214 protein-coding genes, 2 tRNA genes and 1 pseudogene (2 of these 217 cut by a window edge) are annotated in these 222,388 nt (G+C 65.7%); 130 read left to right on the top strand and 87 right to left on the bottom strand.

Features of this window, described 5'->3' with window-relative positions; genetic code table 11:
- Positions 1–248: the 3' portion of a 30S ribosomal protein S20 gene (rpsT, locus tag THPRO_RS09095; RefSeq protein ID WP_038087916.1), read on the top strand. Its footprint begins 13 nt before the window's first position; only the last 248 of its 261 coding nucleotides appear in the window; its start codon lies off the left edge, out of view; its stop codon occupies positions 246–248.
- Positions 249–370: 122 nt separating this feature from the next.
- On the opposite strand, the gene proB is transcribed toward rpsT, so the two are convergent.
- The 4 genes from proB to rplU form a co-directional block, all read right to left on the bottom strand.
- A complete protein-coding gene (proB, locus tag THPRO_RS09090) occupies positions 371–1,486 on the bottom strand; it encodes a glutamate 5-kinase (protein ID WP_065089528.1) in 1,116 nt (371 codons plus the stop codon).
- Positions 1,479–2,537 carry an Obg family GTPase CgtA gene (gene cgtA, locus THPRO_RS09085; protein ID WP_065089527.1) on the bottom strand — a complete coding sequence of 353 codons (1,059 nt, stop codon included), beginning with the start codon at positions 2,535–2,537 and terminating at the stop codon, positions 1,479–1,481. Before cgtA ends, proB begins: the two co-directional genes overlap by 8 nt.
- Before the next feature lie 108 nt (positions 2,538–2,645).
- Complete coding sequence (gene rpmA / locus THPRO_RS09080) at positions 2,646–2,903, bottom strand: 50S ribosomal protein L27 (protein WP_038087919.1); 258 nt, start codon at positions 2,901–2,903, stop codon at positions 2,646–2,648.
- A 27-nt stretch (positions 2,904–2,930) separates the two neighbouring features.
- The gene (gene rplU, locus THPRO_RS09075) at positions 2,931–3,242 is read right to left on the bottom strand and encodes a 50S ribosomal protein L21 (protein ID WP_038087922.1); all 312 of its coding nucleotides are present in this window, start codon (positions 3,240–3,242) and stop codon (positions 2,931–2,933) included.
- A 198-nt stretch (positions 3,243–3,440) separates the two neighbouring features.
- On the opposite strand from rplU, the gene ispB reads away from it, so the two are divergent.
- Complete coding sequence (gene ispB, locus THPRO_RS09070; RefSeq protein ID WP_038087925.1) at positions 3,441–4,409, top strand: octaprenyl diphosphate synthase; 969 nt, start codon at positions 3,441–3,443, stop codon at positions 4,407–4,409.
- 18 nt (positions 4,410–4,427) lie between these two features.
- Positions 4,428–4,504, top strand: a tRNA-Pro gene (locus THPRO_RS09065).
- 75 nt (positions 4,505–4,579) lie between these two features.
- Here the strand turns inward: THPRO_RS09065 and THPRO_RS09060 are convergent.
- Positions 4,580–7,768: an EAL domain-containing protein gene (locus THPRO_RS09060; RefSeq protein ID WP_052064123.1), complete on the bottom strand. Its 3,189-nt coding sequence runs from the start codon at positions 7,766–7,768 to the stop codon at positions 4,580–4,582.
- A 264-nt stretch (positions 7,769–8,032) separates the two neighbouring features.
- Here THPRO_RS09060 and THPRO_RS09055 point away from each other — a divergent pair, with 264 nt between their 5' ends.
- The 4 genes from THPRO_RS09055 (at position 8,033) to THPRO_RS09040 (ending at position 10,904) form a co-directional block, all read left to right on the top strand.
- Complete coding sequence (locus tag THPRO_RS09055; RefSeq protein ID WP_038087928.1) at positions 8,033–9,058, top strand: aldo/keto reductase; 1,026 nt, start codon at positions 8,033–8,035, stop codon at positions 9,056–9,058.
- 235 nt (positions 9,059–9,293) lie between these two features.
- The gene (locus THPRO_RS09050; RefSeq protein ID WP_065089526.1) at positions 9,294–9,941 is read left to right on the top strand and encodes a cytochrome b/b6 domain-containing protein; all 648 of its coding nucleotides are present in this window, start codon (positions 9,294–9,296) and stop codon (positions 9,939–9,941) included.
- Positions 9,938–10,465, top strand: coding sequence for a hypothetical protein (locus THPRO_RS09045; protein WP_038087931.1), 528 nt, complete (start codon positions 9,938–9,940; stop codon positions 10,463–10,465). The genes THPRO_RS09050 and THPRO_RS09045 overlap by 4 nt, the downstream gene beginning before the upstream one ends.
- A gap of 55 nt (positions 10,466–10,520) precedes the next feature.
- Entirely contained in the window at positions 10,521–10,904 is a 384-nt protein-coding gene (locus THPRO_RS09040) for a nucleotide pyrophosphohydrolase (protein ID WP_038088191.1), read from the top strand.
- A 20-nt stretch (positions 10,905–10,924) separates the two neighbouring features.
- Here THPRO_RS09040 and THPRO_RS09035 read toward each other — a convergent pair whose 3' ends face one another.
- Genes THPRO_RS09035 through THPRO_RS09020 form a run of 4 tightly spaced genes read right to left on the bottom strand, consistent with a single transcriptional unit; the run spans position 10,925 to position 14,071 of the window.
- Positions 10,925–12,151, bottom strand: coding sequence for an L-lactate permease (locus tag THPRO_RS09035; protein ID WP_145930785.1), 1,227 nt, complete (start codon positions 12,149–12,151; stop codon positions 10,925–10,927).
- Between the two features lie 3 nt (positions 12,152–12,154).
- A complete protein-coding gene (locus THPRO_RS09030; RefSeq protein ID WP_145930784.1) occupies positions 12,155–12,385 on the bottom strand; it encodes a hypothetical protein in 231 nt (76 codons plus the stop codon).
- Complete coding sequence (gene ilvE, locus THPRO_RS09025; protein ID WP_038087940.1) at positions 12,382–13,281, bottom strand: branched-chain-amino-acid transaminase; 900 nt, start codon at positions 13,279–13,281, stop codon at positions 12,382–12,384. The genes THPRO_RS09030 and ilvE overlap by 4 nt, the downstream gene beginning before the upstream one ends.
- Positions 13,274–14,071: a PhzF family phenazine biosynthesis protein gene (locus THPRO_RS09020; protein WP_038087942.1), complete on the bottom strand. Its 798-nt coding sequence runs from the start codon at positions 14,069–14,071 to the stop codon at positions 13,274–13,276. Before THPRO_RS09020 ends, ilvE begins: the two co-directional genes overlap by 8 nt.
- Before the next feature lie 154 nt (positions 14,072–14,225).
- On the opposite strand from THPRO_RS09020, the gene THPRO_RS09015 reads away from it, so the two are divergent.
- The 6 genes from THPRO_RS09015 to THPRO_RS16995 all read left to right on the top strand — a co-directional run bounded on the left by THPRO_RS09015 (position 14,226) and on the right by THPRO_RS16995 (position 19,680).
- Positions 14,226–15,662, top strand: coding sequence for an aminotransferase-like domain-containing protein (locus THPRO_RS09015; RefSeq protein ID WP_065089525.1), 1,437 nt, complete (start codon positions 14,226–14,228; stop codon positions 15,660–15,662).
- 89 nt (positions 15,663–15,751) lie between these two features.
- Complete coding sequence (locus tag THPRO_RS09010) at positions 15,752–16,039, top strand: YrhK family protein (RefSeq protein WP_038087947.1); 288 nt, start codon at positions 15,752–15,754, stop codon at positions 16,037–16,039.
- A 380-nt stretch (positions 16,040–16,419) separates the two neighbouring features.
- A complete protein-coding gene (leuA, locus tag THPRO_RS09005; protein WP_038087950.1) occupies positions 16,420–18,117 on the top strand; it encodes a 2-isopropylmalate synthase in 1,698 nt (565 codons plus the stop codon).
- Positions 18,118–18,170: 53 nt separating this feature from the next.
- Positions 18,171–18,809, top strand: a complete 639-nt coding sequence (locus tag THPRO_RS09000; protein WP_065089524.1) for an FMN-binding negative transcriptional regulator — start codon at positions 18,171–18,173, stop codon at positions 18,807–18,809.
- A 4-nt stretch (positions 18,810–18,813) separates the two neighbouring features.
- Positions 18,814–19,290, top strand: a complete 477-nt coding sequence (locus tag THPRO_RS08995) for a GNAT family N-acetyltransferase (RefSeq protein WP_201786968.1) — start codon at positions 18,814–18,816, stop codon at positions 19,288–19,290.
- A gap of 219 nt (positions 19,291–19,509) precedes the next feature.
- On the top strand, positions 19,510–19,680 hold the full coding sequence (locus THPRO_RS16995; RefSeq protein ID WP_161489959.1) for a hypothetical protein: 171 nt from the start codon (positions 19,510–19,512) through the stop codon (positions 19,678–19,680).
- Between the two features lie 646 nt (positions 19,681–20,326).
- Here the strand turns inward: THPRO_RS16995 and THPRO_RS08990 are convergent.
- Positions 20,327–21,229, bottom strand: coding sequence for a LysR family transcriptional regulator (locus tag THPRO_RS08990; protein WP_038087955.1), 903 nt, complete (start codon positions 21,227–21,229; stop codon positions 20,327–20,329).
- Positions 21,230–21,546: 317 nt separating this feature from the next.
- On the opposite strand from THPRO_RS08990, the gene THPRO_RS08985 reads away from it, so the two are divergent.
- From THPRO_RS08985 to THPRO_RS16675, 4 genes are all read left to right on the top strand, one after another.
- On the top strand, positions 21,547–22,965 hold the full coding sequence (locus THPRO_RS08985; RefSeq protein WP_038087958.1) for an MFS transporter: 1,419 nt from the start codon (positions 21,547–21,549) through the stop codon (positions 22,963–22,965).
- A gap of 829 nt (positions 22,966–23,794) precedes the next feature.
- Positions 23,795–24,091: an ATP-binding cassette domain-containing protein gene (locus tag THPRO_RS08980; protein ID WP_038087963.1), complete on the top strand. Its 297-nt coding sequence runs from the start codon at positions 23,795–23,797 to the stop codon at positions 24,089–24,091.
- Positions 24,092–24,513: 422 nt separating this feature from the next.
- Positions 24,514–24,738, top strand: a complete 225-nt coding sequence (locus THPRO_RS08975; protein ID WP_065089523.1) for a hypothetical protein — start codon at positions 24,514–24,516, stop codon at positions 24,736–24,738.
- A gap of 236 nt (positions 24,739–24,974) precedes the next feature.
- Positions 24,975–25,388: a hypothetical protein gene (locus THPRO_RS16675; protein WP_145930783.1), complete on the top strand. Its 414-nt coding sequence runs from the start codon at positions 24,975–24,977 to the stop codon at positions 25,386–25,388.
- 913 nt (positions 25,389–26,301) lie between these two features.
- Here the strand turns inward: THPRO_RS16675 and THPRO_RS08970 are convergent.
- Positions 26,302–27,318, bottom strand: a complete 1,017-nt coding sequence (locus tag THPRO_RS08970) for a class 1 fructose-bisphosphatase (RefSeq protein WP_038087966.1) — start codon at positions 27,316–27,318, stop codon at positions 26,302–26,304.
- 164 nt (positions 27,319–27,482) lie between these two features.
- Here THPRO_RS08970 and THPRO_RS08965 point away from each other — a divergent pair, with 164 nt between their 5' ends.
- Entirely contained in the window at positions 27,483–28,742 is a 1,260-nt protein-coding gene (locus THPRO_RS08965; RefSeq protein WP_065089522.1) for a 6-phosphofructokinase, read from the top strand.
- Between the two features lie 18 nt (positions 28,743–28,760).
- Positions 28,761–29,633: an NAD(P)-dependent oxidoreductase gene (locus THPRO_RS08960; protein WP_038087970.1), complete on the top strand. Its 873-nt coding sequence runs from the start codon at positions 28,761–28,763 to the stop codon at positions 29,631–29,633.
- Here the strand turns inward: THPRO_RS08960 and THPRO_RS08955 are convergent.
- The 3 genes from THPRO_RS08955 to THPRO_RS08945 form a co-directional block, all read right to left on the bottom strand.
- Positions 29,630–30,094, bottom strand: a complete 465-nt coding sequence (locus THPRO_RS08955) for a GNAT family N-acetyltransferase (protein ID WP_038087973.1) — start codon at positions 30,092–30,094, stop codon at positions 29,630–29,632. The genes THPRO_RS08960 and THPRO_RS08955 overlap by 4 nt on opposite strands.
- 63 nt (positions 30,095–30,157) lie before the next feature.
- Positions 30,158–31,267: a ferrochelatase gene (gene hemH, locus THPRO_RS08950; RefSeq protein ID WP_065089521.1), complete on the bottom strand. Its 1,110-nt coding sequence runs from the start codon at positions 31,265–31,267 to the stop codon at positions 30,158–30,160.
- Between the two features lie 82 nt (positions 31,268–31,349).
- A complete protein-coding gene (locus tag THPRO_RS08945; protein ID WP_236717281.1) occupies positions 31,350–31,955 on the bottom strand; it encodes an HNH endonuclease in 606 nt (201 codons plus the stop codon).
- 137 nt (positions 31,956–32,092) lie between these two features.
- On the opposite strand from THPRO_RS08945, the gene THPRO_RS08940 reads away from it, so the two are divergent.
- The 6 genes from THPRO_RS08940 (at position 32,093) to THPRO_RS08915 (ending at position 40,078) form a co-directional block, all read left to right on the top strand.
- Positions 32,093–33,232: a Re/Si-specific NAD(P)(+) transhydrogenase subunit alpha gene (locus THPRO_RS08940; protein ID WP_038087976.1), complete on the top strand. Its 1,140-nt coding sequence runs from the start codon at positions 32,093–32,095 to the stop codon at positions 33,230–33,232.
- On the top strand, positions 33,229–33,522 hold the full coding sequence (locus tag THPRO_RS08935) for an NAD(P) transhydrogenase subunit alpha (protein ID WP_038087980.1): 294 nt from the start codon (positions 33,229–33,231) through the stop codon (positions 33,520–33,522). The genes THPRO_RS08940 and THPRO_RS08935 overlap by 4 nt, the downstream gene beginning before the upstream one ends.
- Complete coding sequence (locus THPRO_RS08930) at positions 33,522–34,904, top strand: NAD(P)(+) transhydrogenase (Re/Si-specific) subunit beta (RefSeq protein WP_038088195.1); 1,383 nt, start codon at positions 33,522–33,524, stop codon at positions 34,902–34,904. Before THPRO_RS08935 ends, THPRO_RS08930 begins: the two co-directional genes overlap by 1 nt.
- A 458-nt stretch (positions 34,905–35,362) precedes the next feature.
- Positions 35,363–37,582, top strand: coding sequence for a primosomal protein N' (locus THPRO_RS08925; protein ID WP_065089520.1), 2,220 nt, complete (start codon positions 35,363–35,365; stop codon positions 37,580–37,582).
- Positions 37,583–37,672: 90 nt separating this feature from the next.
- Positions 37,673–39,433: an arginine--tRNA ligase gene (gene argS / locus THPRO_RS08920; RefSeq protein WP_065089519.1), complete on the top strand. Its 1,761-nt coding sequence runs from the start codon at positions 37,673–37,675 to the stop codon at positions 39,431–39,433.
- A gap of 6 nt (positions 39,434–39,439) precedes the next feature.
- Entirely contained in the window at positions 39,440–40,078 is a 639-nt protein-coding gene (locus THPRO_RS08915) for an SPOR domain-containing protein (protein WP_038087984.1), read from the top strand.
- Positions 40,079–40,106: 28 nt separating this feature from the next.
- On the opposite strand, the gene THPRO_RS08910 is transcribed toward THPRO_RS08915, so the two are convergent.
- Positions 40,107–40,751, bottom strand: coding sequence for a TetR/AcrR family transcriptional regulator (locus tag THPRO_RS08910; protein WP_065089518.1), 645 nt, complete (start codon positions 40,749–40,751; stop codon positions 40,107–40,109).
- A 144-nt stretch (positions 40,752–40,895) separates the two neighbouring features.
- Here THPRO_RS08910 and THPRO_RS08905 point away from each other — a divergent pair, with 144 nt between their 5' ends.
- From THPRO_RS08905 to THPRO_RS08850, 14 genes are all read left to right on the top strand, one after another.
- Positions 40,896–41,357, top strand: a complete 462-nt coding sequence (locus THPRO_RS08905) for a methyltransferase family protein (protein ID WP_038087988.1) — start codon at positions 40,896–40,898, stop codon at positions 41,355–41,357.
- Positions 41,358–41,418: 61 nt separating this feature from the next.
- Positions 41,419–42,165, top strand: a complete 747-nt coding sequence (locus THPRO_RS08900; RefSeq protein ID WP_065089517.1) for a hypothetical protein — start codon at positions 41,419–41,421, stop codon at positions 42,163–42,165.
- A 68-nt stretch (positions 42,166–42,233) separates the two neighbouring features.
- A complete protein-coding gene (gene ltaE / locus THPRO_RS08895) occupies positions 42,234–43,304 on the top strand; it encodes a low-specificity L-threonine aldolase (protein WP_038087996.1) in 1,071 nt (356 codons plus the stop codon).
- Positions 43,301–43,780 (top strand): GNAT family N-acetyltransferase, encoded by a 480-nt coding sequence (locus tag THPRO_RS08890; protein ID WP_052064129.1) that lies wholly within the window; start codon positions 43,301–43,303, stop codon positions 43,778–43,780. The genes ltaE and THPRO_RS08890 overlap by 4 nt, the downstream gene beginning before the upstream one ends.
- A 28-nt stretch (positions 43,781–43,808) precedes the next feature.
- Entirely contained in the window at positions 43,809–44,174 is a 366-nt protein-coding gene (locus THPRO_RS08885) for a cupin domain-containing protein (RefSeq protein WP_038088000.1), read from the top strand.
- 28 nt (positions 44,175–44,202) lie between these two features.
- Positions 44,203–44,808 (top strand): DNA-3-methyladenine glycosylase I, encoded by a 606-nt coding sequence (locus THPRO_RS08880; protein ID WP_038088003.1) that lies wholly within the window; start codon positions 44,203–44,205, stop codon positions 44,806–44,808.
- 89 nt (positions 44,809–44,897) lie between these two features.
- Positions 44,898–48,794: an ATP-dependent RNA helicase HrpA gene (hrpA, locus tag THPRO_RS08875; protein WP_065089516.1), complete on the top strand. Its 3,897-nt coding sequence runs from the start codon at positions 44,898–44,900 to the stop codon at positions 48,792–48,794.
- A gap of 171 nt (positions 48,795–48,965) precedes the next feature.
- Entirely contained in the window at positions 48,966–49,811 is an 846-nt protein-coding gene (locus THPRO_RS16665) for a hypothetical protein (RefSeq protein WP_145930779.1), read from the top strand.
- 230 nt (positions 49,812–50,041) lie between these two features.
- Positions 50,042–50,743: a DUF4197 domain-containing protein gene (locus tag THPRO_RS08870; protein ID WP_052064130.1), complete on the top strand. Its 702-nt coding sequence runs from the start codon at positions 50,042–50,044 to the stop codon at positions 50,741–50,743.
- Positions 50,744–50,979: 236 nt separating this feature from the next.
- The gene (locus THPRO_RS08865; protein ID WP_052064131.1) at positions 50,980–51,363 is read left to right on the top strand and encodes a hypothetical protein; all 384 of its coding nucleotides are present in this window, start codon (positions 50,980–50,982) and stop codon (positions 51,361–51,363) included.
- A gap of 199 nt (positions 51,364–51,562) precedes the next feature.
- Positions 51,563–51,739, top strand: a complete 177-nt coding sequence (locus THPRO_RS16990) for a hypothetical protein (protein ID WP_161489958.1) — start codon at positions 51,563–51,565, stop codon at positions 51,737–51,739.
- 315 nt (positions 51,740–52,054) lie between these two features.
- A complete protein-coding gene (locus tag THPRO_RS08860; RefSeq protein ID WP_145930777.1) occupies positions 52,055–52,285 on the top strand; it encodes a hypothetical protein in 231 nt (76 codons plus the stop codon).
- A 59-nt stretch (positions 52,286–52,344) separates the two neighbouring features.
- The gene (locus tag THPRO_RS08855; protein WP_201786967.1) at positions 52,345–53,430 is read left to right on the top strand and encodes an AraC family transcriptional regulator; all 1,086 of its coding nucleotides are present in this window, start codon (positions 52,345–52,347) and stop codon (positions 53,428–53,430) included.
- A gap of 181 nt (positions 53,431–53,611) precedes the next feature.
- Positions 53,612–55,123, top strand: coding sequence for a YdgA family protein (locus tag THPRO_RS08850; RefSeq protein ID WP_065089515.1), 1,512 nt, complete (start codon positions 53,612–53,614; stop codon positions 55,121–55,123).
- A 7-nt stretch (positions 55,124–55,130) separates the two neighbouring features.
- Here THPRO_RS08850 and THPRO_RS08845 read toward each other — a convergent pair whose 3' ends face one another.
- Positions 55,131–55,379, bottom strand: coding sequence for a DUF1127 domain-containing protein (locus tag THPRO_RS08845; protein WP_038088028.1), 249 nt, complete (start codon positions 55,377–55,379; stop codon positions 55,131–55,133).
- Positions 55,380–55,542: 163 nt separating this feature from the next.
- Here THPRO_RS08845 and THPRO_RS08840 point away from each other — a divergent pair, with 163 nt between their 5' ends.
- On the top strand, positions 55,543–56,457 hold the full coding sequence (locus THPRO_RS08840) for a LysR substrate-binding domain-containing protein (RefSeq protein ID WP_065089513.1): 915 nt from the start codon (positions 55,543–55,545) through the stop codon (positions 56,455–56,457).
- Positions 56,458–56,645: 188 nt separating this feature from the next.
- Here THPRO_RS08840 and THPRO_RS08835 read toward each other — a convergent pair whose 3' ends face one another.
- On the bottom strand, positions 56,646–59,591 hold the full coding sequence (locus THPRO_RS08835; protein WP_038088032.1) for a bifunctional diguanylate cyclase/phosphodiesterase: 2,946 nt from the start codon (positions 59,589–59,591) through the stop codon (positions 56,646–56,648).
- Between the two features lie 321 nt (positions 59,592–59,912).
- On the opposite strand from THPRO_RS08835, the gene THPRO_RS08830 reads away from it, so the two are divergent.
- Positions 59,913–60,431: a gamma-glutamylcyclotransferase family protein gene (locus tag THPRO_RS08830; protein WP_038088035.1), complete on the top strand. Its 519-nt coding sequence runs from the start codon at positions 59,913–59,915 to the stop codon at positions 60,429–60,431.
- Positions 60,432–60,462: 31 nt separating this feature from the next.
- Here THPRO_RS08830 and THPRO_RS08825 read toward each other — a convergent pair whose 3' ends face one another.
- Entirely contained in the window at positions 60,463–60,636 is a 174-nt protein-coding gene (locus THPRO_RS08825; RefSeq protein WP_038088038.1) for a PCP reductase family protein, read from the bottom strand.
- A gap of 183 nt (positions 60,637–60,819) precedes the next feature.
- Positions 60,820–62,094 carry an ABC transporter substrate-binding protein gene (locus THPRO_RS08820; protein WP_038088041.1) on the bottom strand — a complete coding sequence of 425 codons (1,275 nt, stop codon included), beginning with the start codon at positions 62,092–62,094 and terminating at the stop codon, positions 60,820–60,822.
- A 426-nt stretch (positions 62,095–62,520) separates the two neighbouring features.
- Here THPRO_RS08820 and THPRO_RS08815 point away from each other — a divergent pair, with 426 nt between their 5' ends.
- Both THPRO_RS08815 and THPRO_RS08810 read left to right on the top strand, forming a co-directional pair.
- Positions 62,521–63,198, top strand: coding sequence for a response regulator transcription factor (locus THPRO_RS08815; protein ID WP_038088044.1), 678 nt, complete (start codon positions 62,521–62,523; stop codon positions 63,196–63,198).
- 3 nt (positions 63,199–63,201) lie between these two features.
- A complete protein-coding gene (locus tag THPRO_RS08810) occupies positions 63,202–64,575 on the top strand; it encodes a sensor histidine kinase (RefSeq protein WP_038088048.1) in 1,374 nt (457 codons plus the stop codon).
- Between the two features lie 49 nt (positions 64,576–64,624).
- Here the strand turns inward: THPRO_RS08810 and THPRO_RS08805 are convergent, their stop codons facing one another.
- On the bottom strand, positions 64,625–65,527 hold the full coding sequence (locus THPRO_RS08805) for a DMT family transporter (RefSeq protein WP_038088051.1): 903 nt from the start codon (positions 65,525–65,527) through the stop codon (positions 64,625–64,627).
- Between the two features lie 36 nt (positions 65,528–65,563).
- Complete coding sequence (locus THPRO_RS08800) at positions 65,564–66,334, bottom strand: glucose 1-dehydrogenase (protein WP_052064132.1); 771 nt, start codon at positions 66,332–66,334, stop codon at positions 65,564–65,566.
- Between the two features lie 189 nt (positions 66,335–66,523).
- Between THPRO_RS08800 and THPRO_RS08795 the strand changes: the two genes are divergently transcribed.
- Positions 66,524–68,383, top strand: coding sequence for a diguanylate cyclase domain-containing protein (locus tag THPRO_RS08795; protein ID WP_161489957.1), 1,860 nt, complete (start codon positions 66,524–66,526; stop codon positions 68,381–68,383).
- On the opposite strand, the gene THPRO_RS08790 is transcribed toward THPRO_RS08795, so the two are convergent.
- Complete coding sequence (locus THPRO_RS08790) at positions 68,308–69,075, bottom strand: gamma-glutamyl-gamma-aminobutyrate hydrolase family protein (RefSeq protein ID WP_161489956.1); 768 nt, start codon at positions 69,073–69,075, stop codon at positions 68,308–68,310. The genes THPRO_RS08795 and THPRO_RS08790 overlap by 76 nt on opposite strands.
- Before the next feature lie 290 nt (positions 69,076–69,365).
- On the opposite strand from THPRO_RS08790, the gene THPRO_RS08785 reads away from it, so the two are divergent.
- The 6 genes from THPRO_RS08785 to THPRO_RS08760 all read left to right on the top strand — a co-directional run bounded on the left by THPRO_RS08785 (position 69,366) and on the right by THPRO_RS08760 (position 75,379).
- Positions 69,366–70,655: an ABC transporter substrate-binding protein gene (locus THPRO_RS08785; RefSeq protein ID WP_201786966.1), complete on the top strand. Its 1,290-nt coding sequence runs from the start codon at positions 69,366–69,368 to the stop codon at positions 70,653–70,655.
- 10 nt (positions 70,656–70,665) lie between these two features.
- A complete protein-coding gene (locus THPRO_RS08780) occupies positions 70,666–71,532 on the top strand; it encodes a branched-chain amino acid ABC transporter permease (RefSeq protein ID WP_065089512.1) in 867 nt (288 codons plus the stop codon).
- Positions 71,529–72,533, top strand: a complete 1,005-nt coding sequence (locus THPRO_RS08775; protein ID WP_082954546.1) for a branched-chain amino acid ABC transporter permease — start codon at positions 71,529–71,531, stop codon at positions 72,531–72,533. Before THPRO_RS08780 ends, THPRO_RS08775 begins: the two co-directional genes overlap by 4 nt.
- Complete coding sequence (locus tag THPRO_RS08770) at positions 72,530–73,285, top strand: ABC transporter ATP-binding protein (protein WP_038088057.1); 756 nt, start codon at positions 72,530–72,532, stop codon at positions 73,283–73,285. The genes THPRO_RS08775 and THPRO_RS08770 overlap by 4 nt, the downstream gene beginning before the upstream one ends.
- Positions 73,282–73,992, top strand: a complete 711-nt coding sequence (locus THPRO_RS08765) for an ABC transporter ATP-binding protein (RefSeq protein ID WP_038088060.1) — start codon at positions 73,282–73,284, stop codon at positions 73,990–73,992. Before THPRO_RS08770 ends, THPRO_RS08765 begins: the two co-directional genes overlap by 4 nt.
- Positions 73,993–74,083: 91 nt before the next feature.
- Positions 74,084–75,379, top strand: a complete 1,296-nt coding sequence (locus THPRO_RS08760) for an HD-GYP domain-containing protein (protein ID WP_038088063.1) — start codon at positions 74,084–74,086, stop codon at positions 75,377–75,379.
- Positions 75,380–75,436: 57 nt separating this feature from the next.
- Here THPRO_RS08760 and THPRO_RS08755 read toward each other — a convergent pair whose 3' ends face one another.
- Complete coding sequence (locus THPRO_RS08755; RefSeq protein WP_052064135.1) at positions 75,437–76,747, bottom strand: hypothetical protein; 1,311 nt, start codon at positions 76,745–76,747, stop codon at positions 75,437–75,439.
- Between the two features lie 310 nt (positions 76,748–77,057).
- On the opposite strand from THPRO_RS08755, the gene THPRO_RS08750 reads away from it, so the two are divergent.
- Positions 77,058–77,504 (top strand): DsrE family protein, encoded by a 447-nt coding sequence (locus THPRO_RS08750; RefSeq protein ID WP_038088066.1) that lies wholly within the window; start codon positions 77,058–77,060, stop codon positions 77,502–77,504.
- Between the two features lie 8 nt (positions 77,505–77,512).
- Here the strand turns inward: THPRO_RS08750 and THPRO_RS08745 are convergent, their stop codons facing one another.
- From THPRO_RS08745 to THPRO_RS08695, 11 genes are read right to left on the bottom strand one after another with little or no spacing between them, the layout of a single operon-like run.
- Complete coding sequence (locus THPRO_RS08745) at positions 77,513–78,283, bottom strand: glycosyltransferase family 2 protein (RefSeq protein ID WP_038088069.1); 771 nt, start codon at positions 78,281–78,283, stop codon at positions 77,513–77,515.
- A complete protein-coding gene (locus THPRO_RS08740; RefSeq protein WP_038088071.1) occupies positions 78,280–78,717 on the bottom strand; it encodes a hypothetical protein in 438 nt (145 codons plus the stop codon). The genes THPRO_RS08745 and THPRO_RS08740 overlap by 4 nt, the downstream gene beginning before the upstream one ends.
- Complete coding sequence (locus THPRO_RS08735) at positions 78,711–79,511, bottom strand: beta-ketoacyl synthase chain length factor (protein ID WP_052064136.1); 801 nt, start codon at positions 79,509–79,511, stop codon at positions 78,711–78,713. Before THPRO_RS08735 ends, THPRO_RS08740 begins: the two co-directional genes overlap by 7 nt.
- Complete coding sequence (locus THPRO_RS08730; RefSeq protein ID WP_065089511.1) at positions 79,508–80,698, bottom strand: beta-ketoacyl-[acyl-carrier-protein] synthase family protein; 1,191 nt, start codon at positions 80,696–80,698, stop codon at positions 79,508–79,510. Before THPRO_RS08730 ends, THPRO_RS08735 begins: the two co-directional genes overlap by 4 nt.
- A gap of 19 nt (positions 80,699–80,717) precedes the next feature.
- Positions 80,718–83,090 carry an MMPL family transporter gene (locus THPRO_RS08725; protein WP_065089510.1) on the bottom strand — a complete coding sequence of 791 codons (2,373 nt, stop codon included), beginning with the start codon at positions 83,088–83,090 and terminating at the stop codon, positions 80,718–80,720.
- Positions 83,065–83,637: a LolA-related protein gene (locus THPRO_RS08720; protein WP_038088073.1), complete on the bottom strand. Its 573-nt coding sequence runs from the start codon at positions 83,635–83,637 to the stop codon at positions 83,065–83,067. Before THPRO_RS08720 ends, THPRO_RS08725 begins: the two co-directional genes overlap by 26 nt.
- A gap of 40 nt (positions 83,638–83,677) precedes the next feature.
- Positions 83,678–84,568 carry an LpxL/LpxP family acyltransferase gene (locus tag THPRO_RS08715; RefSeq protein ID WP_038088076.1) on the bottom strand — a complete coding sequence of 297 codons (891 nt, stop codon included), beginning with the start codon at positions 84,566–84,568 and terminating at the stop codon, positions 83,678–83,680.
- Entirely contained in the window at positions 84,565–84,867 is a 303-nt protein-coding gene (locus THPRO_RS08710; RefSeq protein ID WP_038088077.1) for a hypothetical protein, read from the bottom strand. The genes THPRO_RS08715 and THPRO_RS08710 overlap by 4 nt, the downstream gene beginning before the upstream one ends.
- The gene (locus THPRO_RS08705) at positions 84,864–86,177 is read right to left on the bottom strand and encodes an AMP-binding protein (RefSeq protein WP_065089509.1); all 1,314 of its coding nucleotides are present in this window, start codon (positions 86,175–86,177) and stop codon (positions 84,864–84,866) included. The genes THPRO_RS08710 and THPRO_RS08705 overlap by 4 nt, the downstream gene beginning before the upstream one ends.
- Complete coding sequence (locus THPRO_RS08700; RefSeq protein ID WP_052064140.1) at positions 86,174–86,785, bottom strand: COG4648 family protein; 612 nt, start codon at positions 86,783–86,785, stop codon at positions 86,174–86,176. Before THPRO_RS08700 ends, THPRO_RS08705 begins: the two co-directional genes overlap by 4 nt.
- Before the next feature lie 10 nt (positions 86,786–86,795).
- The gene (locus THPRO_RS08695) at positions 86,796–87,065 is read right to left on the bottom strand and encodes a phosphopantetheine-binding protein (RefSeq protein WP_082954544.1); all 270 of its coding nucleotides are present in this window, start codon (positions 87,063–87,065) and stop codon (positions 86,796–86,798) included.
- Between the two features lie 255 nt (positions 87,066–87,320).
- On the opposite strand from THPRO_RS08695, the gene THPRO_RS08690 reads away from it, so the two are divergent.
- Genes THPRO_RS08690 through THPRO_RS08675 form a run of 4 tightly spaced genes read left to right on the top strand, consistent with a single transcriptional unit; the run spans position 87,321 to position 91,317 of the window.
- Positions 87,321–88,106, top strand: a complete 786-nt coding sequence (locus tag THPRO_RS08690) for a MipA/OmpV family protein (protein ID WP_161489955.1) — start codon at positions 87,321–87,323, stop codon at positions 88,104–88,106.
- Entirely contained in the window at positions 88,106–88,921 is an 816-nt protein-coding gene (gene mutM, locus THPRO_RS08685) for a bifunctional DNA-formamidopyrimidine glycosylase/DNA-(apurinic or apyrimidinic site) lyase (protein ID WP_065089507.1), read from the top strand. The genes THPRO_RS08690 and mutM overlap by 1 nt, the downstream gene beginning before the upstream one ends.
- A gap of 42 nt (positions 88,922–88,963) precedes the next feature.
- The gene (locus tag THPRO_RS08680; protein ID WP_236717280.1) at positions 88,964–90,313 is read left to right on the top strand and encodes an NAD(P)/FAD-dependent oxidoreductase; all 1,350 of its coding nucleotides are present in this window, start codon (positions 88,964–88,966) and stop codon (positions 90,311–90,313) included.
- Entirely contained in the window at positions 90,310–91,317 is a 1,008-nt protein-coding gene (locus THPRO_RS08675; RefSeq protein WP_052064143.1) for a chorismate transformation enzyme, FkbO/Hyg5 family, read from the top strand. Before THPRO_RS08680 ends, THPRO_RS08675 begins: the two co-directional genes overlap by 4 nt.
- Before the next feature lie 17 nt (positions 91,318–91,334).
- Here the strand turns inward: THPRO_RS08675 and THPRO_RS08670 are convergent, their stop codons facing one another.
- The 5 genes from THPRO_RS08670 to THPRO_RS08650 form a co-directional block, all read right to left on the bottom strand.
- Positions 91,335–91,589, bottom strand: coding sequence for a YfhL family 4Fe-4S dicluster ferredoxin (locus THPRO_RS08670; RefSeq protein ID WP_038088080.1), 255 nt, complete (start codon positions 91,587–91,589; stop codon positions 91,335–91,337).
- Between the two features lie 46 nt (positions 91,590–91,635).
- On the bottom strand, positions 91,636–92,130 hold the full coding sequence (coaD, locus tag THPRO_RS08665) for a pantetheine-phosphate adenylyltransferase (protein WP_038088083.1): 495 nt from the start codon (positions 92,128–92,130) through the stop codon (positions 91,636–91,638).
- Between the two features lie 67 nt (positions 92,131–92,197).
- Entirely contained in the window at positions 92,198–93,001 is an 804-nt protein-coding gene (locus tag THPRO_RS08660; protein WP_038088086.1) for a divergent polysaccharide deacetylase family protein, read from the bottom strand.
- An 8-nt stretch (positions 93,002–93,009) separates the two neighbouring features.
- A complete protein-coding gene (locus tag THPRO_RS08655) occupies positions 93,010–94,347 on the bottom strand; it encodes a S41 family peptidase (RefSeq protein ID WP_038088087.1) in 1,338 nt (445 codons plus the stop codon).
- 103 nt (positions 94,348–94,450) lie between these two features.
- The gene (locus tag THPRO_RS08650; protein ID WP_065089506.1) at positions 94,451–95,635 is read right to left on the bottom strand and encodes a murein hydrolase activator EnvC family protein; all 1,185 of its coding nucleotides are present in this window, start codon (positions 95,633–95,635) and stop codon (positions 94,451–94,453) included.
- A 221-nt stretch (positions 95,636–95,856) separates the two neighbouring features.
- Between THPRO_RS08650 and THPRO_RS08645 the strand changes: the two genes are divergently transcribed.
- From THPRO_RS08645 to THPRO_RS08625, 5 genes are all read left to right on the top strand, one after another.
- The gene (locus THPRO_RS08645) at positions 95,857–96,174 is read left to right on the top strand and encodes an ArsR/SmtB family transcription factor (protein ID WP_065089505.1); all 318 of its coding nucleotides are present in this window, start codon (positions 95,857–95,859) and stop codon (positions 96,172–96,174) included.
- 54 nt (positions 96,175–96,228) lie between these two features.
- Positions 96,229–96,654, top strand: coding sequence for a rhodanese-like domain-containing protein (locus THPRO_RS08640; protein WP_065089504.1), 426 nt, complete (start codon positions 96,229–96,231; stop codon positions 96,652–96,654).
- 4 nt (positions 96,655–96,658) lie between these two features.
- The gene (gene grxC, locus THPRO_RS08635) at positions 96,659–96,925 is read left to right on the top strand and encodes a glutaredoxin 3 (RefSeq protein ID WP_038088230.1); all 267 of its coding nucleotides are present in this window, start codon (positions 96,659–96,661) and stop codon (positions 96,923–96,925) included.
- A gap of 100 nt (positions 96,926–97,025) precedes the next feature.
- Entirely contained in the window at positions 97,026–97,505 is a 480-nt protein-coding gene (gene secB / locus THPRO_RS08630) for a protein-export chaperone SecB (protein ID WP_038088090.1), read from the top strand.
- A 12-nt stretch (positions 97,506–97,517) separates the two neighbouring features.
- Positions 97,518–98,540: an NAD(P)H-dependent glycerol-3-phosphate dehydrogenase gene (locus THPRO_RS08625; protein ID WP_065089503.1), complete on the top strand. Its 1,023-nt coding sequence runs from the start codon at positions 97,518–97,520 to the stop codon at positions 98,538–98,540.
- Between the two features lie 6 nt (positions 98,541–98,546).
- Here THPRO_RS08625 and trmL read toward each other — a convergent pair whose 3' ends face one another.
- Positions 98,547–99,011: a tRNA (uridine(34)/cytosine(34)/5-carboxymethylaminomethyluridine(34)-2'-O)-methyltransferase TrmL gene (trmL, locus tag THPRO_RS08620; protein ID WP_038088092.1), complete on the bottom strand. Its 465-nt coding sequence runs from the start codon at positions 99,009–99,011 to the stop codon at positions 98,547–98,549.
- On the opposite strand from trmL, the gene THPRO_RS08615 reads away from it, so the two are divergent.
- Positions 99,010–99,975, top strand: a complete 966-nt coding sequence (locus THPRO_RS08615; RefSeq protein ID WP_038088095.1) for a dihydroorotate dehydrogenase — start codon at positions 99,010–99,012, stop codon at positions 99,973–99,975. The genes trmL and THPRO_RS08615 overlap by 2 nt on opposite strands.
- A gap of 13 nt (positions 99,976–99,988) precedes the next feature.
- On the opposite strand, the gene ntrC is transcribed toward THPRO_RS08615, so the two are convergent.
- The 8 genes from ntrC to THPRO_RS08575 form a co-directional block, all read right to left on the bottom strand.
- On the bottom strand, positions 99,989–101,428 hold the full coding sequence (ntrC, locus tag THPRO_RS08610; RefSeq protein ID WP_065089502.1) for a nitrogen regulation protein NR(I): 1,440 nt from the start codon (positions 101,426–101,428) through the stop codon (positions 99,989–99,991).
- Entirely contained in the window at positions 101,425–102,498 is a 1,074-nt protein-coding gene (glnL, locus tag THPRO_RS08605; RefSeq protein WP_082954588.1) for a nitrogen regulation protein NR(II), read from the bottom strand. The genes ntrC and glnL overlap by 4 nt, the downstream gene beginning before the upstream one ends.
- 145 nt (positions 102,499–102,643) lie before the next feature.
- Complete coding sequence (locus THPRO_RS08600; RefSeq protein ID WP_082954543.1) at positions 102,644–103,291, bottom strand: DUF4124 domain-containing protein; 648 nt, start codon at positions 103,289–103,291, stop codon at positions 102,644–102,646.
- Positions 103,292–103,396: 105 nt separating this feature from the next.
- Positions 103,397–104,806, bottom strand: coding sequence for a glutamate--ammonia ligase (glnA, locus tag THPRO_RS08595; protein WP_038088101.1), 1,410 nt, complete (start codon positions 104,804–104,806; stop codon positions 103,397–103,399).
- A gap of 191 nt (positions 104,807–104,997) precedes the next feature.
- Positions 104,998–106,170, bottom strand: coding sequence for a cation diffusion facilitator family transporter (locus THPRO_RS08590; protein WP_038088104.1), 1,173 nt, complete (start codon positions 106,168–106,170; stop codon positions 104,998–105,000).
- A 69-nt stretch (positions 106,171–106,239) separates the two neighbouring features.
- Complete coding sequence (locus THPRO_RS08585; RefSeq protein ID WP_065089500.1) at positions 106,240–106,482, bottom strand: sulfurtransferase TusA family protein; 243 nt, start codon at positions 106,480–106,482, stop codon at positions 106,240–106,242.
- Between the two features lie 2 nt (positions 106,483–106,484).
- The gene (locus tag THPRO_RS08580) at positions 106,485–107,531 is read right to left on the bottom strand and encodes a tRNA (5-methylaminomethyl-2-thiouridylate)-methyltransferase (protein WP_065089499.1); all 1,047 of its coding nucleotides are present in this window, start codon (positions 107,529–107,531) and stop codon (positions 106,485–106,487) included.
- 108 nt (positions 107,532–107,639) lie between these two features.
- Entirely contained in the window at positions 107,640–108,212 is a 573-nt protein-coding gene (locus THPRO_RS08575) for a hypothetical protein (RefSeq protein ID WP_038088111.1), read from the bottom strand.
- Positions 108,213–108,333: 121 nt separating this feature from the next.
- On the opposite strand from THPRO_RS08575, the gene glyQ reads away from it, so the two are divergent.
- From glyQ to THPRO_RS08550, 5 genes are read left to right on the top strand one after another with little or no spacing between them, the layout of a single operon-like run.
- Positions 108,334–109,254, top strand: coding sequence for a glycine--tRNA ligase subunit alpha (gene glyQ, locus THPRO_RS08570; protein ID WP_038088114.1), 921 nt, complete (start codon positions 108,334–108,336; stop codon positions 109,252–109,254).
- Complete coding sequence (gene glyS / locus THPRO_RS08565) at positions 109,247–111,331, top strand: glycine--tRNA ligase subunit beta (RefSeq protein ID WP_038088117.1); 2,085 nt, start codon at positions 109,247–109,249, stop codon at positions 111,329–111,331. The genes glyQ and glyS overlap by 8 nt, the downstream gene beginning before the upstream one ends.
- Positions 111,332–111,335: 4 nt before the next feature.
- Positions 111,336–111,884, top strand: coding sequence for a D-glycero-beta-D-manno-heptose 1,7-bisphosphate 7-phosphatase (gmhB, locus tag THPRO_RS08560; protein WP_038088119.1), 549 nt, complete (start codon positions 111,336–111,338; stop codon positions 111,882–111,884).
- Entirely contained in the window at positions 111,881–112,621 is a 741-nt protein-coding gene (locus THPRO_RS08555; protein ID WP_065089498.1) for a lysophospholipid acyltransferase family protein, read from the top strand. The genes gmhB and THPRO_RS08555 overlap by 4 nt, the downstream gene beginning before the upstream one ends.
- Positions 112,618–113,241 (top strand): MBL fold metallo-hydrolase, encoded by a 624-nt coding sequence (locus THPRO_RS08550; protein ID WP_065089497.1) that lies wholly within the window; start codon positions 112,618–112,620, stop codon positions 113,239–113,241. Before THPRO_RS08555 ends, THPRO_RS08550 begins: the two co-directional genes overlap by 4 nt.
- Before the next feature lie 11 nt (positions 113,242–113,252).
- Here THPRO_RS08550 and THPRO_RS08545 read toward each other — a convergent pair whose 3' ends face one another.
- The 4 genes from THPRO_RS08545 to THPRO_RS08530 form a co-directional block, all read right to left on the bottom strand.
- Positions 113,253–114,035, bottom strand: coding sequence for a TIGR02186 family protein (locus THPRO_RS08545; RefSeq protein ID WP_038088121.1), 783 nt, complete (start codon positions 114,033–114,035; stop codon positions 113,253–113,255).
- Positions 114,032–114,958, bottom strand: a complete 927-nt coding sequence (locus THPRO_RS08540) for a sulfite exporter TauE/SafE family protein (RefSeq protein ID WP_038088124.1) — start codon at positions 114,956–114,958, stop codon at positions 114,032–114,034. The genes THPRO_RS08545 and THPRO_RS08540 overlap by 4 nt, the downstream gene beginning before the upstream one ends.
- A 166-nt stretch (positions 114,959–115,124) precedes the next feature.
- Positions 115,125–115,910 (bottom strand): tRNA threonylcarbamoyladenosine dehydratase, encoded by a 786-nt coding sequence (locus THPRO_RS08535; protein WP_052064146.1) that lies wholly within the window; start codon positions 115,908–115,910, stop codon positions 115,125–115,127.
- A 2-nt stretch (positions 115,911–115,912) separates the two neighbouring features.
- Complete coding sequence (locus THPRO_RS08530) at positions 115,913–116,713, bottom strand: TatD family hydrolase (protein WP_065089496.1); 801 nt, start codon at positions 116,711–116,713, stop codon at positions 115,913–115,915.
- A 164-nt stretch (positions 116,714–116,877) separates the two neighbouring features.
- Between THPRO_RS08530 and THPRO_RS08525 the strand changes: the two genes are divergently transcribed.
- Positions 116,878–118,899, top strand: coding sequence for a HAMP domain-containing methyl-accepting chemotaxis protein (locus THPRO_RS08525; RefSeq protein ID WP_038088127.1), 2,022 nt, complete (start codon positions 116,878–116,880; stop codon positions 118,897–118,899).
- A gap of 37 nt (positions 118,900–118,936) precedes the next feature.
- Here THPRO_RS08525 and THPRO_RS08520 read toward each other — a convergent pair whose 3' ends face one another.
- The 5 genes from THPRO_RS08520 to THPRO_RS08500 form a co-directional block, all read right to left on the bottom strand.
- On the bottom strand, positions 118,937–119,974 hold the full coding sequence (locus THPRO_RS08520; protein ID WP_038088130.1) for an NADP(H)-dependent aldo-keto reductase: 1,038 nt from the start codon (positions 119,972–119,974) through the stop codon (positions 118,937–118,939).
- A gap of 31 nt (positions 119,975–120,005) precedes the next feature.
- Positions 120,006–121,124 carry an FIST signal transduction protein gene (locus THPRO_RS08515; protein WP_038088133.1) on the bottom strand — a complete coding sequence of 373 codons (1,119 nt, stop codon included), beginning with the start codon at positions 121,122–121,124 and terminating at the stop codon, positions 120,006–120,008.
- Positions 121,125–121,185: 61 nt separating this feature from the next.
- Positions 121,186–121,626 (bottom strand): hypothetical protein, encoded by a 441-nt coding sequence (locus THPRO_RS08510; RefSeq protein WP_038088136.1) that lies wholly within the window; start codon positions 121,624–121,626, stop codon positions 121,186–121,188.
- 90 nt (positions 121,627–121,716) lie between these two features.
- On the bottom strand, positions 121,717–122,607 hold the full coding sequence (locus tag THPRO_RS08505; protein WP_038088237.1) for a phosphoribulokinase: 891 nt from the start codon (positions 122,605–122,607) through the stop codon (positions 121,717–121,719).
- A 143-nt stretch (positions 122,608–122,750) separates the two neighbouring features.
- On the bottom strand, positions 122,751–124,577 hold the full coding sequence (locus THPRO_RS08500; protein ID WP_065089595.1) for an SLC13 family permease: 1,827 nt from the start codon (positions 124,575–124,577) through the stop codon (positions 122,751–122,753).
- 145 nt (positions 124,578–124,722) lie between these two features.
- On the opposite strand from THPRO_RS08500, the gene nhaD reads away from it, so the two are divergent.
- Both nhaD and THPRO_RS08490 read left to right on the top strand, forming a co-directional pair.
- Positions 124,723–126,159 (top strand): sodium:proton antiporter NhaD, encoded by a 1,437-nt coding sequence (nhaD, locus tag THPRO_RS08495; RefSeq protein WP_038088138.1) that lies wholly within the window; start codon positions 124,723–124,725, stop codon positions 126,157–126,159.
- A 41-nt stretch (positions 126,160–126,200) separates the two neighbouring features.
- Positions 126,201–128,927 (top strand): EAL domain-containing protein, encoded by a 2,727-nt coding sequence (locus THPRO_RS08490; RefSeq protein WP_052064148.1) that lies wholly within the window; start codon positions 126,201–126,203, stop codon positions 128,925–128,927.
- Positions 128,928–128,941: 14 nt separating this feature from the next.
- Here the strand turns inward: THPRO_RS08490 and THPRO_RS08485 are convergent, their stop codons facing one another.
- The gene (locus THPRO_RS08485) at positions 128,942–129,697 is read right to left on the bottom strand and encodes a winged helix-turn-helix domain-containing protein (RefSeq protein ID WP_052064149.1); all 756 of its coding nucleotides are present in this window, start codon (positions 129,695–129,697) and stop codon (positions 128,942–128,944) included.
- 460 nt (positions 129,698–130,157) lie between these two features.
- On the opposite strand from THPRO_RS08485, the gene THPRO_RS08480 reads away from it, so the two are divergent.
- Positions 130,158–132,563, top strand: a complete 2,406-nt coding sequence (locus tag THPRO_RS08480; RefSeq protein ID WP_065089495.1) for a TonB-dependent receptor — start codon at positions 130,158–130,160, stop codon at positions 132,561–132,563.
- Between the two features lie 223 nt (positions 132,564–132,786).
- On the top strand, positions 132,787–133,869 hold the full coding sequence (locus tag THPRO_RS08475; RefSeq protein ID WP_038094256.1) for an IS5 family transposase: 1,083 nt from the start codon (positions 132,787–132,789) through the stop codon (positions 133,867–133,869).
- A gap of 485 nt (positions 133,870–134,354) precedes the next feature.
- Here the strand turns inward: THPRO_RS08475 and THPRO_RS08465 are convergent, their stop codons facing one another.
- Both THPRO_RS08465 and THPRO_RS08460 read right to left on the bottom strand, forming a co-directional pair.
- Positions 134,355–135,014 carry a winged helix-turn-helix transcriptional regulator gene (locus THPRO_RS08465; RefSeq protein WP_052064360.1) on the bottom strand — a complete coding sequence of 220 codons (660 nt, stop codon included), beginning with the start codon at positions 135,012–135,014 and terminating at the stop codon, positions 134,355–134,357.
- Positions 134,992–135,708: a winged helix-turn-helix domain-containing protein gene (locus THPRO_RS08460; RefSeq protein ID WP_065089494.1), complete on the bottom strand. Its 717-nt coding sequence runs from the start codon at positions 135,706–135,708 to the stop codon at positions 134,992–134,994. The genes THPRO_RS08465 and THPRO_RS08460 overlap by 23 nt, the downstream gene beginning before the upstream one ends.
- A gap of 196 nt (positions 135,709–135,904) precedes the next feature.
- Between THPRO_RS08460 and THPRO_RS08455 the strand changes: the two genes are divergently transcribed.
- The 11 genes from THPRO_RS08455 (at position 135,905) to THPRO_RS08410 (ending at position 147,865) form a co-directional block, all read left to right on the top strand.
- Positions 135,905–138,127: a TonB-dependent receptor gene (locus THPRO_RS08455; RefSeq protein ID WP_082954541.1), complete on the top strand. Its 2,223-nt coding sequence runs from the start codon at positions 135,905–135,907 to the stop codon at positions 138,125–138,127.
- A gap of 216 nt (positions 138,128–138,343) precedes the next feature.
- A complete protein-coding gene (locus THPRO_RS08450) occupies positions 138,344–139,354 on the top strand; it encodes an ABC transporter substrate-binding protein (RefSeq protein WP_038090362.1) in 1,011 nt (336 codons plus the stop codon).
- Positions 139,351–140,928 (top strand): ABC transporter permease, encoded by a 1,578-nt coding sequence (locus THPRO_RS08445; protein ID WP_052064362.1) that lies wholly within the window; start codon positions 139,351–139,353, stop codon positions 140,926–140,928. Before THPRO_RS08450 ends, THPRO_RS08445 begins: the two co-directional genes overlap by 4 nt.
- Entirely contained in the window at positions 140,925–141,983 is a 1,059-nt protein-coding gene (locus THPRO_RS08440; protein WP_038090365.1) for an ABC transporter ATP-binding protein, read from the top strand. Before THPRO_RS08445 ends, THPRO_RS08440 begins: the two co-directional genes overlap by 4 nt.
- A 25-nt stretch (positions 141,984–142,008) precedes the next feature.
- Positions 142,009–142,734 carry a COG4280 domain-containing protein gene (locus THPRO_RS08435; RefSeq protein ID WP_038090366.1) on the top strand — a complete coding sequence of 242 codons (726 nt, stop codon included), beginning with the start codon at positions 142,009–142,011 and terminating at the stop codon, positions 142,732–142,734.
- A complete protein-coding gene (locus THPRO_RS17115) occupies positions 142,731–142,898 on the top strand; it encodes a hypothetical protein (protein WP_169817948.1) in 168 nt (55 codons plus the stop codon). The genes THPRO_RS08435 and THPRO_RS17115 overlap by 4 nt, the downstream gene beginning before the upstream one ends.
- A gap of 241 nt (positions 142,899–143,139) precedes the next feature.
- A complete protein-coding gene (locus tag THPRO_RS08430) occupies positions 143,140–144,267 on the top strand; it encodes an ABC transporter substrate-binding protein (protein WP_065089493.1) in 1,128 nt (375 codons plus the stop codon).
- Entirely contained in the window at positions 144,267–145,211 is a 945-nt protein-coding gene (locus THPRO_RS08425; protein WP_201786965.1) for an ABC transporter permease, read from the top strand. The genes THPRO_RS08430 and THPRO_RS08425 overlap by 1 nt, the downstream gene beginning before the upstream one ends.
- Complete coding sequence (locus tag THPRO_RS08420) at positions 145,208–145,993, top strand: ABC transporter permease (protein WP_038090368.1); 786 nt, start codon at positions 145,208–145,210, stop codon at positions 145,991–145,993. The genes THPRO_RS08425 and THPRO_RS08420 overlap by 4 nt, the downstream gene beginning before the upstream one ends.
- A complete protein-coding gene (locus THPRO_RS08415; RefSeq protein WP_038090370.1) occupies positions 145,990–147,057 on the top strand; it encodes an ABC transporter ATP-binding protein in 1,068 nt (355 codons plus the stop codon). Before THPRO_RS08420 ends, THPRO_RS08415 begins: the two co-directional genes overlap by 4 nt.
- 16 nt (positions 147,058–147,073) lie before the next feature.
- A complete protein-coding gene (locus THPRO_RS08410) occupies positions 147,074–147,865 on the top strand; it encodes a phosphodiesterase (RefSeq protein ID WP_038090372.1) in 792 nt (263 codons plus the stop codon).
- Here THPRO_RS08410 and THPRO_RS08405 read toward each other — a convergent pair.
- The 3 genes from THPRO_RS08405 to THPRO_RS08395 form a co-directional block, all read right to left on the bottom strand.
- A complete protein-coding gene (locus THPRO_RS08405) occupies positions 147,862–148,410 on the bottom strand; it encodes a cytochrome b/b6 domain-containing protein (protein WP_052064364.1) in 549 nt (182 codons plus the stop codon). The genes THPRO_RS08410 and THPRO_RS08405 overlap by 4 nt on opposite strands.
- Positions 148,407–149,315 (bottom strand): cupredoxin domain-containing protein, encoded by a 909-nt coding sequence (locus THPRO_RS08400; protein ID WP_038090374.1) that lies wholly within the window; start codon positions 149,313–149,315, stop codon positions 148,407–148,409. The genes THPRO_RS08405 and THPRO_RS08400 overlap by 4 nt, the downstream gene beginning before the upstream one ends.
- A 68-nt stretch (positions 149,316–149,383) precedes the next feature.
- The gene (locus THPRO_RS08395) at positions 149,384–150,568 is read right to left on the bottom strand and encodes a hypothetical protein (RefSeq protein ID WP_038090376.1); all 1,185 of its coding nucleotides are present in this window, start codon (positions 150,566–150,568) and stop codon (positions 149,384–149,386) included.
- A 309-nt stretch (positions 150,569–150,877) separates the two neighbouring features.
- On the opposite strand from THPRO_RS08395, the gene THPRO_RS08390 reads away from it, so the two are divergent.
- On the top strand, positions 150,878–152,158 hold the full coding sequence (locus THPRO_RS08390) for an ABC transporter substrate-binding protein (protein ID WP_065089492.1): 1,281 nt from the start codon (positions 150,878–150,880) through the stop codon (positions 152,156–152,158).
- A gap of 981 nt (positions 152,159–153,139) precedes the next feature.
- Here THPRO_RS08390 and THPRO_RS08385 read toward each other — a convergent pair.
- The gene (locus tag THPRO_RS08385; protein ID WP_052064365.1) at positions 153,140–153,736 is read right to left on the bottom strand and encodes a hypothetical protein; all 597 of its coding nucleotides are present in this window, start codon (positions 153,734–153,736) and stop codon (positions 153,140–153,142) included.
- Between the two features lie 16 nt (positions 153,737–153,752).
- Positions 153,753–154,709: a hypothetical protein gene (locus THPRO_RS16660; RefSeq protein WP_145930769.1), complete on the bottom strand. Its 957-nt coding sequence runs from the start codon at positions 154,707–154,709 to the stop codon at positions 153,753–153,755.
- A gap of 373 nt (positions 154,710–155,082) precedes the next feature.
- Between THPRO_RS16660 and THPRO_RS16655 the strand changes: the two genes are divergently transcribed.
- Positions 155,083–155,379 (top strand): hypothetical protein, encoded by a 297-nt coding sequence (locus THPRO_RS16655; protein ID WP_145930767.1) that lies wholly within the window; start codon positions 155,083–155,085, stop codon positions 155,377–155,379.
- The gene (locus THPRO_RS08375) at positions 155,376–156,479 is read left to right on the top strand and encodes a DUF6630 family protein (RefSeq protein WP_145930765.1); all 1,104 of its coding nucleotides are present in this window, start codon (positions 155,376–155,378) and stop codon (positions 156,477–156,479) included. Before THPRO_RS16655 ends, THPRO_RS08375 begins: the two co-directional genes overlap by 4 nt.
- 127 nt (positions 156,480–156,606) lie before the next feature.
- Here THPRO_RS08375 and THPRO_RS08370 read toward each other — a convergent pair whose 3' ends face one another.
- The 7 genes from THPRO_RS08370 to THPRO_RS08340 form a co-directional block, all read right to left on the bottom strand.
- Entirely contained in the window at positions 156,607–157,092 is a 486-nt protein-coding gene (locus tag THPRO_RS08370) for a GNAT family N-acetyltransferase (RefSeq protein ID WP_038090387.1), read from the bottom strand.
- 30 nt (positions 157,093–157,122) lie between these two features.
- Positions 157,123–157,842, bottom strand: coding sequence for an ABC transporter ATP-binding protein (locus THPRO_RS08365; protein ID WP_038090390.1), 720 nt, complete (start codon positions 157,840–157,842; stop codon positions 157,123–157,125).
- Positions 157,839–158,552 carry an ABC transporter ATP-binding protein gene (locus tag THPRO_RS08360; RefSeq protein ID WP_038090393.1) on the bottom strand — a complete coding sequence of 238 codons (714 nt, stop codon included), beginning with the start codon at positions 158,550–158,552 and terminating at the stop codon, positions 157,839–157,841. Before THPRO_RS08360 ends, THPRO_RS08365 begins: the two co-directional genes overlap by 4 nt.
- Positions 158,542–159,465 carry a branched-chain amino acid ABC transporter permease gene (locus tag THPRO_RS08355; protein ID WP_065089490.1) on the bottom strand — a complete coding sequence of 308 codons (924 nt, stop codon included), beginning with the start codon at positions 159,463–159,465 and terminating at the stop codon, positions 158,542–158,544. Before THPRO_RS08355 ends, THPRO_RS08360 begins: the two co-directional genes overlap by 11 nt.
- The gene (locus tag THPRO_RS08350; protein WP_038090394.1) at positions 159,458–160,339 is read right to left on the bottom strand and encodes a branched-chain amino acid ABC transporter permease; all 882 of its coding nucleotides are present in this window, start codon (positions 160,337–160,339) and stop codon (positions 159,458–159,460) included. Before THPRO_RS08350 ends, THPRO_RS08355 begins: the two co-directional genes overlap by 8 nt.
- Positions 160,340–160,470: 131 nt before the next feature.
- Entirely contained in the window at positions 160,471–161,715 is a 1,245-nt protein-coding gene (locus THPRO_RS08345; protein WP_038090397.1) for an ABC transporter substrate-binding protein, read from the bottom strand.
- Positions 161,716–161,753: 38 nt separating this feature from the next.
- Positions 161,754–162,998: an ABC transporter substrate-binding protein gene (locus THPRO_RS08340; protein WP_052064366.1), complete on the bottom strand. Its 1,245-nt coding sequence runs from the start codon at positions 162,996–162,998 to the stop codon at positions 161,754–161,756.
- Positions 162,999–163,182: 184 nt separating this feature from the next.
- On the opposite strand from THPRO_RS08340, the gene THPRO_RS08335 reads away from it, so the two are divergent.
- The 3 genes from THPRO_RS08335 (at position 163,183) to THPRO_RS17270 (ending at position 166,653) form a co-directional block, all read left to right on the top strand.
- Complete coding sequence (locus THPRO_RS08335; protein WP_082954539.1) at positions 163,183–164,136, top strand: alpha/beta hydrolase; 954 nt, start codon at positions 163,183–163,185, stop codon at positions 164,134–164,136.
- Between the two features lie 156 nt (positions 164,137–164,292).
- On the top strand, positions 164,293–166,140 hold the full coding sequence (sppA, locus tag THPRO_RS08330) for a signal peptide peptidase SppA (protein WP_038090399.1): 1,848 nt from the start codon (positions 164,293–164,295) through the stop codon (positions 166,138–166,140).
- 129 nt (positions 166,141–166,269) lie between these two features.
- The gene (locus tag THPRO_RS17270) at positions 166,270–166,653 is read left to right on the top strand and encodes a hypothetical protein (protein ID WP_038090400.1); all 384 of its coding nucleotides are present in this window, start codon (positions 166,270–166,272) and stop codon (positions 166,651–166,653) included.
- Positions 166,654–167,061: 408 nt separating this feature from the next.
- On the opposite strand, the pseudogene THPRO_RS17505 reads toward THPRO_RS17270, so the two are convergent.
- The 4 genes and pseudogenes from THPRO_RS17505 to THPRO_RS08305 form a co-directional block, all read right to left on the bottom strand.
- Positions 167,062–167,310: pseudogene (locus THPRO_RS17505) on the bottom strand (class I SAM-dependent methyltransferase); the annotation flags it as partial.
- A 260-nt stretch (positions 167,311–167,570) separates the two neighbouring features.
- On the bottom strand, positions 167,571–169,343 hold the full coding sequence (gene ggt / locus THPRO_RS08315; RefSeq protein ID WP_052064367.1) for a gamma-glutamyltransferase: 1,773 nt from the start codon (positions 169,341–169,343) through the stop codon (positions 167,571–167,573).
- A 118-nt stretch (positions 169,344–169,461) separates the two neighbouring features.
- Positions 169,462–169,538 (bottom strand) — tRNA-Arg (locus THPRO_RS08310).
- 53 nt (positions 169,539–169,591) lie between these two features.
- A complete protein-coding gene (locus tag THPRO_RS08305) occupies positions 169,592–170,230 on the bottom strand; it encodes a MarC family protein (protein WP_038090610.1) in 639 nt (212 codons plus the stop codon).
- Between the two features lie 439 nt (positions 170,231–170,669).
- On the opposite strand from THPRO_RS08305, the gene THPRO_RS08300 reads away from it, so the two are divergent.
- The 12 genes from THPRO_RS08300 to THPRO_RS08245 all read left to right on the top strand — a co-directional run bounded on the left by THPRO_RS08300 (position 170,670) and on the right by THPRO_RS08245 (position 183,641).
- Entirely contained in the window at positions 170,670–171,776 is a 1,107-nt protein-coding gene (locus THPRO_RS08300) for a porin (protein WP_038090414.1), read from the top strand.
- A 312-nt stretch (positions 171,777–172,088) separates the two neighbouring features.
- Entirely contained in the window at positions 172,089–172,850 is a 762-nt protein-coding gene (locus THPRO_RS08295; protein ID WP_065089488.1) for an ABC transporter ATP-binding protein, read from the top strand.
- Complete coding sequence (locus THPRO_RS08290) at positions 172,843–173,571, top strand: ABC transporter ATP-binding protein (RefSeq protein ID WP_065089487.1); 729 nt, start codon at positions 172,843–172,845, stop codon at positions 173,569–173,571. Before THPRO_RS08295 ends, THPRO_RS08290 begins: the two co-directional genes overlap by 8 nt.
- A complete protein-coding gene (locus tag THPRO_RS08285) occupies positions 173,568–174,467 on the top strand; it encodes a branched-chain amino acid ABC transporter permease (RefSeq protein WP_038090416.1) in 900 nt (299 codons plus the stop codon). The genes THPRO_RS08290 and THPRO_RS08285 overlap by 4 nt, the downstream gene beginning before the upstream one ends.
- Positions 174,464–175,417, top strand: a complete 954-nt coding sequence (locus tag THPRO_RS08280; protein ID WP_038090419.1) for a branched-chain amino acid ABC transporter permease — start codon at positions 174,464–174,466, stop codon at positions 175,415–175,417. The genes THPRO_RS08285 and THPRO_RS08280 overlap by 4 nt, the downstream gene beginning before the upstream one ends.
- 154 nt (positions 175,418–175,571) lie before the next feature.
- Positions 175,572–176,846 carry an ABC transporter substrate-binding protein gene (locus tag THPRO_RS08275; RefSeq protein ID WP_038090421.1) on the top strand — a complete coding sequence of 425 codons (1,275 nt, stop codon included), beginning with the start codon at positions 175,572–175,574 and terminating at the stop codon, positions 176,844–176,846.
- A gap of 250 nt (positions 176,847–177,096) precedes the next feature.
- Entirely contained in the window at positions 177,097–178,368 is a 1,272-nt protein-coding gene (locus tag THPRO_RS08270) for an ABC transporter substrate-binding protein (protein ID WP_038090426.1), read from the top strand.
- A gap of 343 nt (positions 178,369–178,711) precedes the next feature.
- Complete coding sequence (locus THPRO_RS08265; RefSeq protein ID WP_052064368.1) at positions 178,712–179,737, top strand: amino acid ABC transporter substrate-binding protein; 1,026 nt, start codon at positions 178,712–178,714, stop codon at positions 179,735–179,737.
- A 66-nt stretch (positions 179,738–179,803) separates the two neighbouring features.
- The gene (locus tag THPRO_RS08260) at positions 179,804–180,994 is read left to right on the top strand and encodes an amino acid ABC transporter permease (protein WP_038090433.1); all 1,191 of its coding nucleotides are present in this window, start codon (positions 179,804–179,806) and stop codon (positions 180,992–180,994) included.
- Between the two features lie 19 nt (positions 180,995–181,013).
- Positions 181,014–182,111 carry an amino acid ABC transporter permease gene (locus THPRO_RS08255; RefSeq protein WP_038090434.1) on the top strand — a complete coding sequence of 366 codons (1,098 nt, stop codon included), beginning with the start codon at positions 181,014–181,016 and terminating at the stop codon, positions 182,109–182,111.
- Positions 182,112–182,172: 61 nt separating this feature from the next.
- A complete protein-coding gene (locus tag THPRO_RS08250) occupies positions 182,173–182,952 on the top strand; it encodes an amino acid ABC transporter ATP-binding protein (RefSeq protein ID WP_456236354.1) in 780 nt (259 codons plus the stop codon).
- 140 nt (positions 182,953–183,092) lie between these two features.
- On the top strand, positions 183,093–183,641 hold the full coding sequence (locus THPRO_RS08245; protein WP_161489954.1) for a c-type cytochrome: 549 nt from the start codon (positions 183,093–183,095) through the stop codon (positions 183,639–183,641).
- A 13-nt stretch (positions 183,642–183,654) separates the two neighbouring features.
- Here the strand turns inward: THPRO_RS08245 and THPRO_RS08240 are convergent, their stop codons facing one another.
- Both THPRO_RS08240 and THPRO_RS08235 read right to left on the bottom strand, forming a co-directional pair.
- Positions 183,655–185,172, bottom strand: a complete 1,518-nt coding sequence (locus THPRO_RS08240) for a YifB family Mg chelatase-like AAA ATPase (RefSeq protein ID WP_038090440.1) — start codon at positions 185,170–185,172, stop codon at positions 183,655–183,657.
- Positions 185,173–185,209: 37 nt separating this feature from the next.
- Complete coding sequence (locus THPRO_RS08235) at positions 185,210–185,506, bottom strand: accessory factor UbiK family protein (protein ID WP_038090442.1); 297 nt, start codon at positions 185,504–185,506, stop codon at positions 185,210–185,212.
- Between the two features lie 477 nt (positions 185,507–185,983).
- Between THPRO_RS08235 and THPRO_RS08230 the strand changes: the two genes are divergently transcribed.
- From THPRO_RS08230 to THPRO_RS08195, 8 genes are all read left to right on the top strand, one after another.
- Positions 185,984–188,176, top strand: a complete 2,193-nt coding sequence (locus tag THPRO_RS08230) for a TonB-dependent receptor (protein WP_161489953.1) — start codon at positions 185,984–185,986, stop codon at positions 188,174–188,176.
- 251 nt (positions 188,177–188,427) lie between these two features.
- Complete coding sequence (locus THPRO_RS08225; RefSeq protein ID WP_082954535.1) at positions 188,428–189,390, top strand: 5'-methylthioadenosine/S-adenosylhomocysteine nucleosidase family protein; 963 nt, start codon at positions 188,428–188,430, stop codon at positions 189,388–189,390.
- A 376-nt stretch (positions 189,391–189,766) separates the two neighbouring features.
- Positions 189,767–190,900 carry a porin gene (locus THPRO_RS08220; protein ID WP_082954534.1) on the top strand — a complete coding sequence of 378 codons (1,134 nt, stop codon included), beginning with the start codon at positions 189,767–189,769 and terminating at the stop codon, positions 190,898–190,900.
- Between the two features lie 312 nt (positions 190,901–191,212).
- A complete protein-coding gene (locus THPRO_RS08215; protein WP_038090451.1) occupies positions 191,213–191,551 on the top strand; it encodes a P-II family nitrogen regulator in 339 nt (112 codons plus the stop codon).
- 34 nt (positions 191,552–191,585) lie between these two features.
- Positions 191,586–192,899: an ammonium transporter gene (locus THPRO_RS08210; RefSeq protein ID WP_145930763.1), complete on the top strand. Its 1,314-nt coding sequence runs from the start codon at positions 191,586–191,588 to the stop codon at positions 192,897–192,899.
- 103 nt (positions 192,900–193,002) lie between these two features.
- Positions 193,003–193,644 carry an ABC transporter ATP-binding protein gene (locus THPRO_RS08205; protein ID WP_065089485.1) on the top strand — a complete coding sequence of 214 codons (642 nt, stop codon included), beginning with the start codon at positions 193,003–193,005 and terminating at the stop codon, positions 193,642–193,644.
- Positions 193,635–194,429, top strand: a complete 795-nt coding sequence (locus tag THPRO_RS08200; RefSeq protein ID WP_038090456.1) for an ABC transporter permease — start codon at positions 193,635–193,637, stop codon at positions 194,427–194,429. Before THPRO_RS08205 ends, THPRO_RS08200 begins: the two co-directional genes overlap by 10 nt.
- Before the next feature lie 56 nt (positions 194,430–194,485).
- Positions 194,486–195,061, top strand: coding sequence for a TMEM175 family protein (locus THPRO_RS08195; RefSeq protein ID WP_038090458.1), 576 nt, complete (start codon positions 194,486–194,488; stop codon positions 195,059–195,061).
- 4 nt (positions 195,062–195,065) lie between these two features.
- Here the strand turns inward: THPRO_RS08195 and arsC are convergent, their stop codons facing one another.
- Positions 195,066–195,488, bottom strand: coding sequence for an arsenate reductase (thioredoxin) (gene arsC, locus THPRO_RS08190; RefSeq protein WP_038090460.1), 423 nt, complete (start codon positions 195,486–195,488; stop codon positions 195,066–195,068).
- A gap of 14 nt (positions 195,489–195,502) precedes the next feature.
- Positions 195,503–196,816 (bottom strand): arsenic transporter, encoded by a 1,314-nt coding sequence (locus THPRO_RS08185; protein ID WP_038090463.1) that lies wholly within the window; start codon positions 196,814–196,816, stop codon positions 195,503–195,505.
- Positions 196,817–196,897: 81 nt separating this feature from the next.
- Here THPRO_RS08185 and THPRO_RS08180 point away from each other — a divergent pair, with 81 nt between their 5' ends.
- Complete coding sequence (locus THPRO_RS08180; RefSeq protein ID WP_038090465.1) at positions 196,898–197,245, top strand: metalloregulator ArsR/SmtB family transcription factor; 348 nt, start codon at positions 196,898–196,900, stop codon at positions 197,243–197,245.
- A gap of 13 nt (positions 197,246–197,258) precedes the next feature.
- Here THPRO_RS08180 and speE read toward each other — a convergent pair whose 3' ends face one another.
- Complete coding sequence (speE, locus tag THPRO_RS08175) at positions 197,259–198,116, bottom strand: polyamine aminopropyltransferase (RefSeq protein WP_065089484.1); 858 nt, start codon at positions 198,114–198,116, stop codon at positions 197,259–197,261.
- A gap of 67 nt (positions 198,117–198,183) precedes the next feature.
- Between speE and speA the strand changes: the two genes are divergently transcribed.
- The 11 genes from speA (at position 198,184) to THPRO_RS08120 (ending at position 207,738) form a co-directional block, all read left to right on the top strand.
- Positions 198,184–200,061, top strand: a complete 1,878-nt coding sequence (gene speA / locus THPRO_RS08170; protein WP_038090467.1) for a biosynthetic arginine decarboxylase — start codon at positions 198,184–198,186, stop codon at positions 200,059–200,061.
- A gap of 21 nt (positions 200,062–200,082) precedes the next feature.
- Positions 200,083–200,985, top strand: coding sequence for a hypothetical protein (locus THPRO_RS08165; RefSeq protein ID WP_145930762.1), 903 nt, complete (start codon positions 200,083–200,085; stop codon positions 200,983–200,985).
- On the top strand, positions 200,982–201,227 hold the full coding sequence (locus THPRO_RS08160; RefSeq protein WP_038090469.1) for a YcgL domain-containing protein: 246 nt from the start codon (positions 200,982–200,984) through the stop codon (positions 201,225–201,227). The genes THPRO_RS08165 and THPRO_RS08160 overlap by 4 nt, the downstream gene beginning before the upstream one ends.
- A gap of 189 nt (positions 201,228–201,416) precedes the next feature.
- The gene (locus THPRO_RS08155; protein ID WP_065089482.1) at positions 201,417–202,271 is read left to right on the top strand and encodes an urease accessory protein UreD; all 855 of its coding nucleotides are present in this window, start codon (positions 201,417–201,419) and stop codon (positions 202,269–202,271) included.
- A gap of 41 nt (positions 202,272–202,312) precedes the next feature.
- Positions 202,313–202,615, top strand: coding sequence for an urease subunit gamma (gene ureA, locus THPRO_RS08150; RefSeq protein WP_038090472.1), 303 nt, complete (start codon positions 202,313–202,315; stop codon positions 202,613–202,615).
- Positions 202,616–202,643: 28 nt separating this feature from the next.
- Entirely contained in the window at positions 202,644–203,087 is a 444-nt protein-coding gene (gene cynS, locus THPRO_RS08145) for a cyanase (RefSeq protein ID WP_065089481.1), read from the top strand.
- A gap of 7 nt (positions 203,088–203,094) precedes the next feature.
- A complete protein-coding gene (locus THPRO_RS08140; RefSeq protein WP_038090474.1) occupies positions 203,095–203,406 on the top strand; it encodes an urease subunit beta in 312 nt (103 codons plus the stop codon).
- Complete coding sequence (gene ureC / locus THPRO_RS08135) at positions 203,403–205,109, top strand: urease subunit alpha (RefSeq protein WP_065089480.1); 1,707 nt, start codon at positions 203,403–203,405, stop codon at positions 205,107–205,109. The genes THPRO_RS08140 and ureC overlap by 4 nt, the downstream gene beginning before the upstream one ends.
- Before the next feature lie 188 nt (positions 205,110–205,297).
- Positions 205,298–205,861, top strand: a complete 564-nt coding sequence (locus THPRO_RS08130; protein ID WP_145930761.1) for a hypothetical protein — start codon at positions 205,298–205,300, stop codon at positions 205,859–205,861.
- Between the two features lie 216 nt (positions 205,862–206,077).
- Positions 206,078–206,887 carry an SCO family protein gene (locus THPRO_RS08125; protein WP_145930759.1) on the top strand — a complete coding sequence of 270 codons (810 nt, stop codon included), beginning with the start codon at positions 206,078–206,080 and terminating at the stop codon, positions 206,885–206,887.
- Between the two features lie 2 nt (positions 206,888–206,889).
- Positions 206,890–207,738: an SCO family protein gene (locus tag THPRO_RS08120; RefSeq protein ID WP_038090478.1), complete on the top strand. Its 849-nt coding sequence runs from the start codon at positions 206,890–206,892 to the stop codon at positions 207,736–207,738.
- A gap of 15 nt (positions 207,739–207,753) precedes the next feature.
- Here the strand turns inward: THPRO_RS08120 and THPRO_RS08115 are convergent, their stop codons facing one another.
- The 3 genes from THPRO_RS08115 to THPRO_RS08105 form a co-directional block, all read right to left on the bottom strand.
- Complete coding sequence (locus THPRO_RS08115) at positions 207,754–210,114, bottom strand: putative bifunctional diguanylate cyclase/phosphodiesterase (protein WP_145930757.1); 2,361 nt, start codon at positions 210,112–210,114, stop codon at positions 207,754–207,756.
- 77 nt (positions 210,115–210,191) lie between these two features.
- Positions 210,192–211,133, bottom strand: a complete 942-nt coding sequence (locus THPRO_RS08110; protein ID WP_236717278.1) for a DMT family transporter — start codon at positions 211,131–211,133, stop codon at positions 210,192–210,194.
- Between the two features lie 70 nt (positions 211,134–211,203).
- A complete protein-coding gene (locus THPRO_RS08105; RefSeq protein ID WP_065089479.1) occupies positions 211,204–212,307 on the bottom strand; it encodes a flavin monoamine oxidase family protein in 1,104 nt (367 codons plus the stop codon).
- 227 nt (positions 212,308–212,534) lie between these two features.
- On the opposite strand from THPRO_RS08105, the gene THPRO_RS08100 reads away from it, so the two are divergent.
- The 6 genes from THPRO_RS08100 to THPRO_RS08075 all read left to right on the top strand — a co-directional run bounded on the left by THPRO_RS08100 (position 212,535) and on the right by THPRO_RS08075 (position 217,326).
- Entirely contained in the window at positions 212,535–213,257 is a 723-nt protein-coding gene (locus THPRO_RS08100) for a (Fe-S)-binding protein (protein WP_038090480.1), read from the top strand.
- Positions 213,247–214,620, top strand: coding sequence for a lactate utilization protein B (locus THPRO_RS08095; RefSeq protein WP_052064372.1), 1,374 nt, complete (start codon positions 213,247–213,249; stop codon positions 214,618–214,620). Before THPRO_RS08100 ends, THPRO_RS08095 begins: the two co-directional genes overlap by 11 nt.
- Positions 214,617–215,207, top strand: a complete 591-nt coding sequence (locus THPRO_RS08090) for a LutC/YkgG family protein (protein ID WP_038090485.1) — start codon at positions 214,617–214,619, stop codon at positions 215,205–215,207. Before THPRO_RS08095 ends, THPRO_RS08090 begins: the two co-directional genes overlap by 4 nt.
- Positions 215,208–215,270: 63 nt before the next feature.
- Positions 215,271–215,603, top strand: coding sequence for a DMT family transporter (locus tag THPRO_RS08085; RefSeq protein WP_038090487.1), 333 nt, complete (start codon positions 215,271–215,273; stop codon positions 215,601–215,603).
- Positions 215,600–216,664, top strand: a complete 1,065-nt coding sequence (locus tag THPRO_RS08080; protein ID WP_082954533.1) for a hypothetical protein — start codon at positions 215,600–215,602, stop codon at positions 216,662–216,664. The genes THPRO_RS08085 and THPRO_RS08080 overlap by 4 nt, the downstream gene beginning before the upstream one ends.
- A 65-nt stretch (positions 216,665–216,729) precedes the next feature.
- Entirely contained in the window at positions 216,730–217,326 is a 597-nt protein-coding gene (locus THPRO_RS08075) for a DJ-1/PfpI family protein (protein ID WP_038090490.1), read from the top strand.
- Positions 217,327–217,338: 12 nt separating this feature from the next.
- Here THPRO_RS08075 and THPRO_RS08070 read toward each other — a convergent pair whose 3' ends face one another.
- From THPRO_RS08070 to THPRO_RS08060, 3 genes are all read right to left on the bottom strand, one after another.
- A complete protein-coding gene (locus THPRO_RS08070) occupies positions 217,339–217,995 on the bottom strand; it encodes a LysE family translocator (protein ID WP_065089477.1) in 657 nt (218 codons plus the stop codon).
- A 2-nt stretch (positions 217,996–217,997) separates the two neighbouring features.
- Positions 217,998–218,768, bottom strand: a complete 771-nt coding sequence (locus THPRO_RS08065; protein WP_065089476.1) for a 2OG-Fe(II) oxygenase — start codon at positions 218,766–218,768, stop codon at positions 217,998–218,000.
- Positions 218,769–218,832: 64 nt separating this feature from the next.
- Positions 218,833–219,471, bottom strand: a complete 639-nt coding sequence (locus THPRO_RS08060; protein ID WP_038090492.1) for an alanyl-tRNA editing protein — start codon at positions 219,469–219,471, stop codon at positions 218,833–218,835.
- An 88-nt stretch (positions 219,472–219,559) separates the two neighbouring features.
- Between THPRO_RS08060 and THPRO_RS08055 the strand changes: the two genes are divergently transcribed.
- From THPRO_RS08055 to THPRO_RS08040, 4 genes are all read left to right on the top strand, one after another.
- Positions 219,560–220,522, top strand: coding sequence for a LysR family transcriptional regulator (locus THPRO_RS08055; protein ID WP_038090496.1), 963 nt, complete (start codon positions 219,560–219,562; stop codon positions 220,520–220,522).
- A 105-nt stretch (positions 220,523–220,627) separates the two neighbouring features.
- Positions 220,628–221,548 (top strand): DMT family transporter, encoded by a 921-nt coding sequence (locus THPRO_RS08050; RefSeq protein WP_065089475.1) that lies wholly within the window; start codon positions 220,628–220,630, stop codon positions 221,546–221,548.
- Positions 221,549–221,561: 13 nt separating this feature from the next.
- Positions 221,562–222,149: a hydrolase gene (locus tag THPRO_RS08045; RefSeq protein ID WP_038090505.1), complete on the top strand. Its 588-nt coding sequence runs from the start codon at positions 221,562–221,564 to the stop codon at positions 222,147–222,149.
- Positions 222,146–222,388: the 5' end (the start) of an MFS transporter gene (locus tag THPRO_RS08040; protein ID WP_330219988.1), read on the top strand. It continues 990 nt past the right edge of the window; 243 of the gene's 1,233 nt are visible here — the first part of the coding sequence; its start codon is at positions 222,146–222,148; the stop codon falls past the right edge of the window. Before THPRO_RS08045 ends, THPRO_RS08040 begins: the two co-directional genes overlap by 4 nt.

Here is a 222,388-nt window from a genome sequence, read left to right as displayed (position 1 = left end):
CTTCCGCCAAGAAACGTGCCCGCCAGGCCGTGGTCCGCCGCGAGCACAACATGATGCTCACCTCGCGCATGCGTACTGCCGTGAAGAAGGTGATCAAGGCTATCCAGAGCGGCGACAAGACGGTCGCGCAGGAGGCCTATCAGGCTGCGGTGCCCGTGATCGACGGTTCCGTGACCAAGGGCATGATCCACAAGAACAAGGCTGCCCGTCACAAGAGCCGCCTGAACGCACGCATCCGCGCGATGTGATGCCCGCGGCTTTCGGCGGCATCAAGCCGCCGAAAGCGCGATGAACGCGAAGAAGGCTCCGCGGTCTCTGACCCCGGAGCCTTCTTCGTGTGTGCGTTTTGCCGAGGCGGCGGGCGCCGCCGTCAGAGCAGGACCAGATTGTCGCGGTGGATCAACTCGGGTTCGTCAACGTAACCGAGGGTCGATTCGATGGCCTCGCTGGGCAGGCGCATGATGCGTTTGGCTTCCATGGCGCCGTAGTTGGCCAGTCCGCGCGCGATTTCCTCGCCCTGTGCGTTCTTCACCGACACCACCTCGCCGCGTTCGAACGCACCCCTGACCTCGGTCACGCCCACCGGCAGCAGGCTGCGGCCGGCGGCGAGCAGGGCATTGGCCGCACCGGCATCCACCCACAGTTCGCCGCGCAGCTTGAGCTGGCTGGCAATCCATTGTTTGCGTGCAGCCAGCGGCTCCTTGTCGGGGCGCAGCAGCGTGCCCAGGCGTTCGCCGGTGGCCAGCCGCAGCAGTGCGCCCGGTTCGCGCCCGGCGGTGATGATGGTCGCCGCGCCCGAACGCGCGGCACGGCGTGCCGCCGAAACCTTGGTGGCCATGCCGCCGCGGCCGAGGCTGCCCATGCCGGTGCCGGCGTAGCCCGGCAGGCGCGGATCGTTCGCCTGTGCCTCGGCGATCAGCGTGGCGTCCGGATGCTGGCGAGGATCGCGATCGAACAGGCCACGCTGATCGGTGAGGATTATCAGAAGGTCGGCTTCGACCAGATTGGCGACGAGGGCGCCGAGGGTGTCGTTGTCGCCGAAGCGGATTTCGTCGGAAGCGACGGTATCGTTTTCGTTGACGATGGGGATGATGCCTAGCGCCAGCAGCGCGCGCAGCGTACTGCGGGCGTTGAGATAGCGCCGCCGATCGACCAGATCGTCGTGGGTGAGCAGCACCTGGGCCGCAAGTAGCCCTTGCCGCGAGAACTGATCCTGGTAGGCCTGTATCAGGCCCATCTGCCCGACGGCGGCGGCGGCCTGGAGCTGATGCAGGGCACTGGGGCGGGACTTCCAGCCGAGCCGGCTCATGCCTTCGGCGACGGCGCCGGAGGACACCAGTACGATCTGCTTGCCTTCGGCGCGCAGGCCGGCGATCTGGTCGGCCCAGTCGGCCAGTGCGGCGTGATCGAGCCCGCGACCGTCTGCGGTCAGCAGCGAACTGCCGATCTTGACGATCCAGCGGTTGCCGCTTGTCGGCTCAGTCATCGTCGCCTTCCGGATCGTCCGTGTCGTCATTCGACATGGCGCGCGCCTCCCGGAGATGGTCCATGACCGCCCGCGCCAGGGCTGCGGTACCGGTGCCGGTGGCGGCCGAAATGCAGAAGCGCGGGCCTTGCCAGTCAAGCGCTTCGGCCAGCGCGGTGCAACGGGCCTCGGCTTCTTCCGGTGGCAGGGCGTCGGCCTTATTGCAGACCAGCCAGCGGGGGCGGCCTGCGAGATCCTCGCTGAATTTACCCAACTCGCCTTCGACGGTACGCACGTCTTCGGCTGGCGTGCGGTCGGGGTCGATGGGGGCGATGTCCACCAGATGCAGCAACAGACGTGTGCGTTGCAGGTGCTTGAGGAAGCGGTGGCCGAGCCCGGCGCCCTCTGCGGCGCCCTCGATGAGGCCGGGTATGTCTGCCATCACGAAGCTTTCCAGCGGGCCGACGTCGACGACGCCGAGATTGGGGTGCAGCGTGGTGAACGGGTAGTCCGCGATCTTGGGGCGCGCGTGCGAAAGCTGGCTGATCAGGGTCGACTTGCCGGCATTCGGCAGGCCAAGCAAGCCTACGTCGGCCAAGACCTTGAGCTCGAGCTCGAGCATGCGCAGGTCGCCCGGGCTGCCGGGCGTGGATTGGCGTGGCGTGCGGTTGGTCGAGCTCTTGAAGTGGCTGTTGCCCAGCCCGCGAAAGCCGCCCTGGGCAACCTTGAGGCGCTGGCCCACGCGAACGAGATCGCCGATCAGCTCGCCGGTATCGGCGTCGCGCACCACGGTGCCGACGGGCACCGGAATGTCGAGATCGGCGCCCTTGCGTCCGGTCATGTCCCTGCCCATGCCGTTCTGGCCGCGTTCGGCCTGAAAGAATCGTCTGTAGCGGAAGTCGCTGAGCGTGTTGAGCGCGCCGTCGGCCACCAGATAGATGCTGCCGCCGTCGCCGCCGTCGCCGCCGTTGGGGCCGCCGAAGGGGATGTATTTTTCGCGCCGGAACGAGACGCAGCCGTTGCCGCCGTCGCCGGCTTGGACCTTGATGCGGGCTTCGTCTACGAACTTCATGGCGTTAGCATCGTGCGGTGCGGGGTGGGGCGCAAGCGGTTATGCGTTGCCGATACGAGAAAGCCCCGCCGGGGCGGGGCTTTCCGGGGTGCCGCCCGCGATGCGGGTTCAGGCAGGCAATACGTTGACGTACTTGCGGTTCTTCGGGCCTTTGATGACGAAACTGACCTGGCCGTCGATCTTGGAGAACAGCGTATGGTCGCGGCCCAGGCCGACATTGAGGCCGGGATGAAACTGGGTGCCGCGCTGACGCACGATGATGCTGCCGGCGCTGACCACCTGACCGCCAAAGCGCTTGACGCCCAGGCGTTTGGATTCCGAATCGCGGCCGTTACGCGTGCTGCCGCCTGCCTTTTTGTGTGCCATGTTGCTTTACCTCTCGTCTGTTCCGGCTCAGCCCTTGATGGCGCCGATCTGGACCTCGGTGTAGTCCTGGCGGTGGCCCATCTGCTTGCGATGGTGCTTGCGTCGGCGCATCTTGATGATCTCGATCTTCTCGCCGCGGCCGTGGTTGCGCACCGTTGCGGAAACCTTGCCGCCCTCAATGTAGGGCGCGCCCACGGTGACGTTCTCGCCGGCGCCGACCATGAGCACCTTGTCGAACTCGATCTCGCTGCCGACGTCCGCGCCCAGGCGCTCGACCTGGATGACGTCGCCTTCCGCGACCCGGTATTGCTTGCCGCCCGTAGCGATCACCGCGTACATGTCTGTATCTCCGCAACTGCTGTCAAAAAAGAGGCGGGATTCTAGCCCGCGCCAGACCTGGGGTCAATGCCCGCGACCGATCGCCGCGCGTGGGCGGCTTGACACTCCGCTGCCCCCTCCCTAGCATGCGCGGACCGCGCCGTTACTAACTTCCTCTTATTCTCTTTCTCTAGATCATCTGGGCAGGCTGAATCCGTCATGGAGCTGAGCGCTATCCGACTGTTGGTCGAAGCCGATATGCAGGCGGTGGATGCGCATATCATCCGACACCTGCGTTCCGACGTGGTGCTCATCAATCAGCTCGGCGGCTATATCGTCAACAGCGGCGGCAAGCGTCTGCGTCCGTTGCTGGCGCTGCTCAGCGCCAAGGCCTGCGATTACGCGGGCGAAGGCCATATCGGCCTGGCTGCCATCGTCGAACTGATCCATACCGCCACCCTGCTGCACGACGACGTGGTAGACGATTCCAAGCTGCGCCGCAACCGCGAGACCGCCAATGCGATCTGGGGCAACGAGGCGGCGGTACTGGTCGGTGATTTCCTTTACACCCGCGCCTTCCAGATGATGGTCGATCTCGGCAGTATGCGCATCATGGACATCCTGGCCCAGGCGACCAACACCATCGCCGAGGGCGAGGTGTTGCAGCTGCTCAACTGCAACGACCCGGATACCACCGAGGCGAGTTACATGGAGGTCATACACTCCAAGACCGCCAAGCTGTTCGAGGCCGCGACCCGGATCGGCGCCGTGCTGGCCGGCCGTTCGGAGGCCGAGGAGCGTGCGCTGGCGGCCTACGGCATGCATGCCGGTACGGCCTTCCAGCTGGTCGATGACGTGCTCGACTACCGCGCCTCTTCCGAACAGATGGGCAAGAACGTCGGTGACGATCTGGCCGAAGGCAAGCCCACGCTGCCTCTGATTCATGCGCTGCGCACAGGCAATGCGGCGCAGCGCGACGTGATCCGTGCGGCGATCGAGCAGGGTGGTCTGGACCGGCTTGACGAGGTGCTCGCGGCCATTGAATCGACGGGCGCCATTGCGTACACTGAGTCGATTGCGCGCCGCGAGGCGCAGCTAGCCGTATCGCACCTCGAAGTCCTGCCGGATACCCCGTACAAGGATGCGCTGGTTTCGCTGACGCGCGTAGCCGTGGAGCGGGATTCGTAGGTCGGTCAAGAAACGCTTCGGAGTGTAGCTCAGCTTGGTAGAGCACTGCCTTCGGGAGGCAGGGGTCGAAGGTTCGAATCCTTTCACTCCGACCAATTCGGTCAAAACGACAAGGCCCCGGCGGAAACGCCGGGGCCTTGTCGTTTGTGTGCGTCGGGCTGTCCGCGGCGTCAATTGCCGAGGTCGGCGGACTCGCGTTCGCTGCAGGACATGAGGAATTTGCAGGCATGCCCGCGCAGTTCGGAGAGCAGTCCGCGCAGGGTGTCGACCTGCGCGTGATCCAGCGCGCCCGGATAGCCGTGCCAGGTTTCAAGGGCGCGCGACGCCAGTTCGCGCAGGCGGTCCGCGGTTTTGCGGATGCGTGCGAAGTCGGGTCGCCCGGCGAAGCCTGGCGCGTGGCGGTCGAGCCAGCGGTACAGTGGCAGGCCATTCGGGCGCAGCAGGTGTTCGAGTATCGGCGGGGCGGGTTGCTGCGCGGGGGCTAGCTCGAAAAGATGGACGGTCGCCGCTATCTGGGCGAGCAGCACCTGCAGCCCCAGATGGTCCTGAAACGGCACGCGCGGGTGCGTGGCCGACAAGGTCGTCGCACGGCGATGCCGCCACTGGATGAAATCGCCGGCAGGCAACGCCGGGCTGAAGTGATAGCCCTGGCCCAGCGTGATGCCGAGGTCGAGCAGGATATCCTGCTCGGCGCGGCTTTCGATGCCCTCGGCGACCAGCTGCATGCCTTCCAGCGAAGCCAGCACGCTCATCGAAGTGGCGATGGCGAGGTTGTGGCTGTGTTCGAGGATGCCGCGCACGAATTTGACGTCGAGTTTGATGCCGGCGATCGGCAGCGTCTGCAGCCATTCGAGCGAGGCGTAGGCGGTGCCGAAGTCGTCGAGATGGGCCGGCACGCCCTGTGCCGCGGCCCACTCCAGGTGGCGTCTTGCCCGTTCCGGATTGTTCAGCGCGGCGCGTTCGGTGATCTCCAGGCTCAGGCGCCCCAGCACCTGCGGGTGGCGTTCGATCACGCGGGCGATATCGTGCGGAAATTGACTGCTGGACAGGTGTCGGAGTCCGATATTGACGCTCAGCCGCAGGTCTTCGCCCGTGTCCAGCCACTGCTCGAGCTGAGCAGCCGCACGTTCGAGCACGCTGCGTCCGAGTTCGCAGGCCAACACGGTGTCCGATTCGACCTCGTCGATGAATCCGGCCGGCGGCACGAGCGCATCGCCGTCCTGCCAGCGCACCAGCACCTCTGCGCCGTGGACGTGGCCGTTCTCGAGGTCGACCTGCGGCTGGTAGTGCAGCACGATGGCGCGTTCGTCGAGCGCGCGTACGAAGTCTCGGCGCACGCGGTTGCGCGAGCGGATTTCGGCTTCAAGTGCCTGGTCGAAGAAGGCGTAACCCTGCCCACCCCGCCGCTTGACCCGATAGAGCGCGTAATCGGCATGCTTGAGCAGATCCTCCAGCGTCATGTGCGGCGCGGCGACGACCACGCCGATGCTGCCGCCGATACGGTGGCGGCTGCCGTCGGGCAGGGCGATCGGCCGGGCGATCTCGGCGAGAATGCGTTCCAGAATGCCGCGCAGCGTCGCCGCGTCGTCCAGTTGCGGCAACAGCAGTCCGAATTCGTCCCCGCCCAGCCGTGCGACGGTGTCGCCTGCGCGCACGGCTGGTCTGAGACGTCGCGCGATTTCCACCAGCAGGTGATCGCCTGCGCTATGGCCGTGCTGATCGTTGACCTCCTTGAAGGTATCGAGGTCGAGCAGCGCGACTGCGCTCATGCCGGGCCGTCGCGCGGATGCCTTCAAGGCCTGGCGCAGGCGATCCTGGAAGGCGGGGCGATTGTGGAGGCCGGTCAGGGGATCGTGTAGCGCCAGATACGCCAGGTCGCGCCCGCGATCGTAGTCGTCCAGGCCGAAGCTGATGTTTTCCGACAGACGCTGCAGCAGATCGACCAGCGGATCGCTGAACAGTCCGGGCCGCCGCGAGCTGACGCTGACCACGCCGTGAATCTGCCCGCGGCGGGTGAAGGGGAACGCCGCGACGGCATGCAGTTCGCTGCGACGGTGAACCTCGCGCCAGTGATCGAATCCGCTGGCGTGCGCAAGATCCTCCACGACCTGCATGCGCCCGCTGCGGATGGCGAATCCTGCCGCGCCGTGGCCGTCGGGGCTGCCCGCGTCGGCGGACAGGTCCAGCGCGCGCGGATCGAATTCGATGTCGGGCGCGACGGCGCTGGCGACGACGCGGATGCGCTGATCGGGTTCCAGCAGGCCTACCCAGATCGCGTCCATGCCGGCATGGGCGAGTATCAGATTGCAGATGCCATCGAACAAGGCCTCGGGCTCGGGACGGCGGGTGATGAGCTGGTTGATTTCCGACAGGGCGGCATAGAAATCGCGCGTCAGACGCAGCTCGCGATCGTGTTCCAGAGCCCGCAGGCCGAGTTCGAGTGCCTCAGCGATGCCTTCGCAGCCGATGATGCGTTCCTCATTGAAATAGCCGCGCTCGCGCGCGAGCAGCGACAGCACGCAGTCCGCGCACCCGCGGCGGCGGATGGGCAGCGCGAGCAGGGCGCGCATGCCGCAGCGTTCCGCCCAGGCGCGACTGTCCGCCATCGCGGGGTGAGCCATGATGTCGGGCACGTGATAGACATGCCCGCTGCCGAAGCAGGTGCTGAGGGGGTGATCGCCGGCGCTGCCATCGAGCGGGATGTTGTCGACCGCCGGCGGCGGTTCGAAGTCGGCCGGGCCGCCGACGGCGGTCAAGCGTGCGCGGCCGGCATCCGGCGCGCTGATCCAGGCTAGCAGCCCGGGCAGTCGCCGCATCAGGGTTTCGCAGCTCTCGTGGAACGGTTGCTTGGGTGCCGGCATGCGGGCGAGCAGATGCTGGATTGCGGATCTGGCCGCCAGCAGGCGGCGCTGCTCGTCGACGATGCGATAGGCGCCGTGCGGCGTGGTCACGTCGGTTTCGATGCCGCCGACGTAACGCGTCGCGGGGGTATCCGGCGTTGCGGGCGACGGGCTCCCGAGTGGAATCAGGCGCAGATGCATGCGCATCGCGCGGCCGTCGGCACGGTAGCCGGCGAGCGTCAGGCTGCGCGCGGCCTGCGCGGATACCGCGGCGCGGCACGCTTGCGTCAGGCGCTGCTGCGGCGCGTCGTCGCCGGGCGCGTCATGCAGGCACAGCCAGCTTTCGCCGCGGAGCTGATCGGGCGTGTAGCCGTAGAGTCGGCACAGCGCGGCGTTGCAGTCGACGATCGGCTGACGGGGATCGGAGGCGTCCACTACGAAGGCTGCCTCGCCGCCATGGGCATCGAGCAGGTCGCGGGCCCCGACGCGCGCACGCGAGGGCGGACACGCATCATCCATGCGAGGCGTCTTCAGGTATCACGTCGTGGCGGAAAAGCGAAGGAGATTTTCCATAATTTTTCATAAGTATTATTTATTGATTTTTGTCGTCAATATGAACGCTTATTAGGAAATGTATAGCACATCGTCGGCAATGGGCCGTGCGGGTGCCGTTAAGCGGTAGCGCGTGCCTGCGAAACTTTATTTGGAAAAATGAATCGGAATGCCTGACTGCCGGCATTCCGTCGGCGAGCGGGCGAACGTATTCGATTCATGGGAGGTGCCATGCAATACCGGCAACTGGGACGTACCGGTCTCAAGGTGTCCGAGCTCTGTCTCGGTGCGATGACCTTCGGGTCCAATTTTCTGTCGATCGCGGTGGTGGGGCAGTCGGATGCGGACCGACTGGTGTCCCGCGCCGTCGAGGCCGGCGTCAATTTTTTCGATACCGCCGACGTTTATTCCTATGGCGAATCGGAGGAAATACTGGGCCAAGCGCTCGCGCGATCGCGTCTGCCGCGCGACGAAATGGTGATCGCGACCAAGGTGCGCAGCCCGATGAGTCGGGCGGCCGGCGAAGGCAGTGGCGATCCGAACAATGTCGGGCTGTCGCGCAAGCACATCATGGCGGCCTGCGAGGCCAGCCTGCGCCGCTTGGGTACCGATCATATCGATCTGTATCAGGTGCACGGCTGGGATATCCGCACGCCGCTGGAGGAAACCCTGCGCGCGCTGGACGATCTCGTGCGCCAGGGCAAGGTGCGCTACATCGGCGCGTCCAACTGGTCTGCGCGCCACCTGGCGCAGGCGGTTACCCTGGCAGATGCAAGGGGTTGGGAGCGCTTCGCCTCGCTGCAGGCCTATTACGCGCTGGCCGGGCGCGACCTCGAACACGAACTGCAACCCTACTGCGTCGAGGCCGGCCTCGGCATCATGCCCTGGTCGCCCCTGGCGGGCGGCTATCTCACCGGCAAGTTCCGTCGCGATCACAGCGGGCCGGAAGGCGCGCGTCGCAGCGGATTCGATTTCCCGCCGGTGGATGCGCGCGTTTACGATGCCGTCGATGCATTGGATGAAATCGCCCGCGAGCTGGAAGCGAGTATCCCGCAGGTGGCTCTGGCCTGGCTGCTCGCACGGCCAGGCGTCAGCTCCGTGATCATCGGCGCAAAAAACATGCAGCAGCTCGAAGACAACCTCGGTGCTACCCGAGTGCGTTTGAGCGATGAGCAGATCGAGCGTCTGTCGGCGATCACCGCGCCACAGCCGCAATATCCGGCATGGATGATCGAGAGACAGAACAGCGGGCGCTGACAATATTCGCCCGTGATCGCCATAAGTTGCGCAAATTAATTAATTTTTGAAAAAATTATTGGTACCGATTTAGATCGGCGGGCGTTCTGGGTCGATCTGCATCAGAGCTGTTTCGAATCGCGGCAGATCGATTGCCAAAATATCCAGATATCCGTTGAATTCGTGCGGCCAAGCATCATGGCGCGATAATTGCTCCGTTCGGTGTGTGGATGCACATCGAACGGAGGGCAGACGCATGAACGCATGGGACGGCGCATCCAAGGTCTACCACTGGCTGCTGTCGTTCGCCATCAGCTTCGAACTGTTCAGCAGCACGCTGATGTCGGACGTGTCGACGAATGCCGCGTTCCCCGCGCCCTCCTCCGTCGGCGTGTTCGATGCGCACCAGATCGGCGGCGTGGTGTGTGCGGCCGTGCTTGCCGCTTACCTGCATCGCATACGCCGCGATCCACGCATGCGCGAGCGCTTGTTCCCCTGGCTGCAGCGCGGCGGCATGGCGCCGGTTTGGTCGGAGATCCGCGCGCTGCTTCGCGGCCGGCTGCCGCCGGCGGGCGCGGCCGTGGGCCTGCCCGGGTTCGTACACGGGCTTGGGGTGCTGATCATGCTCGGCATGGCGCTGACCGGCGTGCTCAACATCCTGCTGCGACCGGGAGTGACGATTCCGTTCAGCTTCGGCTTCGCGCCGACCTTTTTCATCTATTCCGTCGAGTCGGTGGTGCACAATGCCATCTCGGTAATGGCCTGGGCCTACTGGATCGGCCATGTCGCCTTCGCGGTGATCCACGAGGCCGCCGGTCAGGGCGTGATTCGCGGCATGTTCCTGCCGGCGGACGGGACGCGTGGAGAAGCCGGCGGCGCCAACCTGCGGGAGCCCATGCGATGAGCGCGGCCGGCGTATCGGCGCCGGCGCGGCTGCCGCAGGTGCTGTGGCGGCTCTGCGTCGCCATGCTGTTTGCGCTCCTGGCGGTGGACGCGGCGGCGACGCTGGCATTGCACTGGCTGCTGCACTGGCCATTGGGTAGGCCCGTGGCGTGGCCGCAGGCGCTGGCCGGCGTCTATGTGGCGGCGGAGTTCCCCTGGTACGTGATCCAGCACGGCATCACCTCCTTCTTCGGCCTGACCGCATTCGAGAACCGCCTGATCGAGCCCTACCAGGGTTCCGTGCCGATCGAGATGCTGGCCATCGCGATACCCGTCGCCTGGGTCATCCTGAGCTATCTCGGCGTGCTCTGGCTTGCCGCGCGTGGTCGCCGCCAGGCCGAAATCGCGGGTGCGCCACCGTACACCACGCGCGGCCTTGCCGTCGGCATGGGGTTCGCGCTGCTCTACGTTGCGGTCGTGCTGGTGACGGTGCATGCGGCGGTGGACGGTTTTGCCGTGCTCGACTTCAAGCTGCTGGCACGCTGAACGGTTCGGGCGCGGGCGGGTAGAATGGACATCCGACGCCCATTGCGAGATGCCGATGCCCGATACCGACGCCCTGGAAACGTTGCGCGCCGCGCTGGAGGTTTTCGCCCGCGAACGCGACTGGGAGGTCTTCCACACGCCCAAGAATCTGGCCATGGCGCTGTCGGTCGAGGCCGCCGAGCTGCTCGAATGCTTCCAGTGGCTGACGCCGGAGGAAAGTGCCGCGCCGGATGCCAAACGCCGGCTCGAGATCGAGCACGAGATGGCCGACGTGCTGCTCTACCTCATCCGCCTCGCCGACTGTCTGGACATCGATCTGCGCGCCGTCGCGCTGCGCAAGCTTGAAATCAACCGCGCCAAATACCCCGCCGAGCGTGTACGCGGCCAGTCGCGCAAATACCACGAGTACGATGAATACGAGCCGGGCGACGGCGGCTGACCGCCCGGACGCGGGCGACTTCAGCGCAACAGGGCCAGTGTGGCGGTGAGCAGGATCAGTACCCCAGCGCCGAGCGGCCAGGCGCGGGCGTAGACGCGCGCGGCGCCGCCGGCGAGACCGGCCAGCGCCAGCGCCATTTCGATGCGGATCGGCGACAGCGCGGTGAGATTGCTGCCGGCCAGATTCTGCACCGCGGCCAGCCAGGCCAGCAGTCGCGGGTCGCCGCCGGCCAGCGCGGTCTGCAGCGGCATCAACAGGGCATTTGAGGCGGTGTTGCTGGCGGTGAGCAATCCGGCCAGCCCGCCCATCAGGGGCGCGGAATACAGCGCCAGGCTGCCGGCCGCATGTTGCCAGCCGACGGCCAGGCGCGCGGCGACGCCGCCGTCGCTCATCAGCTGCGCCATGACCACGAACAGCACGGTGGTCCGGGTCGGCGGCCAGGCGGCCTCCAGGGTGTCCGCGAGCACGGCCCGCCAGTTGGCAGCGTCGAAGCGATGGGCGACGCCGAAGGCCAGCGCCGTCGCGGACAGCCAAAACGGTACCTCGTAAAACGGCGGGAAGGCCGGCCAGCCCGGAGCCGGCCGCCAAACCCACAGATGCGCCAGCGCGTCCCGCAGCACCGGCAGCGTGTGGGTGATCAGCAGCAGCCCGGCGACCAGCAGATACGGCCCGGCGGCGAGTGCGGCGGCCCGCCACTCGCCCGGCGATGGCCGCCGGTCGCGCCAGTGACGCGGGATCAGCAGTGCACCCGTTGCGAGCAGGCCGGCGATGGGCACCGCGACCAGCGCATTGCACAATGCCAGCAGCCCGGCCAGCGCTGCCAGCCATGCGAGATCGTCCAGGCGCTGTTTCGAGCAGGGCCGCAGGCCTTCAGCGGTCGCGAAGCGCCAAAACAGCCACAGGTAGCCACCGAGCAGAGGGAACGTCAACAGGGCGCTGACAAGGCCGAGTTCGCGCACCGGCAAGCCGGCCAGCGCGGCACCCACGGTGGTGCCGACGGCCATGCCGCCCCAGGGCACCAGCATCTGGCTGTACAGCGAGAAGACAACGGCGTTCGCCGGCGCGATGCCCAGGCGCAGCAGCAGCGGCAGGGTGACCACCAGTCCCACGCCGAAACCGGTGACCGATTCGAAGAACGGACCGACCAGGAAACACAGGGCATACAGCGTGCGGTAGCGGTCGCCGGCGCGCCCTGAGCCAGCGCCAGCGCCAGCGCCCGGCGCGCCGAAGTCCTGCGTGCGCTTCACCACCTAGTGGAACAGCAGGCCGGCGACTATCACCGAGACGGCCAGCCAGCTCAGCCACAGGCCGTGCAGCGACGTGCCGGCCAAGCGCGCGAGCGCCGGCGTTGCGGCGTCGGTCGACGCGAGAAAGGCCGGCAGCGTGAGCGTCAGTCCGGCGAGGGCCGCCACCCAGACGCCGGCGCGGCGGCTGGCGATGACCGTCAGCAGGCCTGCGAATGGCAGCAGGTCGAGTATCACGTCGGCGCGGCCTGTCCCTCCGTGCCGCATTCGCGTGCGATCAGGGCGAGGTAGGCGTCCTGGATCGCGCGCGTGACCGGGCCGGGGCAGGACGGCAGCGCGCGGCCGTCGATCTCGCGCACCGGCAGCAGTTCGGCGGCGGTGCCGGTGAGGAAGCACTCCTCGGCCGTGTGCAGTTCGTAGGGCGCGAGCGAGGCCTCGCGTGCCGGCAGGCCGAGCGCGGCGGCCAGTTCCAGCACGACCGCCCGGGTGACGCCCTCCAGCGCGCCGTCGATACCGGGCGGGGTGAGCAGTTCGCCGCCGCGCACCACGAACACGTTGTCGCCGCTGCCCTCGGTCACCCGGCCCTGGGCGTTGAGCAGCAGCGCCTCGTCGGCGCCGGCGCGGCTCGCCTCCATGCGCGCGAGGATGTGGTTGAGGTAGTTGAGGCTCTTGATGCGCGGATCGAGGCCGTCCGCCGGCAGGCGCCGGGTGGCCGCGATGGCCACGCGCAGGCCGCGAGTGCGGCTGGATTCGGCGGCGAGCACGATGCGGTCGGCGACGACGAACACATTGGGCCGGGCGCAGCTGCGCGGATCGATGCCGAGGGTGCCGATGCCGCGCGTCGCCACGAGACGCAGATAGCCGTCATCGAGCGGGCAGGCGGCGATGGTCTCGTGCACCGCCGCCGTCAGCGCCTCGGCGTCGTAGGGCAGTTCCAGGGCGATGGCGCGTGCCGAACGCAGCAGTCGGTCGAGGTGCGCCTGCAGGCGGAACGGACGGCGGGCGTAGAAACGGATGCCCTCGAACACGCCGTCGCCATAGAGCAGGCCGTGGTCGTAGACCGAGATCTGCGGCGCGGCGGGATCGACCAGGCGGCCGTTGAACCAGCAGCGCGCAACGCTTTGCTCAGGCATGCAGCACCCCCGTGAACACCGTCACCGCGCGCCCGCCGATGCGCACGCGGTCGCCGTCCAGCGCCAGCGAAAGCCGACCGCCGCGTGCCGAAACCTGGTAGGCATTCAACCGGTCGCGGTCGAGTTCGGCGGCCCAGTAGGGGGCGAGCGTGCAGTGCGCCGAGCCGGTGACCGGGTCTTCGTCGATCCCGACCTGCGGGCCGAAGAAGCGCGAGACGAAGTCGCAGTCGGGCTTGTCGCCCGCCGCGGTCACGATGATGCCGCGTGCCTTGATCCGGCGCAGCGCGGCGAAGTCCGGGGTCAGCCCGCGCACGCTCGCGGCGTCGGCGAGGCGCACCACGAGGTCGACCCGTCCCTGCAGCACCGCGACCGGCTCGGCGCCCAGTGCCGCCGCGAGTCCGGCGGGCGTCGTGCAGGGCGCCGGGGGATCGGCCGGAAAGTCCATTTCGTAACCCTCGTCGCGGCGGCCGACGGTCAGCAGGCCGCTGCGCGTGTGAAAGCGCGCCGGCGTGGCCGCGGCCAGCGTTTCCGTCTCGAACAGCACATGCGCGCTCGCCAGGGTGGCGTGCCCGCACAGATCCACCTCCACCGCGGGCGTGAACCAGCGCAGGTCGAAACCGTCCTCGGCGGGGCTGACGAAGGCGGTTTCAGAGAGGTTCATTTCGGCGGCGACCTGCTGCATCCAGGCAGGCTCGGCGGGCGCGTCGAGCAGGCACACGGCGGCTGGATTGCCGGAGAACGGGCGGTCGGCGAAGGCATCGACCTGGAACAGTCGGAGGTCACGGCGCATGGCTGGGTCCTGGCGGGTTTGTGTCGTCACACTGTAGCGGCCATACTGGCGATGGTACAGATTCAGAAACTTTTAAAATGAACCGATACAGTTTCAATGCCCCGCCAACTGTACCCCTTGCGGGGGCGGCGTTCTGTACCGCCCCGGAGGCCGCATGAGCGCGAGCGTGCCGGGCGTGCTCTACCAGCGGGTCGCCGCACAGATCGCCGAACGCATCGAACGGATGCAGTACGCGCCCGGCGAGCGGCTGCCGGGCGTGCGTAAGCTGAGCCGGCAGTTCGGCGTCAGCGTGGGCACGGTGGTGCAGGCGCAGCAGCTGCTGGAGGACCAGGGGCGCATCGAGGCGCGGCCGCGCGCGGGCCATTTCGTGCGCGCGCGCACCGCCCTGCCGTCGCCGCCCTCGCCGTCGCGCCCGCAGTCGCGGCCGACTTTGGTCAGCGGGCAGGCCATGGCGCTGCGCCTGGTGCAGGCGACGCACGAACCGGGCGTCGTGTCCTTCGGCGCCGCGGTGCCCGCCGAAGGTTTCCTGCCGGTGCAGGCCGAGCGCGCCGCGCTGCGCCGTACGATGGCGCACTACGCCGAACGCGCGACGGCCTATGCCTTCCCGCCGGGCGTGCCCGAGCTGCGTGTGCAGATCGCCCGGCGCATGGCCGAGGCCGGCTGCGCAGTCGATCCCGACGAGGTGATCGTTACCAGCGGCTGCCAGGAGGCGCTGACCCTGGCGCTGCGCGCGACCACCGCGCCCGGCGACGTGGTCGCGATCGAGTCGCCGACCTTCTACGGCCTGCTGCAGGTCATCGAATCGCTCGGCCTCAAGGCGCTGGAGGTGCCCACAGATCCCGAACGCGGCATATCGCTGGAGGCGCTGCAGGTGGTGCTCGAACGCTGGCCGGTCAAGGCCTGCGTGCTGGTGGCCAACCACAGCAACCCGCTCGGCTACTGCATGCCGGTCGAACGCAAGCACGCGCTGCTCGAACTGCTCGGCGCGCACGACGTGCCGCTGATCGAGGACGATATCTGGGGCGATCTCGGCTTCGGCCACGAGCGTCCGCCGGCGGTGCTCGCGGGCGACCGCGACGGTCGCGTGCTGTACTGCTCGTCCTTTTCCAAGACCCTGTCGCCCGGTCTGCGCGTGGGCTGGATCGTGCCCGGTCGCTACCGCGAGCCGGTCAGCTACTACAAGTACGTCAGCAACCTCGCCACCGCCACGCTGCCGCAGCTCGCGGTCGCCGAGCTGCTCGCGCAGGGCGGCTACGAGCGCCATCTGCGCCGGGTGCGCGGCGAATACGCGACCCATGTCGCGCGTCTCAGCGACGCGGTGGCCGAATACTTTCCGCCGGGCACGCGCATGACGCGACCGCAGGGCGGCTGCGTGCTGTGGGTCGAGCTGCCGCACGCCATCGACAGCCTCGCGCTGCACGAGCGCGCGCGGGCACGCAGAATCAGCATCGCGCCCGGACCGATGTTCTCGGCCACCGGGCGCTACCGCTCCTTCATTCGTCTCAACGCCGCGCTGCCCTGGGGCCGCGCCGTCGAGCAGGCGGTGTTCATTCTCGGCGACCTCGCGCGCCAGCTTGCCGAGGAGGCGTGAGGGAACCCGTCCGCCGCTTGCTTGACCAACTAGACACCAACCCACGCTGCGGACCGCGCCCGGTCTGCACAAACCGAAGAGAGGCCGCCATGGCATCGACCGAGGAATCCCTGCAGGACAGCCGCGACGTCACCCTGACGCTCGGACGCGAACAGCTCGTCATCCATCAGCGCTACGAAACCGCCAGTATTTTCAACGACTTCCTGATCGCCATCTGGTTTCTGGTCGGCAGCGTTTTTTTCCTCTACCCCTCGCTGACCCACATCGGCACCTGGCTGTTCATCCTCGGTAGCGCGCAGTTCCTCGCGCGGCCGATGATCCGCCTGGCGCACCACGTCTATCTGCGCCGGGTGCCGCACGGCGGCTGGGACATGTAGGCCTTCGGCCCTGGCGGCCTGCGCCGCCGGGGTTGCCATCGGCCCGGTCAGCGGTTATAAATCGGGCCATGAACACCCGCATTCACACGTTCGACGCACTGCGACTGCGCTAGCCGGCCTCCCCAGGGAGCGTCGGCCCACCGCGTTTTCGCCGTCGAACACACAGAATGCGTCCATGAAATCCATCCCCTCCAAATTGTTTGCCCACGCCGCCCTGCGCACCGCGCAGTCGCGTTCGCGCGTGGGCGCGGCGAGCCCCGAGCTTGCCCTGCGTCTAGCCCTTCTGCGACTGAGATAGGGTCGGCGGCCTGGCGCGTGCGCGCATGGCCACCGGCCCCAGCCCTGGTTCACCCCCTCAATCTCAGTTTCAGGAGTACGCCATGAATTTCGATCCCCAGGGCAAATACCGCCCCTTCGAGCCCGTCGACCTGCCGGACCGACAGTGGCCCACGCGCGTCTGCCGCGAGGCGCCGGTGTGGTGCAGCGTCGACCTGCGCGACGGCAACCAGGCGCTCATCGAGCCGATGAACCACGACCGCAAGGCGCGCATGTTCGCGCTGCTGGTGCGCCGCGGCTTCAAGGAGATCGAGGTCGGCTTCCCGGCCGCCTCGCAGACCGACTTCGACTTCGTCCGCTGGCTGATCGAGAGCGACCGGATCCCCGAGGACGTCACCATCCAGGTGCTCACGCAGGCGCGCGACGCGCTCATCGAGCGCACCTTCGAGGCCCTGCGCGGCGCGCGCCGGGCCATCGTGCACCTCTACAACTCCACCTCGCCGGTGCAGCGCCGCGTGGTCTTCGGCCTCGACCGCGCCGGCGTGATCGACATCGCGGTGCGCGGGGCCGAACGGGTGCGGGTCTGCGCCGAGGCCCAGCCGGAGACCGACTGGGTGTTCCAGTATTCGCCGGAAAGCTTCACCGCGACCGAACTGGATTTCGCGGTGGAAATCTGCGACGCGGTCAACGCCGTGTGGCGACCCACGCCCGCGCGCAAGACCATCATCAACCTGCCCGCGACCGTGGAGGTGTCCACGCCCAACGGCTTCGCCGACCAGGTGGAGTGGTTCGGCCGCCACGTGCGCGACCGCGACGCCATCGTGCTCAGCGTGCACCCGCACAACGACCGCGGCTGCGGCGTGGCCGCCGCCGAACTGGCGATGCTCGCCGGCGCCGAGCGCGTCGAGGGAACCCTGTTCGGCAACGGCGAGCGCACCGGCAACGTCGACGTCGTCACCCTGGCGCTCAACCTCTACACCCAGGGCGTCGACCCGCGCCTCGACCTGGGCGAGATCAACGAACTGGTGCGCGTGGCCGAATACTGCAACCAGCTTCCGGTGCACCCGCGCCACCCCTATGCCGGCGAACTGGTGTTCACCGCCTTCTCCGGCTCGCACCAGGACGCCATCCGCAAGGGCTTCGCGGCGCAGCGTGCTGACGCGGCCTGGGAGGTGCCCTATCTGCCCATCGACCCGGCCGACCTCGGGCGCAGCTACGAGGCGGTGATCCGCGTCAACAGCCAGTCCGGCAAGGGCGGCGTGGCCTACCTGCTGGAGCAGGACTACGGCATCAGCCTGCCGCGCCGGCTGCAGATCGAGTTCGCTCGGGTAGTGCAGCGCGAGGCCGACGCGAGCGGCGCCGAACTGGGCTCGGCCGACCTGTGGCGGTTGTTCCAGGCCGAATACCTCGCGGGCGGCACGATCGAATTGCGCGGCTACCGCGAACAGCGGGATGATCGCGGAGCGGTCAGGCTTTCCGCCACCCTGTCCGTGGACGGACGCGAGCGTCTGCTCACCGGCCACGGCAAGGGCTCGGTCGACGCCTACGTGCACGTGCTCGAACAGGCGACCGGCGCCGCCATCCGGCTGGTCGACTACCGTGAGCACGGCGCCGGCCCCGGCGCTGACGCCCGTGCCGTCGCCTACGTCGAGATCGCGGCGGCGGACGGCACGGTGTTCGGCGTGGGGCTGCACGACGATGTGCTCAGCGCCTCGATCGACGCCGTAACCTCGGCGGTCAACCGCGCGCTGGCGGCCGGCAGTCTGGCGACGGACGCGGACGCGCGCGACGCCGCACCTTAGAAAACGCAGACGGCGCGCCGGCGATGAGCCGGTGCGCCGACAGGAGAAGCGCCATGTACCTGCCTGCCGCCTTCCGCGAGGAAGACCCCCAGCGCATCGATGCCCTGCTGCGCGCCCATCCGCTGGCCCTGCTCGTTAGCGGGAGCGGCGCGGACGGGCCGCACGTCAGCCACGTGCCCCTGCTGCGCGAGGATACGGGCGGCCCCGGGGACCGGCTGATCGGCCATTTCGCGCGCGCCAATCCCCATGCGACGGCCTTCGATGACGGCGACGCGGTGCTGGCCGTGTTCACCGGACCGGATGCCTACGTCTCGCCGGTCTGGTACGCGTCGCCCGGCGTACCGACCTGGAACTACGCGGCGGTGCACGTGCACGGCCGCATCCGCCGGGTCACCGACCGCGAGGCGCTGAGCGCGCTGATCGGCCGCCTGGCAGCGGCCTTCGAGGCGGATGTCGGCGAAGACTGGCGCTGGGGTGGCAGCGGCGATCCACAGGCCGGAAAGCTCGACTACATCGTCGGCTTCGAAATCGCCATCGAGCGTATCGAGGCCCAGTTCAAGCTGAGCCAGAACCGGTCCATAGAGGACCGACATAAGCTCGCCGAACGGCTGGCGGCCTCCCCGCGCGAGGCGGACCGGACTGTGGCGGCGATGATGACGGAAAACGAACGGACGCAAACGCAAAAGGAGTGAAGCGGTGTCGACGGAAGGCGGTGTGGTGACGGGAGACGATCTGACGGCTGCGGACAGCGCAACGGCGTGGCGCACGGTCGAGCGGCTCAATGACGCGCAGATCGACCAACTGGTGGACCTCTACCGGGGCGAATCCTGGTGTGCAAACCGCCGACTCGAGGATGTCGAACGCATGCTCGCGCACACCGACGTGATCGTTGCCCTCGTCGAAGGCCCGGACGACGCCCTCGTCGGCTTCGCCCGCGTGCTCACCGATTTCGTCTACCGCGCCACGCTCTACGACGTCATCGTCCGAGCCGACCGGCGCGGCAGCGGTCTCGGCGCCGAGCTGCTGGATCGCGTGGTCAACCACCCTCGCCTGCGCGAGGTGGATTACATCGACCTGTTCTGCCGGCCCGAGATGATCCCGTTTTATCGCCGGTGGGGGTTTAGTGAGGACATGGGGGCGTTGTTGATGATGCGGAGGAAGAAGGGGGAGTGATGTGAGGGGAGCGTGGCAGGGGGATTGATCTGCTTTATGTTAGAGTCGTCGCGACACATCGTGGACTACCAAGACGGATTAGATGTGCAAACCCAAATTTCTGCTTCGTCCGTCTCCGTTCGGTCGGCAACGATTTTCGGCATTGTAAGTTCTTGCGCCAGCAAGAGGCATGCAGGAGGCGTATCCCGAAAACATCAAAGCATCATTAGGGAGCACATCATGCGTGAATTGCCCTTGGATGAAATCGAAAAAATGTCTGGTGGAATGTCTTTGTCAAGCGGCATGCAAGTCATTGGTGCGATCGGCACAGTCGCTGGGGTAATTGGTGCTCCTGCGGGAGCAGCATTTGCTGCCGGGGTCCTTCTCGCATACGCCATTGTTGAAGCCTAGTAATAGGCCATGAAGTCTACAAAGGGTGGGCTCGGTTTCCTTCTGTTCTCAACTTTGTTGAGTGTGGGTATTGTCGCGCTCGCCCTTTTCGCATATCGCAGCGTTATAGACGTCTCAGAAGATTCAGATCATACGGTCAGTATTGTCGTTGCACTGGCATTCCTCTTTTGCTATGTTTCCGCTTTTTTTGGCTACTTTAGGGGGCGTAGAACGGGAGCCGTAAGACTCGGTGTCGCAATCACGCTCTACAATTTAGTCATGTGCTTATCGGCGTTCAAAGAAATCCCATTGTGGCTACAAGCAATAAGTCTCGTAATTTTCTTGGTCGCTATAGCTCCTCTTTGGAAGACCGGTATCCTAGGGTTTAACGAACGCAACAGGTAGAGTACGAACAAGCTCTCATTCATTTAGTAAATATGCACGTGGTCCTTGCTCGTTGCTCCCCGTGCACGATGCGTTTGAAATACGCATCATTATGTTTTGTAGTCCGGTCCCAGAAAATGCCTCCCAGATTTCTCGTTGCGACACCTGCAGTAATAACCAATGCACGTGACATGCTTCAGTTTTTTGGTTCGGCCTGCCTAGCACTCACCCTGTTCGGCGGGGGGGTATGACGATTTTGGGTAAAAGTGAGTGCCCGTTCGATCTATTCGGCACATGCGTTACGTATCTGTCCGCGCAGCCAACGGTGTGCCTGATCCTCGTGCAGTCGAGGATGCCATAGCATCGAGACACTAATTTTCGGTAACAGAAACGGCAGCTCGAAGCAGAACATATCCTCACGCAAGGTTTCCGTATGCCGTCGCGGCACGGTGGCGATCAGATCGGAAGCACGTGCCAGCGCGAGTGCGCTCGAAAATCCTCCTACGGCGACCGAAACCTTGCGTTCGAAACCCGCCGTGGTCAGCGCACTATCTATCGGCCCCGCATCGGCTTCAGGTAATGGCACATGACGTAACACGTCGACGTGCAGTCCTGCCGCGTAGCTTGACGGAGTGATCTCACGCTGGCTCAAGGGATGTCCCTTGCGCACCACGCCGATGAAGCGGTCGACAAACAACGCCTGCGTGCGCAGTTCAGGGTGAGCTTTCTGCCTCACGACACCGGTTTCCAAATCGACGGCGCCCGTGAGAAGCGCTTCGTTGTCCTCGCCGGTCTTTTGCATAAAGCGTAAGCGTACGCCAGGCGCTTCGCGGTGAATGGCCTCGATCAGCCGGTGCCCGAAGTTCTCTACGAAGCCGTCGCCCGTGCGCAGGGTAAATGTTCGCGCCAACGACGCAAGATCGAGCGCCTCGGCCGGACCAAGCAGCATCTCGGCATCCCGCACCAACTGCGCCGCGCGTTCACGCAGTTCCAGCGCTCTGGGCGTGGGTACCAGCTCGCGCCCAATACGCACCATGAGCGGATCGCCTGTCGTTTTGCGCAGGCGGGCAACGGCCCGACTCATTGCGGATGGACTGAGCTTCAGCCTTTTCGCGGCGCCCACGATGCTGCCTTCAGAAAGCAGTGCATTGAGGGTTATGAGCAGATTTAGGTCCGGCCTAGGCATGCAACGACCATAAGCCCTCCTCAGTCATGGCGTCAAACGCACGCATGTAATGCAGTTGATGCGTCTTCCGCCACTTTGTGTCCGAGATTATCGTGATCGCGTGAAGTTTAGACCTTGAGTTTCGGGGTCCGGCCTAATGTAAATGACGTGGGGAACAACAATGATGACAAGTCGATTTGATGTGAACGTGGAGTGCGATTACTGGGACTCGTACTACGCGACCAGCGAGCTCATCTGGACGGCCAAGTCGAATCGCTTCGTCGACAAAGCCGTAGCGTTGGCTGACAGTTTTCGGCTCGTCGTTAGAGGGGACCATCATGGCTGATATGAAAGGCAGCGTGAATCGATGGGCGCTCGGCAGTCTTGCGCTGTCGATGCTGCTGGCCTCGTTGGGAACCAGCATCGCAAACATTGCCCTCCCGACCTTGACCCACGCGTTCGGCGTTTCCTTCCAGGAGGTGCAATGGGTTGTCCTGGCGTATCTGTTGACCATTACGATCATGAGCGTCAGCGTCGGCCGATTGGGCGATCTGGTCGGCCGCCGCCGCGTACTTCTGACCGGCATCGCATTATTCACCATCGCCTCGATACTGTGTGGCATCGCGCCTACCTTGTGGACGTTGGTCGCCGCCCGTGCGGTGCAGGGTCTAGCCGCGGCCATTCTGATGGCGCTCACGATCGCCCAGGTCGGCGAGACGGTGCCCAAGTCGCGAACAGGTACTGTGATGGGATTGCTTGGCACGATGTCGGCGATTGGCACCGCGCTCGGGCCTTCGCTCGGCGGGTTGCTGATCGCTGGCCCCGGTTGGCGCTCGATCTTTCTTGTCATGGTCCCGCTGGGCCTCATCAATCTTTTGCTCGCCCAGCGCCATGTGCGGCAGGACGACCCAACATTCGGCAGCGCGCGGGGCGGTTTCGATAGCCTGGGTGCGCTGCTGCTCGGACTGACGCTAGCAGCCTACACGCTGTCGATGACACTCGGTCACGGCCGCTTTGGCGTAAACAACGTGGCGCTACTCGTGGCCGCCGGCATCGGCCTCGCGCTTTTCGCATTTGTCGAAACGAAAGTGTCCACGCCCTTGGTCCGCCTGGCGACCCTGCGCAAGTCTGGGTTGCGCCCTCGATTGGTCATGACAGCGATCGTCGCGACGGTGATGATGGCGACGCTGCTGATCGGCCCCTTCTATCTGTCGATCGGACTTAGGCTCGACGCGGTGCTGGTCGGACTCGTCATGGCAATCGGCCCGGCGATCTCCACGCTGAGCGGCGTGCCGGCCGGCCACATCGTGGACCGCTTCGGCGCTCCGCTCATGGTTGTTGTAGGGTTGGTCGTGATGGCTGTCGGTGCGATCTGTCTGGCTGTGCTGCCGGAGGCATTCGGAGTCATCGGCTACGTCGGCGCGATCTTCATGCTTACGCCAGGCTACCAATTGTTCCAAGCGGCCAACAATACGGCCGTGATGCAGGACGTGGATACGGGTCACAAGGGAGCAATTTCAGGTGTGCTCAACCTGTCACGCAACCTCGGGCTCATCACCGGCGCTTCGGCCATGGGGGCGGTATTTGCGTCCGCATCGGGCGCGAGCAACGTTGCCGAAGCTGCTCACGATGCGGTTGCGTCCGGCATGCAGACCACGTTCGGGGTGGCGGCGATACTGCTGACGATTGCTGCGGGACTTGCGGTCAGTGTCTGTGTTTCATCTGATCGAGCTTCGATGCTCGAAGACGATTCATGAGCAGTGGCCACGTGTATCCACCTCGCATAGCTTTCATCGCTATCGAGCACTGGGGGGCGTCGTTTTGCATTATCGATGTGGCATTGCTCGATATATTGCTGGTTCTATTTTCGGGCATTGAGTGGCCGGTTATGGCCAAGAAACAGAACTTCAAATAGGTCTGTTGTAGAAGCAAGGCTGCCCGCTAGTGGCCGAAATCAGCCTTAATCTTATTACATATGCCAGTAGTTGATTAATTCGTGCCGTTGATGTGATTCGTAGTTCTCGTATATTCATTCCTGATGGCTCTGGTCCTGATTTCGGGCGCGAATCAGTTTTTCTGCTTTTCGATTGGCATAGCGACGTGCCCGATCCGATTTGTTCGACGCATCCCTGCGCCTCACCCCTCCGGGGCTTACGCGATTGTCGTTCCCGACGATTTTTTCTTTATTCGCGTAAAGAAATGGACGAAAGAAACGCGCCCGAAACGTCTTGTCCCTTCGGGCAGACCTCGCCCGCACGCGTCGCCGAGGGGCACAGCAGGCATTAGCCGTCCGGGCGAAGCTGCTCGGGCGGCGTCCTGCCGCCCGACCCCACGTCGGCGCGCACGGACGTGGCAAGGCGTAACGGGAAATAAAAAGCATAGGCGTAGCCGTTCGCGTCAGCCCCGTAGGGGTAAGGCGCAGGGATGCGCAGTACAAAGTCACTCGCACGCCACACCGAAACTAGTCAAGAACGCCATTGCTCAAGGCGTGTGAAATAGACCCACCGCTTCCTACTAACTGCGCGGGAAGCGCTTAAGGCGTGTGAAACTATCGAGCTATTACCGCTCCCCCTGGTCGGCTCCGTCATGCAGGTCGATGCACTGTTTGCAGGCACGCTTGCCGACAACATCGCTTTGGCCAATCCAGAGGCGAGTCTCGATGACATCGTTGCCGCCAGTCGTGCGGCCGCCGTGCACGACGAGATCGCCGCGCTGCCCATGGGCTATCAGAGCTTGGTCGGCGACATGGGCTCGGCGCTCTCCGGCGGCCAGCAGCAGCGCGTACTGTTGGCTCGCGCGCTCCTGGCAAAGCCCCGCGTATTGGTGCTCGACGAGGCGACCAGTCGTCTCGACAGCCTGCGCGAGCGCCAAGTGAACGTATAACCCACGTGGTGATTGCACATCGCTGGGAAAGTATTGTGCAGTGCGACCGCACTCATGTGTCTGAGTGACGGGCGTTTGGAAGAAGTATCGCGCCAAGTGCTCAAGCGGAGCCTCCTGCGCCAGCCTGGTGCAGAGATTGTGTGAAGATGGTTTAGAAGTTTGGCCAAACTAGCTGTATACACAAACCCAATCAGCAATCTCATGCTATTACACTCCCCCAAGAAAGATAAATATAATAAATATTCATATTCGATATGAATTTTTTACCATGGAACTAAACATTAAGCACTTGCACTAAATTAGTACTAGTGCTTGGTTCTTCAATCGATGAAGCCACAACTTTCGGTATTTAAAATTCTTGCACTAGGAGAATCCTGCGGGAGGCGCTCCCGCGAATATGAGACCAACGAGGGCATGGAATCATGCGTGAGTTGACTTTGGGCGAAATGCAGTTCGTAAGCGGTGGGAGCAGCAATACAAGAAATCAGAACGGTGTTAACTTGGGTGACGTAGCTTTAGGCGCGGGATATTTCGCCCTTGGTGCAGTCGAGTCCTATATGGCCGTGGATACCTTCGGTTTGACACTACCTGGTGCGGGCGCAGCTTTCGCCCACAGCTATGCGGCATTCCAAGCCGCTGATCTTTAAAAGCCCCCCCCCCAGCCTAAAGCTGGGGGGGGCTGATTTATTCGATTCAGCTAAATGCGTCCCAATGATAACCATCATGCTGCATTATTGGAACGTAGTTTCCAGATTTGATCAGCGATTCAATTGTCTATTTTAGTCTTCATGACTGAGGGTCTATGTTAGTCACGTTTTTCAAGGTAATTCTATTGGAATTTTTTAATTATATGACTATAACAAACTTATTTATGAGGTGATTCTTGGAAAAGGGCGTTCAGTTTTTTTGCCTGATATTGGTCGTGTTTATAACACTATTGTTTTCTGGCTATGTGACATTTTTTCAGGGAGATGGGCCAGGAAAAACCGCGTGGTTAGCTGCTGTATTTTTCTATCTGTGGACTATCGTTAACTTATTCGGTGTTAGATACAATAGCGAAGAGAAAAGAGGTTTTGTGTATCTCATTTATGGTTTGTCGGTATTTAATTTATATATTTATATATGGCCGGCCTTTGGCGTCAATATAGGGATATGGAATTTGGCGGTGGTGCCCCCGTTCTATGGTTTTATAGTATTTGTATTTTATAAGTTCTTTAAAAGAAAATGGGATGAATTGGCAGCATCATTGAATTATGTGTACTGGTGGTTAAAAAATTTAATTATAAAAATGTCTTGAATTGTGATATTTGGGTATAGCTATTTTTATTGATATTAGAGATAAAAAATAGGCCCCATGGGGTTGATTTAAGGATCGAGTTCATAAAGATAAGAGCGCTGACTATGTTTGCGTCTCCTGTTTTTTTCTATTTTTTGCATGATATATAAGGGTGTGATTTTGTTGGTCGCGTTTTATATTTCGAGATTATAGTAACCGGAATTCAAGCGTGGCTTGGAAGATTTTTAAATATTTTTGGTTTTGATTTAATTTATTTCTCCGCTGTTTATTGTTTGCATGCTATCTCCCCGCTGCGCCCAAGACAACCGCCGCTAGCCGGCGCGCGGTAATGTCTGGTGTTTTGCCGTACCCATGTGGCAATGACCAATGCCCGGGAAAGGGGTTGTCTTGAATAATGCGCCCAACGATATTCGGTAAGATGCGCACTTTTCCATCATTCGTATTCCTGGCACTTATCTTGAGTGGTATCAGCATCGCTCAGGCAGATTCAGGGGGAGTTTCTGCCTACGGCTATAGTGCTGATCCCTGGGATACGCAGGCTCTGGAACCCGAGCAAGGTCATTACAACGCCAACCGTGCGAACCTACCAGTAGCGCCGTCAGCTACTCCCCCCATTCCTGGAATGATCGCCCGGCTGCGCTCGTTGCCGGCCTTAACAGCCTGGGCATTGCAGCACAACCCACAGACGGCCGCGGCCTGGGCATCGCTGCGCGCCGCCGCTTCCCACTAACTGCGCGGGAAGCGCTCAAGGCGTGTGAAACCATCCCGCCGTTCCGACTAACGGCTCTGCAAACCACAAACGATCGTGCATGTCGAGATATGTCGGCCCAATTTTCACACCGCAAACAAAAACGCCGGGCGCGAGGCCCGGCGTTCGATGTTGCGTTGCCGGCAGTCGCCGGCAGGCGAAGGCTCAGCCTTCGCTGTGATATCCGACCACGCGCTCGACCTCGTTTTTGGAGCCGAGGATGACCGGCACGCGCTGGTGCAGGTCGTTGGGCTGGAGGTCGAGGATGCGCTCGCGGCCGGTGGAGCTCATGCCGCCGGCCTGCTCGACGATGAAGCTCATCGGGTTGGCTTCGTACATCAGGCGCAGCTTGCCGCCCTGGCCCTTGGACTTGAGCTTTTCGTCGATGGGGTACATGAAGATGCCGCCGCGGGTGAGGATGCGGTGCACTTCGGCGACCATGGAGGCGACCCAGCGCATGTTGAAGTCGCGGCCGCGGGGGCCGGTCTTGCCCTGCACGCATTCGTCGATGTAGCGGCGGACCGGCGGCTCCCAGTGGCGGTAGTTCGACATGTTGATGGCGAACTCGCCGGTGTCGGCCGGGATGGTCATGTTGCGGTGGGTGAGGATGAACTCGCCGATGTCCTTGTCCAGGGTGAAGCCGTTCACGCCCTGGCCGGTGGTCAGCACCATCATGGTGGACGGCCCGTAGAGCGCGTAGCCGGCGCAGACCTGGGTGGTGCCCGGCTGCAGGAAGTCGGCGGCGGTGGGCTTGTCCACGCCCTCGGGCGCGCGCAGGATCGAAAAGATGGTGCCGACGGAGACGTTCACGTCCATGTTGGAGGAGCCGTCCAGCGGGTCGAACACCAGCAGGTACTTGCCGCGCGGGTAGCCTTCCGGGATCGGGTAGATGTCGTCCATCTCCTCGGAGCCCATGGCGGCGAGGTGGCCGGCCCACTCGTTGGACTTGAGCATCACGTCGTTGGAGATGATGTCCATCTTCTTCTGCGTTTCGCCCTGCACGTTCTCCGACTCGGCGCTGCCGAGCACGCCGATCAGCTCGCCCTTGTCGACGCCGTTGGAGATGACCTTGCAGGCGGTCACGATATCGTTGAGCAGTCCGGTGAAGTCGCCGGTGGCGGCATGCGACTTGCGCTGCTCCTCGATGATGAACTGGGTGATGGTGGTGAGGTTCTGTAACATGAAGGTTGCCCCGTCGGATGGAAATCTGGCCCCACGGCCGGTGGGGCAAACGGCCGGATGATAACAGAAAAGCCGGCCTACCCCCTCCGCCGGGTGGACGCGGGCCGCCGCACGGCGTTTAATGCGCCCGGTTTGCAACCGGACGAGCGACACAGGGAAGGCCGATGACCGCGAATCTGTTGTATGCGCAATCGGGTGGCATGACCGCGGTGATCAATGCGTCCGCTTGCGGCGTGATCGAGGCGGCGCGGGCGCGGCCCGAACGCTTCGGCAAGGTGTTCGCGGCCCGCGACGGCATCGTCGGCGCGCTGACCGAGCAGCTCTACGATCTGGACGCGCAGAGCGATGCGGCCATCGCCGCGCTGCGCCACCTGCCCGGCGGCGCCTTCGGTTCGTGCCGCTACGATCTGCAGGACATCGCCACCCATCGGCATCAGTACGAGCGCCTGATCGAGGTCTTCGCGGCGCACGATATCGGCTACTTCCTCTACAACGGCGGCGGCGGTTCGATGCTCACGGCCGAGCGCCTGCTGCGCGTGGGCGAGTCGCTGGGCTATCCGCTCAAGGTCATGGGCGTGCCCAAGACCATCGACAACGACCTGGCCGATACGGACACCAGCCCCGGGTTCGGTTCGGCGGCGAAGTACGTGGCGGTGTCGGCGCGCGAGGCGGCGCACGACGTGGCCTCGATGGCCGGCAGCTCGACCAAGGTCTTCATCTTGGAGGTGATGGGGCGGCATGCCGGCTGGCTGGCGGCCGCCGGCGGCCTGGCCGAGCGCGCGCCGGGCGAGCTGCCGCTGCTGCTGCTGTTCGCCGAACGCGCCTTCGACGAGGCGACCTTCCTGGCCGCGGTGCGCGCCCGAGTGACATCGCATGGCTACTGTGTGATCGTCGCCAGCGAGGGCCTCAAGGACGCCGAGGGGCAGTTCCTGTCGATCAGCGCGGACAGCCCGGTGTACGCCTGGATACAGCTCGGCGGCGTGGCGGCCGGGCTCGCGGGGCGCATCAAGCAGCAGCTTGGCTACCGCACGCACTGGGCGGTGGCCGACTACCTGCAGCGCTCGGCGCGGCACATCGCCTCGCGCACCGACCTGGAACAGGCCTATGCCTGCGGCCGCGCGGCCGTGGAGCTGCTCGCCGCCGGGGAGCACGGACGCATGATCACGCTGCGCCGCCTGAGCGACGCGCCCTATCGCTGGGAGACCGATTCGGTGCCGCTGGCCACGGTCGCGGACGTCGAATGCACGGTCCCCGCCGCCTTCATCGATGCGGAAGGCTTCGGTATCACCGAGGCCGCCCGCCGCCACCTGCGCCCGCTGATCGAGGGCGAGGACTACCCGCCGTTTCGCGACGGCATCCCCGACTATCCCGCGTTGCGCCTCGAACTCGCGCCGCGACGCCTGCCGGACTTCACGCTGGACTGAACGCCCAAGGAACACGACATGCAGCTCGCCCTGCTCGGCACCGGACTGATGGGCGCGCCGCTGGCACGCCGGCTCGCACAATGCGGCCACAGTGTGCGCGTGTGGAACCGTACGCACGCGCGCGCCGCGGAGATCGCCGGCGACGGAGTGGAGGCCTGCGCGGCACTGCCCGAGGCGCTCGCCGGGGCGGAGGCGGCGCTGACGACGCTGAGCGACGCCGGCGCGATCGACGCGGTGCTCGCCGTTCCCAGCGTGCTGCCCGCGCTCGCCGGCAAGGTGTTGGTGCAGATGGGCACCATCGCGCCGCAGGAAAGCCGCGCGCTCGCGGCGCGGCTGGCGGACGCCGGCGTCGGCTATCTGGAGGCGCCGGTGCTCGGCAGCCGCCCCGAGGCGGCCAAGGGCACGCTGCTGGTGATGGCGGGCGGCGACGAGGCGAGCTTCGCGCGCTGCCTGCCCTGGCTGCGCGACTGCGGTCCCGAGCCGGTGCTGGTCGGCCCGGTGGGCCAGGCGGCGGCGCTCAAGCTGGCGCTGAACCAGCTCATCGCCGCGCTGACCAGCGGCTTCGCGCTGAGCCTCGGGCTGGTGCGCCGCGAGGGCGTGCCGGTGGAGACCTTCATGGGCATCCTGCGCGACAGCGCGCTGTATGCGCCGACCTTCGACAAGAAGCTCGACCGCATGCTGTCCGGCGACTACGCCGGGCCGAACTTTCCGCTCAAGCACCTGCTCAAGGACGTGCGCCTGTGCCGCGAGGCGGCCGAGGCCGACGGCCTGGATACCGGCGTGCTGGCGGCCATCGCCCGGCTGCTCGAGGCCGGCGTCGCGCAGGGCCTCGCCGAGGCCGACTATTCGGCGCTGGCGGCGACGATGGACCCGCCTGCGGGCCGCGCCTAGGCGCCCGCCAGAGCGAGGTGGTAGACCTGGAAGTGCGCGTCGCGCTGCCAGCCGAGGGCCGCGTAAAGCGTCTGCGCCGCCGTGTTGTCCAGCGCCGTCGAAAGGGTCAGGCGCGCGGCGCTCAGCCTGCGCGCATAGGCCTCGGCGGCTCTGAGCAGACCGGAGGCCACGCCGCGTCGACGGCGATCCGGTGCGACGAAGAGGTCGTTGAGCAGGAAGGTGCGCGCCAGCCCGACGGATGAAAACCCCGGATAGAGCTGGGCGAAGCCCGCCGGCTCGCCGTCGACCTCGGCCAGGAAGACGGTCGATTCGCCATGCTCGAAGCGCGCCAGCAGAAAGGCGCGCGCCGCTTCGAGGTCGCCCGGGCGGCCGTAGAACTGCCGGTAGGCGTCGAACAGCGGAGCGAGGGCGTCGAGGTCTGCGAGGGTGGCCTGCCGGGTGTGGACGGGTTGCCGTGTCATGCTGACTCCATGCGGGGCCGGTGGTGGGGGTGCGCCTTGCCGTTGGGGGGATGCGCGCCGGACTCAGGCCTGCGCGCCCAGCGCCAACGCGCGCTGGCGCGCGGCTTCCTCGGCCGCCGAAACCTGCCGGCCGTCCCAATCCGGGTTGGTTTCCGGCCAGCCGGCGGCGTGGCGCAGCGCAAGCGCGGCCAGTGCGTCGAGGTGTTCGAGCTGGTCGTTGAGCGCGGGAATGTAGGCGTAGTGCTGCCCGCCCGCGGCGACGAACAGCTCGCGGTTCTGCATCGCGATCTCCTCCAGCGTCTCCAGGCAGTCCGCGGCGAAACCGGGGCAGAACACGTCCACGCTGCGCCGCCCCTCGCCCGGCCAGCCCTTGAGCAGTCCGTCGACATAGGGTTTGAGCCATTCCTCGCGGCCGAAGCGCGACTGGAATCCAATCGTCCAGCCGTCGTCGTCGAGTTCCAGCGCCTCGGCGAGCAGGCGTGCGGTCTTCTGGCAATGACAGTGGTAGGGGTCGCCGGCGAGCAGGTAGCGTCTGGGCACGCCGTGAAAGGAGAACAGCAGGTGTTCGCCGCGCCCATGCTCGGCCCAGTGCGCGCGGATGCGCGCGGCCATGGCGGCGATGTAGGCGGGCTCGTCGTGGTAGTGATTGACGAAGCGCAGTTCCGGCACCCAGCGCCAGCGGCGCAGTACCTCGGCGACGGCGTCGAAGGTCGAGCCGGTGGTCGAGCCCGAGTATTGCGGGTAGAGCGGCAGCACCAGTAGGCGCTCGGCGCCGGCCTCGCGCAGCTCGCGCAGCCCGGCCTCGATCGACGGCGTGCCGTAGCGCATCGCCAGGGCGATCGACACCGGTCCCGTGCAGGCGGCCGCGAGCCGCTGTTGCAAGCCGGCGGCCTGGGCGCGGCTGTGCACCAGCAGGGGCGAGCCCTCGGCGGTCCACACCTTGGCGTAGGCGTGCGCCGAGCGCTTGGGGCGGATGTTGAGGATCACCCCGTTGAGGATCAGCCACCAGGGCAGGCGCGGGAATTCGACCACGCGCGGGTCCCACAGGAATTCGCGCAGGTAGCGGCGCAGGGCCGCCGGCGTGGGCGCGTCCGGCGTGCCGAGGTTGGTGAGCAGCACGCCGAGCCGGGCGGGGCGGCCGTGTGCGTAGTGGCTTTCGCTTTGGTAATGCATGACGCGGTTCCGCTGGGGCGATCGCCGCATTGTGGTGGATCGCGCGCGGTTTCCCAAGCCCGTCGCCGCGCCGGGCGGCGAATCAGCTCATGCGCTGGTGCAGCGGGCTGCTGCGCGGGAAGTGCGCGCGCAGGAAGGCCATCTGGTCGGCGAGCACGCGCTTGCCCTGCAGGTAGACGTATTCGACGTGGGTCGGCGTGAAGGGTACGGCCAGGAGCTGCATGCCGGCTTCCTCCGGCGTGCGCGCGGCCTTGTGGTGGTTGCAGCGCTTGCAGGCGGCGACAACGTTGTTCCAGTGGTCCTGTCCGCCCTGGCTGAGCGGGCGCACGTGGTCGCGGGAGAGGTCGCGTGCGGAGAAGCGCGTGCCGCAATAGAGGCAGAGATAGCCGTCGCGGCGGAACAGGGCGTTGTTGTTGAGCGGGGGGGTGTAATGCATGGCCGCGCGGCGGCGTGCGCCGACGGTGGCGACGATGGCGTGGACCGCTACCTGGCTGCGGCGGCCGGTACGGCTGTTGACGCCGCCGTGCAGGGTGTAGAGCAGGCTGCCGCAGCTGTAGGCGACCTGGCCGGCGTGGTACAGGCGCACGGCGTCCTGATAGCCGATCCACTCGAGCGGCATGCCCGCCGCATCGGTGCGAAGAACCCTCTGGTCGAGATCCATGCCCACCACGGTCTCCTTGAAATCCATGCAGGCGCTGGGCGCATTAAGACACGGCGGCGCGCGACTTGCAAACGCGGAGCCGGCGTTTCTATCGCCTGGGGTTATCGGCTACCATGAAATCCATTCCACGGGGCGCTAGCCTCATCCGCACGGAGGTGACCGCGATGCCGATCAAGCTGGGCGTACCGAAGGAATCCGCAACCGGCGAGCGTCGGGTGGCGCTGGATCCGGCCACGGCCGGGCGCCTGTGCGGCCTCGGCGTCGAAGTGCTGGTGCAAAAAGGCGCCGGCGGGCATGCCCACTTTCCCGACGCGGCCTACGAGGAGGTCGGCGCGCGCATCGTCGGCACCGCGGCCGGCCTGCTCAAGGAGGCCGACCTGCTGCTCAAGGTGCAGGCCCCGAGCGAAAAGGAGGCCAAGGCGCTGCGCGAGGGCGCGACAGTGATCGCCACGGTCATGGCCTACCGCCATCCGGAGGTGATCGCGCTGATGCGCGACCGCCGGCTGACCTGCTTCGCGATGGAGCAGGTGCCGCGCATCTCGCGCGCGCAGTCGATGGACGTGCTGTCCTCGCAGGCGGCGGTCGCCGGCTACAAGGCCGCGATCATGGGCGCGGACCTGTCCTGCCGCTTCTTCCCGATGCTGACCACCGCCGCGGGCACCATCCGCCCGGCCACGGTGCTGGTGATCGGTGCCGGCGTGGCCGGTCTGCAGGCCATCGCCACCGCGCGTCGTCTGGGCGCCATCGTGCAGGGTTACGACGTGCGCGCCGCCGCGCGTGAGCAGGTCGAATCGCTGGGTGCCAAGTTCATCGAGCTGCCGATCAAGGCCGAGGGCGAGGGGGGCTACGCGCGCGAACTGACCGACGAGGAGAGGGCGCAGCAGGCGGAGGCGCTGGCCGCGCACATCGCCAAGGTCGACGTGCTCATCAGCACCGCCGCGATTCCCGGCCGGCCTTCGCCGGAAATCATCTCGCAGGCGATGGTCGAGGGCATGAAGCCCGGCGCGGTGATCGTCGACCTGGCTGCCGAGGGCGGCGGCAACTGCGCGCTGACCCAGCCCGGCAAGACGGTCCGGCACGGCGCGGTGATCGTGCACGGTCCGCTCAACGTTCCCAGCCAGGTGCCGCTGCACGCCAGCGAGATGTACGCCAAGAACCTGTTCAACTTCCTGCAGCCGATGCTGGCGGAGGGCGAACTCAAGCCGGATTTCGAGGACGAGGTGATCGCCAGGAGCCTGCTCACGCGGGACGGCGCGATCGCCCACGAGCCCACCCGTGAGCTGGTGGAGGGAGCCAAGCCATGATCGAGGGATTCGTCGCGCTGTACATCTTCATGCTCGCCGCCTTCACCGGCTACGAGGTGATCTCCAAGGTGCCGGTGATTCTGCATACGCCGCTGATGTCGGGCTCCAATTTCATTCACGGCATCGTCCTGGTCGGCGCCATGGTGGCGCTCGGCCACGCGCAGACCGGGCTGGAGCAGTTCGTCGGCTTCGTCGGCGTGCTGCTGGCCGCCGGCAACGTGGTCGGCGGCTTCGTCGTGACCGAGCGCATGCTCGACATGTTCAAGGCCAGCGGCAAGGGAGGCAAATGATGGACTTCGTCATTCAGGCCGCCTATTTCGTCGCCGCGATCCTGTTCATCGTCGGCCTCAAGCAGATGAGCTCGCCGGTCACGGCGCGGCGCGGCATCCTGTGGGCCGGCGTCGGCATGCTGGCGGCGGTGGTGGTCACCTTCTTCGCGCCGGACCTGCATGGCGTCGCCAACTACCTGCTGATGTTCCTCGCCATCGGTCTCGGCGGCGGGCTGGCTTGGTGGTGGGGCAAGCGTGTGGCGATGACCGACATGCCGCAGATGATCGCGCTCTACAACGGCATGGGTGGCGGCGCCGCGGCCGCGATTGCGGCGGTCGAGCTGATCCGCTACGAGCCGATGACGCTGCCGGTCCAGATCATCGCCGTGATCGGCGCGCTGATCGGCACCATGGCCTTTTCCGGCTCGCTGGTGGCCTTCGCCAAGCTGCAGGGCCTGCTCAAGGGCGCGATCCGCTATCCGCAGCAGCAGATGGTGAATCTCGCCGTGTTCGGCGCCACCTTGCTGTTCGGCGCCATCGTCGCGCTTTCGGGCAACGATTACGCCGGCGTGCTGCTGTTCCTGTTCTTTGTGCTGGCGCTGGCCTTCGGCGTGCTCACTACCCTGCCCATCGGCGGCGCAGACATGCCGGTGGTGATTTCGCTCTACAACGCCCTCACCGGGCTGGCCGTGGGTTTCGAGGGCTTCGTGCTCGGCAATCCCGCGATGATGATCGCCGGCATCGTGGTCGGTGCGGCAGGTTCGCTGCTGACCCAGCTCATGGCCAAGGCGATGAATCGCTCGATCCGCAATGTGCTGTTCAGCAACTTCGGCGCCGCCGGCACCGGCATGGCGGAGGAAAGCGTCGACGGCAGCCTCAAGCCGATCGAGGGCAGCGATGCCGGCATCATGATGGCCTATGCCGACAAGCTGATCGTGGTGCCCGGCTACGGCATGGCCGTGGCGCAGGCGCAGCACAAGCTGTGGGAGCTGTGCGAGCTGCTGATGGAGCGCGGCGTGGCGGTCAAGTTCGCCATTCATCCAGTGGCCGGGCGCATGCCGGGGCACATGAACGTGCTGCTGGCCGAGGCCGGCGTGCCCTACGACCTGATCTACGACCTCGACGAGATCAACAACGAGTTCGCCAATGCCGACGTCGCGCTGGTGATCGGCGCCAACGACGTGGTCAACCCCGTGGCGCGCAGCAACCCCGACAGCCCGATCTACGGCATGCCCATTCTCAACGCGGACAAGGCGAAGCACGTCGTGGTGATCAAGCGGGGTCAGGGCACGGGGTTTTCGGGAGTGGAGAACGCCCTGTTCTATGCCGACAATACGCGCATGCTATACGGCGACGGACAGAAGGCGATCGGCGAGTTGATCCAGGCGGTCAAGACGCTCTAGCGACCGGTCGACGCGCCTTGCGTCCCGCCCGCGACAGGGCGGGCGCGTCCAGCCGATCGGCGCTGGACGCGCGGCGATAATTCTTCCTCCGTACCTGGGCGGCTGGCCGATTCGTCAATTCGATCAAAGAGGTGCGTGAGGGCGCTCATGGCCAGGATCGTAAATATCGATACGATCTTATACACACATCCCAATGACGGAATCCGAGTGCTTGTGAATATGTCAAGCATTGCCGCCATATCCGGCGGCATATTTTTAAGTATTTGTTTTTTAACAGGATAAAAGCCTGTTCAAGAATTGCTCAGATTAACAGAAGTGTAGCAATGGCGCGGGATGGGGGCTGATTTCATCAAGCTGTCCACAAAGTTATCCACAGGAATTGTGGATATCGGCAAATGTGTCGTGGGGACTATGGTTTAGCTGCATGTGTGACAAAGCACATTAAGTTGGTGGCGTAAGTGAAAACACCCCGTCCGTCGGTCATCCGTGTCGCCGTGCCGCTTCCCTTGCGCGCCGTCTTCGACTATCTGCCGCCTCCCGGCCTGGCGGCGACGGAGATTCCGGTCGGCGCGCGCGTGGTCGTGCGCGTCGGTCGCCGACGCCTGGTCGGACTGGTGTGCGAGGCGGGCGTGGATGCGTGCATCGAACCGGCCCGTCTGCGCCCGGCACTGGCCTGCCTCGACAGTGTGCCGTTGATCGACGCGCAGACGCTCGCGCTCATCCGTTTTGCGGCGGATTACTACCATCACCCGATCGGCGAAGTGGCGATGAACGCCCTGCCCGGCCTGCTGCGCGAGGATGCGGATCTCGCGGCGGGCGAGATCGCGGTCTGGCGACTGGCGTCCGGTGCGGGCACGGCGCATCCGGCCGTAGCCCGGGCGCCGCGACAGCGCGCCCTGCTGGCCCATTTCGAGGCGCTCGGCGGCGGGCAGGCGCACGGCGCCGATGCCCTGGCCGGCTTCGGCGACGGCTGGCGGGCCACGCTGCGGCAATTGCTGGGCAAGGGGCTGGTGCTGGCCGAACGGCGCTCCTGTCTGGCCCCCGCGCGCGGGGGCGGCGTCTGGCCGACGCCCCACGCCGCGCAGGCCGAGGCGGTGGAGGCCATCTGGCCGGCTTCGGGGGAGATGTCGTTTGCGGCCCATCTGCTGGAAGGCGTGACCGGCAGCGGCAAGACGGAGGTCTATCTGCGGCTGATCGAACGTGCGTTGGCCGCGGGCCGGCAGGCCTTGGTGCTGGTGCCGGAGATCGGCCTGACGCCGCAGCTGCTCGTGCGGTTTCGCGAACGCTTTGCGGTACCGATCGCCGCACTGCATTCGGGTTTGGGCGACGGCGAGCGCCGCTGCGCCTGGCTGACGGCCGCGCGCGGCGAGGCGCCGATCGTGATCGGCACACGCTCTGCGGTGTTCACACCCATGCCGGGCCTCGGTCTCATCGTGGTCGACGAGGAGCATGATGCCTCGTTCAAGCAACAGGAGAATCTGCGCTACCACGCGCGGGACCTCGCCATCTGGCGCGGCCGTGCGCAGGGCGCGCGGGTGGTACTCGGCAGCGCCACGCCGTCGCTGGAGACGCTGCATCATGCGCGCGCGGGGCGCTACGGGCATCAGCGCCTGTTGACGCGCGCGGGTGCCGCGAAGCCGCCGCGCCTGCGCTTGCTTGACATCCGTCACAAGCGTCTCGATGCCGGGCTGTCCGCGCAGTTGCTGGCGGCGGTCGGCGAACGGCTCGCGGCCGGCGAGCAGGTGCTGCTGTTCCTCAATCGGCGCGGCTTCGCGCCGGTGCTCATCTGCCAGGGCTGCGGCTGGGTCGCGCGCTGCCCGCGCTGCGACACACCGATGACCTACCACGCGCAGGCGCGAAGCCTGCGCTGCCATCATTGCGACCGCGAGACCCGGCTGCCCGAGGCCTGTCCCGAGTGCGGCCAGGTCGATCCGATGCCGCTGGGGCAGGGCACCGAACGTCTGGAAACGGTGCTGGCCGCCCGTTTCCCGGACGCCGGCGTGCTGCGCATCGACCGCGACACCACCCGCCGCCGCGGTGCGCTGGCCGAGCGGCTGGAGGCGGTGCACAGCGGCGAGTACCCGCTGCTCGTCGGCACCCAGATGCTGACCAAGGGACACCACTTCCCCAGCGTCACCCTGGTCGGCGTGATCGACGCGGACCAGGGCCTCTACAGCGTCGACTACCGTGCCCACGAGCGGCTGGCGCAGCTGCTGGTGCAGGTGGCCGGCCGCGCCGGACGCGAACAGCAGCCCGGCGAGGTGATGATCCAGACCGGCCAGCCCGAACACCCGCTGCTGATCACGCTGTTGCGCGACGGCTATCCCGCCGCGGCCGAGCTGATTCTCGGCGAGCGCCGGGCAACCGGCATGCCGCCGTACAGCCACCTTGCGTTGTTGCGCGCGGAGGCGCCGGGCGAGGCCGCGCCGGTGGCGTTTCTTGCCGCCGCCGCCATGGCGCTGCGTCCGTTGGCGGCCCGCACGGTTGATCTGCTCGGGCCGGTACCGGCGCCGATGCCGCGCCGCGCAGGACGCTATCGCGCCCAGCTGTTGCTGCGCGCCGGCACGCGCGCGCCCTTGCACCGACTGCTGCAGACTGGCCTGTCACAGCTCGACGCGCTGCCCGAGGCCCGCCGGGTGCGCTGGTCGCTGGATGTCGACCCGGTGGATCTGTATTGAGCACTCATCGGCCGCTGCTCGGGTTTTCTTCTCGCGTCGTGGCGAATTACGTAGAATGACCGCCTTTAACCGCCCTCCGGACGTCTCTTCGTGAAAGCCGAAATTCAAGCCCTGCTGCAATCCGCCCTCGATGCCCTGGTGGCTGCCGGCGAGCTGCCCGCCGACGCCGCCGTCGCGGTGCCCGTCACGCGTACGCGCGACGAGTCGCACGGCGACTTCGCCACCTCCGTGGCCCTGCAGCTCGCCAAGCCGGCGCGACGCAAGCCGCGCGAGATCGCCGAGGCGCTGGTGGCGCGCCTGCCGCAGGATCCGCGCGTGGCGTCGGTGGAGATCGCGGGGCCCGGTTTCGTCAACGTGCGCCTGAGCCGCGCCGCGCGCCTGGGCGTGATCGAGACCGTACTGGAGCAGGGGCCGGACTACGGGCGCGGCGCGCTGGGCGCCGGGCGCCGCGTGCAGGTCGAATTCGTGTCCGCCAACCCGACCGGGCCGCTGCACGTGGGCCACGGCCGCGGCGCGGCCTACGGCGATGCCGTGTCCAATCTGCTGGCCGCCGCCGGATTTGCGGTACAGCGCGAGTATTACGTCAACGACGCCGGGCGGCAGATGAGCATCCTCGCCGCCAGCGTATGGCTGCGCTACCTGGAGCGCTGCGGCGCGCGCCTCGCCTTCCCGGTCAACGGCTACAAGGGCGAATACGTGCGCGAGATCGCCGAGGTGCTCTACGCCGAGGAGGGCGACGCCTGGGCCGCTGATGCGCAGACCGTGTTCGAGGACGTACCGCCGGACGAGCCGGCCGGCGGCGACAAGGAAGCGCATATCGACGCGCTGATCGAACGCGCGCGCGCGCTGCTCGGGGACAACCGCTACCGCTACGTGTTCGAACTGGGCCTCAACCGCATTCTCGACGACATCCGCGACGACCTGCGCGAGTTCGGCGTCGAGTACGACGTCTGGTATTCCGAACGCACGCTGGCCGACCGCGGTCTGGTCAACAAGGCCGTCGAGCGTTTGCGCGAGGCGGGTCGCGTCTACGAACAGGATGGCGCGCTGTGGTTCCGCTCCACCGAGTTCGGCGACGAGAAGGATCGCGTGGTGCAGCGCGACAACGGCCAGACCACCTACTTCGCCTCCGACATCGCCTACCACATGGACAAGCTGGAACGCGGTTTCGACCGCGTGATCAATGTTTGGGGCGCCGACCACCATGGCTATGTGCCGCGGGTGAAGGCCGCGCTGCAGGCGATGGGCGAGGATCCCGCGCGCCTCGACGTGCTGCTTGTGCAGTTCGCCATCCTCTACCGCGGCGGCGAGCGGGTGCAGATGTCCACCCGCTCGGGCTCGTTCGTCACCCTGCGCGAGCTGCGCGACGAGGTGGGCCGCGACGCGGCGCGCTTCTTCTACGTCATGCGCGCCGCCTCGCAGCATTTGGATTTCGACCTGGATCTCGCCAAATCCCAGTCTTCCGACAATCCGGTGTACTACATCCAGTACGCCCATGCGCGGGTCTGCAGCGTGATGCGCCAGCTTGCTGAAAAGGGCTTCGCGCACGACCCGGCCCACGGCGCCGCGCAGGCGCATCGGCTGGAAACCGCGCAGGAAATCGCGCTGATCGGCTTGCTGGCGCGCTACCCTGAACTGATCGAGGATGCCGCGCTCGCTGCCGAGCCGCACCAGATCGCCCAGTTCCTGCGCGATCTGGCCCAGGGCTTCCACGCGTGGTACAACGCCGAGCAGTTCCTGGTGGAGGACGCCGCCCTGCGCGATGCCCGGCTCAATCTCTGTCTGGCGGTTCGCCAGGTGATCCGCAATGGCCTTGAATTGCTCGGGGTCACGGCACCGGAGACAATGTAGCCCGGCATGGCGCAACACGATTACAAACCCAAGAAACGCTCATCGGGCGGCCGCAAGGCCGGCAAGTCGGGTACGCCGGGCTGGGCCTGGCTGGCAGTGGGGCTGGCCATCGGCCTGTTCGCCGGCTTCCTGTTCTATCTCAGCAAGCGCCCGGCACCGCCGCATCAGTCCGTATTCGCGCTGCCACCGGCACCGGCGAAGCATGCGGACAGGCCGGTCGCCAAGCCGAAGGATCAGCCGGGCGCCTCGACCACCTCCGCGCCGGCACCGGCCAAGCCGAAGTTCGATTTCTACACCTTGCTGCCCAAGCTGCAGGTCGACGTGCCCAAGCCGCCGCCCTCGCTGGGCAGGGACCGCGCCGCCAAGCCCGAGACGTCGCCTGCTGCGCCGCCGGAAAAGGTCAGCGCGCCCGGACGCTACCTGCTGCAGGTCGCATCCTTCGGCACCGAGGGGCAGGCCAACGTGCTCAAGGCCAAGCTCGCCTTCCAGGGCATCGTCGCCGCAGTCTCGCCGGCCAAGGTCAAGGATTACACCTGGTATCGCGTCCAGGTCGGCCCGTACAGCAATCTTGCCGAACTCAACGCGATGATCGCCAAGCTCGAAAAACAGCATCTCAAGCCGCTCGTCGTGAAGATGGGCGGCTGAGCGTCACCGCCGCGAGGCCCGACGGACCTCAATCATCCGGCATGACCTTTGCCCGGCAGGCGGCGAGAAACAGCCGTACGTTGTCTTCGACCAGTCGGCGGTCGTGCGCCGCGCCGGGTACGCCCAGCCCCAGCATCGCCTTGATGTGATCCGCGCCCAGAAACAGGGACAGGAACTGGTCCGCCGCCCTTGCCGGGTCGGCCACGACCAGGCTGCCCGCGGCCTGCGCGGCTTGCAGGTATTCGGCCACCTGACGCACCAGCTTTTCCGGGCCCTGCCGGTAGAAGGCACGGCAGGCGTCCGCCTGCCTGCCGGCCTCGGCATACATCGCCCTGAAGGTGCCGAGCACCGGCTCCGAACGCTTGAGCGCCAGAAAACGGCTGCCGATCACGGTCAGCGCGGCCTTCGGGTCGGCGGGGTCGAGCGGGCCGGTCGAAAGCGCATCGAAGACCTGATCGGTGCGCTGGGCGACGACGGCCTCGAACAGCGCCTCCTTGGTCGGGAAGTATCGATAGATCGTGACCTTCGAGACGCCGGAGGCCTGGGCGATGGCATCCATGCCGGCGCGCTCGAAACCATGGGTCAGGAAGAGGTCGGCGGCCGCCTGCAACACCTTGTCGATCCGCTTCGGATCGCGCGGGCGCCCGCGTCTACCGGGTGCTTTTTTATTCATTACTTGACTGTTCAGTAAATATGAATAGAATTCGAATTACGATACAGGCCAGTGTAGTTATTTGGAGCGGGTCCGGGCAAGCCGTCCTCAAAACGGACAGGGTTCCCGATCCCGCCAACGGTGCGACCTGCAGGAGGTGCCGTCATGCTCAAGCTGCGTTTCCCGCCCCCGGTTTACGCGTTCGCCGCCGGTCTGGTCATGCTCGGCCTGCGGCACTACCTGCCGGGTCCTGTCGTATTCCCCGAGCCGCTGGCCGCATGGGGCTGGGCCGGCGTGGCGGGTGGCGGGCTGTTGACCCTGTGGGCGCTGGCCATCTTCGCCGGCGTGCATACCACCCTGAATCCCTACGAGCCGTCGAAGGCGAGCCGGTTTGTCACCCACGGTCCCTTCCGGTTTTCGCGCAACCCCATGTACCTGGGCTACCTGACGATGCTGCTCGGCTGGGCCGTCTGGCTGGATCGGCTCGCGGTGTTCGCCGTCCCTCCTTTGTTTGCGCTGTTCATCACCCTGCGCCAGATCGTGCCGGAGGAGCGTGCGCTGACGTCACTGTTCGGCGAGCCCTATGTGCGTTACAGGCAGCAGGTGAATCGCTGGCTGGGCGGCTGATCCACGAGGCCATTTCGTTATTCCATGTCACTGCCGCACAGGCGGCGAAGGAGTGCTTACGATGTCCATCGACGTGCTGGCTTCAATCGTGCTGACCGCGGGTGCGGCCATCGTGTTGTCGGGTATGGCGGTCGGTTTCGGCGAGGACACCCGGTCGCGCGTGCGCATCGCCGGCTGGCTGGGTCTCTGGTTCGTCCTGGTCGCCGCCATGGCCGCCGGCGGCTGGCTGACTTACCCGCACGGTCTTGGCACGCCCGGCCTCGGAGTCGCCGTATGCCTGCCGGTGATCGTGATGGCGGGTATGGTCTATGGCATGCCCTCTCTGCGTCGCGCGCTGCGCCACGTGCCGTTGTCGTTGCTCGTCGCGCTGCATGGCGTGCGCGTGTTGGGTGTGTTTTTCCTGATTTTGCATGCGGCCGGGCGATTGCCCGCGCCATTCGCGCCGCTGGCGGGATGGGGGGATGTGCTGGCCGGCGCCGCGGCGGTACCGCTTGCGTGGCTTGTCCGCCGCAGCGAGCGGGCGGCGCGCCCTCTGGTCTGGTGCTGGAACGGCTTCGGGATGCTGGATCTGGTGCTGGCGGTCGCATTGGGCGCGGTTTCGGCACCGGGGCCGCTGCAGCTGATCGACGCGGCGCCGGGTACGAGTCTCATGACGGGCCTGCCTTGGCTGCTGGTGCCCGCCTTTCTGGTGCCGCTACTGGCGGCCCTGCATCTGGCGGTGTTCTACCGCCTTTCGACCGGGGAGCAAACGCCGCCGCCGCGCTGGCGCGAAGGCGGAAACCCGGCGCGCACCGGCCATGTCGGGTAGACGGTATGCGTCCGTCCGCGGAGCTGCTACCTTAGCCATCCTGTTCAAGTGCCGGGAGTGGACGTTACATGGATGGCAGCGATCGCGCCTCCGAAACGACCGTCGACCTGCGCAGCGACACGCTGACGCGACCGACGGACAGCATGCGCGAGGCCATGGCGCGCGCCGAGGTCGGCGACGACGTCTACGGCGAGGACCCCACGGTCAACGCCCTGGAAGCGCTCGCAGCCGAGCGTCTGGGCAAGGCCGCCGCGCTGTTCGTGCCCAGCGGGACCATGGGCAACCTGATCTCGGTACTGGCCCAGTGCGGCCGTGGCGACGAAATGATTCTCGGCGCCGACGCGCACATCTTCTATTACGAGCAGGGCGGTGCCGCCGGTTTCGGCGGGGTGCAGCCGCGCACCCTGGCCAATCGCGCGGACGGCACGCTCGATCTGGCCGAGGTCGAGGCCGCCATCCGCGCGGACAACGACCATTATCCGGTCACCCGTCTGATCGCGCTTGAGAACACGCACAACCGCTGCGGCGGCCGCGTGCTGGGCGTGGACTACATGGACGCGGCGGCGGCGCTTGCCCACGCGCGCGGTCTGCGTCTGCACGTGGACGGCGCGCGCATCTGGAATGCAGCGGTGGCGCTGGGCGTCAGCCCCGCCCGGCTGCTGGCAGGCGCGGACAGCGTGTCGGCCTGCCTGAGCAAGGGCCTGTCCGCGCCGGTGGGCTCGGTGGTCGCCGGCGACCGCGATTTCATCCGCCGCGCACGGCGTCTGCGCAAGGCGCTCGGCGGCGGCATGCGTCAGGCCGGCGTGATCGCCGCCGCCGGCATCGTGGCGCTGGAGGAAATGGTCGAACGCCTTGCCGAGGATCACGCCAACGCGCGCCTTCTGGCCAATGGCCTGGCGGCATTGGACGGCGTGCGCATCGATCCGACCGCGGTGCAGACCAATCTCGTGTACTTCGAGCTGGCCCGTCCCGGCCCCGATGCGGGCGATTTCTGTGCCGCGCTGGAACGCCGAGGCGTCCGCATGGGCGCCACCTCCGCGACCGGCGTCCGCGCCGTGATCCATCGTCACGTGCATGCGGCGGCGGTCGATCGCACCCTGGCGGCCGTCGCCGAGACGCTGCGCGCGGCCGCCGCGTGAGCCCCGCCTTCGCCGTCGCGCCCGCAAGGCCGGCCGACGTGGCCGGGATCGCGGCGCTCGTCGGCGAGCTGCTGGACGAAATCATGCGCGCGACCGGCACGGCGGCGTTCGACTTCGATCTCGCCGCGACGCGGGCGCGCCTCGCCGATTTTCTGGCCAGTGGCCGCTACTTCGCGTTCGCGGCGCGCGACGAGACCGGCGCTCTGGCGGGCTTCGTCGCGCTCTATGAGGGCTGCGCGCTTTATGCCGGCGGCGTTTTCGGCACCCTGGCCGAGCTGTACGTCAGACCCGAGTGCCGCAGCCGCGGCCTGGGCCGCCGCCTGCTGGCCGAGGCCCGCACGCTCGGCGCGGCGCGCGGCTGGACCCGCCTGGAGGTGACCACGCCGCCGCTGCCCGAGTTCGCGGCGACGCTGGCCTTCTACGAACGCGAGGGTTTCGCCGTCACCGGCGGGCGCAAGCTCAAGACGGCATTGTGATCGGCCGCTAACGGCCCGGGAGGCGAGCATGGCGGTGGAAAAGGTCAATCTGTCCGAAAAGCTGGGACGCATCACGGAACACTGGAGCCCGCGCATCGCGGCCACGCTCAACGGCCAGCACGTCAAGCTGGTCAAGCTGCTGGGCGAGTTCGTGTGGCACCACCACGACGACGAGGACGAACTGTTCCTGGTCGTTCGCGGCCGGCTCGTCATGCGCCTGCGCGACCGCGAGATCGAGGTGAACGAGGGCGAGTTCGTGGTCGTACCGCGCGGCGTGGAGCACCAGCCGTACGCCGCCGAGGAGGTCGAGGTGCTGCTGTTCGAGCCGGCCGGCACGCTCAATACCGGCAACGTGCGCAGCGCGCATACCGTCGACGCGCCGGCCCCCATCTGATGCCCGCCAGCCACCAGGAGGCAGCGCCATGAGCGAGACGATCCCGGGCCCGGACGGCCGCCCGCGCTGTCGCTGGTGCGAGGCGGCGCCCGAGTTCTTCGACTACCACGACCGCGAATGGGGCTTCCCGGTCGGCGACGACCGCCGCCTGTTCGAGAAGATATGCCTCGAGGGCTTTCAGTCGGGCCTGAGCTGGCGGACCATCCTCGCCAAGCGCGAGAATTTCCGCGCCGCCTTCCACGGCTTCGACTTCGAGCGGGTCGCGCGTTTCACCACGCGCGATGTCGAGCGCCTGCTCGGGGACGCCGGCATCATCCGCCACCGCGGCAAGATCGAGGCGACGATCAACAACGCCCGGCGTGCCTGCGAGATGGTCGAACGCGAGGGGTCGCTGGCCGCCTTCTTCTGGCGCTACGAACCCGACCCGGCGAGCCTGCCGGAGCCGCAGTCGGTGACTACCTCGCCGGAATCCGTGGCGCTGTCCAAGGCGCTGAAAAAGCTCGGCTGGAAGTTCGTCGGCCCGACCACGATGTTCGCCTTCATGCAGGCCATGGGCCTGCTCAACGACCACGCGCGCGGCTGCGCGATCCGCGAAGAGGCCGAGCGCGCACGGGCCGGCTTTGCACGACCCTAGCGGGCGTTGTTCGATTCCGTGAGGGGCGGCTGGCCAGCCGCCCCTCCGCGGGGTAGGCTTGGCCGTTTCGTCAGGTCAGATCGCTCCGAGTGCAGGATTCCGAACGTCTTCGACAGCTTGAGGCTCGCCTCGACGAGGTGGCCGCGCGCGAGCGCGCCGAGTTCGCCAGGCGCCTGGCGGGCCTGGCGCGCCGCGCGCGCGGCGGCCAGCCGGTCGACCGCGGGCTGGCGAAGCTCGAACCCGAGATCGAGGCGGCGCGCGAACGGCTCGCGGCGCGGCGGGCCGCACTACCGGCGCCGACCTATCCCGACGAGTTGCCGGTGGTCGCGCGGCGCGAGGACATCGCCCGCGCCATCGCCGAGCATCAGGTGGTCATCGTGTGCGGCGACACCGGCTCGGGCAAGACCACTCAGCTGCCGAAGATCTGCCTGGAGCTGGGGCGCGGCGCCGCCGGCCTGATCGGCCACACCCAGCCGCGGCGCATCGCCGCGCGCAGCGTGGCCGGGCGCATCGCGGAGGAACTCAGGACCGAGGTCGGGCGCGGCGTCGGCTTCAAGGTGCGCTTCTCGGATCACATCGGCCCCGAGACCTATCTCAAGCTGATGACCGACGGCATCCTGCTCGCCGAGATGCAGCAGGACCGCCTGCTCACCCAGTACGACACGCTGATCATCGACGAGGCCCACGAGCGCAGCCTCAATATCGACTTCCTGCTCGGCTACCTCAAGCGCGTGCTGCCGCAGCGTCCCGACCTCAAGCTGATCGTCACCTCGGCCACCATCGATCCCGAGCGCTTCTCGCGCCACTTCAATGAGGCGCCGATCATCATGGTCGAGGGCCGCACCTATCCCGTTGAGGTGCGCTACCGGCCGCTGGTGACCCTGGAGGACGACGAGGAGGATCGCGACCCGACGCAGGGCATCGTCGAGGCCTGCGCCGAGCTGGCGCGCGAGGGGCCGGGCGACGTGCTGGTGTTCCTGCCCGGCGAGCGCGAGATCCGCGAGGCCGCCGAGGCGCTGCGCAAGCACCATCCGCCGCACACCGAGATCCTGCCGCTGTACGCGCGGCTATCCGCCGCCGAACAGCATCGCGTGTTCGAGGCGCACGGCGGGCGGCGCATCGTGCTCGCCACCAACGTCGCCGAGACCTCGCTCACCGTGCCCGGCATCCGCTACGTGGTCGACGCCGGCACCGCGCGCATCTCGCGCTATTCCTGGCGCGCCAAGCTGCAGCGCCTGCCCATCGAGCCCGTTTCGCAGGCCTCGGCCGACCAGCGCAAGGGCCGCTGCGGGCGCGTCGGGCCGGGCGTGTGCATCCGCCTCTACAGCGAGGAGGATTTCGCCTCCCGTCCGGCGTTCACCGACCCCGAGATCCAGCGTACCAACCTCGCCGCCGTGGTACTGCAGATGGCCGCGCTCGGCCTCGGCGAGGTCGCCGACTTCCCGTTCATCGACCCGCCCGACCCGCGCTTGGTCAGGGACGGCTACCTGCTGCTCGAGGAGCTGCACGCGGTGGACGCCCAGCAGCGCCTCACCGACGTCGGTCGGCGTCTCGCGCGGCTGCCGGTGGACCCGCGCCTCGGCCGCATGCTGCTCGCCGCCGAGCGCGAGGGCGCGCTGCGCGAGGTGCTGGTGATCGTCGCCGCGCTCGCCGTGCAGGACCCGCGTGAACGCCCGGCTGACCGCCAGCAGGCCGCCGACGAGGCGCACAAGCGCTTCCGCGACGAACGTTCCGACTTCCTTGCCTACCTCAGGCTCTGGGAGCACTACCACGAGCAGGCCCGCCATCACTCGAAGTCGCAGCTGCGCAAGCTCTGCCAGCGCGAGTTCCTGTCGTGGATGCGCCTGCGCGAATGGATCGAGACCTGGCGCCAACTGCATGGCCAGCTCAGCGAGATGGGCTTTCGCGAGAACCAGCAGCCGGCCGAGTACGACGCCATCCACCGCGCCCTGCTCGCCGGCCTGCTCGCGCACGTCGGCTTCAAGTCCGAGGACGACCGCGACAAGCACGCCTATCTCGGCACGCGCAACCGCAGGTTCCACATCTTCCCCGGCTCCGGGCTGCACAAGCGCGGGCCCAAGTGGCTGATGGCCGCGGAGATCGCGGAGACCGCGCGCACCTACGCGCGCACCGTCGCCAGCATCAAGCCGGAGTGGATCGAGCAGCTCGGCGCGCATCTCATCAAGCACCACATCTTCGAGCCGCACTGGGAGCAGCGCCCGGCGCGCGTCGGCGCCTTCGACCGGCTCACGCTCTACGGCCTCGTCGTCCAGCCGCGCAAGCGCGTGGACTATGCGCGCACCCATCCCGCCGAGGCGCGCGAGCTGTTCATCCGCCATGCCCTGGTCTACGGCGAATTCCGCAGCCGCGGCGGCTTTCTCGCGCACAACCGCGCGCTGATCGAGGAGGTCGAGGAACTGGAGGCCAAGGCCCGCCGGCCGGACATCCTGGTCGACGAACATGTGCTGTTCGAGTTCTACGATCGCCGCGTGCCGGCCGAGATCAACAACGGCAAGGCCTTCGAGCGCTGGCGCGAGCAGGCCGAGCGCGGCAACCCCAGGCTGCTGTACCTCACGCGCGAGGCGCTGATGCAGCACGGCGCCGACGACATTACGGCCGAGCGCTTCCCGGATCGCCTCGCCGCCGGGCCCGGCCTCGCGCTGCCGCTGCGCTATCGCCTGGAACCGGGCGGCGAGGACGACGGCGTGACCCTCACCGTGCCGCTCGCCGCGCTGCGCCAGATCGACGCGGCACGCTGCGAATGGCTGGTGCCCGGCCTGCTGGAGGACAAGCTCGCGGCACTGATCCGCGGCCTGCCCAAGGCGCTGCGCAAGCACTTCGTGCCCGCGCCGGACTTCGCCCGCGCCTGCGCGCAATCGCTCGCGTTCGGCGAGGGCGGGCTGACCGGCGCGTTGGCGCACCAGCTCCAGCGCATGACCGGCGTCGAGGTGCCGCCGGAGGCCTGGGATACGGCCGCGCTGCCGGACCACCTGCGCATGCGCTTCGAGGTGATCGACGGCAAGGGCAAGACGCTCGCAGCCGGGCGCGATCTCGGCGCGTTGGCCGATACGCTGGAGGGGCGCGTGCAGCAGACCTTCGAGGCCCTGCCGACGCAGACGCTGGAGCGCGACGAGATTACCGCCTGGGATTTCGGCGACCTGCCCGAGAGCGTCGACATCGAGCAGCACGGCCTCGCGCTCAAGGGCTACCCGGCGCTGGTGCGCGAGGGCGACCGGGTCGCGCTACGCATACTGGACAGCGCGGCGAGCGCCGAGCGCGCGCATCGCGAGGGCCTGCTCGGCCTGCTGCGGCTCGTGTTGCGCGAGCCGGTCAAATACCTGCACAAGCAGCTCCCGCACGCGCAGACGATGTGTCTGCACTTCGCCGCCGTCGGCCGCTGCGACGCGCTCAAGGACGACCTCATCGACGCCGTGCTCGAAGATCTGTTCCTCGCCGAGCCGCTGCCGCGCAGCGAGGCCGAGTTCACCGCGCGCGTCGAGGCGGGGCGCAGCGAGATCGTCACCGCTGCCACCCAGCTCGCCGAGCGCATGAGCGATGCGCTCGCCGCCTTTCATCGCATCCGTCAGAGCCTCAAGGGCAACGTCCCGCTGAGCTGGATCGAGGCCGCCGCCGACATCAGCGACCAGCTCGGCCACCTCATCCACCCCGGTTTCATCCGCGACACGCCGGTCGAATACCGCCCACACCTCCCGCGCTACCTCAAGGCCGTCGAGCGCCGCCTGGAACGCCTGAAGCAGCAGCCCGACAAGGACCGCCGCCTGCGCGTGGAAATCGAACCCCTCTGGGCGCGCTGCAAGCAGCGCTGGGGCGACGGCAAAAACGTCAGCGAAGCCCTGCGCGATTTCCGCTGGCAGATCGAGGAACTGCGCGTATCGCTGTTTGCGCAGGAACTGGGCACGCCGCGGCCGGTATCGGTGGCGAGGTTGGAGAAGCGGTGGAAGGAGATGGAAAATATCTCCAGATGAACTTGCTAGCGATCATGTCGCGTAGGTGTTCTATATGAGGGAGTATTTAATGGCAAAAATTTAGAACGGGATAAGTTAAGCGGTCCCAATTCTGATGAACTAGCCATAAGAAATCACGCCGAATACCATGTGGGCGTTATTCTGATCTAGCCAAGCCAATCATTTCTTGTGATGGATAATAAGTTTCCAGATCTTTGGGATAATTTTATTGCGCTCATACGCTCAGAGTTTGAGCGTAATGGCGTTAAATATGCTGATGTGCCTTATGAAAAAATACCCTTTGCTTATCTCAATTGGTTGAGGCGATCCGTATCGCCAAAGCCAAGGCGAATTCTAAAGAGCATGGAGTTTGAGTGTCCTAATGAGCTGGTATCTGGATTAGCTGAGATTGAGCGAATAATTATTTCGGGGGATGCATTGCAGCCGCATATGAGTAAATTTTTAAATAAAGCAAGCTTTAATGATAAATTGCTAAATGATTGGGGGATTTATCACTTGCATCTGGGTTTCGGGGAAAATAAACATGGAAAATCATTATTGTATGCGCGCTTCGATGAATCGAACGCTTATTTTATTAAAATAGTGCCTCGGCATCGCCTTTGGGTCGATAAAGATACAATTCAGATTCTGCACAATAATTGGCCATCCACAATACAACGATACAGGATAGAAGGTGTTGCTTCGGATGGCTTAGGGCATGCTGACGCACAGCATGCCTTTATACGCAAACACAATGCTAATGCTTTTATCTACCTTGATGATGGTGCGGTGTATATGGGGCCGGGTGGTGGATTGTTTTGCTCGGGAGATAGCAGCAGAACATGGAAGATACACGACTACATTTTGATTCAATTTGAAGAGTTTGATAAATGGGTTGAACGGGAAAAAGGTAAGACGATACGGAGCAATCCTAGCTTTACTATGAGTATTACCAGGCGCGGTGGTACGCTATGGTTGGCGGTAATCGAAACTAACATAAATCAGCTTGTTTGGACCTGCGAAGTGAGTTTGGATTGAATAATATTAACCTCGTCATATCCATTTGCCACACATAAACTGTAGATTAGAAGTGTATTACTCGGAAGTTGATGCGCAAGTACTGAATAGTATGACGCGGGTGATTGAATGCTCGGCATGACCCGAAATTAATCTGATAGCAGGTATTTATGGGCTCGCGAAAAAATTCCGCAATAATTCTAAGTTCGATAATCGCAGTGCTTGCGCCTATTTCGCTAGCACGAGCTAGCATGCAGAATGACCTGCTGAACTCGCTCGGGAGTTTTCTGAATGGCTCTGATGCGACCTCATCCGGTACCCTGAGCAATCCGCCGGTTACGGCTCTGACGCACAGCGAAATGTCCCGCGGCATCAAGGAGGCCTTGTCCAAGGGCGTCAACGTGGCGATCGATCGGCTTGGACAGCGGAATGGGTTTCTCGACGATGCGGCGGTGAGAATTCCTTTGCCTCCCAGCCTGGAGCAGGTCGCGAATCTGTTGCGCCAATTCCACCAGCAGGCCTTGGCGGACGAATTCGTGGCGACCATGAATCATGCGGCGGAACAGGCCGTGCCGCAGGCGGCGGAAGTGTTTGCCGGGGCGATCAGGCAGATGACCCTGCGGGACGCGCAGCAGATTCTGCAGGGGCCTGACGATGCGGCCACCGAGTATTTTCGGCGTACCTCGGGCGCCGAGCTGTTTGCGCGTCTGCGGCCGATCATCGCGCGGGCCACGAACAAGGTGGGCGTGACACTGGCGTACAAAGACATGATGGCCCGAGCGGGGCCAATGGCGCAGATGTTCGTGGGCAATACCAACCTGGACGACTACATCACGCAAAAGGCGCTGGATGGCCTGTTCCTGAAAATCGCGTCGGAAGAGAAGGCGATTCGTACGCAACCCGTGGCGCGGACGAGCGCACTGCTGCGAAAGGTCTTCGCCACCGTGCGTTGATGCCGTTGACGCAACCGGAACGTGATGACGTATCGTATGCGACACATGGCAGGCGCGAAATGGGGAACACGGCGCTACTTGGAACATGCAGCGCTGTTCGAAACCGAGCCGGAATCGACCACCGCCTGAGCACCGCCCAAACAAAAGTGCGCAAAAAACTGGACACTGCCCGATTTTCGGAACCGACGAGCCGGTGCCCACATTGCGGTCTGCCGACCGCACGGCGTTCCGGGGAGGTGAGTTGCACCCGCTGCGGATGCATCTTCAAGCTGCGCAAGGGCGAGGTCACGCATGTTCTCAAAAGGCCTCTGGGTTATCTTAAGACCGCGGCGTTCCTCCTGGTCATCGTGTTTTTCCTCAATATCTCGAATCAGGTGTTTGCGCTGCACCTGCCAGACAGTGTGTTGATGGCGCCGGTGGCGGCCTTCATGTGGGTGCTGGTCGTCCAGGCGGTGCATCACCATGTATTGAACGGCCCGTTTCCCGCCACATTCGAGGCGGAGGATGGGCGAAACGTGTTCACCCGGCTGCTGTTCTGGCTACCGGTGGTTGCCTATCTGTTCGTGGCACTGGCGTTGACCTGGGGTGTCCTGCGGGATTTCTTTGCCTGCATGCCGTGACCTTGGCGCCTGGTCGGTTCGAGGCAAGGCCCGCCGCCGGGGGGGCGGCCGGCCGATGTGACTGGCGCTGTCTATACTCCATGCAGTCCTGCGGCCTCTAGTTGCACGTTACGAGGCCGCCGGGACGGCCGAACCCTACGGTGAGCGATGTCGACCCATCGGCGCGGGTTCGTCATCTACCTGCATGGAGGGTACTGCGATGCCACTCGTAAGTACGGTAATCGTGATTCTGACCATCATCGGCCTCGCCATCGCGACCGGCGTGCTGGCCTCGACCGGCTTGACGACCGGCGCACTCGGCACGGGCACGCTGGCGGTCGTGGTGGTGTTTTTCACCTGGGCGGCCTTTGTGGGGGTGCGTAGCGGACCTGAGTGAGGGACGCGGGAACAGGACCGGCGGTTCGTTCCGCAAGCAGGCCCGGCACGATGCCGGGCCTGTTTTCTTGGAGGGGAGGATCGGATGCGTATGGGTATCGATAAAAATTATCGCTTTCCACGCGGCATATGGTAGATTGCTCGCGATCGAGGGTCAGACCAACCAAATACCGATTACGACAACTGGCTGGTGCTCGACAAGGGGCAGGATGGTGGCCCGTGTTGCGCGGGGCGGCATCCTGAATAACAAGGTTCTGGCGAGCGACAGGTGGTCACGCCGCCGCGCCAGGGCCGGGCTCACCATCTGGAGATGGCCATGGATGCTAAAACCGCCGATTTCAATCAGACCTCCGACGCCGGGGTTATCGATCTGGGCGCAGTGGATGCCGGGGCAGGCCGGACGATCATGATCATGGCGCTGACCGTAGGCGCGATCGGTTATCTGTCGAATATCATCGAAATGGGCGCGCACACGCACATGCCGATGTGGCTGCGGGCGATGGGCGCCTATCTGCCTCCGTTGGGCGCGTTGTTGGGCCTGATGTAGGCGAGGGCGGCCACCACGGCCGCCCGATCTCCCGCCGCCGTCCGTCGGCGGGAGATCGGATGGATCATCATGCAACCACACGGCGTCGACAAGACGCCTTCTCCTCCGCGATCGACGACTTGAACCGCTTGCCACGCGCTTGCGTGTCGGCTGAGTATTCGGGGCATTCCGCCGCGTGCCAGGGCTGGAGCAACGCCGGCGGCAATCCAGCAAGATCGGTCAGGATGCGGCGGCCTCCGACGGGCATAGTGAAGGCCGGATCGAGGAGGAGGATGGTGAAAGACGCTCGGACGGCCGCATACGCGCAACGCTTCGAAAGGGTGTTCGCCTACATCGACCGGCATCTGTCGGACGCGTTGTCCGTCGATTGCCTGAGCCAGGTGGCGAATTTTTCGAAGTTCCATTTCCACCGGCAGTTTTCGCAGTATGCCGGCATCAGCGTGACACGTTACATCCAGCTGATGCGGCTCAGGCGCGCCTCGTACCGGCTCGCGTTCGATGATCGTTCGCGGGTCATCGATATCGCGCTTGAGGCCGGGTTCGAAAATCCCGAGTCGTTCTCCCGGGCGTTCAAGCAGGCCTTTGGCCAAACGCCTTCTCAGTTCCGGAAATGTCCGGCCTGGCGGCCGTGGCATCAACGCTATCGATTTCCTAAGAGAGAGAGGACTCGGATGATGCAAGTGAAAATCGTGGATTTCCCGAATACGTCGGTCGCGGCCCTAGCGCATCGCGGCGCGCCCGATGGCGTGAACGAAACCGCCCTGCAATTCATCGCCTGGCGCAAGGCCAGTGGTCTTGCGCCGGTTGCGAGCAGCAACACCTACGGCATTGCCTACGACGACCCCGCGTCAACGCCGCCGGAGGCCTTTCGGTTCGATATCTGCGGCGCGGTGGACGAGGCGATTCCCGAGGATAATCCGCAGGGCGTGGTGAACAAGACGATACCTGGCGGACGCTGCGCCGTGGTCCGACATCTCGGTGCGCATCAGCGACTGGGCGAGGCAGCCTATTATCTTTATCGCGACTGGCTGCCGGCCAGCGGGGAGGAGCTGCGCGATTTCCCGCTGTTTTTCCATTACCTCAACCTGTTGCCGGAAACGCCGGAGCACGAGCTGGTCACCGACGTGTACCTGCCGCTGAAATGAACCCACCCGCAGTCGGTTGGGCGCGAGGCGTGCCGCGGGGGGCGGTGCCGGGGCCCGCCCGTCCTGCCGGTTATCCGAGGGGGTTCACATCTCCGCCGCATGCCCACACAATACCTGTGATCATGACGGGCGGCCGATGGCCGCATGCGCTTAGAACAATAAATCCGCAAAGGAGCTTTCCATGAAGAAGGCCATCGTATCGCTCGGCGTGCTGGCCGCGCTGCTCGTCGCCGCGGCCGCCTTCGGGCCGCTATACACCAACCGTATCGTCGACCGCCAGATCGCATCCGTGGTCGCCGGCATCAATGGGCAGGGCGTGTTCGAGGCTCGCTATGCGCCGGGCACGCATCGATGGTTTTCGCAGACGGACACGCTTACCCTGCAGCCGGTCGACCGCCCGTTCAAGGCTCTGCGCCAGGGCGAGGTGCGGCCGATCGTCCTGCATCTGCATATCGCCTACGGCCCCTTCCCCTTTGCCGCCTGGCGGCGCGACGGCGTGAGTCTGACGCCGGTCGGCGCGGTGGTCGACGCGCGCGTCGACGGCTTGGAGCGGCTGATGCGCAAGGCCGGCAGTCAGTATCGCCTGCGCGACGTGATCACGCTGACCGGCGGGAACGATTTCACCCTGCACGTGGCGGCCGGCAACATGCAGGACGGTCAGGGCGCGCTGCTGCATTGGTCCGCCTCCGAACTCGTGCTGCACCAGCGCGACGGGGTGCTGCACGGGGCTGGGCGCTCGGGCGAGCTGACGATCTCAGGCGGCTCGCAGGATGCGGCGCTACACGTCGATCCGGTCATGCTGGTCGTCGATCACCTGCGCATGGTCGACGGCCAGGCCATCGGCAAGCTGGCCTTGTCGTGGGGCGGGTTATCGGCCAGCAACATGCCCAATGGCAATCGCGTACCGCAGGACTTGCAGATGAACGGCCTGAAGATGGCGTTGGACACCCATCTCGCCGGCGGCATCGCGGCGGGCGATGCGGTCGTGTCCCTGGCCTCGATGAAGCTGAACCGTCATGGCGATGGTACTTCGCCGCGGCTGGCGGTACAGGGCTTCGAGATCAGCACCTCGTCCACGGACCCCAAGGGCGGCTACACCGATTCCCAGGTGTCGTGGAAGCTCGACAAGGTGGACGTGGGCGGGCAGTCCTACACGCCGGCGCGCATGTCGCTCGCGCTGGATCACCTCTATGTTCCCGCCCTGGTCGATCTGATGCAGCGCCTGCGCGAAAGCGAGCAGAGGCTGGGGCCACAGGATACGGCGGCCTCGCGGCAGGCGATGCAGCGCCTGCTGCTCGTCATGATGCCGCCCGCACAGGCGCTGTTGGCTCACCATCCGGTGCTGCGGCTCGACGAGCTGAACGTCGGCACGCCGCAGGGCCGGGTGACCGCAAGCGGTCGTGCGAGTCTTGAGCCTGTAGGCGGCTTGACGCCTTCGATCGCCACCCTGTCGCAGGATCTGGTGGCCGAATTCAAGCTCAGCACGCCGCCGGTGCTGGCGCGCCATGTCGCGGCATCGATCCTCGCCCGGCAGGGCGTGCCGCCCTACCAGCTGGCGCAGGCCTCCCAACAATATCTGGACAGTCTCAGCGCGCACGGCATGCTGGGCATGCACGATGGCGCCTACACCCTCGATCTCGGCTATCGCAACGGCAGCCTGACGCTCAACGGGCACCCGCTGGGCGGCGGCTGAGCCGGCCCTAGCGCCGACCGCTACGCCGCGCTTCTCGCCAATGCGCGAGGCGTGCGAGGGCGTCCGCATGCCAGGGCAACGCAAGGGCATCCAACAGGTCCTGGCGGTGGTAACCCAGGTCGTCCAATAGGTGGTCGTCGTAGGTCAGCAGCTGCTCCAGCATCCGGCGCTGTCGCCGGATATCCAGCCAGAGCGCTATCCGGCGGTGCAGTGCCATGCGCCATGGATGGTGCCGTCTGTGGTCGCGTTGCTTCATGGCAATACTCCCTTCGGCCCCGCCCGATCCGGGGGGCGGGGCCTGCGCGTGGTTGTGTCGTGGCTAAGGTTGCGAGTCTCGAGATGCAGGATGGGCTGGCAGGAGTGTTAATTCAAACGAAAAGATATATATTCAAGGTTCAGATTAATTGAAGGTTTGCGCGATGGCGTCACCTATCAAACCCGGCGGGACGCAAGCACGCAGCGCCTTGCCGCTGCTCGATACCGATGTGCTGCAATCCTTCGTGGCGATCGCCGAAACCGGTAGCTTCACGCGAGCGGCGCAGCAGGTATTTCGCACGCCCTCGGCCTTGAGCATGCAGATCAAGCGCCTGGAGGAAATGCTCGGGAAATCGCTGTTCGTTCGCGGTGCCCGCCGGGTGGCCCTGACGCCCGAGGGCGAACTGCTGCTGGGGTACGGCCGTCGCCTGTTGCGGCTCAACGAGGAGACGGTCGCGCAGTTTCTCGCCCCTGCGCTCGAGGGCCGCGTGCGTTTCGGCACCCCCGACGATGTCGGCACGCGAATCCTGCCGGATGTGCTGGCGCAGTTTGCGCGCAGCCACCCGGCCGTGGAGGTCGACGTGACCATGGGCGCCAGCCTGGTACTGCTGTCCCGGCTGGATGAGGGCGAACTCGACCTGATTCTGGTGACTGCCGATGGCGACGGAGAGCTGGCGGGTCGGGGAGAGGCGGTGCACAGCGAGCCTCTGGTCTGGACCTGTCGTGAGGGGGGGGCCGCGTCGCAGCGGACACCGATCCCTCTTGCGCTCGCCAACCATGGCTGCGTCTGGCGCAAGACGGCTTTGTCCGCGCTGGACCGGGCGGGACTGCCTTACCGTATCGCCTATACCAGCGAGCACTGCGCGGGCCAGGAGGCGGCCATGCTGGCGGATCTCGCCGTGGCGCCCTTCCCCGCCAGCCTCGTGCGTCCCCCGTTGCGGCGTGTGGGGATGGAGATTGGCCTGCCGCCGCTGGGGGACTATCAGGTGCGGCTGATCCGTCGCGCCGCTTGCGGGCCGGCCTGCGATGCTCTGGCGGGGCATGTCACCAATCGGTTCATGGCCGGAGGGCGGCATTGAAGTCCTGACCGCCATGTGCGCGAGACCATCACCGTGTGTGCACGACATCGTGCGGATCGGTGTCAAGTGTTAGCTTGCGGATTCCGTATTGGCCGACCATCGTCCCGACAACTCATAACGCACGCGGAATTCTGTGATCGACAAGGCCGGAATACGCATCCGCCCACAGCGGGCGGATGCCAGCCGTGTCAGGCGCATGCGGGGGGCGGCGGAGGTCCGAACAAGGCCTCGAAGGCCTCCGCGCGCAAGGGGCGGCCGAAGTGGAAGCCCTGCAACTCGTCGCAACCTTCCTGTTTCAGCGTCTGTGCCTGTGCCGCCGTCTCGACACCTTCAGCGATGACGGACAGATTCAGCGCCTTGGCCAAGCCGATGATGGATTTCACGATGAGTAGTGCGTCTTCGGCACGGCCGATTTCGCGCACGAAGGCCTGATCGATCTTGAGTGCGTCGACCGGGAACTGGCGCAGGTAGCTGAGCGACGAATAGCCGGTGCCGAAATCGTCGATCGACAGTCGCACGCCAAGATTTTTCAGCCCGGTGAGCTGCTCCAGTGTCGAGCCGCCGCTGTCGACCAGTCCGGATTCGGTGATCTCGATTTCCAGCCACTCGGGCCGGGCGCCAGTGAATCGAAGCAAGCGGCGCGTGCGCGCAACGTAGTCGGTTGCCTGCAATTCCTGGCTGGAGGCGTTGACCGAAATGACAAAGTCGTCGGGCAGTCTGTCGCGCATGCGCAGGCGCTGTTCGAGCGCGCGCTGCATGGCCCACTCGCCGACCTTCACGATCAGGCCCGTTTGCTCCAGCACGGAAATGAATGCATTGGGCGGCACGCGTCCATGCCCGGGCCTTTGCCATCGGATCAGTGCTTCCGCACTCGCAATCCTGCCGGTGCGGGCATCGATGCGCGGTTGGTACTCGAGATCGAACTGCTGTAGTTCGATGGCCGTTCTCAGGGCGGCTTCCAACGCGTAGCGTGCCTGCGCGGCGGTATCCTCGCCTGCGGAATAGAAGGCCGTATGGCGGTGCTGCTCACTGCTGGTCTGCACATGGGCGGCGAACAGCGCGTGGTGTACAAGGGTGTCGGCGTCTTCGGCATCGCGCGGATAGACCGCTACGCCGATGCGTACATCCGGATCGACCGCCTCGCGCCCGATGACGATCGACCCGGCAAGTGCGGTGTGGATCATGCGCAACGCGGTCACCAGATCGCCGGTGCCTTCGAGATCGCTAATGACCAGGCCGAAATCGTGATTGCCGAGTCTCGCAATGTGGTCGGTCAGCGCCACGCCCGGAACGCGTTCGAGCGCGAGAGCGCCCAGTCGCGAAGCGGTTTCGAGCATCAGCCGGTCGCCGACCGCGCGGCCCATACGGTCGCTGATGGCGGGCTGATTCACCACGCTGATACCCAGTACGGCGGTATGCCGACGATGTCTTTGCGCGCGGTGCAGAGCCTGCCGCAGACGATCCTCGAACAGGTCGCGGTTGGGCAGCTGGGTGAGGGTGTCCCAGTTCGCCAGGAAACTGATCTGTTGGTCCTTGGCAATATGTTCCAGCCCCAGCGAACTGTCCGCTGCCAGTTCATCGAGCAGGGTGATTTCCTGTTCGTCGAAATAGTCGTGTTCGCGTGCATAGAGCACCAGCACACCCACGGTCATGCCGTGAACGCGCAACGGAAAGGCGGCCGCCGAGCGGATGCCGACGGCGTTCAGCTCTCGGCGCCAGGGCGTCAGGCGCGGATCGTCCTCGACATGGTTGGCGATCTGCGGTTCGCCGCTGCGGATGGCATTGCCGGCCAGGCCGCGCCCTTCCGGGTGTTCTGGGTCGAGCGAGACTCGGATCGCATCGAGGAATTCGCCCGCATCGCCAGCGTGCGCCTTGAGGCCGAGGATGTCGCTGCCCTGTTCGATAAGTCCGGCCCAGGCGAAGCCGAAGTGCCCTTGCTCGACCACGATGCGGCAGGTCTCCTGCAGTAACTGGTCGCGGTCGCGAATGCGGATGATGGCGCCATTGATGGCGCTGAGCATGCGATAGATACGATTGAGGCGTGCGATGCGTACGCGATGGATTTCGTCCTCGCGAATACGGGCCTCCAGCGCGCCGGCCATATCGTCGAAGGCGCGGCCCAGGGCGATGATTTCGCTGGGACCCGTACGTATGCCGGTACGCACGGCATATCGTCCGGTGGCGATCATGTCGGCCGCACCCATAAGGCGTCTTACCGGACGCAGTATCAGCATACCGCCGCTGTACCAGGCGAATGCAAGCGCGGCCAGCGCGAAGACGGCAAGTACGCCGAGGTTCCAATAGAACGCATGGGCGGCATCCCGCATCGCCGTAGCCAGTGGGATGGCGACGATGATTTGCGGCCCGTCCGGCATCGCCTTTGCGTCCAGGGCAGTCGAGGTGACCGCCCATTCGTGGCCGTCGAGCCGCGTGCGGCCGGTCCAGGACGTCGCCTGTCCGAGGTGTGGCTGTATGCGCTCCAGCAACGCACGGGCATCGCTGCGGCTTTGCGCAGAATCCGGGTAGCGCGCGAGCACATGGCGGTCATGGCCGAGCAACGTGAAGAAGGCGCCCGGTGGCAGGGGTGTTTGCGACACGCTGTTGGTGAACCAGTGCTGGGGCAGCGTGGCAAACAGGATATGGTGCAGGCGCCCCTGCGAATTTGCGAGCGGATAAAGGGCCGTGAGTACGCGCGGTCCGCCTTGCGCGGATACGCCCTGATTGCTGAGCCGGAAGCCCATATCGGATGGATCGTCCGCGTCGGTGATGATCGGGTGATCGATCGTGCGGCTACCCGGCTTGTGCATGCTGCACAGAATCTTGCCGTCCGCACGCGCAATGCCGATTTCATTGAAGCGCGCCAGTACGCGATCCGCGTATTGCGGCAGGAGGTTGCGACATGTGGCGCCTGATTGCACCATTTGCGGAATTCTGGCCAGCAGGTCGAGCGTGACATGCGCCTCGTTGAGCATTTCGATCTGGTTGGCGGCCTGCGCCTGGATCAGGGTCAGCGCGTAGCGCTCGGCTTCGTTGCGAATGGCGTCGTGCTGGATGCGGCCGACGATCAGCATCAGACCGAATGCGGGCAGCAGCGTGAGTCCGATCAGGAGCAGCAGCCGGCCGCGTAGGCTCATCTGGCTGGCAGCCTGCTATCTTAGTGTTCGCTGCGGCCGGTCGCAGCGGGTTCGCGGCGATGCCGTGGCGGGAGTGCTGATTTCATGCGCGTTTTTCTCTTTGACCGGTATGGTCGTTTCAAGGATGCGCAGGCTCCGCTGCGTCATGGTCGCTCGCTACCGTCGCTAGGATAATTCATAAGAATATCTTATTTCCAGTCGGGGTTTGGACCTGCTCGATGGCGGGCCGCCCGCGACTCGCTGATCGACGGACTGGTTTCTCGTGGCTGATCAACGAATCATGATATCGGTGCGGCAACCAACCCACCCAGGGATGCGGCGATGGAATTGACGACAGAGAAGCAGGTGCTTTATTTCGCTTACGGCTCGAACATGGCGAGTGCGCGACTGCGCGCGCGCGTACCCTCGGCGCGCGCCTGCGGCATCGGCCGCTTGCGGGGGCACCGGCTGACCTTTCATCTGCTCAGCGGCAACGACGGCTCGGCGAAATGCGATGCCTGCGCAAGCGGACGCGAAGCCGATGAGGTGTATGGCGTCCTGTTTTCCCTGGCAGCGTCCGAGCTGGCGATTCTGGATCGGTTCGAGGGTCTGGGCGTCGCCTACGAGCGCGTATTGCTGGGGATATCGCCCGAACGCGGCAAGCCGGTGCAGGCGCATGTTTACCGCGCCTTGGCAGCGATGCCGGGTTCCCTGCCTTACGACTGGTACAAGACGCATGTCGTGCGCGGCGCGCGCGAGCACGGACTGCCCGAGGAGTACGTGGCGTGCCTCGAAGCGGTTCCGGCGCGTACCGATGCGGACGCCGCACGGCGCGCGCGCGAACTGGCGATCTACGCATGACCCGTATGTCCCGCCATCGTGTGAACAGGTCCTAGCCCATCAAGCGGGATTTCTGGCTTTCGATGAAGGCGGCGGTGACCCGGCTCTCGCCGGCTTCGCGTGCGGCTTTCTCGATTTTCGCCTGGGCCATGGGGCGCACGAAGGCAGGCATTTTTTCCAGTCGCTGGCGGGCGTCGTCGTCCCAGGGCAGGGATGCGTCGTTCATGGCGGCTCCTGTGTCGGTGATTTGCGCAATGCCCGTGAGGGGCGGAGAACTGTCGCAATATCCGGGCCAGCCGCAGTGCGGCGGCACACGGTGGTTCCGCGTGCCGCCGGCATGTCGTCAAGCCGCCAAGAGGGGGCATGTTGTGCGATTCCCGACATGGCTGCAGCCGTGCCGGGGAGCGGGTCAGCCGTGTGCGCCGATGGCGGCGATCCGTTTCGCGCTCAGGGTTTCGACCGGGACGATCTTGCCGTCCTTGACGCGCCAGACGACCATCGGCCCCTTGACGTCGCCGGTGGTGTCGAAGTGCAGCGCGCCCGAGGCGCCGATGTAGCGGATCGGCTTGCCGGCCGCGAGCAGTTTTTCGGCCTTGCGGAAACCGCGCACGGAGGCGTAGACCGCGGTGCCTTTCGGGTCGGTGACGCGCGGGATCATGTCGCGCACGCGTGCGCCGGTGACCGCGCCGTCCGCCTTGGCGGCATAGGCCGCGAGCGCTGCGATGGCGGTCGCGTCGTAGGTCGAGGCATCGTAGGACTCGCTCATGGCGTGCCCGTAGCCGCGTTTGAAGGCCTTGGCGACATAGCCGAGGCTACGGGTGCGGGTGTTGCCCGGCACGGTGCCCCAGGTGTGTCCGTCGAGATAGCGGCCGCCGATGGCATCGACGAACTGCGGCGCGTGCAGAGCGTCCGGGAACAGATAGGTATGCGGGCCGCCGGCGCTGATCCATTCGCGCACGATCACCTCGCCGGTGTTCGGGTAGCCGACCAGGAACAGCGCCTGGGGATGCCCCTGCATGGCTTGATGCACCTCGCTGCGGTAGGAGGGCTGGCGGGGATTGAAGGCGACGCTGGCGGTGACCGTGCCGCCCATGGCCTTGAATTCATGCTCGAAGCGACCGGCCAGGCCGCTACCGTAAGGATTGTTGAGATACATCACGGCGACGCGCCTGAGCTTGGCCTGCTGATGGGCGACATACGCCATGGCCACGCCCTGCAGGGCGTCGGACGGCGCGGTGCGGAACCAGTAGCCGCCGGTCTTGCCTTGCTGGGCGAGCGTGGTGAACGCCGGCGAGGTGGAGGACGGCGAAATCTGCACGACATGGCCCGGCGCGGTCACCGAGGTCAGTATCGCCATCGACACGCCGCTGGACGAGGCGCCGACGATGGCCGGCACATGATCGAGGTCGACCAGCTTCTTGGCGGCATCGACGCCGATGGCCGGCTTGGTCTGGCTGTTGCTGATCACGGCCTTGAGACGGCAGGCGCCGGGCCCGCCGGCCTTGTCTATCTGTTGAATGGCGAGCTGTGCCATCTGCACGTTTTCCTGCCCCTGCGCGCTCAGTTCGCCGGAGGTCGGCAGCACGATGCCGATGGGTATCGTGCAGGCGGCATGCGCCATGAGGGTAGTGAGCGGAAAGGCGATCAGGCTTCGTGCGGCGATGCTTTTGAGGCGATGATTCATCCCGTGCTTCTCCCTTTTTGCGTGACGGTTTTGTGCCATAAAGACAAATGATCGACCACGTCGGACTTGGCGGGTTCAGACGGATGTCGCGTGCTTGCGTCGGGGAGTGGCGAGATGCGCGGTCGTTGGCGGGTTTTCCCCGCCGCAAAAAAAAGGCCCCGCTAAGGGGGCCGAAACAGGAGGAGAGCTAGGGGTCTCGCCTGAGGTGATTGCGTGAGCTGGCGCCGGGACGGGATGTCGGCGATGGGCTTCCTGATGCTTGCCGGTCATGCCGTCCTGCGATGGATGCAGTATCCGCGCCCGCCCTGCAAAGGTGGGTGTGGAATGGGTAAAGCTATGTAAATCGGAACGGTGCGCTGCTGCCGTGCGGCGCTGGGTGTGGCAGCATGATTTCGGGCAACAGGGAACGGACGGACCGATATCAAGATGAACCGTGTATTGCTGATCGACGACGACGAGGAGCTGTGCGAGATGCTCGCGGAATACCTCGAGGCCGAGGGCTTCGAGGTCGCGGCCGCGCACAATGGCGAGGAGGGCGCGCAACAGGCGCTTGCCGGTGATGCCGATGCGGTGGTGCTGGACATCATGCTGCCGGGGCAGAGCGGCCTGGAATCGCTGCGCCAGATCCGCCAGCAGTCGCTGGTGCCGGTGATCATGTTGACCGCCAAGGGCGACGATGTCGACCGCATCGTCGGGCTGGAGCTCGGTGCCGACGATTATCTGCCCAAGCCCTGCAATCCGCGCGAGCTGGTGGCGCGGCTGCGTGCCGTGCTGCGGCGTGCGACGCCGGGCATGGCGCGCGACATGCTGCAGGTTGGCGATGTCACCATACGCTCGGCCGAGCGCGTCGCCGAATGGGCCGGCGAGCGCATGGCGCTGACCAGCACCGAATTCAACCTGCTGGAGACGCTCGCGCGACAGGCCGGACGGGTGGTCAGCAAGGAAGAATTGTCCGAGCGTGTGCTGGGGCATCCGCTGTCGCGCTACGACCGCAGCGTGGACGTGCACGTGAGCAATCTCAGGCGCAAGCTCGGGCAGCTGCCCGACGGGCGTTCGCCGATCCAGACGGTGCGCGGCATCGGCTACCAGCTCGTGGCGGTATAGTCCGTGGGGCGGTTGTTCTGGAAGATATTCCTCGGTTTCTGGATCGTGCAGATCGCCATCGGCGCCGCGGTCGGCGCCGCCGTGTATCTGCACAACCAGGCGCGCATGCGCGAGATCACCGACGTGGCCGGCGGCCCGCAGGTGGATTTCGCGGTGACCTCGGCGGCCACGGTGTTGCATCTCGGCGGCGTGTCCGCGCTGCGCGAGCTGTTCACCAGTTCCACCTTCTGGCAGCACTTCCCGGTGCTGGTGGTCAACGAGAAGGGCGCCGACATCTTCGGCAGGCCGGTGCCGCAGAATGTGCTGAGCAAAGCGCAGGCGGCGCTGGCCGCCGGCGACGCCGGCCCCGGGCTGCGGCTGGTTGCCGCGCCCGACGGCAAGCGCTACCTGATGTTCATTCCCATCGAGCTGCGTGTGCATCCGAGCGCCGCCGCGCGCGCGGCGCTGGTGCGCGACGAGCTGATCGTCAGGCTGGCGGCGGCGGTGGCCGCGAGCCTGCTGTTCAGCCTCGGGCTTGCCTGGTATCTGACTCGTCCGGTGCGGCATCTGCAGCGCGCCACCCGCGCGCTGGCGGCGGGGTCGCTGGATACCCGTGTGCAGCCGAGCATCGGTACGCGCCGCGACGAGATCGCCGATCTCGGCCGCGATTTCGACCATATGGCCACGCGGCTGCAGGCGCTGGTGACCGCCCAGCAGCGTCTGCTTCACGACGTGTCGCACGAGCTGCGCTCGCCGCTGGCGCGCCTCGGAGTGGCAGTGGCGCTGGCGCGCCAGCAACCGGAAAAACTGGAAACGGCGCTGAACCGCATCGAGCGCGAGAGCGCGCGCCTGGATGAGCTGGTGGGCGAACTGCTGACGCTTTCGCGCATGAATGCCGGCGTGGACATGGGGCCCGAAGCGGAGGTCGATCTGGCCGCCTTGATCGGCGAAGTGGTCTCCGACGCCAATTTCGAGGCGGCCGAAGGCCGCGCAGTGACGCTGGAGTGCCGCGGGTCGCCGCATCTCATGGGGCGCGAGGAATTGCTGCGCCGTGCGCTCGAAAACGTGGTGCGCAACGCCCTGCGGTTCTCGCCGCCCGGAGGCGAGGTGTCGGTGGTGGCCGGCGAAACCGGTGGTGAGATCGTGATCCAGGTCTGCGATCGCGGGCCGGGCATGAGCGAGGCGCTGATCGAGACGGTGTTCGAGCCCTTCGTGCGCGGCGCGCAGTCGCCTACCGGGGCGCGCGCCGGCTACGGCCTGGGTTTGGCCATCGCCAAGCACGCGGTGGAAACCCACAAGGGTGCGATCGCGGCCGAGAACCGTGCCGAAGGCGGCTTGTGCGTCACCCTGCGTCTGCCGGCCGGTGTGCCCGCCCTGCCCGCGCCGAAATCGGCCTGACTCGGTCAGTCTCGCATGCCCTGCCCCAGGGCACGCCCGTGCGCGGCGTTCAGGCGCTGCGTCGCGGCAGGCGCCCGGTGGCGACGAACAGGCCGGCCAGGATCAGCGCCAGACCGCCCAGGTCGGCGAGGCTGACGTGTTCGCCCAGTAGCAGCGCCGAAAGCATGAGGCCGAAGGCGGGCATCAGGTGGATGAACACCCCGGCACGCTCGGCGCCGATCATGCCCACGGCCTTGTTCCAGAACAAATAGGCCAGTATCGATGCGAACACGGCCAGATAGGCCACGCTGACGACGAGCGTGGCATTGAAATGTACCGGGCGGTGTTCGGCGAAGGTTTCGTACAGATAGAAAGGCAGCAGCACGCACAGGCCGATGATGACCGTGGCGACGAACAGCCCGCGCCCGCCGATGCCCTTGGGCAGCCTGCGCAGCAGCACCGAATACAGCGCCCAGCTGAACACGCCGGCGAGCACCCAGAGGCTGCCGGCATGATGGATCAGGCTGCCGAAGGCGGCGAGATGGCCGTGGCTGAGCACCAGCAGCACGCCGGCGGCGGAGATCGCCACGCCGAGGGTCTGGCGCGGCCGCAACGGATTGCCGAGCAAGGGCGGGGCGAGCAGCAGGATGAACACCGGGATGGCCGAAATCAGCAATAGCGCGTTGACCGCGGTGGTGGTCTGCACGCCGACGTAGATCAGCGTATTGAAGGCGCCCACGCTGAGCAGGCCGAGGATCAGCATCAGCAGCGGGCGGGTGCGCATCAGCGGCCATTGCGCACGCAGTTCCGGCAGTCCCCAGGGGACCACGAACACGGCCACGGCGAGCCAGCGCCAGAAGGCGAGTCCTACCGGCGGCACGCTGCTGTGCACCGCGCGCGCGAGCACGAAGTTGCCGGCCCAGAACAGGGCGGTCAGCGTGAGCAGCGTATAGGCGAGGCGATTGGCATTCATGCGTTCCGGGTTCCCGATTCGTGTGGCGGCGGCCGATCAGTCGAGGTAGATCATGCGACGGGTCATCCCACCGTCGACGACATGGTTCTGACCGGTGATGAAGCCGGCCTCGGGCGAGAGCAGGAAGGCGGCGAGCGCGGCCACGTCACCGGGAACGCCCACGCGCCCTGCCGGGTGCTGGGCATGATCCTCGGCGCTGAGCGCAGGGGTCTCGGCGCGAGTGGGCTTGCGCCAGTCGCGCACCTCGATCCAGCCCGGGGAGATGCAGTTGACGCGGATCTCGGGGCCGAGGCTGACCGCGAGTGCGTGGGTCAGCGCGACCAGGCCGCCCTTGGCGGCGGCATAGGCCTCGGTATGCGGCTCGGACTGCAGCGCGCGGGTCGAGGCGATGTTGACGATCGCGCCGCGGGTGGCGCGCAACACCGGCACGGCATGCTTGACGGCGAGGAAGCAGCCGGTGAGGTTGACCCCGATCCAGCGGTTCCAGTCGGCCAGCGCCAGCGACTCCACGGGGCCGTTTTCGGGGCTGGTGATGCCGGCATTGTTGATCAGTGCGTCGAGGCGCCCGAAGCGTTCGCAGGCGACCTCCACGCAACGGCGCACGTCCGCTTCTTCGGCGACATCGGCATGTTCGAAACACAGGTCCCAGCGCGCGGCCGCGATTTCGCCGGCCTCGGCGTCGATGTCGGCGATCAGCACCCGGTAGCCGTCTTCGCGCAGACGGCGGGCGATGCCGAGGCCGATGCCTTGGGCGCCGCCGGTCACCAGGGCCGCGGGGGCGACGCGCGTGGCATGCGTCCGGTTCAAAGGATCCCTCCTATGGGCGGGCGGTGACGGGGCGGGCATTATCGACAAATCGCGCGCGCGTGTCAGCGATGGATGTGTGACTGCCCGTCGCTGCGAGGGTTCAGCCGCCCGCCCGGGCCCCTTCGTCTACACTCACTTCAATACGACCGTGCAAACGGACGCCGCAACCGGGGGGGCAGGCCACTGGCCGTGAGTACGCACGAGAGGGCGTGGTACCGAGACAATACCTGGGTATTGCCGCTGCTGGTGGGTGCGATACTGTCGATCCTGGTGTTTCTGCTCTGGAGCATGCTGCACGCCGCCGACCATGCGCGTCTGCGGCTGCTGATCAAGGGCGAAAGCGAACGCATCACGGCCATCGTCGACGGCGACCTGCGCATGCGCATACCCGCTCTGTTGCGCATGGCTCGGCGCTGGGATGCCGAGGGTGGCAGTACGCGCACCGCGTGGCAGGCCGACGCGCTCGGCTACATTTCCGACATGCCCGGTTTCCGTTCGATGTCCTGGATCGGCGAGGACGGGCAGCTGCGCTGGAGCGTGCCGGCCGACGCAAGCACGCCCAGGCTCGCGGACGTGAAACCCCAGCATGGGCGGCGCGAGCCGTTTGTCGGGCCGGTGACGCAGCTGGCGGACGGGGGGCGCGGTTTTGCGCTCTATTTCCCGCTGCGCGCGCATGGCCGTCCGGACGGCTACATCGTGGCGGTGATCCAGGCCGGCGTGTGGCTCGACAACGTGTTGATGCACAGCGACGAGATCAACCTCGATCGCGACTACGGGCTGTCGATCCGGCTGGGCGGCAGCGAGCTGTTTTCCACCGGGCCGGCAATGGATGTCGCGCAGCGGGCACTGTGGCGCCAGCGCGACCGCCTCGGGCTGCTCAACCGCCATCTGCTGATCAGCGTCTGGCCCACGACCCGCTTCTTCGAGCGTACACATTCCGATCAGGCCGACATGGCCCTGATCGGCGGCATCGGCGTGGTGCTGCTGGCCATCTATATGGTCTTTCTGTACCAGCGCGCCTCCTATGCCCTGCAACGCGGCGAGGTGATGAACGCTTCGCTCAAGGACGAGATCGCGGAGCGTCACCGGGTGGAGTCGGCCTTGCGCGACAGCGAATCGCAGAGCCGCGCGGTCTTTGAGGCGGTGCTCGACAGCATCGTCACCATCGATGTCGATGGCCGTATCCTGTCGGCCAATCCGGCCGCATTGTCCATGTTCGGCTACACGCAGAGCGAGCTGCTCGGACACAACGTGAGTTTGCTGATGCCGGCGTCCGTGGGGCACGAACACGATATCTACATCCGCCGTTATCTCGAAACCGGCGAGCGCCGCATCATCGGCATCGGTCGCGAGGTCGAGGGTCAGCGCAGCGACGGCAGGCGGTTCCCGCTGGCGCTGTCGATCTCGGAGATGCGGGTCTCGGGCGAACGCCGCTTCGTGGGTGTGATGCGCGACATCACGGCGCGCCGGCTTGCGGAAGAGGAAATCCGGCATATGGCGACCCACGATCCGCTGACCGATCTGCCCACGGCGCGACTGGCGCGGGACCGGCTGGAACAGGCGATCGCCGAGGCGCGGCGCGCGGGCCGGCAGGCGGCGGTGATGTTTCTCGACCTGGACGGCTTCAAGCCGGTCAACGACACCTATGGACATGTCGTCGGCGACGACGTGCTGCGTCAGGTCGCCGGCCGCCTGTCCGAGGGCTTGCGCGAGGTGGATACGGTGGCGCGTATCGGCGGCGACGAATTCCTGATCATCGCGGGCGGGCTGGATGACGGGGAGGATGCGGCGCTGATCGCGCGCAAGGTGGTCGACCTGCTGAGTCCGCCGCTGAACACGGGCGCGGGCGGCCAGGTGCGCGTCGGTTGCAGCCTGGGGGTCGCGCTTTACCCGCGCGACGGGCACACGGTCGATCATCTGATCAATCTGGCCGACCGCGCGATGTACCGGATCAAGCACGCCGGCAAGAATGGCTACGCCTTTGCGGAACCGGCCGGCAAGGACGGTGGCGGCGTCGAGTTTTCGGGTGCCGCGGCTCCGCGCACGTAGCATCGCGCGGCGGCGACCAGACAATCGAACAGACGCTGCTGCACCGGGTGTTTGTCTGCGTTGAGTTCGGGATGCCACTGCACGCCGACCAGAAAGGGGTGCGTTTCGTGTTCGAAGGCCTCGATGACGCCGTCGGGCGCCCAGGCGCAGGCGCGCAGACCCCGGCCCAGCGTGGCGATCGCCTGGTGGTGTCCGGACAGCGACGAGAACTGCTGCGTGCCGAGCCAGCCGTGCAGGCGGCTGGCCGGATCGAGGTGGATTTCGTGCGGCAGCACGGCCCACTCGTCGCCGACATGGGCGACATCCTGGCCGAATATGTCCGGTACATGGGCATGGATGTCGCCGCCCAGGGTGACATTCACCACCTGCATGCCGCGGCAGATGGCCAGCAACGGCATCTCGCGCTCGACGGCGGCCTTGGCCAGCGCCATTTCGGCGCGATCACGGTGCGGATTGAGGCGCGAGAGCGGCGTGCGCGGGGCCTTGCCGTAGGCCGTGGGATCGATATCTTCGCCGCCGATCAGAATCAGCCCGTCCACCAGATCCAGGTATTCCGGCATTCGCGAAGGCAGGGGCAGTACCGGTAGCGGCAGACCGCCGGCACGATGGATGGCGGTCGGATAGCCCTGCGGGCATTCGTAGCGTCCGCGCGGGATGGGGCCGAATGTCGATATGCCAATGCGGGGACTCACGGGTGCCTTCGGATTCGGGTTGGAGGTGGCGGCGCGCGGCCGACGGCCCCACATCTTCGCGCCAAATCGCGCGGAACCCAAGCCCTTCGTGGACATAAGGTCGCAGGGGCTTGGCCCGTCCGGGGTCGAAGGAGCATACTCTGCGCCCTCCGCGGGCGGGGCGTCGAAAATCCCCCCGATCACGGGACGATAACCTCAGATTGTTCGTGAATTAGTTGCGGTTATATACTCCGAGTGCCACCGCAACAGTTGAGCAGTCAAACTATCGAAATTCATGAGGAGGAGTGGTCATGGCCGAGAAGAAAACACCCGCAATGAACGGGGAAGGCAGTGATGGGCAGGGCGCGTTTTCGCGACGCGATTTCCTGAAGGCCGGTGCGGTTCTGGCCGCTTCGCAGGCGCTGGCGCTGGGTTCGCGCAACGCCTATGCCGCCAGTGACGTCGTGCGCATCGGCGTGCTCAATCCGTCCACGGGCACCTACGCCGAGCTGGGCCGCAACCAGACCCGCGGCGCCGAAATGGCGGCCGCCGAGGTGAACGCGAACGGCGGCGTGCTCGGGCGCAAGCTCGAGCTGATCGTGACCGACACCGCCTCCAAGACCGGGCTTGCCGTGTCCAAGGCACACCAGTTGGTCAAGCAGCACGGCGTACATTTCCTGCAAGGCACCGTGTCATCGGCCGTGTCCGAGGCGATCGAGCAGGCCAGCCGCGAGATGGGCGTGTTGTTCGTCGATTCGGGCGGTCACGCCACTCCGGTCACCGGCAAGCAATGCACCTGGAGCACCTTCCGCGTGTGCACCACGACCTACATGCTGGCCGCGGGCATTGCCGAGACCCTGATGAACAAGTACGGCAAGCGCTGGTACTTCCTGACTCCGAACTACGCCTTCGGGCTGACCGAGCAGGCGGCCTTCGAACGCATCCTCAAGGCCCACGGCGGCACGGTGCTGGGTTCGGCGCTGGCGCCGCTCGGCACCACCGACTTCTCCTCCTACCTGATCCAGGCCCAGGCCGCCAAGCCCGACTGCCTGATCATCCTGCAGGCCGGCGACGATCTCGTGCATGCGCTGACCCAGGTGAACCAGTTCGGCCTGCAGAAGAAGTTCGGCGTGGCCGGCGGCATGATGGAGCTCGAAGTGCTGCAGGCCCTGCCCGCCGCCGCGCGCGTCGGCGACTGGAGCTTCGAGTGGTGGTGGGATCAGCCCCACGTCCCCGAGGTCAAGCCCTTCGTCGAACATTACCGCAAGCGCAACGGCGGCAAATATCCGACCGCGCGCAGCTGGTTCGGCTACGTGGCCACGCATGCGATCGCGCAGGCCGCCAACGAGGCGAAGTCGCTGGATTCGGTGAAGGTGTCTCGGGCCATGGCGGGGATGACCCTGCCAGCCAGCGTCGGTCTGTCGCCGGCCAAGCTGCAGTTCCGCGCCGACGACCATCAGCTGATGGCGGGCATCTTTGCCGGCGAAGTGAAGTCCGGCGGGCACTACCCCGACCTGTTCAAGGTGCTCAAGTACGAGCCCGGCGTCAGCATTACCCAGAGCGCGGCCGAGAAGGGCTGCCATATGACCTACCCCAGCTGAGGAGAAGCCGGTGGAGCTGATACTGTTCGATGTGCTCAACGGCCTGTTGCTGGGCGTGTTCTACGCGCTCATGGCCCTGGGACTGTCACTGATACTCGGGCTTAACCGGGTGATCAATTTCGCGCATGGCGGCTTCCTGGCGCTTGCCGGATACCTGGCCTACACATTGCTACCGTATATCGGCTTCGCCGGCGCCCTCATCGTGGCGCCGCTGCTCGCGGCGTTGCTGGGCGTGGTGGTCGAGCGCCTGCTGATCCGGCCCTTGTACGGCCGAGACCCGCTGTTCAGCCTGCTGCTCACCTTCGGCCTGGTGCTGATCATGGAAGACATGATCCGCACCATCTGGGGAGCGCAGGGGCTGCCCCTGCAAACCCCCCAGTTTCTGCAGGGCGCGCTCAGCCAGACCTACTTCTTCATCACCGGCTATCGGGTGCTGATCCTGGTCATCGCGGTGACGTTCGCGGTCGGCCTGCTAGCGTTCCTGCGCTATACGCGCGTCGGGCTGCGCATCCTGGCGGGCGCTTCTGACCTCGACACGGTCTCCGCGCTGGGCGTGAGCATCTATCAGCTGCGCGCCCTGAGCTTCGCCGCGGGCATATTCCTCGCGGGGATCGCCGGCGTGCTCGCCGCGGGCTGGCAGGGGCTCAGTCCGCAGATGGGCGACAGCCTGATCATGCCGAGCTTCGTCGCCATTATCGTCGGCGGCGTCGGCAGCCTGCTCGGCAGCCTGCTCGGTGGCCTGCTGATCGGGCTGGCCTCGGGCATCACCTCGGCCTTCTATCCGCAGGCCAGCGAGCTGGTCATCTACATCATCATGGCCCTGGTCCTCGCGATTCGTCCGCGCGGCCTGCTGGGCAAAGAGAGTATTTTCGGATGAGCGCGACACAGGGCATGAAACAAACGGCCAGGTCTGGCGGCGTGGTCGACGGGCAGCCTGGAACGTCCCGCCGGCTGCTGGCGCCGGCCGTCATCTGGCTGCTGCTGCTGACCGTGCCGATATGGTTTCCCTGGCTGGGCGGCTACAACCTGCTGGCGACCCGGGCGCTTACGCTGGGGCTGGCGGCCATGGGGCTGAACCTGCTGCTTGGCACCTCCGGCGCCCTGTCCTTCGGGCAGGCGGCCTTTTTCGGCCTCGGCGGCTATGCCGCGGGCGAGACGCTGATGCATCTCGCGCCGAGCACGCCGCTGGCTATCGTGATGGGCATCCTGATCGGCGGTCTGGCCGCGGCGGTGCTGGGACCGATCGCGGTGCGCCTGCGCGGCATCTATTTCTCGATGATCACCATCGCCTTCGGTCAGGCCTTCTATTTCATCGTGGTCAACTGGAACAGCTTCACCGGCGGCGAGGACGGTCTGCTTGGTTTCAGCCGGCAACCCATCGACCTCGGCAACTTCATGCTCAAGCTCGACAGCGTGCAGTACTACTATCTGGTGCTGCTGTGCTTCGCCGTGGTCGCAGGGCTGATCGCACTGCTGCTGCGTTCGCCATTGGGGCATGCCTTCATCGCCGTGCGCGAGAACGAGCGGCGGCTGAAATTTCTCGGCGTCGGCGCACGCAACCTGCTGTGGATCGCCTTCACCGTGTCCGGCATGATCGGCGGGCTGGCCGGGGCGCTGTACGCGCTGCTCAACAATTTCATTTCCCCCGCCGCGCTGCACTGGACCCTCTCGGGCGACTTCGTGATGATGTGCGTGCTCGGCGGCATGCGCAGCTTCTGGGGGCCGCTGCTCGGCGCCACGGTGTACGTGCTCGCCGAGAACTTCCTGAGTTCGTACACCAACAACTGGATGACGGCACTGGGCGTGATGTTCATCCTCATCGTTCTGTTCTTTCCCAAGGGGCTGCTCGGCATGCTGCGCGCGCGGGTGAAATCATGACGACACTGCTCAACGTGCACGAGGTTTCCAAGCGCTTCGGCCAGCTGCAGGCGCTCGGCGGCATCAACCTGAAGGTGGACAAGGGCGAGATACGCGCCCTGCTCGGCCCCAACGGTGCCGGCAAGACGACGCTGTTCAACCTGATCAGCGGCATGTTCACGCCCAGCGAGGGCTCGATCCACTTCAACGACGTCGAGATCAGCCACCAGAGCGTCGAGCAGCGCGTGCGCACGGGCATCGTGCGTACCTTCCAGATCACCGAGGTGTTCAAGGAGCTGAGCGTCTACGAGAACCTGCGCATCGCGGTGGAGGCGGAAATGGGCGTGAGCCTGCGCCCCTGGATCTCGCGCGCGCAGCGCCAGGACGTCAAGCGCCGGCTCGACGAGCTGCTCGAGGCCACCCAGCTGGGCGGCAAGGCGGGCCGCGAGGTGGGCGAGCTGGCGCACGGCGATCAGCGCGTGGTCGAGGTGGCCATGGCGCTGGCCATGGACCCGCGCCTGCTGCTGCTGGACGAGCCGACCGCGGGCATGAGTGACCACGAGACCGACCACATGGTCGAGCTGATCAAGCGTCTGCACCAGACCTTCGATCTCACCGTGCTGTTCGTCGAGCATGACATGCATCTGGTGTTCAATCTCGCGCACCGCATCACCGTGCTCGACAACGGCCGTTTGCTCGCCGAAGGCACGCCGCGCGAGATCGCGGACAACGAACGCGTACAGGAAGCCTACCTGGGAAGCAGCACGATATGAACGAACAGAGCCTGCTGCAGGCCGAGAACCTGCATGTCTACTACGGCAAGAGCCACATCCTGCATGGCGTTTCGCTGAACGTGAGGCGCGGCGAGGTGGTTTGCCTGCTGGGCCGCAACGGCGCCGGCAAGACCACCACCATCAAGGGCATCATGGGGCTCGCGGCGCGCGCCGAAGGCACCGTGACCATCGCCGGCAAGCGCGCCGAGCGACTGCCGCCGCACGGCGTCGCCCGGCTGGGCGTGGGTTATGTGCCCGAGGGCCGCAAGATATTCCCCCACCTCACGGTCGAGGAAAACCTGGCGGTGCCGGTGAACCGGCCGGGGCGCTGGAATCTCGCCGAGATCTACAAGTTCTTCCCGCGCCTGCACGAGCGCCGCCGGCATCCGGGCGGCATGCTGTCCGGCGGCGAGCAGGAGATGCTGGCGGTGGGCCGCGCGCTGATCACCAACCCGGACCTGTTCATCATGGACGAACCCTCGCAGGGGCTGGCGCCGAAGATCGTGCAGGAGATCTATGCGCTGATCCAGGAGATGGTCAAGGACGGGCAAGCCGTACTGCTGGCCGAGCAGAACGCCTTCATGGCGCTCGAAATCTCCAGTCGCGCCTACGTGATCGACAACGGTCAGATCGTCTTCGACGGCATGGCGCAGGAGCTGCTGGAGGACAAGGACCGCGTGCGCGCGCTGGCCGGCGCCTCGGTCTAGCGTCCGATCCGCGTGCCTCTGCGCATCGTCCCGGGCGTATAATCCGGGTTTTGCGCCACACCGTCGGGGGGCGGTGGCGCCGGGGGTATCCATGAATCTCAACAACGAGCTGCATGCGAAGGTTGATGTCGAATCGCTGCGAATCGGCATGTTCGTGGCCGATCTCGACCGCGAATGGCGGGGCACGCCCTTTCTATTGCAGGGTTTCCTGATCGAGAGCGACGAGGAGCTGGACCAGCTTCGGGAATACTGCGGGCACGTGTTCGTTGATCCTGCGCGCTCGACCGTACCCGTTCCGATGTTGATGGAGGAGAAGCCCGCGCCCGCCGCGGTCGCGACCGAAGCGCATGAAGCGCAGGTGCGCCGGGGAGCGCCACCGGATCTGAGGGGGCAGGCCGATCCACAGGCCTTTCGCCGCGAACTGGGGCGCGCCGCGCGCGTGCGTTCGCGCGCGCACCAGTGCCTCAAGCGGGCCTTCGAGGACGTGCGTCTCGGCGCCAGCGTGGATACCGACGAGGCGCGCGCGGTGGTCAGCGACCTGATCGAGTCCATCACCGTCAACGTCAACGCCTCGTTGTGGCTGACCAACCTCAAGTACAAGGACGAATACACCTCGATCCACAGCATGAACGTGTGCATTCTTGCGGTCGCGTTCGGGCGGCATCTGGGCCTGAGCGAGGACGATCTCAAGGTGCTGGGGCTCGGCGCGCTGCTGCATGACATCGGCAAGATCAAGACGCCGCCCGAGGTCTTGAACAAGCCGGGCCGGCTATCGCCGGCCGAGTTCGACATCATGCGTCGCCATCCGGTCGAAGGCTTCGAACTCATCCGCAATTCCGACGACCGTCTGCCGGCCATGGCTTTGCAGATCATCCGCCATCACCACGAACGCCTGGCCGGCAACGGCTACCCCGACGGCTGGTCGGGCGATCAGATTCCCCTGCCGGTACAGATCACCTCGCTGGTCGACGTGTACGACGCGGTGACCAGCGACCGCTGCTACCATACCGGCATGCCTGCGCACAAAGGATTGCGTCTGCTGTATCAGATTGCGCCCAAGGATTTTCCGCGCGAACTGGTGGAGGAGTTCATCCGTTGCATCGGCATCTACCCGATCGGCAGCCTGGTCAAGCTGACCACCGGCGATCTGGGCGTGGTGCTGTCGGCGGACCCGATGCGGCGTCTCAAACCGCTGATCCGTCTGATCAGGGATGCCGACGGCAAACCCTACCCGGGCCAGCGCCTGGTGAATCTGTCCGACCTGGCCGATTCCGAGGCCAACTGGCGGCGCTGGGGTGTCGCGCAGGTACTCGATCCCGCGGATCACGGTATCGACGTCAAGGCGCTGGTGGCGGAGGATTTCGACCCCTCGGCCCTGTCGTCATGATGCCGCTCAGCCCTGCGGCCGCGCGGGCCGGCCGCGCGGCCGGTGGTCACTGCCGACTCAGTAGGCGTACCACATGCCGAGCATGAGGTAGTTGTTGTAGGACGCGTCCCGCGTGCTGCCGCCGACCTTGGCGTAATCCATGTACTGCAGGCTGAGCTGCGTGTTGTACCAGGGCACGTAGTCGAGTTGGGCGATATAGGCCGACGCGCCCTTGCTGCCCGGCGCATAGCCGCCCAGCGCACCCTGGTCCACCGCATCGGCCGACGAGGCTGCGCCGAGATAGGCCAGCGTGGCGCCGTACATGCGCCGGTAGTAATAGGTGGCGCTGACGTTGTAGGTGTCGAGGTGCTGGTTGCCGTAGGTGGTGCCGTCGAGCGCGTTGCTGCCTCCGAGATCCTGCCTTTCGTGGTAGTAGGCGCCGTGGACGGTCACGGTATTCTTGCCCGCGAGCCACTGATACTGCCCGTCGAAACCGATATCGGTGAAGTCGTCGTTCGGGCCGCCGGGTCCGTTCACCGGTACTTGCGCGACCAGCCCCAGGGTGCCGATTTCCCAGTTGTTGTTGCCGGCCTGGCCGGTGTACGCGAACCGCCAGTAGGGCGCCATCCCCTTGATGACTTGACCGCCGTTGGCCGGACTGGCGGTCGAGGGATTGTTCATGCCGTGATAGACGCCGGCTTCGGCGTAGTAGGCGTTGTCGAAATAGCCGTAGGCGGTCAGCCCGGCGACCGATTGAGCCAGCGCGCCTTCGATCAGGGTGGTCGGCACGGAGGCGCCGCCGGCGGTGGTAAACGTATCGCCCGGCGTGAAATACGGGAACTGCCACGCCGGCGTGCTGTTCCACACGTCCTGCACGGTGGGATTGTTGTTGAGGTCGATGCCGTAGATCACCGAGGTGTTGCCCAGACTGGTCTGATTGGCATAGCGCACATCGGTGTTGTCGAGGCTGAAGGCGCCGCCGTCGCCCGCGGTGTATTGCAGGAAGGTGCCGACATGTTGGGTGATGGCGCCGGCATAGAACAGGCTCAGCTGGTTGGGGAATTCGACCTGGCTGGCATCCACGCCGGATCCCGGGTGCTGCGGCAGCGAGTCGCTGACCATCACCATCAGCGACAACGGTGCCCAGCGATCGATGTCGAGACGCTTGCCGTTGTCGGCTTCCACCTTCGGCTCGTTCTGCATGGTATAGCCGAGCAGCTTGAACTGGCGGCCGAAGGGCGTGAGCTGCGGGTACGCAGTATGGCAGGCGGCGCAGGACACGCCGAGCTGCCGTGCGAACGAAGGTACCGCGTGGGCCGACGCGAGCGGCAGCATCAGGCCAAGCGCCCCGGCCGACAGCCGAAGCGAGCGATGTGGCGATATGGACATGGTGAAACCTCCCTAGCGTGAATGCCTGGACCCCTGTGAAAGGCTCGTAATTCCGCCGCCCGCCGTCGCGGGCGGGCGCCAGATTCGATTGCCGGGAGGGCGCTATCCGTGTCGCTGTCCGGCCGATGCATCGCTATATACCAATATGCTGATGGTTGCGGCGCGTAAACCACATCGAGCCGTCCGCATGACCTGCATCAAATGGACGTTGTTGCGTGCGTCGGTGCCGGTTTCGCGTGATCCCGATCAAGTCGCCGACCGCGGGGGGTGCGGATAATGGTGCCGTGATCCGCAGACATCAGGGGGCGCCATGAAGACATCGATCCGATTGTTGCAGGGCGTGCTCCTGCTGTTCGTCGTGGGCGGTTCGGTGTCGGCGACAGTGGCGGCCGCCGCGACGCAGACCGAACCCGTCACCGTACACATGCTGGTGATGGTCGACCGCTCCTCGCCCGAGGACTGGATGGTGGCGATGAATCTCCTGCGCCACACCATCCGCTATCAGGGCATCGACCATTCCGAACTCGAACTGATGGCCATCGGTCCAGGGATGAAGCTGCTGCTCAAGGGAACGCCTTATGCGCAGGATATCCAGAGTCTCGCGCAGTACGGCGTACAGTTCGTGCTGTGCCGGCGCAATCTCGCGGCCGCGCACATCCCTGTCGCGCGGGCGGCTGCGGGTGTCGGCATCGTCGGCGATTCGGTGGTCGAGCTGCAGCGGCGACAGTCGGAGGGGTGGGTGATCGCCTGGCCCTAGACGCGTGCCTACTCGCGCGTGGGCGCGGCGGATGCGCGCTGACGCGCGCGGACGAGGCCGCGTATCAGGTGCCTCAAGCGCGGCAGCGCGAGACGCGGATCGAGCAGCATGCCCGCGACCACGATGACGATCTGAGTGGTGTCGTAGACCGCGCGGTAGTGGCTTGCCCGGGCATCGTGCAGGTACAGGCTGGCGATATCGACATAGCGAATGGCAAAACCGCCATAGACGGCGGCCACCAGCAGTTCGGTCTCGAAAACGAAGCTCTTGCGGCGCCGCTCGACGAAATGCAGGGTCGACAGCAGCCCGACCGGGTAGACGCGAAAGCCCGACTGACTGTCGCGCAGGCGCTGGCCGGCCGCGAGCGATATCCAGAAATCGGCGAAGGCATTGGCGAAGCGCCGCATTCTCGGCGCGGTGGCCCGCTTGTCGCGCCGCTCGCCGAGGATCAGCGCGTCGTCGTCCGGTTTCAGCGCCGCCAGCAGGCGGGGTATGTCCTCGGGGCGGTGCTGGCCGTCGGCATCCAGGGTTACGACATGCGTGGCGCCCGCCTCCAGCGCGTGGCGGAAGCCACGCCAGAGCGCGGCCGCCTTGCCGCGATTGCCGGCATTGCGCAGCAGCGTGACGCCATCCGGCAGCGGTTGCAGGCTTTCCGCGGTACCGTCGGAGGAGCCGTCGTCCACCACGACGACATGATCGACGTGCGCGCGTGCCCCGGCCACCAATTCGGATAACGTTCGGACTTCGTTGTAGGCGGGGATAACGGCGAAGACCTTCATTCGATGGCGCCTGCAATGACGCTGAGTCGTCCGCAAATCAGAGTATGGCCGTTGGTGCTCACCTTGAAGCCGTAGATGAAGCTGCCGCCCGTCGCGATCAGCCGCTCGGCCTCGATATCGAGGCTTGCCCTGCCGTCGTCCAGGCCGCCGGGCATCCAGTCGATGTCGCGCACGGCCGCGAGTCGCCCGGCGGCAAGTGAGCGTCCCGCGCGTTGCGCCAGCAATGCGCCGTGCACCGCCGCTGCCTGGGCTGCGTATTCGATGCCATGCACGCAGCCCAGTCTGCCTGCGCGGCGCAAGGGGTTGGCGGGATTCAGGTGTGTCCGGCTGTGGCAGGCGATACGGGAATCGTCCCAAGCGGATACGGACTCGAGCAGACACATGTCGTCGGCATGAGGAATGAGTGCGGCGATGGCGGCGCGCCCGATCAACACGGCGTGTAGCGCGCGCGCATCGCGCCGTGTGCGTTCGAGGGCAGCACGACCTCGTCCGGTCGCCCGGCGGCCAGCAGCGCGAGGAGCGGCAACGCGTGCGCCGCCGCGTTGTCGCGGCGCAGGGATTCCAGGCCGGGGTCGCCGAGCGCGGTGGGTCCGCCTTTGCCAGTGCGCGGGGCGGCGTATTCGAACGTGAGTCGGGCCGCCCCGTCGTCGGCCCGGTCAAGCACCAGGGCGCAGGCGAAATGCTCGCGCGCGGGCCGTTGCATGTTCAGGGGATGAGGGATCGGTACCTCGTAGGCAACCAACAGGATAGGCCCGCCCTCGCATGACAGCTGGGTGCCTGCTTCGATCAAGCCGGCGGCAAAACTACCGTCCTGTGCGGACAGCGCGGTATAGGGAGGCACGGCGCGGGTGGCGATGGACCAGTATCCGGCCGGTGCGTTGTGGACCGAGTTGTGGAAGGCGGTGGGCGAGAGTGCGGGTGCCGGTGCACACAGTGCCTGGCAGATGCCGTGGATCACGTCGCTATCGCCACTGGACGAGGTGAAAACGGAAGCGGTGCGGGCCGGTTCGATCCCGGCGTCCCGGGCGGCCTGGTCGGCCACGTCCAGCGCCAGCCGGATGGCCGCGCTGGCACGACGGCGCTCGTTTGCAGGCAGGCGGGTCGGATTCGGGCGTGGCATTTGCGCCGCGACATAGGGTTTCCTGCCCGCGAGTACGGGCTGCGCGGTGCGCCAGTCGGGCAGGCCGGGCGCGGCGATACCGATGCCGAGTACGCGGCAGGCGATCATGTCGGGTACCCGACGATCAGGCAGGCATTGCTGCCGCCGAAGCCGAAGGCGTTGCTCATGATGCGCGCGACGGGGGTTGCCTTGCCTTCGGTCAGAACGCGGCAGACCAATTGCGGATCGACCGATGTGGTGTTGAGGCTGCCGGGCATGAGGCCCTGCTCGACGCACATCGCCGCGATCAGGGCATTGCTCGCGCCCGCCGCACCCAGGGTGTGCCCGGTCCAGCCCTTGGTCGACGCGCATGGCGTGCGCGGGCCGAAGATCGCATGTACGGCACGGTCTTCGGCGGCATCGTTGGCGGGCGTGGCGGTACCGTGCAGGTGGACGAAATCGATGTCCGCCGCCTGCAAGGCGGCGCGACGCAGCGCTGCGCGCATGGCCTCGGCGGCACCGCGTCCGTCGGGTGCCGGCGACGACATATGGTAGGCGTCGTTGCTTTCGCCATAACCGAGTATGCAGGGTGTGCCGTTGTCCTCCCGTCCTGCCGGCTCGAGCAGGGCGAAGGCGGCGGCCTCGCCAATGCTGATGCCGTCGCGGTCGACGTCGGCCGGGCGGCAGGGTGCGGACGAAACCAGTTGCAGTGCGTCGAAGCCATGCAGCGTCATGCGGCAGAGGCTGTCGACGCCTCCGACCACCGCGGCGTCGCACAGGCCGGTTTCGATATGACGCCAGGCCGTGGCGAAAACCTTGGCGCTGGACGAGCAGGCGGTCGAGACGGTCATCGCCGGGCCGCGCAGCGCCAGGCGTGTGCGCACGAAATCCGCGAGCGAGAACATATCATGGGTGTGCGCATAATCGTACCAGTCAGGCAATGGCGCATCCGAGTCCGGACGCGCCCGGTAGGCGCGTTCGGTCTGCTCGATGCCGGAGGTGCTGGTACCGACGAATACGCCGATGCGGTCGGCGCCGACGCGCGCGCGCAATGCCGCGCAATCCGCCTCGAAGCCGTCGGCGCCGAGTGCCAGCGCGGCCAGGCGGTTGTTGCGGCAGTCATAGACGGAGAACGGACCGTCCAGCGCCTGCGACTCGATGCCGTCGACCCGCCCGATCCAGGTTGTCGGGCCGTCCGTGCCGAAATCGTTCGGCCGCAGCCCGCCGCGCTGTTCGCGCAGCGCCGTCAGCGTGGCGTCGCGCCCTCGCCCAAGGGCGTTGGTCAGGGTGTATGAAGCAATCTTGAGTGCCCGCATGCCAATCCGGAAATTCGTGTCAGGACAGCGCCCGTTCGGCTGCCGGGGGAGTGCCCGGGCGTTGGGCGAGCAGCATCGCCAGCGGATAGGCGACGCCGACGCCGATCGCCGCGGTCAGGCCGAGCGCGCGCAGTACGGGCAGTGACGAAAGGGCTAGGATAGCAAATACGCCGACCGTGGAAGCCGCGCACAGGGTGAGGGCGTGCAGCGTGCGTCGCCGACCTTGCGGTGCGCTGTCGGGGCGAGCAAAGAACAACGCGTAATCGATGCTGATGCCGGCCACCATCAGCAAGGCGATCAGATGGAACAGGGTCAGGCGCTCGTCCAGCGAAACCAGCACGGCGAGGTCGATCAGCTCCGCGAGCGCAAGCGGCGCCAGCACGCGGAGGACCTCGCGCGGGTCGCGCAGTCCCACGAACAGCACCAGCAGTATCGCGGTGCCCACCAGGCCGAGCTGACCCACGGTTTGTTCACGGAAGCTGCGCATCAGGTGCGTCGATTCGGTGTGGGTGTCGAGATAGGTGACGCCCGGCATCGGGTGGGCGGCGAACCAGCCGGCCAGCGCCTGGGGCGCGCTGACGCCGATGAGCGGGATCAGCGCGTACCAGTGGCCGCCCTGCGCATACAGCAGATTGTCGACGCGGGCACCGAGCAGCGTGCCGCGAACTTCGTCCGGAGTCACCGGGGAGAGGTGCCGCGCCGCCGCCGCATCGTGCAGGAAGGGGGCGAACACGCCGGGCTTGAACGGCAGGCCGGCGAGCGCCTCTTGCAGCCGTTCGGCAAGTTGGGCGGGTGCGGGGATTGCCGCCTGACGCTGTTTCTGCACCGCGGCGGGCGGCAGGTAGCGTGCGGCCATTTCCTCGCCGCGCAGCCAGCCGCGTGCGAGCGGGGTCTTGAGCGCTTCGGCAAGCGCCAGACTGCGCTTGAGCGCGGTCTGGGCATCCGCCGCCTGAATCACCACGAGTTGACCGACGTCGGGTGCATTGAGATCGGTGCGAAGGCGCCGGTCGGTGGCGAGGCTGGCAGGACTCACCGGGCTGAGCGCGGCCAGATTGTCTTCCCACAGATGCCCTCTCTGCAGCCACAGGGCGCCGAGCGCGGTGATCGCGAGCAAGCAGGCCACGCCCCATTTGTGCCGGGCCGGCCAGCGGCAGGCGGTTTCCGACAGGTGCGTCAGCGTGCGCAGGCGCATCGTCGGTGCGTAACCGGCCGGTATGAGCTGCGGCAGCACCCAGCGCGTGACGGCAGCCGCGGCGAGCAGGCCGGCGATCGCGAACACGCCGAGTTGCATCAGTCCGCTGAAACGGGTGCCGAGCAGACCCAGGTAGCCGGCAGCGGTAGTCAGCACGCCCAGCCGCAGGGTCGGCCAGATGTGCCTCAGGCTCTGTCGTGCCGTCATTTCGCGCTGCAGGTGGCTGAACAGGTGCATCGGGTAGTCGACGGCCACGCCGAGCAGGGTCGAGCCGAAGGCCACGGTGATGCCCTGGATCTCGCCGAATCCGAGATTGACGGCCACCGCGCCGGCAAGGACGGCGCTGAGCAGCGGCAGGGCGGCGAGCAGGAGCAGGCGCACGGAACGGTATGCCAGCAACAGCAACAGGGCGAGGGCCACGCTGGCGGCGGTGCTGAACAGCTGTGCATCCGCCTTGATGGTATCGCGCGAGTGCACCGCGATGACCGGCGTGCCGCTGAGTATCAGGTGCAGGCCATGCGCCTGCGGCAGTGCGTCGAAGCGCTGGTGCAGGGCCTCCACCACATGTTGCATCGCATCCAGGTCGAGGCCGGGCGCGCGCGTCTGTACCAGCAGCAGGGCAACGCTGCCGTCCGGCGCAACCCAGACGCCGTCGCGGCGTTCGGGCTGCTGCGCCGGGCGCCAGGATTCGAGCATGGCGAGATAGCTGCCGGTGGGATCGGCGGCCAGATAGCGCCGGCTGATCATGCCGAGCGGCGAATTGAGCGCCTCAAGCTGGCGTTCGAGCGCGGCGTGCAGACCCTCGACGGTGAAATCCTCGGGCCTCACCGTGGGGCTGAGCAGATAACGCCAGGCGAACAGACGCGGGTTGTCGTCGAGACCGGGTGTAAAGGCGCCGTTGGCCACGCGGGTGAACAGATGACTCGATGCCAGGCTGTGCGCGTAGGCGCGACTGGCGGCGGCCCGGCGGACACGGTCGCCGCCGGCGATGCCGATCAGGATCGCGCGGGTGGCGGGCGAATCCTGCATCTGGGTCAGCATCAGGCGTTGCGCCTGCGTTTTGCCGGGGGGCATGAAGGCAGCCAGACTGGTGGCAAGTCGTGCGCCGCCGGCAAGGTAAAGCGCACCGGCGGCGCACAGCGCGAGCCAGATCAGCGGCCCGGTCCATCGACGTTCAGGCGGCGGGGTGGGGGCGTTCACGGATGACCTGGTGATTGAGCGTCAGCTCGCTGTGATCGCCGTCGCCCTGTTGGATGTCGATGCGGGTCAGGCGGTTGGCAACACCTTGCAGCGTGATGCCGGTGATGTACCGCGCCAGTTCCTGCCCGGTGGGCGTGAGCTGCAGGCGCCAGCCGGCGGAAGTGCCCGTCAGTTTCAGGGCGAAGTAACGGCGCAGCGTCGCGGTATTGCCCGAGAGCGTGGCGCGCAGTGCCGCGATCAGGGCTTCGAGCGGGGGATAATTGTCGAGATGCAGCCGGCGCGCCGGCTGGCTGCCGAGCACTTCGACCTCGTTGCCGCGCACGATATAGCCGCTGCCGCCATCGGCGCGCTTGGCGAGATAGTCGGGCGCACGGTAGCTGAAGCGACCGCGACTGATCAGCGGAATGTCCACGAAGCTCGAACTGCGGGTCTCGGTGTATTGCGCTGAAGCCGAAGCGATGCGCGCGAATCCGTGCATGAGATCGCCGAGGGTCCAGGTCGCCGCGGCTTGAGCCGGCCATGGCAGCAGAACGATCAGCACGGCCATGACCCCGCCCCGAAAACCGTCGACGCAAGGGCGCGCACGCTCAGGATTGCCAGTAGTCATAGAAGTTGAACCAGTTGTATGGGGCCAGGCGGGTATAGTGCTCCAGGCGTTCGGCATAGCGCCGGGTCAGCTCGGCGGTCGCCTCGTCGCGCCGACCCCGCGCCACGTCGAGCGCCGGCGTCAGCGGTTCGAAGTGAATGTCGTAGCGGTTGCCGCCGCGATAGAGGCCGAAGCATAGCAGGACCGGCGCCTTGAGCGCTGCGGCGGTCAGCAGCGGGCCTCTGGGAAAGGTGGCGGTGCCGCCGAGAAAGTCGCAGGCCAGCGTCTTGTCGCTTTCGGCAACCCGGTCCCCCAGCAGGCCGATCAGATCGCCGGCGGCCAGTCGCTCCCTGACCCGCAGCAGGGTATCGATGCCGCCGAGCGGAATCACGGTGTCGGCGATGGCTGGATTGAGCGCGCTCAACATGCGGGTCAGGGTCTGGTTGTGTTCTGGGTACATGAGCACGCGGATGGGTAGGGCGTGACGCCGTACCCCGAGCGCGCGCAGCACCTCGAAACTGCCGAGATGCGCGCCGAGCAGCAGACAGCCTTCGCCGCGCTCGACCCGACGCCACAGCTCCGCCTCGCCATGAATGCGGATGTCCAGGCCGGCGTCGCGCCCCGAGAGCAGGAACACCCGGTCGAGGATGGTGGCAGCGAAGCAGTGCATGTGGCGCGCGACGTCACGCAGCCCGGCCGGTCGGCCGAGCACGCGCGAAAGGTAGGCGCGCGACTGGCGTCGGGACTCGCCAGCGCGCAGCAGGTAGTAGGCGGTGATCGGCAGCAGGGCGAGTCTTGCGGTCCGCCGTCCCAGGTGCAGGGCGACCCAGCTGAGCAAGCCCATGGCCCAACGGTTGCTCAGCTCGGTCTGCGCAGTCCAGCGACGGCTCATGCGGTAGCAGGTACCAGGTTGAGGCTGCCTTCGACCACCGTTTTGTCCCCATGCCATCCGCGGAAGCGCAGTTGCCCTGGCCTGGCGGGTGTGAATGCCAGCAGGCAACGGACGCCCGGTGGCAGCGGGTGGCGGAATTTGGCTTCGCGAATGCCCGCGATCCGCATGCCAGGCGCGGCGGCTGCCGCCGCGGCAATCACTTCGTCCAGAATCACGACACCGGGCACCACTGGCTGCCCCGGGAAATGCCCTGCCAGGCTGGGGTGCCCGTCATCGATAAGAAATGTTGCCTCGCTCACGCCGTCAATCTGGCGCGATCGATCAGCGAGAGCAAGGCTTGCCGCGGCAGCTTGCCGGTATCGGTCCGGGGCAGAGCGGAGAGTCTGACCAGCGGGCGAGGGAGAAAGACCGGGTCCATGCGGCGGGCCAGCAATCGCAGCAAGATGGCCTCGTCCAATGTCGGTGCGACAACCAGTGCCGCGAGCCGCTCGCGTTCCGGGTCAGGCTGAATGAAGCAGCCGTCGATGACGCCTTCTATGGAAAGCAGACGGTGGTTCAGCTCACTCAGCGTGGTGCGCTTCCCGGCGATGTTGAGTAGATCGGCCTTGCGTCCGAGCAGCGCGAAGCAGCCGTCGCGATCGTGTTCGATCCGGTCCGACAAGGTTTGCGGGCGCTCGAGCTGCGGCCCTTCTATCTGCCAGTCATCGCCGGCGCGCGTGAGGCGCATGCCCTCGTAAAGTTGCCAGCATGGGTTCCGCACAGGTTCCCGGCTGGCGACCGCGCCTGCTTCGGTGAATCCGTAGATTTCATGTACTGGCGCCTCGAACAGACGCTCGGCGTCGAAGGCGAGGCCGCCGTCGAGGGGCGCGGTCGCGCACAGCAGGGCGTCGGCGGCCGGCCAGCGGAGTCCCGCGCGCGTCATTGCCCGCAGGTGTATCGGCGTCGTGACCAGCGTGCGCGGTCGCGGCAAATGGTTCAGTGCGGCGCGAATGTCTTCCGGGTAGAAGGGGTGGCCTGCGTGCACGGCATTGGGCCCTAGCATGGCGTAGAGCACGGTCGATTCCAGCCCGTACATATGTTGTGGCGGGACCGTTGCGAGCAGGTGCTGTGGGTGTTCGTCGAAGCCGAAGCGCTGCAGGGCCAGGGTCGTGCCGGTGACGAGCTGGCCCCAGGTTTTGCGGTACCCCTGGGCGCGTCCGGTGCTGCCAGAAGTGAAGATCAGGATGGCGGCCTGGGTATTTGCGATATGGGGAATGTTCTCTGGGCCGTGCGTCTTGGCGAGACGCAGCGGGTGCAGTGGGCGGTTCAATCCTTCGATCGGTCCGTCGGACAGGCAATAGGCGTCATATTCATCCGCAATTTCGTCGATCACCTCGGGCGCACGACTCGGCGGCAGCAGGCTGAGCTGCCCGCGCAACAGTGCGGCGGCAAACGCCACCATGAAGTGATAGCGGTCATGACAGAGATTGATGACGTGCGGATTGTCCGGCAGGGCGGTGGCGGCGGCGCGGACGTCGGCAAGGAAGCGTTCACGATCGACTGCATGGCCGCCCCGCCAAGCGATGGGATGGGCGCTGTCGCGTATCAGCGGTGAGGAGGGGACGCTCATGCGTACAGCAATCGCCGATAATCGAAGTGGGGCAGGCTCTTGAGGATGCGAAGCGGCCCTGCGGTGCGGCCGCGGCCCAGTACCCAAATGCGCGTCAGCCATTCGCCGATGAAAAAGCCGGCAATCAGCAGGTAAATGGCGAAATTGGTGAACCAGGACCATATCTCGATGGGCGCGGCGATCGCGATCGCCGCCGTTGCCAGGGCGAGCGCGGCGGAGAAGCAGGCCCACGCCCAGGAAACCCGGCGGCAATAGCGCGTCAGGTCCGGCGTCATTTCGGGTTCGATTTGGGCCGCGATCCGGGTAATCAGGTCCGTCTGCCCCGGCATCAGCGAACGGGCGAACCAGTACGCGACCGTCGCGTTCGCCATCACGGGCGGCAGGTAGAGCGCCCCCCGCAGGCCGAGCCAGTCGATCATCGTCAGCGTGCCGACCGCGTACAGGGTCAGTATCAGCACGTGGGTGCGTTCGCGGCGCACCATGGCCTGGCGGAAGCTCAGCGATAGCAAGGCGATCAGCAGGATGATGGCGGGGACCGGCGTGCCGTAGACAACGCCGAGGTGAGCCACGATCGGGTATGCGAGCAACAGGATTGGCCAGCGTCGCATCCGTGCCGCCCTAACGGATCCGGTTGCGCTGGATGTGTTCGGCAAGGCTGCGCAACGAGGAAAAAATGCTCAGGGTCTCGCTGTCGTCCGACTTGATCTGGAAGCCATAGCGGCCGGAGATGGCGAGCGCGAGTTCCAGCGCGTCGATGGAGTCCAGGCCCAGGCCCTCGCGAAACAGGGGCGCGTCGGGATCGATTTCGGTCACGCCGACTTCGTCGAGATTGAGTGTTGAGATGATCAGATCGGCCACTTCCTGTTCGATCCCTGCCGCTTGATCCATTGAATTCCCCCGAACTGTTCGACTATGCGCCCGCATAGCCCGGCGAGCGCCTGAAAACGGTATGCTATCTTACCAATGGGTCAGAAATGTCAAAAGCTTGCCAACGGATCGCCCGTCGGGCAGCGCCCCCGATCTTCGCACACGCCGCGCCAGCGCACCACGGACTGTTCGATGAGGCTTGATCCTCCAGCACACCCACGACGTCAGGGCCGACGACGCATGCCGTTATGCAGTCGCGGTACGTTGATGGCAGGCATGCTCGCCTGGACAACCTCGGCCCAGGCCGAGCTGCGTCCCCTGTGGGAGCTTGGCGCCGGCGTGGGGGTGACGTCCATCCCCGCGTACCGGGGCGCGCGCGGCGAGGTCAACTACATCCTGCCGTTACCCTATTTCGTGTATCGGGGGCGATTTCTGCGTTCCGATCGTCAGGGGCTGCGCGGCGTGTTCTATCAGGGCGAGCGCGTCCAGATCAACCTGAGCGCGTATGCCGGGCCTCCGGTCCAGAGCGGGCAGATTCCAGCGCGTGCGGGCATGCCGAATCTCAGCCCCAGCTTCGAAATCGGTCCTTCCCTGCAATATGTGCTGATCGAATCGCCCGATCTCGAGCTGGATCTGCGCCTGCCGGTGCGGGCGGCCTTCACGCTGTCCTTCAAGCCTATCGGCTGGATCAGCACGCCCCATCTCAACCTCACCCTGCCGGATTTCCGCGGCAGCGGCTGGATCGTGGGCGCCTCGATTGGCCCCAATTTTGCCGATCGTCGCTATCATGCCTACTTTTACGATGTGGCCACGGCCTATGCGCGCCCGGGCAGGCCAGCCTATTCCGCGACGTCGGGTTACAGCGGCAGCAGCGTATATCTGAGTGCCAGTCGACGCTTCGGCCCATACTGGGTGGGTGCCTTTCTGCGCTACGATAATCTCGCCGGCGCGAGTTTCGTGTCGAGCCCTCTGGTCGAAACCCAGCAATATCTGGCTGCCGGCATGGGCGTCAGCTGGATATTCGCCACGTCCTCGCGCCTGGTCGAAAGCGAGGAGCCCTAGTGCCGGAGCTGCCCGAGGTCGAGACCACGCGCAGGGGGATCGCGCCGCATTTGCTGGACCGCCGCATCACGGACGTGGTGGTGCGCGACGCTCGCCTGCGCTGGCCGGTGCCGCCCGAGCTGGGCGAGCAGTTGCGCGGACAGCGCATCGGAGCCGTCGAGCGACGTGGAAAATATCTGTTGCTTCGCACAGGCGTCGGCACCGCGATCCTGCATCTCGGCATGTCGGGTAGTCTGAGGGTCGTGCCGCAGGACAGCGCGCCGGCGCGACACGACCACGTCGACATTCGTCTGGCCGGCGGCATGGCCCTGCGGCTGCACGATCCGCGTCGTTTCGGCGCGTTGTTGTGGACAGTGGACCCGCCCGAGACACATCCGCTGCTGAAGAACCTGGGGCCGGAGCCGCTGTCCGACGCCTTCGATGGCGCGTATCTGGCCGCCTGCGCACATGGCCGCCGCACACCGGTCAAGGCGCTGCTGATGGATGGACGGGTCGTGGTTGGCGTCGGCAATATCTACGCCAGCGAATCGCTGTTCCGCGCGGGTATCGACCCACGGCGCGCGGCGGGCCGGATCGCCGCCGCGCGCCATGAGCGACTGGCCGCCTGCGTGCGAGAGGTGCTGGTCGAGGCGATCGAATCCGGCGGCACGACCCTGCGCGATTTCGTGCGCGAGGACGGACGACCGGGATATTTCCGAGTCAATCTGCGCGTCTACGGACGCGGCGGCGAGGCCTGCCCGCAGTGCGGGGCGGTCATCCGCAGTCTGGTGCTGGCGCAACGCAATACCTTTTACTGCCCGGACTGCCAGCGCTGAGCGAAGGTCCAATGCGTGCGATAATCCTGGCTGCATGAAGAGATGGACGAAATGAACGAGGCGCTGGACGCAATTCACGAATGCGATGTCGTCGTCATCGGCGGCGGACCCGCGGGCGCCACGACGGCCGCCCGCCTGGCCGAGCGAGGGCGGCGGGTGGTGCTGCTCGAGAAGGGGCGCCATCCCCGTTTCCATATCGGCGAATCGCTACTGCCGATGACGCTGCCGCTGCTGGAGTCGCTTGGCGTTCTCGACGAGGTGCATGCCCAAATCGGGTTGCTCAAACCTGGGGCGGAATTCAATTCGGATACCCATCCGAACCGCCGGCAGGTGTACTACTTCCGTGAAGCCTGGGACAAGCGTTATCCCTACGCCTACGAAGTGCGGCGATCGGAGTTCGACGAAGTGCTGTTCCGCAATGCCGCGCGCAAGGGGGCAGACGTGCGCGAGAGCATGCGCGTGAACGGCATCGAGTTCCGGGGCGGTGGCGGCGCACGCGTGCGCGCCATTGACGAAGCGGGCACCGAACACGTTTGGGATACGCGATTCGTGATCGACGCCAGTGGACGCGACACCCTGCTTTCGCGCCGCTTCGGCCTGCGCGAACGCAATCCGGCGCACAATAGCGCGGCGCTGTTCGGGCATTTCCGCAACGTCAAGCGCCGCGAGGGAGACGATGCCGGCAACATCAGCGTGTACTGGTTCGAGCATGGCTGGTTCTGGATGATCCCGTTGCGCGACGGCACCATGAGCGTCGGTGCCGTGTGCTGGCCGGAATATCTGCGGCGGCGCGACTGCCCTCCGGCCGAATATCTGATGCGCACCATCGCGCTGTCTCCCGGCATGCAGGCGCGCATGGTCGGCGCGGAGCTGGTTGGCGAGGTGCAGGCCACAGGCAACTTCACCTATCTGTCGAAGACGGCCTACGGGCGCGACTATCTGCTGGTCGGCGACGCGTTCGCCTTTCTCGATCCGGTATTTTCCAGCGGGGTGCATCTTGCGATCACCGGCGGTTTCGAGGCCGCGGCCACGGTGGACGCCATTCTCGACAGGCCGGGCGATGCTGCCCGACTGTGCGCGCGTTACGAACGCCGGCTTCGACGCGGCATGAAGGTCTTCTCCTGGTTCATCTACCGATTCAATACCCCCGCGATGCAGAATCTGTTTTTGTCTCCGCGCAATACCTTCCGCATGTTGGAGGGCGTGACCACGCTGCTGGCCGGCGACGTGTTCCGACGTACGCCGGTGGACATTTCCATCGGCCTGTTCAAATTCGTCTACTACGTGACCGCGCTGGCCCATTTGCCTGCGACCTGGGCCGTCTGGCGTCGGCGTCGCCGCAATCGCGCGCTGGTCTTCGAGGGCGGCACCCTGCCGGTGGACCGGGAATGAACGCAGGTCTCATCCCCGCGTACACCGGCCCCTTCGGCATGGCGTACGTGCCAGACGAAGCGCGTGCGGAGCTGGTCGGCGACCGACACACGCTGGCCCTGATCGATTTCGGTGCCAGGCTGCGTCCGCCGGACGGCGTGGCCGACTTTCCGGTGCTGCTGCCGCAGATCGGCGGTCCGAGGGTCTGCGAGTACTGGCACAGTGCGGAGCCGGTCGTGCACGACCGCTACGGTCGATTCGAAGGCGCCCGCACTTCCGAATTGCTGTTCCTGCGCGCGCTGCAGCCCGATTCGGCGCACATCGAGCACGAGGCGCAGACGATGTACGCGGCGTTGCTGGAAACGTTGCGCGCGTCGGGTTACCCCTATCTGGTGCGCGTGTGGAATTATCTGCCGCGAATCAATCTGGAGGAAGCCGGTCGGGAACGCTATCAATCCTTCTGCGTCGGCCGTGCGGCCGCGCTGGAGGCACTGCGTGCGCTGGACGACGCCCGGTTGCCGGCCGCCAGCGGATTGGGGTCCTGCGCCGGCGGGTTGCAGATTTTCGCCGTGGCCGCGCGCGAGCCGGGCGTGCAGATCGAGAATCCGCGGCAGGTCAGCGCCTTCCGTTATCCGCCGCGCTACGGACCGCGCAGCCCCTCGTTCTCGCGGGCCACGCTCAAGCACTGGCGCGAGGGCGTGCACCTGTATATCTCCGGCACGGCCAGCATCGTCGGCCATGCTTCGTTGCACGAAACCCTGGAATCCCAGCTCGGCGAAACGCTGGCCAATATCGAGGCGGTGGTGCGCGAGGCGCACCGGGCCGAGGGTCTGGCGATCCGCACGCCCGACGAGCTGAGTCTGATCAAGGTGTATCTGCGCGACCCAGCCGATGCACCGGCTGCGGAAGCTTGGCTGCGCGAACGCCTCGGCCCGCAGCTGCCGATGCTGTTTTTGCATGGCGACGTGTGCCGATCTGAACTGCTGGCGGAAATCGAGGGCGCCTACTTCGGCGAAGCGGACTGACTCGCCCGCTTCGGATGCTAGCGACCCTGCGCGATCAGGCGCTCGTATTTGGCTTGCAGCATCTCGCGGGTTTCCACGCGCTCGGGATCCTTGGGGATGCAGTCCACGGGGCAGACGTCCTGGCACTGGGGCGAGTCGTAATGACCCACGCACTCCGTGCACAGGTCCGGGTTGATCTCGTAGATTTCCTCGCCGGGCGAGATGGCGGCGTTGGGGCATTCGGGTTCGCAGACGTCGCAGTTGATGCATTCGTCGGTGATGTACAGAGCCATGATGGCGATTCCTCGAAGCTTCGTTACGCGGGGTTTGCCGTCGATGTTACCGCAAGGTCGGCTGTTTGAAGCGCGAAATCAATGCCTTTTGCACGGCCGGCGATACGAAGTCCGAAACGTCTCCGCCGAGACGTGCGATCTCGCGCACCAGGCTTGATGAAATGAAGCCGTAGGCTTCGTCCGGCGTCAGAAAGATGCTTTCGATGCCGGGGTCGAGCTTGCGATTCATGCTGGAAAGCTGAAACTCATGCTCGAAGTCCGAAACCGCGCGCAGGCCGCGCAGGATGAGGCTCGCCTGCTGCTCGCGCACGAAATCGACCAGCAGGCCGCTGAAGCCGGTGACCTCGACGCCGGGCACGTCAGCCAGCGATTCGCGCGCCAGCGCCACGCGCTCTTCCAGGCTGAAGGTCGTCTGCTTGCCGCTGTCGGCGGCCACGCCGACGACGATGCGATTGAACACGCGGCTGCCGCGCCGGACCAGGTCGGTGTGTCCGTTGGTGATCGGGTCGAAGGTGCCGGGATAGACGACGGCCTGGCTCATGGACTCACTCGCACTCGAATCGGGACGGCATCTTGATACAGGTATCGCGGCAAGCGCAAGGCCGGATTCAGGGGCGCGCCTTGATGCCCGCCGCGTGTGCGTCGGCCGCAAGGCCCGTGCCGGCTCGCATCAAATGGGCTTGGCGCCCGCGGATCAGTTGGCCCGCGGTGACCAGATGTACGCCTTCCGCGGCCAGTTGCGGCAGGCGCCTGCGCAGAACCTCGAGGGTGGCCGCATAGGGGTGGCCGATGGCGATCGCGCTACCGCGCGCGCGGGCGATGGCGATGGCCTTGTCGAGCTGGCGATCGATATAGGCGGGTTCGCGGACGTCGTCCAGAAAGATGTCGCGCGCGGCGGACGGAATGCCGGCGCGGCGGGCCTCCTCAAGCGCCGCCGACTGCGGCGTGGTCAGGCTGTCGATGAAGAACAGGCCGCCGATCTGGCGGATATCCTGCATCAGCCAGGCCATGTCGCCGGCGTTCTGGGTGAGCAGGCTGCCCATGTGGTTGTTGATCCCGGCCACATGCGGCAGCGAGGCGAGGTCGGCGAGCAGGGTTGCGCGGATTTCGCTGCGTGTCATGTGCAGGGTCAGTCCGCCGGGGCCGAGCGGATGAGGCTCAAGGCTCTGCATGGGCAAATGCAGCATGATCTGCTTGCCGGCACGATAGGCGCGCCGCGCCAGCGATGCGGCATAGGGCGTATCCGGCAGAAAGGCCAGCGTTACCGGCCCCGGCAGCTCGGCGGCCTGCAGGCCGAGCGGGCGGTCGTAACCGACATCGTCGATGATGATGGCGATTTCGGCGGCCCGCGCCTCGCCCAGCAGCGCCGCGGCGGTCAGCAGCAGCGCGAGCAGACGCAGGCCGATGCGCATCGCCCGGCTCAGCCGCTGGCGGCGGCGCCGAAGCCTCGGCTCAGCACCAGGCTCTTGAGCACGGTGAGCGCCTCATAGAGCTGGAAGTCCGTGCGCGCGAGCCCGGGGTCGCCCTTGCCGTTGCGCAGGTTCTGGTCCTTGCCGTCGGGATTGGCCAGGTGGCCGGCGAGATCGGCCTCGCGCAGGGCCTGGAAGCCGTCGCTGAGGGATTTGCCAACGGCGAGCGGCTCGACCACGATGTTCGGTTCGATGCCCTCGGCCTGGATCGAGTGGCCGTTGGGCGTGAAATAGAGCGCGGTGGTGAGTTTGACCGCGGTGTCGTGCGAAAGCGGCAGCACCGTCTGCACCGAACCTTTGCCGAAGGTGCGCGTGCCGACGATCAGTGCCCGGTGGTTGTCCTTGAGCGCGCCGGAAACGATCTCGGCCGCGGAGGCCGTGCCGCCGTTGACCAGCACCACCATCGGCGCGCCGTGCAGGATGTCGCCGGGCGTGGCCTCGTAGCGCAGGTCTGCATCGGACATGCGGCCCTTGGTGTAGACGATCAGGCCGTGATTGAGGAAGGCGTTGGAAACGCCGACCGCGGCATTGAGTACGCCGCCGGGGTTGTTGCGCAGGTCGAGCACGAGCCCCTTGAGCGCCCCTTTGTTCTCATGATCGAGCTTTTCCACGGCCTTTTTCAGGCTGGCTGCGGTGTTGGCCTGGAAGCTGGTGATGCGCACGTAGCCGTAGCCCGGTTCGAGCATCCGGCTCTTGACGCTGTCGACCCGAATGACCTCGCGCTTGAGGGTGAAGTGCAGCGGCTTGCTGACGCCTTCGCGCGCGACTTCGAGCTTGACCTCGGTGCCGGGCTTGCCGCGCATCATCTTGACGGCTTCGTCCAGGCCCATGCCTTGTACGGAAACGCCGTTGATGCGGGTGATGATGTCGCCCGATTTGATGCCCGCGCGCTGCGCCGGCGTGTCGTCGATGGGCGAAACGACCTGGATGAAGCCGTCCTTGATGCCGACCACGAGCCCGAGGCCGCCGAATTCGCCGGTGGTATCGATCTGCAGCTGCTTGAAGGCTTTTGCGTCGAGGTAGGCCGAATGGGGGTCGAGCCCCGTCAACATGCCCTGGATGGCGTTGTCGAGCAGTTCCTTGTCGCTGACCGGCTTGACGTAGTCCTGCTTGATGCGCTGGAAGATCTCGCTGAATGTCTGCAGTTCCTTGAGCGGGAGCGCGTATTGCGCGGCCTTGTCGGAGGATGCTGCTGGACCTTCGGCGGCCATCGCTGCGCCCATGCCCGGGCCGATACCCAGGGTCAGCGTCAGACACAGGGTGCTCAGGGTGCGGAATCTGGACGTCATGCGGTGCTCCAAGGCAGGGGCCCCGGAGGCTGGCGGGGCGGTGGTTCGGATTCTACCATTTTGGCCGGCCAAGGTCCGCCGTGCGGTACGGGATTTCGGCGGCTCAGGGATGCCCGCTGCACCAGCGTTCCGGGTTGAGCGGGCGGCCGTTGCGGCGGATTGCGAAATACAGCCCGCTGCTGCGTACGCCGCCGCTGTCGCCCACGCTCGCCACCACTTCGCCGGCGCGTACCCAGGCCCCCACCGGTCGGTAGATCGCCTGGTCATGGCCATAGAGGGTCATGTATCCCTTGCCGTGGTCGATGATGAGCAGCAGTCCGTACCCGCGCAGCCAGTCGGCGAACACCACGCGGCCCGCATCGACGGCCCGGATGGGCGTGCCGGGCTTCGCGCTGATGAAAGTGCCTTGCCAGCGCAGCGCGCCGTCGCTGCCGTCCCTCGGTTCGCCGTAGCGGGCGGCGATGCTGCCGGCCACCGGCCAGGGCAGGCGACCGCGCAGCGTGTCGAAGGGGGCATGGTCGAGGGCGTTGATCGAGGCGCTGCTGGCGACCGCGCGATTGATGGAGTCGACCACGTCCTGCAGCCGCTTGGCGTTCTGCTTGAGATTGGCCAGGTGGGCCTTTTTGTCGCTGATGCTGCGGTCGAGCTGGGCCAGCGCGAGCCGCCGCTGGCGCTCCGCCTGTGCCAGTTCGGTCTGGTGTTGCCGCTGCTGGGCGAGCGTGGCGTTGAGCGCGCGGGTTTCCGCCTTGAGCGCCTGCTGGGTCTTGATCAATCCCGCGAGATGCTGTCGGGCACTGGCGATCTCCCGCATGCGGGCGCGGTTGAGGTAGTCGTAATAGGTGAGCATGCGGCTCAGCCTGGCGGGGTCTTCCTGGTTCAGCAGCAGCTGAAGTCGCGGCTGGCGGCCGGCCTTGTAGGCGGATACGACCTGGGCGCTCAGTGCTTCGATCTGTTTCTTCAGGCGGGCCTGTTGCCGGTTTGCGCGTGCCATCAGCGTGCCCAGGCGCGCCTGTTGTCCGCTCAGTTTTGCGCGCGTCTGCCGCAGTGCCTGTTCGGCGGCGCCGATCGCCTGTTCGCTGCGCCGTAGCTGCGCTTCGACGCGGCCACGCTGTCCCTGAGCTTTTTCGAGTTCGCGCGTGACGGTCTGAATGCGGTTCTGGATGTCCTTGAGCTTGTGGCTGGTGCCGTTGTCGGCGCGCGCAACACCGGTGGTGGCCAGTAGCGGCCATGCAACGAGGGCCGCGAGGGCGGCCGCTCTTGGGGTGGTATAAAAACGACTAGCCCGCATGGATTGTTCAGGGTAATAATTAAGGAGTTGGTAATTTACGAACGCAGCGCGCCGAAGCAAGCCAGTATACCCATCCGGATCGCGGGGATGGCGTCCGTCCGACAGAGCCGGTGCGCCGATGCCCGACGCCACCGGTTGAAGCGCCGGGATGGGTTGATCGGAAAGTGCTAATATTATTCAGCGGTTGATCCGGCACCCGCGCCACCGATAAGGTCAGAAGCATGGAAGTCCTGAACTCCGAATTGATGACGCTCGACGAGGACATCGACCGTGCCTCGCGTTCCCTCAAGGCCATGTCGCACCCCCTGCGCCTGAAGATTCTCTGCACCCTGGGCGACCAGGAAATCAGTGTGCAGGATATCGTCGACAGCGTGGGCACCTCGCAGAGCAATATTTCGCAGCATCTCGCGATCCTGCGCGACAAGGGCATTCTGGCCTCGCGAAAGGACGCCAACAAGGTGTTCTACCGCGTGAGCGACCACCGTACCCTGCGCCTGATCGGCATGATGCAGGAAGTCTTCTGCAGCAGCGGTATATAGCGCCCTGACATTGGGCTATAGTGCCGCTTTTGTCAGCTTGGGGTTCCGGGTCTCATGCAAGCCTATCTTCAGTTCGTAGCCAACAATCCGATACCGTTCGTGGCCTTGGTTTTCAACGTCGCGATGATCGTGTGGGTGGAGTTTTCCCGCATGACCAGCGGCGTCAAGCACTTGAGTGCGGGCGAGGTGGTGCGGCTCATGAACAGCGACGACGCTATCGTGCTGGATGTGCGTGACGACAACGAGGTGCGTGAGGGCATGATCGGCAAGCCCAAGCACATCCCGCTGTCTTCGCTGGCCAAGCGTCTGGTGGAGCTGGAGAAGCACCGCGACAAGACCGTGATCGCCTATTGCCGTTCGGGTAACCGCTCGTCGCAGGCGTGCCGGATGCTGCGCAAGGCCGGCTTCGAAAAGGTGGTCAATCTGCGCGGCGGCATGCTGGCCTGGCGCGACGCCAATCTGCCCGTGCGCAAGCGCTGATTCCATGAGTGTCGTCGTCCTGTACACCACCGAGTACTGCCCCTACTGCGTTGCCGCGCGCCGGCTCCTCGATGCCAAGGGCGTCGGCTACGAGGACCGCAAGCTTGAGGGGCGCTACGATCTGCGTGCCGAAATGGAGGCACGCAGCGGACGTACCAGCGTGCCGCAGATCTTTATCGGCGACCGCCACGTCGGCGGCTTCGACGATATGGCCGCGCTGGAACGGCGCGGCGAGCTCGATCCGTTGCTCGAGGCGTCGGGCGCGATCTGAAATGGTGTGGCGCAGTTCGCATTGAAGGCGGTTGGCGGTTCCGCCGCGCGCTGCGAGCGATTACCATAGCCCCCCGACATTCCCTGCCTCGAGAAGACCGATGACCGACGAAAACAGCAACGCCGAAGCGATCGACCAGCAGTTTGGCATCCAGAAAATCTACTTGAAGGACGTTTCCTTCGAGTCGCCGGACGCCCCGCAGGTATTCACGCGCGAGTGGCAGCCGGAGGCCGAGGTGCAGCTGAACGTCGCGCACCAGGCGTTGGATGCCGGTGTATGGGAAGTCGAGCTGCAGGTGACCGTGACGGCCCGTTCCGGCGAACGCACCGTCTATCTTGCCGAGATCAAGCAGGCTGGTGTGTTTACCGCGCAGAACATTCCCGACGAGCACATGGGGCATCTGCTGGGCAGCTATTGCCCGAATCTGCTGTTCCCGTTCGCGCGCGAGGCGGTCTCCGATCTGGTCGCCAAGGGTGGCTTCCCGCAGCTTCTGCTCGCGCCGATCAACTTCGATGCCCTCTACATGCAGCAGCTAGAGCAGCAGGGCGCGGGCGAAGAAGCGGCGAACACCAGCCACTAAGCAGCAGGGACCATGCAAGGCGAGGCACCGCTGGCCGTACTCGGTGCCGGCTCATGGGGCACGGCCGTTGCCGTGCTGCTGGCCGGCAACGGCCGCCCTTGCCTCCTTTGGTGCCGCGATCCGACGCACGCCGCGGATATGGCCGCCAGCCGGCGCAACGCGCGCTACCTCGGCGATATCGAATTGCCGGCTGGCCTCACGCCGACGGCCGATCTCGATCATGTGCTGGCGCGCGCGCGCGACTTGGTGCTCGCGATCCCCAGTGCAGGCTTCCCGGAGTTTGTCGAAGGCCTGCGCGGGCGTTTGCCGGACGAGGCCCGACTGGCCTGGCTGACCAAGGGCCTGGCTCATGAAAACGCGGACACATTGGATCGGGTCGTCGCCCGGGTGTTGGGCGACGACCGACCTCGCGCGGTCATTTCCGGGCCGAGTTTCGCGGCCGAGGTCGCGCGCGGTCAGCCGACCGCCGTCACCGTGGCTTCACCCGATCCCGCCTATGCCGAAATGGTGGCGGGCTGGCTGCGCAATGCGGTGTTTCGCGTCTACACCAGCGACGATATGCTGGGCGTCGAGCTGGGTGGGGCGCTCAAGAACGTCCTGGCGATTGCGGTCGGCATTTCCGATGGCCTGGGATATGGCGCCAATGCGCGGGCGGCGCTGATCACCCGCGGCCTGGCGGAACTGATGCGTCTGTTCGAGGCTGCGGGGGCCAGGCCGGAAACCCTGATGGGGCTGTCTGGGCTGGGGGATCTGGTGCTGACCTGCACCGACGACCAGTCGCGCAACCGACGTCTTGGATTGGCCCTGGGGCGAGGCGAGACGCTGGCGGCGGCCCGGCGAGCGATCGGGCAGGTCGTGGAAGGTGCGACGACCGCGGAGGCCGTAATGCGCGTTGCCCAGCGCTACGGCGTGGAGTTGCCGATCTGCGAGCAGGTCTATCGCGTGATTCACGAGGGTGTGCCGGCGCCCGCCGCCGTACAGGCGCTGCTGGCGCGCGATCCGCGCCCGGAGCTGGGCGCGTCCTTCGCCGGCTAGGCGGTTTCAGGCGCCGCCGGCGTAACCGTTCTGCCGCCAGGCCTCGAACACGGTGACCGCCACGCTGTTGGAAAGATTCAGGCTGCGGCTATGTGGCCGCATCGGCAGACGCAATCGTTGTTCGGGCGGGTAGGCGTCGAGCACGGCATCGGGCAGGCCTCGCGTCTCCGGGCCGAACACGAAGGCATCGCCCGCGGCGAAACGGACGTCGGCGAGCGGACGCGCGCCACGGGTGCTCATGGCGAAGCTGCGCGGCGGGCGCACGGTTTCGGCGAAGGCCAGCAGGCTGTCATACTCCTGCACCTGCGCCCACTCGTGGTAGTCCAGCCCCGCACGGCGCAGGCGGCGGTCGTCGAGCGCGAAGCCCAGCGGGCGGATCAGATGCAGCTGGCAGCCGGTATTGGCGCAGAGGCGAATCACATTGCCCGTGTTGGGCGGGATTTCGGGTTGATAGAGGACGACGTGGAACATGAGCGAGCGCGGTAGCGACCCCCGGTTGGCGGTGGATTTCTGCGGTCTGAAGCTGGCGACACCGTTGGTGCTGCTGTCGGGCTGCGTCGGCTTCGGCGAAGAATACACGCGCGTGGCGGGCTACTCCAACCGCGACGTGGGCGCGATCTGCCTCAAGGGCACCACCGAGGCGCCCCGCCTCGGCAACCCTGCGCATCGGGTATACGAAACGCCGGCGGGTATGCTCAATGCCATCGGCCTGCAGAACCCGGGGGCGGCCAAGGTGGTGGACGAAATCCTGCCGACGCTGGATTTCGGCGAGACGCGCTACATTGCCAATGTCTCGGGATCGACCGTGGAGGAGTACGAGGCGGTGACGCGGCGTTTCGACGACTCGCCCATCGACGCCATCGAGATCAACATCTCCTGCCCCAACGTCAAGGAAGGCGGCGTCGCCTTCGGCAACGACCCCGACATGTCGGCGCGGGTGGTCGAGGCATGCCGCCGGGCCACGGACAAGCCGCTGATCACCAAGTTGTCGCCGAACCAGACCGACATCGCCGAAAATGCGCGCCGTTGCATCGAGGCGGGCACCGACGCCTTTGCGGCGATCAATACACTGATGGGCATGGCCATCGATATCCATGCGCGCAGGCCGCATATCGGCAACAATCAGGGTGGGTTGTCAGGGCCGGCGATCAAGCCGATCGCGCTGCTCAAGGTCTGGCAGGTACACCAGGTTGCGAAAGCGCACGGCGTGCCGATCATCGGTCAGGGCGGGGTGGCCAGCGCAGAGGATGCGATCGAATTCCTGCTCGCCGGCGCATCCGCGATCGGCATCGGCACGGCGCTGTTCTACGATCCCCTGATCCTGCCGCGGATCAACGCGGGCATGCTCGCTTACATGGAGCGCCATGGCGTGTCCCATGTCAGCGAGCTGGTCGGTGCGTTGGTGCCCAACGGGCCGGGCAGCGCCTGCGTCTGAGGCGGAAGGGAGGCTAGTCCTCCTCTTCCTCGTGGCCGTCGTCCTCTCCGACCGCCATGTCCAGTTCCTTTATCTTGCGCGTGAGCGTATTGCGCCCCCAGCCAAGCAGTTTGGCGGCGTCCTGGCGGCGTCCGCCGGTGCGCCGGAGCGCGACTTCGATCAGGATGCGTTCCATGCGCGGAGTGGCCATGTCGAGCAGGGGGTGCTCGTTGAGCGCGGCCTGCCGCTCCGCCCAGCGGGTCAGCGGGTCCTCCCAGTCCAGCCCACCCTCCTCGACGCTGACCTGACGCAGTTCCGGCGGCAGATCCTCCATGTGAATCTCGTTGCCGGAAGCCATCACGGTCAGCCAGCGGCAGGTGTTTTCCAGTTCGCGTACGTTGCCGGGCCATTGGTATCGGCGCAGGTACTCGCTGACCTCGGGCCGCGGCGACTTGGGGCTGGCCTGCAGCTCGTCGGCGGCCTGCTTGAGGAAATGGTCGAGCAGCAGCGGTATGTCCTCGCTGCGTTCGCGCAGCGGCGGAATGCGGATGCGGATCACGTTCAGGCGGTGGAAAAGATCCTCTCTGAACAGGCCTTCCTTGACGCGCTTTTCGAGATCCTGATGCGTGGCCGCGATGATGCGTACATCGACGCGGATCGGCGTGTGCCCACCGACGCGGTAGAACTCGCCGTCGGCTAGCACGCGCAGCAGGCGGGTCTGCAGTTCGGCGGGCATGTCGCCGATCTCGTCGAGAAACAGGGTGCCGCCATCGGCCTGCTCGAAGCGCCCGCGTCGTTGTGCCTGGGCGCCCGTGAAGGCGCCGCGCTCATGTCCGAAGAGTTCGGATTCGAGCAGGTCGCGCGGGATCGCGGCGGTATTGAGGGCGATGTACGGTCCAGCAGCACGAGGGCTGTGACGGTGCAGCGCGCGCGCGACCAGTTCCTTGCCGGTGCCGGATTCGCCCGTGATCAGCACGGTGATGTTGGAGCGAGCCAGCCGACCGATGGCGCGGAACACCTCCTGCATCGCCGGCGCTTCGCCTAGGATTTCAGGGGTTTCCTCACGTGTCGCGTCGAGCTCGGCGCCGGTCGATTGCTGGCGCGCGCGCTGGCAGGCGCGGCGTGCCAGCTCGACGGCCTCGTCGACGTCGAAGGGCTTGGGCAGATATTCGAAGGCTCCGCCCTGATAGGCCGCGACCGCGGCGTCGAGATCCGAATGCGCGGTGATGATGATGACGGGGATTTCGGGATACTGCGTGCGCAGGCGCTCAAGCAGGGCGAGGCCATCCTGGCCCGGCATGCGGATGTCGCTGATGATCACCCGGGGGCGCTGCTGCTCCAGCTGGCGCAGCACGGATTCGGCATCCTCGAAGACGGCGACGTCGAAACCAGCGCCGCCGAGTGCGCGCTCCAAGACCCAGCGGATGGAGCGGTCATCGTCGACGACCCAGATCGTGTCCTTGCCCTCGCTCATGTTTCGTTCCCCAGTGGGAGCAGAATGGTGAATTGTGTGTGCCCTGGCCGAGATTGACATTCGATCAATCCTCCATGCTGGGTAATCAGTGACTGGGAGATGGCCAAACCGAGTCCTGTGCCTTCTGCGCGCCCGGATACCATGGGGTAGAAGATGCGGTCGAGCATGCCCTCGGGTACGCCCGGTCCATCGTCGACCACATGGATGACGGCGACCAGACGGTGGCGGACGCTGCCGATGGTGTGATTGCGCGTAATGCGCGTGCGCAGCAGTATCCGGCCGCTTTCGCCGACCGCGTGCACGGCGTTTTGAAGGATGTTGAGAACGGCTTGGAAGATCATGTCGCGGTCGAACATGAGCTCGGGGATGCTCGGGTCGTAGTCGGTCGCGAGGCTGATGCCGGGAGGCAGGTCGACGTTGACCAGCTGACGGGCGCGTTCGAGTACCTCGTGGATATTGCTGATGTTCATGCGCGGGCGGCTGTTGGGGCCGAGCATGCGGTCGACCAGGCCACGCAGGCGGTCGGCTTCGGCGACGATGATCCGGGTGTACTCCCGCAGATCGTCCGCGATGAGCTCGCGCTCCAGCAGCTGGGCGGCGCCGCGCAGGCCGCTCAGCGGATTCTTGATTTCGTGCGCGAGTCCTCGAAGTAGCTCGCGTGCGGTCGATTGCTGGCTGAGCAAACGCTTTTCGCGGGTGATGCGCAGCTGGCGATCGATATGGCTGAGTTCCAGCATGACGCCGTCAACGTGTTCGCCGATGATCCAGGGCGTGATGGTGCAGTCGACGTTGGTCTGCCGATGGCCTGGCAGGTGCAGGAGCTTTTCGCGCTCGGTCAGGGGATGCGCGGTGGCCACGGCCTCGCGCAGGGCGAGGATAAAGGCCTCGTCGCCGGGAAACAGCAGTTCGGCCGGGCTGCCGATCACATTCTGCGCGCTGTGTTCGAGCAGCATTTCGCCCGCGGGGTTGAGCAGCCGCAGGATTAGTCCGCTGTCGAAGTACAGAATCGCGGTCGTGAGGTTGTCGAGTATCTCGGCTTCGCTGGGAGCCATGGATGTTGGCGGCGTCATCGTTGTCATCATGGCACTGGCAAGCAAAAAGCGCGCCGTGCGTGCCGGCGGCGGCAGCCTTGCATGCACGGCAATCGCGCACGCTTATTATGCACCTAAATGGTGCATGCCGGGCGACAGGGGTGGGCCGGTACGGCCGTGTCGGTCAGTTGGGCGCGTGGAATTGCGGCGCGCGCGGCATCATGGGGGCGCGCGGCGCCTGATTCGCGGCTCCGCTGGCATTCGACGTGGCGCCGTTTGTGGGCGATTGTCCGGGATTGAACAGCACCGAGTGGCGCAACACGCTGAAGGTGACGCCCGGTGAGCGGATGGCGATGCCACCGGCGCGGCCTTCGACGGCGGCGTAGAGCGTATGGCTACCACGGTCGACATTGTGCAGCGGAATCTGGGTGGAGGTGCCGCTGTAGACCTGCGCGCCATCCATGAACAGGCGAATGCGATCGCCGGGCATGAGCGCGGGCATCAGGTTCAACGAAACCGTGATGTCGCCATTGTTGGCGCGTATCGCCTGATTGTTGGCCGGCGAGGTGATGGTCAGCGCACGATAGGCTGAGCGTTGGTTGCCGTTTCCGGGGGCGAGGCCCGGGGGTGGCGAGAGCGGCTGCTGCGGCGTCTGAATGGTGTCGAGTGGGTGATTGAGCTCGAGTTTTTGCGCCTTGCCGTTGGGAGGCGGCGTGTCGGAAAAGACGACGTCGCCCTGGGCGTTGACCCAGCGGTAGATGGTTGCCTGTGCGGTCGCCGTGACGAGCAGCAGGCTGAGGACGAGTAGCGCGCGCAGCATGGGGCAGAGCATAGGCCTGCGACGGGCTTGGCTGCAAGTGGCCGGTTTTGCGGGACTATCCAAAAAAGAAGGGCGCCCCGGCGGGGCGCCCTTCGTCCGATCCTCAATACAGGCAGATCAGATGCTGTAGTACATGTCGAACTCGACAGGATGCGTGGTCATGCGCATACGGGTAACCTCTTCCATCTTGAGGTCGATGTAGGCGTCGATGGCATCGTCGCTGAACACGCCGCCGGCGGTGAGGAAGGCGCGATCCGCGTGCAGGGCCGCAAGCGCCTGATCCAGCGCATGACAGACCTGGGGAATCTTCTTCTCCTCTTCGGGCGGCAGGTCGTACAGGTTCTTGTCCATCGCGTCGCCGGGATGGATCTTGTTCTGAATGCCGTCGATGCCGGCCATCATCATCGCGGTGAAGGCGAGGTAAGGGTTGCCGGTCGAATCGGGGAAGCGGACCTCGATGCGGCGCGCCTTGGGGCTGGAAACCCACGGAATGCGGATGGAGGCGGAACGGTTGCGTGCCGAGTAGGCCAGCATGACCGGCGCTTCGAAACCGGGTACCAGGCGCTTGTAGCTGTTGGTCGAGGCATTGGTCAGCGCGTTGATGGCCCGCGCATGCTTGATGATGCCGCCGATGTAGAACAGCGCGGTTTCGGACAGGCCGCCGTACAGGTCGCCGGCGAACAGATTCACGCCGTCCTTCGCGAGCGACTGGTGGACGTGCATGCCGTTGCCGTTATCGCCGACCAGCGGCTTGGGCATGAAGGTCGCGGTCTTGCCGTAGTTGTGGGCGACGTTATGCACCACGTACTTGAGGATCTGATTCCAGTCCGCACGCTTGACCAGGGTGTTGAACTGGGTGCCGATCTCGCATTGGCCGGCGGTGGCGACTTCGTGATGGTGGACTTCGGTGGGCACCCCCATTTCCTCGAGCACCAGGCACATGGCCGAACGCAGGTCCTGCAGCGAGTCGACCGGCGGCACCGGGAAGTAGCCGCCCTTGACGCCGGGGCGATGGCCGATGTTGCCTTCCTCGAAGACCTTTTCGGAGTTCCAGCCGGCCTCGTCGGAGTCGATCTTGTAGAACGCGCCCTGCATGTTCGCGCCCCAGCGGATATCGTCGAACACGAAGAATTCGGGTTCGGGGCCGAAGTAGGCCGTGTCGGCGATGCCGGTGGACTTCAGGTAGGCTTCCGCGCGCTTGGCGATGGAGCGCGGGTCGCGCTCGTAGCCCTGCATCGTGGACGGCTCGATGATGTCGCAGCGCAGGTTCATCGTGGTCTCGTTGAAGAACGGGTCGATGACCGCGGTATCGGCGTCGGGCATCAGGATCATGTCGGAGGCCTCGATGCCCTTCCAGCCGGCGATCGAGGAGCCGTCGAACATCTTGCCGTCCTCGAACAGCGATTCGTCGATCGTGTGTGCCGGCACGCTCACGTGCTGTTCCTTGCCGCGGGTGTCGGTAAAGCGGAAATCGACGTATTTGACGTCGTGTTCCTTCATCATGTTGAGAACGTCATTCGGGGACATGCTTATAGGCTCCTCACGCGTGGTTCGTTAGATGTAGTCCTGACTGGCAGCTCTGTTGGCGGTCGAGCCCCACCGTATGATGCGTTTCATAAGCACAAAAAATGCCAAGACAAGCGCCTGAGCGGGCGCAGGTGCCGCCGCCGCGCGCCGGAATGGCGCTCTATCATGGTGCGCTAACGCCCATGGCGCACTTATTTGGTGCATTCGTGGCGAAAGTAGACCCTGACTTCGCCGATTTCCGGTAACTGTTTGCTGGTCGAAATGAGCTGCTCCGCGACCTCGTGCACCGAGTCGGTCGCTTCCGACGGCCCGCGAAGCGGCATGAATAGGTCGAGGTGGGCCCGCCCGTTGAGGTAATGCAGGTGGACATTCTCGAGGTTCGCCGCTGCCGGGATATCTTTCCACTGCTGACGCAGCGCTGCAAGCAGGGCCTGTCGCAGCGGCAGATGCATGCAGCTGGCCTCGCGCTCGTCGTCCTCGGGATCGACATGCACGGTCACGTCGGAGACGTGCTCGAAATGGGTGATCAGGTGGTCGCGTACCGCTTCGCCGATATGGTGGCCTTCCGAGACGCTGATGCGCGGGTTGACCTGAATGTGCACGTCCGCGAGCGCCTCGCCGCCCATGCGACGGGTGCGCAGCATGTGCAGGCTCTTGACGCCGTCCAGCGCGAGGATGCTGTCGCGTATGGCTTCGACCTCGTCGGCGTCGAGGCCGGTGTCGATCAGTTCGCGCACGCCGCTGGTGGCAAGCTGCCAGCCGATCCGCAGGATCATCGCCGAGACCGCGATGGCGGCAATGCTGTCGAGATGCTCGAAACCGAGCAGGGTGCCGCCGATGCCGGCAAACACGATCAGCGACGAGAGTACGTCGGAGCGATGATGCCACGCGTTGGCCTTGAGCAGGTTGGATTTGACCCGCTTGGCAACGTGCATGGTGTAGTGGTACAGCGATTCCTTGGCGGCGATGGCCAGCAGGGCGAATGCCAGGGCAACGGGTTCGGGGCCGGGGCCGTGCGTTGGCTGCAGCAGGTGGCTGAATGCCTCGATGGCGATGCCTGCGGCCACGCCCATGAGCGCGAGCCCGACCACGACGGAGCCCAGGGTTTCGATGCGCCGATGCCCGTACGGATGCTCGTCGTCGGCATCCTGGCTGCCGTGTTTGGCGGCAAGTAGAACGACGACGTCGCTGGCGAGATCGGACAGGGTGTGCAGGCCGTCGGCGACCAGCGCCTGGGAGTGCGCCATGAGTCCGCCAGCGATCTGTGCCGTGGAAACGATCAGATTGATCAGGGAGCCGATCAGGGTGACGCGGCGTATGGCGCCGAAGCGGGCGTCAGAGGGGGCGATGTCGATGGTTTCCATGGGGCCTGGGTCTCGCGTCGGGCTGGGAATTATGCCACCGGCACGGGCGCAATACCCATGCCGGTCGCGTCAGGCGCTGTCGTCGCCCGTTCGTACCTCGATCAGCAGGACGACCTCGCCGTCTTGCTGTCGGGATTCCAGTACGCGGTGTCCATGCACGCGACACCAAGCGGGCACGTCCAGCAGCGCGCCGGGGTCCGTGCAAAAGACCCGCAGGGTATCGCCGGGAGGCAGCTCGGCGATGCGGTTTTGTACGCGGATCACCGGCAGCGGGCAGAGCAGCCGGCGTGCGTCGAGGCTGTGTTCGGCCATGCTCAGACGTACCAGGACGTAGGTACGTCGGCCGCGGACAGCGGTGCGACCTTCAGGGCGCGCGGCTCATCGCCGGGCTCGGTCACTCCGACTTCGACCCAGTCGGCGTCGCGTCCCTGGCTGAAGCGGGCGACGATGCGGGCGGCGAGGGAGAGGTCCTCGGCGCTGAGGGTTTCGCTGGCTTCCACCAGGGTCAGCGGACCGGCATGGCTGAGCGGCTGCAGGTGGACGAACTGCTTGCGGTAGCCCTCGAGGAAGCGCGATTCGCCCTCCTCGCGGGACACGATCAGCTTGAAGTGCGCGCGCGGGCGCAGATGGCGGCCCACCTTGAGCAGCATGATGTCGTCGAGCTCGTAGCGTTTTTCGCCGCGGTGCTGCCACAGATCGCCGAGCTTGCGCGAATAGCTTTCGTCGGTGAGAAAGCAGCAGCCGCCGGCGGGTTGGGCATAGTCGTCGAATCCGAAGCGCTCGGCCAGCGCGATCTGGGGCTTGCGCGAGCGTCCTGAGAAGTCGAACAGCTGGTCGCGGTCGACCCAGCCCTCACGCTCGGGTAGGGTCGGCGCCAGGTTTTTCGCGCACAACGGCCGCAACAGGCGGTCGTCGGCACCGGACTCGCGGGCGACGATAGGCAGGGTGACCTTGCGCTGCGATTTGGGGCGCTGGCCGATCACCTCGCCGGTGATGATGAAGTCGAAGTCGTGCGCCTGCATCCACTCGCGCGCCTTGCCGACCATGAATATCTTGCAGTCCAGGCAGGGATTGAGGTGGGCGCCGTAGCCGTGCCTTGGGTTCAGCACGACGTCCTTGTACTCTTCGACGATATCAATGATGTGCAGTTTGATGCCGAGCTGTTCCGCCACCCACAGGGCGTTGTTTCGCTTGGGCTTGCTGCGGTCCTGCTTGCGGATCGCGTGCGTGTGGCCTTCGACGCAGAAGCCGGTGAAGAAGTTGATGCCCTCGACATGCACGCCCTGCGCCTGAACGGCGCGCGCGGCGAGCATGGAATCGAGTCCGCCGGAAATCAGGGCCACGGCCTTGCGCTGGGTCATCGTGCTGTACGGATGTGGGATGGGCGGGCATCTTAGCAAACGCGCTGCCGGCGCCCAACTCCGGCGACCGCCGCCCCGTCCGCGTGGCGGCGGTCGCCGGAGCGTTCGCTAGTGCCGGGTGTCCGTATGAGGCGGCGCGACGGGGATGGCGCGGGTATGGCGGGCGAGCGCCTCGCGCGCGCCGCGACTGCCGGTGCGCGACCACAGCTCGAACTGGTCGAGCGCGCCGAGGGCCTCGAAGGCCGGGCGCGCGCGCATGGCGCTGAGGGTGTCCATCAGGGTGACGAAGCCTGCGGCAAGCGCGTGGAAGAGCTGCCCGGCGCCCTGACTCAGAGCGCCGGCGAGATCCAGATAGGCCGTGCGGCCGAGATCGACGAAGTAGTCGATGCCGACGCGCCGCCGCCGGGCGATGCCCGGGAACAGGCCGGCGAACAGTAGGCACTGGTCGCCCACGTCGCGCAGCTGCCCGGCGCGGATGCCGCCGTTTCCGGTCTGGGCCTTGAGATATTCGAGCGCCATGATGGTGCGCGCCAGTTCGGGCCGACGGTGAAAGCGTTGCAGCAGCATCATCAGATAGGCTTCCAGCTCGTCATCGAGGGGCTGGCCGGCGTCGCTGGCGCCCTCGCGTATGAGGCGCTGCCACAGGGCCGCGGCCGTCGGTTCAAGGATCAGATCGCTCATACCTCACCTCCACGTGCAGGCTTCAGTATTTTCCCTAGCACACGACGTGCCTGGCCGCCTTGCTGGGGCCCGCCTGCGGCGGGTTATACTTGCCGCCGTTTCCAGCGCGGCGCAGAAACCCATGACCAGCTACGACGTCTCCACCTTCCAAGCCCTGATCAGGGCCTTGCAGGACTATTGGTCCGGCCATGGCTGCGTGATCCTGCAGCCCTACGACATGGAAATGGGCGCCGGCACCTTCCACCCCGCGACCTTCCTGCGCGCGATCGGGCCGGAACCCTGGCGGGCGGCCTATGCCCAGCCGTCGCGACGCCCTACCGACGGCCGCTACGGCGAAAACCCGAACCGACTGCAACATTATTATCAGTTCCAGGTGATGCTCAAGCCCTCGCCCGACGACATCCAGGAGCTTTACCTGGGGTCGTTGGCGGCGCTCGGCCTCGACCGCCTTGTGCACGACATCCGCTTCGTCGAGGACAACTGGGAGTCGCCCACGCTGGGCGCCTGGGGGCTGGGTTGGGAGGTCTGGCTCAATGGCATGGAGGTCAGTCAGTTCACCTACTTCCAGCAGGTCGGCGGACTCGACTGTCGTCCGGTGACCGGCGAGATCACCTACGGTCTGGAGCGTATCGCGATGTATCTGCAGGGGGTCGAGAGCGTCTACGATCTCGTCTGGACCCGAGGGCCGCAGGGTACGGTCACCTACGGCGACGTGTTTCACCAGAACGAGGTCGAGCAGTCACGCTACAACTTCGAGCAGGCCGACGTCGAGGCCCTGTTGCGCTGGTTCGACGCCTGCGAGGCGGAAAGTACGCGCCTGATCGAAACCGGCCTGCCGCTCCCCGCCTACGAGCAGATGCTCAAGGCCTCGCACACCTTCAATTTGCTGGATGCCCGCCAGGCCATTTCGGTGACCGAGCGCCAGCGCTACATCCTACGCGTGCGCGCCCTGTCGCGTGCCATTGCGGAGGCCTACCATGCGGCGCGCGAGTCGCTCGGATTTCCCCTGCTTGCCGACGCGCCGGAGACACACGATGACTGAGACCCACGCCGACCTGCTGATCGAGATCGGCACCGAGGAATTGCCGCCGGGCTCGCTGCGGCGCCTCGCCGAAAGTCTGGCCGAGGAGATGGGGGCGCGGCTGGAGGCCGCCGGCGTCGGCGGCGGGGCGCGGCACGTCTATGCCACGCCCCGGCGTCTGGCGGTGCTGATCGAGCGCGTCCCGCTGATGCAGCCCGATCGCCGCATCGAGCGACGCGGCCCCGCGCTCGCCGCCGCATTCGACGCCGATGGTCGTCCCACCAAGGCGGCCGAGGGTTTCGCTCGTTCCGTCGGCCTCGCGGTCGATGCGTTGGAGCGTCAGGAAACGGACAAGGGCGCCTGGTTGTGCGCCTATCTGCACGAAGCCGGCCGTGCCACCGCCGCGTTGATACCCGAAATGCTCGAAACCGCACTGGGCAAGCTGCCCATCGCCAAGCGCATGCGCTGGGGAGCGGGCGAGGCGGAATTCGTGCGCCCGGTACATTGGGTGGTGCTGCTGCTTGGCGAGATGCTGGTCGAGGCCGAGATACTGGGCGTGAAAAGCGGGCGCGTGACCCGCGGCCACAGGGCGCACCGTCCCGAGCCGCTGCATGTCGCCGATCCCGCGGCCTACGCGCCACTGCTGGAAAGCGAAGGGCATGTGCTGCCGGATTTCACGTGCCGCCGTACGGCGATCAGGGCCCAGGTGGAGGCGCTGGCGGCGGACCTCGGGGGGCGCGCGATGCTTGACGAAGACCTGCTGGACGAGGTGACCGCGCTGGTGGAGTGGCCGGTTGCCGTCGCCGGCAGTTTCGAGGCGCGATTCCTGGATGTGCCGCACGAGGCCCTGATCACCACGATGATAGACAATCAACGCTATTTCCCGGTGATCGGCGCAGATGGGCGACTGATGGCGCATTTCATCACCGTGGCCAATCTCGAAAGCCGGGACGAGGATCAGGTGCGAATCGGCAACGAGCGGGTCATCCGCCCTCGCCTGCATGATGCCGAATTCTTCTGGCAGCAGGACCGCCGTCAGCCACTGGCCGCGCGGCGCGAAGCGCTCAAGGGCATGGTGTTCCAGAAGCAGCTGGGCACCCTGTACGACAAGAGCGAGCGTCTCGCCGTCCTGGCGGGAGCGATTGCCTCGCGACTCGGCGCCGACCCCGCGCAGGGTCGGCGGGCGGGCGAACTGGCCAAGTGCGATCTGGTCACGGGCATGGTGTTCGAATTCACCGAGTTGCAGGGCGTGATGGGCCGCCATTACGCGCAGCATGACGGCGAGCCGGCCGCGGTGGCACAGGCCCTGGCCGATCAGTACCGCCCCGCGCATGCCGGCGACGATCTGCCCGAGGGATCGATCGGCCAGGCCCTGGCGTTGGCGGAGAAGCTCGACACGCTGGTTGGAATCTTTGCCATCGGCCAGCGCCCGAGCGGTACCAAAGACCCCTTCGCGCTGCGCCGCTCGGCGCTCGGCGTGGTGCGCATCCTCATGGAACGCGACCTCGCGCTCGATCTGCGCGAGTTGCTCGTGCTGGCGGCGGAAGGGCTGGCCGGCCAGGTGGATGCCGCCGGCGCGGTCGAAGCGGTGTTCGATTACGTGATGGAACGTTTGACCGCCTACTACGCGGAACGCGACATCCCCGGCGATGTGGTCGAGGCGGTGCTGGCCTGTCGGCCGACCCGCCTGACCGACCTCGATCGTCGTGTGCAGGCCGTGCAGGCCTTCCGCGCTCTGCCCGAGGCCGAAAGCCTGGCCGCGGCCAACAAGCGCATCCGTAACCTGTTGCGTCAGGCGGGCGACGATGCCGGCGCCGCGGTTGCGCAAGCGCAGCTCACCGAGGCCGCCGAGCGCGCGCTGTTCGAAGCGCTGACGGCGGCGGAGGCCGAGACGGCGCCGCTGTTCGAACGGGGCGACTATGGCCAGGCGCTGGCGCGCCTGGCCGGACTGCGCATGCCGGTGGATGCCTTCTTCGACGCGGTCATGGTAATGGCCGAGGATGCCGGTGTAAGACGTAATCGCATCGCCCTGCTCGCGCGGCTTTCCGAGCTGTTCCTGCGCGTGGCCGACATCTCGCGGTTGCAGTCAGCGGGTTGAGACGATGAAGCTGATCATTCTCGACCGCGACGGCGTGATCAACGAGGATTCGGACGATTACATCAAGTCGCCGGACGAGTGGGTGCCGATTCCGGGGAGCCTGGAGGCGATCGCCAAGCTCAATGAGGCCGGCTATCAGGTTGTCGTCGCCACCAACCAGTCCGGTATCGGGCGCGGCATGTTCGACGTAGAGACCCTGGCCGCGATGCACGAGAAGATGCGCCGCCTGCTCGCTGTTCACGGTGGTCGTGTCGATGCCGTGTTTTTTTGTCCACATGCGCCCGGGCAGCGCTGCGGTTGCCGCAAGCCGGCACCCGGGCTGTTCGAGGAAATCGCACGCCGATACGGTGCCGATCTCGGCGGCGTGCCGGCGGTGGGCGATTCGCTGCGCGACATCGAGGCCGCCCAGGCGGTGGGCGCGCAACCGATGCTGGTGCGGACCGGCAAGGGAGGCCGTACCCTGGCGGCCGGCAAGCTGCCGGCGGACGTGCCGATCTTCGACGACCTCGCCCAGGTCGCGGAAACACTGGTCAGCTCGGGAGCGGAGGCATGAGCGCGGTGCCCGGCCGATGGCGCTCGTGGGTATGGCTGGCGCTGGCGGCGCCGACCACGATCGTGTTCTCCCTGCTCGGCATGCTCTTGTTCGCCGCGCCGTTCCGGGTGCGCTACGGCGTGATCACGACCTGGACGCGGCTGGCGATCTGGTGGCTGCGCATCGCCTGCGGAATCGGCTTCACCGTCGAGGGACGCGAGCATCTGCCCGCCGAGGGAGCGGCGGTGATCCTGGCCAAACACCAGTCGGCATGGGAAACCATGGCCTTTCAACTGATCTTTCCGCCACAGGTCTGGGTGCTCAAGCAGGAACTGCTGCGCATCCCTTTCTTCGGTTGGGGCTTGCGCATGCTCGAGCCGATCGCCATCGACCGTGCGGCCGGGCGCAAGGCGGTCGTGCAACTGATCCGGCAGGGCCGAGATCGCCTCCAGCGAGGAATCTGGGTCGTGGTGTTCCCCGAGGGCACGCGCGTCGCGCCCGGCGAGCACGGGCGATACAAAAGCGGCGGCGCCGTGCTGGCGGTCAACGCCGGCGTGCCGGTCGTGCCCGTGGCGCACAATGCCGGGTTGTATTGGCCGCGGGACGGGGGCAAGCGCCCGGGGACGATCCGCGTGGTGATCGGGCCTGCGATCCAGACCGCCGGTCGCGAGGCAGAGGCGGTCAATGCTGAGGCGGAGGCCTGGATCGAGGGCTGCATGCCGCGGCTGCTCGGCGCCGAGGGAGAACAGAAACCATGAGTCTGCTACAGCCGCTGGCCGAATTTCCCGACCGCCGAATTTTCTGGGTGAGCGGGAGCGATCCCGCCGCTTACTACGTTGCCGATCAGCAGGCGGACGGCGTGCTGGTGAATGCGCCGCCCTTCGACCCGGCGCTGCTGGCGGCGCTGGAGGCCGAGCGCCCGCTTCGCTATATCTTCCTGCCCAGCCGCCACGGAGCACGCGACGTCGAGCGCTGGCGTGCGGCCTCCGGTGCGGAGGTGCTCGCCACGGCTGCCGAGGCGCCGGCGATCGAGGGGACGGTCGATATCGTGCTCGACAACAAGAGTCGCCTGACCCGCACCATCGATTTTCTGCCGCTGTCAGGCGTGACGGCGGGCAGTTGCGGGATGCGCCTCAAGAACAAGCCGGGCGCGGTGTTTTTCGGCCCGGCCCTGAGCCCCGGCGGCGACGGCTGGCCGACCTTGGTGTTCGCTGCGGACGATCATTCGCTGGAAAATCGACTGTTCGGTGCGCTGGGGATACAGGATCTGGCCTTCGAGTATGCCTTTACCGATGAATTCGATCCGGGCGTGACCCGCTACGGGCCGGGGGCCGGCGCCGCGGTCAAGGATGCGGTTGCGCGCGTGCTGGACGAATAGCCGGCGGCGTCTCAGGCCTTCTTGCCGCCCCGCCCCATCACCACCCCAAGGAATAGGCCGAGCGCCATCACCGCAAGGGTGAAGCTGATGCCGAACAGCCAGGAGCGGTTGTTGGCAATGCTCGATACCCAATGTTCGATGCGCACCTCGGCAACGTCGATCTTGCGATGCTCGGTCGCCACCACCTTGCCGTCGCGCACGAGGTAGATGTCCACGCGATAGGCGCCCAGCGGTAGCTGCGCCGGCAGCTTGATGGTGGTCGAATACAGCCGCTGGCCGAGGATCTTCACGGCATTCCCGTCCACCACGTATTGGTGATGACCCCGCTTGAGCTTGAGCAGGGCGGCCTGCAGGGTCTTGGCGTCCGTCGGTGCCGGCGAGATCTTCATGCCGGTGATCGCGTCGTCGAGTCCGAGCCCGTAGCGGCTGCGCTGGCCGGGCGGCAGGATCTTGTCCACCGGCGCCGAGGAGAGCAGGAAATAGAGGCCGGGGGTACGGTCGATGTCGTATTTGGCCACGCTCAGCCAGAACGGCCCGACGCGGCCTTTCTGCTTGATCGACACCGGCTGGTCGGGCGAGGTTACCTTGACCACGACCTGCGCCGGCTCGGACATGGCGCCGAACAGGGTGATTTCGTCGCCGGTATAGCGCGTGGAGATGTCGACGTGGTCGCGGGTCAGTTCGGTGACCAAGTTCGGCCGGGAGGCCGGTGCGGACGGACTCTGGGTCTGCGTCTGAGCCTGAGCCAGCATGGGCAGCAGCGCGAGCGCGGCGAATGCGAGTCTCGTTTTCATCGGGCAAGTACCAGGCTGTAGATGTCGTGGGGTTTGATCAGTATCCCGAACAGCATCTTCACTGCGACCGCGACCACCACCAGGGCGAGGATCAGGCGCAGCTGCTCGCCTGGCAGCCGGGCGCCGAGCTTGGTGCCCCATTGCGTGCCGAGCGCCGAACCGATGACCAGTACCAGTGCGAGGAAGGGGTCGACGGCATGATTCACGCCGGCTTGCAGAATGCTGACCTCGGCCGTGGTGAACAGCAATTGGAACAGTGAGGTGCCGACCACGACCTTGGTCGGCATGCGCAGCAGGTAGATCATCACCGGCACCATGATGAAGCCGCCGCCGACGCCCATCAGCGAGGTGAGGATGCCGACGCCGAAACCGATGACGATGGGCACGATCAGCGAAAGCCTGAGCTGCGAAACCGGGAAGTGGATCTGCAGCGGCAGTCGCGCCATCCAGCCGCCCCGGTCCCTGCTGTCCGTCGCCTCGTCCTGGCGGGCCTTGGCCTTCGAGGCGCCGCGCAGCGCGTTGAGCGATTCGATCAGCATGCTGCTGCCGACGATGCCCAGCAGGCCGACGTAGAGAAAGGTGACGATGGTGCCGAAATCGCCGCCGGCCTGCAGCACCTGGGCGATATGCACGCCGACCGCGCCGCCGGTCCAGCTGCCGATCAGCAGCACGAAGGCCATGCGGAAGTCGACGTTGCCCAGCCGCCAGTGCGCGTAGCTGCCGCTGGCGGAGGTGCCGACGATCTGCGCCGCGCCGCTGGCGACCGCGACCAGCGGGGGCACGCCGATGAACAGCAGCAAGGGCGTGATCAGGAAGCCGCCGCCGACACCGACCAGCCCGGAGAGAAAGCCGACGACGGCGCCGAAGAACAGGATGATCAGAAGATTCACATCCATGTGGGCAATGGGCAGGAAGATGTCCATGCGTTACCTCGGGTTCGCTGCAGGGTATCGGCGCTGGGCAGTCCCGGACATGACGATCGCCGGCGCCCGACGGGGTCAGGGCGCGCGTAGCTTAGAGGAAACGCGGTGGCGCTTCAAAGAGAGTCAGTCTGTGCGGCAATTAAATTAATTTATCAAAACCACCCGCTTATCGTGTGAGTTTATCGCTGTCCACGTCCACGTCCACGTCCACGTCCACGGCAAGCAGCGTGCGTATGGCGTGGCCGGCCAGGGTGAGGCCGAACAGGGCGGGCATGTAGCTGATGGTGCCGTTGACCGCGCGTGGCCGGCCGGCCGGGCCGCCTACGGGTTGATGCGGCAGTCCCTTGACCACCGGGGGTTCGTCCGAGAAGACCACCGGATAGTTGAGTCGCGCGCCCAGGGACTTGAGTGACTTGCGCATTTCGCGGGCCAGCGCGCAGGTATGGGTCTGGTTGAGAGTCACGATACGGATGCGGGTGGGGTCCAGGCGGCCGCCCGCGCCCATGCTGGAGGCGATGGGCCGTCCGGCGCGCTGGGCGGCGGCAACCAACGCGGCCTTGCAGGCGATCGAGTCGATACAGTCGAGAATGAAGTCGTAGGGCGCGCGCGCGACCAGCGCGTCAGTGTCTTCCGGGCGCAGGAAATCCGTGAGCACCGTCGTCTCGATTGTGGGATCGATGTCGTGCAGGCGTTCGGCCATCAGCTCGGCCTTGGCACGATCCAGCGTGGTGTGCAGTGCGATGATCTGGCGGTTGAGGTTGGACGGCGCGACGGTGTCGTGGTCGAGCAGGGTGATGCGGCCGATGCCGGCGCGCCCGAGCGCCTCTGCCGCGCTGCCGCCGACGCCGCCGAGACCGGCCACCAATACGTGCGCGCGGCGCAGGCGTGCGAGTCCGTCGGCGCCGACGAGGATGGCGGTGCGTTCTTGAGTGGCGGGGATTTCCGGCGACATGTTCAGGATTCCGAGGCGGCGGTTTCGCGAGCGGCCGGCAGGCCGAACAGCCTGCAGGTATTGGCCGTGGTGGCCGCGGCAATGGTACCCGAATCCGTGTCGCGCAGGGCAGCCAGGTCGGCGAGCACCTCACGGATGAAGGCCGGCTCGTTGCGCTCGCCGCGGTGTGCATGGCCGGGTTGGTCGGGGGCGTCGGTTTCAAGCAGGATGGCCTCAAGCGGCAGCGCCGCGGCGATGCGGCGCAGGCGCTGGGCGCGAGGGTAGGTCAGCGGGCCGCCGAGGCCGACGCAGAATCCTGCGTCGTGAAGCTGCATCGCCTGTTGCAGACTGCCGGAGAAACTGTGCACCACGCCACGCAGACCGGGCTGGCGACGAATGCGCTGGATGACCCGGTCCAGGGCCTTGCGTGCATGCACGATCACCGGCAGATTCCGCTCGCGCGCCAGCGCAAGCTGGGCGTCGAAGTAGCGCATCTGGGCGTCGGCGTCGAGCCCGGGAACGTAATAATCGAGACCGCATTCGCCTACCGCGACGGGCCGCTCGGCGGCTAGCCATTCGCCGAGCGCGTCCAAGTGTGCCGGCCGGTGCGCGCTCACGAACATGGGATGGAGGCCGTAGGCCGGATACAGTCCCGCGTGCGACGCAGCCAGCGCGCGCAACCGCGGCCAGCCGGCGGCGGTGACGGCGGGCAGGATGATCGCGCCCACACCCGCGCGGCGCGCACGCGCGAGCACGTCCTCGCGGTCGTTGTCGAATGCGGGGGCATCCAGGTGGCAGTGCGAGTCGACGAGTGCCGGGATCATGCCATTCACCTGCTGGGACGAGGCGATAGTTTAAACGCGTTCGCGTCGGACCCGCGCGCCCCCGGATGGGGCCGCTAAAGTCGCGCGCCCGCCGGTCGATACGCATAGACACGGCTGCGCGCCGTGACAGAACAATAATCCAGCCACGCGACAAAGGGGATCCCGTGTCCGCATTGCTTGCCCATCTCAAGATCAGACATCGTATTTGGGGCGGCTTCGGCTTCATGCTGGCCATCCTGCTGGTGGCGTCCCTGTCTGCGTTGCGCAGTTTTTCGGTCACCGAGCACCACCTGCACGAGGTGCTGGCGGAGGACCAGCCGGCCATCATCGCCGCGATGCGCGTGCGCCATGCCCTGGAGAAGACCACCACGGCCCTGGGCTACTATCTGCTCAGCAAGGAAACGGTACACCGCGAGCATTATCTCGCCGGTCTGGAGGCGCTGCAGGCAAGCGCAGACCAGCTGCTGCATACCGACCTGGTCGAGCGAAATCCCCGCTATGCGCGCGAAGTGAAGTCGCTCATCGCCCAGTTGCGGCAGTTCGCCGCCTCGCGCGACGAACTTCTCAAACTGGCCGACGATCAGCTGGCCAATATGCCGGCGGCGCAATACGCCAACGATCACGTCAACCCGCTGGCCCGCCAGCTGCAGCAGGACGTGTCGGAAATGCTGGCCTTCGACGGCGTGCCCGACGCGCACCAGTTCGCCTTGCTCCGGCAGATGTACGCGCTGCGCTACGCGCTGATCAACGTGATGAACGAAACGCGTTCCTATCTTGCGTTCCGCAGCCAGAACCAGATCGACAACATCACCCTCTTCACCGGCCAGATCCGCTCCCTGATCGGAAAGCTGGCGCCGGAGGAGGATTCGATGACCTTCGAGCAATCGGCCGCCTTCGATGATTTCAAGCGGCAATACCCGGCTTTTGCCGATCATCTGAAAGAAATGATCCGCATCCAGAGCGGACCGCGCTGGCGTACCGACGCCTATCTGATCCGTACCCGCATCGGTCCGCTGCAGGAGCGGATTTCGGGGGCGCTGGGAACCCTGATCAAGGCCCTGAACGCACGTACGCTGGAAGGTAGCCAGCGTTTGATCGGTAACGTCGCCCAGACGCGCCTGACCATCAGTCTGCTGCTGGGACTCGGCTTGCTGCTGGGCCTGATCGCCGCCTGGGCCATCGGACGCTCGATCACGCGTCCGCTCAACCGGACCGTCGCCACCCTGCGCGACATCGCCGAGGGCGAGGGCAATCTTACCGCGCGCATCGAAACACACGCGCGCGACGAGCTTGGGGATCTGGCGCAGGCCTTCAATACCTTCGTAGGCAAGATTCAGACCCTGGTGGTGCAGGTGGCCCGTTCGATCGACGAACTGGGTGCTGCGGCGGGGCGGGTCGAGGACATCACCCGCGAAACCCACGGCGGCGCCGCGCGCCAGCAGAACGAGAGCGGGCTGCTGGCAACGGCGATCACCGAGATGGCCGCCAGTGCGGATGAGGTGGCGCGACACGCCGCGGAGGCGGCGCAGTCCGCCGAGCGCGCCGGCGATTCCTCGCGCAGCGGCCGCGGGGTGGTGGACGACACCACGCGCGCCATCGAGTCGCTCGCGGCGCGGGTGGAAGACGCCAGCCGGGTGATGAACCGCCTGGGCAAGGACAGTGAACGCATCGGCGAAATCCTGGATGTCATACAGGGTATCGCCGAGCAAACCAATCTGCTGGCGCTCAACGCCGCCATCGAGGCGGCCCGTGCCGGTGAGCAGGGACGCGGATTCGCGGTCGTCGCGGACGAGGTGCGCGGCCTGGCCTCGCGCACGCAGGAGGCGACCGGGCAGATTCAGCAAATGGTCGAACGTCTGCAGGGGGGCGCGCACGACGCCGTGGACACCATCGGCCAGAGCGCAGAGGCGGCCCGCGAGGTGGTCGTCCAGGCCACGCAGGCGCGCGGCGCCCTGGGCGACATCGCGACCGCTGTCACCACGATCACCGATATGAACGCGCAGATCGCCACCGCGGCCACCGAGCAGCAAACCGTTGCCGAGGAAATCAACCGCAATATCGTCGCCATCAACGGCATCGCCGAGGAAACGGCGGCCGGCACGCGTCAACTGGAGTCCGCCAGCGCCCAGCTGGCGGATATTGCACAGCGCCTGCAGCGGCTGGTGGGGCAGTTCCGCATCGCCTGATGCGTATCGCGCCCTGGCGGCGCGATACGCAAAGTCATTACGGGCAGGGGTAGGGGTGCTGCTCGTGTATGCGCTCGATGGCTGCGAGCACCGTGTCGTCGAGGTTGATCTCGGCGCTGCCGATGTCCTCGTCGAGCTGTTCCAGCGTGGTCGCGCCGATGATGTTGCTGGTTACGAAGCCGCGGCTGTTGACGTAGGCCAGTGCCATCTGGGTGAGGCTCAGGCCGTGTTCGGCCGCGAGAGTGGCGTACTGCGCCACGATGCCGTCGACATAGGGTGCGTTGTAGCGCTGGAAGCGCTCGAACAGGGTGATGCGCGCACCGGCCGGCCGCTTGCCGCCGAGATATTTGCCGCTGAGCACGCCGAAGGCGAGCGGCGAATAGGCCAGCAGGCCGAGGCCTTCGCGGTGCGCCACTTCGGCGAGTCCCGCCTCGAAGCTGCGGTTGAGCAGGCTGTAGGGGTTCTGGATGCTCGCCGGACGCGGCAGGCCGAGGGTTTCGGCCAAGTGCAGGTAGCGCATCGCGCCCCAGGGCGTTTCGTTGGACAGGCCGATGTGGCGGATCTTGCCCTGCTCCACCAGGCGCGCCAGCGCGGTCAGGGTTTCCTCGATCGGGGTGGCGTCCTCGTCGGGGTCGTGGGTATAGCCGAGCTGGCCGAAGAAGTTGGTGTTGCGGTCCGGCCAGTGCACTTGATAGAGGTCGATCACGTCGGTGTTGAGGCGGCGCAGGCTGTCCTCGACGGCCTGCGCGATGTGGGTCGCCGTCAGGCGCGGGCCACCGCGCAGATAGCCGAGGCCATTGCCGGGGCCGGCCACCTTGCTGGCGAGCACGATGTCGTCGCGACGCCCCGTCTTCTTGAGCCAGCTGCCGATGTAGGACTCCGTGCGTCCCTGGGTTTCCGCGCGTGGCGGCACGGGGTACATCTCGGCGGCGTCGACGAAATTGATGCCGGCGGCCAGGGCGCGGTCGAGCTGTGCGTGTGCCTCGGCTTCGGTGTTCTGCTCGCCGAAGGTCATGGTGCCGAGGCAGATCAGACTGACCGACAGGTCGGTATGTCCCAGGGGACGATGTTGCATGCGGGGGCTCCTTGGGTGCGTGGGCGATGAGTCAGAGAAACAGGGTGAGAACGCCGGTGAAACCGTAAAGCCGGTTGCGGAAGATCTCGCCATTGGCGAAAAAGCCGACCAGCGGCACGTCGCCTAGCGCGTCCTGGATGATGCGCAGTTCGGCGGAGTCGTCGCCGAACTGGTAACGGCCGCGGCCGACGCAGGAGATGTAGACCGCGCCGCGCGGCGAGCTGTTCATGCGTCCCTGGAGGTCGCCGAGCATGCGTTGCAGATCCACGCGCGCGGTGTTGCCATCGCGCCGGCAGAACATCAGCTCGCCGCCCTCCTCGGCGTAGTCGCCGATGGCGACGATCTGACGGGGCTGGTCGACGCCGACCAGGTTGCGGATCAGATAGTCGTCGTCGTCGCTACCAGGCACCGGCAGGCCGGCGAAGATGTAGCCGCCGACGCGGTTGAGGTCGCGCGCGAGTACCTCGCCGATGTCGGCCTTCATTACTTGGAGCGCCGGCTTGTGATCGAGTTCGATCACAAGGTTGCGGTCGCTGCGGGTGATGCGGTGACGGGGGCCGATGGGCGTGCAGCCCTGCGTGTGGGCGGTGACCAGGCCGACTTCCGGCCCGAAAACGACGCCCGACAGGCCGCCACCCACCACCAGATCGGCGACCTGGCGGTGATCGCCCTGGCTGGAGGTGATGCCGCCGAACATGAACAGATTGGGCACGGCGTCGGCCAGTGCGCCGATGAGCTGAGGCGTCCGCGGGTTGGTGGGATCCCCATGCACCAGCGCCACCATGGTTTCCTCGCGCTGAAGCCAGTCGCGGTGCAGCGCGAGGTAGTGCGCGGGGTCGCTGTCGATCAGCGGCATCATGCGGAAGCTTTCCGGCGGGAAGTCGCCGACCAGCGCGCACAGCGCGGGTGCGTCGTAATATTCGAACCCGGTGACGCTGACGGCCACGCCGACGGTGCCCACCCAGTGCGGCACGCCGGTCACCTCGCGCAGGCCTTCGACCAGTTCATCCAGTCGCGGCGCCAGTGCGTCGGTGAGATAGAGGATGCCGAGGCTGGCGGAATCGGGCAGCGGGCCGAGCTGGCGTGCGCAGTCGGCGATCAGTTGTTCGGGGTCGATGCCGGTGGTGTGGGCGAGTGCGAAGCGTTCCATGGGGCGTCGATTCGGTCCGTCGGCTGTGGCGATGAGCGGTTGGGCGCGGCGATTGCCGACGCTACAGGCTGTCGAGCATGGCGCGTGCCTCGTTGTCGGTCAACGGCATGCCGGTTTCCGCTTCGAGGGAGGCACCGTCGGGGCGCAGGCGCGCGTGATGGCGTTTGGCGATTTCCTCCAGAAACCAGAAGATTTCGCTGGGATGGACCGGCTGCTCGCCGCGCGTCAGATGACGCAGGAAGATCGCCTCGTCTGTCACGCGCATCAACAGCGGAAGTGGCAGCGAGAGCGGCAACACATGCTGGCGCACCAGCCACTCGACCGGCGTCGGATCGCCTTCGCCGAAGTGGCGCACATCGATGCGGAAATGGCCCCCGCCGCCGGGTTGCTTGAGCAGCTCCGCCAGCCAGTCGGGCGGGAAGCCTTGGTGCACGATCAGCACGCGGCCTTGGTAGCGCGCGCGGAATCGCGTCAGGGGAGAACCGGTGGATCGCAGGGGCATGGGCTCCGGGCGTGGCGTGACCTCGGGAGCATGATAGCACCCGAGGTCACGTATCTCAGCCCTGCCCCGGCCGGCGCGGCCGGCGACCGTTCAATCGCGTTCTGCGAGCATGCGGTCGATGATGGGGCCGAGGATGATTTCCATGGCGAAGCCCATCTTGCCGCCTGGCACGACCAGATCGTTGCGGCGCGACATGAACGAGCCCTGCAGCATCGCCAGCAGGTAGCTGAAGTCGACGTTGAACTTGGCCGGATCCTTGAAGCGGATGATGACCAGGCTTTCGTCCGGCGTCGGGATGTCGCGCGCGATGAAGGGGTTGGAGGTGTCGACCAGGGGCACGCGCTGGAAGTTGATGTCCGTGTGCGAAAACTGCGGCGTGATGTAGCGCACGTAGTCGGGCATGCGGCGCAGGATCGTTTCCACCGTGGCCTCCGGCGCGTAGCCGCGCTCGGCCTTGTCGCGGTGGATCTTCTGGATCCATTCGAGGTTGACGATGGGCACCACGCCGATCAGCAGGTCGACGAAACGGCCGGCATCGATCTCGCCGTCGCGCACGCCGCCGTGCAGGCCTTCGTAGAACAGCAGGTCGGTGCCTTCGGGGATGTCTTCCCAGGGCGTGAACTCGCCGGCCTTGAGGGCGCTGCCGAGGCGGCTGTTGTGTTCGGCGGCCTCTTCGTCGCTGTGCAGGTAGTAGCGCTTCTTGCCGGTGCCCGATTCGCCGTAGGCGCGGAAGGTTTCCTCTATCTTATCGAAGAGATTGGCCTCGGGGCCGAAGTGGCTGAAGTGGTTGTTGCCCGCCTCGGCCGCCTTCTTCATCGCCGCCTTCATCTCGACGCGGTTGTAGCGATGGTAGCTGTCGCCCTCGATGATCACGGGCTTGATCGATTCGCGATGGAAAATGTGCTCGAACGCGCGCTTGACGGTGGAGGTGCCGGCCCCGGACGAACCGGTGACCGCGATGACGGGGTGCCGCTTGGACATGTCGGTGACTCCTTTACTCGTAGGGAAAATCCGTCGGCCGGAACCGCGCTCGGGCAGCCGCCCCGCAGGGCGCTGCGCCACGGCGTCGCCGCGCAAAACCATCGCATTCTAGCGGGGATAATGGCGCGGCGCGAGAAGGCCGTTCAGAAAACGAGGTTGAGCATGACCAGCATGACGACTAGAAACAGCACGCTCATGATGCCCCCGGCGCGCAGGAAATCCTTCACCCGGTAGCCGCCGGGACCCATGATCAGGGCATTGACCTGATGGGTGGGGATGATGAAGGAGTTGGAGGTGGCCAGCCCCACGATCAGCGCGAACAGGCGCGGGTCGCCGCCGGATTCGACGGCCATGCTGATGGCCAGCGGCACCAGCAGCACGGTGGCGCCGACGTTGGACATCACCAGCGTGAACACGGTAGCGAGCACCGCGACCATGGCCTCGATCACCCACAGCGGCGCGCCGCCGAGCAGCTGCAGGGTCTGCGCCGCGACCCAGGCGGCGGTGCCCGTCTGTTCCATGGCCATGCCCAGCGGGATCAGCGCGGCAAGCAGGAACACGGTCTTCCAGTCGACCGCCTTGTAGGCCTCGTCCATATGCAGCACGCCGGAGATCACCATGCCGATGGCGCCGACCATCAGCGACAGCGACAGGCGCAGCGGCGAGAACAGCACCAGGCCGATCGCCAGCGCGAAGAAGAACAGCGCGAAGCCCAGCTTGTGCGGACGCTCCTCCTCGTGCGGGTACTCGGTGGTCACCACCACGAAATCGCGGTCGTGGTCGATGCGCGCGAGCGTTTCCCAAGTGTTGTGGCAGACCAGCGTGTCGCCGGGCTGAAGTTCGACGTCGCGCAGGCCCTCGCGCAGGGTTTCGCGACCGCGGTGGATGGCCAGCACGGCCAGGCCGTAGGTCTTGCGCATCCACAGTTCGCGCAGACTGTGGCCGATCAGCCGCGAACGGGTGGGGATGACCACCTCGCAGACGCCGGCGCGGGTGGGCGCAAGCAGGTCGTTGAAGACGTCCAGTTCGGGTTTCGGCGTCAGCGAGGTCTCGTCGAGGTAGGCGACCTGCCGCGTGCGCTCGATCATCAGCACCAGGTGTGTGCCGGCCTCGATGGTCACGTCGCGCGGCGGCGCGATCATCGGCGTGCCGCCGACCAGCGCCGCGATGATGTGGATGCCGTCGCCTTCCTCGATTTCGCCGACCTGGCGGCCGGCGAGTCGGCTTTCGGGGCTGACGCGCGCCTCGATCGCGGCCAGATCGAGCCCGTAAAGCCGGCGGAAATAGCCCATCACGTCGGTGCCGCGCGCGCCGGGGGTGTCGTTGCTCGGCAGTACGTAGCGCCCAGCGAGTACGAAGTAGAGAATGCCGGCCGCGACCAGGGCCAGGCCGACGGGCGTGACTTCGAAGAGCTTGAAGCGGGCGACGCCGGGTGGCAGCAGGTCATTGAGCAGGATCAGCGGGCTGGAGCCGACCAAGGTGACGGTGCCCCCGAGAATCGCGCAGTAACCCATGGGCATCAGCAGGCGCGACATCGGCAGGCCGGTGCGCGCCGAGATACGCGCGACCACGGGCAGGAACAGCGCGGCGGCGCCGACGTTCTGCATGAAGCTCGAGATCAGGCCCACGGCGCCCGAGATCAGCGGGATGATGCGCCGTTCCGTGCGCCCGCCCACGCGCAGTATCGTGCCCGCGAGACGTCCCATCATGCCGGTCTTGTCGAGTCCGGCACCGATGATCATCACCGCGATGATGGAGATGACCGCGTTGCTGGCGAAGCCTTCGAACAGCCTTCTCGGGTCGGTCAGTTTTTCCAGCCCGGGCACCAGGGTGAGCAGCCCGAGCAGGACCATGATCAGCACGGCGGCGACGTCCACGCGCACGATTTCGGTCACGAACAGCAGTACGGTCAAGGCGAGCAGGCCGAGCACCACCATCATGGCGGGCGTCAGGCTCATGGCTTCGGTCATGCGATTCCCCCGGGTCGACTTCGACACCAGCATAGCCCACACCGCCGCGCCGCGCCGCCGGGGGTGTGCGTCTTGGCGCGTGATGGTAGTCTCGGCGGATTTGGCGGCTGCGGTATCCGCCTTGCCGAGCTTACGGGTCCACGTCATGAAGCCACTGTCAGCATTCGCCCGCGCACTCGCCGCCGCTCCGGCCCTGCTGCTGCCCACGGCTGCCTGGGCGAACGCCGGCAGCCCGCCACCGGCGTGGGATCTCACCGGCAGCTGGTATGGCATGGCTGCCCTGCTGGTGTTCGTGCTTGCCTATCTCCTGGTGGTGGCCGAGGAGGCGCTGCATCTGCGCAAGTCCAAGCCGATGATGATCGCCGCCGCGGCGATCTGGGTGCTGGTGCCGCTCGCCTACGCCGCGCATGGCAATACCACGTTGCCGCAGGAGGCGATCCGCGAAAACCTGCTTGAATACGTCGAGCTGATGCTGTTCCTGCTGGCCGCGATGACCTACATCAATACCATGCAGGAGCGCGGAGTGTTCGACGTGCTGCGCGCCTGGCTGGTGTCGCGCGGCTTTTCCCTGCGCAGCATCTTCTGGATCACCGGCCTGCTGGCCTTCGTCATCTCGCCGGTGGCCGACAATCTCACCACCGCACTGCTGATGGCCGCGGTGGTGATGGCGGTGGCGCGCGACAATCCCCGCTTCGTGGTACTCGCCTGCATCAATATCGTGGTCGCGGCGAACGCCGGCGGCGCGTTCAGCCCCTTCGGCGACATCACCACGCTGATGGTCTGGCAGCGCCATATGGTCACCTTCACTCAGTTCTTCGACCTGTTTCTGCCGGCGCTGGTGAACTGGCTGGTGCCGGCGGCGATCATGTCCTTCGCCGTGCCGCGCGGCAGGCCGCGACCGCTGACCGAGCAGGTGGTGCTGCGACCGGGCGGCGTGACGGTGATCCTGCTGTTCTTCGTCACCATCGCCAGCGCGGTGGTCTTCCATCAGTATCTGCATCTGCCGCCGATGCTGGGCATGATGGCCGGTCTTGGTCTGCTCAAGCTCTACGGCTACCGCATCAAGATGCGCGAACGCCGCGAACTGGCCGGCATGAACGGCGGCAACGGGCATGCGCAGGCGTTCGACGTGTTCGAGCAGCTCCAGCGCGCCGAGTGGGATACGCTGATGTTCTTCTACGGCGTAATCCTGTGCGTCGGCGGCTTGGCCGCCCTCGGCTACCTGGCCCTGGTGTCGGAGGCTCTGTACGCGGGACTCGGCGCAACGCCCGCCAATGTCATCGTCGGCCTGCTGTCCGCGCTGGTGGACAACATCCCGGTGATGTACGCGGTGTTGACCATGCAGCCGGACATGTCGCACGGGCAATGGCTGCTGGTCACGCTGACGGCGGGCGTGGGCGGCTCGCTGCTGTCCGTCGGTTCGGCAGCCGGTGTCGGGCTGATGGGGCAGGCCCGGGGCATCTACACCTTTTTCGCCCACTTGCGTTGGACCTGGGCGGTGGCGCTGGGTTATGCCGCCGGCATCCTGGTGCATCTGTGGCTCAACGCCGATTTGATGCGCCTGCCCGCCGGCGGCGGTTGAGCGGCGGCGGGGTGCACAGCGCATGAACGGGGAGGCAGGCTATGTCGAATGAAGAGACTTCGCGGGGTAGGCGACGCGAATCGGCAGACGATGCGCGCTGGCGCGATCTGCTGGCGCGCGTGCGACGTTTCATCCGACTGGACGACGACACGCTCGACCTGCTTGCCCGCCATGCCCCGCTGTTGACCGCCGACGCCGAGACGTTTTCGCAGCGCTTTTACGACTACCTGCTCTCCTATCCCGAAACCTCGGTGCTGTTCGAGCGTCTGGGGCCGGATCGTCTGCACGAACTTACCGTGGCCCAGGCCGGGCACCTGCGCGGCCTGATCGCCGACTGGCCGGAGACCGCCGGCCGTTCCGTCGGCCGTGTCGCGCGGGCGCATTATGCCCATGAGGTCTCGCCGGTCTGGGTGGCGGGCGGGTTCAGCCTCTATCTCGATCATCTGGAGGCACGCATCCGCGAACTGCCGCTGGAGGAGCGGCCGCCGTTGCGCTCGGCCGTGTTCCGCGTGCTGCTGGCCGACATCATGTTGCAGTTCGCGGGCTTCGAGTCGATCCACAACGAGACCATGACCGAGCGTGCGACCATTTCCCAGGCGCTGATCGAGACCACGCTCAAGCTCGCCGATCTGGCCGCGCCGGAAGACGTGCTGGCGAGCATCTGCACCGAGCTGGTCACGCGTTCGCGCCATCTGCCAGCGGTCTGGTTCGGTCTCATCGAAGACACCCACACGCCGATCCGAGCCTATGCCGGTGCCGGCCGGCGCCAGCTCTGGGAGACGGTGGAGGTGGACTACGATCCCGCCGATCCGTTGTGGCGGGCGCTCGACGAAAACCGCCTGCAGGTGCTCACCTGCCAGGGCCAGGCGGTGCCGGGCTGGTGCGCCTGGCGGCAGGGCATCGAAGCCGTGGCGATCTTCCCTTTCGGCCGGGTCGGCGGTCTGCGCGGTGTGGGCGTGGTCTATTCCGACCGCAGCTGGTACTTCGACCATATCGACCTGACGCCCTTCGGCGCGTTCGCGCGGCTGGGGCAGGTGCTGCTTGGGCTCAAGGAGAGCCATTTGCGCGATCCGTTGACCGGGCTGCCCAATCGCGGGCTGTTCATGGACCGTCTGCGCCATGCGATGGCGCAGAACCTGCGCCGCGATCGCATGCTTGCCGTCGGCATGATCGATCTCGACGGCTTCAAGGCGGTCAACGACCGCATGGGGCATCCCAGCGGCGACGCCCTGCTGCGCGAGGTGGCCACGCGTGTCCAGGCGGCCCTGCGGCAGGGCGATACGGTGGCGCGTTTCGGCGGCGACGAATTCGGTCTGCTGCTGCCCGACCTGCGCACGATCGAAGAGGCGGAGGTGGTGATTGAACGCGTGCAGCAAGCCTTCACGCCGGCGTTTCATATCCACGGCGAGCAGGTTCAGGTCGGCGCCAGCCTGGGATTGACGCTCTACCCGCTCGACGACGTCGATGCGCAGGATCTGATCCGTCATGCCGACATCGCGCTCTACCAGGCCAAGGACGCCGGTCGCGGCGTTCACCGCCTGTTCGAGCGCGACCGTGAGGACCACCTGCAGCGCATCGATCTGTTGCAGCGGGAATTCCTGCAGGCGATGGCGCGTGACGAGTTGGTGCTGCACTACCAGCCCAAGGTGGACATGTCGACGGGCGAGATCTGGGGCGTCGAGGTGCTGGTGCGTTGGCTGCGGCAGGGCGAGCTGCGCATGCCGGCTGGTTTTATCGAGGCCGTGGAGCAGCGGGCACCGCTGATCCGACAGCTTGGGCGGCACATGCTCGAGGCGGCTGCGAGCCAGATCGACCACTGGCTGGGAACCGGGCGCCGATGGTATGTCTCGGTCAATATCGGTGCCCAGCATCTGCTGGACCCCGCGTTCATCGAAGACGTCGACGAAGTGCTGGCGCGGCATCCGGCAGCCGCGGCCTGGCTGCAGATTGAGGTCACCGAGCAGGCGGCCCTGCGCGATCTCGAAAGCACGCGCCGCGCGCTCGCCGCCTGCCGCGCGCGCGGGCTTGCGGTCGCGTTGGACGACTATGGCACGGGGCATGCCTCGCTGACCTATCTGCAGGAGCTGCCGGCCAATCAGATCAAGCTCGACCAGCGCTTTGTCGGCCGCTTGCTCGTCGAGCCGCGGGCTCTTGCGATCATCGCGGGGACGCTGACTTCGGCACGACTGCTGGATCTGGACGTCGTTGCCGAGGGCGTCGAGTCGGTGGAGCAGGGCGAGCTGCTGCTGCAGCTCGGCTGTCAGGTGGCCCAGGGTTATCTGATCAGCCATCCGCTGCCGGCCGACGCGTTGACGGCATGGGCCGACGCCTGGCTGCCGCCGCCGCAATGGACCGGCGGCGAGAAAAGCGTGTGGTTCACGCATGAGGATCTGCCGTTGCTGATGGCGCGCACGGCGCATCGCTACGGCGTTTCGCAATTGCTCGGCGCGCTGGCCGTGCCGCGCAGCGAGGACCACCCTATGCTGGCGGCTCACGACAGCGTGGACGAGCGGCACTGCAGCCTGAGTCACTGGCTGGACGGAGCCGGAAGCCGCCACCGACACCAGCCCGGATTCGACGCGCTGCGGCAGCTGCACCACGCGTTGCATGAGCAGGCGGCCGCCGCGGTGCAGGCATGGCAGGCGGGTGGGCGTGCCGAGCTGGCACATGCCGTCGGGGCCTTGCAGCAATGCGCGCAAACGCTGGACGAGGCCCTGCTCGACCTGGTGCGGCGGATCGCTGGCGGCGGCTCGCCGCTGGACGACTGAGGCGCCGCCCCGGCTCAGGGCAGTTGGCTGCTCGCCTCGCCGCGCGCGCCGCGTTGGGCGACACGTCCCGCGGGCCGGCGGATTCGGGGCGCGTTGCCTGGCTGTACCAGGCGGTAGCCGTATCCCTTCACATTACGGATGGTCAGGGGGACGCCCTGGCGGGTCAGCGAGGCGCGCAGGTTCCGCACTTGCGAGGCGAGCCGCGCGCGCGCGCCCGAGCGGCCGTCCCAGAGCAGCGCCTCCAGCTGTTCGTACGAGGCCGCCCGTTCGCCATGATCGCATAGCACCTGCAGCAGCTCGATTTCCTTGGCGCGCAGGGAAATCGGCCAGCCGTTGAGGTAGGCGCGATGCGTGAGCGGGTCGAGGCCGAGTGGCCCGATGTAGCTGTGATTCGGGTAACCGGCGGCGCGGCGGAGCAATGCACGCACACGCAGCAGTATTTCGTCGTTCGAAATGTCCTCGTGCGTGCAAAACACCGGGGCCCATCCGTTGACGTGATACAAATCGCAGTGCGCTTCAGACCGCAGCAAGAAAACCGGCGTGCATCCATTGATCCGCCCCGCCAGATCCCGTTCGACGGTTTGCGCCCAGGCGCGGACGTCGGCATGTCCGAAACCCGACATCAGGATCGCTGAAAATTCGCGAGTCGACAGTTGCTCTCGCGTGTGTTCCAGCGACTTGGCATGCGCGATCTTAAAGCCATCCCTGATCAGAAGCTGGCGCAGGGCAAATGCCTGGCGATTATCGCCTGAAATCAATATCCAGCGCATATTTTTTACCTTAATAAAAGGTTAACGGTATATTCATTAAAATGAAATTTAATATTCAAATCATTGATAGATATGAATTTATCTCCTTCGATGCAATGTTTTTTAAGGTAAATGAAAGGCGCCAACACGCCTCGCTCAGCAAACTGGCTCTCGCCGGTCACGAGTCGCTATGACAGGGGTTCGTGGGAATCGTTTCGGTTCATTCATATAAACGATTGATGGCCGCATGGATGCAATCTCGATAACGGCGGTATGGGTTACGCATGGCGCAGGCCTGAAAACGGAGCGTTGTCCGCAAGCAGTATCGGCGCATGCCGATACGACGAATTATCTGCGTGCAAATGGTCGTTAGAGTGGGCGATCGGTCGGCAGCAGACGCGGATCGGGCTTTGCTTTCGGGTATGCCGGCCGTGTCTTGCATGGGGGTCACGATCATCGACCGCGTTTCGAGGAGTTTGCAATGCGTTTCAGGAATTTCAGGAGGAATCAGCTGGCCCTGTCGATTCTTGCTGCCATGCCCGTCGTGGCCATGGCGGCGCCGGCCCAGTCAACCACACAGCCCAAGGAGGCGGCATCAGCAAGCGACACGGCTAAATCGGCTTCCTCGCCGGTATACAATGTCGGCGTCGTCAGCGATCGCCTCAGCCCACTGGACACCCTGGGCAAGCTGCCGAGCATGAAGCACATCTTCGATTCGACCCAGTCCGTCAAGGTGATCGGCAAGCAGGAGCTGGATACGGTCGGTCCGGGCATGGGAGCGGGTCAGGCGCTTGAACAGGCGCCCGGCGTGAACGTCCTCAACGACGGCCCCAGCGGCGCGCCGCGCGCCAGCATCAGCATCAACGGCATGAAGACCGGATGGGGAAATATCGGCGGCAACGCCAACGACGGCATGGTGATGGTGACCTTCGACGGCGTGCCGATGATCGATCCCGCCTATGGTGTCTGGCAGGCATCCGAGGTGCCGCAGATATCCATGTTCAAGGGGATTTCGGTGACCTATGGGCCAGGTTATCCGGTCAACCGGTGGTACGACAATATCGGCGGCTCGGTCAACTTCATGCCGCTGCAGCCGAGCGCGAAACCTGGCGTCACGATCGGCGGCTTCGTGGGGAGTTTCGACACCCAGGGCGCTAATTTCAGCGCACAATCCGGCAGTATCGACGGTTGGTCGACGGTGGTGGCCGGTGGTGTCGGCAGCAGCGGCAATTTCGTCAACGGTTACGGGTTCAACAATCCGGCCAACAACTACGCGTATTACGCCAAGACGACCAAAACGTTCAACGGCGGTCATCTCAGCTTCGGCGCCTATACTTCGCATTCGGTGGCCTATCGGCCGGTACCCATACCGGTCAGTCCCAACAGCAACGTCACGATATACGGCGTCGATCCCAATACCGGGAACCCGATACCGGGGCCGGTCTACAGTCAGTCGACCACTGGCTATTACACTTCGCTGCCCAAGTCGACCTACTGGAAACGCGCGTTCGTCAACACGACTCTGATCTATTCTAAATTCGAGGACGCGCTCACGCAGGATACGCATCTGCACAATATGCTGTTCTACCGTTATGGCAACCGTATTCATCTGCACTACAACAATCTCGGTCAGTCACCGAGCGTGCTTTACCAGTATTACAATGCGACCAGCCATACGTATGGCGACAAGCTATATCTGAGCTTCGCGCTGCCCTACCATAATCTTGTTTCGGTTGGCGGCTATTTCGTCAACAATCAGTATTACTCGCTGCTGGATTTTTACAATCCAACGCAGACCGTCAATGTGAATGGTCAGACGCTCTACCATAGTCTTTCTCTGCCGCATCATTTCCACAGCTCGTATCTCTACGAAACCGATCTTGCCGCATTCGTTCAGGATGATTTTCAGCCGACGGACCGTTTTCGCATCACGCCCGGTATCCGCGTGGTGAATTTCAAATCCAATTTCGTCAACAATGCAGCCGCTGCTTTTCCGATAAATGTGCAATATGCGATCGGCAACAACGGCGATACGCAGCCGAACTCCGAAACCAGTTTCACCGAGGTAGAACCCTCCATTGGCGCCAACTGGAAGATCACCAAAAAACTCGCATTGTATGCCAATTACGCGACCGGATATCGTTCTCCGGCGGGTGCGACCGGTACCTACGCGCATTTCCTGGTTTCGACCCTCAAGCCACAGAAGTCGACCCAGTACCAGATCGGGGTCAAGGCCTATCTGCCGCACGACGGCTACCTGCGCAATGCCCTGCTCAGCGTCAATTACTATCATCTGGACGACACCAACGAGATCATTCCGATTCCGGTCGTGAGTCATGCCTACAGTCTGTTCGCGTCCGGTTCGTCGACGTTCGACGGGGTCAATCTGTCGTTCGTCGACAATCCCGTTTACAGCCTGCATCTGTTCGCGAATCTCAGCATCGAGCGTGCGGTGTACTCGAATTACGTCAGCCCCAGTCATGGCTCGTATAACGGCAAGCCGATCTCCAACGTGCCGGATCACACTGTCAATGCGGGCGTCTTCGACGAGTTCTACCGCGAGGGCGTGATCTACAAACCTCGGTTGTGGTGGAACTACACCGGTGCCCAGTACATTTACAACAACAATACCGGGGCGCCGACCACGCAAAAACTGCCTGCCTTCGGTTTGTGGAATGCCGGACTCAAGATCGTCCTCGGGCGCCAGGTCGGATTCGCCGGCATGAAGTCTTTGTCGCTGCGATTCGATGTGACCAACCTGCTGGGCAAGAAATACAACGCCTACGAGTATATTTCCGGCGGCGGTTACTACGGCATCGCCGGCCAGCTACTGGCCGAGCCTGGTGCGCCACGCGCGTATTACGCCAGCGTTGAGGCGCATTTCTGAGTCGGTGCGGCGGCGGGGCGCTGTTGCGTCGCCGCCGCGCAGGCTGGTGCGTGACCGCATTCACGATGCTGAAATTGGAAATTCACAAACAGTGGCAGTTCATAAAAAAATAATTATTTTCATATCGTTGCGTGTTTTTCTGAAATCGCCTTTAACAGGCTGTTGAAAAAGTCCTGTAAACCCGGAAGATTGGTTTTGTATTGTTGAGTGAGGGTTGTGGCCGATGCGCGGTGCCGACATACATCAGGATGGGCTGTTCAGCACGGTCAGCCCGGAGCAACGGGTGCCGAAGGACCATCCTCTGCGCCCGATCCGGCGGATGGTCGATCAAGCGCTCAAAGAACTCGACGCTGACTTCGATGCGCTGTATGCCCATATGGGCCGTGACTCGATCCCGCCGGAGAAGCTGCTGCGCGCGCAACTGTTGATGGCGTTCTACACCATCCGCAGCGAACGCCTGTTGGTCGAACAGATCGACTACAACCTGCTGTTTCGCTGGTTTGTGGGCTTTTCCATGGACGATCCGGTCTGGCACCACTCCACGTTTACCAAGAACCGTGACCGCCTGCTTGCAGGCGATGTGGCCCGCACCTTCTTCGCCCGGGTGCTGGATCAGGCCCGTGCGGCCGATCTGCTGTCTAGCGAACACTTCAGCGTCGATGGCACGTTGATCGAAGCGCTGGCCTCGCACAAGAGCTACCGGCCCCGGGACGAGGACGCGCCGCCGAGCGGTGGCGGGCGCAATCCCACGGTGGACTTTCGCGGGCAGAAGCGGTGTCGGGAAACGCACGTCTCCAGGACCGACCCGGATGCCTTGCTGTATCGCAAGAGCGAAGGCACGACCGCCAAGCTCAGCTACCTCGGACACCTGCTGATGGAAAACCGCCACGGCCTGATCGTCGAGTCGCAGACGAGCCAGGCCACCGGCACGGCCGAGCGCGAGGCCGGTGTCGAGCTTGTCGACGCGCTCGGCGGGAGCCACCGGATCACGCTGGGCGCGGACAAGAACTATGACACGCAAGGCTTTGTGGCGGCGATGCGTGGACGAAACGTCACGCCGCATGTGGCTCAGAACACGGCCGGGCGCCGCTCGGCCATCGACGGGCGCACCATCGGCCATCCCGGTTACCGAACCAGCCTGACGATCCGCAAGCGGATCGAAGAATGCTTCGGTTGGCTCAAGACCATTGCGGGTCTGCGCAAAAGTCGGTTTGTCGGACGCGAGAAACTGGATTTCCAGTTTGTGCTCAGCGCGGCGGCCTACAACCTGGTGCGGATGCGCAATCTGGGACTGGCAGCATGTTGAAGGCACACATCAAGGGATCGGTGCGCCCAGAGATCGGGATTTGGGCTGTTTTCGGGAAAAATCAGGCCCCAGATCCGAAGGGGCACGTCGCCAATGGACCCTGATCAACATGATAACCGCTAAATCGGGGGAATTTTCAACAGCCTGTTAAGGAATCTGAAAGATGGGCGGTATGGTTTATGCGCAGACTTGTCGAGTGCTGTCGGTGTGGCTCGGGGCGGCAGGCATGGCAGTGGCGCAGGGGCACACGGGGCGTGAACAGTCAGTTGGGTACGCGTTCGCCCCGATCCGACACACCACCGGCAGCGGTTGTTCCGGCGGCAACAGCGCCGGCGCCATCCTGGTGGGTCCGGGGGCGCTGCGCGAGCGGTACGTGTCGGCGCACCCTCGGTTTCAGGCGTCATGACTCCGTGATGACGGGGATTCGCGGGCCGTACCGGAAACGTACGGCCCGCGCTTCTTGGGGCGGGAGGCCCGCGCGGGGTTCAGTCTTCGGCCAGGCGGTAGCCGATGCCGCGCACGGTCTGGATCAGCGGCTTGGCGAAAGGTTTGTCCACCTTGCTGCGCAGGCGGTGCACATAGACGTCCAGCACATTGTCGTTGGGGTCCGCCTCGATGCCCCAGACGCGCTCGACCAGTTCTCCGCGGCTGAGGGTGCGGTCGGCGTTGAGGGCCAGCAGGCGCAGCAACTGATATTCGCGCATGCCGAGGCGCAGGTGTCGGTCGCCGCGCCAGACATCCACCGACGACAGGCCGATGCGCAGATCGCCGACCACGCAGTGCCCCTCGTTGAGCGCGGCCGGCGTGATCGCATGCAGCGCGAGCAGGCGCTGATGCAGGGTCTGACCGGGCGTGTCGTCCGGCAAACAGTCGTCGGCACCATGTTCGAGTGCGGCCAGGCGGCCGCTGTGACTGAGCGGGGCGACCACGAGCAGCGCAGCCTTGCCGGCGCGTGCGCGCGCAGCGGCAACGTGCTCGACCACACGGTCGTCGAAGCCATGCATGATCACCGCCTCCGCGTGCGGCCAGGCATCGTCTTCGGCCTCCGGCCAGGGTCTTTCGTTGATGGATTCGCAGCGCGTGCGCAGCGCGGTGATCAGACGCCGGGGAGAGTGTCCAGGCTCACAGAGCAGGAGGAGTTGCATGGGTATCGGGCCTCTTGGGACTGATCCGGCGGGTGGCCAGCGCGTAGCCGAGCGACTTGACGCGCTGTACGCGAACTGGGGCGCTCTTGCCGCCCAGCCGGCGGCGCAGATGATGCAACTGCACCGCCAGCCGTTCGCGGCAGTAGGGTCGATCGGGCCACAGGCTGCCGGCCAGGATGGTCGGCGGCACCGGACGGCCCTGAGCCTCTATCAAAAGGTTGAGCAGCCTGAATTCCATCGGACGCAGGGCGATGGACTGGCCGTCGAGACTGACGCGCGCGCGCTGCGGATCGAGTCCGAGCGCGCCGAAGCGATGGTGCCGCGGGTAGCCGTCGGCGCGACGCAGCAGGGCACGCAGCTGCGCGAGCAGCAGGGATTCGTCGGCCGCGCCGGCCTGCCAGAACAGCGGCAGCCCGTCCGCCGCGGCCGCGTCCGGTGCGGTGTCGCATACGGCGATCATCGGGATGGAGCGGGCGCCGCGTGCCGAGAGCGCCGCCCGGGCCAGCCGGGAAAGCGAGGCGGCGTGCGCGGGCGTCAGCCCGACGAACAGGGCGCCTTCATGCGGGCGGGCGCACAGGCCCGCAACGGCCTGGCCCGGCTCGTCCACGGCGCTGACGCGAAAGCCTTCATGGCGCAGCCGACGCGAGATCGCTGTCGCTCGGGGGCCGTTGCCCGCCACCAGAATCCAGCGCATCGAGAGTTCCTGAAATCAAAGCGGAACAAAAATTTCACCGCCGCGAAACAAACGCGTAAGCGGATGAATGTAAAGCACGATCTGGGACAAGTTAAATATCGTAAAGGTTCCTGAAAGGTTATTGGTAAAGCTTATCTCCGAGACTTGCGGCCCCCGTCATCCATACCCGGATTCAAAAAAAACAGGAGCGCAAGTCATGGAGTTTCGTCGCAAGTACCTGGCCCGCATGGTGCATCTCGCCGCCGTGGGCGGCCTTTGCCTCGCCGGCGGCATCGGCAATGCCCATGCCGACGCACTGAATCTCGGCACCGTGAGCGCGAGCAACGGCAGCACCGCGTCCGCCGAGAGTCAGAAGTCCGCGCCGCACCAGGCACCGAGCAAGACCCCGCTCAAGGCCACGCAGCCGACCGCGGTGATTTCGCACCACTACATCAAGAACAACGTGCAGCTGAGCGAAAACTACGGCTCGATCGCGGCCGTGTCGCCCAGCGTTGCGGTAACCGACCCCAACGGCCCCGGTTTGATGGAATCCCAGTTCCTGAGTCTGCGCGGCTTCCAGGACGGTCAGTTCAATGTCACCTTCGACGGCATTCCGTGGGGCGACTCGAACGACTTCACGCACCACTCGACCAACTACTTCATGGCCAACGACATCGGCCACGTCAACGTCGACCGCGGTCCGGGCTCGGCGAGCACCATCGGCGACGCGACCTTCGGCGGCACCATCGCCATCCGCTCCAAGATGCCGAGCGCGGCACCCGGTCTCGTCGCCACGCTGTCCACCGGCAGCTTCAACACGCAGGTGCAGGGGCTGCAGTTCGATACCGGCAACATGCAGCACTACCACGACGCGCGCGCCTTTCTCGACATCGAGAACCTGTCGAGCGACGGCTATCTGACCTACAGCAGCCAGAAGCGCCAGAACTACTTCTTCAAGGTGCTGCGCCCGATCGGCGACAACACCCTGCTGACCTTCGTGGCGATGCACAACGATATCCATCAGAACGTGCCGATCGGCGCGACCATGGCACAGATCAGGAAATACGGCTGGAACTACGGCCTGAGCAACGACCCGACCCAGCAGAACTACTACGGCTACAACTACGACAAGATCTCGACCTACATGGCCTACATCGGCCTGAGCGCCGTGCTGGGCGACGGCATCCGGGTCGATAACAAGCTCTACACCTACGGCTACAACCATGCCGGCTACAACGGCGCCGACCCGAACGGCGAAACGCCCAACGGCACCAACATCGGCAACGCCCTCGACGCGCAATACGGCACCACCCTGTACGCCAACGACGTGCCTGGCCAGCGCATGACCATGGTCTACCAGAGTGTCGGCGACACGCTGCGATTCGTGCAGCCGATCGCCATCGGCGACCTCAAGTACGGTATGTGGTTCGACCACCAGTGGAACACCCGCAGCCAGTACGAAATCGACTGGACCCTGGGCGGCGCGCTCAACATCAATGCCGGCAAGGCCGGTCCCTTCGGCGCCACCGACCGTCTGATGTACGACACCCTGGATTCGGCCCAGCCCTACCTCGAACTGGACTGGCGCATCACGCCGAGCCTGACGCTGACGCCTGGCGTGCGTTACGCCTGGTTCAAGCGCTATCTCGACGCGCAGGTCAACCAGGGACCCACCAATGCGCCGGCGACCGTGTCCAAGACCTGGTCCGACGCGATCCCGTCGGTTGCGCTGCACTACCAGGTCGCGCCGCACTGGACGGCCTACGGCCAGGTGGCCAAGGGTTTCCTGGCACCGAACCTGAACCTGTTCTACACCGCCGACCCGAACTCCAGCATCAACAGCGTCAAGCCTGAGACCACCATGAACTACCAGGCGGGTACGGCCTACCAGACGCGGAAGCTGGCGCTCTCCGGCGACGTCTATTACATCGACTTCAACAACTCGGTGGCCTCGCGCACCGTTGCCGGCAACACCGTCTGGTACAACCAGGGCGGCGTGATCTACCAGGGTGTCGAGGGCAGCGCCACGGTTTACGTGGGCGGCGGCTTCAGCGGCTACGTCAACGGCAGCCTCAACAGCGCCAAGACCAAGACCACCCATCAGTGGATCGCCAACGTGCCGAAGACGACGGCCGTGGTCGGCGTGGTCTACAACCACGGTGCCCTGTACGGCTCGCTGCTCGACAAGTATGTGGGTTCGAGCTATGGCGACAGCGGCGAAACCCAACCGATCAACGCCTATTCGGTGGCGAATCTGTCGCTGGGCTACAAGCTCGACGCCGGCCTGGCCCACCCGGTCGACGTGCGCCTGAAGATCGACAACCTGCTGGACAAGAAGACCATCATCAACCTGGCCGGCTACACCGGCGGGGCCAACACCCCGCTGTACTGGACGCTGCCCTCGCGCAGCATGGAACTGAGCGTGTCCAGCAAGTTCTGACTTCGCAAGAAGACATGATGACTCCATTGGGGCACAGGGATGTGCCCCGTTCTTTTTGAGGGGGCGTCAGGGAAGACCGGCCCACAACGAATTTTCGTCGCCGGCGCGCGCGTCGGCGGCATTCCGTCCCGGCCGCGGGTGCGGCGGGTGCGGCGGGTGCGGGAACGGCAGGATTTGGCGCGATGTGCGTCGTGAAACGATGAAGAGGTACAAGGCATGCGCAAGTTGGTGCTGATCGTGGTCGTGGCCGTGGCGGCGGCCGCCGTGTGGATACTCTGGCCGCAGTCCCGCCAGACCCTGGTGCTGTACAACGCGGTGGACTACGGTCCCGCGGTGGCCAGGGCCTTCACCAAGAAGACCGGCATTCCGGTCACCGTGATCACCACCTCCACCGGGCCGTTGATCGCGCGCGTTTCCGCCGAGGCCGCCCGTCCGCAGTGGACGCTGGCCTGGTTCGACGGCGCCACTGCCGCCGCCGGCCTCGACAAGGCCGGTCTGGTGGCCGAGGGCGTCCTGCCCAAGGTGTCGTGGAACAGTGAAGGCCGCAAGCTGTTGCCGAGCAACGGCGCCTACGTGCCCACCGGCTACACCCTGTCCGGCGTGTTCGCCTACCGCCGCGACGGCCTGGCGCCGCCGGCGAGCTGGCAGGGTCTGCTGACCCCGGCCTACCGCAATGCGGTGGGCATGAACAATCCGGCCGTGTCCGGGCCGACCTACCCGCTGCTTGCGGGCATGCTGCAGACCGCCGGCGGCTGGCCGCAGGGTCAGAAGTTCATGCTGGCGCTCAAGCAGAACGGCCTGCAGGTCTACCGCACCAACAGCACCACGCTCGCGGCGCTCAAGAGCGGCGAGATCAAGATCGCCATGGTGCAGTCCTCGGCCGCCTACTATCTGGCCGACAAGCCCGGCTCCGACATCGCGGTCAGCGTGCCCGATCCGGCCTTCATCCTGCCGCGCGTGATGGTCGAGGCGCCGCATCTGTCGCCCGCGGCCAAACGCGCGGCCGCCGCCTTCATCCGTTTCGTCATGAGCCCCGAGGGCCAGGCGCTGGCGATGCGCGACAAGGGTTCCGACGGCCTGTACTGGCCGGTGACCACCGACGCGCCGGCGGACAAGCGCATTCCAGACCCGGCCACGCTGCACCTCGAAAGCGTGCCGCCGCCGCAGTGGGGCCCGCTCGAATCGACCATCAATCAGTGGTTCACGCGCACGGTGCTCGGTCAGTGACGACGACCTGGTCGCGCCGGATTGCCGGCCTGCTGCTGGTCGCGCTGCTGGCGCTGTTCTTCGCCTATCCGCTGCTGCGTTTTCTCGCCCTGCCGTTCGCGACCGCGTCGGCGTCGGATCACGGATGGCTGAACGGCCTGCTGGTGGCCGTGCGCAACACCGCGCTGCTCGCGCTGGGCGCGGCCTGCATCGCGGCGCCGCTCGGCGCGGCCATCGCGTGGCTGCTGGAGCGGCGCGCCTCGCCGCTGAACCACGCCATGACGGCCGCGCTGTGGCTGATCTTCCTGGCCCCAAGCTACCTGCTCACCACCGGCTGGCAGATCGTGTTTCGCGAGCAGGGTTTGCGGCATGGCCTGGCCGCGGCGCTGTTCTTCAGCCCGTTCGGCATCGTCGCCCTGCTCGCGCTCAAGGCCCTGCCGTTCTGCGCCTTCGTGGTGCGCCCGACCTGGGCGGGCATGGGCCGCGAGCTGGAGGAGGCGATGCGCGTGCATGCCCTGCCGCTTGCCCGGCGGGCAGGTCTGACCCTGCGCCTGGCGCTGCCGGCCGTGGCCGCCGGCTTCGTCATCGCCTTCATCGAGAGCGTGCAGGAGTTCGGCATCCCGGCCACGCTCGGCGCACACCTGCGCATGCCCATCCTGACCTACGCGATCTACGAGCACCTGAGCACCTCGCCGCTCGACTTCGCCGGCGCCGCGCGGCTGAGCTGGGTGGTGGTGGCGATGGCCGCCGGTGGCGCGCTGCTGCACCTTTCCCTGCATCACCGTCACAGCGCGGTGCTGGTGCACGGGCGCGCGCGGCATGCCGCGCCGCCGCCGCCGGGACGTGTCCTGCACGGGGCGATCCTGCTCCTGGCCGGAGTGTTGTGGGGGCTGGGCCTGCTGACGCCGGGTCTCGCCCTGGTCGCCTCGGCGCTCGCCGGACACGACTGGGCCGGCGACTACGCCAGCCTGTTCAACTCCACCGGTTTCGCCGTGCTCGCGGCAACCGCGAGTCTGGCCCTGGCCGTGACCCTGGCGCGCGCGTCCAACCGCAGCGGGCAGGGGCTGGCCGTGGGCATCGAGCTGTTCACCCTGAGCAACATGGCGATTCCGGGGCTGGTGCTCGGCGCGGCCTACCTGATGGCCTTCAACACGCCCTGGCTGCCGCTCTACGGCACCTCGCTGCTGCTGATCCTCGGCTACACCGCGGGTTACGCGCCCATGCTCACGCGTCTGCTGCAGTCGCCGGTGGCGCAGATCGACCGCCGTCTCGGCGAGGCCGCGCGCCTGCATGCCCTGCCGTGGGCCGCGCGCGTGCTCGACATCGAGGCCGTGCTGCTCGCCGCGCCGCTGCTGCGCGGCTGGCTGCTGGCCTTCGGCTTCATCCTGTTCGAGCTGCCGGTGTCCGAGCTGCTGTACCCGCCCGGTCGCGAACCGCTGGGCGTGGCCATCGTCCGTCTCAACCAGACCCTGCATTTCCACGCCGCGGCGCGGCTCGCGCTCAGCGGCTTCGCGCTGACCGCCGCCGTGGTCGCGCTCGCCGGGGTCGTCGCCTATCTGCTGCTGCCCGTCGGGGCGCGGAGGGTTACCGCATGAACGCATCGGTCAAAATCGAAGGCCTGTCCAAGTCGCTGGGCGGACATGCCGTGCTGCACGACGTGAATCTCGACATGGCACCCGGCGAGTTCGTCGTCCTGATCGGCGCCTCGGGTTCGGGCAAGACCACGCTGCTGCGCCTGGTCGGCGGACTGGAGCGCGCCGATGCAGGGCGCATCGAGATCGACGGCAACTGCGTGGACGCCCCGGCCGAGCGCCGCTTCGTCGCGCCCGAGCGCCGAGGTCTGGGCATGGTGTTCCAGGAATACGCGCTGTGGCCGCACCTGAGCTGCCAGGAGAACGTGACCGCCGCCATCCCGCGCGGCGAAAAGCGGCGCGAGGAACGTGCCCGCGAACTGCTCGAAAGCGTCGGTGTGGCGCATGCCGCCGGCAAGCGTCCGCATCAGCTTTCCGGCGGCCAGCAGCAGCGCGTCGGCCTGGCCCGCGCGCTGGCGGTGCGCCCGCGGCTGCTGCTGCTCGACGAACCGCTGTCCAGTCTGGACGTGGACACCCGCGACCAGCTGCGGATGGAGATCCGCCGGGTGGTGCGCGAGGCCGGGGTCGCCGCGCTATTCGTCAGCCACGATCCGGCGGACGCCTGGCGGCTGGCCGACCGGGTGGCCGTGCTCGAAGGCGGCCGGCTGGTGCAGTTCGACACGCCGGAGGCGCTGTACCGCGCCCCGGCCACGCCCGGTGTGGCGCGCTTCACCGGCGCCCAGGGCGGCTTCGAGGGCGATCTGCGCGGGCCCGGCATCGTGCTGGCCGGGGTCGATGTGGCGGCACATCATCGCCAGTCCGGGCTCAACGGCCACGGCGCGCTGTATGTGCGACCGCAGGGCGTGCGCGCCAACGGCGCGGCCGACGGGCTGCCGGCAGAGTGCTTGCATGCCGTGTTCGAGGCGGGTCGCTACCGCGTCTACTGGCGCGTGCCCGGCGTGGACCAGCCGCTGGTCAGCCTGGAGGACGCGCCGCCGCCGGCGCAGGCGCGGTTGCGCATCGAGCCGGAGCAGGCCTTCATCTTCGCGCCCGCACCGTCTCGTCAAACTACCGATTGATACGAAAAACACGCAAGGAGTAATCATGTCGTTCTGGGGAGTCGTCATTGCCACCTGGCTGGCCGCCACGGTCGAATGGGTGGAAGCCTTTACCATCGTGCTCGCGGTGGCCCTGAGCATCGGCTGGCGCAGCGCGCTCGGCGCGGCGGCGGCGGCACTGCTGCTGCTGACGGCGATGACCGCGGCGACCGGCGGTGCGTTGCATGCGGGGCTGGAACTGCCCTGGCTGCAGGGCGTGATCGGGGTTTTCCTGCTGCTGTTCGGCATTCGCTGGCTGGGCAAGGCGGTCGCCCGCGGCGCCGGCCTCAAGGCGCTGCACGACGAGGACAAGGCCTTCGCCAAGGCGCAGACGCAGCTGGCCGAGGACAGCCCGCGCGGCGCCTGGCTGGTGGCCTTCAAGGCGGTGCTGCTGGAGGGGCTGGAGGTGTGGCTGATTGTGGTCGCGCTCGGCGCGCCGACACACCGCACCCTGCTCGCCGCCGCTGCGGCCGTGGTCGCGCTGCTCGGCGTGGTGCTGCTCGGCCTGTTCATCCACCGGCCGCTGCGCCGCGTGCCCGAGAACACCATGAAGTTCGTGGTCGGCGGCATGATCACCGCCTTCGGCAGCTTCTGGACCCTGGAATCGCTGGGCTACGCGTGGCCGCTGGGCGATGCCAGCCTGCTGCTGCTGGCGGCCTTCTACCTGGGCGGCGGCTGGCTGCTCACCCGCCTGCTGCGCCGCGATCCGGCCGCCATCGGAGGTGCCGCATGAAGGCCCTGTTCAAGACCCTGTTCGGCGACTGGCGCACCCTGACCGTGGTCGGCGCCAGCCTGGCCGTGGCCTGGCCGCTGCTGCACAGCCCCTGGGCCGCCCTGGCCGGCTATGCACTGCCCTTGTGCCTGCTGGCCGGCTCAGCCTGGCTCGCGCGTCACTGAGACGCACGCAGCATCCGCCGTGGAACCAGCCGCCGCGCCGTGTCGGCGAGGCGGCAAGCCCGCCTGTCGTTTCCCGTCGCGTTGGCATTGATACTGCTTATAATGCGCGGACTGCAGGTCCAGGACGGCTGTCGCCATGCCGTGACGAGGACATCATCGATGTTTCATCGAATCGTCATGGTCGGTGAGTAGGCTGCGCGGTCTCTTCCACATCCAACCGGGCATACAAGGGGGCTGTATCATGTCGCAGAACGAGCAGCAGCGCGGGCGCCGCGCATTTCTGAAAATGGGAGTCTACACGCTGGGTGCGGGCGCCCTGGGCGGGCTGCTGCCCGGTCTGGGTTCGCGCGCGATGGCGGCCGGCACCGACGAGGCGCTGATCAAGGCGGCCAGGCACGAAGGCCGTCTGAACGTGATCGCGTTGCCGCCGAACTGGGCCAACTACGGCGAGATCATCCCGGCGTTCCACCACAAGTACGGTTTGCGCGTGACCAGCGCGTCGCCCAACGCCAGTTCCGCCGAGGAGTTGCAGGCGATCCGCACGCTCAAGGGCCAGTCGCGCGCGCCGGACGTGGTCGACGTCGGTCCTTCGTTTGCCCTGATCGGGCAGAAGGAAGGCCTGTTCGTGCCCTACAAGGTGCCCACCTGGGACAGCATTCCCGAGGGCATGAAGGATCCCGAAGGCCACTGGTACGGCGACTATTTCGGCGTCATCTCCTTCGGCGTCAACACCCGCGTGGTCAAGCACGTGCCGCATAGCTGGGATGATCTCAAGCGCCCCGAATACAAGGGCCAGATCGCCCTCAACGGCAACCCGCTGCGTGCCGGTGCGGCCTTCGGCGCGGTGTGGGCGGCGGCGCTCGGCAACGGCGGCTCGCTGGACGACATCACCCCCGGCATCGAGTTCTTCGCCGATCTCGCCAAGCGTGGCAACTACATCCCGATCGCTGCGCGTCCGGCCACCCTGGAGAGCGGCCAGACCCCGATCACGGTCGACTGGGACTACCTGAACCTGGCCTACCGCAAGAAGTTCAAGGGCCGCGTCGCCATCGACGTGCGCATTCCCGAGACCGGCGTGTTCGGCAACTACTACTGCCAGGCAGTCAGCCGCTTCGCGCCCAATCCCAGCGCCGCGCGCCTCTGGCAGGACTTCATCTACTCCGACGAAGGCCAGCTGCTCTACCTCAAGGGCTATGCACATCCGGCGCGCTTCAACGACATGGTCGCGCGCGGCGTGATCCCCGAGTCGCTGATGGCCGAGCTGCCCCCGAGCGAGCCCTACAAGAACGTCCGCTTCCCCAACGCCGAGCAGACCAAGAAGGCGCAGGACACGGTGGGCAAGCTGTGGCAGAAGATGGTCCGCACCTGATGTCATCGCCAGATCGGGCCGAAACGGCGGCCGCGGGTGTCGTGCCCGCCGTTTCGCCCACCGACGGTCTGGCGCCTCCCATGGGCTCGCGGCTGGGCGACGGCCTGGCGCGCGCCCTGCAGAGGCTGCTGGTGGCGGCGTTCTTCGTCTATATCGTCGCCTTCCTGCTGCTGCCCTCGGCCGAGGTGCTGGTCGGCGCGTTCCGCGGCGAACATGGCCTGACCCTGCGCTACGTGCGCGAGCTGCTGACGCAACGCTACGCCACCGCCTTTGCCAACAGCGTGGAGCTGAGTCTGGTGACGGCGCTGATCGGCGGCGTCTGCGGGCTGGCGATCGCCTATCTCGCTGTCTCGCCGCGCAGCCCGCACTGGCTGCGCACCGCCGTCACCTCGTTCAGCGGCGTGGCGGCCAATTTCGCGGGCGTGCCGCTGGCCTTCGCTTTCGTCTCGACCCTCGGCACCATGGGGCTGCTGACCCTATGGCTGCAGCGCATGGGCTTCGACCTTTACGCCACCGGCTTCAGCCTGTTTTCGTTTTCGGGCCTGGCCGTGACCTATCTCTATTTCCAGATTCCGCTGATGGTCATCATCATCAGCCCGGCTGTGCAGGCCCTGCGCCGGGAATGGCGCGAGGCCGCGCGCAACCTGGGCGCCACGCCCTGGCAGTACTGGCGTTACGTCGGTCTGCCGATCCTGATGCCGTCCACGCTGGCGGCGATGGTGCTGCTCTTCGGCAATGCCTTCGCGGCCTACGCGACGCCCTATGCCCTGACTTCCGGCAATATCGCCCTCGTGCCGATCGAGATCGGCAACGTGCTGTCCGGCAACGTGATGTCCTCGCCGCAGCTCGGCAAGGCGCTCGCGCTGGGCATGATCGCGGTCATGGCGCTGGCGATGGGAGCCTACGCGCTGTTGCAGCGGCGCATTTCACGGTGGCAGCGATGAGCGCGCTGCGTCGCTTGCTACCGGGCTGGCGGGTCTGGGTGCTCGGCCTTGCCGGGCTGTATTTCATGGTGCCGCTGCTGGCCACCGGCGGCTTCAGCCTATGGGCGGGCGGCGACCGCTACGATTTCTCGGCCTACGAAACGCTGCTGCAGTCGTCCGACTTCTGGGACTCGCTGGGCCTTTCCGTGCGCCTCGCGCTACTGACCATCCTCATCAGCCTGGCGCTGCTCGTACCCACCGTATACTGGGTGCAGCTGCGCGCGCAGCGCCTGCGCCCGCTGATGGAATTCCTCGCCGTGCTGCCCTTCGTGGTGCCGCCGATCGCATTGGTCGAGGGGCTGGCCAGCGTATACACCGGCCCGCAGTGGCTGGTCGGCACGCCGGATTTCCTGGTGGTGGCGTACGTGATCCTGGCGTTGCCCTATACCTACCGCGCGCTCGACGTGGGCATGCGCAGCCTGGACATCCGCACCCTGAGCGAGGCGGCGCAGAGCCTGGGCGCGAACTGGCCGACGCTGATGCTGCGCGCCATTCTGCCCAATCTGATCGGCACCCTGGTCGGCGCCACGCTGCTGACCCTGGCCATCGTGATGGGCGAGTTCACCTTCGCCAACGTGTTGCTGTTCAACACCTTCGCGGTCTACATCAATTACGTGGGGCAGACCTCGGGCACAGAGGCCGCGGCGCTGTCCCTGCTGAGTTTCGTCATGACATGGCTCGCCATGGCCGGCATTCTGATCACCGGCCGGCGCGGGCAGGTACAACTGGGAGGGGCACGTTGAAAACCGGGGGATTGCACGTCGACGGCGTGGGCAAGTCGTTCGGCGGCACGCAGGTGCTGCAGTCGGTCACGCTGGCCGCCAAGGCGGGCGAATTCGTATCGCTGCTCGGTCCGAGCGGCTGCGGCAAGACCACCTTGCTGCGCATCGTCGCCGGCTTCGAGCGGCCGGACGCGGGACATGTCCGGGTCGACGGCCAGGACCTGACCGACACGCCGGCCGAGCGCCGCAACATGGGCATGGTGTTTCAGGCCTACAGCCTGTTCCCCAATCTCACCGCGGCGCAGAACATCCGCTTCGGCTTGCGCCTGCGCAAGCTGCCGAAATCGCGTCAGCAAGCCATCGTGGCCGATCTGCTGTCGCTGATCGGCCTGGAGGCGCACGCCGACCGCTATCCGCACCAGCTTTCCGGCGGCCAGCAGCAGCGTGTGGCGCTGGCGCGCGCGCTCGCCATCCAGCCCAGCTTGCTGCTGCTCGACGAGCCGCTTTCGGCGCTGGACGCCAAAGTGCGCGTGCAGCTGCGCGAGGAAATCCGCCGCATCCAGCGCGAGACCGGCGTCACCACGCTGTTCGTGACTCACGACCAAGAGGAGGCGCTGTCCATTTCCGACCGCGTGGCGGTGATGCACGGCGGCCGGCTGGTGCAGTTCGACACACCGGCGGCGATCTACCGCGATCCTGCCGACGCCTTCGTCGCCGGCTTCATCGGCACCGCCACGCGCTTCGATGCCGCCGTGGCCGATCCCGAAAAGGGGCTGGTGGAGATTCTCGGCGTGCGCATGCCGGCCGCGCGCGCCTGCGGCCTGCCGGTGCGGCATCCGGTGTCGGTGTTCGTGCGGCCGGAAGCGGTGTCGCTGCAGGCGGGTGGCGCCCATGCGCCGGCGGGGCTCGCGGGGCAGGTGCTGGAGCACACCTTCCTCGGCGCGGTGACGCGCGTCCAGGTGGCGGTGCACGAGGCGATCACCCTGCTTGCCGACGTGCCTGGCGCGCTGGCCGGAGAATTCCCGGTGGGCGCCGAGGTGAGCGTGTCCTGGGCGCCCGACGCGCCGCACGTGCTCGATGCCTGACGCCGCCGCAACGCGTATGAAACTCATCCAGATCACCGATACGCATTTCGTGCCGCCGGGGCAGACGCTCTACGCGCTCGACCCGCGCGCCCGTCTGGACGCCTGCATCGCCGACATCAACGCCCACCACCGCGACGCGGCGCTGTGCGTGATCACCGGCGACCTGGTGCATCGCGGCGAAACCGAGGCGTATCACGCGCTGCGCGAGTCGCTGGCCGCGCTGTCGATCCCGCTGCAGCTGGTGATCGGCAATCACGACCATCGCGGCCGTTTCCGCGAGGCCTTCCCGGAAACGCCGGTGGATGCCGAGGGTTTCGTGCAGTCCTGGCGCGACACCGAGGCCGGCCGCCTGCTGTTTCTCGACACGGTGGCCGACGGCCGCCACGTCGGCCACTACTGCGCCGCCCGGCAACGCTGGCTGCGCGAGGCGCTGGCCGACGCAGGCCAGCGTCCGGTCTACGCCTTCATGCACCATCCGCCCTTCGACGTGGGCCTGCCCTCGTGCGACGTGCTTGGCATCGACAATGCCGGCGAGGCGCGCGCGGCACTGCGTTCGGCGGGCGATCTGCGTCATATCTTCTTCGGGCATGTGCATCGCCCGATTTCGGGCGGCTGGCGCGGCGTGTCGTTCACCACCCTGCGAGCCACGGCGCACCAGACCCTGCTCGACTTCGAGGCCGAGGAAGAGCGCTATTTCAGCCACGAGCCGCCGGCCTATGCCGTGGTCCTGCTCGACGAGGCGCAGGTCACCGTGCATTTCCACGACTACCTCGACCGCAGCGAGCGGGTGCCGGTGCGCGGCGGCTAATCCTGTCCCAGCGGCCCCATGCGGCGCAGCACGTCGTCGTGCAGCCGCAGGTGATGGTAGAGCGCTGCGGTCACGTGCAGGCCGACCAGCAGCGCGAGCAGCACGCCGACATGGCGCTCCCAGGCGAGCAGCGCGAGCCCCAGGGCGTAATGCGCGCCGGAGCCGGTCGGCAGGGCCAGCCCGAACAGTCGCACCGGCGTGCCCACCAGTGTCAGCCCAAACAGCCCCAGCGCCGCTTCGGCGCCGATCGCGAGTAGCATCGCCGCGTGCACGGCGACGGCGACCGGCCCCATCCAGTGGCCGGCATCGCGCGTCAGCGCGGCGCGCCAGCCGCGCCGAGCGATCCACCACGCGCCGAGCATCAATGCACACAGTAAGGTCAGCGCGCCGAGACTGGCGTGCACGCCCAGCGCGAAGGGTTTGGCGCCGAGCAGTGCCTGATCGTGCACGAACAGCCAGCCGTCGCCCCACTGGGCGACGGCCAGCGCGGCCAGCGCCCAGTGCAGCGCCCGGTAGGCGGCCGGTCGTTCGTGCACGGCGCTCATGCGGCGGGCTCCACCAGCACCAGGGCATCCATCACGTAGGGGTAGCCGCCGTAGAAATGATGCGAACGGTAGGTGTGACGCCAGGGGTAGGAGTGAATGGTGCACAGAATGTGGTGCAGGCCGGGGCGGTAGAAGGTGAACTCGGCCTTGCCGCCGTTCTTGTGCATGGTGAAGCCGCGGAAGGCGTCGTGGTAGAAGCGTATCTGGCCGTGGTCGTCGAACATCACCGGATAGTTGCCGGGGTAGAACGAGTGGTCCATGCCGTCGTTGTCGGTCAGGTGGATCGTCTGCCCGGCCTTGACTACCAGCACGAAGGGCACGTAGGTCATGGTGCCGCCCGGTACGGTCATTTCAGGTTTGGCACTCAGCGGCACGCCGCCGCCCGCTGCATCGGTCACCGCCACCACGCCGTAGGCCGGCGCCGGAAAATGCGGCGCGCCCTTGGCCGCGACCACCTGCTGCACCTTGGCTGAGCCCGAGCCGGGCACGTGGAAGGTGCCGAACTGTGTGGTTTGCGCGTCGTAATACTCGTAGATGCCGTCCTGCGCAGGCTTCCAGTCGGCGCTGCCGCCGGCGGGGATCTTCAGCGTCGCCGCCTTCTGACCTTGCCAGGTGACGATATCGAGATCGAGCGGCTGATGGGTCGGGTTGGTGAAATGCAGGGTGCTGCCGAGCACCAGCTGCACGTTCATCTGGCTGAACCCGGTCTGCTCGAAGCGGATGTTGCCGTCCCAGTCGGCGCTCTTGCGTCCGGTCCAGAACGGCTGGCCGGGCAGCTGCGGCTGGCGGCCGGCGAGCGCGAAATAGGTCCAGCCGACGGCGATGGCGGCCAGCACGATCACGATCAGCGTGATCATCGGCCAGGGGCCGGCGCCGGGGCGGGCGGGTGATGCGGTGTCGCTCATGGCATTTCCTCCGGGATGGTTTTGACCCGCCGCTGGCGGGTGCGTTCGGGCGTGCGCACGGGCGTGGTTCAGAACTGCAGCCCCACGCGCACGCCTTCGATCCACTGCCCGTGCTGATCGGGCAGGAACTGGGTGTGCCGTATCCACTGCACGTCCGGGCTGACGTAAAGCGACTGCACCAGGCGCGTGCGCACATAGGCTTCGGCCTGGATCAGCGGCGCGGTCGGTCCGATGGCATCCGGCGAGGCGCCGGTGCGCGACACGCCGGCGGCGACGGTCAGCTTGCGGCCGCCCGGCAGCAGCGGCGTGGCGAAGGTGTCGTCGGCTTGGATCGACACGAAATTGCTGGCCAGCGAGGCCTTCGGGTTGGCCCAGCCGGCGCGCAGGTTCCACTGCACCCCGGTGTCGGGTACGCGGCCGCCGAAGTTGCCGTACACGCCCCAGGCGTGATGACGGGTGAAGGTCTGGGTCGGCGCCGGGATCGCGTTGGTGGCCAGCGGCGGCGTGGTGACGTCGTGAGCCGTGTTGACCCAGGCGCCGAGATTGCCTTGCAGGCCGCCCTGCTGCCAGTCGAGTTCCAGGTCGCCGAAGCTGCCGCGGTCGCTCGCGCCGCCGTCGAGCAGATTGGGGTAGTTATGCCCGTACAGGTCGCGCGTGCTGGCGAGCATGGCGAGCATGCCGAACGTGCGGTTCAGCGGGTGGCTGTAGGTACCGCCGAGCACGTAGACCGGCATCTGGATGGTCAGGTCGTTGACGAAACTCAGCCCCATGAACTGGTGGTACTCGTCGTCGGCCACCGGATTGGTGTCGATGTAGTTGGCTGGGAAGATCAGGCCCGCATCGAGCTCGCCGCCGCCGACGCCGATGGCGTAATAGAGCTGGGTGATCGCCAGCCGGCCGTGTCCGCCGGGGCTGAGCGTCTCGCCGGCCAGCGCGTTGGCCTCGGGGTAGCGGGCGGTGACGCCGTCGGAGAGCGGCGTGCTGCCGGCCTTGAGCTCGTACTGCAGCTCGCCGGGGCCGGCATCGTAATGGCCGAGCAGGTCGAGCTGGGCGTTATAGGCGTCACGCGTGCCGGGCGTGTGTTGATAGGTGCCGACGAGCACGGAGCTGGAAGAAAGATGCCCGAAGCCGTTATCGGCCTGTGCCGGGCCGGCGGCGCATAGCACGCCAAGGGCGAGCGGCGCGGCGAGTGCGTGAAGGACGCGGGCGGGCCGCGAGCGGAAGTGGCGATGGCGGGGTAGCGTACTCGGCATGATGCACGGATTCTCCTGGCAGGGGTTAATGGGGCGATTAAATTCTCAAAATCACGACGCCCTCGACAGTGACTAATTGCCGCGCCAGAAAAACTTATTTCGTTTGGCTTATATCGGTAGACCGATGACGCGGCGTGCGTCGCGGACGGGCGCGTGCCGTCGATGCGCACCAAATCTGGGCGCGGCCGGCGTCATACCGGACGGTTATGACGCCGCGGCGCCGTGCGCGGGGTTGGCCCGCGGATTGCTTTGTCATGCGCTGGACTATCGGCGCCCGGTTTCGCGCCGTTCAATCGGGAGGAACAACGCATGAAGAAACATCCACAGGGACGTCTGGCGCGTCGCATCGCTGCCGTCGGCGGCCTCGCCCTGGTGTTGGCCGCCGGCGCGAGCCACGCGGCCTGCTCCGTGAACATCGGCGTATTGCTCGCCCTGACCGGCTCGATGGCCGAGATCGGACAGGACAATCTGCGTTCGGCGCAGCTCGCGGTGAAGGACGTCAATGCCGCCGGCGGTGTCGGCGGCTGCACGATCAAGCCGATCGTTGCCGATACCGAAACCGAGCCCTCCGTCGCGGTCAACCAGGCCAAATCGCTGATCGATCTGCGCGGCGTGCGCGTGATTTTCGGTTCGAATTCGAGCGGCACCACCATCGCCGAGCTGCGCAGCGTGACCGCGCCCTCCAAGGTCTTGCTGGTGTCCCCGAGTGCGGCCTCGACCTCATTCACCGAACTGGCCAAGAAGGGCTACACCAAGGGCCTGTTCTACCGCGGCGTCATGTCCGTCGGCGGCGAGGGACCGGTGGTGGCCTACGTGGCGCGCCACATGGCCGGCTGGAAGCACGTCTCCATCGTCTACGTGAACAACGCCTTCGGCGTGACCTACGCCAAGGAAACCATCAAGGCCTTCGAAGCCATGGGCGGCAAGGCCCGGCTGATCCCCTACAACAGCGACCAGCCGGACTACCAGTCCATCGTCACCGACGCCTTGCGCGACAAGCCGCAGGCGCTGGTCCTGCTTGCGCACCCCAAGGGCGGCCAGGCCATCCTGCGCGACTGGCTGCAGGCCGGTGGCCCGCAGCACGTGCTGCTCGCCGACTCGGTGGCCACGGAGAATTTCGTGGAAAAATCAGGCGGCAAGCTGCTCGACGGCGGCTGGACCGTCAAGGACGCCGCGGTGAAAACGCCGTGGTACGAGTTGTATCGCAAGAACTTCGAGATGGCCTACAAGCGCACTCCGCACATCCCCTACGACACCAACTCGTATGACGCCATGGCGATCACCCTGCTCGCCATGGATCAGGCGGGCACCCAGGACGCGCACAAGATCTTCGCCGCCGCGCGCGAGATCACCGCGCCCGGCGGGCTGATCGTGCACCCGACGCCGGCCGGCTTCAAGGCCGCGCTCGCGGCCATCGCCCAGGGCAAGAAGATCCACTACGTCGGCGTAACCGGCGCGCTGAGCATCGATCAGTACGGCGATGTCAGTAATCCGGTGGTGATCGGCAGGGTCAAGGGTGGCAAGCTAGACTATTACAAGACCCTCGGCGTCGACGAAGTCGACAGCATCGTCAAGCATCACAAGCTTTAAGATCGGGGAGATGGGCGAAAGCGCCGGGCGGCTCCGAGCCGTCCGGCGTTTTTTTGCCTGGTATGACCGTGGTGAATTGCGGGTACCGGGTCGGCTATGAATATGAATCGGTTGATAGGCGGCGCATGATTTTGATGCCGGGTCCTGCGTGGCATCATTTTATTATTGTCGTGGTCATGCGCATAAATTTATTTATCAAATAAAGAAAAATATCCCAAAAAACGCCAGGCTTCAGCGCGTGGTTTCGAGTGCGAATCGGTCTTTTCGTGTTCGATCTCGCTGGCGATGCGCCGACCCGGTTTGTTCGACGCATCCCTGCGTCTCGCCTCCCGCCGGGCGAACGCGCAAAATCGTCCCTAACGATTTTGTCTTTGCCAGCCCAAAGGAATCGGGCAAAGAAATGCGCCCGAAACGCCTTGTTCCTGCAGAGGAACTTTGCCCGCACACGTCGACTAGGGCATGGCAGGCACTCGCCGTTCGTGCGAAGCCAGCTCGGGCGACGTCCTGCCGCTCGACCTCGCGTCGGCGCGCACGGGCGAGGCAAGGCGTAACGGGAACTCAAATCAAAAGATTTTCCGCTACGAGTTTGCACGCGCTCCACGGTTTTCTATCCCCTCGTCGCCTTGCTTCTCGGGATGCGGCTGTGCGGGGCAAATTTATTTGGTGACTTTTGTTCGTCAAAAGAAAAAATCGGCGTCAGCGACAATTGCACGAACCCCAGTGGGCCAAGGCGCAGAATGCGCCGAACGGAATTGCTCGCGCGCCTGCCCCGAAGCCATGAAAGGACTCCGTCACTGAAGGTGTGTGAAATCATGCCGACGGTCGTTAACCAGGCAGAAACGGTTTAGGTGTCGGGCGTGATGCCCGGCGCTCACTCAATACGGTAGCTTCTTCGACAGCGCGCGCTTGGCAGCAGCCGCGCCGATGGGTGGCGTCTTTGGCGATTTCATGGTGCTCACAACGACGTGCCGAGATGGCAGATCAGGGCGAATTTGGGTGAGGGTCTTCGGCCTGAAGCTGTTTGGCGAGTTTCTGCAGCGCGTCAAGTGCGGGCAAATGGCTGGGTTTCAGGGTTTCCATTTTGCTGGGCGGGAGCATGAGCGGGCATGTGCTTGAAATCAAGTAGCCAGTTTGCGTGGCATGCACGTCAAGAATGGCGTTTTTACCTTCGTAGGTTACCGAGGCGGTGCCCTTCATGGTCGCAGTGTGCATGGCGTCGCCTATCGCCGAGAAAATCATGAGGGTGTCCAGTGCGCCACGCAGATGTGGTCCAGGAAATTCCGCGTGGGTATGCACGGTGGATGTCAGTCCGCTGGTGGATATCTTGTAGGTCAGGTTGACCTGGGAGGCCGATGGCGAAGGCATGAGTAGGTAGGTGCCCTGGGAGGAACGCCCATTTTTGTCCCAACACTCATCCTGCGTCAGGACATGCACTGCGCCCAGCGGCCCGTAGATATGAGACGCGATGCGCCACAAGCCGGGAGCGATGAATTGTTTACCGTCGGCTTTGGCGGAAAGCGACGTCAAGGATGCGATCGCGCAGATAAGTAGCGGAAGCGATTTGTAAAATGGCGACATGGTGTCGATTTCTGAGTTATTGGCTTGCGGCGCGTGCCAGGACGCTCTTGATAACTACGAGACTCGCTCCACCGGTTCTCAGCCAGCGACCTTGAGAATCGCGAAAGACAACCATCGGTGTGAATCCGCCCCATACAAGCATGGCTTTGCCTAGACGCTGTGTTTCCGCGGGCAGAGGTGGTGCCTGTGGGTTGACGATGAGTCCGCCGCCGTTGGCTGCGTGGTTGTTGAATTGCTGTAGATCAGTTTCGAGCGCGGAGATCGGGTCGGTTGAGGCCAGCAGCGTTGCGGTCTTCTCGATGCTGTTGTTGCCGAATACGCCCACGGGAACCCAGCGCACGGGCAGGAACGGATATGCGGCCTGCATTTCCTTGAAAAGTAGCGCGCCGTATGGGCCGTTCGGATCGAATATCACCTGGATATCGGCCGGGGTGGGCGTGCTGACCAGCTGGATACCTTTTGCCGAGAGCAGAATGGCAGCATTGGCGGGATTGATCTCGGAAAACAGGGGCATGCCAGGGGCGTCGGATGCCTCGCGCGTTACAGGAATGGGCTTGGCTATGGGGCCCGGTCGCACAGCTGGTGTGACCGAGGTTAGTCCTGGACCCATGTCGGCGCCACTCATGGCAGAGGGTTGCGCGGTGGGGCTGGTCTTGTTCGTCGTTGGGCAATGGGTCTGCAGCCAGTTGTAGACCTGGGTCAGATTATGGGCGAGTACGGGGCTGCTGACGAAGCGGGCATGGCCTTTCTGTTTGTCTATTACGTCTCCGAGCTGCTGGAGCTCGCGTTTTAGTACTGGATCTGAGGTCTCGCTTACAAGGGTAGCGACGGCGCTGGAACTCTGCGCGATCCAGTAGGCGGATGGACTGGCTGCGTTGCCATACACCTTTTGGCCGACTGTTGTGGTGTTATCGGTTTTTGCGGCGGTCCCGAGATCATCGACGATCGGCATGAACGACATCTGCGCGATCATGCATTCGAATCGGTCAGATAATTCGCTTTGCGCCTTTGCGGCAGGTATTGTGGCCAGGGTGGACGAGGCCAGGAAAAACGCTAGAAACAGAGGGTTGCGAGGGCATGTTGTCATCCGCGTTCGCTCCGGTAAGTGGCGCTATCTGGACGATGCTAGCGGAGCATATACGAGGTCGTGTCGGACCGCTACAGCATTGTTTGGCGTATGCCCGCTGTCTCATGAGCAGGTAAATAAAGAATGCTGGTGTCATGCGCCGATGCTAAGCTTCCGCGCGGACCAATCGGCAATTCATAGGCATGTGGCTGGTGGTTCGCTCGATATTGGGTGTCAGTCTGGAGCGTGACACGCAGCGATGATTGACGATGGGTGTCAGATGATCGCGGCTGGCGTGGTTAGGCATCTGGTGAAAAAAGAAAAGGTGCTTGGATTTTCTGAAAGTTTTTATCTGGATCGGATGGTGGCAAATAGGCGGATAGGTGGCCGTAATATTTCAGTCAACTTCTTGCTGGATGCGCGAATGAAACAATACACGATCAAAACCCCTGCGTTCGAAGTAAAATGCATTCGAGGCATGATTAAAAAAATCACGGGACATCCGATGATTCGCGGTATGGCTGGGTTAAGCGGGAGGGCTTTCTGTCTCGTATGCGAAGCATCTTCGTGCCGATGAAAGGCAAAAAACGTCAATATACGCTTGTGACGGGGGTGGGTGAATATGTGCCTCTGGAATATATCGGCGAACCAATCCCTGTGAACGACAATGCTGATGTGACGGTCGTTTATATGTCGTTAAGCCGTGGCGGCCAAATATATTCAAGACCGGTTTCGCTCTATGACTGGGCTGGAGAGAAAGAATTCTCCCTGGGTAGATTGAGTGACCTGTCGCGGTTTTTTTATGGCTTGAATGGTGGTCGTATTCTGTTGAATACAGCGATTCTGTCCACATTGATGCTGATGTCGTTCATGCAGTTGATGGCTGTGCAGTCGTCAATCAATTTCGTGATCATGGTGGTGGTGGCGGTCTTCTTGTTTTTCAGGGTCAAGAAACTGTGGCTTTGGTGGTCATTGAGGCGCAATCTCAGGAAGATGCTGTTAAACGTCATGCAGGCTGTCCGGCTTGCGCCAGAAACGGAAGATGCTCACGCATCTGCAGCGGGTGAGGTGGCGACAGGCACCTCATATCCGGTAACGGAGGAAAAATTTTTAAGGCTCGCAGAGATTCTCCTGGAAAATAAGTATGCGGAATTTTCTTGTTATCGAGCCGACATGAGAGAGAATCCTGCAGCGTTCGCGAAATCGGAAACAGGGGTGTCCTGCGGCATGGGCCGGGACGAGATGGTTCATGATGTCAGCGCCTTGTCTTCCGACCTTGAACTATTGCTGTGTTTTTCGGAAAAAACAGGTTGTTGTCTATTGTTGGATTGGGCTGGTGAGGATGAGCCTGGTGAATTCGAAGACTGGGTTTCCGATCGCATGATTGGTATGGGTAAGATGGCGCTGGACCCAGGGTTTTTGAAAGAATGGGAGAGCGGTCTCGATTTCAGCAAAATCGAGCGCGGCGGCTACATTCGGGAAAAAATCACGGTCGCCGGGCGGCATCTGGAGAAACAGGGCGTTAGGCTCACCTTTATCAATGTGGGTGATGACGCCTATCGTGTTTTTGCGGTCCGCGCCGATGACGTCGCGCGATTGCCGATGTTCGATGAGGGTGACGTGACGCTGCTCGGAGGGTGGTTCAAGGTGCAATTCTGGTACGACCCTCAGCTTTGAACGTCAGGCTGCCGCGTCACCTTTTTCCATGTCTGGAGGTCTTGTGCCGTCAGATCCGCTCTGAGGGTAAGCCGGCGCGTTCATGTAAGGCCGATGCGGGGCGCGTAGGTGGTGACCGACTGCGCGTTCAACACGGCAACTTCTTTTCCCAGAACTGCGCGCGTCCCATGCTCGGATCGAGCTGATAGCCGGCGAAGCCGAATTTGCGGTAGCTGGCCTTGGCAGGTTCGTTGCCTTCCAGCACTTCCAGCGTGAGCTTGCAGCAGCCGAGCCGGCGGGCGATGGTTTCGGCGCCGGCGAGCAGGCGGGTGGAGAGTCCGCGGCCTCGGTAGGGCGCGTCGACCATGACGTCGTGGATGTTGAGCAGCGGGCGGCACTGGAAGGTGGAGAAGCCCTCGAAGGCGATCAGCAGGCCGGCGGGCTGGCCGTCGACGTACGCGATGAGCGCGTGGCTGCCGGGGCGTTCGCGCAGGGTCGGGACCAGTTCGGCGCGGGTGCGTTCGGGCAGCGGTTCGCCGCCGCCCATGGGGTCTTCGGCGTAGCGCGCGAGCAGGGTGACGAGGGTCTCGGCCTGTTCGGGCGAGGCGAAGTCGGCTTCGACGATTTCGATCATGTCTGTCTCCGGTGTGTGGGCGGCCGGGCGTCATTGAGAGGCTGCGAGCATGCCGAAATAGGCGCGGCGGACGGCGTCGTCCTCGCGCAGGGCCGCAACCGGGCCGGCGGCGGCCACGCGGCCGCCGTCGAGCACGACGCCGCGGTCGGCGAGGTCGAGAAAGCGTACGTTCTGTTCGGCGATGAGCATGGCCAGGCCGTCGCCACCCGCCTGTCGCAGGATGCCGATGACTTCATCCACGAATTTGGGCGAAAGTCCGGCCGAAGGTTCGTCCATGACCAGCAGCCTGGGGCGACCCATCAGCGCCTTGGCGACGCCGAGCATCTTGCGCTGGCCGCCGCTGAGCGAGCCGGCGGCGGCGCGCGGGCGGCGGGCGAGGTCGGGGAAGCGTGCGAACATGGCCTGTTGCTGTGCGCGGCGCTCGGCGGCGGGCAGGAAATAGCCGCCGAGCGCCAGGTTGTCGGCGATGCTGAGGTCGGGGAAAACGCCGAGTTCGGACATGTAGGCGATGCCGGCACGGATGCGGCGTGCGCTGGGCATGCGGGCAATGTCCTCGCCGGCGAAGCGGATCGAGCCGGCCCACGGCGGGTGCAGGCCGACCAGGGTGCGCAGCAGCGTGGTCTTGCCCGCGCCGTTGGCGCCGAGCAGTACCACCGTCTCGCCCTCGTCGATGTGCAGCCCGACCTGCCAGAGGACCTGCAGACGGTCGTGGCCGGCGTCGATGTCGTGCATTTCGAGCAGCGGGTTCATGCGCCCCTCCCGAGGAAGATCTCGACCACCTGCGGGTCGTCGGCGGCCTCGCGCAGTGTGCCGCCGAAGATTTCGGCGCCGGCGTTCATCACCACCACCCGGTCGGTGACTTCGCCGAGGAAGTCCATCAGGTGTTCGACCACCACAAGCCCCAGCCCTTCGGCCGCGAGCTCGCGCAGCAGCGCGGCCATGGCGCGCAGTTCCTCGGGGTTGAGGCCGGCGCCGATTTCGTCGACCAGCAGCACGCGGGGCGTGGTGGCCAGCGCGCGGGCGAGGTCGAGGCGTTTCTGCTGGCCGCTGTTGAGCGTGGCGGCGGGACGGTCGGCGGCGGCCGCGAGGTCGAGGCGGCCCAGCAGGGCGTCGAGGTCGGTGCTGTCGCCGCCGCCGAAATGCGCGGCGACCTCGATGTTTTCGCGCACGCTCAGGCCGGCGAAGGGCTTGGGTACCTGGAAGGTCCGGTTGATGCCGAGGCGCGCACGGCGGTGCATCGGCAGCCGCGTGATGGATTTGCCCATCAGGCGGATGTCGCCGGCGTCGGGCCGGAACAGGCCGGTGATGGCGTTGATGGTCGAGGTCTTGCCGGAGCCGTTGGGGCCGGCAAGACCCAGCACCTCGCCGGGGGCGAGCATGAAGGAGATGCCGTTGAGGGCCTTGAGGCCGCCGAAGGCCTTGTGCACCCCGGCGACCTCGAGCAGCGGTTCAGCGCTCATGGGCGGTTCTCCTGCGGCGCAGCAGCGAGGCAAGACCCGCCGGCAGGAACAGCACCAGCACCACGATCAGGATGCCGTAGGCGAGCTGGAAGTACTGTGGATTGGAAATGCCGATCACGTTGTACGCGCCGTAGAGCAGCAGGGTGCCGATCAGCGGTCCGAGCACCGTGCCCTGGCCGCCGAACAGCACGAACACGATGGTGAACACGGTGATCGAGAGCGCGAATACGGTGTCGGGATAGAACACGGAGATGTACCAGCCGTAGGCGGCGCCCGCGAGACCGGCGATGAAGGCCGACAGCAGCCAGGCGACGGCCCGCGCGCGCACCACGTCGATGCCCGCCATGCCGGCGCTGACGGCATCCTCGCGGATGGCCGCGAGCGCGAGCCCGAAGCGCGAGCGGCGCAGGTAGGCGGCGGCGCCGACGGCGAACAGCAGGATCGCGAGCATGGTGGCGTAGGCCAGGTCGGGCGCGTAGGCCTGGGGCAGGTTGATGCCATAGGGCCCCTGGGTGAGCGTGGTCATGTGCGGATTGGCCACGAGGTAGTACAGCGCTTCGGCGGCGGCCAGATTGGCGATCGAGAAATACGCGCCGGAAAGCCGGAACAGCGGTGTCAGCAGCAGCCCGAAGATCACCGCCACCAGCCCGCCGCCGAGCACCGCAAGCAGCGCTGGCCAGTGCCAGAAGGTGATGATGATGGCCGCGCCGTAGGCGCCGGCGCCGAAGAAGCCGACGTAGCCGAAGGGCAGATAGCCGGTGTAGCCGTAGATGATGTTCAGCCCCTGCGCCAGCGCCATGTACATCATCATGTTGAACAGCAGGAACTGGTTGCTGTAGGCGAGCGGTGCCAGCGCGAAGCCGAGGCCGGTGAACGCGAGGATCGCGAGCGAGGGCAGCCAGCGCCTAAGCACGGCGCACCCCCTTGCCGAGCAGGCCGCCGGGGCGGACCAGCAGGATCGCGATGAGCAGCACGAAGGGCAGCATCTGCGACCACGAGGGCAGATAGGTCTGCATCAGCATGAGCGAGATTCCGTAGACGAGGCCGCCCACCAGCGTGCCGAGCGGATGGCCGAGCGAGCCGATGACGACGATGGCGAAGGAGATCAGCGTGATGCCCACGCCGAGATCGGGCTGGATCGCGCCGACCATGAACGGGCTGAAGATGCCGGCCAGCGCGGCCAGCGCGATGCCGATGCCGAAGGTCAGCGCCGATATGCGCTGTACCGCGATGCCGGTGATCGCGGCCTCGTCGGGGTTGGCCATGATCGCGCGCGTGGCTCGGCCGAGCGGCGAGCCGTACAGATAGGCGTAGAGCGCGACGATGCCGAGCAGGCCGAAGACGGCGCTGAGGATCCAGGCGAGCGGGTAGACCTGTCCGAGCAGGTGCACCGGATGATTGCCGAAGACCCTGGCGGGGATCGAGCGCTGGTCGTTGCCGAAGGCGAACACGGCGAGCGCCTCGATAATCTGCGACAGCCCGAAAAACAGGATGAAGGAGCGCATCTCGGGGTCACCGGAACGCTGCAGTCGGGGCACCAGCAGGTAGTACAGCGGCAGGCCGAGCGCGAGGAAGGCGGCGAATGTCAGCGGCACCGCCCACAGCGGACTCCAGCCCATCAGGTGGTAGAGATAGAACGCGCCGTAGGCGCCGAGCATGAGGAAGTCGCCATGCGCGAGGTTGATGATGCGCATGACGCCGAAGATCAGGTTCAGGCCGGCGGCCACGAGGGCAAAATACAGGCCGTAAAGCAGCCCAGCCAGCAGCGCGTATTCAAGCAGACCCACGTGTTGTTCTCCTCGGCGGGGACCGGTCCGGCCGCTGCGGGCTGCGGCCGGAAAGCGGTGCCGGCCCGCGAGGGGCGGGCCGGTCGGCGGATGTTAGCAAAATACGGGCGCCTGCCAAGCGCCCGCGGACCTCAGGGAGTGGCCGGCGCCGGATAGCGGGCCGCGGTCTGCGCGAGCTTCTTCGGATACACGATCTTGAGTGCCGCCTTGCCTGCCTGGGGGATGAACTGCCCCAGTGGAATCGACTCGCCGATCTGTTCGCCATGGGCGTTGATCTTGAACGACCCGTCGACGGTGAACAGCTTGCCGGAGAAGCCCTGGATGGTCAGGCGCAGATCGGCGGCCTTGAGGCTGGGTGAGTGCGCCACCGCCTTTTCGATCACCAGCCCGGTGTTGTAGCCGGCGACCACCGACAGCCCCATGGGCACGTTGCCGTGCGTGCGATTCCAGGCCGCGAAGCGCCGGTCGAAGTCCTTCAGGCCGAGGCCGTAGTTGACCTTGTCGTATTCCAGCGCCGGCGGGGTGACGTAGCTGTAGGTGTAGTCCAGCGCCTTGTCGCCTACGGATTTTCGGAACAGGGCGACCCGCAGGCCGGGATTGATCGCGAAGGCAAGCTGGAAGTGCAGGCCGCTTGAGGCGAGATCCTGCAGGAAGGCGATGTCGTTGTTGTCGTAGCCCAGCTCGACCATGGCCTGCGCGCCCTGCGCCTTGGCCTGGTGCAGGATCATCGCGTAGCTGCTGGTGTTGGTCGGCACCGAGTGGTCGTAGACCAGCTTCACGCCGCCCGCCTCGAGCACGTGCACCAGGGTGTCGCGCTGCGAGCCGGTGAAGTCGTTGGCGCCGTAGACCACCGCCACGCGCTTGACGCCCTTGGCGATCAGGAAGCGCCCCAGCACCTCCGGCCAGATCGCCGAGCCAGGCAGGCCGGTGAGCACCAGATTCGGATAGCTGCCGGTGAAGAACTTGGCCGAGGTGCCGGTCGGGTCGAGCAGCAGGACATGATGTTCCTCGGCCAGCGGCGCAGCCACCGAGGTCAGCACCGAGCCGAAGTCGGATACCAGCACCGGCACGCGGTCGCGGGTGAGCAGCTGGTTGTAGAGCGCGCCGGCGGTGCCGGTGCTGCTCTGGTCGTCGTAGGCTACCAGCTTGACCGGCACGCGCTTGCCGTAGGCCTTCACGTACACGCCGCCGTGGGCGTTGACCTGTTCGGCCCAGAATGCGAGTCCCTTGTACTCGGGCAGCGAGGAGCTGGCGAAGTTGCCGCTGCTGGCGTAGAGCGTGCCCACTTCGAGGACGGACGGCGTGGCCTGGGCGGCGCCGGCGGCGCCGAGGGTCAGGGCCGCGGCAAGCGCGGTGGATCGCAGAAACCTTTGCATGACGTTTTCTCCGGGTGCGGGTGGCGAAAGGCGTTCGCTCAGGCGTTCGGCGCTGGGTAGACGGCCTTGCCGGTGGCGAGGTCGTGCGGGTATACGACCTTGACCTCGATCTTGCCGTCGCGCGGCTGCAGCTGGCCGACCGGCAGCGTCTCGCCGATCTGCGCGCCCATCTCGTTGATCCGGAAGTGGCCGTCGAGGGTGTCGAGATTGCCGGAGAAGCCGGCGATGGCGTGGCGCAGCTCGGTCTGCTTGAGGCTGCCGGCCTCGTCCAGCGTCTTCTGGATCACCAGGCCTGCGTTATAGCCGGCGACGGCGAGGAAGTTGACCTCATGGCCGGTGGCCTTGGCGTAGGCCTTGGAGAAGGCGTCGATGCCGGGGCCGTAGTTGACCTTGTTGTAGCGCAGCAGCGGCGGCGTGGGGTAGGTGTAGGTCCAGGCCAGGCTGTCGGCGCCGACGTTCTTTTCCATCAGCGACAGCAGCTGGCCGGGGAAGATGGTGAACACGCGCTTGAAGTGCATGCCGCTCGCCTTGATATCCTGCAGGAAGGCGATGTCGTTGTTCGGGTAGCCCAGCTCGATCACGCTGTCGGGCCTTGTCGCCGCGATGGCGTGCAGCAGGACGCCGTAGCTGCTGGTGTTGCTCGGTGCGCCGCGGTAGAACACCGGTTTTTGCCCGGCCGCTTCGAGTTTCCGCTTCAGGGTCGCGGCCTGCGACTCGTCGAAGTCGTTGGTCGAGTAGAGCACCGCCACGCGGCCCGGATGGTTGTGGATCAGGTCCTCGGCAAGGGTCGTCGGCCAGACGCCGGAGGTCGGCAGACTGGTCAGCACGATGTACGGGTTGCCGGGCGTGAAGAATTTGGCCGAGGTGCCGGTGACGTCGAACAGCAGCGTGCGGTGGATGCGCGCCAGCGGCACCGCCACCGAGGTCAGCACCGAACCGAAGTCGGCGACCAGCAGGTTGACGCGGTCGCGGGTGAGCAGCTGGTTGTAGAGCGTGCCGGCGAGGCCGGTCTGGCTCTGGTCGTCGTAGGCGATCAATTTAACCGGGATGCGCTTACGGTAGGCCTTCACGTATACGCCGCCCTGCGCGTTCATTTCGTCGACCCAGTACTTGAGGCCGGCGTACTGCGGCTGCGAGGAGCTGGCGAAGGGGCCGGAGCCGGCATAGAGCGTGCCGATCTTGATTTCGTGGGGCGAGGCCGCGGCGCTGGCGCCGCCGGCGGCGAGGCCGAGCACGCAGGCGACGGTCAGGATGGCCTTATTTATTGATTTATGTATAAGCATCGTCTATCCCTCCTGTGGAATCAGCGAAACTTAACACTCGGCGGCGTGATGTCAATGCCCGGGCTTGCGGGCGTCGTGCCGCGTCTGCCGAGGTCGCTCGCCTCTCCGCAACGTATACTGACGCGCGCCGCCGCGGGGTGTCCCGGGATGCGGCCGATAGTCGCACGTCCCTGCAGGAGCCGCTATGCCGAACGCCGCACCGCCTCAGGCCACCAGCCCCGCCAGGGCGTGGGGCCGCTACGTCCTGGCGGGGCTGGCGGCGCTCGTCTTCGCCTTCTTCATGATCACCGGCGGCGTCGCCTACGACGTGGCTTGGAAGCTGATCCATCCCAGCCGCATTCCGATCGCGGAGACCCCGTCCAGACAGGGACTCGCCTACCGCGACATCGCATTTCCCTCGGCGGTCGACGGCGTGCGCCTTTCCGGCTGGCTGATTCCCGCTGCGCGGCCGGGCGGCGGACTCGTGATCGAGGCTCACGGCTACCACCAGAACCGCGCCTCGGATGCACCCGCGTTGCCGGTGGCCGCGGCACTGCATCGGGCGGGTTTCGCCGTGCTGATGTTCGATTTCCGTGCCGAGGGGCGCTCGCAGGGCAGCGAGGTGACGGTTGGGCTGTACGAGCAGCGCGACCTGCGCGGGGCGATCGATTACGCGCGCCGGCTCGGCTATCGCCGCATCGGCGTGATCGGCTATTCGATGGGCGCGGCCACGGCGCTGGAGGTGGTGGCGAAGGACCGCGCCGTGCGCGCGGTGGTGGCCGACAGTGCCTTCGCCGACCTGTACCGCTACCTGAGCACGCACATGCCCGAATGGACGAATCTGCCCAACTGGCCGTTCACGCCGGAGATCTTTTTCGAACTGCGCCTGATCAACGGCCTCGATGTGAGTAAGGTGGACCCGCTACGCGACGTTGCCGCCCTGCGCCATCGCCCCGTGCTGCTGATCGCCGGCAGTGCCGATCGCATCGTGCCGATGAGCAACAGCCAGGCGTTGTACCGCGCGCTGCGTCGAGATCCGGCAGCCAGCCTGTGGATCGTGCCGGGGGCGAAACACGTGGGTGCGTACACGGTTGCGCCGAAAACCTATCTGGCCCGCGTGACCGGTTTTTTCACGCGGGCGCTGGGCAGTGGCCAATAAGCCGCCTCGATCAACTTTGCGCGTTTTTCGCGGTCATACGGGAGACGGTGCGCGACGGGTGTTGAACTCCCGTCCGGGCTCCAGCAATCTCACCTTCGGCCGGGTTTGTCTCGGCATCCATCGGGAAGGATACGTCCAACAACAGGGAGCGGCGGCATGGGCAAGCTGATGAAACTACTGCGCTGGGTCGACCGGTTGCTGCACGGTATCCGGCGTGGTCTGCTCAATCTGATCACCCTGGCCGTCCTGGCAGCCATCCTGTTCGCGGTGTTTCATTCGTCGGAAGGCCCCGGCGTGCCGCAGGGGGCGGTGCTGACGGTCGCGCCAGAGGGACACCTCGTGTACAGCTACAGCGAAAGTGACTGGCAGCGCGCGATCGACGACCTGCTCGACCGCCCCGACAACGAGGTGCTGATCCGCAGCCTTACCGACGCCATCGATCGCGCCGCGCGCGATCCACGCATCAAGCTGATGACGCTCAACCTGAACCGCTTCGACGGCGGCAGCATCACCCAGCTCGAAACCGTGGCCGATGCGCTGGCGCGTTTCCGCAAGGCCGGCAAGCCGATCTATGCCTACGCCGGCAGCTATTCGCAGGGCGCCTATCTGCTCGCGGCCGAGGCGAATCATGTCTACATGAACCCGCTGGGCACGGTCATGATCGTCGGCTATGGCGCCTATCAACCCTATTTCAAGACCCTGCTCGACCGCATCGGCGTGACCATGTATGCCTTCCGCAAGGGCAAGTACAAGTCCGCCGTGGAGCCGTTCACGCGGACCGGCATGTCGCCCGATGCGCGCGAGGAAAACGCCGCTTGGCTGCGGACCTGGTGGAACAGCTACGCCACCCGCGTCGCCGCCGCGCGCGGTCTCGAGCCGGCGCAGATCGAGGGCTACGCCAGCCGCCTGCCGCAGCTCGTCGATGCCGCCGGGGGCAACACGGCCGAACTGGCGCGGCGGCAGGGCCTGGTCAACGTGATCGCCGGCTGGCAGCGCTTCGAGAAGGCCGTGGCCAAGGCGGCCGGGCAGCCCTTGGCTCAAGCGCAGATCGACTATCTCGACTACGATGCCGCCACGCGCCCGCACGCCGCGCAGTCCGCCGCGGTTGCCGTGGTGCCGCTCGACGGCATGATCGTCGGCGGCGACAACGCCATTCCCGGCGCCGTCGCCTCCGGCCCCACCGTGCGCCAGCTCGACCGTTTGCTGCACGATGCCGCCGTGCGGGCCGTGGTGCTGCAGGTCGATTCCCCCGGCGGCAGCGTCGACGCCTCCGAGGACATCCGTGCCGCTGTGCTGCGACTGCGCGCCGCGGGCAAACCGGTGGTGGTGTCCATGGGCACGCTGGCGGCATCCGGCGCCTACATGATCTCCAGCGCGGCGCAGACACTGTATGCCGAACCCACCACGCTGACCGCCGACATCGGCGTGTTTGCCCTGGTGCCGAACGTTTCCGCCGCGCTGGGCAAGCTCGGCATCGACGTCGGCGGCATCGGCACCACGCCGACGGTGGGTTCCGAATCGCCGATGATGCCGCTCAGGCCGGAAACGGCCTCGGCTCTGCAGAGCCACGTGAACTACCTGTACAAGCGCTTCGTTTCGCAGGTCGCCGAGGGGCGCAAGCTCGGCTTCGATCAGGTCGATGCCGTCGCCCAGGGCCGCGCGTGGAGCGGCAAGGACGCGTTGCGGCTCAAGCTGGTCGACCACCTCGGCGGCATCGCCAACGCCATCGCCGACGCTGCGCGGCTCGCGCACCTCAAGCCGGACGGTTACCGCGTCGACTACCTTCCGCGTGCGGGACAGAAACGGGGTTTCGCCGGGCTGGGGCAGTCCATGGGGCTGATGACCCGCGCGGCGCTCGGCGGCGGCCACGGGATGCGCGGTCTTGCGGATATGGCCCGGCTGCTCGGCCTGCCCGCCCGCGAACTGCGCGATACCACGCAGTTGCTGCGCAGCGCCCGGCCCTACGGCTACTTCGCCTATGCCCCGGTGACGTGGATGCACTGACCGCTGCGGCGGGTTCGCGCGCGTCTGGCGTCCCACGCGACCGGGGCGTGCAACGATTGCCGATCCGTCTTTCGCGCCGCCGCGATTGTGCTATAGGAGGCGATAGGAACCTCCCATAGGGGCATCCTCATGAACGATCCAGACGACAGGCAAAAACCCGGGCCCGTGAAGCTGACGGCTGACCAGCAGCGCAAGATCGACGAAATCCTGGGTAATCTGATGGATTCCGAGACCGAGAAACGCGGCACGTTCGCCATGAGCTGGGGCGGCATCCACCCTGAGCTGCCTGCGGCCCCCACGATCCGCGCTCACCTGGGCACCCTGGATGGTCACGTGTTCACCCTGGTCACCGAGACCGGGCTGCGCATCGGCACCCATGCCACGCTGCATTACTGGGATAGCGTGACCGGCGAATGGCGGCATTGCGTCGGCGCCATCACGGGATGGCGGACGGGGCTGCGGCAGGACGACAAGGAAGGGGCGGTGTACGTGTCCCAGTTCGTCCACTCGTAGCGACGGAGCCCTTGGTGAACCTAACCTGCAGCCGATGCTGAATGCATCGGTCTGCTGGCGGCAAGCACCAGGAAGGGTGGGCGTCTTGTCGTTGACAGTAGGTCCGGTCGTGTGGCGATCAGTGCGGGGGGGCGCCTGTGGCTCCAGCAGACGGGTCAGAGTGAGGCCGGCGTCGAGCAACCCGTTCACATAGGTCTCGACGGTGCGATGGTACTTGAGCACATCATCCACGAACCAGTGGCGATGACGTTCGCCTTCGAGTCCATATTCGTCGATTGGCCAGAAGTCGTCTTCGCCGTGTGCGTTGCGGTGCCAGCCTCGGCCGAGCGCGGTGCACAGGGGGTGCTCGACCGTCATGATGAATCGTCCCCCAGGTCTCAGCCCGTCGTGCACCGCTCGCACGATAGCGGCATAGTCGCGCACGTAGTGCAGCGCCAGGCGGCTGACCACAAGGTCGTGGCAAGCGGGTGGGATTTCGAAGTCCTCGATCGCGGCATGCACGTAATCGACGCCAATGCCAACGGTGCGCTCCCGTGCCACCTGGAGCATCCGCTGCGAAATATCGACACCTTGTACGGACGCCGCGCCACGGCTGCGTGCCAGTCGACAGAAATCGCCGAAGCCGCAACCGAGGTCGAGCGCGCGGCACCCGCGCATGTCGGGCAGCAGGTCGAGTACGGCGGGTTCCTCGAGCGCGCCGTTGAGTCCGGTATCGCCGTCCCGCAACGCCTTGTATCCGGCGAAGAATCGAGGGTCGTCATAGACGTTTTGTTTCATGGTTATGTGATTCCTGGCGATGGGCAGGGCCGGCGCTCGCGAGCACCCGTGCGTAGGACCTGGCGGGCGGGCCGGTGGATGGTGCTTGTGGCGCCGTTCCGTACGACGGCGGGCATCGAATGCCAGGATTGACATAAGGATCAGTATCCGGCGGCCAGTGCGGCGGGCCTGCGCCGGTCGGCGGCGCCTTCGTACAGCCCCGTTTTCGGGTTCGCGAGAATGGCCATCGCGGCGCCCCAGGCGTTGCCGTAGGTAAAGCGGTAGCCCATTTTTTCGAGCGCCTGCCGGGTGGCGGGGGTGAGCAGGCCGGGTTCGATCATGACGGTGGACGGCTGCCACTGTTCGTGGAAGCGTGGGGCGTCGACGGCCTGCTGCATGTTCATGCCGAAGTCGATCACGTTGAGGATGGTTTCGAGGGTGGTGGAGATGATGGTCGAGCCGCCGGGACTGCCGGTGACCATGAACAGCCGCCCCTGGCGCAGCACGATGGTGGGGGACATGGAACTCAAGGGACGCTTGCCCGGTTCGATCTGGTTCACGCGGCCCTGAATCAGGCCGAAGCTGTTGGGCACGCCGGGCTTGGCGGTGAAATCGTCCATTTCGTTGTTGAGGAAAAAACCGGTATCGCCGGCGATCTGCCCGAGCCCGAACAGGTAGTTGATCGTGTAGGTCACGCTGACCGCGTTGCCGTGCGCGTCGACCACGGAAAACTGCGTGGTATTGGTACCCTCCGCCGGCCCCAGGCTGCCCTTGACCTCGCTCGACGGCGTGGCGGCGTCGGGGCGGATCTGCGCGCGTATCCTGGCGGCGTGCGCGGGCGAGAGCAGCGCGCGGATGGGGTTGTGCACGAAGGCGGGGTCGCCGAGATAGGTGTTGCGGTCGGCGAAGGCGTGGCGCTCGGCCTCGATGAGGTAGTGCAGGCTCTTGACCGAGGCGTAACCCCAGTCGGCGAGCGGATAGGGTTCGACGATCTGCAGGATCTCGCAGATCGTGGTGCCGCCCGAGCTGGGCGGCGGATCGGAGACGATGGTGTAGCCGCGGTAGCCGCACTCGACCGGCTGGTCCCAGACGACGCTGTAGTCGGCGAAGTCCTTGAGCGTGAGGATGCCGTGGTGCCGTTCGCTGGCGGCGACCACGGCGCGCGCGATCGATCCTCTGTAGAAGGCGCGGGTGCCGCCCTCGGCGATGTGCTCGAGGGTGCGCGCGAGCTGCGGCTGGCGCAGGCGTTCGCCCGCGCGCCAGGGGCGACCATGGTTGAGGAAGATGGCGGCGACGTTGGGATGCCTGCGGAAATCGTCGGCGCGACCGTCTAGGATGTGCGCGTCGCCGGCTTCGAGGACGTAGCCCTTGCGCGCCAGTGCGATGGCCGGGGCCATGACGGTCTTGAGCGGCATCGTGCCGTAGCGGGCCAGCGCCGTGTCGAGGCCCATGACCGTGCCGGGTACGCCGACGGCGAGATAGCTGTGCGTGCTCAGGCCTGGCACGACCTCACCCTGAGCGTTCTGGAACAGCTTCGGATAGGCCTTGTGCGGCGCCTTCTCGCGGAAATCGAGGAATCGGTTCTGCCCATCGGCGAGATGGATCACCATGAATCCGCCGCCGCCGATGTTGCCGCAGCAGGGATGCACCACCGCGAGTGCGTAGCCGATGGCCACCGCCGCGTCGATCGCGTTGCCGCCTTCGCGCAGGATGTGCACGCCGACCCGAGTGGCTAGGTGCTGCGCGGTCACCACCATCGCATGCCTTGCTTCGACCGGGCGCAGGCCTGCGAGGCTCGAGAGCGGGGAGACGTTGCTGCCGAAATCCAGCGCCTGCGCGGGGATGCCGGGCGCGGTATTGTCGGCGGCCCGGGCCGGCAGGGACGCGACCAGCAGCGCGAGACAGACCGCGATCAGTCGGGTGACGGTGTGCATGGCGGGCTCCCCTTTATTGTCGGTCCCGGTGTCGCGCCGAGACGTGCGTCATGCACGAGCATAGCCCGCTCCGGCATGGGATCGGAATGCACAGGCGTTGAAAGCAAGGGAAGGAAAATGGCGCGCCCGAGAGGATTCGAACCTCTGACCTCTGCCTCCGGAGGGCAGCGCTCTATCCAGCTGAGCTACGGGCGCGGGGGGGAAAGCATACTGCGTTGCCGCAGGTGCGTCCATCGCCGCCGTCCGCGTCAGGCGAGGCCGGGCAGCAGGGCGCGGATGCCGAGTGCCATGAATTGCACCGCGATGGCCGCCAACAGCAGTCCGAGGACGCGGGTGGCGATGCGGATGCCGGTTTCGCCCAGGCGGGCGGACAACGGTACTGCGGCGCGCAGGGTTGCGTAGACGACGCCGGCGACGACGAAAATGTTGAGCAGCAGAGCGAGATAGCCGAACCAGCCTTGTGCGTTCTGCGCGGTGATGATGACGGTGGAGATGCTGCCGGGGCCGGCCAGCAGCGGAATGGCCAGCGGCACGACGGCGACGTCGTCCTTGGCGACACCCTCCTGCGTCTCCTCCGGGGTGTTGCGCGCGCGGTTGGGGCTGCCCTGGAGCATGTGTATGGCCATCAACAGGATCAGCAGGCCGCCGCCCACCCGGAAGGCGTCGAGATCGATGCCGAAGAGTTGCAGTATCGACTGGCCAGCCAGCGCGGCGGCCAGTAACGTGATGCCGACCGCTATGGCCGTGATCCGCGAGGTGCGCAGACGGTCGATTGCGGTCTGGTCGCTGGTGACTGCGACGAAAATCGGTACCGCGCCGACCGGATTGACGATCGCGAGCAGAGCGATGAGCGCGCGCAATGCGTCGGTGAGATGGTCGGGTGACATGGGGGTGTTCGCCTTGGCCGGTTGATTCCGCGCGAACATACGCCGGGTTTAGAGCGCTTTGCAAACCGCAGGGGTGATTGAGGCAAAAAGGCCACACTGTGGGGCATCGGTTGTGCCATGCGCACCACAATGACCCGTCTGAAACTCGGTTTTGGGCCTAAAATGGTTGCATCGGACAACCATTGGGTATCAAAATCGCGCCGCGCAGTCATCGAAATGGTGCGAGAGCGGGTCTTTTGTGCACTGTTGCAGTGCATAACTTGCTTCAATGGGCATTGAAAGCGTATTCGAACGACTGATTTTGCTGTTTTGGGCGACATGGCACGAGTTGTGCTTTTCCATCGGCCATGCGCTCGACGCGCATTCGATATCTGCGAATGGCTTGTAAAGAGCGTTTTGTTGTCAACTGTTAGTAACTTGCTAGGGGGAATCCTACGTGATGAATGTGAAGAACGTGTTTAAGCCGAAGGCAGCCGCGCTGGCCGCCGCCATGGGTCTGGCATTCGCGGGCGCGGCCCATGCGGCGCCGACCGCCACGATTTTCGGTGGCCTGGGCATCGCCGGCTACTACAACTCTCCGACCGCCAATCCCGGCGACAGTTCCGCCTACGACATCTCCAGCGACGGTAGCCGCATCGGCATCAAGGGCGATCTCGGCAAGTCCGGCGACACCACCTTCATCTACGAGTACATGATGAACGTGAACCCGGTGAAGTCCGGCAGCGGTTCCTCGCCGACCACCTACACGGCCTTCCTGGGCGCCAAGGGCGATTGGGGCACCTTCATGGCCGGTCGCCCGTTCACGCCTTTCTACACCGACATCGTGTCCGTGTTTAACCCCTTCTGGTGGTTCTACACGACCAACGTCGATATCAAGCAGATGGACAAGGCGATCGTCTACACCACCCCGACGATGGGCGGCTTCAACATGTCGGTCTCGCTGTCCAACATGAGCAAGGGGTCGGCCAGCGGCTCCAAGGACGAGACCAACTTCACCCTGACCGGCACCTACACCACCGGCCCGTTCAGCTTCGCAGCCGGCTACGTCGGCTTCTCGAAGTACGGCGATGGCGTGAATGAGTACAGCGCCTCCTCCTCCACCACCGTGTGGGGCACGCCGATCAACGAGTACGCCGGTGAGCGCCTGAAGAGCAAGGTTGCGGCCCGCGGCAGCTACAACGAAGGCCCGCTGTCCGTGAATCTGGGTCTGTTCTCCTACAAGCCCACCAGCATGATCTACAACGGTACGACCACGACGGCGCAGAACGACAACGCCATCAATACCGTCAACCTTTGGGCGAGCTACATGGTCGCGCCCAAGTGGACCCTGATGGGCGAGTTCTCCTCGACCAGTCAGAGCGGCAGCAACCCGAAGAAGGGTACCTTCACGACCTTCAGCGTGGCCTACGCGCCGGTGGACGCGGTGGCGCTGTTCGCCGAGTACCAGTACTACAGCAAGGATGCTGCCGTGAGCGGTCTGGACGGGGTCAACTCCGGTACCCGCGCCAACGGTCAGTTCGCGGTCGGCGGCTACTACAGCTTCTAAGCCGTTCGGTTCCGATGCGAAAATGCCGGGTGCCCCCAGGGGCGCCCGGTTTTGTTTCTGGGGTTGGTGTATAAAGGCGCCCTGGCGGGGTACTGGAGCCTCCGCCGACGGCTTCCCGATCCGGTCCGCGGATTTCCGGACGCGGCTCGTATGGCCACCTGGCCCCGGATTGTGCCATGGGCATGACCCGGGATGTTCAATTGACGTACTACCGAGCAGCCATCTTCAAATAGCCATGAATATCAACTTGATTCGGCGTGTCCGAGCGACCCGTTCGGCGGCATGGCGCTGCCCCGCACACGAGGACACGAAATGCTAGAGGTCACCGACCTGGGGAAGGATTTCGGCGGCCTGCAGGCCATCGACAGTGTCTCCTTCACCCTACGCAAAAACACCATCACCGGATTGATCGGTCCGAACGGGGCGGGCAAGACCACCCTCTTCAATACGATCGCCGGCGTCTACAAGCCGACCCGGGGCAGCATCGCCTTCAACGGAGAGGCCATCGGCGGCCTCTCGCCCCACCGCATCTTCCACAAGGGTTTGGTGCGTACCTTCCAGATTCCAAGACCCTTTCCGGACATGAGCGTGCTTGAAAACCTCATGGTGGTCCCCGCGCGCCAGTACGGCGAGCGGTTCTGGAACAACTGGTTCCGCCGTGGACGCGTGCGTCAGCAGGAGCAGGACATCCACGACAAGGCGCGCGAAACGCTCAAGTTCCTCAATCTCGAACGCGTGACTCACGAGCAGGCGAAGAACCTGTCCGGCGGTCAACAGAAGCTGGTCGAGATCGGCCGCGCGTTGATGGCCGACCCGCAACTGATCCTGCTCGACGAGCCGGGTGCGGGCGTGAATCCGTCGCTGCTTGCCGAAATCATCGACCGCATCCGCGAGCTGCACGAGAAGGGCATCACCTTCCTGCTGATCGAACACAACATGGATATGGTCATGAACCTGTGCGATCCCATCCTGGTGATGGCCAATGGCCGCCTGCTGATGGAAGGCAACGCGGAAACGGTGCGCACCGACCCGCGTGTGCTCGATGCCTATCTGGGAGGTAGCCCCGATGAGTGAACCGATGCTCAAGGTCGACAACCTCGTCGCCGGCTATACGCCGGGCGTGCCGATCCTGCGTGGCGCGACCATCGAGGTCATGCCGGGCGAGATCGTCACGGTGCTGGGCCCCAACGGGGCCGGCAAGTCGACGCTGATCAAATCCATTGCCGGGCTGGTGCCCGTGTTCTCGGGCAAGGTCACCCTGGAAGACCGCGACATCACCGCGCTGGCACCTCACACCATGGTGCAGCAGGGCCTGGCCTACGTGCCGCAGACCAACAATGTCTTTGCGCGCCTGAGCGTGCAGGAAAATCTCGAGATGGGCGCCTACACGCGCAAGGAAGGTCTGGAGCAGCGCCTTGAAGAAACCTACGAGCTGTTCCCGGATCTTGCGCGACTGCGCCATCATCCGGCGGGCAAGCTGTCCGGCGGTCAGCGGCAGATGGTCGCGTTCGGGCGCGCGCTGATGGTCAGTCCCAAGCTGCTGATGCTGGATGAGCCCTCCGCGGGGCTTTCGCCGAAGCTGGTGGGCATGGTCTTCAAGAATGTCCAGGAGGTGCGCGATACCGGCGTCACCATCCTGATGGTGGAACAGAATGCCAAGGCCGGCCTGATGATTTCGGATCGGGGTTACGTCCTGGCGGAAGGCAAGGAGCAAATCATGGACAAGGCGGATGCGCTGCTGCGCAACCCCGAGATCGGCGAGCTGTACCTCGGCTCCAAGGGGGGATTGCTATGATCGGCCAGTATCTTGCGGACGGCATCGTCCTCGGTTCGACCATCGCGCTCGGCGCGATCGGCCTGACCCTGACCTACAACATCCTCAACTTCGCCAACTTCGCGCACGGTTCCCTGCTTTCCTGGGGCGCCTACTTCGGTCTGGTGTTCGTGATGGCCTTTGCCGGAGTGCAGGGGGGAACCTTCGGGCCGCTGTCCTTCGGCTGGCCTTTCATAGTCGCCCTGGTGGGCGCCGCGGTGCTGACCAGCGGACTCGCACTGCTGGTCGACTGGCTGGTGTTCCGGCCACTGCGGCGCAGCAACATCCAGGTGGCACTGGTGTTCGCCTCCTTCGGCGCTTCGCTGCTGCTGCGCAACTTCATCGTGGTGTTCTTCGGACCCGAGCCGCGCTACTACAACAACAGCATCCAGATCACGCGCGAAATCCTGCCGGGGGTGCGCATGACGCCCGATCAGATCTTCGTGGTGGCGCTGGCCGTGGTGCTGGTGGTGGCGCTGCACCTGTTCCTCACGCGGACCAAGCTGGGCAAGGCGATGCGCGCCACCGCCGACAATCTCGCGCTGGCGCAGGTCACGGGGATCAACGTGCAGGGCGTGATGCGCTGGACCTGGGTGGTCGGTGCCTCGCTGGCGGCCGTCGGTGGCATGTTTTTCGGTCTGACCGTGCAGATACTGCCCGAGATGGGCTTCAACCTCGTGCTGCCGCTGTTTGCGGCGGCGATTCTCGGCGGCATCGGCAGCGTCTACGGCGCGGTGCTGGGCGGTCTCGTCATCGGCATCGCACAGGACGTGTCGGTCATGTTCATCTCGCCCGCATACAAGCCGGCGGTGGCCTTCGTGATCATGATCGTGGTCCTGCTCGTGCGCCCGACCGGTATTCTGGGAGAAAAGAAATGAGCGGCGTGATTTCCTATCTCGTCTTTTTCCTGATTCTCGCGGCGATCTACGGGATCGTGTCGCTGGGTCTGAACCTGCAGTGGGGCTATACCGGACTGTTCAATATCGGTGTGGCCGGCTTCTTCGCGGTGGGCGCGTACACCTACGCGATTCTGGCGAGCTCACCGACGACGAATCACCTCGGCGGCTTCGACGTGCCGATACCGCTGAGCATGATCGCCGCGATGATCGTCACCGGTATCGCGGCACTGATCATCGGCTTCCCGACGCTGCGGCTGCGCGATGACTATCTCGCGATCGCGACCATCGGCATCGCCTTCAGCATCCAGCTGGTGGCCATGAACATGCAGTGGCTGACCGGCGGCACGCAGGGGCTCTACAACATCCCGCAGCCGTTGGCGAATACCTTCGAATCGAACTTCGATTACAACCTGTTCTTCCTGGCGATGGTGCTGATCGTGCTGCTGGTGGTGTATATCGCCCTGGAGCGCATGGTGCATTCGCCCTGGGGGCGGGTATTGATGGCGATTCGCGAGGACGAGACGGCGGCCAGCTCGGTCGGCAAGAACGCGTTCAGCTACCGCCTGCAGTCCTTCGTGATCGGCTCGATGATCATGGGTCTCGGCGGCGCGTTCTACGCCTGCTTCATCAAGTACATCAGCCCGCAGGACTTCCAGCCGGTGCTGACCTTCCAGATCTGGGCCATGCTGATCATCGGCGGCAGCGGCAACAATCGCGGCGCGATACTGGGCGCCTTGCTGGTGTGGATGCTGTGGAGCGGCAGCGGCACGCTGGTGCAGTCGATCCTGCCCGCCAGCCTGCAGGTCAAGGGCGGCGCCTTCCAGATCATCCTGATCGGACTGGTACTGATGGTGACGCTGATCTTCAAGCCCAAGGGGATCATGGGGAACCGACGGGCGATCATACCGGGCGCCAAGCAGGCGCCCTGAGGTCGAGCCGGCGCGCGCCCCGGGCGCGCGCCGGCCCCGTAAGCGGATCGTATAAGCACAATAACCGTAAAGCTGGTTGGGGGATACAGGGCTAAACGATTCAATTGCTGTTAACGACGTGTCCTTCTAATGGACCTTGATGAGGGGTAATGACATGCTTTCCAAAAAACTGACGAAGTCGATCGTCACGGGCATGGCGGCCGGTGCGCTGTCGATGGCCGCATTCAATGCGCAGGCAGCCTGCACGACCACGATCGGCGGTGTGATGGCGCTGACTGGTTCGCTGGGCGCGCTGGGTCAGCAGATCGGCGAGGGCGCCCAGCTGGCGGTCAGCGACATCAACGCCGCGGGTGGCGTCAATGGCTGCACGCTCAAGCTGGCGCTGTATGACGATCAGACGAATCCTGCCGTCGGTGTCGATGCCGCCAAGAAGCTGGTCGACATCAATCATGTGCCGGTCATCATCGGCGCGCTGTCCAGCGGCGTCAGCATGGCCATCCTGACCTCGGTCACCAGCTCGGCGCACGTGGTGCAGATTTCGCCCGCCTCGACCTCGCCGACCTTTACCCAGCTGGCCAAGGAAGGCCGTACCGGCGGCTACTGGTTCCGCACGGTGCCTTCGGATGCGCTGCAGGGTACCGCCATGGCAATGCTGGCGCACAAGAACGGCCTCAAGCGCGTGGCCGTGATGTACATCAACAATCCCTACGGCACCGGTCTTGCCGGCAAGTTTGCGGAATATTTCAAGAAGATGGGTGGCAAGGTCACGGCCGAAGTGCCTTACAACGACAAGCAGCCTTCCTATCGCTCCGAGGTCAATCAGGCCATGGGTGGCAAGCCGCAGGCGCTGTTCCTGGTCGGCTATCCGGGCGACGGCACCACGGTGGCGCGTGAGTGGATCTCCGCCGGCGGTCCGATGACCTTCCTGCTGCCTGACGGCCTTGAGTCGCAGAAGTTCGTCGACGACGTCGGCGCCAAGTACCTGAAGACCGTATACGGCACCGCCGCGGGTTCCGAGAAGACGCCTTCGCTGGCAACCTTCAAGGAGAACTTCAAGAAGGCGCATGGCAGCTATCCGACACAGGCCTATATGACCAACGCCTATGACGCGGTGATGATCGCGGCGCTGGCGATGGAGTCCGCCAAGAGCGACAAGGCTCCGATGATCCGCGACAACATCCGCAAGGTGACCGGCTCCGGCGGCACTACGATCTATGCCGGTGTCGACGGCTTCAAGAAGGCCAGCATGCTGCTCAAGGAAGGCAAGAAGATCCACTATGTCGGTACTTCCGGTCCCCTCACCTTCGACCAGTACGGCGACGTCACGGCGCCGATGGTGGTGTGGTCGGTCAAGGACGGCAAGGTGGCGGAAACCGGCATGATCAAGGTCGACGCGATCAACAAGGTGCTGAAGAAATACGCCAAGTAAAACCCGGCGTGGGTTAAGGTAGTTGCAGAAACTGTGGGCGGCGTCCGGGTGCAAGGCCCGGGCGCCGCGAGATCCCCCGAAGGGGACGTCACAGGGACGCGGATACGTGTCGGGAAACACCGCGGTACCCGTCTCAGACGGGAAAGACCGAGTGGAGATGCGCGCCAGGAGGGGTCGAGCATCAACGTCGGGGAGAGCTCCCCGCATAACTCGGCTGTTTCGCTTTTCTCATTGACGAGGAGATACACGAATGCGCTACAAAACTTACCTGGCGACCGCCCTGCTGGCTGCTTTGCCGTTGGTCGGCCATGCTGCCGAGGACTGCACGATTCCGATCGGCGCCGTGCTGCCCCTGACCGGCTCGCTGAGCGCGACCGGGCAGGAAAACGTCAAGGCCGTGCAGCTGGCGGTCGAGGACTTCAACAAGGCCGGCGGCGTCAACGGCTGCAAGCTCAAGGCGGTGGTCTACGATTCGCAGACGCGTCCTTCGGTCGGTGTCGACGCGGCCAAGAAGTTGATCGACATCAACCATGTCCCGGCCATGGTCGGCGCCTATTCAAGCGGCGTGTCGATGGCGATCCTGACCTCCGCCACCGCGCCAGCCGGCGTGGTGCAGATTTCCGCGGGTTCGACTTCGCCGGCGTTCACCCAGCTGGCCAAGGACGGCAAGACCGGCGGCTACTGGTTCCGTACCTGTCCTTCCGACGCGCTGCAGGGCGTGGCCATGGCCTATGTGGCCAAGGAAAAGGCGCATCTCAAGAAGGTGGCCGTGATCTACCTGAACAATCCCTACGGTCAGGGTCTGGCGGACCGCTTCAAGGAAGCCTTCAGCGCCTACGGCGGCAAGGTGACCTCGATGGTGGTGTACAACCCCGAGCAGCCTTCCTACCGCTCCGAGGTGGCCAAGGCGCTGGAAGGTCACCCGCAGGCCTTGTTCCTGGTGGCCTACCCGAACGAGGGCGCGACCATCCTGCGTGAGTGGATCAGCAACGGTGGCGCGCAGAAATATCTGTTCCCCGACGCCCTCAACGCGCCTCAGTTCGTCACCAGCATCGGTGCCAAGTACCTCGATGGCCACGTCTGGGGCACGGTGCCCGGCAGCATGAAGACGCCGAGCCTGCCGATCGTCGAAAAGGCATTCAAGGCGGCCTACGGTACCGGTTTCACGCAGCCCTATGACACCAATGCCTACGACGCCGTGGCCAGCATCGCTCTGGCGATGGAGGCGGGCAAGTGCAAGACCGGCAGTTGCATCAAGGATCATATCCGCGGCGTGACCAGCGACCCGAAGGGTACGCCCGTCGAGGCCGGCGTTGCCGGTTTCAAGAAGGCGCGCATGCTGCTGGCGGAGGGCAAGAAGATCCGTTATGTCGGCGCCTCCGGCGATCTGCATTTTGACCCGCAGGGTGACGTGCAGGGGCCTGAGGTGGTCTGGCAGGTCGAGGGCGGCCAGATCGTCAACAAGCAGACGCTCAGCGCCGAGAAGATCGCAAAGATCACCAAGCAGTTGGGTCTGAAGTAAACCCAGCTCGGGCACCTCTCCGTCATGGCCGGAGGGGTGCCTTTTTTGTGCCTGTCGGTCCGAGGCGCACCAAAAAAGTGCGCGCATGGCCGTTGGTACCGTTAATGCTGGCCGTTCATCCCGATGGCGGCTATGCTGTGTAAAGCATGTGAAACAGTTTCATCCGATCGGCGCCATTTGAAGATTGGCCCGATTTCTGCAGTTGGAAGGCGTCGCGCCTATCGGGGGATAGGCACCGTAGGCGATCCGCCCCGGCCGTTCATGCGCGTCGGGGCTGGGGGGAACGCCATGGCCGGGGGGCCAGGCGTGACAAGCAATACAAACTCAATAACGAGGGCTAATCATGAACACATTACGCTGGATGGCGGTGGGTACCGCCTTTTCGTTCGCCATGGCCGCAGGCGCGGCACATGCCGGCGCGACCTTCGATGCGGTCAAGAAAAAGGGCTATGTGCAGTGCGGTGTGAGCACCGGCCTGCCGGGCTTTTCAAATGCCGATGACAAGGGGCAATGGAAGGGCATGGACGTGGACGTGTGCCGCGCGGTGGCTGCGGCCATGTTCGGTGATGCGAGCAAGGTGCGCTACACCCCGCTGACCGCGAAGGAGCGCTTTACCGCGCTGCAATCCGGCGAGATCGACATCCTGTCGCGCAATACCACCTGGACGCTGACGCGCGACACCTCGCTGGGCATCAACTTTGCCGGTGTGAATTACTACGACGGCCAGGGTTTCATGGTGAAGAAATCCCTGGGTGTGAAGAGCGCGAAGGATCTCAATGGCGCAACCGTCTGCGTGCAGGCCGGCACGACGACCGAGCTCAACCTCGCCGATTACTTCCGCAGCCAGCACATGCAGTTCAAGCCGGTGACCTTCGATACCTCGGATGCCACGGTCAAGGCATTCGACGCGGGGCGTTGCGACGTGCTGACCTCGGACCAGTCGCAGCTTTATGCGCTGCGTATCCTGCTGGCGAATCCCGCCGGTGCCGAGGTGCTGCCTGAAATCATTTCCAAGGAACCACTGGGGCCGTCGGTGCGACAGGGCGACGACGAGTGGTTCAACCTGGTGAAGTGGAGTCTGTTCGCGATGCTTGACGCGGAGAATCTCGGCATCACGTCGAAGAATGTCGACACACTTAAGACCGACAGCAAGAACCCGTCGATTCAGCGCTTCCTCGGCGTCAATGGTGGCATGGGCAAGCTGATGGGCGTCTCCGACGAATGGGCCTACGACATCGTCAAGCAGGTGGGCAATTACAGCGAATCCTTCGATCGCAACGTCGGCAAGGATTCGCCGCTGAAGATCCGTCGCGGCCTGAATGCGCTCTGGAACGAGGGCGGCATCCAGTACGCACCGCCGATCCGCTGACGCCCGGCGTCGGACGAACAACCGTGCCGGGGAGCATTCCCCGGCACGTCGATACGGGATTGATCGATGTCCTCTCCCTCCAAGGATCCTCTCGCGCCGGCACGACCGAACTGGATGAGCAATCCGCGCGTGCGCGCGCTCATATTCCAGGCGTTGGTGCTGGCCGCGGTATTCGCGCTGCTCGGCTACATTTTCCACAACACGGTCAGCAACCTCGAACAGCGCGGCATCACCACTGGTTTCGGCTTTCTGGATCGCGAGGCCGGTTTCGGCATTATCCAGAGTCTGATCCCCTATACGCCAGCTTCAACGTACGGGCGCACCTTTCTGGTCGGGCTGGTCAACACGTTGCTCGTGTCCGCGCTGGGGATCGTGCTGGCGACCTTGCTGGGGCTGATCATCGGCATCGCGCGCCTGTCGAAAAACTGGCTGATCGCCCGTCTGGCGGCGATCTATATCGAGACCTTCCGCAACATTCCCCTGTTGCTGCAGGTACTGTTCTGGTACTTCGCGGTGCTGCAGGCACTGCCCTCGCCGCGTCAGAGCCTTTCGATCGGCGAGTGGGCCTTTCTCAATATCCGTGGCGTGTATTTGCCGGAACCGGTTCCCGGTCAGGGCTTCGGCTGGGTAGTGCTGGCGTTGGCGATCGCGGTGGCGCTGGTGATCTGGCTGCGGCGTTGGGCGCACCGGCGGCAACTGCGTACAGGGCAGCCATTCCACACGATCTATGTCTCAGCCGGATTGCTGCTTGGGCTGCCTGCCGTGGTGTTCCTGTTCCTGGGTATGCCTCTGACCTGGTCGCTGCCGAGTCTGCACGGTTTCAATTTCACCGGTGGGATCACCATGATCCCCGAACTGACGGCGCTATTGGTCGCGCTCACCATCTACACCGCATCGTCGATCGCCGAAATCGTCCGTTCGGGGATCCTGGCGGTCAGCCACGGGCAGACCGAGGCGGCGTATTCGCTGGGATTGAACCCAGGCAACACGACGCGTCTGGTGGTTCTGCCGCAGGCATTGCGCGTGATCGTGCCGCCGCTGACCAGTCAATATCTCAATCTGGTCAAGAATTCCTCGCTGGCCACCGCTATCGGCTACCCGGACCTGGTCAACGTTTTTGCCGGCACGACGCTCAATCAGACCGGTCAGGCAGTGGTGATCATCGGTATGACCATGGGCGTTTATCTGACCCTGAGCCTGCTGATTTCGTTGTTCATGAACTGGTACAACCAGCGCGTGGCGCTTATCGAGCGCTGAGCGCTGCCGAGGAATCGATATGAAGGAATATCAGCCGCACCCGGATCTACCGCCGCCGGTCTCCCAAGTAGGCGTACTCGGGTGGTTCCGCCGCAATCTGTTTTCCTCGCCGCTCAATTCTCTGTTGACGGTGGTGGCGCTCTATCTGCTTTATCTGAGTGTCCCGCCCGTCATCGAATGGGCCTTCATCAAGGCTTCGTGGGTGGGAAGCGACCGTAGCGCCTGCACCGCGGGCGGCGCCTGCTGGGTATTCATCGAGGCGCGATTCGGGCAGTTCATCTATGGCTTCTACCCGCCGGATCAGTGGTGGCGAGTGAATCTGGGAGCGCTGTTGCTGGTGGCTGCGCTGATCTGGCTGATGTTGCCGCGTCTGCCGGCGAAGCGATGGGTCGGCGTGTTCGTGTTGTTGATCTATCCGTTCCTGGCGTTCGCCCTGTTTCACGGCGGCGTCGCTGGCCTGCCGGTGGTGAGAACCACGCAGTGGGGCGGTTTGATGCTGACACTGATCCTGTCCTCCGTCGGCATCGTGGCGGCCTTGCCCTTCGGTATCCTGCTGGCGCTTGGCCGTCGATCGAAGATGCCCATCGTGCGCGCCCTGTGCGTCGCATTCATCGAGTTGTGGCGCGGCGTGCCCTTGATTACGGTCTTGTTCATGGCCTCGGTGATGCTGCCGCTGTTCATGCCGGAGGGGGCGGACGTGGACAAGCTGATGCGCGCCCTGATCGGTATCGCCCTGTTCCAGTCCGCCTATATCGCCGAGGTTGTGCGCGGTGGTTTGCAGGCGATCCCACGCGGACAGCAGGAGGCGGCCGAGTCGCTGGGGCTGAACTACTGGAAGCTGATGGCATTGGTCATACTGCCACAGGCGCTCAAGCTCGTGATTCCAGGCTTGGTCACGACCTTCATCGAGCTGTTCAAGGACACCACGCTGGTGTCGATCATCGGCCTCTTCGATCTGCTTGGCATTGTGCAGTCGGCGTTCACCGATCCGAAGTGGCTGGGTTTTGCGCTGGAGGGCTTTGTGTTCGCCGGAGCGCTGTACTGGCTGTTCTGCTTCGGCATGTCGCGCTACAGCATGCATCTGGAACGCCGCTTCGATACGGGGCACAAGCGTTGATTATTTGCGGACCGACCCTGGCGATGCCGGGTCGTCATGAAATATGACCGAGGGAATGAACATGACGGAGGCACCCACGCTGACCGAACGTGCCGCGGGCAATGCCGATTTGATGATCGAGATCGTCGGCATGCACAAATGGTACGGCGAGTTTCACGTACTCAAGGACATCAACCTGTCGGTACGCAAGGGCGAGCGCATCGTGGTGTGCGGGCCATCCGGTTCGGGCAAATCGACGATGATCCGCTGCATCAATCGCCTGGAGGAACACCAGCGCGGCAGGATACTCGTGGAAGGCGTCGAACTGACCGAAGACGTGAAGAAGATCGAACTGATCCGCAAGGAAGTGGGCATGGTCTTCCAGCACTTCAATCTCTTCCCGCACTTGTCGGTACTCGACAATTGCTGCCTCGCCCCGATCTGGGTGCGCAAGATGCCGCGCAAGCTGGCCGAGGAGCAGGCGATGAAATATCTTGAGCGGGTCCAGATCGCCAATCAGGCGCACAAGTTTCCCGGGCAGCTTTCCGGTGGTCAGCAGCAGCGCGTGGCCATCGCGCGCAGCCTGTGCATGAATCCCAAGATCATGCTGTTCGACGAACCGACCTCGGCGCTGGATCCGGAAATGATCAAGGAGGTGCTGGAGGTCATGACCGGCCTGGCGGAAGACGGTATGACGATGGTGTGCGTTACGCACGAGATGGGTTTCGCCAAGCAGGTGGCCGACCGCGTGATATTCATGGATGCGGGACAGATCGTCGAGGAAAACGAGCCCACCGAGTTTTTCAATAACCCTCGTAACGAGCGCACGCGCCTGTTCCTGAGCCAGATACTCCAGCACTGAACCTTGTGTCGCCGCGCCCGCTGGCAGCGTATCGGATACTCGGCATCGCCGCGCGCGGTCGGCTTGTGCTAAAGATGTCTAGCGAAACACGATAAACAAACACCAACGGCGATGCCATGACGTCGCCATCAGGGGGGGGTATGGCAGATCACACACCGCGAATGGACGGTACTTCGCGCATACTCATGGTCGTGTCCATGGGGCTGCTGTTACTGGTCGGCGTTTTTCTCATCAGTCGCTTGCTGGCGCATATCGCAGCGGTAGGCGAGCCTGTCGCATCCGCCGTGACGGTCGAGGCGGCCGCCGCCGCGGATGCGCGTATAAAACCCGTGGGCGCGGTGCGATCCGAGGACGTGACCAAGCCTCGCCCCATCCTCTCCGGCAAGCAGATCGTCGGCGCCGTCTGTGCCCAATGCCACGGCAGCGGTGTGCTCGGGGCACCCAAGATCGGCAGCCATGAGCTGTGGGCCGCACGTGTCGCCCAGGGGTATGCGGTACTGCTCAAGCATGCCGAGGAAGGCTTCAAGAACATGCCTGCCCGCGGCGGCGATCCGCGGCTGAGCAACGACGATCTCAAACGGGCCATTGCCTACATGGTGGACGAGTCCGGCTTCAAGTCGCCCAAGGGGTGGTCGACGATCGGCATGCCTGCAGCGGCAAAGTCGGCGGCAGGCATGCCCGCATCGTAATCAGCTGGCGCCGTCAGATCCGCTGGCCGTCCCATCGATCCATCGCGCGGTAGCCCAGCGCTTCAGCCAGATGATGACCGGCGATGTTGCCGGTTCCCTCAAGGTCGGCCGCCGTGCGTGCGACCTTGAGAATCCGGTGGTAGGCGCGCGCGGAGAGGCGAAAACGGGTCATCGCCTGTTCCAGTAGATCTCGCTCACTCGGTGCGAGCGTACAGTACCGCTCGATGCCGCGCGTATCGAGCTGGGCATTCGAGCAGCCCTGACGCTGGATCTGACGCTGCCTGGCCGTAATCACGCGGGCTCGGACCACGCGGCTGGATTCGCCGCGAGGTGCTTCCTGGCGGAGAGCCTCGCGCGGGAGTTGGGGTACTTCCACCTGCAGATCGATGCGATCGAGCAGTGGTGCGGACAACCGCGCGCGATAGCGGCGTTGGCGCTCCGGGCTGCATTCGCAGCCGGGGCCGAGGTCGCAGGACCGTCCCTGTGGGCAGGGGTTCATGGCCGCGATCAGCTGGAACCGTGCGGGAAACTGGGCCTGCCGTGCGGCCCGCGAGATGGTGATGTGCCCGGTTTCCATCGGTTCGCGCAATACGTCGAGATCGCGCCGATCGAATTCGGTCAATTCGTCAAGAAACAGGATGCCGTGGTGTGCGAGCGATATTTCGCCTGGCCGCGGTTGCGAACCGCCCCCGGCGAGCGCCACGCCCGAGGCCGTATGATGTGGACTGCGTACCGGACGACGGCCCCAGTGCAAGGGTTCGAAGCCCTGTTCGCTGATCGAGGCGACGATGGCGGCTTCCAGTGCTTCTTCGGGCGTCATCGCCGGCAGGATGGTGGGCAGGCGGGTAGCCAGCATGGTTTTGCCCGTGCCAGGTGGGCCGATCATCAGCAGATTGTGGCCGCCGGCGGCGGCCACCTCCAGTGCCCGCCTGGCTTGGTGTTGCCCCCTGATATCCGATAGATCCACGTCCCAATTCTGCGGTATCGCCTGCGGACTCGTTTCCTGTTGCTTCAGGCGTGTCTGTCCGGATAGGTGGGCGCAAACCTGCAGCAGGTGGTCTGTGGCATACAGCGGTAACGACTCGACCAGGCTCGCTTCGGCCATGCAGGCTGCGGGAACGAGCAATGATCGTTCCGCCGACCGGGCAGCCAGGGCTGCCGGAAGCGCCCCGCGCACGGTACGCAATTCGCCGCTGAGCGCGAGTTCGCCGATGAACTCGATGTCGTCGAGTGCCTCGGCCGGAATTTGCCCCGATGCGGCCAGGATACCGAGCGCGATCGGGAGGTCGAAGCGGCCACCTTCCTTGGGCAGGTCCGCCGGCGCCAGATTGACGGTGATGCGTCGCGCCGGGAATTCGAAATGGCTGTTCAGAATGGCTGCGCGCACCCGGTCCTTGCTCTCGCGTACGGCGGCTTCCGGCAGTCCGACGATGGACAATGCGGGCAGTCCATTGGCGAGGTGAACCTCGACGCAGACTTCAGGAGCGTCAATGCCCAGCTGGGCACGCGTGTAGACCCGGGCGAGCGACATCGCGCGGGCTCAGGTACAAGGAACGGGGGGCAGGATTCTAGTTCCCGGATTCGTTCGGCGATGCGTCAGCCGACGATGTCGATTTGGCGATGCCTAGCTGTTCCTCCAGCATGCGCACCCGCATTTCCATTTGCTCCAGTTTCTCGCGGGTCCGGGCGAGGACCGCAGTCTGCACCTCAAATTCCTCCCGGCTAACCAGATCGAGCCGTTGCATGGCGCCCTGCATGCCGGCGCGTACGGTCTTGCCGACATCCTCCTGCGCGGCGCGCACGGATTCGGGTATGGCCTTGCCCAGTTTCGAGGCGAAGTCATCGAAGGCTGGTTTTTCGAACATGGCGGTGGACCTCTTGCGTCATTCGGCTCCCGCCAAGTTTAGCCGCATCCGCGGGCCATGGCGAATCGCTCTCCATGATCGGTTTTGGTGCTGGAGTGCGCACATTTAATGCGCGAAGGATTGGATGCCGGTTTTTTTATAGAGACGTTTAATTGCGCAATTCATTGATATTTAAACAGTAATCGATATGCCTAATGAATGGCATGATGCATGCAAAGATGGATGCAAAAAATTGAGGCGATGCGGCATCGACGCTTGGCGTGTCCTGGCATCGATGGATTGGCTACGCACGCACGCCGGGTAACGGATTTCCGTCGAAACCATGGGGTGAGAGAGATGAAGCGTGGGATGAACGATAAAACCAATACACTCGATTTGAGGCACTCGATAGCGAGGGCGCTAGGCGCGGGGGCTGCAGGTATCTGTCTATTCACGCCAATGCTTTCGCATGCCGACGCCGGACCCACCGATCCAGACATGTCGACCCCCGTCCAGGTTAAAAAGGTGGTCAAGACCGTGCCGCCAGAAAAGGCGGTGGCCACTGTCAGCAAGACCAAGGTCGAGCATACCAGTCCAACCACCAATATGTTGACGCTGCTCAGGAATGTGCCAGGTTTCAACGTGGTGAGTTCAGGGCCGGCAAATCTTGTTTCGACGAATTCTGCTTTTTCCTTGAACGGTTTCGGTAGCAGCGAAATCGGTACCACGTTCGATGGCGTGCCGATCATCAATACCGTGCGCGGAGGCGTATACGGTGCGGGGTCCGATCATGCGCTGACGCCTTTGACCATGGGCCAGATCGGCAGCGTGGAGGTCTACAGTGGCGCCAACACGCCACGCGAAAATTCGCTGGATTCCCTAGGGGGGACGGTCAATTTCGTGCCCAAGCAGCCATCCGACAAGGCCGGTGTCGATCTGATGGTCGGTACGGGTAATTACGCGACCACCGGCTACTCGAGCAGCTATGGCGTCACCGGCGATACCGGCGCGATCGCGGCACTCGATGGTCTAAAGGCGATCGCCAGCTACACCCATACCAAGACCGACAGCTTCCAGAAGAACGTTTTCGCCAAGCTGAATGCCTACTACCTCAACGTGACCCAGCCGTTCAATCAGGGGCTTTCCAAGCTGGCGTTCATTCTGACTCATAACGACGAGAAGGCGCAGACGCCAGTGACCGTGCCGATCGCGCTCGTGGAGGCCTACGGGCGCGATTTCCAATACCCTCGCGACGCGTTTTGGAATCGTAACCAGACCCATGCCACGCACATGATCATCTCGCTGGAATCGTATCTGAATCCGTACATGGCCGGCGGCTTCAAATTCTTCTACAACGACAGCAGCAACGACCGCACCGAGCACGTCGACCCAAACATCAACAACAGCTATATGGGTTATGCCCTACCGATGCACACGCAGAGCGCCTTTGCGCTCAGCGGGTACGGTTCCAACTTCAATACCTACAATGCTGCCGAGGCGACGGCATTGTTTGGTTCGCCGGCCGCGGGCACGCAGTACCAGCGTTACGTCGACCATTACTACAACGTCGGCGGCAAGGGTCATCTGACCTTCCTGCTGCCTTCGAACACGGTCACCATCGGCGGCATGATGTTCTCCGCGAAGAACCTGACGACCACGGCGTGGTACGGTGCCGATCCGGTACCGATCATCGGCGGCTACAACAATGCCTGGCTGGAGCACGACGGCCTCGATTACGCCGAAGGCTATATTCAGGACAACATCTCGCTGCTCAAGGGCAAGGTGCACATCTACCCCGGCGTGAAGTATGTCCACACCCAGCCGAGCGTGACCGACATCCAGGGGTACTACTACGCCTATAGCGGCTCGGCGAGCAAAACCTACGGATTCGTCGAACCCTCGCTGGGGGTTACGGTCAGCCCGGTCAAGACGGTGGAGCTTTACGCCAACTACGGCCGCACCTACAAGGCTCCGGACGAGAGCGCGTTCTACAGCGTCATCGGCTATACCCCGGTTCCGTATCCGGTGGTGGTCAAGCCCGAGTACGTAAACAGCATCGACGCCGGCGTTCGCTACAGCGGCGCCTACGGCAAGGCCTCGCTCTCGGTGTTCGACCGCAAGTTCGAGGATATCTTCAGCGAGTACTACGACAACACCACCGGCATCACCACGGAGTACAACGCCGGACGTGCCGACTACAAGGGTTTCACCATCGCTGCAGAGAAGCCTTTGTTCCACCACCTTACGCTGATGGGTAACTATGGCTATACAGATGCCAAGTACACCAATAACTTTACCGGTGCGAACGGCACGGTAAGTGCGGGCATGCCGCGTCCGGATGTGCCGACGTACACCGCCAACCTGGGCCTGGATTACGCCGAAGGCGCCTGGTTCGGCGAAATCAGCGGGCATTTCGTCGGTGCTCAGTACATTGCGTACAACACCGGTGCGACCAGTACCACGCAGCTGCCTGCCTATGAGACGGTGGACCTCAAGGGCACCTACACCTGGAAGCTGCGCAGTGGCGTGGTGAAGAAGATCAAGGTGGCCGCTTACATCGAAAACCTCCTGGACAAGAAGTACTACTCCTACGCCTACATCCAAGGTACGGCTGGTGGTTCCAGCAACTACGAGCTGGTGCAGGTCGGCCCGCCGCGCTTTGCGGGCGTTACGCTGACGGCCTCGTTCTGAGGCGTGATTCCACGCGCGCGCAGCGCTGCTCATACCCCTGTGGCGCATGCGCGAGCATGCGCCACAGGGGCGAGCGCGATGCAATTTAAAGCGAAGCGAGCCATGGCTTCACCAGTTTTCGAGCACGTCATTGGCACGAGATACCGATCAATGTGGCGCTCCAGTCGGCCGGTGGTTCGGTGCCGGTAAGGCAGGTGTCCTGGCTGTTCAGTCGGCGGCCGCGAGTACTTGTATTTCAAGGAGGGCATGTAATGCGAGCAAATTCATGGCTTCGTGACGGACTGCGATGCCTGGCGACAGGTTCGCTGCTGATGATCCTTTTCGGCAGCGCGAGTGCCGCGTCCAAGGTGACGTACTACGGCATCCTGATGCCGCTGGCGCCAAAGAATTATTCGGTGCTGCTGTCTCATCTGGAAGATGCGCGGACACAGGTGATCGGTGGCTTCACGTTTCATACGGGCACACTCAGCGGTATTCCGGTGGTCGCCTGCGTGCAGCCGGTGGATGGGGATGCGACGCGCGCGCTGGTGGCGCAGAAAATGATGGATGCCTTTTCCTTGCGCGCAATGATTTATGCGGGAACCTCCGGCTCGCACCTCAAGCGGTTGCGCATCGGCGACGTGCTGATCGCCCGGAGGGTCGTCGATTTCGGCAATTACATCACCACGCGTTCAGGCAGGATTATCCCCGGTGAATTCCACGACACCGAATCGAACGCCGCCGGCAGCGGTGCGATGATGTATCTGTATCCCAGTGTGCCGCTGTCTGACCTAGCCTATCGCGCCGCGATGTCCATGAAGCCCGAGACACCGGCTTGGATGAATCAGAACGACAAGCCAAGCATGGCCTACATCATGGATTATGGTACTCAAGGGTCTTCAGCCATGTGGTTGCGCAATCCCAAGGCGATCCGGGAGAGTGACCGAATCTTTCATGAGGCGGACGAGTCAGGCGGTTACGGCACCGCGCTGGCCTCGCTTATCAACAAGGTGCCTTTCGTCGAATTGAACGTCATGTCCGACAACGCATTGCAGGTGCCGACGAAGTTCGACACGTACTTTCATCGGAGTTCGCTCTATGCCCAGCAACTCGCCTATGAAATCGTGCTGCGCATGTTCGAGATGATCAAGGCGGGAGACGTGCCGCTGGACCTGGATCGGTACCGCGACATGATGCGGAGCCCTTACCCGGCGGATACAAGGTGGAATCATTGAGCGAGTGTTGCTGATAAGCAACACCTATGATGTGTGGGGATCGCATACATGGATAGGGTGGCGCAGCTGCGATCGACGAGGTGACTCGACTGGGGTTATTGAATTAATCAATCACATAATGTGATTAGAGATAATTAATAGGTAAAAATAATCAATACTCGCACCAAAATGGTGCTAGTGATTAATTCATGATCTCTGGTGGTGCGAACTGGGTGACGGGGAATCGGTGGGGCTGGCGGAAGCCCTCCTGTCACGTAGCTGTCACCGGCATGGTCGTGCTGGCACGCTAACTGCAGATGCGCTGGGGCGTATGTAAGAGACAGCTCACAATGTTTCTTTTTCGCAACATCCCTGTCAGCCATCTGGAGTGAAAAGTATGCGCCTGAAGAAACGGTTTCAGCCAACGACGTTGATGATTGCCCTGGGAATGGGAGCGGCCATGGTGGGGGTGGCTACCCGTGCGAACGCGACGCCGAGTGCGACGATTTACGGGATGGTGGGTGTTGTCGGCACGTACAACACGGCAACGGTCAATGGTGAGAAGGCCACCTACGGCATTCAGAACAATATCAGTCAGGTCGGCGTGAAGGGCGACCTGGGCGAGGCCGGGGGTACCAAGTTCATCTACAACTACGATCTGTTCGTCGATCCGACCACGGCGATCGGCACGCCTTCGACCTACTGGGCGTATCTGGGCGCCACCGGCCCCTGGGGCACGCTGAAGGCCGGCCGGCTCGAATCCACTTACTTCAACGATGTGGTGCTGCCCTTCACCCCGTTCTGGTGGATGTATCCCACCACGGTGAACGCCTTCGAGCAGGATAAGGCAGTGTCCTATGTCTCGCCCATGATGGGTGGCCTGACGCTGTCCGTCGAAGGCTTCAACATCGGCAAGGGCGCCACGAGTGCCAGCAAGTCGACCAACAATTATTCGTTTTCCGGTACCTATACGTTTGGCGACTACACGCTGGGCGCCGGTTTCGAGTCCTTCTCGAAGTACGGTAATGGCGCCACGGCCTATAGTGCCTCGCCTTCGCAGTCGGTCTGGCTGACACCCATCAATGAATACGCCGGCGTGCTGCTCAAAAACAAGGTCGGTTTGCGTGGCACCTACAGCGCAGGGGCGTTGAGCGTCAGCTTGGGCGGCTTCGGCTACAAGCCGACGTCGATGCTGATGACCGCGGCCCAGAATACGCATGAGATCTATACCTATCTGGCGACCGCAAGCTACGGGTTCACACCGAAGTGGACGGTAATGGGCAACATTTCCACGACCACGCAGGCGAGCAACGGCGCGCTGCCGCGGGCGAGAGGCACGATCACCACGCTCAGCCTGGCCTATGCCCCGATCAGCGACGTGGCCTTCTATGCCGAGTATCAATACGCGGACAAGAAGGCGGTGGAAAGCGGGCTCGACAGCGACGTGCTGGATGCGGCCGCGAACCCGGTCACGTCCCCGGGCACGAAGGCGGCCAGCCAGTTCGCGATTGGCGGTACCTACACCTTCTGATTGCCCGCGTAACCCACTTTGTCCGCGACGAGCTTCCGGGCGCTTGGCGCCCGGAATTTTTTTATGCGGGTCCATTGTGCTTGTGCCTGGACAAGCGGGTGGCCATACGGCTAACGACGTAGCAAAGACGCACCATAATGGTGCGTCAAGAGGTGACGACTCGGCTCGACAAGGTTTTTTTTATTTTAAAAACAGTGGTGTTCGACTTTTGTCAGGGGATGGCACGCCCCCTGCATGCCTGTGCACCAAGCCTGCGTCGCAGGGTGCCAAGCCAATAGGAGTGATTGCTATGGAAACGGGAGGCAAACAGGTATGAAGCTGCTCATCGCAATTATCAAACCCTTCAAGCTCGATGAGGTACGGGAGGCGCTCTCCGAAATCGGCGTCAAGGGCATCACCGTGGCCGAGGTCAAGGGCTTCGGGCGTCAGAAGGGTCACACCGAACTCTATCGCGGCGCCGAATACGTGGTGGATTTTCTGCCCAAGGTGAAGATCGAGGTCGCGCTCGACGACGCACTGGTGGATCAGGCCATCGAGGCTATCAGCAAGGCGGCCAGCACCGGCAAGATCGGCGACGGCAAGATCTTCCTGTGCCCGCTCGAACAGGCCATCCGCATTCGCACCGGCGAGACCGGCACCGAGGCCCTTTAAAAAACGACGACGAACCAAGATGAGGAAACTGTCAATGAAACCAAAGCATACATTGGGAGCGATCGGAGGGCTGCTCGGCCTGGTGGGGATGTGGCTGATGCCAGGGCTGGCAATGGCCGCTGATGCGCCGCCGAAGATCGATTCGGGCAACACGGCGTGGATGCTTACATCCACCGCGCTCGTCCTGCTGATGACCATTCCTGGCGTGGCGCTGTTCTACGGCGGCATGGTACGCAAGAAGAATCTGATCTCGGTGGCGGCCAAGACCTTTGCCGTTACCTGCCTGATCACGGCGGTATGGGCGATCGCCGGCTACTCGCTGGCCTTCAAGGGCGACGGCATGTTCGTCGGCAATCTCAGCGCCCTGTTCCTGCATGGCATGGGCTACAACAGCATGAGCGGCTCGATTCCCGAGACCGTGTTCATGACCTTCCAGATGACCTTCGCCATCATCACGCCGGCGCTGATCATCGGTTCGGTCGTCGAGCGCATGAAATTCTCCGCGATGCTGTGGTTCATGGGCCTGTGGTCGCTGCTGGTCTACTCCCCGATCGCGCACATGGTTTGGGGCGGCGGCTTCCTGGGTAGCGACGGCGTACAGGACTTCGCCGGCGGTACCGTGGTGCACATCAACGCCGGCGTGGCTGGTCTGGTCGCGGCGCTGGTGCTCGGCAAGCGCAAGGGCTACGGCAAGGAGCCGATGCCGCCGGTGAACGTGGTGTTCACGATGGCCGGTGCCGCGTTGCTGTGGGTCGGCTGGTTCGGCTTCAACGCGGGTTCCGAGCTGGCCGCCGATGGCACCGCCGGCATGGCCATGGCCGTGACCCAGATCGCCACCGGCATCGCCGCGCTGGCGTGGATGTTCGCCGAATGGGCCGCGCGCGGCAAACCCACCCTGCTGGGTATGAGTTCGGGCGCGGTGGCCGGACTGGTCGCGATCACCCCGGCTTCCGGTTTCGTGGGCCCGACCGGTGCTTTCGTGATCGGCATCGCCGCCGGCGTGCTCTGCTTCTGGGCGGCGGTCTACCTGAAGAACATGCTCGGCTACGACGATTCGCTGGACGCCTTCGGCGTGCACGCCATCGGCGGTATCGTGGGCGCGCTGCTGACGGGCATCTTCTCGGCCGCGATCTTCGGCGGCGCGGGCCTGAACGAGGCGGCGCACGGCAGCATCGCGGCGCAGTTCCTGATCCAGCTCAAGGGCGTGATGTTCACCATTGTCTACGACGCGATCATGACCTTCATCATCATCAAGGTGCTGGATGTGATCATGGGCATCCGTGTGTCGGAGGAAGACGAGGTCCAGGGCCTCGACGTCTCTTCGCACGGCGAGCAGGTCTACGAGTAACGGTCGATCCGATCGTGCAAGACGGAACGGGCGCTTCGGCGCCCGTTCCTTTTGTGCCGCCGCGCTCGTATCGCCGGCGCGATCCCCGCATAATCCCCGCCCCATGAATATCTCCGCCGCAAACGACATCGATGGCGCGCCAGCCGCACGCTTGAGCGTGGACGGCCTGCGCACGCCGGTGATCGGGCCTTGCGCGCTGACGTTGGCGCCCGGTGAGTGCGTGGTGCTGACCGGGTCGTCCGGTAGCGGCAAGTCGCTGCTGCTGCGCGCGATCTGCGATCTGGACCCGGCCACGGGCACGGTACTGCTGGAAGGTCGTGCGCGGGAGACGTATGTCCCGCGCGACTGGCGTCGCGCCGTCGCGCTGCTGCCTGCCGAACCGGCGTGGTGGGCGGAAACCGTGGGCGAGCATCTCCTGACGACCTCGGAGGACGTGCTGTCCGCGCTGGGTTTCAGCGCCTCGGTGATGAGCTGGGAGGTGGCCCGGGCATCCAGCGGCGAGCGCCAGCGTCTGGCGCTGGCGCGTCTGCTGCAGTTGCAGCCGCGGGTGCTGCTGCTCGACGAGCCGACCGCAAATCTCGATGCCGGCAATCGTGCGCGCGTCGAGTCGGTGGTGCGCGATTACCTGGTCAGTCGCGCGGCCGCGGCGCTGTGGGTCACCCACGACGCGGAACAGGCCGCCCGCATCGGCGATCGCGAACTGGTCATGCGGGCCGGCCGGTTGGAGGCGAACGCATGCACCTGATCGAACTGACGCCCTTCGAGCTGGGATTGGCCGCACTGCTGATTCTGGCGCTGGCCGGCCTCAGCCTCGCCCTCAGCCTGGGGCTGTCGAAGACGCTGCTGATCGCTGCGGTGCGCACCACGCTGCAGCTCTGGCTGGTCGGGCTGGTGCTCAAGACCCTGTTCGCCTACGCGAGCCCGCTGTGGATCGGCCTGCTCGCCGCCTTCATGCTGCTGGTCGCCGGGCGCGAGGTGATGGCCCGGCAGCAGCGTCGTTTCCGTGGCGGCTGGGGCTACGGCGTGGGCGCGCTCGCGCTGACGGTGCCGTCGCTGTCGATCATCCTGCTGACCCTGCTGGTGATTCTGCGGCCCGAGCCGTGGTACGCCCCGCAATACGCCATTCCGCTGCTCGGCATGCTGATCGGCAACTCGATGACCGGCGCCGCCATCGGCCTCGACCGGCTGACGCAGACCGCCTGGCGCCAGCGCGCGGCGATCGAGGCGCGGCTGATGCTCGGCCAGCGCTGGGACGTGGCGATGAGCGACATTCGCCGCGAATCGGCGCGCGCCGGCCTGATTCCGATCATCAACTCGATGGCCGCCGCCGGCGTGGTCAGCCTGCCCGGCATGATGACCGGCCAGATCCTGGCGGGCGCGCCGCCGACCGAGGCGGTGCGCTATCAGATCCTGATCATGTTCCTGATCGCCGCCAACACCGGTTTTGCCGCGCTCGGCGGCGTCTGGTTCGGCTCGCGCCGACTGTTCGACGAACGCGAAAGGCTGCGGCTGGACCGGCTGAAATCCTGATCTCTGCCCCTTTGTGCGCAGCGGCGGCATACTGCGCGGGAATCGAGTCACGGAGCATGCGCACGAGCCGGATGGAAGCGTTCAGCGATGGCGTGATGGCGATCATCATCACCATCATGGTGCTGGAAATGAAGGTGCCGCACGGCGAGCAGATCGAGGCCCTGAGACCGTTGCTGCCGGTACTGCTGAGCTATGTACTCAGCTTTGTCTATATCGGCATCTACTGGAACAACCATCACCACCTGCTGCACGCGACCGAGCGCATCGGCGGCGGGGTCCTGTGGGCGAACCTGCACCTGCTGTTCTGGCTCTCGCTGTTTCCCTTCGTGACCGGCTGGATGGGCGAGAACCACTTTGCGGCGGCGCCGACGGCGCTGTACGGCGGCGTGCTGCTGATGGCGGCGATCGCCTACAGCATCCTGGTGCGCAGCATCATCGCGCACGAGGGACGCGAGTCCAGGGTTGCCCGCGCGATCGGCGGCGACTTCAAGGGCCTGCTGTCGATTCTGTTGTACGCCGCGGTGATCCCGCTGGCCTACCTGATCCACTGGGCGGCGCAGGCGGTTTACGTGCTGGTCGCGCTGATGTGGCTGGTGCCCGACCGCCGGATCGAGCACCAGCTCGCGGACTGAGTATTCAGCCGCGTTCGTCCTGCAGCAGGCCGGTCACGCGCTCGCGCACCTCGTCGCGCACGCGGCGGAACTCGGCCATGATCTCGTCCTCGGTGCCGGTGGCCTTGGCCGGATCGTTGAGCGGCCAATGCAGCTTGCGCACGCCGGGCGGCAGCATCGGGCAGTGTTCGTCGGCATGGCCGCAGACGGTGACCACGAGGTCGGCGGCGGCGATCATGTCATCGGTCACGCGGGTCGATTCCTGGCCGCTGATGTCGACACCGGCCTCGGCCATCACCGCGATCGCGCGCGGGTTCTTGCCGTGGGCCTCGATGCCGGCCGAGGCGATCTCGAAATCCTCGCCGCCGAGCCGACGGGCCCAGCCTTCGGCCATCTGGCTGCGGCAGGAGTTGCCGGTGCACAGGAACAGGATGGATTTGCGCTTCATTGCGGGAACTCCGTTCAGGAATGGCCGGCCAGCGGCAGCCAGGCCGCCAGCGCGAGCAGGGTGACGAGCAGGACCGGCGGGGTGATGACCAGCCCGACCTTCATGTACTGACCCCAGGTGATGGTCTCGCCCTTGCGCGCGAGCACGTGCAGCCAGAGCAGGGTGGCGAGGCTGCCGATGGGGGTGAACTTGGGACCCAGGTCGCAGCCGATCACGTTGGCGTAGATCATGGCTTCGCGCGCGGCGGCGCTGATCCCATGGCTCTGGTCGATGGCGAGCGCGCCGACCAGCACGCTCGGCATGTTGTTCATCACCGAGGACAGTACGGCGCTGAGGAAGCCGGTGCCGAGCGCCGCCACGGTCGGCCCGTGCCCGCCGAGCCATTCGAGCGCCTGGGCCAGATAGGCGGTGAGTCCGGCGTTGCGCAGGCCGTAGACCACGAGATACATGCCCAAGCTGAAGATCACGATCTGCCAGGGGGCTTCCTTGACCACCTTGCGCACGGGAATCACGCCGCCGCGCCCGCCCTGGTGCCAGCGTCCGGCAAGCCCGAGCAGGATCAGCGCGCCCGCGCCGGTGACCACGGAGACGTGAACGCCGAACTGCGCGGTCACGAAATAGGCCGCGAGCAGCACCGCGAGCAGCGGGAAGCTGGCGCGGAACACCAGCGGATCGCGGATCGCGTGGGCGGGGGCTTCCAGGCCCTCGAGGGCGTAGCGCGCCGGCAGGTCGCGGCGGAAATACAGCCACAACACGACCAGCGTCGCCGCGAGCGCGGCGAGGTCCACGGGTATCATCACCCGCGCGTAATGGTCGAAGGGGATGGCGAAGTAATTGGCGCTGACGATGTTGACCAGATTCGAGATGATCAGCGGCAGGCTGGTGGTATCGGCCACGAAACCGGTGCCGATCACGAAGGCCAGCGCGCCGGCCGGGTTGAACCCCAGCCGCAGCAGGATGGCGAGCACGATCGGGGTGAGCAGCAGGGCGGCGCCGTCGTTGGCGAAGAAGGCCGCGATCAGCGCGCCGAGCAGAATGACGAGCGGGAACAGCCGCTTGCCGCTGCCGCCGCCCCAGCGGGCGACATGCAGCGCCGCCCAGTGGAAGAAGCCGGCCTCGTCCAGGGTCAGCGAGATGATGATCAGGCCGACGAAGGTGAAGGTCGCGTCCCACACGATATGCCAGACGATCGGGATGTCGTGCAGCGTGATCACGCCGGTGGCCAGTGCCAGCAGTGCGCCGCCCGCGGCGCTCCAGCCGATGCCGAGCCCGCGTGGCTGCCAGATGACGAAGACGAGGGTGATCAGAAAGATCGCGAGCGCTAACATGACGACTGGCACCGGATGTTTGAACCGGCCGCGAGTATAATCGTTTTCCCGTATATATCAAATAACGGATGTGTTGCCGAGATGACTCCTGAGCGTTTTTTTCGAGCCCTTTCCGACCAGACACGTCTGCGCTGCCTGGTGCTGATGCAGCGTGCCGGTGAGCTCTGCGTGTGCGAACTGACCGAGGCGCTGGACATGGTGCAGCCGAAGATCTCGCGCCATCTGGCCAGTCTGCGCGAGGCCGGCGTGGTGGCCGACCGCCGCGACGGACTGTGGGTCTTCTACCGCCTGCACGACGATCTGCCCGGCTGGGCGCGCGAGATTCTGGCGGTGAGCGCCGGTTCGCTGCATGCGCAGGCGCCCTTCGCGGAGGACGCCGCGCGGCTGCAGCCGATGACCACGCGGCCACGCAACGGCTGCGCGGCCTAAGGGCGGCACTGGGCTATCCGAGCAGTTCCCGCCGGACGAATTCCGGCACCGCCATTGCCGCGCGGTGGATGGCGTCGTTGTAGTAGTGCGTTTCGAAGCACTTCTGCTCGCATTGTTCCTCGCGCAGGAAGGCGACCGGCGCGGATTTCGCCGCCAGCGTGGTCGACCACCAGCCCGAGGGGTATACCGGTTGCGGGTAGAACAGGGTCAGGGTGTCGAGGAAGCCGCTCTTGCGCATTTCGTCGTGCATGGGCCGGATGATGCTGGTGCTGTGGTAGAGCGGCGATTCGCTCTGCTGCGCGAGCAGGCCGTCCTCGCCGAGCGCGCGCAGGCAGTCGCGGTAGAAGGGTTCCGAGAACAACCCCTTGGCGGGGCCGACCGGGTCGGTGCTGTCGATGATGATGACGTCGATGGAGCCGGGTTCGGCCTCCTTCATCCAGCGAATGCCGTCGCCGAAGAAGAATTCCGCGCGCGGGTCGCCGTTGGATCCGCACAGTGCCGGGAAGAACTGCTCGGACACGCGGGTCACGCGTTCGTCGATTTCGACCTGCACCGCCGACTCGACCTCGGGGTGCTTGAGCACCTCGCGCAGGGTGCCGCAGTCGCCGCCGCCGACGATCACCACCCGCCGCGGGCGCGGATGGCTGAACAGGGCGGGATGGGTCATCATCTCGTGATAGATGAAATTGTCGCGGTCGCTGAGCATGACGAGGCCGTCGATGGTCATTAGCCGGCCGTAGCCCTCGGTTTCAAAGACCTCGATGCGCTGATATTCCGACTGCTCGTCGTGAAGCTTGCGCCGGACCTTGAGCGAAAACGCGCTGCCCGCGTCCGTGTGGATCTCCGTGTACCAGTTCTCGTCGAGCGCCATGCGCCAGTCTCCTTGAAGCGGATGCGAGGCGCTATTATACGGACTCACTTGGGTCAGGGGTCAGGGCATGACGGATTGGTCGATCGACGCTGCGCGCCGGCTATACAACACGGCGACCTGGAGCGGGGGGTACTTCGACGTGGCGGCGGACGGACACGTGCATGCGCACGGACGCAACGGCGAGACGGTCGACCTCGCCGCGCTGGCGGACACCTTGCTCGGCGAGGGAATGCGTCTGCCGATGCTGGTGCGCTTCAACCACATCCTGCGCGACCGCGTGGACACCCTGTGCGGCGCCTTCGACAGCGCCCGCGAGCAGTTCGGCTATCCGGGCCGCTATACGGCGGTCTACCCGATCAAGGTCAACCAGCAGCGCAGCGTGGTCGACGAGATTCTCGGCCACGGCGGCGAGCGCGTGGGGCTCGAGGCCGGCAGCAAGCCGGAGCTGATGGCCGTGCTGGCGCGCGCGCGGGCGGGCGGGGTGATCGTGTGCAACGGCTACAAGGACCGAGAGTACATGCGCCTCGCGCTGCTCGGCCGCCGGCTCGGCCACCGCCCGTACATCGTGATCGAAAAACCTTCCGAACTCGATCTCGTGCTGGAGGCCGCGCAGGATCTCGGCGTGCGCCCGCTGCTCGGCCTGCGCGTGAGACTGTCCTCGGTGGGCAGCGGCAACTGGCAGAACACCGGCGGCGAGAAGGGCAAGTTCGGACTGTCCGCCGCGCAGGCGCTGCGCGTGATCGAGCGGCTGCGCGAACAGGGCATGCTCGACTGCCTGGAACTGCTGCACTTCCACATGGGTTCGCAGCTCGCCAACATCCGCGACATCCAGCGCGGCGTGCGCGAGGCCGCGCGCTACTATGCCGAGCTGCGCCGCCTGGGCGCGCCGTTGTGCATCGCCGACGTCGGCGGCGGGCTGGGCATCGACTACGAAGGCTCCCGTTCGCGCAACTACTGCTCCATGAACTACAGCGTGCACGAGTACGCCGCCAACATCGTGCGCACCCTGCACGAGGTCTGTCGCGACGAGGGTATGCCGCCGCCGGACATCTTCACCGAGGCCGGGCGTGCGATGACCGCGCATCATGCCGTCCTGATCACCGAGGTGATCGACGTGGAGTCGCCCGGCGAACCCGGGCTGGGGGCGCCGCCGGGCGAGGACGAGCCGGTGATCCTGCAGGATCTGTGGCGTCTTGCGGAGGCGGCGGGCGCGCATCCGGCGAGCGAGATCTACCACGATGCGGCCTACTGGCTGAGCGAGGCGCACGGCATGTACACGCACGGCGTGCTCGACCTCGCCCAGCGCGCGCGCGCCGAGGAGCTGTACGTGATCATCTGCCGTCGCCTGTCGGCGGGGCTGGATGGCCAGTCCAAGGTCGAGCGCGACATGCTGGAGGATCTGCGCGAGCGGCTGGCCGACAAGGTGTTCTGCAACTTCTCGGTGTTCCAGTCGATTCCCGACGTGTGGGCCATCGACCAGATCTTTCCGATCATGCCGCTGCACCGGCTGGAAGAACGACCGACCCGTCGTGGCGTGCTGCAGGATCTGACCTGCGACTCCGACGGGCACGTCGAGCGCTACGTGGTCGGCGCCGACCTCGAATCCAGCCTGCCGCTGCACCCCTGGCGGCGCGGCCAGCGCTATCTGCTGGGCATCTTTCTGGTCGGCGCGTACCAGGAAATTCTCGGCGACCTGCACAATCTGTTCGGCGACACCGACGCGATCAACGTCGATCTCGACCCGGCGGGGGGCTGCCGCCTGGCGCCGGTGGAGGCGGGCGATGCGATTGCGGAATTGCTAAGCTACGTGCATTTCGACCCCGAAGAATTGCTCGCCGCCTATCGCCGCAAGGTACAGGCGGCGGGTCTGGAGACGGCGGAGGCTTCGCGCATACTGGCCGAGCTGGAAACCGGTTTGAACGGATACACCTATCTGGAAGACTGACGGATACCGTCCGGGAGGCGCATGACGCAGTCGATGGTCTGGTTGTTCGTGGCATCCCTGGCGCTGCTGACCTTAGGTGGTCTCGCCCTCGTGCGCTGCGCCTTTCGCGAAACACTGCTGTGGGGGCTGGGCGTGCTGCTGTTGCCGCCGCTGCTGCTGTGGTACGCGATCACCCGCTGGCAGCAGACCCAGTTCGGCCTCTACGCCATCGCCGCCGCCCTGCTGACGATGATCGTATCGCTGTATGGCGGTGCGGCGGCGCCGGTGGCGGACTATCTGCGGCACTCGTCGGCGGGTCCCGTGTTGGCGGTGTACGGCTGGAACGGCCGTATCGAGTTACCGTTTACCGTCGACCGCGACATACCGGTGCCCAATGAGGCCGAAGTGGCCGCACTTCGCCAGGAGGAAGCGGCTGCGCGCAAGCAGGCACAGGCGGAGGCTGCCTCCAAGGCCAAGCACGAGCGGCACGTCACGGCGGCGCCGGCGTATCGTTATCAGCCCGCCGCGTTCGACGTGCTGGCGCGGTATACCGGCCGCAAGGTGCGGGTACAGGTGCTCGATGGCGGTGCCATCGAGGGCGTACTTGCGGCGGTCAGCGGCGACGGCATCACTGTCGACGCCGATCAGTCCACCGGCAGCGTCGGGTATGCCCTGGCATGGACCCGTCTGGCGTCGGTGGCGGTTTATGCCCCCGCGGGCAGCGTCATTGCGCCGCACGCTCCCGAAGCCGCTGGCGCGCTGCCCGTCGGCGAACCGGGTACGAGCGGTGTTCCGGTCGCAGGGCCTGGTGCGCTGCCCGGCAACGCCACCGGCTTGCCCCAAACGGCCGTGCCGGTCACAGTGCCCGCTCACGACACGCCGAGCCCGTCCGTTGGGGCCAATGCAAGCGGTTTGCCCGCCAACACGAGCATTGCCACGCCATGAAATGTTATGTCTATCGCAGTCGCCGCCGTGCGGACGCCTACCTCTATCTGCCGCGTCAAGACGACTTCTCCGAGGTGCCCGACGCGCTGATGCGGCTTTTCGGCGCTGCCGACTTCGCGCTTGAGTTCGAACTGACGCCCGAGCGCCGACTGGCGCAGGCGGACGCCGTGCAGGTGCTGGGCAATTTGCGGGGCCAGGGGTTCCATCTGCAAATGCCACCGGCCAACGAGCGCCCGCTGTAGACGTGGGCGCAGCCTTTGTGCTGCGCGCGCGCTGCATGCACCGTTTTCGTGCATGGCGGGTGACCGAGGGCCGGCCGGGGTCGGTACCTTGCGATATGGCACGAGCCTTGCTGCAGAGGCCAGGGGCTGCCCAATATCGCAAAGGAGCCGGATTGTGATGCAAACGAAACGGGGCCGGAAGGGCGCGGCATGACGGTCTCCGCGGCAGCGGTCGCCGCTGATGCCGGCGATGGCTGGCAGGCGTCGTTGTCGCTGGTCTTCGGTGCACGGCAGGGTCGCAGCTATGTGCGGCAGCGGCGGCACATCGGCCCGCTGCTGATCCAACGGCCGTTCTACCCGGAGGGCGCCGTCTGCCATGTCTACCTGCTGCACCCGCCTGCGGGCGTGGTCGGCGGCGACAGCCTGTGCCTGGAAGCCGAGGCGGAAGCGGATTCGCACGCGCTGATGACCACGCCCTCGGCGGGCAAGTTCTACTCCAATCCGCAGCGTGTTGCGCACGTCGCACAGCGGCTGCGCGTGGCACCGGGAGCCGCGCTGGAATGGCTGCCGCAGGAAACCATCCTGTTCGAGGGCGCGCGCGCCGAACTCGACACTCGTGTCGAGCTGGCGAGCGACGCCCGCTACTTCGGCTGGGAGATCGTGTGTCTAGGCCGTCCGGCGGCGGGTACCGGTTTCGGCGAGGGCCATTGGCGTCAGCGTCTCGAGGTCGTCGTCGAGGGGCACCCGATATTGGTCGAGCGCCTTGCGCTCGATCCCGGCGATCCGCTGCTGGATGCGATCTGGGGCTTGCAGGGGCAGGTGGTCAGCGCAACGCTGGTGTGCGCAGCCCCGATCCCCTGCACGCTGGATGCGCTATATGACGCGGGGCTTGGTGAGCCGGCGACGGGCCGCGGCGGTGTGACGCGGGTCGAGCGCCTGCTGGTCGCGCGCTACCTCGGCGCCGAGGCGGGGCACGCGCGCGCGTGGTTCGAGGCTTTATGGGCCTGGTTGCGCCCACGCGTTTTCGGTCGCCCGGCGTGTCCGCCGCGCATCTGGCGTACCTGAAAGAGTGGAATAACGAGTATCAACGACCTGAGGAGTTGCACGTGGATTTGCTGCCCAAGGAGAAGGACAAGCTGCTGCTGTTCACCGCTGCACTGCTGGCCGAGCGGCGCAAGGCGCGCGGTCTCAAGCTCAACTACCCGGAGGCCGTGGCCTACATCAGCGCGGCGATTCTCGAAGGCGCCCGCGACGGCCGTACCGTAGCCGAGCTGATGGACTACGGCACGACCCTGCTCGGCCGCGACGACGTGATGGAAGGCATCCCGGAGATGATCCCCGAGGTACAGGTCGAGGCGACCTTCCCCGACGGGACCAAGCTGGTCACCGTGCACCACCCGATCCCCTGACGGGGCAATGCTAGCCAGGAGGTACCGCATGTATCGAGAAGAAGTCACCGAGGCCGTGCTCGAGGCCAAGCGCGCCAAGGGCCTGACCTGGACCGCCCTGGCCAAGGCGGTGGGACGCCATCCGGTGTGGACCACCTCCGCGCTGCTCGGCCAGCAGTCGATGAGCGAGGACGAGGCCACCGCCGCGGTTGCCCTGCTCGGGCTGGACCCGTCCTTTGTCGCGGCCTTGACGGAATGCCCGCTCAAGGGTTCGCTGGACAGCGACGTGCCCACCGACCCGCTGATCTACCGCCTGCACGAAATCACCCAGGTCTACGGCAGCACGATCAAGGCGCTGATCCACGAGGAATTCGGCGACGGCATCATGAGCGCCATCGATTTCGAACTCGACATCGAGCGTGTCTCCGACCCCAAGGGCGACCGCGTGAAGATCACCTACAACGGCAAGTTCCTGCCCTACCGCAAGTGGTGACGCCGCGATGATTCCCGGAGAACTGCTGCCCGCCGAGGGCGTGATCGAGATCAACGCCGGCCGCGAGACGCGCAGCCTGCGCGTGGCCAACACCGGCGACCGGCCCATCCAGGTCGGCTCGCACTATCACTTCCACGAGACCAACGGCGCGCTGGACTTCGACCGCGAGGCCGCGCGCGGCTTCCGGCTGAACATCCCGGCCGGCACCGCCGTGCGCTTCGAGCCCGGGCAGACACGCGAGGTCGAGCTGGTCGCGCTGGCCGGCGCACGCACGGTCTACGGATTCAACGCACGTATCATGGGAGCACTGGACGCATGAGCCGCACGATCGACCGCCGCGCCTACGCGGAGATGTACGGACCCACCGTGGGCGACCGCGTGCGCCTCGGCGACACCGCACTGGTGATCGAGGTCGAGGAGGACCGCACGGTCTACGGCGAGGAGGTCAAGTTCGGCGGCGGCAAGGTGATCCGCGACGGCATGGGCCAGAGCCAGCGCGCCGCGGCCGAGGTCGCCGACACGGTGATCACCAACGCCCTGATCCTCGACTGGTGGGGCGTGGTCAAGGCGGATATCGGGCTCAAGGACGGGCGCATCGCCGGCATCGGCAAGGCCGGCAACCCGGACATCCAGCCCGGCGTGGACATCGTCATCGGCGCCGGCACCGAGGTCATCGCGGGCGAGGGCCTGGTCGCCACCGCCGGCGGCATCGACGCCCACATCCATTTCATCTGCCCGCAGCAGATCGAGGAGGCGCTGATGTCGGGCGTCACCACCATGATCGGCGGTGGCACCGGCCCGGCTGCGGGCACCAACGCGACCACCTGCACGCCCGGCCCCTGGTACATCCGCCGCATGCTCGAGGCCGCCGAGAGCTTCCCGATGAATCTCGGTTTCCTCGGCAAGGGCAACGCCAGCCTGGCCGCCCCGCTGGACGAGCAGATCGCCGCCGGCGCGATGGGCCTCAAGCTGCACGAGGACTGGGGCACCACGCCGGCCGCCATCGACAACTGCCTGTCCGCGGCCGAGCGCGCCGACGTGCAGGTGGCTATCCACACCGACACGCTGAACGAGTCCGGCTTCGTCGAGGACACCCTGGCCGCCTTCAAGGGGCGCACCATCCACACCTATCACACCGAAGGCGCCGGCGGCGGCCACGCCCCGGACATCATCAAGGCCTGCGGCGCGCCCAACGTGCTGCCGTCGTCGACCAACCCGACGCGTCCGTACACGGTCAACACCGTGGACGAACATCTCGACATGCTGATGGTCTGCCATCACCTCGACCCGAACATCCCCGAGGACGTGGCCTTCGCGGACTCGCGCATCCGCCGCGAGACCATCGCCGCCGAGGACATCCTGCACGACCTCGGCGCCTTCTCCATGATCGCCTCCGACTCGCAGGCCATGGGCCGGGTGGGCGAGGTGGTCACGCGCACCTGGCAGACCGCGCACAAGATGAAGGTGCAGCGCGGCAGCCTGGCCGAGGACCCGGCGCGGCACGACAACTACCGCGCGCGCCGCTACGTCGCCAAGTACACCGTCAACCCGGCCATCGCGCACGGCATCGCGCACGAAGTCGGCTCGGTCGAGGTCGGCAAGCTGGCCGACCTGGTGCTGTGGAAGCCGGCCTTCTTCGGCGCCAAGCCGGCGATGGTGATCAAGGGCGGCATGATCGCCGCCGCGCCGATGGGCGATCCCAACGCCTCAATTCCGACACCGCAGCCGGTGCACTATCGCCCGATGTTCGGCAGCTACGGCGGCGCGCGCGCGGCCACGCGACTGAGCTTCGTCTCGCAGGCCGCGCTGGCCGCCGGCGTCCCCGAGGCGCTCGGTCTGCGAGCCAGCGTGTCGGCGGTGCGCGGCACCCGCGGCATCGGCAAGCGCGACATGAAGCTCAACGACTATCTCCCCGCGATGGAAGTCGATCCGCAGACCTATGCGGTGCGCGCCGACGGCGAATTGCTGGTTTGCGAACCCGCTGTGGAGCTGCCGCTGGCGCAGCGCTACTTCCTGTTCTGAACATCCCTCGGGCGCAGACAAGGGGGTGCCCGTATCGCCTTGCCTGGCTTCGCCTTCCGGGCATGTCGCAGAGATGGCGCAGTGGGCCCGCGCGAGCATATACTCGATTGCCGTTTGTGGAGCCAACCAACCGCCCTCCCGGACGGCACACAACAAGCAATGCTGTACGCCATCAGGGAGAGAATCGAATGATCGTTCAGGAACAGACTCTGCCGGGGTCGCTCGGCAGCCCAGACCCCACGTGCCTGCGCGCGTTACGCAGGATCAGGAACTTTTGGCTGATGTTTCTCGCCGTCGCGCTGGTGTTGTCGGCACTGTTCGCAACCGCCAGTCTCGAGGGACTACGCGCCATGCCGGCCGCTCCCACAGGGCCGCAGATCGGCTGGGAAAGTCAGGACCACACCATTCATATGCAGGCCAAGGGCTACCTGCTGTCCACCGGCATGCTGCTCAAGTGGATGATGGCCGATGTGGCCGTTCTGCTGGGGGCGGTCGAGATCGCGTTGGCGCTGACACTGTACTTGCGCGCCCTGGCACGCGGCGTGGCCGAGCCCATGCCGGGCCGGCGAAGGGTGCCCAACATTCTGCGCAGCGCGGACCGGCGTTACGTGCATGAACAGCTGCCGCTGGAAACCGCCTCGGCTTACCAGACCCTGAGCGGGCTGGCACTCGGTTCCGCCATCATTGCTGGTTTCCTGGTGGCCGATAACGCCACCTGGATCATCGCCGCCATGTTTTCCGGGAACTGGTGAGCGCTCCCCGTCGATGCCCGTGGCATCGGCGGGGTTCCGCCGGCAGGTCCGCCGCGGGTCGCGCGACGCGGCGGATCATTCGTGCGACACTTTGTCACTGTATCGGTGACAAAACCCACTTTATAGTGAACTCGAAGGCCCCAAAGATGGCCTGATCCCTGGTGCTTAGGGGATTTGCGGGCACGGCCCGCCACGACCACTACAGGAGGAAACAGCGTGTCGGAATGGGTATCGGACAAACCGACCCGTGCGCCCATCGTGGGCCTCGGAAGGGCTCATCTGCTGGGACTGACGAGCGGCACGGTCTTCGGCATCGTCGTCATGCTGGGGCTTTCGCTTCTGCTCACTCTGGGGCCGGCGAAACCGCCCGCCCACCCGCAGGACGCCCCCTTGGCCAGCAACGTGCCTGACGTCATCTTCAAGGCACCCCGCTTCACCGGCTTCGTCAACCAGAATGGCGACAAGGTGGCCTCCAGCGATTTCGACGGCAAGGTACAGGTGGTTTCATTCCTATTCCCGCTGTGTTCGAGCATGTGCCCCGTGATCGCGTCGCACATCGTGAATCTGGAGCATCAGGTGCAGCAGGCGGGCCTCGCGGGTCGCGTGCGCATGGTGTCCTTCAATGTTGCGCCAGGGAAGACCAGCCCGGAAGAAATGGCCGACTTCATGCGCGAGTACGGCGGCAGGCCGTCCAGCTCAGGGTGGCAGTTCCTGACGGCCAGCCCGGCGGAAATCGACCGCGTGGTCAGGCAGGGCTACCATGAATATTTCCAGATGATCTCGCTGGAGGCCGAGAACAAGATATTCGCCCAGCAACAGAAGGCCGGTACGTACAATTACATGCCCAATATGCAGAACAAGCTGGCCGACAAGGTGAATGCGGATTTCGACGTCACTCACAGCAGTTCGATCATCCTGGTGGGGCCGCACGGCAACGTACGCTATGTGATGAACGACGCCGACACGGTACCCGTGCCTGTATTGCTCAAGAAGATCGAAGGCCTGCTCAAGGCCCGGGGAGCGTGACGATGAGCCTGTTCAGTTCGGTATTGCGCGACGATTCGGATCGCCAGGCCTTTTGGTACAGTGCGGCGATCGGTGCGTTCGTGGGGTTGCTCATCGGTGCTGCAATGACCAGTCTTTGGAGTATCGTGCGTGCGCATGAGGACGGGCGGCTTTCCGCCGACACCCGCAAGCCGCCGGCGCCGGCCATCGCCTTGCACCGAGGTCCGCTGGCGCCGTTCGTCACGGGCTTCGTCGACCAGAACGGCAAGCCGGTGACCACGCACGACCTGCTCGGCAAGGTGCGCATCGTCACCTTCCTGTCGCCGTTAGGCGATCGCTACAGTCCGCTCGTGGTGTCCAATCTGATGAACCTGTACCAGGAACTCAAGGACGACGGCATGTTGGGCAAGCAGGTGACCTTTGTGTCCTACAATGTCGATCCGGCGCATACAGGCCCAGCGCAGATGGCCGATTTCTTCAAGCAGATTGCCGGCATCGATCCGCGTACCGCGGATTGGCATTTTCTCACGGCCCAGCCGGCAACGGTGCGCAAGCTGGTCACCGAGGGCTATGGCGTGCACTACCGCCAGATCGGCGACGCAGCGTACGCCAAGCTGTCCGCCAAGCAGCGCGAGGACGGCGAATATTTGTACGCCAAGGCGGTCAACCCGTTGAGCGCGCAATACAGGCCGGATTACCATGTGATCGGTCACGATGAACTCGTCGTCGTCGGGCCGCGCGACCACATCTGGGCGCGTATCCCCGACGCCAGCACCGTATCCAACGGCGAGCTGATGCGTTTCATCGCTTCCCTGCTGAAGCTGCCGGGCATGCCCGGTGCGGATCACGTGCCTCCGGCCGGCGGTCTTTAGCGCCGCCGGCGCCGGCTAATGGTCGGCGGCTGACGCGGGCGTCCGCCCGCCCAGCCAGGAGAGTATCTCGGATTCGCCGATCGGGCGGCTGTAGCGATAGCCTTGGTGCACGCGGCAACCGAGCGCGTCGAGCATCTCCGCCTGCATCCGCGTCTCGACGCCTTCCGCCACCACCTTCAGGCCCAGATGCCGCGCCACCGACAGGATGGAGCGGATGATTGCGGTATTGCCGTCGCCGTCGTCCTCGCGCAACTCGCGCACGAAGGACTGGTCGATCTTGAGCGTGGTGATCGGCAGCTGCTGCAGATAGCGCAGCGAGGAGTAGCCGGTGCCGAAATCGTCGAGCGCGAACCGGATGCCGTGTTCGGCGAGCTGACGCATCTTGGCGCGGGTCTCGCCGATATCGTCCAGCAACACGCTTTCGGTCAGTTCCAGCTCCAGGCATCGACCGTTCAGGTCGTGCGCCTCCAGGCAGCCCAGCACCCGCGAGACGAAATCGGCCTGGAAGAACTGGCGAGGGCTGACGTTGATCGACAGGGCGAAATCCGGCGCGCCGATCGGCAAACCCCTCCATCGAGCGAGTGCCGAGCAGGCGGACTGCATCACCCAGTCGCCTACCGGCAGGATCAGGCCGCTGTCTTCCGCCACGGGGATGAATTCGCCCGGCATCACCCGTCCGTGCCCGGGGCGGTTCCAGCGCAGCAGTGCCTCGACACCCACCATCCGCAGGTAGGTCGTGTCCACCTGCGGCTGGAAGAACAGCTCGAAGGTATTTTCTTCCAGGGCGTTGCGCAGGGCATTTTCGATGCTCAGGCGCGTGCGTACCGCATCCAGCATGCCGGGTTGGTAGAAGGCCAGGGCATTGCGTCCACGTTCCTTGACCTGGTAGAGAGCGGTGTCGGCGCGTGTCAGCACGCTTTCCGCATCCTCGTCGTGATCGTCTTGCGGATACAGGGCGATGCCGAAACTGGCCGTCAGGTGTAATGGCGCGCTGTGGTGGCGGAAGGGCGTCGCGAACAAAGTGCGCAACTTTTCGGCTGCCTGTTGCGCCTGTTCCATGGCACGCGCGGGTTGAGCGTCCAGCCCAGTGAGCACAACCACGAACTCGTCGCCGCCGAAACGCGCGGCGATGTCCTCGCCGCGGATGTTCTCCAGGAGCCGGAAGGCAATGGTCTGCAGTAGGTGGTCGCCGACCCGGTGTCCGAGCGCGTCGTTGACGCGTTTGAAGTGGTCGATGTCGATGAATACGGCGGCGCCGTGGTGTCGGTGGCGTCGGCAGCGCGTGATATCGCGGGCGAGGCGCTCGCTGAGCATGCGGCGGTTGGGTAGGGCGGTGAGAGTGTCGTGGCGTGCTTGAAAATCGAGATTCGCCTGGGCTTGTTTGTAGGCGGAGATGTCCTGAAAGTGGCCGACATAGTGGCTGGTTTCGCCATTCGGGTCGCGCACGGTCGCCACGGTCGCGCTGATCGGCAATCGACCGCCGTCACGCGTGACGAGCCGGCATTCACCGGCCCAGAAGCCGCTGCGTTCCAGCGCCTCGAACATCGAACGCCGTGCGGCCTCGCCAGCGTCGTCCGGCGACAGCAGTTCGCGCGCAGGGCGTCCCACCAAGGCAGTTTCGGCAAAACCCGATAGCCGCGCAGCTGCTTCGTTGATGCGCAAAATGTTGCCTGCGCGGTCGGCTATCAAAATGCCTTCCTGGCTGCGGAAGGCGGTGGCCGCGAGACGCAGATCGGCATCCGCGCGCACCTGGGCATGGCGTGCGCGGAGCAATTCTAGCAGGGTGTTGCGTGCGCGCAGGGCCGCGACCGCCATCATGACCAGGAACAGCATGGCCATGCAGGCCATCGCCAGGCTGACGGTGCTGTGTTCGAGCAGCAGATGTGCGATCAGCGGCAGCAACGAAGGCAACAGATAGGAGAGCGCCGCCGCCCACATGGCCGACAACGTGGTGACCGCGCCCGCGCCCATGCCGGCCAGCACGAAAACCAGGAACATTTGATGCAGCGGGTCGCCGGGTGGATAGAGCAGGAAGGCGGCGGCGCCCCACAGTGCGCCCGAAATCAGGACTTCCGTGAGGAAGCGGATTGTCCAGCCGCGCGTGGCGGAGAGTCGGGTAAGTCCACGGGTATAGCGGTAGTAGCCGACGAAGCGCCAGGCGGTCAGCAGCACGATTGCACCCAGCCAGCCGCCGACGATGTGCTTGGGGATCAAAGGGCTTTGCACCGCCCCCAGCACTGCCGCGTTGATTAGTGTCGCCAGCAGGGCAATGGGCAGCGCGCTGTACAGGATGCTGAGCTGGTCGGCCCGTATCTGCGTGGCGTCAGGGCCGTGCGCGGCGGCGGCAAATGAAAGATTCAAAGCCTTACCAGTCAAGGCGTTACTCTCTTTTATGGGTATAATTTATGAGGTATCCGCAGTATATCAAAACCCACGTGCGTTCGGGCGTGCCCCTAGCGCCAGCGCGTCAGGTGTCGTAGCAAGCGTCCGTCGATCACAACGAGACCGAGCAGGATGAGGCCCATACCCAGGATTTGCACCCTGCCGAGGTGTTCGCCCAGCAGGCTCGTGCCGAGGAGGATGGCGGTAACCGGCACGAGCAGCGTCACCAGCGAGACGTTGGTCGCGCCGGCGGTCGCAAGGATACGGAAATACAGAATGAAGGCGAGCGCGGTGGACAGTACACCGAGTCCGAATACCGCGCCGATGGCCGGCCAGGAAGGCATGGGCAGTGCCAGCGGGTGATCGATCGCGAAAGTCAACGGCAGCAGGATCAGGCTGGAGGCGGTGACCTGACCGGCGGCGGCGACCAGTGGCGACAGGCCGAGGGTTCGGAAACGGCGTCCGAATACCGTGCCGAACGCATAGCTGGTGGCCGCGCCCAGAATCGCCAGCTGGGCGAGCAGGACGCCGTGTCCCGGCGCGAACGCGCTGGGGCCGATCATCACCGCGACGCCGGCCAGACCGATGAGGATGCCGGTCACGCGCCCGTGGGTCAGTTTCTCGTCCCGCGTGAACGCGTGCGCCACAGCCGCGGTGAACATGGGGGTGGTCGCGTTGAGTATGGCCGCCAGTCCACTGCCGATGTGCGCCTCGCCCCATACGATCAGGGTGAACGGCAGGGCATTGTTGATCAGCCCCATTACCAGGAAGGCCTGCCACAGCGTGGCGCTGCGCGGCAGGGTTTTGCCGCGCAGCGCCAGCAGCAAGTTGAGCACCAGCGCGGCAAGCCCGACGCGCAGCAGTACGACCACGAGGGGCGGCAGCTCCAGCACCGATACGCGGATGAAGAAAAAGGAGCTGCCCCAGAGCAAGGACAACAGCCCGAGCAGTGCCCATTCGGTGGGCGTCATCGAGAGATTGAGTGCGGCGGCGCGTTCGGACGGGCGTGACATGGGCGTTTCGTTGCGGTGCCGGAGGGCGGGCGCGCAGCATAACGCAGCGCCGTCAAAAGCGGAGGATCGGCTAAGCGTGACGGTCGGAGAGCAGATCGGCAACCTCCCTGCCCGCTTCGAGCGCGCCTTCCAGATAACCGCCGCTGCGCGCCGACGATTCGGTGCCGGCGAGCATCAGACGCCCGTCCCACAGCGTGCGCGTCTGGTCGCCGAGTCCGTATTCGGGATGCCCTGGCGGGGGGATGGCGTCTTCCGGCGTGGCGGTCAGCGGGCTGTCGCTCCAGTCCTTGAGCAAACACTCGATCGGCCGGGCGGCGGCGCCGCCGAATAGGCGCTCGAGTTGCGCCAGGCCGCGTGCGATCAGACCCTCGCGGCCAATCGCGCGGCGCGCGGCGGCCGGCATGCCGTAGAAGCCGAACAGCGCGTACGGGCCTCCTTCGGCGGGCGAGGCGTCGTAGATTTCGGTGAGCGGGCCGCGGCGGCTGAAGGCTTCTCCCGACAGGCCCTGCTCGCGCCAGAAGGGGCGGTCGTACAGGGCCAGGAGTTTGGCGTGCGCGGCCATCCAGGTGGGTGTGGCCGCAAGCCTGCGGCGTAGAGCCGGGGGCAGCGGCGGGTCGAATGCGACCGTCGCCGCGAGCAGGCGCGGCGGCAGGGCCAGCACGGCGCGGCGCGCCCGCAGAATCGACGGGCCGGCGGCATCGCGATGGTGAACGGTCACGCCGGTGTCGGTCGCGGTCACACGGGTGACGGTCTGCCCCAGCCGCAGCCGGTCGGCCGGCAGGCTGGCGCACAAGGCCTCGATCAGGCGTCCGGCGCCGCCGACGAAGCGGCGCGACTCGGCATGCGGCGACTGATCCGACAGGCGCAGCGGTTCTGGCTGGGCCGCCTCTTCGTAGAGGCTGTCGCCGGATGTCGCCTGCTGGAACAGCGGCAGTCCGAGTTGTCCGATCAGCTCCGTCATCAACGGCTGGAAGGCGGGCCAGACCCAGGCCGGCCCCAGATCGAAGCGCGCGTCTGGCAAGACGGACGCAGCGGCGGCGCGGCTCAGAATACGCCCGCCGGCCCTTTCGCGGGCTTCCAGAACGCAGAAAGCGGCAGCCGAACGGGTCAGCGCGCGGGCGACGTAGAGCCCGCTGAGGCCGGCGCCGACGATCACACAGTTCTGCTCTTGCATGGTCTCTCCGGGGGGCTTCGATAGCGCGACTTTACGGGATGCGTGACGGATGGGAAACGCCCGCCCTCTTTATCGATCGGCGGTGCGGGGGTAATCTCGGCAGGTATAAGCTTGCCTGGCGCAGCCGTCGTACCCGCCGAGAACAACAAGAGTGTCAGCATGAGCAGCCAGACCGCCACGTCACGACTACTGCGCCGCCACCGCGGCCGCATCCGCTGAGCGTCAACATGCGCGTCGCCCTGTTTCCGTCCTGCATGACCGAAGGCTTTTTCCCTCAGGCGGCCGAGGATGCCCGCTGGCTGCTCGAGCGCGCAGGCGCGGAGGTGACGACGCCGCCCGCCGCCACCTGTTGCGGTCAGCCGGCCTACAGCACGGGGTATTCAGCCGAGGCGGTCGAGATGGTGGCGCAGTGCGTCGACGCCTTCGCGGACGCGGATTATGTCGTGCTGCCGTCGGGCAGCTGCGCCAGCATGCTACGCCGCTTCGCGCCCGGTCTGATGGCCGCCACGGATACGGCGGCCGCAGCCGACGCGCTGGCCGTGCGCAGCTACGAGCTGGCGCAGTTCCTAGACGGCGTGATCGGCTGGCATCCTCCGGCGGATGCGCTGGCAGGCCGGCGGTTGGTCATGCACCATGGCTGCCACGCCCTGCGCGAGCTGCATGCGGCCGGTGCCGCCGAACGCCTACTGCAGGCCGCCGGTGCGGAGCTGTTGCCCTGGGAGGCGCAAACGGAATGCTGCGGCTTCGGCGGTGCTTTCGCGGTGAAAATGCCGGCGGTTTCGGCCGCCATGGCCGATCGCAAGCTCGATACCTTGCCGGCGGCGGAAATGCTGGTCAGCGCCGACCCCGGCTGTCTGCTGCAGCTGGCGGGCCGCGCCGGCGCGCGCGGGCTGGGCCTGACTGTACGGCATCTGGCCAGCCTGCTGCGGGAGGCCGCCGATGGCCCATGAGCCGCGTATCGACTACCGCGTGAACGCGGAGACCATCCTGCGCGATACGCCGGGGGTGCGCGAGGCCGTGACCCGCGCCACCACGCATTTCGACGGCAGCCGCGAACGCGCCTACGGCGAGGTCGATGAAACCGCGCTGCGCGACTGGGCGGCCGGCCTGCGCCGCCATGTGCTCGCAAACCTTGAGCGCTACCTGCTTCAGGCCGAGGAACGCCTGACGGCCAACGGCGTCGAGGTGCACTGGGCGGACGATGCCGAGGATGCGCTTGCGATCCTCGAAACGCTGGTGCAGCGACATGAGGTGCGTCGCGTGGTCAAGGGCAAGAGCATGCTGTCCGAAGAGATCGGCACCAATGCCGCCCTCGAAGGACTCGGCGTCGAGGTGTTCGAGACCGATCTCGGCGAATACATCATCCAGCTTGCCCACGAGCACCCGAGCCACATCATCGCGCCCGCGATCCATCGCTCGGTGGAGGATATCGCGGCACAGTTCGAGACCCAGCTCGGCACCGCGCCGAACGCGGACCCGGACGCGCTGGCCGCCGCCGCCCGGGCGCGCCTGCGCGAGGCCTTTCTCACGGCCGACATGGGCATCACCGGCGCCAATTTCGTGGCCGCCGACAGCGGTACCGTGGCCCTGGTCGAGAACGAAGGCAATATCCGCATCAGTACATCGGTCCCGCGCGTGCACGTAGCCTTCGTCGGCATCGAAAAGGTGGTGCCGCGGCTGGCCGATCTCGGCGGCCTGCTGCCGCTGATCAGCCGCGCCGCCACCGGCCAGCGGCTCGGCAACTATGTCAGCCTGATTTCCGGCCCGCGCCGCGCCGACGAGCCGCATGGCCCGGAGGCGGTGCATGTGATCTTCGTCGACAACGGTCGCAGCGCGCTGCTCGACGACCCGGAGCAGGGCGAGGCACTGGCTTGCATCCGCTGCGGCGCCTGCCTCAATACCTGCCCGGTGTTCCGTCAGACCGGCGGACACCCCTATCAATGGGCCTACTCGGGGCCGATCGGCGCGGTGCTCGCCCCTGCGCTGCTCGGGCTGGAGCGCGCCTGGATGCTGCCGCAGGCCTCGACCCTGTGCGGCGCCTGCGAGGACGTCTGCCCGGTACGCATCCCGCTGCCGCGGATGCTGGTCACCTGGCGTCAGCGCGCGGCCGCCGCCGGGTACGGCTTCGCCGGCGAGGCGATGGCGGTCAAGGCCTACCGCTGGATGGCCGCTCGGCCAGGGCTGTTCCACCGCGCGACCCGGCTCGTGGGCGGGCCACTCGGACAGGCCCTCGGCAGTGCGCCGGTGCTTCGGGAATGGACGCGTTATCGCGATCTCCCGGGCGCGGACGATGACGGGAGAGACGAGACATGAAGTCGGCGATGCGTGCGCGTTTACGTGCCACCTCGGCGCGCCGTCCCGATCCCGGCCTGGCCGCCGCGCCGACGCGGCCGCCGGTGGATGACCCTCGTGCATTGCTCGAGCAGCGTTTCGGCGACAACGGTATCGAATGGCTGGTGTTCGCGAGCGAGGCGGAGGCGCGCACATGGCTGGCGGGATTCGCGGCCGATTTCGACGGTGCTGCGGTCAGCGAATGGGTGCCGGCGTCGCTGGCGCCGCCCCTGCCGGAAATGCCGCCGGAGACCGCCGCGCTCGGCGTCAGCCGGGCGCGGCTGGCGGTGGCCGAGTCGGGCACGCTGATCCTCGATGCGCGCGAAGGCCGGCGCACGCACCTGCTGCCGCCCGTGCATCTGATCTGGCTGGCGGCCGATGACGTGGTTGCGGACCTGCCCACGGCGCTTGCGCGCCTCGGCGGCGCGCTGCCCTCCGCGCTCGGCCTGCACTCCGGTCCCTCGCGCTCCGCCGACATCGGCGGTGTGCTGGTGCAGGGCGTGCATGGCCCCGGCCGGGTGCTGGTGGTCATGCTGCCGTCTATTTCCCCGATCTCCGCGCTCGGGTAAGCTCAGCCCACTTCGGGTCGGGCGGGCGTTGCCGCCGGCCGCCACCGCAACGGGCACTTCCGCATGGCGTATGTCTATCTCATGGTGGCGATCCTGAGCGAGGTCGTCGCCACCACCGCCCTCAAGGCGGCGGCCGGATTCACCCGTCCGCTGCCCAGCCTGATCGTGGTGATCGGCTACGGCACGGCGTTCTATTGCCTCAGCCAAGTGCTGCGCAGCCTGCCGGTCAGCATCACCTATGCGATCTGGTCCGGTCTCGGCATCGTCCTGGTGACCCTTGCCGGGGCCGTGGTCTACCGTCAGGTGCCTGACGGCCCCGCCTGGATCGGCATGGGCCTGATCGTGGCCGGGGTGCTCGTCATCAATCTCTATTCCCGTACCGTGGTGCACCCATGAATCGATGTAGACCCTCACGCGCGCTCGCCTTCGCCATGCTGGCCGGACTGACGCTCGGCAGCGGCGCGCAGGCCGACGCGCTTTACCGCATTACCGATCTCGATCTGCTGCCCGGTGGCCGCGGCAGCCAGGCCACGGCCATCAACGCGCGTGGCGAGGTGGCCGGTTCTGCGGTGAATCGTCACGGCGTGCTGCATGCGGTGCGCTGGCGACCCCGCCGCGAAGCGCAGGATCTGGGCTTGCTGCCGGGGGCGCACAACGCGCGCGCCTTCGGCATCAGCGCACGCGGCGAGGTGACCGGTGAAATGGGCATGCGCAGCGGTGACGAGCAGGCCTTTGTGTGGCGCCCGCGCTACGGGCTGCGGGCCCTCGGCACCCTGGGCGGGCGCAACAGCGTCGGATTCGGCATCAATGCCGTCGGCGAGGTGACCGGCACGGCCGACACCCGCAAGGGCCGGGGGCACGCCTTCCTGTGGCGACCGGGGCGCGGCATGCGCGATCTCGGTACGCTCGGCGGGCACGGCAGCGATGGCATCGCGATCAACGCGCGCGGCGAAGTCGTGGGCCAGTCGACCACGCGCGCCGGCTCGATGCGCGCCTTCATCTGGACCCATTCGCGCGGCATGACCGACCTCGGCACCCTGGGCGGACGCAACAGCAACGCCACGGCGATCGACGATCGCGGCGCGATCACCGGTGCCGCCGAAACCTCGGCCCATGTGATGCACGCCTTCCTGTGGACGCCGGATGCCGGCATGCGCGATCTTGGCAGCCTCGGCGGTACCAGCACCGGCCTCGGCGTCAACGGGCACGACGAGGTGGTCGGCATGTCGATGACCGCCAAAGGGGCCATGCGCGCCTTCCTGTGGACGCCGGCGACGGGCATGCGTGCGCTCGATGCGCTGATCCCGAAAGGCAGCGGCTGGACGCTGGTGATGGCCAATGCGATCAATGCGCGCGGCCAGATCGTGGGCGTGGGGCGCTTCCATGGCGAGGAGCATGCCTTCGTGCTGACGCCGCGCCACGAACAGCGGCATGACGACAGGGACGGCGCACGCTGAAGCGACGCGCGCGGCGGAGACGACGGACTGCGCCGCAAGACCCGTACGGACAAGGAGGGAAGGTCATGCAGATCGTCATCTTGTTGTTCGACGAAGTCGAGGTGCTCGACTTCGCCGGTCCATTCGAAGTCTTTTCGACCGCCTCGCGCGTGGCGCGTCGCGAGGGCCGCGAGGCGCCCTTTACGGTCGCCACCGCGGCGCTGACGGCCGCGCCGGTGCGGGCGCGCGGCGGCCTGCGCGTGACGCCCGACCACGCGTTGGCCGATTGCCCCAAGGCCGATCTGCTGCTGGTGCCGGGAGGCGACGTGAGCGGTGCGTTGCGTCAGCCGGCGCTGATCGACTGGATCGCGCAGACTTCGGCGCCGGCCTCGCTCACGGCTTCCGTGTGCACCGGTGCCTTCCTGCTGGCCGAGGCCGGCTTGCTGGACGGCCGTCGGGTGACCACGCACTGGGAGGACGTCGACGATCTCGCGCGTGCTTACCCCAGGCTGGAGGTGGTTTCCGGCATGCGCTGGGTGGATGGCGGCGATCGCGTCACTTCCGCCGGGATCACCGCCGGCATCGACATGAGCCTGCATCTGGTCGCCCGCCTGGACGGCGACGCCCTGGCGCTCGCCACCGCCCGGCAGATGGATTTCGAATGGCGACGTGTGGGGGTGTGAGGCCGTCCGCGCCTACAGCGACAGCATCAGCTTGCCCGCGAAGACGATGAGCACGGCACCCATGGTGCGCTCGAACCAGGGACCCATGCGTTCGAAGACCCGCCGCGTGCGCGGATGCGTGAAGAACACGCTCACGAACACGAACCACAGCGCGTTGACCATGCACATCCAGGCGCCGAACAGGATCTGAATTTTCATCGGCGTGCCCGGATTGATCACGGTCGTGAAGATGGCGAGGAAGAACAGCGTGGCCTTGGGGTTGGTCGCGTTGGTGAGAAAGCCGGTCCAGAATGCCTTCCTGATGCTCTGTGCCGGCACCCGCGCCGCCGCCCGCCCGTCGCCGGTCGCCAGTTCCGGGATCGACTGGATCGGGCTGGCATGGCTGCGCAGCATGTTGATGCCGAGATACACGATATAGGCGCCGCCGACGATCTTCGCCGTGCCCAGCAGCCATGGCGTGGCGTGGATCAGGGCGCCCACGCCAATCAGGGTATACAGCACGTGCAGCGAAATGCCGGCGCCGATGCCGATGGCGGTGACGATCCCGGCCAGCCGGCCGTGGCGGATGCTTTGACGCACTGTGATCACGAAGTCCGGGCCGGGGATGACCACGGCCATGAAGTGGATCGTGGCCAGCGTGATGAATTCGTGCAGGTAGTCGATGGACATGGTCAGCTCCAGAAGACCAGCGGCGAGGCGCGGTCGCGGTATCCGATGAAACATGACAGGCTCAGCCGCGGTTGCGGCTGACCGGGCGTCACGGCGTGCATTTTCGTCGAGTCGAAGAGAATCAGATCGCCCGCCTGCGGGCGCAGCTCGACATCGGGTCGGCCGAGCAGGTCCGGGTGGATGCCGTAGCAGTCGCCGCGCCGCGCATCGAAATCCGCAGGCGTCATGAGGCGGTCCCAGATCTGCAGGGCGCCGCCGCGCTCCGGCATCTGCAGGTAGACGTTGCAGGCGAGTTGCGCCCGCAGGCTGTGCGCCTCCTGCGTGTCCGGCGCGTCCTTGGCGAAGATGTCGTGATGGGCGAGGAAGTGCACGCCAGGCTCCACGACGCGCGACAGCCCGACGTGCATCTTGCGGCCGTACAGGGTGGCGAGATGGGCGCCGGCCGGCCACAGTTCGTCGAGCATGCAGCGCAACATGTCCATCGGCGAGAGATAGGGCGCGCATCGTGCGCGCAGTTCGCGGATGCCCCTCAAGGCCTCGTCGAAATACTTTTCCACCAACGCCGGCCTGCGTTCCGTTTCGTAGAAGGCCATGCCGATGCGCCCGATGCTCGGCGCGTTGATGTAGCGGGAAAAACCGCCGCAGAGGATGCGCTCGCCGATCCGGAAGGCAAGGTCGGGGGGGATGAAGGATCGGACCACGGCCGCGACGTCCGTACCGCCGACCAGCCGTTCGAGCAGGGGCAAATTCAAGGTGCTGTGCTCGCTGTACATGACGCCTCCGGTGGATCGCAGGGGTCCCGGTGCGGCGATTTCCGGCTTGAGCCGGTACGCGGCGTTATGTGCGTACGTCATAGCGAAGGGTGGCCGTGCCCTTCGAATCGTGGACGCCTTTCAGCACGATGCCGCCGATCTCCCCCGTCGAGGCGACGTGCGTGCCGCCGCAGGGAAAGGGCGGCAGTTCGCCGAAGCCGACGGTGCGAAAGCCTTTCGCGTCGACGATCGTCTGTTTTGGCAGGTTGCGGCGCAGCAGGTCGTCGAGGTGCGCCTGTAGCGTGGCCTCGTCGAGCGGCTGCGCCTGCTCGCCGGGCTTGAAGGTCACGCTGGCCTGATCGCGCGCGTGCTGGGCCTTGATTGGCTGCCAGCCGAGCAGCGCGCCCACGTGGCCGATGAGATGCCCTGCCGAATGCAGCCGCGAATGCAGATGACGCAGTGCCTCGTCGACGTGAATGTCAATTTCGCCACGCGCGACCGGCGCCTCGGCATGGTGCACGATGTCGCCCTGTTCCTGGCTGACGTGCAGCACGCGAACGCCGCCGATCCAGCCCTGGTCGGCGGGCTGGCCGCCGCCCTGGGGGTGAAACAGGGTTTCGTCCATGACGATGCGGTAGGTATTGCCATCGTCGCTGCCGCTGCACGAGAGTACGCGAGCATGGGAGGCCAGCTCGTCGCTGAGAAAATATTTGCGCAGGGTCATCGTCGCGGTATCCGGTTGATGCGTATACGAGTATATCGACCGCCCGGCAAGCTGATAACATGGTGTTTCGTCAAATGGCTGTTGCGTCATGAGCAATAATCTGCCGATATCGCTGTTGGCCGAAATGGCCATATTCGTGCGTGTCGTGGAGCTGGGAAGCTTCACGCGGACGGCGCGCGAGCTGGGCATGTCGACCTCCTCGGTCAGTCGCAGCATCTCGCGGCTCGAACGAGCGCTGGGCACGCGGTTGCTGCAGCGCACGACCCGCAGCCTGCGTCTGAGCGAGAGCGGCCAGGCGATACACGAGCGCTGCCTCGACATGGTGAGTGCGGCCCGATCGATCGTGGCGATCAGCGAGGAATACGGCCGCGAGGTCAGCGGCACGATTCGGGTCAGCGCGCCGAAGGCGATCGGGCGCGTGCTGATCCATCCGCACATCCTCGCGTTTCTCGACACCTATCCGCAGGCCGATGTCAGGCTGGTGCTCGACGACCGTCAGGTCGACCTAATCGACGGCGACGTCGACATGGTGCTGCGGGTCACGGACCGCCCGCCGCCGGGGCTGGCCGGGCGGCGCCTCGCCCGCATCGAACACGCGGTCTGCGCCACGCCGCAATACCTTCGCACCCACGGGGTACCGACGCACCCGCGCGATCTGGCCGGACACAGCTGCCTGTGTCTGGGTGAAATGCCGGGCGACGCGCGCTGGCGTTTCAAGCGTGGCGACGAAATGGCGACGGTCAACGTGCGCGGACGCTACTGGGCCAATCACACGGAGGTGCGGCTCGAGGCCGTGCAGTCGCACCTGGGTATCGGCAGCCTGCCCTTTTTCACGGCGAGGCGCGCGTTGCAGCGCGGCGACATCATGCGCGTCCTGCCCGAGTGGGAGTTCATCACCGGCTACTGCGGCGATCTGTGGCTGCTGTACACGCCGACGCGCTACATGCCGCTCAAGTTCCGGGTGTTCATCGACCATCTGGCGGCGGGGCTGGCGCACGAACCGGCGCTGGATGCGCCCGTGGCGGCCGGCGCGGGCACGCCTGGCTTATGAAGTCGGGCGGCGCATAGGCGGCGCGCGGGTCGCGCCGAGCGAATCCCGGCGCAGAACCCAGCCGCGCATCCATTGTCAGACAGGGGGCGGACGGGAGATCGATACATGGATGACGTGGCGACGGGGCCCCGCCGGCTGACCGCCGGATATGTTTTCGCCCTGCTGGCGACGCTGGTGTGGTCGGGGAATTTCCTGGTGGCGCGAGGGCTTGCGGGTAGCCTGCCGCCGGTGAGCCTGGCCTTCTGGCGCTGGACGGTGGCCGTCGCGGTGCTGACGCCCTTCGCCTGGCGTGGGCTGCGGCAGGACTGGCCCGCGCTGCGGGCGCATGGGCGCCATTTCGCGCTGACTGCGCTGCTCGGCGTTTCCGTCTTCAACACGGCGATCTATATCGCCGGGCGCACGGTGGCGGCGGTCGACCTGTCGATCATCGCCGCCAGCTCGCCTGTGTTCGTGATCCTGCTGGCGCGCGTGTTTCACGGCGAGCGCCTGACCGCGGGGCGTATCGCCGGCGTGGCGTTGGCGTTTGCCGGCGTGGTCTGGCTGGTCACCAACGGGCGGCCGACGCACCTGCTGACACTGAGGCCTGGGCGCGGCGAATGGGTGATGCTCGGTGCCGCGCTGAGCTTCGCCGGCTACACCCTGCTGCTGCGGCGGCGTCCGCCGGGCGTGCGCCTGCAGAGTTTCGCGCTCGGCAGCTTCGCGCTCGGGCTGCTGTTCCTGCTGCCGGTCTACCTGTGGACCTCGTGGAGGCGGCCGCTGTACATGCCGGAGCCTGCGGCGCTGCTGGGCGTGCTGTACGTAGGCGTGTTCGCCTCGGTGGTGGCTTATCTGGCATGGAACGCGGCCATCGCGCGTATCGGGCCGTCGCGCGCCTCGCTGATCTACTACGCGATTCCGCTGTTCAGCGGCCTGGGCGGCTGGCTGCTGCTGCACGAGCCGGTAACCGCGGCGGATGCGGCCAGCGCCGGGCTGATCGTCTCCGGCATCCTGCTCGCCAACCGCGCCGCCCGCCCTCAACCCGAATGAAGGAGTAATCGTGATGACTGGCTCCCTGAACATCGACCCGGCGCGCAGCGCGCTGGTCGTCATCGACCTGCAGCGCGGCATCGTCGGCATGCAGACGAAACCGCATGCGCCGGCCGAGGTGGTCGCGCGCAGCGTCAGCCTGCTCCGGGCGGCCCGCGCGGCCGGTGCCCTGCGCGTGCTGGTGCACGTCGGCGGCGGCGCGGACGGACGCGACCGTCTGAGCCCCGAGGCCGACGAGCCGGCACCGGCCGGTCCGCCGCCCGCGGGTTTTTCCGATCTCGTGCCCGAGGTCGGCCCCGAGGCCGGCGACCTCGTGATCCTCAAGCGCCAGTGGGGCGCCTTCTACGGCACCGACCTCGATCTGCAGCTGCGCCGTCGCGGCATCGACACGGTGATCCTGTGCGGCATCGCGACCGAGATCGGCGTGGAAAGCACCGCGCGCGACGCCTACGAGCGCGGCTACCGCCTGATCTTCGCCGCCGACGCGATGAACGGGCGCAGTGTCGAGGGACACGAAAACGCCCTGCACCGCATCTTTCCGCGCATCGGCCTGGTGCGCGAGACGCAGACGGTGGTCGCGGCGCTCGGAGCCGGGCGCTGAGCGGAACCGCCTTCGGCGGTCTGTGGCGCCTGGCCCCGGTTGCGCTGATGGGCGGCCTGGGCGGCGGGCTGGTGTTCCCGATCCTGCCGGCGCTGGGCCCGGCGCTGGGGATTTCGGGCTTGATGATCGGGCTGATCCTGTCGGCCAACCGCATCACCCGCCTCGCCTTCGACGCACCCGCCGGACACCTGGTCGACCGCCTGGGCGGGCGCGGGCCGATCACCCTCGGCCTGCTCATC

Source organism: Acidihalobacter prosperus (genome assembly GCF_000754095.2).
In the GTDB taxonomy this organism is placed as follows: Bacteria; Pseudomonadota; Gammaproteobacteria; order DSM-5130; family Acidihalobacteraceae; genus Acidihalobacter; species Acidihalobacter prosperus.
The sequence above is the reverse complement of the archived record's forward strand: the minus strand, read 5'-3'. Positions and strand labels throughout refer to the sequence as shown.

What these genes read in the sequence shown, in the direction of transcription:
- THPRO_RS08100 (WP_038090480.1), top strand. Translation starts at nt 212,535, where the DNA reads ATGCGCGTCGCCCTGTTTCCGTCCTGCATGACCGAAGGCTTTTTCCCT.
- THPRO_RS08120 (WP_038090478.1), top strand. Translation starts at nt 206,890, where the DNA reads ATGAGCCTGTTCAGTTCGGTATTGCGCGACGATTCGGATCGCCAGGCC.
- THPRO_RS08750 (WP_038088066.1), top strand. Translation starts at nt 77,058, where the DNA reads ATGAAGACATCGATCCGATTGTTGCAGGGCGTGCTCCTGCTGTTCGTC.
- rpmA (WP_038087919.1), bottom strand. Translation starts at nt 2,903, where the DNA reads ATGGCACACAAAAAGGCAGGCGGCAGCACGCGTAACGGCCGCGATTCG.
- THPRO_RS08860 (WP_145930777.1), top strand. Translation starts at nt 52,055, where the DNA reads ATGGATGCTAAAACCGCCGATTTCAATCAGACCTCCGACGCCGGGGTT.
- THPRO_RS17115 (WP_169817948.1), top strand. Translation starts at nt 142,731, where the DNA reads ATGAAGGCCCTGTTCAAGACCCTGTTCGGCGACTGGCGCACCCTGACC.
- THPRO_RS08110 (WP_236717278.1), bottom strand. Translation starts at nt 211,133, where the DNA reads ATGTCACGCCCGTCCGAACGCGCCGCCGCACTCAATCTCTCGATGACG.
- THPRO_RS08945 (WP_236717281.1), bottom strand. Translation starts at nt 31,955, where the DNA reads ATGGATTTCAAGGAGACCGTGGTGGGCATGGATCTCGACCAGAGGGTT.
- THPRO_RS08975 (WP_065089523.1), top strand. Translation starts at nt 24,514, where the DNA reads ATGCGTGAGTTGACTTTGGGCGAAATGCAGTTCGTAAGCGGTGGGAGC.
- THPRO_RS08555 (WP_065089498.1), top strand. Translation starts at nt 111,881, where the DNA reads ATGAGCGCGGTGCCCGGCCGATGGCGCTCGTGGGTATGGCTGGCGCTG.
- THPRO_RS08485 (WP_052064149.1), bottom strand. Translation starts at nt 129,697, where the DNA reads ATGCGCTGGATATTGATTTCAGGCGATAATCGCCAGGCATTTGCCCTG.
- THPRO_RS08915 (WP_038087984.1), top strand. Translation starts at nt 39,440, where the DNA reads ATGGCGCAACACGATTACAAACCCAAGAAACGCTCATCGGGCGGCCGC.
- THPRO_RS08705 (WP_065089509.1), bottom strand. Translation starts at nt 86,177, where the DNA reads ATGAGCGTCCCCTCCTCACCGCTGATACGCGACAGCGCCCATCCCATC.
- THPRO_RS08285 (WP_038090416.1), top strand. Translation starts at nt 173,568, where the DNA reads ATGATCGGCCAGTATCTTGCGGACGGCATCGTCCTCGGTTCGACCATC.
- THPRO_RS08395 (WP_038090376.1), bottom strand. Translation starts at nt 150,568, where the DNA reads ATGCCGAGTACGCTACCCCGCCATCGCCACTTCCGCTCGCGGCCCGCC.
- THPRO_RS09060 (WP_052064123.1), bottom strand. Translation starts at nt 7,768, where the DNA reads ATGGATGATGCGTGTCCGCCCTCGCGTGCGCGCGTCGGGGCCCGCGAC.
- THPRO_RS08640 (WP_065089504.1), top strand. Translation starts at nt 96,229, where the DNA reads ATGCAAGCCTATCTTCAGTTCGTAGCCAACAATCCGATACCGTTCGTG.
- THPRO_RS08645 (WP_065089505.1), top strand. Translation starts at nt 95,857, where the DNA reads ATGGAAGTCCTGAACTCCGAATTGATGACGCTCGACGAGGACATCGAC.
- THPRO_RS08085 (WP_038090487.1), top strand. Translation starts at nt 215,271, where the DNA reads ATGGCGTATGTCTATCTCATGGTGGCGATCCTGAGCGAGGTCGTCGCC.
- THPRO_RS08130 (WP_145930761.1), top strand. Translation starts at nt 205,298, where the DNA reads ATGATCGTTCAGGAACAGACTCTGCCGGGGTCGCTCGGCAGCCCAGAC.
- THPRO_RS08550 (WP_065089497.1), top strand. Translation starts at nt 112,618, where the DNA reads ATGAGTCTGCTACAGCCGCTGGCCGAATTTCCCGACCGCCGAATTTTC.
- THPRO_RS08465 (WP_052064360.1), bottom strand. Translation starts at nt 135,014, where the DNA reads ATGCAACTCCTCCTGCTCTGTGAGCCTGGACACTCTCCCCGGCGTCTG.
- THPRO_RS08240 (WP_038090440.1), bottom strand. Translation starts at nt 185,172, where the DNA reads ATGTCGCTCGCCCGGGTCTACACGCGTGCCCAGCTGGGCATTGACGCT.
- nhaD (WP_038088138.1), top strand. Translation starts at nt 124,723, where the DNA reads ATGAAGCCACTGTCAGCATTCGCCCGCGCACTCGCCGCCGCTCCGGCC.
- THPRO_RS08585 (WP_065089500.1), bottom strand. Translation starts at nt 106,482, where the DNA reads ATGGCCGAACACAGCCTCGACGCACGCCGGCTGCTCTGCCCGCTGCCG.
- THPRO_RS09020 (WP_038087942.1), bottom strand. Translation starts at nt 14,071, where the DNA reads ATGCGCCGTGACCTCCGACTGTTCCAGGTCGATGCCTTCGCCGACCGC.
- THPRO_RS08290 (WP_065089487.1), top strand. Translation starts at nt 172,843, where the DNA reads ATGAGTGAACCGATGCTCAAGGTCGACAACCTCGTCGCCGGCTATACG.
- THPRO_RS08755 (WP_052064135.1), bottom strand. Translation starts at nt 76,747, where the DNA reads ATGTCCATATCGCCACATCGCTCGCTTCGGCTGTCGGCCGGGGCGCTT.
- THPRO_RS08985 (WP_038087958.1), top strand. Translation starts at nt 21,547, where the DNA reads ATGGCTGATATGAAAGGCAGCGTGAATCGATGGGCGCTCGGCAGTCTT.
- THPRO_RS08460 (WP_065089494.1), bottom strand. Translation starts at nt 135,708, where the DNA reads ATGCGCTGGATTCTGGTGGCGGGCAACGGCCCCCGAGCGACAGCGATC.
- THPRO_RS08990 (WP_038087955.1), bottom strand. Translation starts at nt 21,229, where the DNA reads ATGCCTAGGCCGGACCTAAATCTGCTCATAACCCTCAATGCACTGCTT.
- THPRO_RS08440 (WP_038090365.1), top strand. Translation starts at nt 140,925, where the DNA reads ATGAACGCATCGGTCAAAATCGAAGGCCTGTCCAAGTCGCTGGGCGGA.
- THPRO_RS08850 (WP_065089515.1), top strand. Translation starts at nt 53,612, where the DNA reads ATGAAGAAGGCCATCGTATCGCTCGGCGTGCTGGCCGCGCTGCTCGTC.
- THPRO_RS08365 (WP_038090390.1), bottom strand. Translation starts at nt 157,842, where the DNA reads ATGAACCCGCTGCTCGAAATGCACGACATCGACGCCGGCCACGACCGT.
- THPRO_RS08785 (WP_201786966.1), top strand. Translation starts at nt 69,366, where the DNA reads ATGGCCGAGAAGAAAACACCCGCAATGAACGGGGAAGGCAGTGATGGG.
- THPRO_RS08055 (WP_038090496.1), top strand. Translation starts at nt 219,560, where the DNA reads ATGAGCAATAATCTGCCGATATCGCTGTTGGCCGAAATGGCCATATTC.
- ispB (WP_038087925.1), top strand. Translation starts at nt 3,441, where the DNA reads ATGGAGCTGAGCGCTATCCGACTGTTGGTCGAAGCCGATATGCAGGCG.
- THPRO_RS08715 (WP_038088076.1), bottom strand. Translation starts at nt 84,568, where the DNA reads ATGAGCCGTCGCTGGACTGCGCAGACCGAGCTGAGCAACCGTTGGGCC.
- THPRO_RS08820 (WP_038088041.1), bottom strand. Translation starts at nt 62,094, where the DNA reads ATGAATCATCGCCTCAAAAGCATCGCCGCACGAAGCCTGATCGCCTTT.
- glnL (WP_082954588.1), bottom strand. Translation starts at nt 102,498, where the DNA reads ATGACGCCGCCAACATCCATGGCTCCCAGCGAAGCCGAGATACTCGAC.
- glyQ (WP_038088114.1), top strand. Translation starts at nt 108,334, where the DNA reads ATGACCAGCTACGACGTCTCCACCTTCCAAGCCCTGATCAGGGCCTTG.
- THPRO_RS08675 (WP_052064143.1), top strand. Translation starts at nt 90,310, where the DNA reads ATGAACGCAGGTCTCATCCCCGCGTACACCGGCCCCTTCGGCATGGCG.
- THPRO_RS08245 (WP_161489954.1), top strand. Translation starts at nt 183,093, where the DNA reads ATGGCAGATCACACACCGCGAATGGACGGTACTTCGCGCATACTCATG.
- THPRO_RS08500 (WP_065089595.1), bottom strand. Translation starts at nt 124,577, where the DNA reads ATGACCGAAGCCATGAGCCTGACGCCCGCCATGATGGTGGTGCTCGGC.
- THPRO_RS08870 (WP_052064130.1), top strand. Translation starts at nt 50,042, where the DNA reads ATGCAGAATGACCTGCTGAACTCGCTCGGGAGTTTTCTGAATGGCTCT.
- THPRO_RS08845 (WP_038088028.1), bottom strand. Translation starts at nt 55,379, where the DNA reads ATGAAGCAACGCGACCACAGACGGCACCATCCATGGCGCATGGCACTG.
- proB (WP_065089528.1), bottom strand. Translation starts at nt 1,486, where the DNA reads ATGACTGAGCCGACAAGCGGCAACCGCTGGATCGTCAAGATCGGCAGT.
- THPRO_RS08515 (WP_038088133.1), bottom strand. Translation starts at nt 121,124, where the DNA reads ATGGAACGCTTCGCACTCGCCCACACCACCGGCATCGACCCCGAACAA.
- THPRO_RS08200 (WP_038090456.1), top strand. Translation starts at nt 193,635, where the DNA reads ATGCACCTGATCGAACTGACGCCCTTCGAGCTGGGATTGGCCGCACTG.
- cgtA (WP_065089527.1), bottom strand. Translation starts at nt 2,537, where the DNA reads ATGAAGTTCGTAGACGAAGCCCGCATCAAGGTCCAAGCCGGCGACGGC.
- THPRO_RS08970 (WP_038087966.1), bottom strand. Translation starts at nt 27,318, where the DNA reads ATGTTACAGAACCTCACCACCATCACCCAGTTCATCATCGAGGAGCAG.
- THPRO_RS08235 (WP_038090442.1), bottom strand. Translation starts at nt 185,506, where the DNA reads ATGTTCGAAAAACCAGCCTTCGATGACTTCGCCTCGAAACTGGGCAAG.
- THPRO_RS08840 (WP_065089513.1), top strand. Translation starts at nt 55,543, where the DNA reads ATGGCGTCACCTATCAAACCCGGCGGGACGCAAGCACGCAGCGCCTTG.
- THPRO_RS08955 (WP_038087973.1), bottom strand. Translation starts at nt 30,094, where the DNA reads ATGACACGGCAACCCGTCCACACCCGGCAGGCCACCCTCGCAGACCTC.
- THPRO_RS08830 (WP_038088035.1), top strand. Translation starts at nt 59,913, where the DNA reads ATGGAATTGACGACAGAGAAGCAGGTGCTTTATTTCGCTTACGGCTCG.
- THPRO_RS08480 (WP_065089495.1), top strand. Translation starts at nt 130,158, where the DNA reads ATGCGTTTCAGGAATTTCAGGAGGAATCAGCTGGCCCTGTCGATTCTT.
- THPRO_RS08435 (WP_038090366.1), top strand. Translation starts at nt 142,009, where the DNA reads ATGTCGTTCTGGGGAGTCGTCATTGCCACCTGGCTGGCCGCCACGGTC.
- THPRO_RS08295 (WP_065089488.1), top strand. Translation starts at nt 172,089, where the DNA reads ATGCTAGAGGTCACCGACCTGGGGAAGGATTTCGGCGGCCTGCAGGCC.
- THPRO_RS08540 (WP_038088124.1), bottom strand. Translation starts at nt 114,958, where the DNA reads ATGGACATCTTCCTGCCCATTGCCCACATGGATGTGAATCTTCTGATC.
- THPRO_RS08180 (WP_038090465.1), top strand. Translation starts at nt 196,898, where the DNA reads ATGACTCCTGAGCGTTTTTTTCGAGCCCTTTCCGACCAGACACGTCTG.
- THPRO_RS08720 (WP_038088073.1), bottom strand. Translation starts at nt 83,637, where the DNA reads ATGGCCGTGCTGATCGTTCTGCTGCCATGGCCGGCTCAAGCCGCGGCG.
- THPRO_RS08575 (WP_038088111.1), bottom strand. Translation starts at nt 108,212, where the DNA reads ATGAGCGATCTGATCCTTGAACCGACGGCCGCGGCCCTGTGGCAGCGC.
- THPRO_RS08600 (WP_082954543.1), bottom strand. Translation starts at nt 103,291, where the DNA reads ATGCTCTGCCCCATGCTGCGCGCGCTACTCGTCCTCAGCCTGCTGCTC.
- THPRO_RS09055 (WP_038087928.1), top strand. Translation starts at nt 8,033, where the DNA reads ATGCAATACCGGCAACTGGGACGTACCGGTCTCAAGGTGTCCGAGCTC.
- coaD (WP_038088083.1), bottom strand. Translation starts at nt 92,130, where the DNA reads ATGAGCCAGGCCGTCGTCTATCCCGGCACCTTCGACCCGATCACCAAC.
- THPRO_RS08935 (WP_038087980.1), top strand. Translation starts at nt 33,229, where the DNA reads ATGATCGAGGGATTCGTCGCGCTGTACATCTTCATGCTCGCCGCCTTC.
- THPRO_RS08270 (WP_038090426.1), top strand. Translation starts at nt 177,097, where the DNA reads ATGCGCTACAAAACTTACCTGGCGACCGCCCTGCTGGCTGCTTTGCCG.
- THPRO_RS08065 (WP_065089476.1), bottom strand. Translation starts at nt 218,768, where the DNA reads ATGTACAGCGAGCACAGCACCTTGAATTTGCCCCTGCTCGAACGGCTG.
- THPRO_RS09015 (WP_065089525.1), top strand. Translation starts at nt 14,226, where the DNA reads ATGAGCGCGAGCGTGCCGGGCGTGCTCTACCAGCGGGTCGCCGCACAG.
- THPRO_RS08105 (WP_065089479.1), bottom strand. Translation starts at nt 212,307, where the DNA reads ATGCAAGAGCAGAACTGTGTGATCGTCGGCGCCGGCCTCAGCGGGCTC.
- THPRO_RS08910 (WP_065089518.1), bottom strand. Translation starts at nt 40,751, where the DNA reads ATGAATAAAAAAGCACCCGGTAGACGCGGGCGCCCGCGCGATCCGAAG.
- THPRO_RS08300 (WP_038090414.1), top strand. Translation starts at nt 170,670, where the DNA reads ATGAATGTGAAGAACGTGTTTAAGCCGAAGGCAGCCGCGCTGGCCGCC.
- THPRO_RS08345 (WP_038090397.1), bottom strand. Translation starts at nt 161,715, where the DNA reads ATGCAAAGGTTTCTGCGATCCACCGCGCTTGCCGCGGCCCTGACCCTC.
- THPRO_RS08140 (WP_038090474.1), top strand. Translation starts at nt 203,095, where the DNA reads ATGATTCCCGGAGAACTGCTGCCCGCCGAGGGCGTGATCGAGATCAAC.
- grxC (WP_038088230.1), top strand. Translation starts at nt 96,659, where the DNA reads ATGAGTGTCGTCGTCCTGTACACCACCGAGTACTGCCCCTACTGCGTT.
- THPRO_RS08265 (WP_052064368.1), top strand. Translation starts at nt 178,712, where the DNA reads ATGAACACATTACGCTGGATGGCGGTGGGTACCGCCTTTTCGTTCGCC.
- THPRO_RS08835 (WP_038088032.1), bottom strand. Translation starts at nt 59,591, where the DNA reads ATGAGCCTACGCGGCCGGCTGCTGCTCCTGATCGGACTCACGCTGCTG.
- THPRO_RS08185 (WP_038090463.1), bottom strand. Translation starts at nt 196,816, where the DNA reads ATGTTAGCGCTCGCGATCTTTCTGATCACCCTCGTCTTCGTCATCTGG.
- THPRO_RS08965 (WP_065089522.1), top strand. Translation starts at nt 27,483, where the DNA reads ATGACCGCGAATCTGTTGTATGCGCAATCGGGTGGCATGACCGCGGTG.
- THPRO_RS08195 (WP_038090458.1), top strand. Translation starts at nt 194,486, where the DNA reads ATGCGCACGAGCCGGATGGAAGCGTTCAGCGATGGCGTGATGGCGATC.
- THPRO_RS08615 (WP_038088095.1), top strand. Translation starts at nt 99,010, where the DNA reads ATGAGCGAGCGCGGTAGCGACCCCCGGTTGGCGGTGGATTTCTGCGGT.
- THPRO_RS08580 (WP_065089499.1), bottom strand. Translation starts at nt 107,531, where the DNA reads ATGACCCAGCGCAAGGCCGTGGCCCTGATTTCCGGCGGACTCGATTCC.
- sppA (WP_038090399.1), top strand. Translation starts at nt 164,293, where the DNA reads ATGGGCAAGCTGATGAAACTACTGCGCTGGGTCGACCGGTTGCTGCAC.
- THPRO_RS08765 (WP_038088060.1), top strand. Translation starts at nt 73,282, where the DNA reads ATGAACGAACAGAGCCTGCTGCAGGCCGAGAACCTGCATGTCTACTAC.
- THPRO_RS08070 (WP_065089477.1), bottom strand. Translation starts at nt 217,995, where the DNA reads ATGTCCATCGACTACCTGCACGAATTCATCACGCTGGCCACGATCCAC.
- THPRO_RS08770 (WP_038088057.1), top strand. Translation starts at nt 72,530, where the DNA reads ATGACGACACTGCTCAACGTGCACGAGGTTTCCAAGCGCTTCGGCCAG.
- THPRO_RS08410 (WP_038090372.1), top strand. Translation starts at nt 147,074, where the DNA reads ATGAAACTCATCCAGATCACCGATACGCATTTCGTGCCGCCGGGGCAG.
- THPRO_RS16655 (WP_145930767.1), top strand. Translation starts at nt 155,083, where the DNA reads ATGATCGCGGCTGGCGTGGTTAGGCATCTGGTGAAAAAAGAAAAGGTG.
- THPRO_RS08775 (WP_082954546.1), top strand. Translation starts at nt 71,529, where the DNA reads ATGAGCGCGACACAGGGCATGAAACAAACGGCCAGGTCTGGCGGCGTG.
- THPRO_RS08280 (WP_038090419.1), top strand. Translation starts at nt 174,464, where the DNA reads ATGAGCGGCGTGATTTCCTATCTCGTCTTTTTCCTGATTCTCGCGGCG.
- THPRO_RS08490 (WP_052064148.1), top strand. Translation starts at nt 126,201, where the DNA reads ATGTCGAATGAAGAGACTTCGCGGGGTAGGCGACGCGAATCGGCAGAC.
- THPRO_RS08450 (WP_038090362.1), top strand. Translation starts at nt 138,344, where the DNA reads ATGCGCAAGTTGGTGCTGATCGTGGTCGTGGCCGTGGCGGCGGCCGCC.
- THPRO_RS08205 (WP_065089485.1), top strand. Translation starts at nt 193,003, where the DNA reads ATGAATATCTCCGCCGCAAACGACATCGATGGCGCGCCAGCCGCACGC.
- speE (WP_065089484.1), bottom strand. Translation starts at nt 198,116, where the DNA reads ATGGCGCTCGACGAGAACTGGTACACGGAGATCCACACGGACGCGGGC.
- cynS (WP_065089481.1), top strand. Translation starts at nt 202,644, where the DNA reads ATGTATCGAGAAGAAGTCACCGAGGCCGTGCTCGAGGCCAAGCGCGCC.
- THPRO_RS08660 (WP_038088086.1), bottom strand. Translation starts at nt 93,001, where the DNA reads ATGCGCATCGGCCTGCGTCTGCTCGCGCTGCTGCTGACCGCCGCGGCG.
- THPRO_RS08700 (WP_052064140.1), bottom strand. Translation starts at nt 86,785, where the DNA reads ATGCGACGCTGGCCAATCCTGTTGCTCGCATACCCGATCGTGGCTCAC.
- arsC (WP_038090460.1), bottom strand. Translation starts at nt 195,488, where the DNA reads ATGAAGCGCAAATCCATCCTGTTCCTGTGCACCGGCAACTCCTGCCGC.
- THPRO_RS08050 (WP_065089475.1), top strand. Translation starts at nt 220,628, where the DNA reads ATGGATGACGTGGCGACGGGGCCCCGCCGGCTGACCGCCGGATATGTT.
- THPRO_RS08400 (WP_038090374.1), bottom strand. Translation starts at nt 149,315, where the DNA reads ATGAGCGACACCGCATCACCCGCCCGCCCCGGCGCCGGCCCCTGGCCG.
- THPRO_RS08905 (WP_038087988.1), top strand. Translation starts at nt 40,896, where the DNA reads ATGCTCAAGCTGCGTTTCCCGCCCCCGGTTTACGCGTTCGCCGCCGGT.
- THPRO_RS08335 (WP_082954539.1), top strand. Translation starts at nt 163,183, where the DNA reads ATGCCGAACGCCGCACCGCCTCAGGCCACCAGCCCCGCCAGGGCGTGG.
- THPRO_RS09000 (WP_065089524.1), top strand. Translation starts at nt 18,171, where the DNA reads ATGTACCTGCCTGCCGCCTTCCGCGAGGAAGACCCCCAGCGCATCGAT.
- THPRO_RS08225 (WP_082954535.1), top strand. Translation starts at nt 188,428, where the DNA reads ATGCGAGCAAATTCATGGCTTCGTGACGGACTGCGATGCCTGGCGACA.
- THPRO_RS08165 (WP_145930762.1), top strand. Translation starts at nt 200,083, where the DNA reads ATGACGCAGTCGATGGTCTGGTTGTTCGTGGCATCCCTGGCGCTGCTG.
- secB (WP_038088090.1), top strand. Translation starts at nt 97,026, where the DNA reads ATGACCGACGAAAACAGCAACGCCGAAGCGATCGACCAGCAGTTTGGC.
- THPRO_RS08880 (WP_038088003.1), top strand. Translation starts at nt 44,203, where the DNA reads ATGAGCGAGACGATCCCGGGCCCGGACGGCCGCCCGCGCTGTCGCTGG.
- THPRO_RS08885 (WP_038088000.1), top strand. Translation starts at nt 43,809, where the DNA reads ATGGCGGTGGAAAAGGTCAATCTGTCCGAAAAGCTGGGACGCATCACG.
- THPRO_RS08255 (WP_038090434.1), top strand. Translation starts at nt 181,014, where the DNA reads ATGAAGGAATATCAGCCGCACCCGGATCTACCGCCGCCGGTCTCCCAA.
- THPRO_RS08095 (WP_052064372.1), top strand. Translation starts at nt 213,247, where the DNA reads ATGGCCCATGAGCCGCGTATCGACTACCGCGTGAACGCGGAGACCATC.
- gmhB (WP_038088119.1), top strand. Translation starts at nt 111,336, where the DNA reads ATGAAGCTGATCATTCTCGACCGCGACGGCGTGATCAACGAGGATTCG.
- THPRO_RS08305 (WP_038090610.1), bottom strand. Translation starts at nt 170,230, where the DNA reads ATGTCACCCGACCATCTCACCGACGCATTGCGCGCGCTCATCGCTCTG.
- THPRO_RS08815 (WP_038088044.1), top strand. Translation starts at nt 62,521, where the DNA reads ATGAACCGTGTATTGCTGATCGACGACGACGAGGAGCTGTGCGAGATG.
- THPRO_RS08045 (WP_038090505.1), top strand. Translation starts at nt 221,562, where the DNA reads ATGACTGGCTCCCTGAACATCGACCCGGCGCGCAGCGCGCTGGTCGTC.
- THPRO_RS08625 (WP_065089503.1), top strand. Translation starts at nt 97,518, where the DNA reads ATGCAAGGCGAGGCACCGCTGGCCGTACTCGGTGCCGGCTCATGGGGC.
- THPRO_RS08520 (WP_038088130.1), bottom strand. Translation starts at nt 119,974, where the DNA reads ATGCAACATCGTCCCCTGGGACATACCGACCTGTCGGTCAGTCTGATC.
- THPRO_RS08455 (WP_082954541.1), top strand. Translation starts at nt 135,905, where the DNA reads ATGGAGTTTCGTCGCAAGTACCTGGCCCGCATGGTGCATCTCGCCGCC.
- THPRO_RS08535 (WP_052064146.1), bottom strand. Translation starts at nt 115,910, where the DNA reads ATGTCGCCGGAAATCCCCGCCACTCAAGAACGCACCGCCATCCTCGTC.
- THPRO_RS08690 (WP_161489955.1), top strand. Translation starts at nt 87,321, where the DNA reads ATGCTCGCCTGGACAACCTCGGCCCAGGCCGAGCTGCGTCCCCTGTGG.
- THPRO_RS08670 (WP_038088080.1), bottom strand. Translation starts at nt 91,589, where the DNA reads ATGGCTCTGTACATCACCGACGAATGCATCAACTGCGACGTCTGCGAA.
- glyS (WP_038088117.1), top strand. Translation starts at nt 109,247, where the DNA reads ATGACTGAGACCCACGCCGACCTGCTGATCGAGATCGGCACCGAGGAA.
- THPRO_RS08220 (WP_082954534.1), top strand. Translation starts at nt 189,767, where the DNA reads ATGCGCCTGAAGAAACGGTTTCAGCCAACGACGTTGATGATTGCCCTG.
- THPRO_RS08275 (WP_038090421.1), top strand. Translation starts at nt 175,572, where the DNA reads ATGCTTTCCAAAAAACTGACGAAGTCGATCGTCACGGGCATGGCGGCC.
- THPRO_RS08760 (WP_038088063.1), top strand. Translation starts at nt 74,084, where the DNA reads ATGAATCTCAACAACGAGCTGCATGCGAAGGTTGATGTCGAATCGCTG.
- THPRO_RS08530 (WP_065089496.1), bottom strand. Translation starts at nt 116,713, where the DNA reads ATGATCCCGGCACTCGTCGACTCGCACTGCCACCTGGATGCCCCCGCA.
- THPRO_RS09040 (WP_038088191.1), top strand. Translation starts at nt 10,521, where the DNA reads ATGCCCGATACCGACGCCCTGGAAACGTTGCGCGCCGCGCTGGAGGTT.
- THPRO_RS08390 (WP_065089492.1), top strand. Translation starts at nt 150,878, where the DNA reads ATGAAGAAACATCCACAGGGACGTCTGGCGCGTCGCATCGCTGCCGTC.
- THPRO_RS08370 (WP_038090387.1), bottom strand. Translation starts at nt 157,092, where the DNA reads ATGATCGAAATCGTCGAAGCCGACTTCGCCTCGCCCGAACAGGCCGAG.
- THPRO_RS16995 (WP_161489959.1), top strand. Translation starts at nt 19,510, where the DNA reads ATGCGTGAATTGCCCTTGGATGAAATCGAAAAAATGTCTGGTGGAATG.
- THPRO_RS08080 (WP_082954533.1), top strand. Translation starts at nt 215,600, where the DNA reads ATGAATCGATGTAGACCCTCACGCGCGCTCGCCTTCGCCATGCTGGCC.
- THPRO_RS08155 (WP_065089482.1), top strand. Translation starts at nt 201,417, where the DNA reads ATGACGGTCTCCGCGGCAGCGGTCGCCGCTGATGCCGGCGATGGCTGG.
- THPRO_RS08250 (WP_456236354.1), top strand. Translation starts at nt 182,173, where the DNA reads ATGACGGAGGCACCCACGCTGACCGAACGTGCCGCGGGCAATGCCGAT.
- THPRO_RS08930 (WP_038088195.1), top strand. Translation starts at nt 33,522, where the DNA reads ATGGACTTCGTCATTCAGGCCGCCTATTTCGTCGCCGCGATCCTGTTC.
- THPRO_RS08825 (WP_038088038.1), bottom strand. Translation starts at nt 60,636, where the DNA reads ATGAACGACGCATCCCTGCCCTGGGACGACGACGCCCGCCAGCGACTG.
- trmL (WP_038088092.1), bottom strand. Translation starts at nt 99,011, where the DNA reads ATGTTCCACGTCGTCCTCTATCAACCCGAAATCCCGCCCAACACGGGC.
- THPRO_RS08360 (WP_038090393.1), bottom strand. Translation starts at nt 158,552, where the DNA reads ATGAGCGCTGAACCGCTGCTCGAGGTCGCCGGGGTGCACAAGGCCTTC.
- speA (WP_038090467.1), top strand. Translation starts at nt 198,184, where the DNA reads ATGACGGATTGGTCGATCGACGCTGCGCGCCGGCTATACAACACGGCG.
- ltaE (WP_038087996.1), top strand. Translation starts at nt 42,234, where the DNA reads ATGGATGGCAGCGATCGCGCCTCCGAAACGACCGTCGACCTGCGCAGC.
- THPRO_RS08425 (WP_201786965.1), top strand. Translation starts at nt 144,267, where the DNA reads ATGTCATCGCCAGATCGGGCCGAAACGGCGGCCGCGGGTGTCGTGCCC.
- THPRO_RS08075 (WP_038090490.1), top strand. Translation starts at nt 216,730, where the DNA reads ATGCAGATCGTCATCTTGTTGTTCGACGAAGTCGAGGTGCTCGACTTC.
- THPRO_RS08210 (WP_145930763.1), top strand. Translation starts at nt 191,586, where the DNA reads ATGAAACCAAAGCATACATTGGGAGCGATCGGAGGGCTGCTCGGCCTG.
- THPRO_RS08060 (WP_038090492.1), bottom strand. Translation starts at nt 219,471, where the DNA reads ATGACCCTGCGCAAATATTTTCTCAGCGACGAGCTGGCCTCCCATGCT.
- THPRO_RS08545 (WP_038088121.1), bottom strand. Translation starts at nt 114,035, where the DNA reads ATGAAAACGAGACTCGCATTCGCCGCGCTCGCGCTGCTGCCCATGCTG.
- THPRO_RS08420 (WP_038090368.1), top strand. Translation starts at nt 145,208, where the DNA reads ATGAGCGCGCTGCGTCGCTTGCTACCGGGCTGGCGGGTCTGGGTGCTC.
- THPRO_RS16665 (WP_145930779.1), top strand. Translation starts at nt 48,966, where the DNA reads ATGGATAATAAGTTTCCAGATCTTTGGGATAATTTTATTGCGCTCATA.
- ureC (WP_065089480.1), top strand. Translation starts at nt 203,403, where the DNA reads ATGAGCCGCACGATCGACCGCCGCGCCTACGCGGAGATGTACGGACCC.
- THPRO_RS08900 (WP_065089517.1), top strand. Translation starts at nt 41,419, where the DNA reads ATGTCCATCGACGTGCTGGCTTCAATCGTGCTGACCGCGGGTGCGGCC.
- THPRO_RS08215 (WP_038090451.1), top strand. Translation starts at nt 191,213, where the DNA reads ATGAAGCTGCTCATCGCAATTATCAAACCCTTCAAGCTCGATGAGGTA.
- THPRO_RS17270 (WP_038090400.1), top strand. Translation starts at nt 166,270, where the DNA reads ATGAACGATCCAGACGACAGGCAAAAACCCGGGCCCGTGAAGCTGACG.
- THPRO_RS09010 (WP_038087947.1), top strand. Translation starts at nt 15,752, where the DNA reads ATGGCATCGACCGAGGAATCCCTGCAGGACAGCCGCGACGTCACCCTG.
- THPRO_RS08655 (WP_038088087.1), bottom strand. Translation starts at nt 94,347, where the DNA reads ATGACGTCCAGATTCCGCACCCTGAGCACCCTGTGTCTGACGCTGACC.
- hemH (WP_065089521.1), bottom strand. Translation starts at nt 31,267, where the DNA reads ATGCATTACCAAAGCGAAAGCCACTACGCACACGGCCGCCCCGCCCGG.
- THPRO_RS08745 (WP_038088069.1), bottom strand. Translation starts at nt 78,283, where the DNA reads ATGAAGGTCTTCGCCGTTATCCCCGCCTACAACGAAGTCCGAACGTTA.
- THPRO_RS08385 (WP_052064365.1), bottom strand. Translation starts at nt 153,736, where the DNA reads ATGTCGCCATTTTACAAATCGCTTCCGCTACTTATCTGCGCGATCGCA.
- THPRO_RS08475 (WP_038094256.1), top strand. Translation starts at nt 132,787, where the DNA reads ATGCGCGGTGCCGACATACATCAGGATGGGCTGTTCAGCACGGTCAGC.
- THPRO_RS08430 (WP_065089493.1), top strand. Translation starts at nt 143,140, where the DNA reads ATGTCGCAGAACGAGCAGCAGCGCGGGCGCCGCGCATTTCTGAAAATG.
- THPRO_RS08090 (WP_038090485.1), top strand. Translation starts at nt 214,617, where the DNA reads ATGAAGTCGGCGATGCGTGCGCGTTTACGTGCCACCTCGGCGCGCCGT.
- THPRO_RS09045 (WP_038087931.1), top strand. Translation starts at nt 9,938, where the DNA reads ATGAGCGCGGCCGGCGTATCGGCGCCGGCGCGGCTGCCGCAGGTGCTG.
- THPRO_RS08960 (WP_038087970.1), top strand. Translation starts at nt 28,761, where the DNA reads ATGCAGCTCGCCCTGCTCGGCACCGGACTGATGGGCGCGCCGCTGGCA.
- THPRO_RS16990 (WP_161489958.1), top strand. Translation starts at nt 51,563, where the DNA reads ATGCCACTCGTAAGTACGGTAATCGTGATTCTGACCATCATCGGCCTC.
- THPRO_RS08405 (WP_052064364.1), bottom strand. Translation starts at nt 148,410, where the DNA reads ATGAGCGCCGTGCACGAACGACCGGCCGCCTACCGGGCGCTGCACTGG.
- THPRO_RS08695 (WP_082954544.1), bottom strand. Translation starts at nt 87,065, where the DNA reads ATGGATCAAGCGGCAGGGATCGAACAGGAAGTGGCCGATCTGATCATC.
- glnA (WP_038088101.1), bottom strand. Translation starts at nt 104,806, where the DNA reads ATGTCCCCGAATGACGTTCTCAACATGATGAAGGAACACGACGTCAAA.
- THPRO_RS08855 (WP_201786967.1), top strand. Translation starts at nt 52,345, where the DNA reads ATGGATCATCATGCAACCACACGGCGTCGACAAGACGCCTTCTCCTCC.
- THPRO_RS08510 (WP_038088136.1), bottom strand. Translation starts at nt 121,626, where the DNA reads ATGCCCCTGCGATCCACCGGTTCTCCCCTGACGCGATTCCGCGCGCGC.
- THPRO_RS08980 (WP_038087963.1), top strand. Translation starts at nt 23,795, where the DNA reads ATGCAGGTCGATGCACTGTTTGCAGGCACGCTTGCCGACAACATCGCT.
- ntrC (WP_065089502.1), bottom strand. Translation starts at nt 101,428, where the DNA reads ATGAGCGAGGGCAAGGACACGATCTGGGTCGTCGACGATGACCGCTCC.
- THPRO_RS08375 (WP_145930765.1), top strand. Translation starts at nt 155,376, where the DNA reads ATGAAAGGCAAAAAACGTCAATATACGCTTGTGACGGGGGTGGGTGAA.
- leuA (WP_038087950.1), top strand. Translation starts at nt 16,420, where the DNA reads ATGAATTTCGATCCCCAGGGCAAATACCGCCCCTTCGAGCCCGTCGAC.
- THPRO_RS09050 (WP_065089526.1), top strand. Translation starts at nt 9,294, where the DNA reads ATGAACGCATGGGACGGCGCATCCAAGGTCTACCACTGGCTGCTGTCG.
- THPRO_RS08505 (WP_038088237.1), bottom strand. Translation starts at nt 122,607, where the DNA reads ATGTCCAAGCGGCACCCCGTCATCGCGGTCACCGGTTCGTCCGGGGCC.
- THPRO_RS08260 (WP_038090433.1), top strand. Translation starts at nt 179,804, where the DNA reads ATGTCCTCTCCCTCCAAGGATCCTCTCGCGCCGGCACGACCGAACTGG.
- ilvE (WP_038087940.1), bottom strand. Translation starts at nt 13,281, where the DNA reads ATGCCTGAGCAAAGCGTTGCGCGCTGCTGGTTCAACGGCCGCCTGGTC.
- THPRO_RS08590 (WP_038088104.1), bottom strand. Translation starts at nt 106,170, where the DNA reads ATGGAAACCATCGACATCGCCCCCTCTGACGCCCGCTTCGGCGCCATA.
- THPRO_RS08680 (WP_236717280.1), top strand. Translation starts at nt 88,964, where the DNA reads ATGGACGAAATGAACGAGGCGCTGGACGCAATTCACGAATGCGATGTC.
- THPRO_RS08735 (WP_052064136.1), bottom strand. Translation starts at nt 79,511, where the DNA reads ATGATCGCCTGCCGCGTACTCGGCATCGGTATCGCCGCGCCCGGCCTG.
- THPRO_RS08650 (WP_065089506.1), bottom strand. Translation starts at nt 95,635, where the DNA reads ATGCGGGCTAGTCGTTTTTATACCACCCCAAGAGCGGCCGCCCTCGCG.
- THPRO_RS08230 (WP_161489953.1), top strand. Translation starts at nt 185,984, where the DNA reads ATGTCGACCCCCGTCCAGGTTAAAAAGGTGGTCAAGACCGTGCCGCCA.
- rplU (WP_038087922.1), bottom strand. Translation starts at nt 3,242, where the DNA reads ATGTACGCGGTGATCGCTACGGGCGGCAAGCAATACCGGGTCGCGGAA.
- THPRO_RS08940 (WP_038087976.1), top strand. Translation starts at nt 32,093, where the DNA reads ATGCCGATCAAGCTGGGCGTACCGAAGGAATCCGCAACCGGCGAGCGT.
- THPRO_RS08160 (WP_038090469.1), top strand. Translation starts at nt 200,982, where the DNA reads ATGAAATGTTATGTCTATCGCAGTCGCCGCCGTGCGGACGCCTACCTC.
- THPRO_RS08805 (WP_038088051.1), bottom strand. Translation starts at nt 65,527, where the DNA reads ATGAATGCCAATCGCCTCGCCTATACGCTGCTCACGCTGACCGCCCTG.
- THPRO_RS08340 (WP_052064366.1), bottom strand. Translation starts at nt 162,998, where the DNA reads ATGCTTATACATAAATCAATAAATAAGGCCATCCTGACCGTCGCCTGC.
- THPRO_RS08730 (WP_065089511.1), bottom strand. Translation starts at nt 80,698, where the DNA reads ATGCGGGCACTCAAGATTGCTTCATACACCCTGACCAACGCCCTTGGG.
- THPRO_RS16660 (WP_145930769.1), bottom strand. Translation starts at nt 154,709, where the DNA reads ATGATCGCGCAGATGTCGTTCATGCCGATCGTCGATGATCTCGGGACC.
- ggt (WP_052064367.1), bottom strand. Translation starts at nt 169,343, where the DNA reads ATGCACACCGTCACCCGACTGATCGCGGTCTGTCTCGCGCTGCTGGTC.